The following is a 230686-nucleotide window of genomic DNA, read 5'->3' as shown; positions in this document are numbered from 1 at the left end:
GCGTCTGCAAAGAATACAAATATCATCGGCCCGGTAAAGGACTTTGACAACAGAACCCTTGCAGGAAAAAGACGTGCGCTAGCCCAAACAAAAGCACCAGAGGCAATGATGACTTTACTGAATACAGCCCTCAGTGCAGGGCTGAAAGCGGATTATGTCCTGTTTGATTCCTGGTTTTCCAATCCAGCACAGGTCACAGCCATCCATGCAAAAGGCATGGATGTGATTGCCATGATTAAGAAAAGTAGCCGGATCAAATATTCGTACGGTGGTGAACAGCTGAATATCAAAGAAATCTATTCCCGGAACAAAAAGCGCCGTGGCAGATCAAAGTATCTGCTTTCTGTTGATGTTATGGTAGGAAAGGCGAATCCAATTCCGGCGAAAATCGTATGCGTAAGGAACAAGGCAAACCGCAAGGACTGGCTTGCTTTTATCTGTACAGCTACAACACTTTCCGAGGAAGAGATTATCCGTATTTATGGAAAGCGCTGGCAGATCGAGGTCTTTTTCAAAACCTGCAAATCCATGCTGAATCTGGTTGGAGAATGCCACAGTTTATCTTATGATGCACTGACAGCCCATGTGGCGATCGTGTTTACCCGATATATGTTACTTGCAATGGAGCAGCGCCAAAATGAAGATCAGAGAACGCTTGGTGAACTGTTCTTCTTCCTTGTTGATGAAATGGCAGACATTACTTTCAACAGGTCACTTTGCATCCTGATGGAAGCCTTGATGGCAAGTCTTCAGGGAATCTTTAAACTAAGCGATGAGCAACTGAATGCTTTTACCGCTGATTTTGAAGCAAGATTGCCGGAATATCTGAGAAAAGCACTCCATTTGGAAGCTGCAGCGGCATAAATCGCTATTTTGTTAGCTGAAATATTGAATTTTCAAGGAACGAATCCCATTTTAGGTATGGGAAGTTTTAGTTAATTATTCTTTTATAGTTGGATTATAGGCTTCATTTGCAAGCTTCCGATTAAGATTAGAATGAATACACTGTGAAGCATATATACACGTATTTTCATTTGAACAATATGTTGTATTAAATCCCTCTAATCTATTTTTATAAGTCATTCTAACTGTTCTAACAGTAACATTTTCTGCTGTTAATGAACATCTTCCATTTTTCTCTGATATTTTTCCCATTCTAGCACCCCCTATCAACTGAATTTCAATGATTTTAAAATTTACATTTACAGTTCATACAAACCCTATCTACTTTATTCGTTAAAAATCCTGTAGCTAAAGACCATTTTCTTGGAACCATCTGAATCTGAGTTGATCCACATTTAGGACATTTAACGGTAGTATCATTTATTTTATCACTATTTTTAAATTCAAAATAAGGGTCTGTTTCTGGTCTAAAAGAAATTGTATCATATATAGAATGACATCGAGGACACATTATAGGCAGTCCTCCTGCTTCAAATTTGTAATCTCCATTATCAAGAATATTTCTTTTATACATAGTATTGATATACTTAAATTCTTGCCCACAGGAACACCTTAAATACAAATTTTGTATGCCTTTGTTATAGCAGTATACGATATTAGTATTTTCCTTACTTAACTTTTCTTGAGTTTGATTTAAAGGAAAACCACAATAAATACATTTTTCTGTTCTGTCACTTACTTCTTTTCCGCACTCTGGACATTGAATTAACGCCATAATTTCCCTCCATATTTTTCTATTTCATTTCTACCTGTTCACTCATAACATAGGCTATTGCACCTTTGTTTGCACCCTCAAGTAATTCTACCTTTGTTACAGCTATTCCTACATCCTTAACATAGACTTTTGTTCCATTTCCCTCTAATGCAATCTTTCCCCCCTCTACCATGGAGTTCATCATATTTTCATCGTTATTTTCGATAGCTTTAAGCCATTCATCTAACGCATCTCTCGATATAGCCAAAACAACCGATCCATATCCGTTGTCTTCTAATGTTGCATCATATGTTTTTATTTCATTTTTAGCAGTTTCTCCACTGTAATATTTTTTAACTAAATTCGTATCAGTCATAATCATAAAAATATCGTTTTCTGATACATTAAATTTTTTCTCTGCTTCTGTCCATATCTCATCAGCCTTTTTTTCAAGGTCTGCATCTGATATATCTGTATCGTATAATGGGTCAATTTGACCATTTATAAATGCTAATATTTCCAATTTTTTACTTTCACTTAAATCTTCTTTTTCAATCGCTTTCTTAGTTTCCGGTTCCGTCGTCTCATTTATGGTTGTAGTTTCAACCGCTGTAGTTGCCATTTCTGTCGTCTGACTACTACATCCAATAAGTCCTACACTTGCTAAAAGCCCTATCAATAACATTTTCTTTTTCATCATTTTTTCTCCTATATTATATTCTTTTTAACGAATATGTATCTATACTACAACATTTATATTACACTTTCAACCAGAATCTTCTTTATATCGAAGATATTCGTATAAAAAAATAGGCTCTATGCTAATACTATCAGCTAAGACAGGAGCATAAAACCTATGATTTTATTTGATCCCTTCTGGAAAAAATGTGAAGAGTCTGGTGAAAACTGGTACACCCTTCATAATAAACATGGAATTTCTTTTTCTACTCTTCATAGATTAAAACATAATAAACCTATCTCTACTACCACTATCAACGACTTATGCCGGATTCTAAATTGTGATGTAAAAGATATCGCCACATATGTACCATGTGATGATGACCAAATTTTATAGAGTCCTGTTACACTATAACAACGACACTGGCAGCAGGACTTTATACACAATTCTTTAACAGACAGTATATAAAATTTCTTGTTTTTCTTTCATAATATCTTCTTTATTCTCAATTTTATAACGTACTTTATATCTATCTTCCGCTTCTTCAAAACTTTTCAATCCAAACAGTTTACAATAAACTTCTAGAACATCTGATCTTTCTTTTAAATCAAACGGATGTAAGTACAACTTACTACCTTGTCCAAATCCTCTTACTCTTCTTTTCCGATTTTTTTTGTAACTTTTATCTCTGCTTTCCATTATTTGTTTATATATGTAATATGCAACTTCCTCTTTTAGTATTTTTTGACTTTCTTCATACTCCTCTTTTGACAATAAGTATTTTTTCCCAATTATAACTTTATGTGCCTGAAAAGGTTTAAAACCGTATTTTTTTATCCTATTCTCAAATCTTTTTTTATATTTGGGAAATTTCTTATGGCTTCTCAAAGCATCCTGTAAAGAGCACTCTAATTCTTTACAAATTTCATTTTGAAGGTTTTCTACTATTGCTAATTCATCATCATCTAACTCAATTATATTATTATCTTTACTTTTTACCCAAATCAGATTATGTTCAATAATTCCTTGATTAGTTAACGATTTAAAGGCAGAATCATTAATTGTATTTAATTTATCACGAATCATCTGCTTAAAATACCAAATCACAGGAGTATCTTCTTCATTCCTTTTCCAAAATTCTTTATCTCCAATACCATATAATGCACTGAAAATTTCCCATGAAACTTTTGTAAAACTTCCTGCTTCTAAAATTAACTTTTCTACATATTGGATATATTTAGTATTATTTCTTCCACCACGATTTTCTTTTCTGAATATCGGTTCTGAATATTTTTCTGTTATTTTAATTCTATGTCCGGTTCCTATCTCTTCAAATTTTAAATATCTTTCAATTTCTTGTCGCATATATCTACGGGCAATTTGTCCATCTGGCTTCATTCCAAGTAAAAGCTGATATAAACTTGACTTCGATGGAAATTCTTGGTTCACATTAATTTCTGCTAAATTTTCTAAATTTACTATATATCTACTACTCATATTTATCCTTTCATATCAATTTAGGGTAGTTTTGAATTATATATATTTTTAAATTGTTTATACGCATTTCAAAACTACCCTATTATTACTATGCCGCTTCTATTCAGTCGCGGCTTAAAATTCAAATATTTTTTGATTGTCTGATATGTTTCACAAATTTATTTAAACACATACATTTTGAAGAGTGATTTACGGCTTGTCCGTCAAAGCACTCGGAAAAATGCTTTATGTTTTAAATAAATTTTGAAATATATTAGACAAAGATTTAATTTAAATATATTTATATAAGATTGCGTAGCTTGCAAAAGCGAAGCAAGATTATTAAATTATTTAAATTAAATCTCCCTTAAAGGTAACGTATCTGCTACCATCTATTTCTAATATTTTCCATTCGCATTTTTTGATAATATCCCCCTTATAAAATACACTAAAATCAGTGATTTCCTTTGTTCCTGCATATATACACATATACTTTAGTAATATTATCTTTCCTATAAATATACCGTAATCATAATAAGTGTTTTTATCCTGTCACTATATTTTCCCTCCTCTTCCATTCTATTTTTTCTTTGGTAATCGCCTATCCCCTCCCTTCCTATTCCGTCTCCTCTAAACTTTACTTTTTCACGCCGTATAATCAGCTAGAATCCATTTTTATTTGTTCCATGATATTTTTATCCCCTTCCTTTACAAATTGAAAATATGCCTTTTATTTGTGTAAATTTAATTACTCCATCTCTACGATTTGTTGATTTTGTGTGGCAATCTTTCTTTTTGAGATTCAATAATTTCATTTTGTCTACGAACTGTTTGTAAAGTTGCTTTAAACAATTGTTTTGTCATATCATCAGCAAAGGGAAGATAAGTATTAACAAAAAGTTCGTCATCATTTACATATCCACCTGTCTTACGAATTGAGGGAAGGACTTCTGATGTTACCCAATGTTTAAATCTTTTGGCATTTGGAAGTTTACTGGAAAGAATCAAACTATAAAGACCTGATTCATTTATAATAGTTAAATTTTGAACTCCACCAAGGGTGTCACATTTCGTTACCCCCTTATCTTCTTCATCTATATGATCACTAATAGCTTTTCTTGGATTTGTATAATTAAGAATTTCAGCTACATCCTTCCCAACAAACCAAGGCTCATTGTTAATTATTAATGTTCTTACCTGACCAAACTCCTCATTATTAAAAATTTGTAATTCATTCATAATCATTTCTCCTTTTATCTTTATTTAATATATAAACTTTCATAGACAATAGAATTATTAGATTTTCCTATTATCCTTTTAAAACTGCTATTGACACAGCTTCCAAAGTTCTGAGAAACTATCTCATATGTTTCGTAATACTCTAATATCTATCTTTCTTTTCTCTAAAAAACAAAAAGACGCTAAATCAACAGACAGATTATGCTCCATCTAAATGATTTAACGCCTTTTCCTATTACTTCCTCTTTCGAGGGTTAGCAGTCCCCGGTATATATCAAATCACATGATATAACAAGACATTACGGTTTCATAACGGCTTATTCAATTTTCAGCATGGTTCTGCTATCTTTTCTTCACACCGCCTTTCCGTATTATATCTATCTTTAAAAGTCCACTATATTTCATCATACTGGGTTTTCTCCTTCAGATTTCAATTCTGTATGTGTTTGGTTGTAAAATACATTATATCACAATTTCATCTTTTTTAAAGTCCCCCAAATTTGCTCATGGTATAGCAAAAGTGGCTCTAAAAGCTCATAATAAGCCTTTAAAGCCACTTTACCTGTTTACCTTATATTTTTCCCATTTTAATTCTTGAAATGGATTTTCGTCTTAATAAACATCATTTTTACCAAATAATCCAGAGTAAAAAATTCTGCTCCAATGGAATGGTTTAAAAAATAAATTGTATTTTTTTTAATACAATCTTATTCTATAAACTCCGATAACTGATCATCTAAGTCAGTAAGCAGTAATTTTAATACCCTCATAACTGATTCTCCCTGTATATTCTGGCTCATTGCAAAGGCTTCTTCTAACAAGGTGATAAGGTTTAAAATTGATTCCATTTTAACTAACAGAACGTCTAAATCTACCTGTATAGCATCATTCATACCATTCATAATTATACTCCATTTCATAGTCTTTTTTGATGTTATATAGGTCTTTTCACTGGTTATATTTACTGCCCCATTTCTACCCCATTTAACTATCAAAAATGGGGTATTTTCGCCATTTTCCCGCAAAGTACTTTCATTGACTAAAGTGTCATTTTTCCCTTATTTTACAAGCCTTTTCTCAATCCTCCGACAAAAGATACGGAGTCACCTGATATACATAGAAATTCAGCCAGTTGGTGTAGAGAGTGTTGGCCACGTTGCGCCATTTCAGCGTCGGAACTGAAAACGGATCGTTGTCTTCATAGTAATTGTACGGTATCTCCGGATTCATTCCCTTGCTCAAATCCCTGTGATATTCATTGTTCAGCGTCATCCGATCGTATTCCGGATGTCCCTGCATAAATATCTGCCTTCCGTCCCGGCTCATCACCAGAAAAACGCCTGCCTGCTCAGAGCGGGACAAAAGCATCAGCTCCGGGTGCTTTGCCACATCCGCTTCCCTCACCTCTGTCCATCTGGAGTGGGGGCAGTAGAAGTAATCATCCAGGCTCCTGACAAGGGGAACCTTCCTGTTCAGCACCTGATGCCGGTAGATGCCGGAGAGTTTCCTCTCCCTCTTATATTTAGGGATTCCGTAGTGGTAGTAAAGTCCCGCCTGAGCCCCCCAGCAGATGTGGAGGGTGGAGGTCACATGGGTTTTGCTCCACTCCATAATGTCCGTGAGCTCCTCCCAGTAGTTGACCTCCTCATACTCCATATTTTCCACAGGAGCCCCTGTAATAATCATTCCGTCATATTTTTTCCGTCTCACCTCGTCAAATGTCACATAAAACTTATTGAGATGGCTGGCAGATGTATTTTTCGAGACGTGGGACGAGAGCATCAAAAAAGTACAGTCCACCTGCAGCGGAGTGTTGGAAAGAGCCCTCAAAAGCTGTGTTTCCGTTTCCTCCTTGATCGGCATCAGATTCAGAATCAGGATTTCCAGCGGCCTGATGTCCTGTCTTAAGGCCCTGTCCTCATCCATCATAAAAATGTTTTCCGCTTCCAGAATCGCCTTTGCCGGCAGATCCTTCTGTATTTTAATAGGCATAACATCCCTCCATTTTACTGTCAGTAAGGCAGCTCTTCCTCCTGTCTGCGTTTTGTCTTTCGCTTCGCAAAAAGGCGGACTGCCGTAGGGTATCATATCACATTTTAAACATAATTGCCAGCGTGACTCATAAAATAGAATAAATAAAACCCGAAAGGCGTAACAGCAGAAGCTGTCCTATCTGCTGTTATGGAAAGGAAATTTTCATGCAGGAATCGGATTTTTCCAATGTTCAGGAACAGAATGAGGCTCTTACCGCCCAGTCTGCCTCAGGTTCGTCAGACCATATGAAGCAGGTCTCTGTCAGACAGACGGTTTCGCAGACAGGTCAGCCTCTGAAAGGCCAGGTCATCTATCAGAATCATATCAGAAAGCAGCCCTCCAAGGGCCAGGATAGCTGTCAGCCGAACGGCTCCCCAAGCCAAGGAAGCCTGTCTTCCTTTTCTTCCATGCACATTCAGGACGCCGACCCACGCGCCAGAAACAGAGCGGACAAAAACCGCTTTGACAGCTGCAAAACGGAGGCTGAGATGGAGGAGACAAACCGATCCGAGATAAACCGGGCTGAAAAAAACGGCGAAACGGCTGAGGCTTCAAGATCTCAGCTCAAAAGTCAGGGAATCAGAAAAGACAGTCCGTGTGCGCCCGGAAACTCAGGCCCGGGAGAGGCTTTTCCCGGCGGGCCCCGCTGCGGCGAATTTCATCCCCATGGCCTTCGCCCCGGCGAGCAGGCCTTCCGCGCAGCCACCCCCTACCCTCCCGTCAAGGCCGGATGCCAGAATCCCCGCTATGCCTCTGCAATGCTTGACAATCTGGGCGGCCAGTTCTCAGAGATGACGGCTGTGGGACAGTATTTTTATTCCTCTCTTCTCTCCGCCGAATGCCCGGAAATTTCTGAGACCTTCCACCAGGTCAATATCGTGGAAATGCATCACCTGAAAATCTTCGGTCAGCTCGCCATGCAGCTAGGCGCAGATCCCAGGCTCTGGACCAGAAGCCTGCGCACCGGAAGGTATATGTACTGGGATGCCGGTTATCTGCACTACTCCTCCTCTATCAAGAAACTTCTCTCTGCTGCCATCGCCTCAGAGCGGGAAGCCTGCAGCAAATACCTGAAACAGGCATCCTGGATTCAGGATCCCAATATCTGCGACAATCTGAAACGAATTGCCGCAGACGAGCAGATGCATGCAGAGCTGTTTACACGTCTGTTTCACAAATACTGCTGAGAACCAGAGAGCGCATCAGAAGTTTCCCCGGGCCGGTCAGAGCGCATCCCTCCAGGATGCCCTGACCCCAGCCCTCTGCTGTTCTTCTGGTGCGCTCTGCCAAACAGTCTGTATTTATCTTTCCCGGGAGAGCCTGCTTTTCTCTCTCCCGCCAATCCTGCTTCTTTCTCACTGCTTCGCAGAATCTGTTCCCAGCATTTCTATAAACTGCTCCTCTGTGATAACAGGAATCCCGAGTTCTCTGGCCTTCTTATTCTTAGAAGAATTTGATGCGGCATCATTGTTGATCAGATAGCTGGTTTTTGCTGTGACGCTTCCCGTCACCTTCCCCCCTCTGGACTCAATGATCTCCTGAACCTCCTTGCGGTTCTTAAAGTGCTCCACCGAGCCTGTGATGACAAACACAAGCCCTTCAAAGAGCTCTGTCCTCTCCCCTTCCTCCTTTGGAGCAGCCTCTATGGTCAGCTCCTCCATCAGCCGGTCCACCATCTGGTTATTCTTTTCATCTGCGAAGAACTGGATCCAGGCGTCGGCAAGCACCTCGCCGATTCCGTCCACCGCTGTCAGCTCTTCCTTTCCCGCGCAGCGCATGGCATGAAAATCATACTGGAAATGGCGGCACAGCATCTTGGCGTTGGCAAGCCCGATTCCTGCCACACCCAGGCCGTACACGACCCGGGGAAGGGTTGTGTCTGCGGCCCTCTTCACCGCCTCTGTCAGCTTATCGAAGGATTTCTTCCCAAAGCCCTCCATATTTACAATCTCCTCCTCATGCCTGTCCAGATGAAAAATATCCGCATATTCGTGAATAAAGCCTCTGGCGATGAACTTTTCCAGGGTCGCCTCGGACAGTCCCCCTATATTGAGGGCGTCCCTGCTGGTAAACAGGGTAAAGCTCTTGATCTTTTTGGCCTGACAGTCCGGATTGGTGCAGTACAGCGATTTGACATCGTTTACCTTCCTCACTTCCGTCTTTCCTCCGCAGACAGGACAGGTTTCGGGAATATCTCTCACTCCGCTTCTTGTAAGGTTGTCTGCAATCTGGGGGATAATCATATTGGCCTTGTAAACGGTAATGCGGTCTCCCTCTCCCAGCTCCAGGGCCTCCATGATACTGATATTGTGGACGCTGGCCCTGCTTACTGTGGTACCCTCCAGCTCCACCGGCTCAAATACTGCCACCGGGTTAATAAGCCCTGTCCTGGACGCGCTCCACTCAATATAGGAAAGGGTTGTCTCCTGGATCTCATCCGCCCATTTAAAGGCAATGGAGTCTCTGGGAAATTTGGCAGTCCTTCCCAGGGACTGTCCATAGGCAATATCGTCAAACAGCAGAACCAGCCCGTCTGACGGCACGTCATTCTTCTCCACAGCCTCGGAAAAAGATGCCACAGCCGCCTCAAGGGTATCTGCCGTCACCAGCCGGTATTCCACCGTTTCAAAGCCCTGGGACTTAAGCCACAGAAACTGTTCCTCCCTGGAATTTTTAAAATCCACTCCGTCGGCAGACACCAGGCTGAATGCGAAAAATCTCACCTTTCTCTGAGCCGTAACCTCACTGTTCAGCTGCCTCACAGACCCGCTGCACAGGTTTCTGGGGTTTTTGTATCTGGCATCCACATCCTCAATCTCCTCATTGATTTTCAGAAAATCTGAATACCGGATCACTGCTTCCCCGCGGAGCACAAGCTGCCCCTTGTAGGGAATGGTCATGGGAACGTTGACGAAAGTTTTCGCATTGTTTGTGATCACCTCGCCGATCTCTCCGTTTCCTCTGGTAACCGCCTTCACAAGTTTTCCCTCTTCATAGGTCAGGACAATCGTGAGACCGTCCATTTTCCAGGAAAGGAGCCCGCTCTGCTCTCCCAGCCATTCCTTCAGCTCCTCCACGCTCTTTGTCTTGTTCAGTGAGAGCATGGGACTTTCATGTCTCTCCTTCGGAAGGGAGCTGACCACCTCATAGCCTACATTCTGTGTCGGGCTGTTTCCAAATACAGTCCCCGTCTCCCGCTCCAGCTCAAGAAGTTCATCGTAGAGCCGATCGTACTCAAAGTTACTCATGACTTCCCGGCTTTCCTGGTAATAGGCCCGTCCAGCCTCCCGGAGAATCCCTATCAGCTCCTTCATTCGCTCCAGCTTTCCACTCTGCTTTTCTTCTATCTTCATCTGTCTTTCCCGGCTTCCTTTCTCACTTTTTGCTGACTGCCAGGCCGTCTGCCCCATCCTCTTTCGCAGGCTTGCGGCCTTAGCTTTCTGTCTCTGTTCTCTTTTTCTGATTCCCTTTCTATTCTTCTTTATACGTATGATTCATTTTACTAAAAATTGCCTTCCCTGTCCAGTTTGTCCTCCTTCCGGGCAATCCATTCCGCAAGATCCGTCCCGGCCATCGAAAAGGGCGCTGCCGCCTCATTTTGCCGCAGCGCCCTCCTTTTACATGGAAGACTCCATCTTCTTTTTGTCCTCTGTGCTGTAATCTCTCACTATCATGGTGGCATATCCGTGATCCCTAAGCTCTGCTTCGAGAGCCGCCGCGTAGTCCAGATTCCGGAAGGCGCCGACTCTCACCTTGTAATACCCATCCTCGTAGACGAGATAGGCGGGATAGCCCTGCGACTGAAGCTGAATGAGCTGCTGCTCTGCCAGGGCCCGCATCCGGTAGGCCCCTGTCTGTACCATATAGTAGACAGGCGGCTTCTCTCTCTCGTCTCTGGCGGCAGCCTTCTCAATTCCCGCGGCGATTGCCTCTGCGATCTCCTCAAACTTTTCATCAAACATGCGGTTATCCTCCGGATTGTCTATAAATCCTGCCTCCACAAGGACCGCCGGCATCTGTGTCCTTCTCAGGACTACCAGTCCCGGCCTCTCCACCACTCCCAGATCCTGAAAACCAGTTTTTTTCAGTTCCTCATTGATCTCTCTTGCCAAAATTCCCCGGAATCCCTCATCCGCATAAACAAGTGTCATAATCCCTGATGCATTTTCGGGCACTCCGGCTGCATTTCTGTGGATGGAAACAAAATAATCGGCCTCTGCGTTGTTCCCCATCTGGGCCTTCTCGTAAGGCGTATCATACACGTCGCTGACTCTCGTATAAACTACCTCGAACCCCCGGTCCTCCAGGAGCGAGCCTACCGCCAGGGCAAGCCGCAGCGCATCATCTTTTTCCTGTCTTCCAAAATATACAGCCCCCGGATCTCTGGTTCCCCCGTGTCCCGCATCTATCACAACTCTCTTTTTCATATTAAGAGAAAGGCTCCTTTCTGTTCTGTGCCGGAAGGAGATACCGGAATGTACGCTGCTGCAGTCTTCAGCCTCTTTTCTCTTTCCCATTCCTTCCTCTCTGGCAGCTCTGTTCCTTTTCTGAGCTAAGAAACATAAGATGCCAGCCGGCAGTTCTACTTTATTCTATGAAGAACAATAAAAAAAGTGTAGCCTTTCCCCGGAAAGAAGGATCTGTAGCTTCTAGGGGATCGCAATCTCGCCGTTAAATACCTCCACGGCCGGTCCTGTCATATACACCGTATCCTTTTCTCTGTCCCACTCGATGGTCAGGCAGCCTCCCAGAAGCTCCACCTCCACCAATGTGTCGGTATACCCGGACAGGATGCTGGCCACTGCGCTGGCACAGGCCCCTGTTCCGCAGGCCATGGTCTCCCCTGACCCCCGTTCCCACACTCTCATTCTGATATGTCCTCTGTCTATCACCTGGACGAACTCCGTATTGGTGCGGTCAGGGAATCTCCTGTGGCACTCAAATTTCGGTCCGATGCTCTCAAGAGGGACAGCGGCTGTGTCATCCACAAACAGCACTGCATGGGGATTTCCCATAGAAATCCCGATAAACTGATATTCCTTTCCATCCACCTCAATGGATTCCGGAATTTCTGAGGTCTGTTCCGGCCTTCCCATATCCACAGTCAGCTGGACAGCCTTCCCATTCTCCTCCTTTACCGTAAGGGTTTTGATCCCGGAGGCCGTCTCCACGGTGAGAACCTTCCTGTCTGCCGGCACAATCCCGTGATCGTAAGCGTATTTTCCCACACAGCGAATCCCGTTTCCGCACATGGCTCCCCTGGAACCATCCAGATTGTACATATCCATCTGGCAGTCTGCCACCTTGGACGGTTTGATGAGGATCAGGCCGTCTGAACCGATCCCGAAATGGCGGTTGCTCACAAAAACGGCCGTTTTTTCCGGGTTTTCCACAGTTTCCTTAAAGCAGTCCACATATACATAGTCATTTCCAAGTCCCTGCATCTTTGTAAACTTCATGTTTCTTCCTCCTGTTGCTTCCTTCCTGGTATAATTTCTTTTCTATCATTATCTGTATGCCTGGTTTTTCAATATCCTGATTTGTCAGCTCTGCCGGTACAGGCGGATCACCATGGCCGCAGACTCCGGCAGGCTGGTGCCGCTGTCCATGCTGCATTTCTGCAGGTAGCGGTGGGCCTGGGGCTCCGTCATCCGGTTTCTGTCCATCAGTATCCGTTTGGCCTCAGCCACCAGGCGCTTTTCCTCCTCGCTTCTCTCCCGCTTCAGGCTTCTCAGCCGTCTCTCCTTCTGCACAGCTATCTGCTCCATCATCCTGACCGTACCGACCAGATCCTTCACTGTAAACGGCGCAGGAAGACAGACGATCTCTCCCATCCTCTCACCGCTCCAGAGGCTGGGCGAGGCAGCTAACAGCATCTCGAACCGGTCGGACAGCTGTTCCCTCAGCTGTCTGCAGTTCATATCCCCGAACCGGTAGCCGCAGACGACGATGCCTGAACCCAAAAGTCCTGACTGGCTCAGCACCTGGGCTCCGCAGGTACAGACAGTCACAGCCAAAAATCCGCTTTTTACCAGTATGCTCTTTATTTTCCGCCCATCCTCCTGTCTTGCAAAAGCCACAATTATGTTCGTCACGTCCTCCGCCTTTCTGTCCTAAGCCTGTATCCTGCCTTCCCGGCTGTCCCGTTTTCCAGCGCCCAAAATCTGTCTGTCAATATCTGGAAAGATACTCCCGAAGCTCCCAGTCGCTCACCCAGGATATATGGCGCTTCCACTCTTTAATCTTCATTTCTGCATAAAAGGAGAACAGTCTCTCTCCCAGCAGCTTTCTCATCCCTGCGCTCTCTGAAAACACGGAGACTGCCTCTCCCAGCGTAGAGGGAAGTTCCTGCCTCTTGATGTCCTTTTGTATTTTGGTTCTCTCCTCCTGCTCCCCAAATCCAGCTGCCAGCACAGCCGCAAGGGCCAGGTAGGGATTTACGGAGGAGTCAGCCAGGAAAAACTGAAGCCCCGTCTCCGAACTCCGGACAAAGTCCTCCCTGTCAGCTCCCTCTTCTCTGAGAGCCGCAAGACGCCGGTAGGAATTTACCAGTGGATTTGTTAAAAGAGCCATCTCCCCCAGACTCTGTCTGAGACGTTCTGCTGCCTCCAGGCACAATGCCTTCCTTTCCTTTTCCTCTCCCCGACTCTTCTGTATAAGCTCCGGCAAAACCTCTATCTCAAGCCCTGAGCCCCCGAATCCATTCAGCGGCTTTGGCATAAAGGATGCGTGAAGGCCATGGCTTTTTGCAGTTCTGCGTATGATAGCCCGAAATGCCAGCAGCTCATCTGCGGCCTGCACTCCTCTCCTGGCCTTCAGGCGGAAAACATGCTGTCCGGGCGCGCACCCGTGGGTCACATACTCCACCTGGATTCCCGCTTCCTCAAGTCCTAGGAGCATGTCGCGGCGCACGCTTTCTGCCAGGTCAATGGTTCCTCCGTCGCAGTATCCCGCCGTCTCGTGGGTGACAGTCGTGGCCCTTCCTTCCTCATCGGTGTGAAACAGGAAAAACTCGCAGCCAAAGGCAAACTGAAAGGTGCGCCCTCTTCTCTCCTGGCGGAGAAGTTCCCTTTTCAGCACCTCTCTGGAATCGCTCCACATGGGACTTCCCTCCCGGTCTGTCACCTGGCAGATAACCCGGGCCGCATCTCCCGTTCCCGTCTCCCAGCTCATGGGAAGCCACGTATCCCACTCCGGTTTTAGGAAAACCATCTCTCTGCGTTTGCTTCCCCTTTTCCTGCCCTCTCCTAATTCAGGCCGCTCCTCTGTTTCCCCTGTCACCGCCTCTGCCTCCACGGCCTCCAGCCTCTCCCAACCGGGTTCTGCCCTTCCGGGAATTTCCACAGATTTCAGCCGTCCGCACAGATCAGAAAACTGCAGTTTAATAATATCAGCCGTTTTCTCATCCAGTTCCAGAGCCGTCTCCCTGTCCATTTCGGCCGCTTCTTCCCCCTCCAGCTCTATGAGCTCTTCTGCCTGTCCGCTTTCTCTTTTCTCCCCTCTGCTTCCTTCCTGTTTTTCTAACTCCACCTTTTCTCAGCTCCTTCCCTTCTGATTTTATCATTTTTCTGAATTTAAGAATATCATATCTGAGCGCTTTGGCACCTTTCACAGGAAATCCGCTTCCCTGTGCAAAAAAGTGTGCGCCTTGGCGCACACTCGCGCCGAGCGCGGTTGCCTTCAGGCAATTTTTACCTTGCGCGCGAGTGCGCATCAACGGCATTCTTCCTTTCCAACCCAGTGCGATCCCCGCGGAGCGTTATTATATAATGGGGAACGAAGTTTCCTGTTATATAATAACAAAAGAGAGAGCTCCCTTTGCAGAAAGCTCCCTCGCTCTTTTTTTACTATAACAGCGGCGTCCCTGTTTGTCAATTTCTATTTGTCAATTTTGGTCTTCCGATTTTTTATCTGTCGTTTTTTTGTCTGCCGGTTTCTGTCTGCAGCTTTGCCAGAATCTCCCGATGCAGCTCAGCTCCGATCCGCCTTCCTGAGCTTCTCCACCATCTCGCAGCCCAGAGTCATATTTCCGATATAGCCGACCTCTCCGGTCATGTACACCACTCCGTCCTCCTTTATCTCCACCTCAAGGATTCCTCCGGGCATGTGCACATACATATTTCGGTCTGCAAGACCCAGCCGGTTTGCCGCACAGGCAGCAGCACAGGCGCAGCTTCCTGACGCCAGTGTATATCCTGCGCCTCTCTCATAGATTTCAATCTGAATGTTTGTCCTGTCGAGAACATTTAAAAGCTGGGTGTTCACCTTTTCCGGGAAGCAGGGGGCGTTCTCCGAGTGTTCTCCAATCCGGCAGACCAGTTCTTTAGAGATCTCATTCATCCAGATGACACAGTGAGGATTTCCAATGGACAGGCAGGTAGTTATATAGGGGATTTTCCCGAACACCATGGTCTGATTGACCATCTCTCTGCGCTCTCCCGTCACGGGTATCTCATCACTCCAGAAAGTAGGTTTTCCCATGGAAATTTTAACGCGGGTTCCCTCCTCATTGAGGTAGTACACGGTCACCGGACCGCCCAGCGTCATCCAGGATACCTTTGTCTTCTGCACATATCCCGCATCCCTCAGATATCTGGCAAAAATCCCCATGCCGTTTCCGCTCTTCGGGGCCTCGCTTCCATCCGGGTTATAGATCTTCACATACATCTGCTCTCCGTCCAGTATCGGCCCCTCCAGAATTCCGTCTGAACCGATGCCAAAATTTCTGTCACAGAGCATCTTCACCTGCTCCTCCCCCAGCTTCATCTCATTTTTATTTGGATCAAAAACCAGGTAATCATTTCCCATGCAGTGATATTTTTCAAGTACAGCCTTCAATGATAACTCCTCCCTTCAGCCGGAAATCTGATGCCCGCCTTCCTGCGGCGCGGCATCTTAGCTCTCCATTATTTTTATTTTACACCGCACTATCCACAAATAATATAAGTTTTCTGCTCTTTATCTTGCATTTAGTGCTCTGTTTCCATTATAATTTTGGTAACAGTTCAACCATGCGAAGATTGGGACAGGAAAATGCCAAGGCGGACGCCAGATGCTTCCCCGCCCGCTTTAAGCGGGCAAGAAGATACATGGCTTGGCTGTAACTGATTTTACTATTATGAAAAACAGGGAGGTTTTTGCTTGAGCTCATTTTGCCATCTATCAGAGGAGGAATACGAAAAGCGCGGCTATCTGTCTGAGGAATTCCGCCTGTTCCACCTGACTCAGCCAGTCAGGGCTCCCATTTCCTACCATTATCACGATTTCGACAAGGCAGTCATCTTTCTTGGCGGCGCCTCCGGCTACAGCATCGAGGGAACCTCCTACACCCTGGAGCCCTATGACATTGTGCTGGTCCCCCACTACTCGATCCACAGACCGGAGATAAAGCCAGGAGCCCCCTACAGCCGGCTGATTCTCTACCTTTCCCCTGAATTTTTGGCCTCTGAGGAGGGGGGAGTGGGAAAGCTCTCACGGCTGTTTTCCTCTGCAGGTGAAACCAGCTCCTATGTACTGCGCCTGCCCTCCATGCAGAACAGTCTCCTGTTTGAGTCCCTTTTAAGACTGGAAAAGGCCTGCTCAGAGCAGGGCTTCTGCGATGTTCTCCTGCGCCGCCTGCTGCTTATGGAATTTCTCATCTATCTGAACAGAGCTGCCGTGTCCGGGGAGGCCGTCCCCCTGACAGCTTCCTGTCCCAACGCCGCCGTCCTCTCCCTGATGCGCCTGATCTGCGAAAATCCTTCCGCCGATTTTTCCATCGACGCTCTGGCCACCCGCGTCTTTTTAAGCCGCTCCCACATGATGCGGCTTTTTAAGCGGGAAACCGGCTGCACCCTCATGGAATACATCACTGAGAAGCGTCTCTTAATGGCCAGGGCTCTGTTAGATTCCGGTCTTTCGGTAACGGAAACCTGCTACCGCTGCGGCTTTAAAAACTATTCCGCCTTCCTGAGAGCCTACAAAAAGTCCTTCGGCTCTCCTCCGGGGCGCAGAAAACTGTAAACAGCACAGGCATCCTACTGCTGCCCGTCTCTTCCTCCCCGGCGGAACTCGTTGATATCCCGGATCAGGATTCTAACATTTTCAATCAGGGAGTCAAAAGCCCCGTATTTATAAAAATTGATAAATATAAGCCCAATCGGCACAGCCAGGATCATGCCGGCCAGCCCCTTCACCTTAAATCCAAGATACAGCAGAAGCAGCGTCATAAGCGGCGGCAGTCCCATGGAGTCTCCGACTATCTTCGGCTGAATGAGCTGTCTTGCCACCTGAGTGACCACGTAGAGGATCAAAAGCCCTGCCGCATATCCGTAATCTCCGGTAAAGAGCTTTACCGCCGCCCAGGGAAACAGCGCTGTCCCTGTCCCAAATACAGGCAGGAAATCCAGAATTGCAATCAGGACAGCCAGGACAAGGCCGTAGCTTACATGGAGAAACAGGAAGCCAACAGCCAGAATTGCGGCAACCACAAACATAATCCGAAACTGTGCAAGAAAATAGCCCCCGATCAGCCCCTTTGCGTCCTTCTTCAGATAGGCTATATACCGAAGGATAAACTCTGGCAGGATTCCTCTCATCCATTCCATCATCCGGTCCTGCTCCGCGATAAAAATATAGGCGGACAGAATCGTGATCACGGTATTCACCAGCGCATTCGGGATCCCCTTTGCCACATTTCCTGCGATTTCCACAGTCGGAGCAGCTGCTTTCGATACAATCTGTCCCATATAGCTTCCCAGATTTTCCGTGACCCTTGCCACTGTCTCCTGAAACTCATCCGGCAGAAATTCGAACAGCCTCCCCCCGTTTTCCAGAGCTCCCTGTATCTCCAAAGCCGCGTTCTCGTAGAGAGCCGGCAGAGCTCCGATAAAGTCTCTGAGCTCCGTATACAGCTTTCCGATCACCAGATAGAGAAGAAGGATAATGAGCGCCAGAACTCCCACGATAATCAGAGCAGAGCCGTGCTTTCTCACAATCCTCATCCTTCTCTCGAGAAACCGGACCAGAGGGTTGGCTATCAGCGCAATGACCCAGCCGATGACAAATGGGATAAAAAATCCCAGCAGCTTTGGTCCCCAGAAACACACCAGATAGATTCCTGTCAGAGGAATCAGAATATTAAGAATTGTCCTCAGATATCTTTTTGCCTCTTCCATATGCCAGCCTCCTGACTCTGCCAATCCCCCATGATCTGCCTGTGCTCAGACACTCCCTGTTCTCTTATTATATCCTGTCCTTTTCCGGACTCCCCGCCTATTTCGTCAGCCCGTAATACTCTGCGATCGCCCTGAAAGCCGGAAGGGATCTCTCAATCATCTCATAGGAAACGCAGTAGGCAATCCTCACATAGCCGGGACACGCAAAGGAACTTCCGGGAACCACCAGCACGTGATGCTCCTTGGCCTTCTCGCAGAACTCCTTCTCATCTGCCGGAGTCTTCATAAACAGGTAAAATGCCCCCTCCGGCTTGATGCACTCAAAGCCGCATTCCCTCAGCCCGTTATAGAGGAGGTTTCGGTTTCTGTCGTAGGCATCCACATTCACCTCGGCGTCCACACATCTCATAATCACCCTCTGCATCAGAGAAGGGGCATTGACACAGCCCAGCACACGGTTTGCGATAACTGCCGCTGAGAAAACGGCCTTCGCCTCCTCCATCTCGTCCGGGATGAGCAGATAGCCGATCCGCTCTCCGGGAAGAGAGAGAGATTTGCTGTAGGAGTAGCAGACAGCGGTGTTTCTGTAATACTTCGTAACAAAGGGAACCACCGCCCCGTCGTAGGCCAGCTCCCTGTAAGGCTCGTCGGAAATCAGTACGATGGGATGGCCGAACTCTCTCTCCTTTTCTTCCAGGATGCCTGCCATGGCTCTCAGCGTTTCCTCCGAATAGATCACGCCCGTCGGATTGTTGGGCGTATTGATAATCACAGCCTTTGTCTTTTCTGTGATGCGCTTCTCAAACTCCTCAAGGTTCGGCTGAAAGTCCTTGGTATTCGGCGGGATCACCACCAGCTCCCCGTCATAATTGCGGACATAGGAGCCATACTCCACAAAATACGGGGCAAAGACAATCACCTGCTCACCGGGATTTAAGAGGGTTTTCAGGATCACGTTCAGCCCGCTGGCCGCCCCCACTGTCATCAGGATGTTGTCCTGGTGAAAGGCTGTGCCAAAACGTCTGTTTAAGGACTGGGCAATGGCCTCCCTCACATCCTCATACCCTGCATTGCTCATATAGCCGTGGACAAACAGAGAATCCTCCTCTCTCAGAATATCCAAAATGGCCTGCTCCACCTCCTTCGGCGCCGGGACGCTGGGGTTTCCCAGGCTGAAATCATACACATTCTCTGCCCCGTAGACAGCTGCCATCTTTTTCCCTTCCTCAAACATCATCCTGATCGCTGAGTTGTTTTTGAGCAATGGCTGCATTTTTTCTGAAATCATAACCTTCCTCTCCTCTCATAATTTTTCTGCAAATGTTTTTATCTTCAGGCTCTCCTACCGACGCCACTCCACGTACACTGCCGCGGCTCCTGTCAGGACCAGATAGAACCAGGTGGCCGGGTTGCTGAACCAGGTGGTGAAAAAAGACAGGCCAAAGTACACAGCAATCTGGGCATACAGAAGATACCCGATCGGGTTCCTGATATGCTTCACCATATCTGTCAGATAGAAGGCCAGCGCTCCCAGCGCACAGGCCAGGAGCACGACGCCGATGATCCCGAAGTCGTAGTAGGCGTCATAGAACAGCGTAACGGTTGTCAGTTCCTCCTTTGTGGTGAAAAGCTCAAAGGCTGTCAGCTGCGGGAAGAGAAACTTAAGCCCTGTCAGTGCCCAGAGCGGGAAGAGCATTCTGATTCCGAAGCTGTGGCTGTGCCCTGAAGCCAGGGCCTCCACCAGACAGTCAAAGTTATCATAGTTATTGGCAATATACATATAGGGCTGTGTGATGAAAATCGGCATCCTGCTGTTTTTCATCTCAAAAATTCCGTTCAGATACTCCACATCGTGGCTTCTGGCAATGGTCAGAATCACATAGACGATCACCATGACCACAAACAGTCCCGCTGCCCCTGCCATCATCTGCAAAGGATCAATATGAATATCCATCATCAGATAGGTGATTACCGCCAGCGCCACTGCCAGGATCAGCTGAAACCTGGAAACGCAGAGAATCGGAATCAGCAGGGCTATCACGTCCATACCTATCAGGATCCCTGTCTTTAACCTGTCCCGCCCTCCATTGGAGTGAAAGAATATAACCGTAAGGGCCGGTACCAGCACACAGGATACGGTAAAATAGTGGACTCCCGTAATGTGAAAATAGGAATATGCGTGAGGCACTCCCCTGAGGAAAAACGGCACATATCCGAGAATCACCGCCTCTGCCGCGAAGCAGAGCAGGGAAACGACCGCTATGGCCACGGCACACACAAACACCGGCTCCTCGCAGGAACGGAAATCGTGCCAGCGCTTCTGCCCTTTCCACCTGGCAGCGTAGCTGTTATAGTTATTCCGGCCTCTCCTCTCAAAAAACTCATAGGCAAAATAAAAACCCAGGAAGGCAGCCAGAAAGCAGAGCCATGTCATCAGGCTCCAGTCCCTTGCCAGGCGGCTCAGCTTCAGACAGGAAATTCCCTGCCCGCCCACCCAGGCCAGAGAAAAAATTCCTCTCAGATGGATGCAGTTCCCCGTTCTTCTGAACTCTCTCACGTAGAGGTAAACGGCTGCGCCTATCAGGAAAAATCCTGAAAAATAGTAATGACCCATTATGGCCGTCAGAAAAGAGGCCAGATAGCATATCAGGTAAACAATCATCTTCTTCATCCTCACGTACATGATATTCAGGAAACCTTCGTTTCCTCCGGGCAGTCCGCCCCCTGTCGATGACAGACTCTGCTCCTCCTAAAGCGTCTGCTTCCTGCGAAAGCTCTGTCTGTTTCCAAAGAGTTTTTTGGGAAGATCCTTAAATTTCCCCAAAAGCAAAAGGCTGCATAATTATAGTTGTACCAGTTACAATCATAATTATGCAGCACCTCTTTTCTTTCATCCCTCATCCAGGCAGATTTTTGCAGGCCGCTTTCAGCAGGCCCGAACCTGCCTGTTCTCTTTCGTCAGGCAGCTCCCGTCATGTTCTGCCAGACTTTGTCTGGCAGATTGTCATCCTCTACAGAAAATTCTTCTCTGTGAATTCCCTCATAAAGCTCTCAATCTCAGAAGCAGTCACAAAACTCATAGCCTTGTCCGCCATCTCCTGAAGCTTTCTGCTGTCGCACTCTGTGATCATCTTTCTGGCCTTCAGCACAGCGGAAGCGCTCATGCTGAACTCATTTAATCCGAACGCCACTAACAGCGGGATCATCAGCGGATCGCTGGCTGCCTCCCCGCACATTCCGACCATGATGCCCTCTTTCCTTCCGCACTCGATAATATGGCGGATGCTTCTCAAAACAGCCGGATTGAAGGTGGAGTACAGGTAGGATACCTTATCGTTTCCGCGATCCACAGACATGGTGTACTGGGTCAGATCATTTGTGCCGATACTGAAGAAATCTACCTCCCTGGCAAACACGTCAGCCATCAGAGAAGCTGCAGCCGTCTCTACCATGATTCCTACCTGAATGTCTTTATTGTAAGGGATTCCCTCCTGTTCCAGCTCGTCCATAATCTCGTGAATCAGAGCCTTTGCCTCACGGTACTCCTCCACGCAGGTTACCATCGGAACCATAATCTTGATGGCTCCGAATGCGCTGGCACGCAGCAGGGCGCGAAGCTGCGGACGGTAAATGTCATCTTTCCTGTCAAGGCAGAAACGGATTGCCCGGTAGCCCAGGAATGGATTTTCGTCCTTTTTCAGTCCCATGTAAGGGATCTCCTTATCGCCGCCTATATCCAGCGTTCTGATAATGACCGGCTTTCCGTTCATGGCAACGGCTACCTTCCTGTAAGCCTCAAACTGCTCCTCCTCTGTAGGCATGGAGGTGCGATCCATAAACAGGAATTCTGTGCGGAACAGTCCGATGCCCTCTGCGTCATAGGAAAGCACACGATCCACGTCCTCCGGCCGCCCGATATTGGCTGCCACCTCTATCTTTACGCCGTCCTTTGTGATCGTCTCCCTGCCGATATATTTCTTAAGTTCCTCCTTCTCAGCCAGGTAGGAAGCTCTCTTTGCCTCATACTCTGCCTTTACGGACTCTTCCGGCTTCACGAAGATCTCTCCGCTCTCTCCGTCCAGGATAATCTCATCGCCGTCGGCTACCTGGGACAGAATGCCTGCGGCAGCCACTACAGCCGGGATCTCCAGCGCCCTGGCAAGAATGGCTGAATGGGAGGTGCGTCCTCCCAGCTCTGTCACGATTCCCGTTACATTTTCCGGATTGATTCCGGCTGTGACAGAAGGAGTCAGATCCTCTGCCACCAGTACACTTCCCTTGGGAAGCGCCGATACGTCCACAGACTTGACGCCCAGAAGCACCTTCTGCATTCTGGTCTTGATATCTCTCATATCGGCAGCCCTCTGCTGCATCAGTTCGTCGTCCATAGATGCAAACATATCCGCATACATCGTGCACACGTCCTCAATGGCCGCCTCGCTGCACAGCTTTTCGCTGTCGATCTTTCCCTCTATCTCCATGGTCATCATCGGGTCCTGCAGAAGCATCAGATGACCGTTTAAAATCTCAGCTTCTTTTTCTCCGATTCTCTCTGCCATATCGGCAGCCAGGGCCTGCGTATCCTCGATGCTCTTTTCCACAGCCCTTTTAAAACGCTCCTTCTCTGCCGCAGCATCAGCCACTGTATCGCGCCTGATTACGAGAGTCTCTTCCTTAAGAATTACAACCTTTCCAATGCCGATGCCGGCAGATGCTCCTGTTCCTGATGCCATTTTCTTTTTCCTCCTTCTATCTGAGGCTGCTATTCGCCCAGACCGTCGTTGACTGCCTTTAACATGGCGGACAGCGCCTTTTCCTCGTCTTTTCCCTCACAGATGAATTCAATCTCATCCCCGCATTTAATGCAGGCTCCCAGAACGCTCAGCACGCTTTTTGCATTCGATGAACTGTTTTTATAATTGAACGTTATCTGAGACTGGTATTTCACCGCCTCGTTGCAGAGAATTCCCGCCGGTCTCAGATGGAGACCGCTGGTATTCTTAATTTTTACTTTTGCTTTAACCATAAAACTTCTCCTGTGTTATTTCTTTCCGGCATTTGGAGAAAGTACATGACTTTCTCCGCTGCTTTATTCCTGCCTGTCCTCTGTGTCTCTGTCTGCGCCTGCTGTCCCGGACTGTCCAGATTCCTGAGCTTTCTGTTCCTCTTCATCTTCCGTTCCCGATGCAGTGTCTGCCGAGGAGTGAGCCGTCCTCTCTGTGACTTCCACTGTCACCGAAGGAATTCCTATCATTTCATAGGCCTCGTCCAGCTGATACTTGAGAACCGCCGTATGGGTTCCCGGCGTCATGCCCAGCACATCCAGCGACAGATTCATCTTATCCGGAGACAGGCTGTCCAAATCCTCTTTCAGTCCGCGCACGGTAATCTTGACCTCAGAGCCCTGCAGCTCATAGCTGTAGCTGTCAGAAGCTCCTGTCATCTCAATATCTTCCTGATATACCGTGTAAACTCTGTTCTGCAGAGGCTCTACCTGGAGCGTTACCTTCACAACCGTGTTATCCAGTCCGGCCAGCTCAAGCCCTGCCGGCAGGTAATCTGCCAGATCGATCTCGCATTCTTTGTCGGCTGTGGCTCCTTCCACAGAGAGCTCCGGACTCTGAATTGGAAGGGTGTTCATATTGGCAAGCACAGAGCGCAGGCCTGCCACGGAAACGCTCGTCACATCGCAGTCAATTCCCGTCATCCTGTAGCCGTCAGCCACCTCCCCTGACACCTGGAAGTCAAGGGCAAGGGTCTTTACCCTCAGCATCGTCATCTCATAAGAAATATCTCCGCCCAGGATTGTAACCGTATCGCCTAAGGGCAGCTCATTATCATTGGCATCATAGAATTTCGGGGATGCCGTTCCAGACACGTCACTGTCCTTCCCCTCCACGTCAATCTCAATTCCCACACTGCTGATCTGCCCGATCAGGGATACCGGGCCTCTCACATACACATAGTCGGGATTCATTTCCACCTGGCCAGGGGCATATTCTCCGTCGCCAGCCGGGGTTCCCGTTATGTGGTAGGTCAGAGAAAACCGTTTTGTCTGAAGCTCTTCAGTTTTAATGTGGACAACTCCTGGCGCCTTTACCTCATACTTGGCTCCTGCGAAAGCCGCATTCCCCACCAGGTACTCCTCATCGTTCAGAATCTCTACGGTAACAGGAACAGCTCCCGTCACCGTGTAGAGATCGGCCAGATCCGCATAGGCCCTGAAGTCATCTGCACTGAACCGGTAGATGTCGCGGGCCCTGGCGCTCACCTGAACTGTCACAGTGCTCTTTCCGTCAATCTGGTACGTCAGATTGGAGCTCTCCAGAACTGACTCATTTGTGATCGAGACAGGCACTTCCACACTCTTTGTCTGAACCGGGTTTGCCACATTCACAACGGCGAGCCACACCAGGAAGGCACAGAGCAGTGAGATCAGCTTAAGTCCTGCATTTTTAGTCAGCTTTTCTTTCATTCTTCCGCCTTCCCTTCCAAATCTTAAACCTGGCAGCCGTCGTCTCCTCCCTCTTCACTGCTCTGGACAGAATTTCCTTCAGCTGTTCCGCATCAGAGACACGGATCAGCCTTCCTCCTGAGGCCACGGACACACGGCCTGTTTCTTCTGAAACTACAAGAGTCAGGCTGTCGGTCACTTCGCTGATTCCTACAGCCGCCCTGTGGCGCGTGCCAAGATCTTTGCTGATGTCCATATTGTCGGACAAAGGCAGATAACAGGTAGCAGCTGTCACCCGGTTTCCCCGGATAACCACTGCTCCGTCGTGAAGAGGGGTGTTATGCTCAAAAATATTGATCAGGAGCTGGCTTGTGATGATTCCGTCCACCTCGATTCCGGTGCGCTCCACATCGCTCAGAGAGGTTTCCATCTCAATTACCATGAGAGCCCCTGTCTTAACCTTTCCCATCTCAAAGCAGGCTCTTGTCAGCTCATTGATTGTCTTCTCGCTGAAGGTTTCCTTCACCTTGCCGTCGTCATTGGCAAACAGACCGGTCAGAACATTTTTGCTCCCCAGCTGTTCCAGAGCGCGTCTGAGTTCCGGCTGGAATATAATAAGCAGTGCGGTGATGGCAATATAGGATGCCTTACCCAGCAGCCAAAGGATGGTGTCCAGTTCCAGTACGGCAGCCGCAAGCGCAAACGCACAGATAAAAAGGATCCCCTTTAAAAGTGCCCATGCCCTTGTGTTCTTAATCCAGACCAGAACCTCGTAGACTACAAATGCAATAATTACAATTTCCAGAAGGTTTTTTAATGTCATATTCGGGACAAACGCGATCCACGAATACAGCTCTTTCAGATATTCTGCCATACTCTCACCTCCTTTTTTCTTCCTTCATCAATCCCTGCGCTTTGGGGTTCTTCTTGTGTTGATTCTCTGTACCTTCACATCCGGCTTGGAAACTGCGATTTTCGGCACAGCTTTTACATAGTAGTAGTAATCATCGTCCTCAAACTGTACATACTCCGTCCGCGTGTAATCCACCGCAAAGACAAAGAAGTGATAGACCACTGCGATCAGAGCAGATACAGCCATGCCGACTGTAATCTCCAGTATGGACACTGATACATTGAACCGGAAGTCCCCGATAAAGATTACCAGAAGCTGGGCAATTATACCGGCCGCGATTGCGATCCCCCATGCGTAATTCACTGACATGCTCTTTATAATATGCACGATCAGGATGCAGAGTGCCAGTGCAGCCATCATCACCAGCATGGCCTGATTGGTGACAATACTCTTTACAAGCTGTATCACAAGCTGTGTAAGCTCTGTCTGAGCACTGCCGGCCAGAACGCTGGCATTCTGCTTTACGTAAAGGATCACGTAGTAGATAAATGTTCCGCAGCATACCGGAATAACCGAAAGCATGTTTCCTCCCAGTCCCACCAGAAGGGGAACCGCAAACGGGATCTTCAGGAAAAACATAATCGGCGTCACCAGCAGCAGCACGCTGTCCCCCGGCTGAAAGCCATAGTATAAGAGCACCACGACCATCAGGAAAATCAGCGTGATCACCGCCACCTCAAGGGAGATGGAAAAAAGCTGGGCCATGAGGAAGCCTCCGGCCAGAAATGCCGTCACCCCATATGGTACAGCCGCTCCCACAAGCCCCATTACCACCGCCACAAGGGGAGAACTCAGCTTTTCCACGAATCCGGTGTTCTTTCCTATCAGATAGAAAGCGGTAAACGCAACGATAAATTTCAGGATCGGAATCACAATCTGGCTGTTCTTCGCATAAAATATCCTGAGGCGCTCCTTGAATACAAGCAGTCCCATCATTCCCTCCTGTCCTCCTTTGCCAGAGTTCTCGAGCGGTTCTGATAGTCGTACCGCTTGTCAAGATGTTTCAGTTTTGCCGTGTAAAGCCTGATATTCTTCGACGCGTAGTCGTAGCGCCTCGAATAAACGGCATACACCAGCCCCATATACAGGGCCAGCCCAATGACATAGTAAATCACGAAGCCTCTGATAAGACCAAGCATCCCCTCAAAGGAGAGAGTGCTCAAAAACTCTTCCATGCTGTAGATCAGCCAGATGCAGAGAATTGCCGCGCAGCTTATGGTGTAGCTGAAAAAACCGCGTATCATATTGCGGCTGATATAATCGCTCTTGAAATAGTTTTTGCCGGAGTTCATGGCCTTTCCGTTCTTTTTTTCAAACATGGCCATATTTGTCATAAGTCTGATTTTCTCTTCATTGAGCATATACCCACTCCCTGCTGTAATTAATTATATCGCTTTATTATATCATACAATTTTGTAAATATCGAGTGGCTATAAAAATTTTCATAAATTCGTAAATTTCCTTTCATTCGTCCCACATAAAAAAGTCTGGGGTGGCGGGTCTCATGCAGCCTGCAAAAAGCGGCAGGCCAGAATCTTCTTTCATCTTCTTTCGCCTGCCGCCTCTTCTATAAATTTTAGCCGTTCTCCGGGTCCCTATTCATAGCGGAGTGCGTCGATGGGGTTGGCCAGCGCCGCCTTTCTGGCCGGGTAGAGGCCGAAGAAAATTCCGACCACTGCAGAAAACGAGACGGCCAGAATCACCACCGTCGGTTTTACCACCGCCTGAACTCCCAGAGCTGCTCCGGCAGCCATGACAAGACCGGAGCCAATCAGAATCCCGATCATCCCTCCGCAGGCTGACAGGATCGCAGATTCCGTGAGAAACTGTACCATAATATCCCGGGTTCTGGCTCCCAGAGCCTTCCTGATTCCGATTTCCCTGGTGCGCTCCGTCACTGACACCAGCATGATATTCATAATGCCGATTCCCCCCACTAACAGGGAGATCGCAGCGATTCCTCCCACTGCCGCCGACAGCCCTGACATGAGAGAATCCACCTGACCCATCTCCTCCATGGCAGTCTGCACCAGCCAGTCCTCCGGCTCCCTGTTCTTAAGCTTTGCCACATAGAAGGCCAGATTGTCGTAAAACCGGGTCAGTTCCTGGGATGTCATGGACTCATCCGCATACAGACGGCAGCCGTAAAACCGGTCATTGGGCCAGGTCAGAAGCGTCCACGGGATAAAAGCCGCCCCTCTCTCCTCGCTCACCCCCATCATCAGCTTCTGGAAGGGGCTCATCTCCTTCTCATAGACTCCCACCACCGTAAACTCCTTTACCTCCCCGAACAGTACAGTCCGAAACTGCCTTCCCACCGCATTGTCTGTGTGGAAGAAATTTCTGGCCGTATCAACGTCAATCACTGCGTTTTCCTTTCTCCCCTTAACGTCAGCTTCGTTCAGATATCTTCCATATAAAATATCTACCGGCTGGACATCGATGTAATTGCAGTCAATTCCCTCATAGTCAAACTCCATCTTGTCCGCCCCTGAGACGGCCTCGGCCGAGGTACTCATGGAGCTGTCAATATAGGCAATCTGGTCCCCAAATACATTCTTAATTTTCTCCAGATCATCCATGGTAAAATAGTCGCTCTCCCTCACATCATCCACCCAGTAGCCGATGGACACATAGGCCTGCGTCACTCCCACATCTCTGTACAGGCTGGAAAACAGCTCTCTCATGGTGTCTCCGATGGAAACGATGGAGATAACGGAGCCGATTCCTATAATGATGCCCAGCATCGTAAGAAAAGAGCGCAGCTTGTTGGCCCGCAGGGCAGAGAAAGCCATCTTCATATTTTCAATTAACATTCCTCCACCTCCTTCGGCGTATCCTCCCGGCCGGTCCTTCCTCTCCTCTCGTCGCTTATGATCCGCCCGTCCCGGAAGCGGATAATGCGTTCCGTGAAGGCTGCTATATCCTCCTCATGGGTGACGACAACCACCGTAGCCCCCTCCCTGTGAAGCTCTGAAAAGAGCTCCATAATCTCCAGAGAAGCCGCCGTATCCAGGTTTCCGGTGGGCTCATCCGCCAGAATCAGAGGCGGATCATTGGCAAGGGCTCTGGCAATCGCCACCCGCTGGCGCTGGCCGCCGGACATCTCATTTGGCATGTGCTCCGTCCTTGCCCCCAGCCCCACACGTTCCAGCAGCCGTATAGCCCTCTCCCTTCTCTCATGCTTGGGTACATGGGCGTAGGTCATGGGAAGCTCCACATTCTCTCTGGCCGTGGTTCTGGAAATCAGGTTGAAAGACTGGAATACGAAGCCTATCTTCTGATTTCTGATCCGGGAGAGCATCCTGTCATCCATGGCGTTGATATCAATGCCGTCCAGGTAGTAATGGCCGATCAGAGGCCGGTCCAGACAGCCCAGGATATTCATAAAGGTAGATTTGCCCGAACCTGACTGTCCCATGATAGCGACAAACTCGCCTCTTTTTATGGTCAGGTTTATATTTCTGAGGCCCACAACCTTCATAGCTCCTGTATCGTATATCTTGCACAGATTTACAACTTTGATCAGCTCATCTGTCCCTGTCCCGGCTGTCCGTCCGTTTTTTCTCCCGGCTGCAAACAGCGTCCCGGCTTTCCGGGCCGCTCTCTCTGCTTTCTGGCTGAGCTTAAATCCCCTGCTTCCAGGACAGAGCTGTCCCGCCGTATTTTCTCTTTTTTTCTTTTCCTCACAGCTCTTTTTTGCTCTTATCATACCGGCACCACTTCCATTCCCTCGGAAAGTCCCTCAGGGGACAGAAGCACGGTCATTCCCTCTGTCAGCTCCTCCCCTGCAGCTGCAGCAATCTCCGTTTCCAGATCGCTCTCAACTCCAGTGGTCACAGGGATAAGATGAACCAGGTTCGTCCCCTCCTTCAAAACTGCAATCTGTTTTCCTCCATCCTCCTCCGTAAGAATCGCAGAGGAGGGAATTTTAAATACATCTTCAGCCCTCTCCGTCACCACCGTGGCCCTGGCTGTGATCCCGGCAATCAGTCCGCTCTTCGGATCATCAATGGTCACAGTAGTGGGAACTACACGTTCCGTGGACCCGCTTCCCACCTTCTCCTCTCCTGTGGGGGAGATGGAGGAAACCGTTCCCTTCACCGTCCTTCCGTCCAGAATATCAGCTGTGATTTCTACCGGAAGTCCTACAGAAATATCTCCCACCGAATACTCGCTGACCTGGAGCTCCATCTCAAGCTGATCGAGGTTTTCCACAATGAACATGGGCTTTTCATCCTCCGGCTTGTCTGCAAACTGTCCCACCTTGGAATTAACACGCACCACGGTTCCGGCTATGGGACTTTCCACCTCTGTCTCCTCCAGATCCTTCTTCTTCTGATCCAGCTCAAACTGGGCAGACTGTACCTTCAGCTCATAGGACTTATCCGGCACTGCCTGGCCGTTTTCCACCGTATAGCTCTCCATCTCTCTCCTGGCATCATTCAGCCCATTGCTTACAGCCTCAAACTCAGCCGAGGAGACAGCGCCTGACTCAAACAGCACCTTGTTTCTGTCGTAATTCAGCTTGGCTGTGTTGTAGTCCTGCACCGCCTTCTCATATCCGTTTCTCGTGTCGCGGATATTTTCATTGTACTCGCTGACAGCCAGCTCATAGGAATTCTGGGCAATATCCACTTCCTTCTGGGCATCTGTGCGGTCCAGAACAGCCAGAACCTGGCCTTTCTCCACGCGATCGCCCTCCTTTACCCGGATTTCCAGAACCTCGGCGTGGAGATTGGAAACCACATCTGCGCTGTCTGTACCGGAAATCGGCCCTGTCAGAGACAGGGTAGAAACCACATCTCCCCTCTCAAGCGGCATAGACGCCACCGCCGGCGCGCTGCTTTTTCCTCCTGCCAAAGCCCGGAGCACGAGAACTGCCGCTGCCACGGCCAGAACTGCCGCACCGCACTTTTTCGTTTTCGGAGACCAGTTCCTGATATTTTTTACAGCTGCCAGAGAAGAGCGCCTCTTCTTTTTTTGCTCCTGGGGCTGATTCAGGAGCGTCTCCAGCTCCTGCTCCATCTCCTCCTCACTTTTTTCTTCTGCAAACATGGCTTTCTCTGTGCCGGGTTTCATTTCTGTGCCTCTGTCCTTTTCTGATTTATCCCTGCTGTCCGCACGGCCCTTTTTCTTTATTTTTTCCATCTGACTTTTATACCTCATTTCTGCTTCCTGCCCCTCCAGCTGATTCTGCTCCTTCAAATGATTCTGTTCCTTCTGGTTTTCCTGTTCTTAAGAAAGCTGCCCTCTGCCCTGTCTCTCAGGGCAGTCATAAGCCTTCTATTTTTTGAAACGAGCCATGTGAGCTGATAACTTCAAAAAATTTGCAGTTTGATCTGAAAAGTCTTCGCTGGCAAAGTTTCACAGGAGGGGAGCTGTTCCTGCTTTAAATGAAAGGCACCAGTTCTATCCTCAGCGTGCCGTCCTCTGTCAGCACTGCCCGTTTTCCCTATACGCCGTTCTTGGCACATATATCTGCCAGACAGCACCTGTCGCAGTGGGGCTTCGTTCTCGCTGTGCATATGTCCCTCCCGTGGTAGACAAGGCGGTGGCAGAAATCGCTTCCCTCCTGAGGCGGAACCAGCTTCCAGAGCGCCATCTCCACCTTTTTAGGCTCCTTGATTCCGTCCACAAGTCCCATGCGGTTCACCAGCCGGATACAATGGGTATCGGTGACTATCGCCGGCTTCCCGAACACATCTCCCATAATCAGGTTCGCGCTTTTTCTCCCCACGCCGGGCAGAGACAGCAGGGCGTCAAAGCTGTCGGGAACCCTGCCGTCAAATTGATCCCTGAGCATTTTCATGCAGGCGCTGATATCCTTTGCCTTGCTGTGCCCCAGGCCGCAGGGCCTCACAATCGCCTCAATTTCCTCCACCGGCGCCTCTGCAAGGGCGTTCACATCCGGAAATTTCTCATATAAATCCTTTACCACCACATTCACTCTGGCATCTGTGCACTGGGCTGCCAGACGGACGCTGACCAAGAGCTTCCAGGCGTCATTGTAGTCCAGTGTGCAGTCCGCATCCGGATATTCCTTCTTTAACCGGTCAATGATTTCCAGAGTAAGTTCTTCTTTTGTCATACTATGGCTCCTTTCAGAGTATTTTTAATTTTTTCTATTTTACGACAATCTGTGGAGAAAAGAAAGAATTTTCACATGAATCTTAAAAAACAAGAACCGGTACTGAGAGGCACAGGTGAGAGAACGGGAAGGCAGATGGCTGCACACCCTGAATCCGTGTTGCATTCGTGTTGCAAAAACACCGAAAAATATGTGCGGAATACCGCAATATGGTTACGCTTAAAACAAGCGAAAACCCCTGTAAATAAAGGAAAAATCCAGTATTTACAGGGGCAAATAAAAAGAGCAGATAACGGGAGTCGAACCCGCCTTTCCAGCTTGGGAAGCTAGCGTTCTACCGATGAACCATATCTGCATAGTGCTAGTATACCACTTTTTCGCATTTATTCAAGCAGAATTTTCAAATTTTTTATGCTTTTTACCAAATTTGTTTGCACTGTCTGTCACAGCTGCTCCCTGCAATATGATATGATACTGTTTGCAAAAAAAGAACTCTTTTTTCTCATTTCATCAGCAGCACGATTGAGCATAACGTGGATTTGTCTGCTTTTCCTGCCTGTACCTGCTCTGCCCTGAGGAGAGCCCGGCCGGACAGTCATCCGGACGGGTCCTCAGCCAGAGCCTTCCCTGAAAAGTAAAGCAAAGCTTTTTCTCTGCCTCAGGAGACAGCCGCCGCAGCTCCATTTTAGAGGAAAATATACTTCAGCACAAACAGAAGCGCCAGCACATACATCAGCGGTGTATTCTGCCTGGCTTTTCCTGCCAGAAGATGAATCAGCACATAGGAGATAACGCCCATGGCGATTCCCTCGGAGATGGAGTACATGAACGGCATGGCAAAAATGGCAATAAAGGCCGGGATGGCCTCCACCAGATTCTCCCACTCAATCTTTACCACCTGCTGCATCATCAGGAATCCTACCACTACAAGAGCCGGAGCTGTGGCAAAGGACGGGATCGCCAGAAAGACCGGTGAAAGGAACAGGGCAATCAGAAAGAGTCCACCTGCTACAATCGAGGTCAGTCCCGTTCTTCCTCCCTCCGCAATGCCGGATGAGGATTCCACAAATGTTGTGATGGTGGAGGTTCCCAGAACAGCTCCCACTGTCGTTCCGACGGCATCCGCAAACAGAGCTCCCTTGATTTGCGGCAGTTTTCCATCCTTATCAAGCATGTCTGCCTTGGATGCGCAGCCGATCAGAGTCCCCAGGGTGTCAAACATGTCCACGAACAGGAATGCAAACATAACAACCACAAAGTTCAGCGTTCCCACAACGGAGAAGTCCAGCTTCATGAAAGTGGGGGCCACACTTGCCGGCATGGAGAACACTCCGCTTGGGAAAAGGCTGTAGAATCCGGCCTCCGGATTCGGAACGTAGAGCCCCACAGCCTGGCAGATCATTCCCAGAATCCAGGTGGCGAGGATTCCGATCAGAATGTTTCCCTTCACTCTCTTTATGAGAAGCACCGACGTAATGATAATTCCGACTAAAGCCAGAAGAACGGTGATCCCCTCTGACTGAAAGGTTCCGGCCTCCACAGAGCCGCGGAAAGAAAAGACCGTGACAAGGGTGGAAGAATCCACCACAATGTGGGCATTCTGCAGGCCGATAAACGTGATGAAAAGGCCGATTCCCACTGCCACTGCGATCTTGAGGGTGGCCGGAATCGCATTGAAGAGAGCCTCCCGGACATTGGTGAGGGAGAGGATGATAAAAATAATTCCCTCCGCAAACACAGCCGTCAGGGCAACCTCCCAGCTATACCCCATGCTTCCGCAGACCGTATAGGCAAAATAGGCATTCAGTCCCATACCGGCAGACAGCACAAAGGGCAGATTGGCAAACAGCGCCATCAAAAATGAGGCAAGGGCTGAAGCCAGAGCCGTCGCAGTAAATACTGCCCCTGAATCCATCCCGGCACCTTCCGGGCCCAGCATGGACGGATTCACTGCCAGAATGTAGGCCATTGTCATAAAGGTGGTCACTCCGGCAATCACTTCTGTCTTGACATCCGTTCCATGCTCCTTGAGTTTAAAAAACTGTTCCATACTCCTATCCTCCTGTGAAATTTTCCGTATTCTCCCCTCTATTCAGCAGAAAATACGGCGTATTAAAGGAAACGAACTCTATTGTAACAGATTTCACAGGAAATTGACAGCACATTCTCTAATTAAAGCTCTGCTCCGTCCTCGCGATGATCTCGTCCTGAAGAGCCCTGCTGAGATTCCGGAAATGGTCACTGTAGCCGGCAACCCGGACAATGAGATCCCTGTAGTCTTCCGGATGCTTCTGAGCCTCCAGAAGCGTCTGGCGGTCAATGACATTGAACTGAATGTGGTGGCCGTCCAGGTTGAAATAGGTGCGCACCAGGCTTGCCATGTTGTCGAGCCCCTTCTCCCCGGCCACATTGGACGGGGTGAATTTCTGGTTCAGCAGAGTTCCCCCTGTGCTGATCTGATCCATCTTGGACGCTGAGCGGATCACGGCCGTCGGCCCGTGGACATCTGCTCCCTGGCTCGGTGAAATTCCCTCTGACAGCGGTTTCCCAGCCAGCCTTCCGTTTGGCGCAGCCTCCATCACCTCCCCGAAATAGACATGGCAGGTGGTGGGAAGCATATTGATCCTCCACTGGCCTCCCCTGCTGTTGGGCCTTCCGGTTACGGCTTCCCGGTAGCTTCTGAACACTTCCTTCATAATTTCGTCTGCATAGTCATCGTCATTTCCATACTTGGGCGAGCGGTCTGTGAGCAGGTGGCGGATCACCTCGAAGCCTTCGAAATTGCGGTGGAGCGCCTCCATCAGCTCTCCCATACCGATGTCCTTTTTCTCAAACACATGGTACCGGATCGCTGCCAGAGAATCGGTGATGGTTCCGATCCCCACTCCCTGCAGGTAATTGGTGTTATAGCGGGCTCCTCCGGCGTTGTAGTCCATTCCCTTTTTAATGCAGTCGTTTGTGATGATGGACAGGAAGGGAGCCGGCATGTAGTTGGCATAGATGGCCTCGATCACGTTGGATCCCTTCACCTTTATGTCAATAAAATACTCCATCTGCTTTTTGTATGCCTCAAACAGCTCCTCGTAGGAGCGGAAATCCTCCGCATTTCCCAGCTTCAGGCCCAGCTGTTTTTTCGCAACCGGATCCCAGCCATTGTTCAGGGTAATCTCAAGCACCTTCGGGAGATTGAAATAGCCGGTCAGGATATAGGCCTCATTTCCGAAGGCTCCTGTTTCCACACAGCCGCTGGTGCCTCCCCGCCTGGCGTCATCGATGGATTTTCCCGCATTTAACAGCTCCTGGATAATCTCCTCCGTATTGTAAAAGGCTGGCTGGCCCCATCCCTTCCTGGAAATCTCACAGGCCCTTTTCAGAAATTTCTGAGGGGTCTTCCGGCTGATCTGCACATTGGAGCTGGGCTGAAGCAGACGCATCTCATCCATACAGTCCAGAATCAGATAGCTGACCGGGTTTACCCCATCCTCGCCCTCCGGCGTGATTCCCCCTGTGTTGATGTTGGCAAAGTCGGTGTAGGTTCCGCTCTCCTTCAGAGTCACGCCCACCTTGGGAGGCGCCGGCTGGTTGTTGAATTTTACCCAGAGGCATTCCAGAAGCTCCTTGGCTTTCTCGTCATCCAGGATTCCCTCTTTTACATCCTTTCTGTAGAACGGATACAGATGCTGGTCAAGGCGCCCCGGGCTGTAGGCGTCCCACGGGTTCAGTTCTGTGGTCACTCCCAGGTGGACAAACCAGTACATCTGGATCGCCTGCCAGTAGGTCTCTGGCCTGTGAGCCGGAACTACATCGCAGTTTTCAGCGATCTGAAGAAGCTCCTGCCTCCTTATTTCATTCCTCTCCTGCTTTGCCATCTCTCTGGCAAGAGCCGCATACCTTCTCCCCAGAGTCATAATCGCGTCACAGCAGATACTCATGGCAGTCAACTGCTCCCGCTTTTTCAGTGCCTGCAGATCGCCGGCATAGTCCAGAGCATCCAGGGCATCCTGAATGTCCTTCTTATAATCCAAAAAGCCTTTCTGATAGATTTTTTCCGAGCCAACCGTATGTCCCGGCCCTCTCTGCTCCATAAATTCTGTGAAAATTCCTGCGCTGTAGCATGCCTTCCACTCCTCGGACATAGACGAGAGAATCCTGTGTCGGATGGAACGCTTCTCCCAGAAGGGAATAATCTCCTCCTCCTGGATTTTCAGATCCCTTTCCGTCACCTGAAAGGAAATCAGCTCCCTGTCGTTCATGATCCTCATGTCCTCCACGGTGTGGCAGCACAGCTCCGGGAAGGTGGGCGCAGACTGAGGGCCGTCCCCCTTCTCCCCTACGATCAGCTCCCCGTCGCTGATGCACAGCTTCCGGTTCTCCATAAAATGCAGAAAAGCCAAAGCTCTCATCTCCGGCACAGAGACGGAGCCCTCATACTTTTTATAGGCCTCTGTTTCCAGCACCGCCCGCTCCAGGCAGATTCTCGGCTCCGTGTTCTCGCTCTGTCTTCTGAGCATTCTGATCCGCTCATTCATTCCTCTCTCTTCCATTCTGCTCCTCCTCCACTGTGTATGATCGATTCTTTCTTTATATAAAAAGCCTTTTCAGGATAATTCTGTGTGCAGTGTTTTTCCTTTAATAAAGCATCCTTCCGGACTGTCCCTTACGGCCTATCCGCCGTTCTGTACCTCTCCCTCCCGAAAGCCCGCCTGCAGCCAGAGGGCCTTCAGCTCCTCCATCCGCTCTCCCGTGGGAACGGAAAATTCCATGCTCTCGGCTCCAACCCGCACAGCCTTGTCTTTTCCTGTGTTGTGGTAGGGCAGCAGGCTGATCTTAACGGGCTTTGCATATTCCTTTACGAAACGGATGATTTTTCCCATCTCCTCATCGTCTCCGTTGACTTCGGGAATGACGGGAACTCTTATATGGACTCTGGCTCCGGCAAGGGTCAGGTTCTTGAGATTTTCCAGGATTCTCTCGTTGGAAACGCCTGTGTATTCCCGGTGGAGCTCAGGCGTCACAGCCTTAATATCGTACAGGAAGGTATGGATATAGGGAAGCACCCGCTCAAACCTCTCGAAGGGAGCCTCCCCGCAGGTATCCATATTGACAGGGATTCCCTCGGACTGCAGCCTCACAAGAAGGTTCTCCATATAGTCCATATCCTGAGCCATAGCCTCCCCGCCTGACAGAGTGACTCCGCCGCCGGAATCCTCGTAAAACTGGCGGTCCTGCCTGAGGATTCTCACCAGCTCCTCCGCCTCCATCTCCTCCCCGACGATGCTCCTCGCATTGGAGATACAGAAGTCGGTACAGCTTCCGCAGGCCGTGCAGAGAGCTCTGTCTGTGACAGCGATTTTCTGCATTCCGCCTTCCTGTACTTTTACTGCAATCCCCTTCTCCGGACAGACCGCAGCGCATCTTCCGCAGCCGGAGCACCGCTCGGAAAAGAACATCAGCTCCCGGTTCCAGGATCTGCTCTCCGCATTGTGGCACCACCTGCAGGAAAGGGGACAGCCCTTGAAAAATACAGTTGTCCTGATTCCGTCTCCGTCGTGGACGGAAAACTTCTGAATATTGATAATAAGAGGTTTCTTCATATCTGCCCTTCTTTCACCGTGATACAAAAATAGCGGAAAACCTTTTTTAAAGGTTTTCCGCTTACTTTCAAGGATGAGGCATCGGGGATTCGAACCCCGGACAACTTGATTAAAAGTCAAGTGCTCTACCGACTGAGCTAATACCCCATAGCTGTAAACTGGGCTAGTTGGATTCGAACCAACGTGATGCAGGAGTCAAAGTCCTGTGCCTTACCGCTTGGCGATAGCCCAACAAAACCCTGTTCAGGGAAGGTGGGTATAGGGATTCGAACCCTAGGCCTCCAGAGCCACAATCTGGCGCGCTAACCAACTGCGCTATACCCACCATAAAATGAATCCGAAGGGAGTCAATCCTTTCGGATTCGACGAGCCTGAAGGGATTCGAACCCCCGACCCACGGCTTAGAAGGCCGTTGCTCTATCCAGCTGAGCTACAGACTCATATTTTTAATTGTGTAGACTGCCAAACCAGTTGACATTTTCACTTTTTCCTGCCGCTGACGAACCGCCAACTGCTTTTGTGCATCTGCTTTCGCTTCTGCACAGAGCGGGTGATGGGAATCGAACCCACGTATCCAGCTTGGAAGGCTGGTGTTCTACCATTGAACTACACCCGCATATCCATCGGGGTGACAGGATTCGAACCTGCGACTTCCTGGTCCCAAACCAGGCGCTCTAGCCAAACTGAGCCACACCCCGTCATCCGATATGGATGCTTTTTTATGGAAGCTTTCTTTCAGAAGTTTTTTCTGAACCGCTTCGTTTCAAGCAAGGATTATTATATACTATGGCAACCCTAATGTCAACATTTTTTGCAGGTTTTTGCGTCTAATTTTAACCCATATTTTACCAGTTTTATCTGAAAATTGTAGAGTCAATTTTCAATATAGCTCCTTTTTTCATGTTATACATGACTGTTTTCATAAATTATTCTTTTTCCTGTTCTCATCCTCCCGTGCCCGTCAGGAGACTTTTTTCTTCAATTTTTTCTCCTCTATCAAATTAAAAGAGGAGAGCTGTGCGCTGCGCTCCCCCCTCCTGTTTGCTTCTCTGCCTGGCAGATCTTCTTTTTTCCTTTTTTTACTTTCTTTACGCATGTTCTACAGAAAACAAATCTGGAAAGAAGCCTTTCCCGAGCCGTCCACTTCCATAATCATGTAGCTGGGCCTTCTTCCCTCCTGGCGGGGGAAGGACAAGCTGCCCGGGTTCAGAACCGTGATGCCGTTCCTGTCTTCCAGAAAAGGCTTGTGGGTGTGTCCAAACATGGCGATATCTACGCCTCTGGAGCGCGCTTCTTCCTCCAGACGCTCCGGCCCGACCGACACACTGTAGAAATGGCCGTGTGTGAGAAATGCCCGATACGGCCCTATGGAAATCTCCTTTTCCCTGTCAAGGCAGGAAAAAAAGTCGTTGTTCCCGAGAACCATGTGCACCTCACAGTTCTGGTTCTGCTCCAAGCACCAGGATGTAATCAGTTCTTCACTGCCCTCGCCGTCCCCCAGATGAATCAGCATATCAAACGGAGCTGTCTGTTCTATCACCTCCTGTAGATTTCCGTTGCGGCGGTGTGTATCGCTCACAATTAAAATTTTCATTTCTCCATTCCCCCAAGTGCCTCTTTCAGTTTTTCCTTTATCAGCTCCAGGGCCTTTCCCCTGTGGCTGATCTTGTTTTTTTCTTCTATGTCAAGCTCTGCGGAAGTTTTCTGATATTCCGGCAGATACAGAATCGGGTCATAGCCAAAACCGCCGCTGCCGGCAGGCTCATAGGCGATCCTTCCCTCCATGTACGCCTCTGTGAGAAGCTCCCTGCCGTCCGGCAGCACAGCTGCGATGGCGCAGGCAAAGCGCGCGCTTCTCTCCTCCTCCTTTGCCCCCGCAAGGCGCTCAATCAAAACACGGTTTTTCTCCGAATAGGAGGCATCTGCCATATACCTGGCAGAATAGACGCCCGGCTCCCCGCCCAGATAATCAATGACGAGGCCCGAATCATCCGCCAGAACCAGCCCTCCTGTTTTCTCCCACACTGCTCTGGCCTTGATAGCTGCGTTTTCCGCAAACGTCTTTCCGTTCTCCTCAATATCGCCGTGAAATCCGGCCTCAGCCATGGAAATAACCTCCATTCCCAAATCTCCCAGAATCAGGCGGATTTCTCTCAGCTTTCCCTGGTTGGATGTCGCAAAAATAAGTTTTTCTGCCATGTCTCTCCTCCTGTACTTTACTCCATATTTTCCGCAGATTCCAATTTACTGTCTCTGCTTTACGGCTCTTTTGCCTTTATTTACTGTTTTTCCTTTGTATCGCTCCCGTTCACTGTCCCCTGACAGTCCTGGTGTAGGCTTTCAGGCACACATTGCAGCTCTGCTCGGTTTCCACCCGATCCCAGGCAGTTCCGCGAAGGCTGATATAGCCTTCCCCATCGCTTAAATCCACCTGCGTCGGCAGGTCAGGCCCATTGTACTCGATGGCAACGGGATGGACAGAACCCGGTGTGCGGATACTCACAATCACTGCGTAGCGCTCTCCCTTTTTCAGATCCACAGGGTGTTCAATATCTATGGTATAAAAGCCGGCGTTCTCTATCCTGCCTCTGGCCACGGATTTCCTTCGCCCGAAATCAGCGCTTCCGGAGGCATCATTTACCACATAAACCTCGTACTGGGTATCCTGATCGGTAGCATAAAAGCCGACGGCGCACAGCTCTTCATCCTCCCTGGCCTCATAGATATTTGCAAAGAAGGCCTCCTCTTTCCCGTATCCAAGCTGCCCTACCCAGCCGCACAGATCGGTCTGGTAAATGTGGTCGTAATTGTCCGGGGTGTCCACGCGGCTGTAAAGAATATTGTGGATTCCGATGTTGGAATCATAGTAAGACACGTAAAAGTATCCCTCGTCCCCGAACGCTCCTCCCCAGCTGTTGGCACAGATAAAAGCCCCGTCTCCTTCCGGAGGAACCGGAAAATTTTCTTTCGGATAGCGATCATCCCAGCCGATAATTACAACATCGTGGTTGGGTTTTCTGTTTCCCGCATAGCAGTAGGCTCCTTCTTCCTTATTATAATACTCTGAGTTTTCCTCCCCATCGGCCATGGAAGTGTAGAGAGAACTCTGCACCCCTCCCGTAAAATAGACGGCTCTCTTGATTGCCTCATAATCCTTCTTCGGCAGGACCTGTATCTCCTGAACGTGGCGCACCGGAGTAAGGCCAGGCGGCGACCAGCTGTCCCCGTAGGGATCGTCCTGTTCCAGCACCGGTCCCTGCCAGGCCAGAAGATAGGCCATGGACATGGTGTACTCCCCGCCGTCGTTCTGGTTCATGCGGAAACTGTTCCTGATGGACATGTGATCCTCAGAAAAGTCAAAGGATTTTTCCGGCAGCAGCCGGCTCTCCAGAGCCATCAGTGAGGCAAAAGCCCAGCAGGTTCCAAGGCTTCCCTGGTTTTTCACCGTCGGTGCCCTCCCTCTCAGCCTGTAGTCGTAAACCTCCGGAAGCTCCTCAAGCTCCGGCCTTAAACCGGTGAAGGAGAGAATATTCTCATCTGGCTCCCAGCTCATCTCATAAGAAAATGCTTCCGAGACTGCCTGGGCAGAAACCCACAGTTCTCCCTCCTCTTTCGTGATAGCATCAGACAGAGCCACATCCCGCTTTTCGGACTGTTCCATCCCCTCGAAAACGCCGGTCTGACCTGCATGGCTGTCCTTTTGGGAAGCTTCTGTCACTGTCATCCGCTTTTCTCCCATGATGATTTCTGCCATCACCGTATTTTTCTCCATAACCAGAGAGGTCTGTCCGTAAATGTGTGCAGTGCAGGAAAAAACCTCTGTAAGCTCTGAGACAGGGAGCAGAAAGCTGCCGGTGGCCGTCATGACAGCAGGGTGTGACATCTTTTTCTCTTCACCGTCCACAAAAATTCTGATTCCTTTTCTGTTGGCCTCCTCAGACACCATTTCGTACCATTCCTCCGGATAACTTCCGGCAGTTTCTCCCTTCTTCACATCCTCCACAGAAGAAAGAACGCTGAAATTCAGCGCACAGAAAGCTGTAAAAATCACCGTCAGCAATAGTACAAACTGTTTACTCCTCAATCTTCTCTCCCGCCTTCCGCCTCGGCGGCTTCGGCCCCAGGAACTGATAGAAATACGTTTTCATCATTCCATTGTAAATCTTCCTGTTTTTGTCCGCCTTCCTTCCAATATACTTTTCTGTATTTTCATAGGAAGTAATCAGGTACATGGACCAGGAATCCAGTTCCCTGAACCTTTCTCCAATCTGGCGGTACAGCTCAGGCAGGTTCTTTTTCTCCTCAATTCTCTCGCCGTAGGGCGGGTTGGAGATAATAAAGCCGTATTTTTTCGGATGGCTAAGCTCTGACACCGGACGCTGCTGGAAATGAATCAGGTGATCCACTCCGGCCCGCTTTGCATTCTCCCTGGCAGCCCGCACGATCTCCCCATCCACATCGTAGCCCTGGATGTCCACCTCCACACTGTCATCAAGCAGCTCTGTGGCCTCGTCCACAGCATTGTACCAGTGCTTCCTGGGAACCAGGTTTCTCCAGCTCTCAGCCAGGAAGGAGCGGTTCATTCCCGGAGCCATATTGGCCGCAATCATGGCAGCCTCAATGGGGAAGGTTCCGCTTCCGCAGAACGGATCCACTAAAATTCTGTCCTTTTTCCATGGAGTCAGAAGGATCAGGGCTGCAGCCAGCGTCTCCGTGATAGGAGCCTTGCTGGTCAGCGTCCGGTACCCCCGTTTGTGGAGTGAATCACCGCTGGTGTCAATGCCGATTGTCACCTGATCTTTAAACAGAAATACCCGAAGCGGGTACTGGCTCCCTGTCTCCGGCAGAAGCTGCTGCCCCAGATCATACTCCTCCTGAAGTCTCCTCACAATAGCCTTCTTCATAATCTTCTGAATATCCGAAGGGCTGAACAGCTTGCTTTTAATGGAAGACGCCTTGGCCACCCAGCACTTGCCGTCCCTTGGTATGTACCGCTCCCACGGGAGTGCTCTCGTCTTTTCAAACAGCTCGTCAAAGGTCACTGCCGTAAAGCTGCCCACCTTTAAAAGCACTCTCTCTGCTGTCCTGAGAAATACATTCGCCCTGGCGATGGCCTCCGCATCCCCCTCGAAGGTTACGCGGCCATCTTCCACCAGGGTGATCTCATAGCCTAAATCGGTGATCTCTTTTTTTAAAACTGCCTCCAGGCCGAAGTGGCAGGGGGCAATCAGTTCAAATCGCTCCAAAACTGTTTCCTCTTATCTTTCTTATTTCAATACTTTCTTATGGTTTATCCGCAACTCTTATTCTAATTTAAGCACTTTCTCCTGTCAATGCACTTTTCCGCCGGGATCAAAGGGCTCCTGGGAAAATCCTCCGCAGACCAGATTATGTCCCCGGTAGTAGGAAAGGCCGTTGGCCACGTCAAATACCTGATAGCCCATCCGTGAGAAGCGGATGCTGGCCTTTAAACTCTCGCTTCCTCTGGCGCAGTAAAACAGCACAGGTCGGTCGCATGGAATCTCCTGGGGATTCTCGAGGAGGCTCTCCAGCTCCCGGTTAATCGCTCCTCTGATATGTGAACGGCGGTAATCGGCGGGACTTCTCAGATCGACAATTGTGCCCGGAAAGCCCCGGTCGAGAAACATGTCAAGCCGCCTGACTGGTATCATCTGATACATTGCCGTTTCTCCATGTCCTCTTTACCCTATTATATTCACAGCCTGTACTCTGTGTTCCTCCATCCTTCAGCCCCTTCTGTGCAGGAAAAAGCCGTCCCGCAAAAGCTGCCAAACAGAGGCAGAGTCTTTGCGGGGCGGCCTTCCCCATTTGTCCTTCGTGTCCGATGATGCCGTATTTTTTCAGCAGTATTTTCCTTCAGTCCTAGTATTTTTCTGAATTTCTCAAACCGATGGTACACACTTCCTGCATCTGCCCATACCCTTTCGGGAAATCTGCTTCAGCCCTTCTTCAGACTGCAGACTCCTTACAGCAGAAAACAGGCTTTCAGCTCTTAATAATTATTGCGGCTGCTGTTGTCGCAGTCATTGGAGCTGTTTCTGCTGCTGTTTTTTGAGGAATCTCTGTAAGAATCCCTGTAGCTGTCCCTGTAATTGTCCTTGCTGGTATTCTGGGATCTGTTCTGTGACTTATTCTGGCTGCTGTTCTGAGAATTGTTTCTGCAGTCGTCTGCATTGTAGCTGTTTCTGTTTGCCATGTTCATTACCTCCTAACTTTAATGACTACACAGTCAGTATGGCTTTTGAAATGCTCCTTTATGCAGAAAAAACTTCCATTTTTTTCCGAAAATAAAAAAGTGTGCGCCTTGGCGCACACTCGCGCCGAGCGCGGTTGCCTTCAGGCAACATCTACCTTGCGTGCGAGTGCGCATCAACGTCATTTTCCTCTCCAACCCAGTGCGATCCCCGCGGAGCATTTTTCTATAACAGGGAACGAAGTTTCCTGTTATAGAAAAAAAGGACAGCGGCCCCAGTCCGGTTCGTCTCCGGCGGGCCGCTGCCTTTCTATTTCTTCTGTTTCCAAAATCATTATCCGAGAACATTGACAATTTTCACCGGATTTCTGTAAGTCCACGGTGAAATCTTGATGCCTGTCTTTTCTGTAGATGCATGGACGATCTGGCCGTCTCCTATGTAAAGGCCCACATGATTGATCCGGCTTCCGTTTGCGTAGAACACCAGATCTCCCGGCTGCATCTGCTCTGCGCTCACCGGAGTCCCCTGGGTAGCCTGGGAGCGGGAGGAACGGTTCATGTCAACGCCTCCTGCATGTTCCAGCACATAGCTGGTAAAACCGGAACAGTCTGTTCCTGTGTTCGGATCAGAGCCGCCGTACACATACGGATTTCCGAGGAAAGTAAGGGCATAGTCCACCACGTCCTGCCTGATGTCTGACTCTTCCTCCGCAACCTGTCCGTCTTCGCTGATCACTGCAGATTTGCCATCTGCCAGAAGATATCCTTCCGTTCCGTCCTCGGAGCAAATCTTTACCCAGCCGTCACTGCTCTCCTCAACTACTTCGTATGTATCACCCTGAACTGCCTGTCCGACTACTTCGGATTCCTGGCTCTTCCCTGAATAGAGGGAGAGCTCCTGGGCTTCCACCGTCACCACCGCAGAGCCTTCATCTGTACCCGTCTGTGCCTCATCAGCTCTGGCTGCAGCCGGATTCATCAGACACACAGCAGAACAAACGCAAAACATTCCCAACAGCTTTAATCCTTTACTTTTAATCATCCCGAAACTCCTGACATCTTTATTCGGCCCGCAGCCGTGACTTTTCTCTCACACCGTCTTATCTTCTAATGCTTTCGTTTCCGTCCACTTGTATTTTTCAAAAGTTATTAACTTTTTCTTTCTAATTGTTACATAATTGTTAAATATGTTACGGTGTTATTATATTTACTTTTTTTACTGCTGTCAAGAAAATTGGGACGGTTTATATTTATTTAATAATTTCACTCATTATCCCTTTGCAGCTCCTCCCATCATTCCGCTTACCAGAAATCGTCTGAACAGAAGTGCCAGGACAGCCGGCGGGATGATGGCGATCAGACCTCCGGCAGCTGTCAGACCATACTGAATGGAATCCTTTGTCATAAATTCGCTGGTAACGATGGCAGCCGGCTTTGTCTCCAGGGAGGATGCCAGAATCAGCGGAATCTGGAACTGGTTCCACGCGCTCAGAAACATAATGAGCGAGCAGGCCAGAATCACAGGCCCGGAAACGGGAAGTACAATCCGAAAAAATGTTCCCAGATTTCCGCAGCCATCCACTCTGGCCGCCTCCAGAATTTCTCTTGGTATGGTGGAAAAATAATTGCACATCAGCCAGGTGCTCATGGGCAGAAAGGAACTCACATAGACCAGAGCCAGCCAGAACTGGCGGTCTAACAGATCATGCTCCACAAAAATCCGGAACAGAGGAATGATGGTCGCAAATACAGGGATCACCATCGTGATCAGAAGTGCATTCTTGAACCATTTTCTCCCCGGGAATTCCATCTTGGTGAGGGTATATGCCGTGATCAGCGCCAGGGGAACTCCGATGACAAGGGTCACCGCTGCCGCCGTCAGGGAATTTTTGAGACCTCTGAACAGGCGGATACTGTGGCTTGTAGTCATGCTGAACAGGTTTTCGTAATTGCTCCAGACGAAGGTTTCAGGCAGCATATTTTTTGTATTGGTAAACATCTCATACTCCGGTGTAACGGATACGATAAACGCCCAGACAAAGGGCCCCAGCGTCAAAATAAGAAGAACGGCCGCTGACGCCCAGTAATACCAGGGCTGCCGCTTGAGGGAGCGGCTCTTTTGGGACTGTCTTTTCACGTTACCCCTCCTCTCCCCATGGGCTGTCCGAACCGGCATGGGCTGTTTTCTTTCTCTTCTTTTCTTCCCCTCTGTCTCTGCCCTGTTCCTCCTGGTTCATACTTCTGAGATAGAAAAAGCCCAGCACTGCAGCGAGAAGCATAATCAGATAGGTATAGGCACTTCCTCTTCCATAGTTCATAAAGGAGAAGGTGGTAAGATAGTTTTGAATCAAGAGGTTCTTTCCCAGATCACTGTAGCCGGACAGGGCCACAATCTCGTCAAACAGGTTGACGGCGGTGATGGAGGCAGAGGTAAGACCGATAAGCACAAAGGGTCTGGAAAGCGGAAGCGTTATGTGAAAAAAGGATTCGATCCGTCCGCAGCCATCCAGTTTTGCCGCCTCGTAAAGTTCTTCCGGGATGGTTCTTAGTCCTGAAAGACAGACAATAGCGCAGAAGGGAATGCTCCGCCACGCAGCTACAATTCCTGCTACCGTAAGAAGCAGCCAGCGGTCAGCCAGCCACTCGATGGGAGCATCTATGAGGCCCAGCATCAGCAGGAGCTTATTCATGAACCCGTAGCCGGAATGAAACACAAACCTCCAGATTATGCCGTTTACAATGGGCGGCATGGCCCAGGGAAGAATGGCAGCGGCTGTGAGAAGTCCGGAAATCTTTGTGTCCGCATTTAAGATCAGGGACACCAGAAGTCCAAATACAGTCGTAAGGCCGGCTACCAAAACGAGCAGATAGGCTGTGTTCTGAAACACATACCAGAATTCCCTGGATTTTAATATCTCAATGTAATTTTCCGCACCTATAAAGTGGGTGTTCTGGGGAGCTGTCAGCTTCATCTCCTTTAGGCTGTACGTAAAGGTCACAGCCACCGGATAGAATACCAGCATGATCATCAAAAGCGCAGCAGGAAGCAGCAGCGCGTAGGGGAGAAGGGCATCTGACTTCTTTTTCCTCATTCTGTATTCTCCTTCAATCAAAAGGGATGCCGTAAAAGCCCTCCTGAAAGGCTCTCACAGCATCCCCTTTTTTCGTGTCAGTATCTTAAAACCAGTTTCTTATGTGTCTGGCATCGCCGTTTTGCCGTGCCTTTCCATTATACTCCCGATTCTTTTATTTTGCCAGTTCATTTACCTTTTCATTCATGGCTGCAAATGCCTCCTCAGGCGTCTGCTCTCCCAGCACCATACGGTTGATGTTGTTGAAGATTGTATTGCTCATCTCTGCATAGTAGTCCGGCACACCGTTGGGGAACGGGGACTTGATGAGCTTGGCCATATCGAGCATCGCTCCAGGATTTGTGATAGTTCCGTCCTCGATCAGAGCCTCCAGCACGCTGTTTCTGGTGGGGATGGAGCCGTTGGCTGTATAGAGAGCCTTCTGTGTTTCCGGTGAGCTGTACCATTTTACAAACTCCATGGCTGCTTCCTTGTTCTCAGAGAAGCTGGAAACACCGACAGCCTCCGGAAGAGGCATTGTCTGAGCTGCCGTTTTGTCCTTTCCGGGAAGCATGATCGGAACCACATCTCCTACCACACTGCACTCGTTGGGATCAGAGGAGAAGCGCACAAATTTTGTGGGGCCCACCATGAAGCTTGCTTCCCCGGATGTGATCTTTCTGTAAACATCCATTCCTGTGGCTGTCTTGATGGCTGGATCCGTGTAGCCCTCCTGAACCATCTGGTTTTCAAAGGTAAGAGCGTCTAATACAGACTCCTCATTCAGTGTATTGTCGTCGTTGAACACAACTCCGTTTCTCGCAAATGCCATCCACATCATAGAGGTAGTCGCAGACTCGTCGGCATTCATCGGCATTGCATAGGGATATTCTGTGATTCCCTGCTCCTTGATAGCCTTCATGGCCTCGTAAACCTCATCCCATGTCTCTGGAGCCTTGTCAATCCCGGCCTGTGCGAAATGCTCTTTATTATAGTAGGCAATCCGGTAATCATTGGCATAGGGAACGGCCAGAATCTGTCCGTCAATCATAAAGGTTTCCATGGACGGCATGTCGGCCATGTCCTCCTCGCTCATCTCAATCGGCTCTAACCAGCCTGCACTGTTCATCTCGCCGACCCAGGACCAGTCTACCTCGATTACGTCAGCTGCCGCCTTGCCGCCAACTGCTGCAATGGATACCTTATCCCGGATGTCATCCCAGCTCACTTCGTTCATCACTACGCTGATTCCCGTTTCCTCTGTAAACTGGGCAAGCAGCTCTTCTCCTGGATTTCCCCAGTCCGGAACCATAACGGTAATTTCCGTTCCTGCCAGATCGCTTTTTTCCTCTGCTGCATCTGCGCTCTCAGAGGCCTGTGCGTCTGTCTCTGCCTGTGTCTGAGCTGCTGTCTCTTTCGTTTCCTTTGCAGTATCAGCGCTTCCTGAACAGCCGGTCACTGCTGCCGCCAGAACTGCCGCCGCCACTGCACCTGCAAATTTCTTTTTCATAGTACTTCTCCTTTTGTCTGTCTCCTTTGTTTCCTGACGGCACAGAAAACAGTCCTTCTGATTCCTGTGCTTCTCACATGACTGCATCTGCAGTCCATTCTCTCCCAGTATAAGCAGGATGCCCTGCAAATTCAAGATTCCTGCAACGATTCGCCATTCAAAATTTGCATCTGCAGAGATTATCTATCGTTTTTTTCTATAAGCCTCAGCATCCCGGCCTTCTTTATCCCTGTTCCCATGAGCTTTGCATTTCTGTTTCTGCCCTCTGCTTCTTTATCCGTGCAGCGTTTCCAGAAGTGCCTCAAGTCTTGTGGCAATCTGGCCCTGATCAGAGCGTGAATAATCTGTCTCAAGCATCAGATAAGGAATATTTTCTTCCTCCACTGCCCTTTTGACAAAATGCGCCTCGATATTATAGGTATGGCAGGACTGAAGAATGATCTCAATTACCGCATCAGCCTGATAGTCCCGGATCATATCTTTTATATAACCCATACGGCTGGTATTGGGGCTCATGACAGAGCAGTTAATATTCAGATACTTCTTTGCCAGGGCATCAAATACAGGAAGATTTTCATCTACCAGCTCCACTTTTTCTCTCGTGCCGCTGCAGGAATCAAAAGCCACCACATCAGCGCCCATCTCTTCCACTGTCTTTATAATCTTGTCTCTGACTCCTGCATTGGGGCAGCCTGTCACAAGAATCCTCGGGCGATCCGACGGCTTTCCTTTGTAGTTCTCTTCCCAGTCCCTGAGAACCTCCTCTGTTCTCTCATCTACCAGGCGGATTCTCTCCTCCATATCAAAGTTAAAGGCCAGGGAATCGGCCCGGGTTCCAATCTCATAGCCGGAAATGGGAGCCGGATTCAGCTTGCCAAGCTCCATAAACCGCAGCATGGAGCGGCGCTCCCTGTTTTTTATACGGATTGCCTGGCGAATGTCCTCCTCTGTGATTTCAATTCCGTAAAAATCCTCCAGCTTCTCCTTCAGTGCGATGATTTCTTCCTTCCATGCCTTGAGCGCTCTCTCATTTCTCCCCGACGGAAGCTGCATCACATAGGTTTCCTTCAGCTCGTTCATCAGCTCAAACATCTTCGTCTTTCCGTCGCAGGTCGTTTCACCTACAATCAGATCAGCGAAATAGAAATACGGACAGGTATCTGTCAGAGCAAAGCCATAGCTGGCCTTAATCAGAGGACAGAGGTTGCGGGGCAGCTTCGTCTCAGCCGCAGTGATCGGCTGTTCACTGGAGGCGCAAAGAGATGCGCTCACGGCCCCCGCTGCCATCAGGATTTCTACCGGCACGAAGGAACAGAAGATCCCTACCACTCTCGCCCCCTGTTCCTTTAACTCCTTCATCTTTATAAATCCTGCTTTTCTCGCCTCATCGTATGTAACAAAATTTTCCGGCAGTTTCATCATGCTGTTTTCCCCTCCCTGGTATCTTTTATGAAACAGCTGTTTTCACAGCTATCTTATTTCCCCTCTGTCTTTAAAATTCCATCTGATGCCGGAAGCTGAAAGCTGCAGCCTCCGGCAAAACTTAGGCGCCCGGCTTTCAGCAGTGAATGCTGAAACCGGTTTGCGCAGGTATAATGCCCGCTCTGCGGCCATTATGTCATATCCTTCGGATATGCTATTCTCTCCGAGGGTTGCGCACTCGCCGCAGTGGTGTTTTGGCTCCCTTCGGGCGCCAGCGGCTCGGCGCAGGTATAATGCCCGCTCTGCGGCCATTATGTCATATCCTTCGGATATGCTATTCTCTCCGAGGGTTGCGCACTCGCCGCAGTGGTGTTTTGGTTCCCTTCGGGCGCCAGCGGCTCGGCGCAGGTATAATGCCCGCTCTGCGGCCATTATACCATAAGTCCTTCGGCTGTACAGGGGGGAGTTTCTGGGGGGAGGGAAAGGGATTTTTTCTGAATTGGAAAGTTTTTTCGTGGGAGAGCTTCCCTGATTTTTTCTTCCAGAAGCCCAGTCGGGCGGGAGCAATCCCTTATATTTCCTGCATTTTCTGCATTTTTCAGGAATGCTCCCGCCCGACTGGACTTTGATTATTTTTGTTCTGAGGTACTGTTTTACTTATTGATTTTTTCTATTTGCAGCTTCTTTTTACCTGAATTTTCTATGCCTGATCCGGCCCTTTCTCCGGCGGCGCCTGTATATTTTTCTGCCTGGCTCTCTGCCTTGACTCTCCTATGCCTGCCGGCTGATTTCCTTCTGCCTCCTTAGGCTGTTACGCCTTCTTCTCTTCCAGGAGCGCTCTCACCTCAAACGGCCGGAGCGGCGTCTTAGCAGGCTCTGCGCTGTCCGTCCCGGCAGCCGGTGCTGTTTCTGCCTCCCAGTTTCCGACAAGCAGGCGGGCCTTTTTGCTGTACTCCTGCTTCGCACCCTCGAATTCCTGGCACATACCTGAAAAATTGCAGAGCACTGTCAGCTTTTCCTGAGAATTCTCCCTGACATAGCCAATTACCTTTTCATTTCCCGTCTCCAGGAACCGTACGGAGCCTTCCGAGATGACGCTGTGCTCTTTTCGCAGACGGATCAGCCTGCGGTAAAAGTTCAGGACAGAAGTCTTATCTTCTCTCTGGGCCTCCACATTGATCGTCTCATAATTGTCCGGCAGGCTAATCCACGGCTCTGCCTCGGAAAATCCTGCGTTTTTCCCGCTGCTCCACTGCATGGGCGTACGGCTGTTGTCCCGGGAGCGGGCCTCGAGAATCTTCAGGGCCTCTTCCTCTGTCTTCCCCTCGGAAAGCATAATCCTGTAGTAATTCAGGCTCTCCACATCACGATAGCGGCTGATGTCATGGTAGTGAGGATCTGTCATGCCAATCTCCTCGCCCTGGTAGATATACGGAGTTCCCCGCAGCAGGTGGATAAAAGCCCCGAGCATTTTGGCCGACTCTTTCCAATATTTCCTGTCATCTCCAAACCGGGTCACAATTCTGGGCTGATCGTGGTTGCACCAGAAAACGGCATTCCAGCCGCCATGCTCCTCCATCCCCTCCTGCCAGGTCTTAAACAGCTGCTTAAGCGCCTGCAGGTCTGGCTCTTTCAGTTCCCATTTATTTCCATTCCTGTAATCCACCTTCAGGTGGTGGAAGTTAAAGCACATGGAAAGCTCATGCTCCGCTGGGTTAGAGTAGCGGATGCAGTTTTCCAGAGTGGTGGAAGACATCTCTCCCACTGTCACCATGCCGTCAATGCCGGAATCCCGCACCAGCTCCTTCAAATACTCGTGAACTCTCGGCCCATCTGTGTAAAAGCGGCGGCCGTCTCCCTCCTCGTCGTTCTGAAAGCAGTCCGGTTTTGAGATCAGGTTTACCACGTCAAACCGAAATCCCTCCACCCCCTTATCTTTCCAGAAACGGAGCACCTTTTTAAGCTCCTCCCTGACCTTCGAGTTTTCCCAGTTCAGGTCGGCCTGCGTCACATCAAACAGGTGGAGGTACCACTTTTTCAGTTCCGGCACGTACTGCCACGCATTTCCTCCGAATTTGGATACCCAGTTGGTGGGCGGTTCCTGCCCCTTCCCATCCCTGAAAATATAGTAGTCCATATATTCCGGATCTCCTGCCAGAGCCTTTTTAAACCATTCATGCTCGGTGGAGGTGTGGTTAAACACCATGTCCAGCATCAGACCGATTCCCCTCTTTTTTGCCTCCCGCGAGAGTTCCTCAAAGTCCTCCATGGTGCCGTATCTGGGGTCCACAGACAGATAATCCGCCACATCGTATCCGTTGTCATTCTGCGGAGAAATGAAAAACGGTGTCAGCCAAATGTAATCGGCTCCGAGAAATTGAATGTAGTCGAGTTTTTCCGTCACTCCCCTTAAATCACCCAGTCCGTCCCCATCTGTATCCCGGAAGGATTTAGGGTAAATCTGATATATCACCTTATCCTTAAAGCTGTTCATCTGTCCTCTCCTCTGATTTTCTATTCCTCAATCTCTGCCACAACGGTTTCTCCGGCCTGTGCATCCATTCCGGTTCTGTAGCTTAAAGCTCCCCGGCCGGTGCCGTCTGTCACAGCCATAATAGTAACAGCCCGCTTTCCGGCTTTCTGAATCTTGTCCCGGTCAAATCGGATGAGGGGCGTTCCTGCCTCCACCACATCCCCCTGGTTTACCAGATACTCAAAACCGTCACCGTTCATCTGCACCGTGTCAAGCCCCACATGGATCAGAAGCTCTCTTCCATCCTCCATCACAAGTCCCACTGCGTGCCTGGACTCCTGCATCAGCACGGCAACCGTGACCCTGGCAGGAGCCACCACTGTATCGCTCTCCGGCTCGATGGCGATTCCGTCTCCCAGGATTTTAGCTGAGAACACACCGTCTCCGACTTCCTCAATCGGGATCACCTTACCGGAAAGGTATGCCACAAGATGCTCCTTTTCTTTGCCGTTTCCATTCCCACTGTCCGCGTTTTTACAAACCTCTGCACCTTTTTTAGGCTCCTTCTCGCCGCTCTGGAGCTCTGCTCTGTCTTTTTTGTCCTCCTCTGCTGCCAGCCCTTCCTCCGTTCCTCTGTCAGCCGCTGACAGTTTCTTCTGTCCTGCCAGCATGGTCAGGATAAACGGAATGACGATGGCAGCCGCCATGGCAATGGCAAAGGTCGGCATGGAGGCCACCTGAATAGACAGGATGCCTGGAAGTCCTCCCACTCCCACTGCATTGGCCGTGGTGCCTGTTGCCACTGAAATCACGGCTGCCGCAGCGGAGCCAATCATGCCGCAGATAAATGGGAAGGTATATTTCAGGTTGACGCCGAAAATTGCAGGCTCTGTCACACCCAGATAGCAGGAAATGCAGGCCGGAACATTGACCTCCTGTGCCCTGGTGTTCTTTTTCTGAAGACGGATCATGGCGAGAACGGCCGAGCCCTGCGCAATATTGGAGAGAGCAATCATGGGCCAGAGCATAGTTCCGCCATAGTCAGCGCAGAGCTGAAGGTCAATGGCATTGGACATATGGTGAAGTCCCGTAATGACAAGAGGTGCATAGGCAAAACCGAAAATTGCCGCGAACACCACCTTAAAGCTGCCTGTAATCCCCGCATAAACCACGGAAGAGATGGCAGAGCCGATCTTCCAGCCAATGGGTCCCAGCACCCAGTGAGCCGCCATCACTGCCAGCAGAAGGCTTAAGAAGGGCACGACTATCATGGAAATGGCCTGGGGCACAATCTTCTTAAAAAAGCGCTCCAGATAGGCCAGGGTAAAGGCCGCCAGCATAGCCGGAATTACCTGCGCCTGATAACCGATCATATTGATCTGGAAAAAGCCAAAATCCCACTTGGGAATCTCTGCCGCAGCCGTGCCTGCCACACTGTAGGCATTTAACAGCTGACTGGAAACAAGGGTAAGTCCCATGACGATGCCCAGCATCTCCGTCGTTCCCATCTTCTTGGCCACCGACCAGCAGATTCCAACCGGAATTCCCACATGGAACACAGCCTCTCCAATGAGCCATAAAAATGAGTCGACGCCCGCCCAGAACTGGCTTAAATCGCAGAGTGTCTTTGTCCCGTTTTCAAACAGGTAAAGGCTGTCAATACAGTTTCTAAAGCCCAGGATCAGACCTCCTGTAATGATAGCAGGAATCAGAGGAGCGAAAATCTCTGCCAGAACTGCAATAGCCCTCTGAAGCGGATTCTGATTTTTCTTAGCCGCCTGTTTTACCGCATCCTTGGACACTCCCTCAATACCCGCCGCTGCGGTAAAGTCATTATAAAAGAGAGATACGTCATTTCCGATAATTACCTGAAACTGACCTGCCTGGGTGAAGCTGCCCTTCACTGCCTTTAATGCCTCAATTTTCTCCACATCTGCCTTCTTCGGATCATTTAGCACGAACCGCATTCTGGTCATGCAGTGTGAAACCGCGGCAATATTTTCCCTGCCGCCCACAAGCTCAAGGAGCTGTCTGGAATCCTCTGTGTACTTGCCCATCGTTACCCTCCGTTTTTATTTCTGGCTTTTCCTCTCTCGGGATGATACCGCTTTTCCCTGGAAAAGTCTCTGCTGAGCCCCGGCATGGTCTGTTTTTCTTCGAACCGGGTTTAACTTGTTTAAACATCTTTTTATAATCCCGTTATAACACACTTGTTTAAACATGTCAATCAATTTTTCCTAAAATCCATTGACTTTTTCTTCTATATTTAATATCCTTGATTTAGTTTCGGCCAGACACTGAAATTTATACAAGAAAACGGGAAGTGAGTACCTATGCCAAAGGCAAAATTTGAACAGATTTACAGGGATCTGAAACGGAAAATAGAAAATGCCACCTACGGCTTTCAGACGCTTCTGCCGTCGGAAAATATCCTGACAGAGGTCTATTCCTGTTCGCGCAATACGGTCCGCCGGGCCATCTCTGCCCTGGCGGCAGAGGGCTATGTCCAGTCCCTTCATGGTATTGGGGTGCGCGTTATCTTTCAGCCTGTAGAACAGGCAGCCTTCACTATCGGCGGCATCGAATCCTTCCGGGAATCTGCTGCCAGAAACCACCTGAATGCCTGCACCAGAGTTATCTGCTTCATGGAACTGACCGCCGATGAGCGGATCAGCAGGCGTTCAGGCTTCCCCGTAGGAAGTGAACTCTACTATATCCAGAGAGTCCGCTACCTGGACAAAAAAGCCCTGATTCTCGACATCAACATGTTTCTGAAGGAGAAATGCCTGGGACTGACTAAAGAAATTGCAGAGGATTCCATCTACAGCTACCTGGAACAGGAATGCAGACTGAACATCGTCACCAGCAAACGGAAAATGACGGTTGAGCTTGTCACAGAGATCGATGAGAAATACCTGGAGCTTGGCGACTATAACTGCCTGGCCGTCATATCAAGCCAGACCTTTGATGCAGACGGAGTCATGTTTGAGTACACCCAGTCCAGGCACAGACCAGACTACTTCTGCTTCCAGGATACGGCAGTGAGGAGAAAATGAAAAGGGGAGTGGGGAAGGGAGAGGCGTTCAGGTTCCAGCGAAGTCACCTGAACGCCTCTCCCTTCCCCTGCGCAGTGCGGCGGATGGGTGTTCCCACAAGGAAAAAAGAGGAAGATTTTCAGTAACTTCTCCGGAACCCAAAATCCTCCTCCCCCACACACAAAAGAAAAAAGAGGAAGATTTTCAGTGACTTCGCTGGAACTGAAAATCTTCCTCTTTTTTCACCCCCCCCACTAATCCAACTCCAGTTTTCCTGTATAGAGCTGGTAGTAGATTCCTTTTTCTTTGATTAAGTCCTCATGGCTTCCTCTCTCCACGATCCGGCCGTGTTCCAGAACCATGATGGCGTCGCTGTTTCTGATGGTGGAGAGCCTGTGAGCGATAACGAACACAGTTCTGCCCTTCATCAGGTTATCCATACCCTGCTGAACAATCTGCTCGGTTCTTGTGTCGATGCTTGAGGTAGCCTCATCGAGGATCAGAACCGGCGGGTCGGCCACTGCGGCTCTGGCGATGGCCAAAAGCTGCCTCTGCCCCTGTGACAGCTCCTCGCCGTCGTTTGTCAGCATGGTGTCATAGCCCTTTGGAAGCATCTTGATAAACTGATCTGCATGGGCCAGCTTAGCCGCCGCAAATACTTCCTCATCTGTCGCATCCAGCTTTCCGTAGCGGATATTGTCCATAATGGTTCCTGTAAACAGGTGGGTATCCTGAAGCACGATTCCCAGGGAGCGGCGCAGATCTGCCTTCTTGATCTTGTTGATATTGATTCCGTCGTAGCGGATTTTTCCGTCCTGCACGTCGTAGAACCGGTTGATCAGGTTGGTGATGGTGGTCTTTCCGGCTCCGGTAGAGCCTACAAAGGCCAGCTTCTGCCCAGGCTTCGCATAGAGGGTCAGGTCATGGAGAACCATCTTCTCATCTGTATAGCCGAAGGTCATGTCAAAGAAGCGTACATCGCCCTTCAGCTCCGTGTAGGTAACGGTGCCGTCTGCCTGATGCGGATGCTTCCAGGCCCACATTCCCGTGCGCTCCGTACACTCTGTGATCGTTCCGTCTGCGTCTTTTCTGGCGTTTACTAAGGTTACGTATCCTTCGTCCACCTCCTGCTCCTCGTCCATCATGCGAAAGATCCGCTCAGCTCCGGCGAGAGCCATGACAATAGAGTTGAACTGCTGGGCAATGGACATGAAAGGCTGCGTAAAGCTCTTTGTAAACTGCAGGTAGGACGCCATAACACCCAGAGTAATTCCTCCGATTCCCATTACATAGAGGAAGCCTCCCAGAACGGCTGTCAGAACGAACTGCAGGTTTCCGATGTTTCCAATCACCGGTCCCATCATATTGGCGAAGGTATTTGCATTGGCAGCACTGTGGAACAGCTTCTCATTCAGCTCATCGAACTCTTCCTCTGCGATGCGCTCATGGTTGAATACCTTGATCACCCTCTGACCGTTCATGTGTTCCTCCACAAAGCCGGTCACATCAGCGATGGCAAGCTGCTGCCTGAGGAAATACTTTCCGCTGTTTCCGCCGATAGTCCTTGTCACAAGCAGCATGACGATAATCATGACAACCGCAAGGACTGTTAAAAGCGGGCTTAACACCAGCATGGAAATAAAGGTCACAATCACCGTCAGCAGAGACTGAAGCACCTGTGGGATCGACTGGTTGATCATCTGCCTTAAGGTATCTGTATCATTGGTATAAAGACTCATGATGGAGCCGTTTGTATTCTGGTCAAAATAGCGGATAGGGAGCTTCTGCATATGCTCGAACATCTCATCCCTGACCTTCTTTAAAACGCCCTGACCGATATATACCATCAGCCTCGTGTAGATAAAGGTTGCCGCCACGCCGCAGAGGAAAATGGTTCCCAGTACGGCCAACGCTCCGTAAAGCTCTGAATAGTCTGGGTTCTGCTGTCCTATCAGCGGAATAATGAAATCGTCCAGCAGGAATTTCAGCGATAGGGATACGGAAATAGACGCGATAGAGCTTATGAGAATACAGCAGAACACGCCGATAAATCGCAGCTTGTAATCCCTCAGCACGTATCCGAGAAGCCTCTTTCCTGTCAGTAATGTGTCCTTTGTCACTCTCGGTTTCTGCATCTTACTCATTATCCTCACCTCCCTTGACCTGTGACTCATATACCTCCCGGTAAATAGCGTTTGTCTTAAGCAGCTCCTCCGAGGTTCCGATTCCGTTTACCATACCGTCTTCCATGACGATGATCATGTCTGCGTCCTCTACGGAGGAAACCCTCTGGGCAATGATAATCTTCGTGGTATCCGGAATCTCCTCCCTGAAGGCTTTTCTGATCAGGGCATCCGTCTTCGTGTCAACCGCGCTGGTGGAGTCGTCGAGAATCAGGATTTTCGGCTTCTTCAACAGAGCTCTCGCAATGCAGAGTCTCTGTTTCTGACCGCCTGACACATTGTTTCCTCCCTCCACAATCATCGTGTTGTAGCCGGCCGGAAACTCTTTCACAAAGCCGTCAGCCTGAGCCAGCCTGCAGACTCTCTGAACCTCCTCGTCACTGGCATTCTCATCTCCCCAGCGGATATTGTCATAGATGCTTCCGGTAAAGAGCACATTTTTCTGAAGAACCATGGAGACCTGATCTCTCAGCTCTTTCAGTCCGTACTCCCTCACGTCGATGCCTCCGACCTTCACACAGCCCTCTGTCACGTCGTAAAGCCTTGGGATCAGGTTTACGAGGGAGGTTTTCGCGCTTCCCGTTCCGCCGATGATTCCCACCGTCTGGCCAGACTTGATGTGAAGGTTGATATTCTTCAGGGAAAGATTTCCTCCCTTTCCGCCATAGCTGAAGGATACGTTCTCAAAATCGATATCACCGTTCGGCACTTCCTTCACTGCATTAGCCGGATCCTGCATCTCAGGCACCTCTTCAAGCACCTCCGCGATTCGGTCTGTGGATGCTTCTGCAATCATGATCATAACGAACACGAAGGTTACCATCATCAGCGACATGAGAATCTGAAGTGCATACACAATCACGCTTGTAAGCTCTCCTGTCTCCATAGTCTGATTGATGATACTCCGCCCTCCGACCGAAACCATCAAAAGAATGACGCCGTACATGAAAAACTGCATCGTAGGCGCATTCCAGGCTACAATCTTCTCAGCCTTTGTGAACAGCGTGTACACCAGTCTGGAAACCCCGTGGAATTTCTCAATCTCATAGTCCTCCCGCACATAGGCCTTTACCACGCGGGCGGCGTTTACGTTTTCCTGAACGGAATTGTTCAGCACATCGTACTCATCAAATACCTTAATGAAGTGGGGATGAGCCTTTTTCGCAATAAACATGAGGATTCCGCCCAGAATGGGGATCAGAATCAGCAGTGCAACGGAAATTTCCACGTTGATTGTAAGGATCATCACCAGGGAGAGAATAATCATAATCGGCGCCCTGGCCAGCAGTCTCACGCTCATCATATATGCCAGCTGCACATTCGTAATATCTGTCGTAAGCCTGGTTACAAGGCTCGAAGTGGAAAAATGGTCAATGTTTTTAAATGAAAAATCCTGTATTTTGTAGAAAATATCATGGCGCAGGTTTTTGGCATATCCTGCCGCTGCGACTGCCGCAAATTTTCCGGCCATGGCGCCGAAAAACAGCGCAAGCATTGCCATGACAACCAGAATGGCGCCCATCTTCATAATGTAGGTCAGGTCTCCATTCTGGATGCCCACGTCAATGATCTTTGCCATCTGCAGCGGAATCAAAACTTCCATTAAAACTTCCAGGATCACGAACACAGGGGCCAGAATGGACTCCCGCTTATATTCCCGGATAGATTTAAACAGTTTTCTGTTCATGGTTTCCTCCTTGTGCAATTACTTGTTGTCATTTTCTGGGAAGGAACGGACTTCCTTAGGGAACTCTCTGCCGTGAAATCCCTGTGCTCTGCAGTCCTGTTCCCCGCATGAAAGATTGCGGGACATCCGGTTCAGCACGCGGATACAAATTTCAAGCTCTCCCGGCTCAATGCCCTCCAGCATCTTCTTCTCCACATTTCTGATGTCCTCAAGCACCCCGTCCCTGAGGGCCAGGGCTTTCTCAGTAGGGACCACCCTTTTAAGCCGGGCATCCCGCTTTACGCTCTCCCGGCGTATAAAGCCGTTTTTCTCCAGAAGCTGCATCATCCCTGTAGCCGTGGACTTCCTGATGTGAAACTCTGCCTCCACGTCCTTCTGATATATCTCCCTGTGCATGGAGGCCAGGATAATAAAATGGAGCATATGACGCTGAAGCATCGTCAGCCCACTGTCATCCACCGGGACGATAAAATGGCGTTTCAGCTGATTCGACAGGATGTTCACCATCCGTCCCGCATTCTTACAGCAGAGTTGTTCGCCGCAGTCTTCTGCTGTTGTACACATAGTCTCACCTCCGTCTAAAAGCAGGCCCGCAGCTGATTTTCTCTGCGGAAATTAATTGTTCGCTACCTAACTTTTGAAAGTATAGTAGGATTTTTTTTTATTGTCAAGTAGGAAAATAAAAGTTTCTTCAAAAAGTTGTATTGTCAACTATTGGACTGTCCCAATCTGTTTTCTGAACGCAGACAGGGAAGACTTCCCTTTCAGGAAATCTTCCCTGCCCCCTGGCTTTGCCGTTCTGGCCCATCAGCTTTTGGCCTCGCCTGTCATGATAATACTTCCCTCCGGAAATGCACGCCTGAAGAGAAAGCGTACCATGGGTCCTGCGATCAGAAGCTGGAATGGCAGGGCCATAATGAAATTTCGGGGAATATTGAAAGCCCAGATAAAAAGCAGAGTCCCCCATTCTCCTGTTCTCACGCAGGCCTCCGCTGCCCCGAACAGAGACATGATAAATACCATGGGGACTACCATGCAGCTTGAGACCGCGATTACCATGCAAAACGGGCTGGATACTCCCGGCTTTACAAGAAAGCGGAAGGCAAAGCCCTTGGCAAGCCCCGAAACCAGAAACCAGTCACAGCACATGGCAAACACATAGGCAACCGGAAATCCCAGCCAGGCGTCAGCGAGGACGGAAAATGACAGTCCTCCCTTGTGAAGAGCTACATTGTAAATACTCATCCAGAGTACCATCACAAAACACATCATCACTGTATAAATAAAACTCTCTCTTCTGTTTTTCGGCATACTTTTTCTCTCCTTTTTCTTTCCGGCTTTTTTCTGCTTTCGTCTTTATTTTGCAGGCAGACGCAAAAAGCCTGCCGCCCGTTATAATAGTTTATCATCGGGCCATGCAGGCAAATAAGCGTTTTTTTCATTTTCGTGAATCTGTCAAATTACCCTCTCCGGTTTTTGAATGATTTAGGAAAATTATCCAGGAATTCGACTTTCATCTGCGTGTTTTCCCTTATCTTTTCTGTTGAGATTTGACAAATCTGCATTTACTGTCTGTTTTCCGTTCTCACCTCATCCCTGTCCCCCTGACAGAATCCCCCACAAAAGATTTGCCCCTCCGCACAGGCACATCACAAGGATGGGATTCCATTTCAGCCGGCGCAGGAACAGAAAGGCCGCCAGAAAGATGACTCCGCCTGCAAGGTGCAGAGCTTCCGCGCTCACCGCCCCTTCCCCGAACAGAGCCGTTTTCAGCATGGAAAGACCTGCCGCCGCAATCAGGGCCACCACAGCCGGGCGCAGGGAGGACAGCACCGCCCCCACGGCAGAAGCGCCCTTGTACCTGTAATAAAGGAAAGCCAGAAAGGTAACGATAAACAGCGCCGGAGCAATACATCCGGCTGTGGCGGCGAAAGCCCCTGGGATTCCCGCTATGCGTATCCCCACAAAGGTAGCGGAATTGACGGAAATCGGCCCCGGCGTCATCTCTGCGATTGTCACAAGATTGGTGAACTCGCTCATGGTAATCCAGTTTTTTCCCTCCACTACCTGGCTCTGAATGAGAGGAATTGCAGCATAACCTCCGCCTACGCTGAACAGCCCTACCTTTAGAAAGCTCAGAAAAAGTTCCACATAGATCATCTCTCTGCCCTCCTTCTTCTGAAAATCACCATTCTCAGCGCTCCCGCTGCTGCCGCTGTAAGGATAATACAGATCACATTTATCCCCAGAAAAAAATCAGCCGCAAACGCTCCTGCCAAAATCAGGACAGAGTAGATGCTCCGCTCTCTCGCCACACCTGTCCCCAGTTCACAGGCCACATCCAGAATCACTGCAGCCACTCCCGCCTGCATTCCCTGCATAGTCAGAGCTACATATGGGTTAGCAGAAAATGTCTCGTAAAAGAATGAAATAACCGACAATATGGCCATGGGCGGGAGAACCGTTCCAAGCACCGCCACAGCCACTCCAGGCGGACCGCACACCTTAAGCCCCACAAGAATTGCCGCATTCACGGCAATCGCCCCCGGAGAGGACTGAGCCAGAGCCGTAAAATCCAGCATTTCCTTCTCATCAATCCAGTGCAGCCCGTCCACAAATTTCCGCTTCATAAAGGTAACGATGACAAAGCCTCCCCCGAAGGTGAAGGCGCTGATATAGAGCGTTTCCAGAAATAAAACCCAGAGCCTCTGTCTCTTCCGTCTGCGCTCAGTGTTTTTCTCTTCTCTCCCTCTGTTTTTGTTTTCCTGCCCATCAGTTTCTCTCTGGCCTTTCGCATCATTCCAGCCTGGCTTCTCTTGTCCTGCTTTTTTTCGTACCATCTTTTCTACCCAACAGCCTGCAGTTTTTATATTCCTGCATAGCAGCCTCTCTGTATTTTGCCCATACGGCATATTTTGTTCCTCAGTGTCTGTTTTCCGGATCCGCCCTGACTCCCTGTACGTCTGCCTCTCGGACCGTTTACTGCAGACATGCCTGAAATGCAGATGGAGCCGTCTGAAACTCCTCCTCTTTTCTCGTTTTATTATAGGAAAACGGCCGGCAAATTACAATTCCGTTTTTACTTCTTGAGGCTCCCCTGAACCGGCTTCTCCAGACACCGGAGAGGAAACTGTTTCATAGACCTCCCTATGTTTCCCTGCAGACTCGATTCTTCCCCATTCCATTGCCAGTTTGCACAAATTTATTTCTCATAATTTGTAAGGTTTACACAATTCATTTGACATTTCTTCGAAATTATCCCTAATTTTTTCTACAGTCTCACGAAAATCCATTTACTTTTTCATACTATTTTGATATTATATTCAATATTTAATTTTAATTTTCTGGCCGATATTTCGTCTGAAAACGCAGGTTTTTCTTTGTTTTTTGACGGACCATGCAGGCTTCCCTTTCTCACAGAAGGAGGCTTCGGGACTTACCTTTCAGGAAGACACGGATCTGCAGATACAGCTGCATTCCTCCGCGTCCGGCATGGATAATCACTGTTTCGCCAGAGAGAAAGGAGCTTCATCTTGAGCAGACTCAGTATTGTTACCACCAGCAGGGCCCAGACGGTCGTGGAAGGTCTGTATAAGGATCTGGAACGCCGGATTGTTGCCAGCCCGCCGGGGCTCTGTCCGGTGGATTTGACCGCCTCTTTTCTGAAAATGTGCCTGGCCCAGAGCTGCGGCAAATGCGTTCCCTGCCGCGTCGGACTCTCCCAGCTTGAATCGCTGTTTGCAGACATTCTCGAAGGGCGCGGGACCCATAAAACTCTGGAACTGATCGAACGGACGGCCCGCGTGATTTCATCCACCGCTGACTGTGCCATCGGCTACGAGGCCGCCAATATGGTTCTTAAAGGACTGTCCGGCTTCCGTGAGGACTTTATAAGCCACATTGAAACATCCCGCTGCAACTACCATCTGGATCAGCCGGTTCCCTGTGTGGCGCTCTGTCCGGCAGGCGTGGACATTCCAGGCTACGTGGCTTTGGTGGCCGCCGGCCGCTACGCAGACGCAGTCCGCCTGATCCGCAAGGACAACCCCTTCCCGACGGCCTGCGCCCTTGTGTGTGAACACCCATGCGAATCCCGCTGCCGCCGCAATATGATCGACGACGCCGTCAACATCCGCGGCATAAAAAGAGCAGCTGTGGACAACGCCGGAATTGTCCCGCCGCCGCCCTGCGCTCCTTCAACGGGAAAACGGATTGCCATTATCGGAGGCGGTCCCAGCGGCCTGTCTGCCGCATACTATCTTCAGCTTATGGGCCACCAGACAACGGTCTTTGAAAAGCGCTCCAAGCTGGGAGGAATGCTTCTCTATGGAATCCCCAGCTACCGGCTTCCCAGAGAACGGCTTCAGGAAGACGTTGACGCCATCTTAAAGACGGGCGTTGAGGTAAAGACTGACACAGCAGTCGGAAGCGAACCTGGCCAGGTTTCCATGGATCTTCTCCGCCGTGAGTATGATGCCGTTTACATATCCATCGGAGCTCACACAGATAAGAAGGTGGGAATTGAGGGGGAGGATGCCGAGGGCGTCATCTCGGCTGTGGAAATGCTCAGAGAGGTCGGACGCGGACGGATGCCTGATTTCACAGGAAAGAGAGTCTGTGTCATCGGCGGCGGCAACGTGGCCATGGACGTAACACGCTCTGCCATTCGCCTGGGAGCATCCCACACTACTATTGTCTACAGACGCAGAAAGGATGACATGACAGCTCTTCCTGCAGAGGTGGAGGGCGCTGTCGCTGAGGGTGCTGAAATTCTGGAGCTGCACGCACCGGAGCGGATCGAGACGGATGAAAACGGACGGGTGACTGCTCTCTGGGCTTCACCGAAGATGATAGGCCTTATCAAAGACGGTAGGCCTTCCCCGGCCTCTTCCGGTGAGCCGTCTCTGCGCATTCCCTGCGATGTTGTGATTGTCGCCATCGGACAGGGCATTGAGACAAGGCATTTCGAAGATGCCGGCATCCCCATCCGCCGCGGTGTCATCCAGGCGGCAAACTGGAGCGCAGTGGAACACGCTCCCGGCGTCTTTGCAGGAGGCGACTGTGTGACAGGTCCCGCTACCGTTATCCGGGCGATTGCTGCCGGTAAGGTAGCCGCCGCAAATATTGACCAGTATCTCGGCTACAACCATATCATCAGCGTCGATGTGGATATCCCTGATGCCGATTTCTCCGATCGCCCGCCATGCGGCCGCGTAAACATGAAGGAGAGAGATGCCAACGAGAGAAAACACGACTTCCAGCTGGCAGAATGCCCGATGAGCCTGAAAGAGGCCAACCAGGAGGCACACAGATGCCTGCGCTGCGACCGCTTTGGCTATGGAAGCTTTAAAGGAGGCAGGACAACGGAATGGTAAATATAATCATCAACAGACAGAAAGTTTGCGTCCCGGAAGGAACAACCATCCTGGAGGCTGCAAAAAAAATCGGAATCAATATCCCGACCCTCTGCTACTTAAAGGGAATCAATGAGATCGGAGCATGCCGCGTCTGTATTGTGGAAGTGGCCGGGACAAGCCGCCTTGTCACCTCCTGCAACACCCCTGTCACAGAGGGTATGGAAGTATTCACCAACAGCGCCCGCGTCCGGGAGGCCAGAAAGACCAATGTGGAACTGATCCTCTCCCAGCACCACACAAACTGCCCCACCTGCGTCAGAAGCGGAAACTGCAAGCTTCAGAAGGTAGCAAATGACCTGAATCTGGTAACAGACGAATACCCGATCCACTACGCCAAAACCCGCTGGACTACTACCTTTCCTCTTGTCAGAGACGCAGGAAAATGCATCAAGTGCATGCGCTGCGTCCAGATTTGCGACAAGATTCAGAGTCTGAATGTGTGGGATGTTCAGAATACCGGTTCCCATACGACTGTGGATGTATCCAGGGGAAGGGAAATCAAGGCTTCCGACTGTTCCCTCTGCGGCCAGTGCATCACCCACTGTCCCACCGGTGCCCTTCAGGAGAGAGATGACGTTTCCAGAATCTTCAGCATGAACGGAGATCTGAATAATCCCGACAAAATCACGGTTGTCCAGATTGCACCTGCCGTGCGGGCTGCTTGGGGAGAGGAATTCGGCCTCTCCAGGGAATTTGCCACTGACAAGCGGCTGGTGGCAGCTCTGCGCCGGATGGGCTTTGACTATATCTTCGACACTACTTTCAGCGCCGATCTGACCATCATGGAGGAGGGAACGGAGCTTATCGAGCGGCTGAAACACAGAGAGGAGTTTCAGTGGCCCATGTTTACCTCCTGCTGTCCCGGCTGGGTTCGTTTCCTGAAATCACAGTATCCAGATATGGAAGGACAGTTATCCACAGCCAAATCACCGCAGCAGATGTTCGGCGCAGTCACGAAGAGCTTTTTCGCCGCTAAGCTTGGCGTGGATCCGGACAATGTCACCTGCATTTCCATTATGCCCTGCGTGGCCAAAAAGCAGGAGGCAGATCTCCCAACCATGTATGACGGCAGCGTGAAGGATGTGGACTATGTGCTGACCACCCGGGAAATCTGCCGGCTGATCAAGGCTGAGCAGATTGATGTCTTCTCCCTTCCGGAAGAAGAATTTGACTCTCCTCTGGGCGAGTCCACCGGAGCCGGGATCATTTTCGGAGCCACAGGAGGCGTTATGGAGGCAGCTCTTCGGACAGGCTACCACCTGGTAATGGGCAAAAATCCTGATCCGGATGCCTTCTCGGCTGTCCGCGGAATGGACGGCTGGAAGGAGGCTGAATTCCGCCTGGGAGGCACAGTTCTTCGCACAGCGGTTGCAAGCGGCCTTGGAAACACCAGAAGGCTCATAAATGCCATAAGAAGAGGTGAGGCAAGCTACGATTTCGTCGAAATCATGGCCTGCCCCGGCGGCTGTGCAGGAGGAGGAGGCCAGCCGATCCACGACGGCAGGGAAGAGGCTGCAAACCGGAGCGAAACTCTGTATCAGATGGATCAGAAAAATCCTGTCCGCTTCTCCCATGAAAACCACGAGGTTCAGGAACTTTACAGAGCCTACTTCGGAAAGCCCGGTTCCCATCTGGCGCACCGGCTCCTCCACACAGATCACAGCGGCTGGAAGATGCCGGGTGAAAAGCAGGCTTTTGCAGCAGATGAGCAGGCATAGGCAAACATCATTTTGCCGGGCTGCAGTTTCGGCTGCAGTTTCAGAGAAAGGGGGAATCTGCTGTGGACAGAGACGTGCGCACCCAGGTGATCGGCCGCATTCAGTCCCTGTATGGAGTTTCTCCCGAATATCTCTGGAGCAGCTCCCCGGACAGCGCAGTATTCCGACACACTGAAAACGGAAAATGGTTCGGGGTTCTCATGCGAGTTTCCGCAGAAAAGCTGCCCCGGCTCAGGGAAACGGGGACCGGCGGCACAGAATTCGTAAATATTCTGAATCTGAAATGTGAGCCGGAGCTTGCAGCGGCTCTGGCAGCCGGAAAGCGTGGAATCTTTCCCGCCTACCACATGAATAAAACTCACTGGATCTCCGTCTGCCTGAACGGCAGTGTATCAGAAGAGGAGCTGGACTCCCTGATTGAGCTGAGCTTTGAGCTGACTGGAGTGTAGCAGAGAAGGCCTCCATCAGGATTCTTGTCTCTTCTGAAGGGCAATTCTGAAGGGCAATCGCCCACTGCCCGTTTCAGCCATAGGGAATACCTGTTTCTTGCAGGGGAAAAGGGAGGGGAGCTTCCTGGCGTTTTAGGCCAGGAAGCTCCCCTCCCTTTTCTCTGTCTGTACCGCTCTATCGTTCGTCGCGATCCAGCTGTTCCAGCACCTCTCTTGGAAGAGCGCGCTCAGCAAATGGATAGACCACTTCATTCTCCTTCTGGATATGCCTTTTTAAAAGCTGACAGTATCCCATAGCCGCAGACAGAATTTCCAGCTTGTGTTCCGCTGACGGCTCTCTCTCGTATACGTCCAGGGCTTCCTCCAGCTCCGCCGTCAGATGCCTTGCCATCTCATGTTCCACCAGCATACCGCCCCGTATAAGCTTCCTGGCAGGCTCGCCAAGGTGCTCCAGCATGGCGGCAAACAGGCCGTCCTCCTCTTTTCTGTGATGCTGTTCATCCGCATAGGAGCGGATAAAGGCCACAGCCTCCCGGAAAGCCTTCCTGTTGAGCTCGCCCGTTTCCATGAAGTGAATACAGGAGGCCTTCAATTCTGCCGTAAAATGTTCTATATTTTCATGCTGCCGCCTAAGTGTGTCAATCAGTACTCCCACGTTTGTCCCTCTCTCCTGCTCTTCCAAATGCTCCCTGAACTACTCTCTCACCAGCACTGCCTCGATGGAACCGATATACATGGTGTGATAATCCCTGTCTGCATACCATTTTTCGTCATTTTCCTTCACATCGAAGTTCTCCGGGGTCATCTTCTGGTGAAACTGCTTTCTGCACACCAGAATCAGCTTTGCCTCCTCAAATGCGGCTGTCCCGTCTGCGTCCACAGGTGTAAGCCCCGCCTCCTTGATCTTATCACAGTCCCTCCCTGACACCTTTCCGCAGAGGTTTAAGGCCGGCCGGTAGGCCTCGTCAAATACAGAGATTGTAAACCGTTCTTCCCTGTCCACAAACTCCTTCGTGTAGCGGGACTGGCGGATATAGACAGTGGCTGACGGTTTTCCCCAGATTACTCCAAGGCCTCCCCAGCTTGCAGTCATTGTATTGCAGTCTGACACCGTCCCTGCTGTGATCAGCATCCACTCTTTGCCGATCATGGAAAATGGGTTGACTCTTAATTCCTCCGGGGCAATTCTTTTAAATGACATGGCTCTATCCTCCTTAAACATCTTACTGCCGTGATGCCCGCCCGAAGCGCCTTTTCTGGTTCACTTCCCCTTCAGTCTGTCTCCGAACGCAAACATCCCTCTCCGGCATTTTCTGCAGTCTATTATAAATTTTAATTTTCCTCAGGTCAAGTAAAGCTGAACTCCCAATTTCGCCGGAAACTCTGAACCTGGTTTGCCCAGGACTTTCGTCCGTTTCTCCTGAAAACACCCGCAGAAGGCTTAGCCGCCGCATTCTTATTATCACTCCAGAGCAAACAGTGCTTTTTTGTGAGATCTATGATATAATGAGCGCAAGCGAGCCTGTGGGAGCTTGCTCACACGAGACGAGCGGCGACTGACGATCACAGGCTGTGCCTGTGATATAATGACTGCAAAGCAGTCATTATATCTGCGCATGCCGGTTTCAGCATTTACTGCTGAAAGCCGGATGAATTCCCACACACTCAAATCTGCATCGGAACTGTATCTCTTCCTGTATGCGTCAGAAAGAGTCTCTCTGAGTTCCGGCAGGTGAAAATATATAAGAAGGAGAAAAGGAAATGAATATTACGGCAGTAAAGGCAGTGTACTACAGTGCGACAGGAAACACGGAGGCTGTAGTCACAAGAATCGCAAAAAGGATTGCAGAAAGACTTGGAGTTTCTGTGGAATCCTATGATTTTACATTACCGGAGAACAGAACACAGTTGCAGAATTTCGGCCCATCGGAATTAGTTGTATTTGGCACTCCTGTATATGCAGGACGTGTTCCGAACAAGATGCTTCCAGCAGTTCAGACCCTCTTTAAAGGAGACGGAACACTGGCAGTTCCGGTTGTCACCTTTGGAAACAGAAATTTCGACAACGGCTTAATTGAGCTCAGAAATGAGCTGGAACACAACGGTTTCCACACAATCGCCGGAGCCGGTGTGGCCTGCAGCCATGTTTTTTCCGATCAGATTGCTCCAGGAAGACCCGACGAAGAGGACTGGAAAATTCTCGACGACTTTGCCGACCGGGCAGCTGAAAAAGCCGGAAGCCTGACAGAGATTCCGGCTCCCGTCCAGGTGAGAGGCGATGATCCGGTAGGCCCATACTATACGCCTCTGGGTACAGACGGAAAACCGGCTGTCTTTTTAAAGGCAAAGCCCCTTACCAGGATGGATGCCTGCGATCAGTGCGGAATCTGTGCCAAGGTCTGTCCCATGGGCTCCATAAGTGCCGAGGATCCATCACAGGTCACCGGTATCTGCATTAAATGCCAGGCCTGTGTAAAAAAATGTCCGCAGCACGCAAAGTATTTCGACGATGCTGCCTTCCTGTCCCATGTGTCCATGCTGGAACAGAACTATACAAGACGTGCAGAGACCGAAGTGTTTATCTAAAAGCATCTCCAGAAAAACAGCTCTGCCTTAGAATAAAAACCGGGCGCCGCAGAAGTATCTTCTGCAGCGCCCGGTTTTTCTCTCATATCAGCCTGCACACTAATTTCCTGTGCCAGGACCGATAATCACTCCTGTGTCTGTGTTCTGTCCAGGAACTGTACCGCCCGGCGAAGTCTGGCTTCCCCCCGGCTGCACAGGGCTTTGCTCAGAACTTCCGCTTCCCGGGTATGCAGAACTGCCGTTCTGGCCCTGACCGCTTCCTGCGCTGCCAGCCTGGCTTCCACTGCCTCCGGTTATGCCGGTTCCCTGGCCTGGAGCAGTACCTGTGCCTGTGTCCTGGCCGGTTCCGGGTCTTGGTATGGAGCCCTGTGATTCCTCTGCCCCGCTTCCGGGATAGATAATAATTCCAGAATCACTGCTGCCCTGCCCGCTCTCGCTCTGGGACGGATTGGTTTCAGCTCCCGGTCTTCCTCCCTGACTTTCTCCCGGATAGGACCCATTATGGGAATTTGACTCGCCATATGGCCATGACTCCTGTCCCGACTGGTGGGGCCTCGTTTCCCGTCCTGGCCCGGTAGCTCCGTCATTTCCCTCTGTTTCCCAAGGATACCAGTATTCATGGCTGGAGCCGGTTCCGCTGTAGGCGTCCGACTCGCCAGAAGTCTCCGTGCTGGGTGCCTCTGTAGTTTCCGGCGCCTCCGTGGTCTTTTCTGTGTCGTTTTTCTTTCCTGAGCTTCCGCCTCCGCTGAAGTCTGACAGGATCTTATTGCTGATCGTCTTTACCTGAGAGGAGGGCTCATAGTTCTCATCACCGAACAGGAACTGGTGAAGCTCTGTCACATTGCTCTCCAGCGTATTGGGAATTACACAGTCGCCTTTGCTTCCCACTCTTCCTTCCTTGCGCTCTGACGGGAAGCCCATGGACTCTCCCAGATGGAGCTTTGCAATTCCGCGGCCCATCTTGACAATGTCGCCCAGCTCAATACTGGTATCCACATCCTGCTCTGTCACGAGAAGCGTCTGTATAACATTGTTAAGTGTAGCCCAGTCTGCCTGTTTTGCCTTTTCGAAGGCCAGGGAAATTACCTTTCTCTGCCTCTCTGTTCTCTGATAATCTGTATCCATAAGCCTCAGACGTCCGTAAGCTACTGCCTGCACACCGTCCAGGTGGTTCATTCCCGCGCTCTTAAGCTGCTTTGACGGAATCCCTGTGGCCTTCACCGTCTCTGTGATGAAGGCATTGATATAGTAGAATTCTTTTTTTGAAATCTCAATATCCACACCGCCCAGAATGTTAATCGCCTCGGCCACAGCTTTCCAGTTAAATACTGCGTAGTCGTCAATCTCCAAATCCAGATTTTTATTCAGAGCCTTAACGGCCTGGGTCGGCCCGCCCTGAAGAAAAGCAGAATTAATCTTATTGTAGCTGTTCTTATCGCTGATATTCAGATATGTGTCACGGTAAACGGATACTATCTTGATTTCGCCTGTAGCCAGATCCACGTTGCAGACCATATTTACATCTGCGTTGTTTCCCTTCCCGACGGAACCGTTTCTGCTGTCGAGCCCAAAGACTGCGATAGTCCAGTACCCCTCCATCTGCTCCTGTTTTTCTTCAGAAATATCCAGGTTGATTAATTCATCCGGGTTCCAGTCTTCTGCTCTCTGGGTCAGTCCCTTCCACTTAATATCCAGATACGTATAGCCGGCAAAGGCCGCTATCCCTAAAAAGAGGAAAATTCCCAAAATGACAGTGGCAATTTTTCTTCTCTTCTTTTGAGCCTTCTTCTTAGCCGCCGCACGGTAGAAGGAAGGCTGCCCGGACTGGGCGGCTGCCTTCTTTTTCTCCTTCCCCTCCTTTTTGGAGGATTTTGCCCGCGATGAGGCCTTCTTCGGCCTTTCATAGCTGCTCTCATTCATTTTTGACCTGCGCCGCGCATCCTCCTTGAAGGAATCCGTAATCAGCGTCAGCTCTTTCTGGCGGTTTGACGCCGGTTTTTTATTGCCCGAACGCTTAACCGTATCCCTTCCCCGGCTCTGCCGGCGTCTGGAACGGTCGATTTCATCCTCATACCTCATGTAGCTTCCTCATTCTTTACAGCATTTCTGCGCGGCCGCCTGCAGCAGCGCCTGCGCCTCTCCTATCGGGAGCTTTGTCCCGGAATGCGGCTGGCTTTTCCTTTGGCCAAATAACGCCCAAAATCACGCCTTAATATGCATTCTTATTAATAAATCCCTTAAATACAGTAAGGAACAGAATTTTAAAATCAAATCCCAGAGTCCAGTTTTCAATATAGTACAGGTCGTGCTCGATTCTCTTGACAATGGAGGTATCCCCCCGGTATCCGTTGACCTGGGCCCAGCCCGTCAGACCCGGACGCACCTGGTGCTTGACCATATATCGCGGAATTTCTTCCTTAAACTTCTCTACGAAGAAGGGGCGTTCCGGTCTTGGCCCAACCAGGCTCATATCGCCTTTCAGCACATTGAAAAACTGCGGCATCTCGTCAATGCTCGTCTTCCTGATAAACTTTCCTACTGTAGTGACACGGGGATCTCCCGGAGTCGTCCACCTGCTCTTCTCCTGGGATGGGGGCTGTACCTGCATGGAGCGGAATTTATACATTTTGAAAGGCTTATTGTGGAGCCCCACCCGTTCCTGGCTGAAAATCACCGGCCCCTTCGAAGTGAGCTTAATGGCTATCGCCGCAGCAAGCATCACAGGTGAGAACAGCACAATGGCCACCAGCGCCCCGAAGATGTCTATGAGCCGTTTCATCGTAGCGTTTGTAAGGCTTGTCAGCGGCACATGCCTGATGTGGATGACCGGAAGTCCCTGCAGATCTTCCATATAGGGAAGCGTGGGGATCATATTGTTGTAATCAGGAATGAATTTTGTATGCACTCCTGACTTCTCACAGGAAGCCACTATCTGTTCCAGATTCCCGTATTCGTTAAGCCCCAGAGTAATTGCAATTTCATCCAGGGAATTGAGTTCCAGAATCGCATCCAGCTCATCGATGGTGCCTATTACGCGGACCCCTTTATACTCTGTTCCCCATTCCCTGTGATTATCAAGGATACCCCTGACATTATATCCCCACTCTGGATTTGCACACACCCGGTCGATAAATCCTTCCGCTGCGCGGCTGTATCCCACAAGAAGGATGTGCTTCTGATTATATCCCCTGGAGCGCATACTCCGCAGTGCGCGGCGTATAAAATTGCGTTCCAGAAATTCCAGGACAATATTAAACAGATAGAAGCAGGCCACCATCTGACGGGAAAAGTTCATGAAATATTCATTCTTTCCGTTCAGATACAGCACCAGCGCAATAGCCAGCACGCCTATGGTGTTGGCCTTTACAATGTTGGCAAACTCCTGCCTTCTTCCCTGTACCCTTTTCGGCGTATACAGATGAAAGAAAGCGTAGAGGATCAGATACGCGGGAACGATCAGCACCAGCGCCAGTATATACACCCATGCCATCACTTCCCTGTTGTGAGCCGTTACGTCAGGACTCAGCACAAGGCTCACGAACCATGCCAGCCAGTAGGATGCCATGATTACCAATGCATCTAAAACTACATGAAAACGGTTCAGCCGCTTCTGATTATCTTTTATCATAGTATCTCACCTGATTCTGCCGCTCTGGCCCCTTCTGCAAAGGCATCAGGCAGCCGGGCCGGCAGGCCCTGCGCTTCCCCCAGGTCCTGCGGCCTCCTGCTCTTGTTCCGGCGGATCAGAGATTGCCTGCCCGCCGGAAGTGTTTGTATCAGAACTGCCCTGATTTCCTGTTCCTGCTCCTCCTGCCGGTGAGTCAGGAGTCAGGCCGGATGTGCCTGAACCGGAACTTCCCGGGCTGGTGGGTTTGCTTCCAGAAGAGCCGTTTTCTGAGCCAGAGCTGCCCTGAGCGGCGCCAGAGGATTCATCCTGGGAAGATTTATCAGATGTACTTCCTCCAGGACTCGTCTGAGAGCTGCCGGAAGAGCTGTTCGAACTGTTTCCGGGAGCTGAGGTTCCTGGTTTTGAGGTTCCTGGTTTTGAGGTTCCTGGTTTTGAGGTTCCCGGTTTTGTCGTTCCTGACTCAGCCCCTGGGCCGCTCACCTCAGCGCCTGGGCCTGTGGCACCGTCATCGCTGCCGATTCCCTCATCTCCCCAGTCGTCATACCAGTTTCCTCCGCCCCAGAATTCGTCCCAATCCTCTTCATTCCAGTCACCGAAGTAGTCTGCTGTCTCTGCCTGCGTCTCTGTCTGGAGAGATTCTGTAGTCTCATCTTCCTTCTTCTGGGCAGCCTCAGCCTCTTCCCTGGCCTTCTGCTCCGCGGCCGCCTTCTCAGCCGCCCGCTTCTGCCTTGCCTTGATATAGGAGCTTGCATTTAATCCCTGGTCAACCGGAACGTGGTCAATGGATTTTCCCTCATTGTACATTCCGGACACCTCCGAAATATGGCTGCTGTAAGACTGAACCTTGGACGAAGGCTGGTAATTTTCTGTTCCAAAGAGGAACTGATGAAGTTCCACAACATTGGATTCCAGTGTCTGCGGAATGACGCAGTCACCGTTCTTTCCGATGTTTGCCTCTCCTCTGGCCATCGGGAATCCCTTTGTATCTCCTATATGGAATTTGCTCAGATTTCTGGCAAGAGGGATCAAATCTGTCATCTCTATATTTGTAGCCAGCTGAGGCATTACCGTCTGGATTACGTTGTTGATTGTCGCCCAATCTGCTGTCTTTGCTTTGTCAAAAGCTGCCTGAAGGACAATTCTCTGCCGCTCTGTACGGGCATAGTCTGTATCGCCGTAGCGGATTCTTCCGTAAGCCACAGCCTGAACGCCGTCCATATGGACGAGACCGGCCTTTTCGATCTGGTGGGAACCGATTCCTGTTTCATTAACTGTTTCTGTGATGTACGCATTGATCCAGGAGCGCTCGTTCTCGCTTAACTCAATATCAACGCCTCCCAGAATATTGATTCCGTCGGCCACAGCCTTCCAGTTGAAGGTTGCATACTGGGTAATATTGAGATCCAGGTTTTTGTTGAGCGCCGCCACAGCCTGCTCAGGACCTCCGATTGCGTATGCGGCGTTAATCTTATTATAGGTGTTTTTGTCGCTGATATTCAGGTATGTATCACGGAATACGGAAACCAGCTTGATCTCTCCTGTTTCCATATCGATACTGCAGATCATGTTGACGTCGGCATTGCTTCCCTTGCCCACATTCATCTTTCCGTTTTCCGCTCGCGAGTCCACGCCAAAACAGGCAACCATCCAGTGCCCCTTCATCTGTGCAAGCTGATCATCGCTCAGGTTTACATTTTGAACCTTCTTTTCATCAAAGTCCAGCTGCTGCATATTTCCGAAAATCGCGTGGTTGACATAGGCGAGGGCTGCTGCTGCCAGAAGAATCAGGGCCAGAATCACTCCTCCTGCAATGACAAGGATCTTTTTTCTCCGATCCAAACCGGCAAAGCCTCTGCGCCCTCCGCGGCCTCCTCTTCCTTTGCGGCCCCCTGCGCTGCTTTTAGGGCCGTTATATCCAGAGCGAAAGGATGCGGACCCGGAAGTTCTCTGCTCCTGCCCGCCTGTCCGGGAACCGGCCTCCCCCCGGGAGCGCCTTCCCTCTGTTCCAGGCCTGCTCTCCTCCCGATGGGTACGGCTTCCTGCGCGATGGCCGCGCTCTGCATAATCCTGCTCTCTGCGGCTTCGCTCTCTGGCTCCATGGCCGCTGCGTTCATGAGTGCCGTACTGCGCTCCAAATTCATCAGAGGTATATCTCGCCGCCTGCGGGCTCCTGCCATGCTCTCTTCCTGAGGCGCTCCTGCGGCTGTCCTCCGTATAAAAATCCTCCCGGTAGGAACCTGCTCTCCCGGTCTCCTCCCGGTTCTGACGGGCCTCGCGTCTTTGCTGCCTTCTTAAGCGCATACGCTCTAACTCGTCATCTCCATCATAATTCATTGGTTCATCATCCCCTTGCATTCTAACTGACTGTACTTACGCGTCGTCTCTGCAGCCTGCTGCCGGCGCTGCATTGTCCTGCCCCATTGGGGCTGCTGTCTGCCCGGCCTTCGCAGAAAGCTTTCTTGACGCGAATTCCCATGTATAGATAAAAAGGCCTGCGATCAGCTCCATCTCAATTAAAAGATAGTTTTTCAGATGTTCTCTGCAAAATTTTACCTTCCTGCACTTCCCGGCAGTGGCAAATCCTTCTCTCAGACCTTCCATATAGTCCCTTTCAAACCCGATTTTCTTAAAAAATCCTCTCTTTATGAGAATTCCAAGACCAATCGGAACTGCGTTGATGAGAAGCTGCAGGGCAGGCATATTTTTATAATTTAAGTATACGTTGTTCCTGGCCGCCAGCTTCACTTTGAAAGAATTATATTTGGAACCGCTGGTTCCGCTTCCCACATGGCGCACAATGGCCGCCGGGCAGTATACATTGTCGTATCCGAAGATTCTGGCCCGGTAGCCCACATCCAGATCCTCCAGGTAGGCGAAATGCATCTCATCAAAGTAGCCGATTTTCTCGAACACCTCCCGCCTGTAGATAGCCGCCCCGGCGCATGCCGAAAAGACACGGCGGGAATGGCTGTATTTCCTGACGCTCTGTCCCACTCCCCTCTGATAAGCCCAGCCCAGGATGCAGTACATATCCCCCGCATCGTCCATCAGCTCTGGATGGTACATCTGTATCATGCGGCTGCTGACGGAAAAGATCTTTGGTGAGCGCTCAATGGCCCGCACCATCTCCGCCACATAGTATTCATCTGCCTCTGTGTCATTGTTCAAAAGGATCACATAGGGCGTATCTGCCGCCCGGATTCCGGTGTTCACAGCCCCGGAAAAGCCGGTGTTCTCCTTTAGAAAGATTGTATCGATGCCGCGCTCCTCAAGCCACTGGGCGCTCCCGTCGGTGGAGCCATTGTCCACCACGAGGATCTTAAAGTTTTGATAGGTCTGCGCCTGAAGGGCCTTTAAGCAGGGCTCCAAAAATTTCATTCCGTTGTAGTTTGGAATAATTACCGTCGTCGTAGCTGTCATGTTTTTCCCTCTTTTGCTCTCAAAACCGCCTCTAAACCTCTAATTTATATGGCTCTCCGATGCCCTCTTTCTTTAAATCCCTGAGGGCAAAATTGGATTTTCTGAGAGTCAGGTTCGGATTGTAGTAGGGATCTCCCTTCTCAAGAATCTCCGGCCAGCGGTCGGCAAAAATCCGGATCTCCCGGTTGAATCTGGCAATCTTCTCCGGCGTGTCCTCAAGTCCTCTGGACTTGGACTCATAGTGATAGAGAAGAGCGTAAGGGTTGTAGACCACCAGCTTTCCTGCTGCCCTTACCTTCATGCAGTAGTCAATGTCATTAAACGCCACGGCAAGCTCCTCCGTAAATCCCCCTACCTGCTGGAAAATACTCTTTTTGCTCATCATGCAGGCTGCCGTCACGGCGCTGTAGTCCTGCGTGCTCATAGCCCGGTGGAAATAGCTGTTCTCAGCCTTGTGAAGGCCGATAAAGGTATGTCCGGCAATGCCGCCGAACCCCACCACCACGCCTGCGTGCTGGATGGTGTCATCCTGATACAGAAGTCTCGCTCCCACGATTCCCACATCGTCCCTCTGGCACAGACCCAGCATCTCCTCGATAAATCTCGGTTCAATAGGCTCCGTGTCGTTGTTTAAGAAGAGCAGATACTCGCCCTTTGCAAAGGTCACACCGAAATTATTAATAGCGGAATAGTTGAACTCCCGCTCCCATCTTACCACGCGGACATTGGGGAATTCCTTCTGGATTTTTTCATAGTAGGCAAAGGTTTCCGGCTCGGTGCTGTTATTCTCCACCACGATGAACTCCAGATTTTTGTAGGTGGCCCTCTCGCTTATGGAACGGATGCACAGATCCAGATCCTGCCTGTGATCCTTGTTTGGAATGATCACTGACACCAGAGGCTCTCCCTTGATTTTGTAGATGGAGTGGTAGATTCCGTAGTCCACTCCCTTTTCCACACGCTCAGCCTCAATGCCCACCCGCTTATAGTGGGCCATAATGGCCCGCGAGCCTGCCTCAAAGGCATAGAGCTTGCTCTCCGGGTTGCTGGCGGTGGAATTCTGGTGGCAGCGCCAGTGATACAGCACCTTGGGGATATGACAGACCTCTGAGGCTCCCTCCGTGCATCGGAAAATAAAATCATAGTCCTGGGCGCCGTCAAATTCCTGCCTGAATCCTCCCACCCGGGCCGCCAGATCATGGCTTACCACAAACAGATGGCAGATGTAGTTGACGCTCCTTAACAGATCGATATTGAAGTCAGGCTTGAAATGGGGATCGAAGAGGGCGCCGCCGTCCATATCCATCTTGTCCTCGTCAGAATAGATCACATCTGCCCCCGGATGCTCGTTGATGGCCTTCGCCACCTCGAAAAGCGCATGCGGCGGGAGCGTGTCGTCGTGATCCGCCAGCACGATGAAATCCCCCACTGCCATGTCCATGGCAGCGTTGGTGTTCCCGGAGATTCCCTTATTCTCCCCCAGAATCACATATTTAAAACGCTGATCCTTCTCCGCGTACCGCCTGAGCACCCTCTCGATTCCTTCTCCCGCCGGGCTTCCGTCTGCCACGCATACCTCCCAGTTTTCATAGGTCTGGGCAAGAATGGAATTCAGCATCTCCTTCAGATACCGCTCCGGCGTCTTGTAGGCCGGAATCACGATGGAGAGCTTGGGCATATACTCAAATACGGTCGCTCTCTGCTCAGAAAGCTCCTCCTCTGTGGGCTTGGTCAGCTCATACCACTCTCCATAGTCGTAGTCATTGTCAATCCCCTGGATCTTGTGCTTAGATTTTTTGATCAGCGCCCGAAGTCCGTTCTCCTTCCAGAAATCAAAGGCTACCCGGACGGTTTCCATATTCATCAGATCCTTTATCTTCTGCATCTTCTTGTGGGCGACGCTGCTGCGCTTTGCGATCAGCTCCTCGTTGTACTTTACGCGGATTCTGCGCCCCTCCCCGCGGATCACCAGGTAGTACTCCTTCCCCCGCTCGTAGGGAAACTGGATGTCAAATCCAAACTCCCTATCCAGGACGCTTCCAAAATAGATCTGGCTTACATCGTCCCGCCTGGTGGCCACATATTTATGGTCCAGATGGCGGTGGTTTCCATCCTCCACGTCGTAGGCGATCTTCGCGTCCGGCGTCTTTCCGATGGCCCATCCGTTCAGCTGTATGGAATTTTCGCGTATTCTCACTACATCTACATTAAATTTCATGCATTATCTCCTGTCCTGTCAGAATCTGCGCCCGAACGCTCTGCTGTTTGAGGACCGCTGTTTGAGGACCGCTGTCTGTGGGCTCTGCGGCTGCAGGAACCTGCCCGTCCTCTTTTGAAAGCTCTTCCTGCTGCGCCGGATTCGTCCCGGTGTCTGTGCCAAAGTTAATTCTCTCCTCCTCCACCACAAGAGGACGCTTCATCACCCTGGCGTTGATGGAAAGAATGTACTCTCCCACAAGCCCGATAAAGAAAATCTGGACAGAGCCCAGAAAGCACATGCCGATCAACATAGGAGCCATGCCTGCCGGGAAATCGTTCCAGTGAAGGAGCTTCAGCACCAGATAGACAAAGGCCACGATTATGCTGATTCCGGCGCAGATGCTTCCGAAAATCGTCGCAAGCCTGAGCCCCACCTTTGTGTAGGAGGTTATACTGAGCATGGCCGCGTCGTATAGCTTATAAAAGTTATTGTGGGTCTTGCCCGCTCTTCTCTGAGGCTGGATATAGGGGATTTCCTTTCTCTTATAGCCCAGCTCCGCCACAATTCCCCGCAGAAACGGAGTGGGATCGTCAAGATTTCTGAGCACCTCGATAAAATCCCTGTCATAGAGCCCGGAACCAGTAAAGTGCTCAATCTGCTCCACATCGGAGAGCTTCTTAATCAGCCTGTAATAGAAGCTCCTGAGACTGTACATGATAGGATTTTCCTTGCTGCCCGTCTTGATGCCGATTACAATCTTATAGCCCTTTTCCCACTCCCGCACATACTTTGGAATCAGCTCCACCGGATCCTGGAAATCAGCTACCATGCTGATCACGCAGTCGCCTGTCACCTGCAAAAGCCCGTAGTAGGGAGAATTGAACTGTCCAAAATTTTTTGCATTGAAAATCGCCTTGATCTTTGGGTTTTTCCTGCACAATTCCCGGAGAATCGGTCTGGTCTGATCCGTAGAATCATTGTCAATAAATACCAGCTCGTAGTCATACTCCGGCAGATCCCTGGTGACGGTTTCCACCACGGCCTCGCTGATCGGCCCCACATTTTCCTCTTCATTATAGCATGGAATTAAAATGCTGATCTTCTTCATCGCAAACTATTCTCTCTTCCTGTCCTGTTTTTCAGATCTCCGGTATATCCAATCAGATTATTTATCTATTCTAATCTTCCCCCCGTTATTTTACAAGGGACATTTTTCTTAAGATAAGCGGACTGCTTTCTGAAGCACAGCCTCCATTCCCTCCCGGAAACGGACTGCCGGCTTCCACCCAGTGACGCGCTCCATCTTTGAAATGTCTGGAATCAGGTTCACCACGCCCTCAGCGTTGGGCTTTCTCACACCGTAGACACAGGTTCCCCTCCCCTGGCACATCTCGTGGACTGTCTCCACAAATTCCCTGAGAGGCCTGGTTTCCTCCATGGGACCGCCCAGATTGAACACGCTCCCCTGCTCCATCAGGCTTCCTCTGTACTCGCAGAGCGCGGCAATAGCCCGGGCCGCATCGTCGATATACAGGAAATTCCACATCTGTGTGCAGTCTCCCATCTCCATCACTCCGTCTGCGAGAAAGGTCTTCACACAGGTAGAGAGAAGGGACCAGGGGTGATCTCCCGGCCCATAGGTGCTGAAGATTCTTGCATGTCCGTAATCCATGGAAAGCTCCCGGCAGAGGGCAGGCGCCTCCCTGCACACCCTCAGCTTCGCGGCTCCGTACGGGGAGGTAGGTCTGCACTCGGCATCCTCCCCCATCAGGGAATCATGGATTCCATACTCTGCCTGAGAGCCGGTAAACAGAAACCGTCTGCAGCCCAGAGCCCTTGCAGCCTTCACAGCCTTAAGGGCGTCCCGGGCATTTTCCTCCTGAATGGCCAAAGCGGCACGGGAATCACTCCCCGCGCCCTTCCAGCCCATATGGAGAAACACGTCGCAGGGCTCCGGAATTCTTCCGGCAAGCTGATCCAGATGTCCCAGATCCTCCTCGAGAATCACCAGACCGTCCGGCAGCTTTCCATCCGTAAGCAGCCTGTCTGCCTTCACAGAGCCCTTTCTGAGTACCGCGTAAACCTCGTGCCCCCGGTCAAGCAGGGCCTTCACTGCCCCGCTTCCCACAAAGCTCGTGGCCCCTGTAGCAACTATCCTCATAAACTGTCCTCCAAACTGATACGTCCTCTTATTTTTTGATCCGCTCAATAATCATATTCTCATCCATCTCCTCGTCGGAAAGGAAGGGTGCCAGATCCTCAAGAGGCGGGGACACCAGCGTCCCGTCCGGCAGCTTCTTGGCAGCCGACTTGGGCTCAAAGTTCTGGTCCATGGTCACGAACACCTCGCAGATCACCGGCCCGTCAATAGCCAGCGCCTCCTCCAGCTTTTCGTCCAGCTCCCTGTTTCCGCGGATGGAAACGTAGGGGAAGCCGTAAGCCCAGGCCAGCTTTTCCATGCTGGGGAAGGTCAGATCTCCGCTGTCCACGCCCACTCCCACCAGGGGCTCACCGAAGAAATTCTTCTGCGTCTGTCTGATGGAGTGGTAGCCGCCGTTGTTGATCACAAAGATTTTAATGGGAAGCCATCTTCCGATTACCGTCTGAAGCTCCTGAAGGTTCATCTGTATGCTTCCGTCTCCCGTCACAAGGATAATATCATGGGTATGGTCTGCAATGCAGGCGCCGATAGAGGCCGGAAGGCCATAGCCCATGGATGCGATCCCGGAATTGGAGATAAACCGCTGCCCCTTCTTCATAATATTGGCATGGCCGCAGACCACGTTGGCAGAGCCGTTTCCCACAACCACAATCTGATCCTCCAGAAGTCTTGCGCTCAGCTCATGGGCAAAGGCATATACGTTTGCCTCATGCTCCGTGCCGCCCTCCATGTGGCGCTTTAATACGACCGGATACTTTTTCTTCCAGTTTTGGCATCTTTCCACCCAGGCATCCTGTGCCTTCCTTATCTCTCCGTCCATGGCGTCCCTTGCGAGGCTCTCATCCTCCTTAAGAACCTCCTCTATGGTTTCCAGCAGATCTTTTACGTCTGCATGGACCGGCATGTCCACATGGAGGGTAGGCTTTTTGAGCTCCTCCGCATCGATGTCGTTGATAATCGTGTAGGCCTCCCTTGCCCAGGTGTCAAACCTGTATCCGACCTGGCGGAAGCTCAGGCGGCTTCCCAGGGAGAGGAGCAGATCGCTGTTCTGAATGGCAAAGTTGCCTGCCCGATCTCCCACATTTCCTCCCTTTCCCGTGTAGAGAGGATGTTCGTCCCAGATACAGTCAATGCTGTCGGCTCCCGTCACAACCGGGATTCCCAGGGCGTCCACGACGCGCATAAATACTTCATGAGCGCCGGCGATCCGGATTCCGTTTCCGGCATTGATCACAGGCCTCCTGGCGCTTCTGACCTTTCTCACAATTTCCCTGGCTGTTTCCTTCGTCACCTTTTTCGGAAGCAGAGCGCGGTACTCTCCCTTCCCGGCTGTATCCTCCGGGATCTCGGCGCCGCTTTCGCAGGCCCAGCCGGTTCCTCCTGCCTCATAATCCTCTCTGTCAAAGCCTACCAGGTCATCTGTCTCCACCTCGGCTGCCTGGACATTTAACGGCACATCCAGCCATACAGGGCCCGGACGTCCTGCGTATGCCAGATACAGCGCCTTCTCCATGCAGAACCTGATTCTCATGGGATCAATGATCATTTCCGTGTATTTCGTCATATTGGCCACAGAGCGGGTGATGTCAAACTCCTGATCCCCCATAGCTCTCAAATGCAGTCCCGTGCTTCTGGACATGGTGTCGTAGCGCACCTGCCCTGACACGATAAACATGGGAATAGAGTCCAGATAGCCTCCCGCCACTCCTGTCATGGCGTTGATTCCTCCCGGCCCCGTGGTCACACAGACGGCGGCAATCTTGCCGTGCACTCTCGCATAGGCCTCTGCCGCCATGGCACAAGCCTGCTCGTGGTGATTGAAAATACAGTTCAGCCCTTCCTGGTGTCCCAGGGCATCATCCAGATGCATGGCGCCGCCTCCGGTTATCATAAACACATCGGTAATGCCTGCCTCCAGCAGCTTTTTTGCAATATAATTGGATACCTTTATCCGCATTCGCGCTTCTCCTCACTCTCTTCTTATTTCCCTGCAGCTTGTAAATTTTTTCCGTTTCTTTTCCTGAAATTTACACAGGCTATATATTTTACAGTTATGTTAACAAAGTATTAAGTTTCTGAAAACCCACGCTCAGTATATCACACTTTCCCGTAAATGCCTATTAAACTTTTTCTTACATTTCTCCGATATTTCCGGTATTTTGCCACTTTGTCTTGTGTTTTACCATGATTCTTTTTATAATAATGAAATAAGATTTTGAGAAAGGCTGGTAAATTTTATGAAAATTACAGGCATTATCCCGGCACGGTACGGCTCATCCCGTTTTCCCGGAAAGCCTCTGGCTATGCTGGAGGGGCGTCCCATGCTGTTTCGGGTGTTTGAGCAGGCCTCCCGCTCCCGGCTGCTGACGGAGCTTTTTGTGGCCACTGAAAGTCCGCTGATCGAGGAAGCCTGCCGCCAGGAGGGAATCCCCGTCCTGATGACCAGCCCGGATCATGAAAATCCCACCTCCCGTCTCTGTGAGGCAGCAAAGAAAACGGATGCCAGCCTCCACGTGATGATCGGAGGGGATGAACCTCTTCTGACCGGCAGTGACATTGACTCCACCGTCCGCCGGGCCCTGAAGCTAATCCAGTCCCCAGAGCCGCTTTTCCCCGGAAGGGAGGAGCTTGCCGCAGGCGTCCGCTCCGGCCTGTTTGTGGTAAACGCCATGGCGCCTGTCTCTTCGCCGGCAGAGGCTATGGACACCACCAACATCAAGGTGGTATGCGGAGATTTCGGCGTGGGACTCTACACCTCGAGATTTCCCATCCCCTACCCCAAGGGGAGTTTAAATTTCACCTACAGGAAATTTGCAAGTATCGGCGTCTACACCCGGGAAGCCCTTCGCTTTTTTGAGGAAACGCCGAGGGGAATCCTTGAAACCATCGAGGAATGTGATCTGCTGCGCTTTATGGAAAAAGGCGTTCCCGTCTTTTTCGTCGATACAGGCCATCCTTCTCTGTCCGTGGACACGAGAAAGGATCTGGCCGAGGTCAGCCGGATGCTCACATCCGGCTGAGTGGGAGCTGCCGAAACGGCGGCTTCCCCTCACACAGATTTTATTTTACGGAGGACTAAACCACATGTACAGAGGAATTATTTTCGACCTGGACGGTACCCTTCTCGACACTTCCGAGGGGGTTTTATCCAGCGTCCGTCACACCATAAAAACCATGGGCTACAGGGAGCTTCCCGAGGAAACACTTCTGACCTTTATCGGCCCTCCGGTCAAGCGTTCCCTGATGGAACACTACGGACTGGATGACGCCGAGGCTGACCGGGCCACGGCAGTGTTCCGCGACCAGTATAAGAATGTGGATCTCCTCAAGGCGCGCCCCTACGACGGAATTCTCCCTCTTCTCGAGCGCCTGAAGAGCCAGGGATTTTTAATCGGGGTGGCCACTCTGAAGCGGGAGGACTATGCCCTCACGATCCTCGAACATTTCGGCATCGCAGAGCGCTGTGATCTCATCTGCGGCAGCGATTTTGCCAGCAAGATGCAGAAGGTTGATGTACTGCACAAATGTCTCGACGGACTGAATCTTTCCCCGAAGGAAGCGCTTCTCATCGGGGATACCGCCTCCGACGCAGGCGGAGCGAAGGCAGCCGGCACTGATTTCATGGCTGTCACCTTCGGCTTTGGCCCCAAGACAAAAAAAGAGTGGGAGGAACGCTACTCCCCCGTGTTTACGGCAGACCGGGTGTCCGAGATCGCAGAGTTTCTCGGAGCGGCACATCTATAATAGTATCTGAAGAAAGGACAGACATACATGAAACAGGTAAAACTTCTTGACTGCACCCTCCGCGACGGAGGCTATGTCAATGACTGGAACTTTGGACACGACAGCATGGTAAGCATCTTCGAGCGCCTGATCAGCTCAGGCGTCGACATTCTCGAGATCGGCTTTCTGGACGAACGGCGTCCCTTTGACAGAAACCGCACAATCATGCCCGACACTGCCAGCGCAGACCGCCTGTTCGGTCATCTGGACAAGGGCAGCACCATGCTGGTGGGCATGATCGATTACGGAACCTGCTCCATCGAGCACCTCTCTCCCTGCAGCGAGAGCTGTCTCGACGGCATCCGTGTAATTTTCAAAAAGCAGGTGATGAGAGAAGCCCTGGCCTTCTGCACCCAGGTGAAGGCTCTTGGCTACCAGGTATTCGTGCAGGCCGTCTCCATCACCAGCTATTCTGACAGAGAACTTCTCGATCTCATCGATCTGGTCAACGAGCTGAATCCCTACGCCCTCTCCATGGTGGATACCTACGGACTTCTGCACCAGAGCAGCCTTCTGCACTACTTTGAGATCCTCGACCACAACTTAAATCCCGAGATCTCCATCGGCTACCACTCCCACAACAATTTCCAGATGGCATATGCCAACAGCATGGAAATGCTGAGCAAGCCGGTAGACCGCACGGTTCTCGTGGACGCCTCTCTCTACGGCATGGGAAAGAGCGCCGGAAATCTTCCCATTGAGCTGATTTCCATGCACATGAACGCCCTCTACGGAAAATCCTATGACACCAGCCAGATGTTAGAGGCCATCGACATCAATATTATGCCGTTTTTCGAGAAAAGTCCCTGGGGCTACAGTCTTTTCTTCTATATTGCGGCTTCCAACAACTGTCATCCAAACTACGTCAAATTCCTGATGGACAAGCACACGCTGTCCCTGAAATCCTTAAATGTAATTCTCGACCGGATTGAACCTGAGAAAAAGCTCATGTACGACAAAGATTATATTGAAAGCCTGTATCTGAGCTATCAGAATATGGAGTGCAGCGACGGGGAGGACTTAAAAAAGCTGTCCGACCAGTGGGCAGGAAAAACTCTCCTTCTCCTGGGTCCTGGGCGGAATATGGAGCTTCAGAGGAGCCGCATTGACCAGTTCATCCGCGAAAACCATCCCATTGTCATCTCGGTTAACTATATCCCGGATGATATCCCCGTGGATTTCGCCTTCCTGAGCAATTCCAGGCGGTACGTGCAGCTGGGAACACGGCTCTTAGAGCTAAAGCAGCAGGGCGGCTCTATCGTAAAGGTAATCGCCACCTCCAATGTGACCAATGTAAAGGGCAGCTTTGATTACACCCTGAACTACAGCTCTCTCATCGACAGGAATGCGGAAATCATAGACAACTCCTTTGTCATGCTCCTGAACGTCCTCGTGAAGACAGGGGTTTCCCGCGTATCCTGCGCCGGTTTTGACGGCTACAGCGTGGGCGGTGAAAATTATTTTAACGCCGATATGGACTACCGGATCGGAAAAGAAAAATCCATGAATCTGAACACCTATGTAAAGGAAGTTCTGAAAAAACTCCAGGACAGCTTGACTGTGGACTTTGTTACAGATTCCTGGTATGCCGAATAACAAAGCCGGTATCCTCCAGAGGGTGCTCGCCGCGCAGAGCGCTTTATCTGGCATAAGGCGAAATTTCTTCTGAACAGTGAACGGCTGCGTTCTGCAGCCCGGACCGTCATGGCTCTGCCGCAGAGCTGTGACGGCTTTTTTTCATTTTTCCTCACCAGACCGGCCCTTCTTTCACCTCTCTCCCGGAATCCTTCTCATTTTTCTTCCTGCCACATTCTCCCTCCGTTTCCTGTGCCCCTGACCCCTATGTTTCCGGCCTTCTCCCCGGAAAACCCAGTTTTTAAGGCTTTTTTCCGCGGCAGACTTCTTATCTCCGGGCGAACTCTTTCCAGTTCTGCTGCCCGCTCTCTTCCACTGTCCGCCTATCGCTTCCCTCACCTTCCATTCCTTCCAGCAACCTGCACTTTCAAAGCCCGAAACGGCACGCTATAATAAGCACCGTAATGCAACGATGGATTTTCAAAAAACACCATTCATGAAAAAGGAGAGATTGTTAAATGAGAAAAACAACCAAACTGATCGCTGTGTTATCTGCTGCTGCCATGATGGCTGTGTCTGCACCCAATGTGATGAGAAGCAGTTTTTTAATGGAAGCCTACGCTGCTGAAAACGGATGGGTTGAAGAAGATGGGGGCTGGCACTTCTACGATGAGGACGGATACATGGAGTCCAACACCTGGAAGAAGCGCGGAAATGACTGGTATTACCTCAATGACGACGGTGATGTGACTGTCAATGAGAGGGTGGATGAATACTATGTTGACGGCGACGGAAAGATGGTTAAAAATAAATGGGTATCCCCTGAGGGAGAGGAAACCTATGATTCCCCTGACTCTGCCGCTGATACAGAGTGGAACTACTTTGACAAAAACGGAAAGATTGTAACTTCCAAATGGATGTCTGTGAATAATAACTGGTACTATTTTGACGGCGACGGCATCATGCAGACAGGCCTTCTTGAACTGGACGGCGAAACCTACTATCTGGGCGCCGAGAATGACGGAGCCAGAAGAACAGGCTGGGTGCTTCTCGAGGAGATCACTGAGGATACCGACGACGAGGGGATCTGGTGCTACTTTGATCAGGACGGAAAACTCGTAAAAGATCAGATTGACAGAAAAATCGACGGCTTCTACTATACCTTTAAAGACGGACAGATGCAGACCGGCTGGGTAAAGGTGTCGGATACTGCAGGCGGCTCTTCTGACGGTGAGGAAGGCGGCAGTTCTGCTTCGAATCCTCTGGCTGACTATCGATACTACGATAAGGAGCTGGGCGGAAAGCGTGCCTCCGGATGGTATGTTATCGAGGGTGTGGAAGGAATCAGCGAGGAGGGCGAGGAATACTACTTCTACTTTAAGGACGGAAAACCCTACTACTCTGAGACCGAAGGTCTGGAACTCTTCAATATCAATTCCGAGCGCTATGCCTTTAATGAAAAAGGAGAGATGCAGACGGGACTTCAGAAACTCACAACTAAGGACGGCACAGAGGCCAATTACTACTTCGGCGACGACGGTATCATGAAGACAGGCAAGCAGACGATCTACGATGAAGATTTGGAGGAAAACCAGATCTGGTACTTCTATCCGAGCGGTTCCAAGAAGGGACAGGGTTACACCGGTGAGAAGGACAACCGTGTCTATGCAGGAGGCCTTATGAAAAAGGCAGATCCGGAGCTCCGCTATGAGCCGGTTCAGGCCGGAGACAAGACTTATCTGGTAAACACCAGCGGTACGATCCAGAAATCCTCCGCCTCTTCCACCTCTGATGCCAAGCCAGAGCTTGGAAAGGGCTTCAGAGACTACAAAGATTCCAACGATACGGTATGGACAGTTGACACAGAGGGAATCATCCAGTAAAATATATAAGTCATCCGTTCAACAGGAGAGGGCTGCCGCTGCAGCGCCTCTCCTGCTTTGCGGCCATTTCCCGGCAGAGAGCGCCGCGGGAAAGCAGCGGGCTGTAAAGGTCTGCTGCTCTTTCCTACTCTTTGCCGGGGCCGCTTTTTTCAGATTGCTGCCGAACGGATATTTGATTTCGCATCCCGGGAAACCTCCTGAAAAAATCAGATACAGCTCCTGCCGCAGAAAGCATGGGTCAAAATTTATATTTTTTTCATTTTTCAGTCATATTTCGGTTATTTCTGTCGTTTTTTTAATAGGACGGCTAAAGTATATCTGAAGGCTGACTCATCCCTGTTATCTGCCATATCTCTTCGCAGCGGGTGGCAGGACAGAGTTTTCAAAGGTGCTCTAAGGAATATCAGGAGGGATATATGAGAGAATTAACGGTTTTCTACTGTTCGCAATGCGGCTACTATGCCTACTACCAGCTTCCCAAAAACGCAGTCTGCCCTAAGTGCAGCGCTTCCATGACCAAACTCCCCATGACTTATCAAAATTTCATGAATCTGGACTATGAGATGCGTGATGAATTAATCGGAAGCCAGATCCTGGGCGATGCAGTGCCCAACTGCTCCGTTGTCCAGAGAATCACAGAACCTGAGAGGCAGTATAACAGCCGCGCAGTCATTGCAAAACAGGCAGTACAGATTCGGGAACTCACCCAGGAGGTTGAACGCCTGCGTGATGACAACAAAAAGCTGAATGATACTGTCACCTGGATGCACGCTACTATCTGGGATTTGACAATGAAAAACAAAAAGCTGACCTGACGAATACCGGCAGCCTATGCCGTCGCTTCTCAGGCAAAAAATATCCGGCAGACGCCTGTCTGAGTCTTCTTCTCATCTTCTAACAGCCGATGCCGGGATTTTTCTTCTTCGTATCGTAATTTCCAAGTTTGCCTGCAGAATTTCTGTTCTGCACCATTCGCCTCTTTTTTCTCACGCTTCCTGCTTTCCGTTCTCTATATATTTAATAATCAGTCTGTCCAGTGTCTGTTTCATCTGCAGCACTGTTTTGAAAAGAGTTTCATTCTCACTTTTCAGCCTCTCCACCTCTTTTATCAGATTTTCCGTCTGTGTTACCGCATCCATCCCTAATCCTCCTGTTTTTGCGATTGCTAATCCAGTTATAGCCTATTTTCCCTTAAAATGGAAGTGAATTCGGACGCAATTTTCGACATATCGCTTGATTAATCTGATTTTCCCAAAATATATTGTCATTATTGGGATAATAACATCCCTTCCACCTGATGAAGCTGATCAAAAAAGTATCCGCCGTTCAAAATTTCCTGTATCTGTCCTAATCTCAGACTTTTGCTCTGTGCCATACAGAAAACTTCTTTCGACGGATACTTGCCGAGCAGCCTGCTGAAGATGCCTGAGGATGCGCCTGCTCTTTTGGCAGTCTGCTGAAAATTTTGCCCGTCTATTAGAGGACAACGCAGCCTAAAATCTTTTTGTCAAGGCTCTTCACAATCTCAAGCTCCCTCTCGATTCCCGTGAAGGAGGACTCCTTTCTCTTCTCTACCAGGATTACGGCATCACAGGACGCGGCCTTCCTTATCGCCTCTGCCTCCCTGTCCAGATTTCCTCCGGAAGTCAGCGTGAGGGAGGGAAGGACAGCTGACAGCTCTTCATTCACTGTATCAAGCACTCCCGCATCTGTGGATGTGACAAGCAGGATCTGCTTTGCCTCTCCTGCATAGTTCATCACATTGGCAGCTACCACGCTGCAGGCCTGCGCGCTGCTCATTTTTCTGGCTGCCGTTCCCTCCATGCGGTCTATAAATCGGTCTACAAAAGCAAACAGGCCCTTTTTCTCCCCGCTGTCAAATACACCGAGCACCATAAGGCCATAGCGGCGGCGAAGCTCTCTGTCATTTGCCAGCTTGTCGCTCATCAGAAATGAGACGCAGATAAAAAATACAGCTAAGAATGCGCCCAGGACTCCGCCAAGCACTCCATATTTCACAGCCGATTTCAGCGCGCTCCCTGTGCTGGGCAGTGTATTGGCCGGTTCCTTCAGCTCATTCAGTTCCTTTGTTTTATCTGTGAGACTCTGGTTCAGAGTTTGTGTTCTGGCAGACTGATCCTGCTGCTTTTTCTCAAGCTCCAGATCTACGGTAGTGTACACCTCCGGTGTCTGACTCATCTCACCGCCGGGAGCTGCCGATGGACCTGCAGCGCCTGTATCCTGAATCATGTTAAGTGTATGAGGGCCTATTTTCTGGGTTATCACGGCCTGATATTCGTTCAGAGATTCCATGATCAGGGACATAATCTGCTCTGCCCCCTCCTCTGTACTGCTGATTACACGGACATTGAACATATTGTTGTCATAATCAGGCTCTACTGTCACCAGCTCCTGCAGGTAACGAAGCTCCAGGGACGGCTCCATTTTCTTTAACACATAATTGTACATCTCTCCGCTCTGGATCATGGACATATAGGCTGCCATAATGCTGGAAGCTGTGTTGGGGTTCTGGTAGGCCATGCCAGGCATAATCTGGTAATCGGTAGCCACGTAAAATGATACGGCTGTCGTATACTCATCATATGGGTTAATATTCATCAGAACAGAATTTTCCATATAATCATTCTGGCTTTCCAGACTCGCCTTGATATTTTCAATCTCCTTTTCCAGGCGTTCCTTTGACATTTCATACTGATCCATGCTGTTGTCATATTCCTGCTGTTTCGATGCAACATACTCTGCATCCTTCATCTGTCCCAAACCTCTGACTGCCTTAAAGCCTCCCAGAAGAAGGGCGAAAATGATCGCAATCAGGATGATAGGACGCCATCTGCGAAGCACGGCGAACATCAAATCCTTCAGATCAATTTCCTGTTCATAATTCTGATAGGAATCCATGGTAAACCTCCTCATTGTACATGCTATGTTATCCATCTTATCACAGAGAAAATATTTTATCAATTATAAATCCTTTAATATATTTTTAAAGAATTTTTCTCTGTAACAGTTCACCATGCGAAGATTTAAAGTCCGTCCAATACGCGATCCATATAGCTTTTCTTCTGTCTCATGCTGCTGTGAACATAGATATCCATAGTTATTTTGACAGAGGAATGTCCGAGAATTTCAGATAAAGCCTTGCTGTCAAACCCGTTTTCAATCCATTTGGATGCAAAGGAATGTCTGAGAGAGTGAATATTGACAGGTTCAATCCCGCATTTTTTCAGGAGATTTTTAAACCGCCTCTGTACCCCTCTCGGCTCCATAAACTGCGCTCTTCCTGTGAGCACATAGGCCTGGGAGGAAAATCTGCGCTCCTCCTGCCTCTCCCTCAGTCTCTCCACGAGAAACTGAGGAAGCGGAATATCGCGCACGGAGGTTTCTGTTTTCGGAGGCCCAATCTGTATAATCGTTCTGCTCTGTTTTGCCGGAAACGGCTTTTGCTGTTCCTCTATATCCACATTGCGTATCCTGGAAACGGTTCTTCTGACTCTCAGTATCCCTGCCTTCAGGTCAATATCTCCCCATTTTATACCGCACAGCTCCCCCACCCGTATTCCGGTGCTCAGGGAAATCAGAAGTCCCAGATCAAAGCTCCTTCTGGAGTGCAGAAGGTAGCTGAGGATCTTGTGGAAATCCTCCCATTCCATAATGTTCTTCCCTCCTGAAAGCTGCCTTGGCTGTCGGAAGCTGAGTTCCTCTGCCGGCCATATCCCCCTCTCCTTTCCCGCCTGAACGATGCGTTTCAGCAAAAAAAGAAGCAGCCGGACGGTTCCTGCGGAAAGTCCCTGCCTTTGTTTCTTTCTCACAAATTCCAGAATCACCCGGTTGGTCAGCTTCCCCGCTGACATGTTTCCGAGCTCCGCCTGAATATGCTTTTCAATCAGCGTCACATAGCAGGCATAGGTGCTGGGCTTTACACTGCTTCTGACAGAAGCCTCCCATATTTCGCAGAGAGATTTTACTGTCATCTCCCGCCTGCCTCCTCCATATTCCTCTCCTGTCTGCATTTCTGTCTGTCGGTTCATCTTCCTTCTCCTTTACCATTATTATCCATTTATAAACAATAACTATCTTAGCAAAGGAGTTCTTTTACAGATACCTGTAATATTTATCTTCCAGAAGCCTCCTGCCTCCTGAAATTTCTTTTCTCTGCATCTGCATTTTACTTTCCTTTTTTCCGATTCTGTATTAAACTTTTAGATAGTACAGTCCCATAGCGACTGCCCGTACCGCAGAATATCCCTTTATGCAGCCGGTAAACGCAGGCATATGGGCACTGCATAACCGCATTCGGCATTACAAAAAACAGAGAGGAGTCCTGCCAGGAGGGATTCCGGAAAGAGAGGCCTTCATGACTTTTTCAATCATACCTGCTGTCCTGTCAGACAGCCCCAATATCTATCGACTCATGAATGAGGGGGCAGAGACTGTTGCCCAAAAAGAGTGGTTCTGCCCGGATAACCAGGAATTTATTGAAAACCATATGGATCGGCAGGGATTTATCCTGAAAGCCGTCTGTGAGGAAGAGGAGAACCAGCTTCCGGCAGGAAGCGCCCCCGACAGAGATATCACTGGCTCAATCCCCGCTCAGGGCAGTATTGCAGCCTTCCTCCTCGTCCGCTTTCCCGGCCTGGACAGTGATAACCTGGGCTCTTCCCTTCACCTGTCTGCCCGGGAACTCCCCCTTGTGGCCCACATGGAGACAGTTGTGGTCAGCAGAGCCTATACCGGAAACGGGCTGATGCGCCGTCTTCTCAGGGCCGGTGAGGAAAAAGCCGCCTCCATGGGCTATCGCTTCCTGATGGCAACCGTTCACCCTGAAAATCTGTACAGTCTCCGGAATTTCCAGTGTCTCGGCTACGAAAAAATAGAGGAGGCTCTGAAATACGGAGGGCTCCGGCGCTGGATTCTGGGAAAACGTCTGTAGCGTCCTCTCTGTCCAACCCAGTGCGATCCCCGCGGAACGTTTTTATATAACAGAGAACGAAATTTCCTGTTATATAACACAAAAGCCTGACAGGCAGGCTCACCGAAAGGTAAGCGTCTGCCCGTCAGGCTTTCTTCATACTGCATTCTGAATCTGCTGTATGTCAGCTGTTAGAAGTCAACCTCTGTTCCGTAGTAAATACAGGTAAACAGTTTTTCCATGGTCTTCGGATCAATCGTTCTTGGATTGGATCCTGTGCATGCATCGCCCACCGCATTCTCAGAGATAGCGGCCAGCTTCTCTTTAAACTCCTTCTCCTCAATTCCAAACTCCTTCAGTGTATTGGGAATACCCATATAATCATTCATGGAACGGATTTTCTTTCTCAGTCCCTCAATACACTCCTCCACAGTGCCTGTAATGCCGATGGCATTGGCGATCTCCGCATAGCGCGCTGCCGCCTCCGGCTCCTTGGCATTGTAGGAGATTACATATGGAAGATACATGGCATTGGCCAGGCCGTGTGTGATATGGCCGGTGGAAAATGCAGCTCCTGTCTTGTGAGCCATGGAGTGCACAATTCCGAGAAGCGCATTGGAAAAAGCCATTCCTGCCAGACACTGGCCATAGTGCATCTCCTCACGGCTTCTCATGTCGCCGTCATAAGATTTCTGCAGATCACTGTTTACGATCTGGATGGCCTTGATTGCCAGCGGATCCGTAAAGGTGCAGTGGAGTGTGGAAACATAGGCTTCGATCGCATGAGTCAGGGCATCCATTCCCGTATAGGCCACCTGTTTTGCAGGAAGCCCTTCCACCAGCTCCGGATCGACAATGGCAACATCCGGCGTGATATTAAAGTCTGCAAGAGGATACTTGATTCCCTTTTCGTAATCTGTGATAACGGAGAAGGCGGTAACCTCTGTGGCTGTGCCGGAAGTGGAGGGAATCGCTGCAAATTTCGCCTTTGTCCTCAGCTCCGGAAAATTAAAGGGTGTGCACAGCTCCTCAAACGTCACCTCCGGATACTCATAGAAAGCCCACATAGCTTTCGCTGCATCAATGGGTGAACCGCCGCCCATGGAGACAATCCAGTCCGGCTCAAACTCTCTCATGACCTGCGCACCCTTCATAACCGTCTCTACCGACGGATCCGGCTCCACGCCTTCAAAGACGCGCACCTCCATCCCGGCTTCCTTTAAGTACTCAACCGCCTTGTCTAAAAATCCCTGACGCTTCATGGAACCTCCGCCCACAACGAGGATTGCGCGTTTTCCTTTCAGGTTTTTCAGCTCCTCAAGGCATCCTTTTCCATGGTAAATATCTCTCGGTAACGTAAATCTTGCCATTTCTGATTCCTCCTTCATAAATGGATGCACCCTTCCGGCCGGACCGTCTCCAGACATCCTCATTCCCCACTGCAGACACGCTTCTGTCTGCGCAGAAGCCTTCACAGAAAATGAACGGTTTCATATTAACTGCCGTTCCCCTTCTGCAGACGGCCTGTCCGCTTTCTGGCACATGATTTGTTATTTTTTTAACCATAATATATTATATACCAAAACTGCCGGATACTCAAGTAAATTCTCGTTAAATTAATTACTGTTTTTTACAATAATATACAAAATCGGACGTATCTGTTCTCATTTTTATTATTTGAATTCATTTCCAAGAATATACAGAATTTCAAGATAATTCATCCTCCCTTTTGCGCGGAACCGGCTCCCGGCTGATGTTCTTACAGCTCACATAGACTCCCTCCCTCACAAACCTGAACGCAGAAAAAACGGGCCGGCTCAGAATTCCTGCGATTATCCTCTGAACTGCCCGTTTTTATAGTTGCTGAATATTTATCTTTCTTATTCCGATGCTTCAGGTACTCCTTAAGCGCTCAATTCCCGCTTTCTGCCTGTCCTTTCCCTTAACTACTCATCCTACTTCTCATCCCTTTTGATCACATACGTGGGAACGATCCGCTGGACGGCCTCCTTGATATTCTCCGAATCCCTGTTTGCAATCTCATACAGCTCATCCAGCTGCTTCTGGAACTCGTCCTCATCAAACTCAATGGGCTTTCCAATGTGGATCAGCTTATTGGGGGTATCCTGCATGCCCTCCTCATCCATAAGCATCTCCTCATAGAGTTTCTCTCCCGGCCTGAGCCCGGTAAATTCAATGGCAATATCCTCTCCCGGCACATATCCCGACAGCCGGATTAAATTCTTGGCCAAATCCAGGATTTTTACAGGCTCTCCCATGTTCAGGACAAAAATCTCTCCGCCCTTTGCATAGGCTCCTGCCTGAAGCACCAGCGACACAGCCTCCGGTATCGTCATAAAATAGCGGATAATATCGGGATGTGTGACGGTGACAGGGCCTCCCTCTGCAATCTGCTTTTTAAACAGGGGAATGACGGAGCCGTTGCTGCCCAGCACATTTCCAAAGCGCACTGCCACAAACTCGGTCCTGTACCTGTGATCCATCATCTGAATAACCATCTCGCACATCCGCTTGGAGGCCCCCATGATGTTGGTCGGGTTGACCGCCTTGTCTGTGGAAATCAGGACAAAGCGCTTTGCTCCGTACTTTCCGGCAGCCCTGGCTGTCTTGTATGTACCGAAGACATTATTCTTGATCGCCTCGTTGGGGCTGTTTTCCATGAGGGGGACATGCTTATGGGCGGCCGCATGGTAGACGATATCCGGCCTGTACTGTTCAAACACGCTCTCAATCCGGTGTGTGTTTCTCACGGAGCCGATCAGCACAGTCAGATTGAGTTCCGGGAAACTTCTCTCCAGCTCCTGCTGCAGATCGTATGCATTATTCTCATAGACGTCAAAGACAATGAGCTGCTTTGGCCTGTGGCTGGCAATCTGACGGCACAGCTCGCTTCCGATGGAACCGCCCCCGCCTGTGACAAGGATTACCTTATCCTGCACATATCCCATAATCTCATCCAGATTCACGCGGATCGGATCCCTTCCCAGCAGATCCTCGATCTGAACCTCCCTGAGCTTGGCCACACTGACCTCGCCGTTGAGAAGCTGATAGATTCCGGGAAGCATCTTGATTTTGCAGTCCGTTTCTCGGCAGATCTCTAAAATCTTTTTTCGTTCCTTGGCCGGGGCTGACGGAATTGCCACATAGATCTCATCCACCCGGTACTGCTTTGCCAGCTCCGGTATCTCCTCCCGGCCTCCCGCAATGGGAACTCCATTCAGATACTTGCCTTTTTTATTGATGTCGTCGTCCGCAAAGCAGACAACTGTTCCGTTTGTGTGCCTGCTTGTCATCATCTCCTTGAGAATCACAGAGCCGGAGGTTCCCGCTCCCACAATCATAATCCTGCTTCCGCCTCTGTTGCCCGACGGAAACAGGGAGTGCTTAATCCGGTAGGATAACCGAATGCCTGTAACGGCGATGCAGAGAGCAACAAAGCTGATAATATAGTAGCTTCTCGGCATAAAAAACTGCAGAAGCGTCATACCTGCTATCTGCAGAACTGTCGAGAGACCGCAGGAAAGGACAATTCTTATTACCTCCCTGATTCCAGCCACACTCCACATGGTCGAATACAGATGCGCCAGGAAAAAGAGCGCAACAGTCAGGAGTGTGTGGATAGGCCAGTAGCGCAGCACATTGGCACTGTACTCAGGCGGAATCTTTGCGATATTCAGATCAAACCGTATCAGAAGCGCCAGAAAGGAGCAAATCTGGATTGATACAATATCAGCCAGCATTAAAATAATCATTCTGACTCTTTTGTTTTTTGGCATATACTTATCAAACATGGCAACTACAACTTCCTTTTTTCAGATTGTGAGGGCGGCTCTCTTCTAAATATGCCCCTCCTCTATTTTTCATCCCTTTTCTCAGTTTCATCAACGGCCCAGTCCGCCTGAACTTCTGCTTCCTTCCCCGCGCTTCCCGACTGATAGCAGACAGCCAGTCCCATAGCCAAAAACTGCCACATAAAGGGCGCAGTGATGGGTACGTTCAGGTTTACCACGGCCTGCACACTGTAGCAAACAAATGCAAACATCGGTGCAAGTACCAGAGGATTCCCTTTCGCCTGGCGGGTCATTTTCACAAAGGCTGAAATCAAAAATGCAAGGTACGCGGCAAGTCCTGCAATTCCGATCGTCAAAAGGAACTGAAGGTACTCATTGTGGGCATTGTCAAACACTACACGATAATTTTCGCTCATTTCCTGAAAGTTATTAAATGTAGTGATAATCCCAAATGTGTCCGGTCCAAACCCAAAAATCTTGTGATGCAGGGGGAAACTCAGGAAATTCTCCCACGAAATCCTCCAGGCAAATCCACGGTTAGTCCCCCAGTTATCATTAAATACCAGGTACTTTGCAATAGACTGATATTTTTCCTGATGTCCTGCTATGTTTGCGTCATAGAACATATAGCAGATAAGAAGCACCGCTCCTGCCAGCACAGCTCCCCAGACAATTCTGAGGGCCAGAAGCAGTCCCGGGGGGTTCTTCTTTATCACCAGCTTTAAGAGGTACAGCACCGCAGCTACAGTCCAGGCTGCGGCAATCACAGCCATAATCTTATCATAACCTGAAATAAAAGAAAATAGGCTGTTAATCCCAATCACCGTATCTGCGTATTTCACGTTGATCCATTCGATACATCTGGCAACGGTCAGAATTGTGGCAATCAGCACTGCATATCTTCTGACTGCCTGAGATTTTCTGAATGCATAGAGAGGCGCCAGGGCGAACAGAGCACCCAGAGAGAGATAGGCATTGTCGCTCTCTCCCATGATAATGGCAAACATCCCTATTATAAAGCAGATATAATAAAAAATGGAGCGCAGGACTGATTCACTCATTAAAAACAGAATCACCGCCACCGCAATCACCATGGCCACATAGATGGTGTACGTATTGATATTTCCAAAAGAGGAGGTGAAGGAGTCTGCATTAGATGCAATCCTTTCCTTAAAATGGAAAATATCCATTCTGAAATAATCTGTAATTCCCCACAGACAGGCAAGAATCCCCCCTGCCAGGAACAGATCCAGGTACCACTGCTTCCATCTCAGGAAACGGCTGATAAAAAAATACGAAAACACGTACAGCGAAAGGGTGAACAGGCCTGTATAGCGCCCCTCGTTTCCCCAGAAGGACTCAAACCGAAAGTCTGACTGGATGGTGGAAATTGTAATCAAAACTGCAAAGGCGATTGCCGCCCAGTCCACAAAATTCAGATGCCTGCGCCAGCTTCCGTCACCAAATGAGCGCACAGCCCGAACCACCGCGCCGCTGGCAATCAGATAAATGACTGTAAACACCAGGACTGCCGACGTTGCAGTCGAATAAAAGCGGTACTTCGTAGGAAGAATATCAAAATACCTGTCATGTACTACAAAGGGGAAAATACACAGTATCACCAGTGTATAAATTCCTGCCAGAACTTCAATGCCTCTGTAGGGCCGCTTCTCTGCCGAAACATTTTTAATTACATTGCTGCTCATAAGCTCTCCATATTCTTTCTGTAAATTTATTTTTTGTCTCCATCTGCAGCCAAAATGCTGCCCCGACGGCACACTTCACTTCTGCTGTGTCAGCTCTTATCTGTACTGCCCCATTTCAGCCCTGTATCTGAAGCTTCACTTTAAAGGCTGTAAACATATGATCCGCATTTTTATCAGCAGTTCATGTTTTAGGCATACACTGTTTTAGTATATCACTTATATCTTTCCGGCGCAAGAAAAGCACAGCCGGAACACAGCAGAATTATTTAATATTTTATTAATATAAACGAAAGTGCTCGGAATATGCCGGTAATGGTGAACCTACAGAAACTGCCACATAGTATACAGCTAAAGATGCTCCAAGCTGGATCGACTAATATCACAGCGGCTGCTTCCAGCAGACTGTTAGTTAATAAAAAAAGCGTTGGCAGAGAAATTTAATTATTTCTTCTGCCAGCGCTTTTGGTTTTTGAAAAATCTGCTTTGCTATTATAATGCATTTTCATTGTTACTATCCTGAGTATTTTTGTATACTATTACGTTCAAATGAAAGTTTCCTGAATACCTTTCATATCGTACCCATGAAAGTTATTACAATAATTTCAGCTAAACATTAACCCAAATATTGTATCAGAATATTGATATCCCTAATCCTATACATCAATAACTGCTTTTAATTGTAAATTTTCTTCAATTCTCTCTGAACAATTTAAGATTATGTTGAATATCCCTATATAGATATATTATCCAAATATTGGTTATATACAACATGTTCGATTCGTTATTTAATGGATAGGGAAAGGGTGAGAAAAATGATAACATATGATAAGTTGTGGGAAACTATGAAGGAAAAGCAGATGAGCCAGTACCGTTTAATCAGATACTACGGCTTCAGCGCCAGCCAAATTGGACGTCTGAAAAAGAACATGTATGTGTCTACCCATACGCTGGAAGTCCTCTGCCAAATCTTGAACTGCAGAATCGAGGATATTGTAGAGTATATTCCTGACGAGGAGCAGCAGCCGATAATTTGCAGGCCAGAGTAAAAAAGCACTAGCCGGTCAAAATAACTCAAATACTATCGTCTTACGAAGGTCATACGGCTCTTCTGCCGCAAAAAAGGATATAAGACAGTAATACCGCTTTCAGCCTGTCTGGAGGCGGTATTTTTTCATATTCACAGAAGAAACTTCCTCCTGCTTTGTTCGAATTCTTCCTCCTGCAATATATGCCACTTTCTTTTTTGATAAATCCCGGGACTGGCAAAACGTATGGAAAAACTCGTTAGCTGCCACAATCTCTTTCCTTTTTCCGGAAGCCTGATACACGTTCAGACACTGTGTCTCATTTGAATCCCGTTTTTTTAATTCAATTCAAAAAACTATATGCCTTTTAAACGATTTAAAGGGGTATTAGAACGGCCTTTCCGCGTCTTTGAGGAAAAGCTCAGGTTATCCATATTAAATTCGCTAAAATGGCAAATAGAACTCTCTCCAGGTATCTGCCCTTTAAGGCCTCAGAGAGTTATAATCGCTTCAGTCAGCCCTTTTAGACTGGCCTGGCTGCACAGCCCTTTATCACTGCCCACAGAGAGTGGTTTCACATGAATTGCAGTACGTTCCGTCATACGCAAAGATGCCGTCCCCAGTCACTCTGAAGACGGCATTGCTGCTTCCATATTCAGTTTTGTGAGACAGAAAGAGCCAAATAGCCTCCGAAGGGCGATAGATGTTTTAGTTATTTCGGCCAGCTAGCGGTTTTTCTGTCCAGGTCTGCGGGTTATCTCCTACTACTCTTCATCCGGAATATACTCTACGATATCCTCGATTCTGCAGTTCAGGATTTGGCAGAGAACTTCCAGCGTATGGGTCGACACATACATGTTCTTTTTCAGACGTCCAATCTGGCCGGCACTGAAGCCATAGTATCGAATTAAACGATACTGAGTCATCTGCTTTTCCTTCATAGTCTTCCACAGCTTATCATATGTTATCATCTTTTTCACCCTTTCCCTATCAATTAAATAACGAATGAAACAGGCCTTATATAACCGAAATTTGGATATTATTTTTAATTATAATAATTTTGTAAAAAATACACAATGTGAAAGAAGATGATTTGTTAATAAATTGTACAAATTGACAAGCAAAAAGCTGTTAAAAGCAGAACAAATTTTGGTGAGAGATGATTTCGAAGATCTATTTTCAATGGCATACATGGGCAGAGAAGTATAGGACAGCTGGATGATAAGTTCTTCTGATAAAGGGCCAAAAAAGGAGGTTCCCCTCCCGCGGTGTAATCCGCTGGAAGAGAAACCTCCCCAAAGTCAAATAATCTGAACGGAGATTATTGATTATTAGTTAAGACCACGCCATCCTACGATAACCTTTCCGTCAGCTGCTACAGTGTATGTATACTGATCGTCATCATATAACTGGATGAACGGAATGGATACAAGAGAATCCTCGCTTGGATCGTATCCCTGAGCCTGCATAATCACCTTAGCCTGAGCAATTAACTCATCAGCTGTGTAGGACTGTCCGCCTGGTACAGAGATGGATTTAACCTTCTTGCCTGTGAATGTTACATTAACATCCTCTGTCTCAATACCCTCGTTCTCGATGTCGTACTTCTTGCTGTCGCTCTTTGTAGACTGAACTTTGCCCTTGTCATTTACCAGGTAAATGTCGCCGTTTAAGTAGTACAGTCTGTAGTCGTCGTCAGCCTCAAGTCTCTTTCCGTTGAAGTACAGGTAGTTGTCCTTCTCTCCTGTGTAGCCCTGGCCGTTCTTGCCGTTCTTTGTGTTGAAGTAGAAGTCATATGTATCATCGTCGCACTCTACGTCAGAAACCTTGCCGTCCTGCATATAGCCGTTCTCGTCGAAGTAGTAGAAGCCGCCGTCGTCAGCGATATACTGAAGGCCTGTCTGCATCTGGCCGTTCTCGTTGAATGCGAAGTACTTCTTGCCCTTGGCGCTGTCTACTTTGATCTTGGCTACGTATACCGGGCCGTCCTCGTCGTCTGTAGCATAATCTTTAGCATTTGCATCAGCATGCTTAGCCTCGCCGTCGTCGAAGAAGTACCAGTCTGTATCGCTGTCTGTTCCAACGTCCTCGGAACCGTCGATCTCATACCAGCCGTCGCCTCTCCAGCCTTCCTCTACGATGTTGTAGTAGTACATATCGCTGATGCTTGCACTTCCTGGTGTAGCATTTCCATCAAGCTCTGCGTTGGAAGGTGTTCCGGTTACCTTTGTTGGTGTGTTGTTGATCCACTCGTAAAGCATCTGGCCATGCTCGTTGAACATGTAGTAACGGCCGTTTACTTTCTTCTTTCCTGTATCCTTGTACATCTTGCCGTTGGATCCGAACCAGTACCAGCCCTCGTCATCGCAGTCGTCCTCGTCTGCGCAGTTAAGGATCTGCTCATCGTCGTTATCCTCGTCAGCATCGCCTGGCTTCTCCAGCCATAACCACTGGTTCTCTGCTCTCCAGCCTTCGTCCTCGCCGCCTAAGTAGTAAACGTCACCGTTCTCCTCATGCCAGCCGTCAAGCATCTCACCATCTTCGTTGAAGTAGTAAGTCTTACCGTTGATCTTCTTATCATCGTCAGTAACTTTCTTACCCTTACTGTCGAAGTAGTACCAGTGATCTCCGTCCTCGTCTGGATCTGTTACATCTTCATCAGCTGTTGTCTTGATCCAGGCATTCTTTAACATAGCGCCGTCAGAACCTACGTAGTACTCATCGTCTACCCAGGAGTCTGTCAGCATGTTTCCATCTTCGTCAAGGTAGAACCACTTGGAGCCATCCTTTCTCCACTCGTCCTCTACCATATTATCATCGCTGTCATAGTAGTGCCAGATACCATCCTCATCCTTCTCCCAACCTGCGAAAGATGTCATGGAAGCGCCTACAGCGAGTAAAGCTGCTGCAGAAAGAACTGCAACTAATTTAGTCTGCTTTCTCATAATGAATGCACTCTCCTTTTTTCTTCTTGAAATCATTTTTTTCGAAATTCCTAACTGCATTACGTGGCTATTATACTTCGGATAAGGGAAATTATCAATAGTTTTTTAACAAAAAAATAAATTTATTTCCATTCACTTTTTTGTAAATATGTACGATTTCCCTTTCAGAAGTGCCTCACCTCCGATACACTCATATCATAATACACCTTTACCCAAAATACAATAACATTTCTCTGTGCATTTTCTTACAGAATCATTACAGAACAAAAAAATTAATCAAAAATTGTACTAATATCAATACAATCTTAAGATTTGAGCTGTACTTTTGCTGATTTCATGCTATAATGTTCATATTTAATTCTATAAGGCTGTTTTTTGAACAGCAGCCAGAAAGCAGGTATTATGGATCGATATGGATTGATATGCAGAAATATTCTGGAGCATCCCGATATTACACAGAGGGAGCTGGCAAAGAGGCTGGATATTTCTCTCGGAACAGCTAACAGGCTGATAAACGACTGCCTGGAGCAGGGGCTGGCTGTGATAGATTCTGAGGCGAATAAATATACATTAACTGAAAAAGGAATGGCACTGCTGCTTCCTTATAAGGTAGACGGAGCGTTAATTATGGCTGCAGGCTTCGGCTCCCGCTTCGTGCCTCTCACCTTCGAAATGCCCAAGGGACTTCTTGAGGTTTTCGGAGAGCGGATGATCGAACGCCAGATCAAGCAGCTTCACTCTGTCGGAATCACCGATATCACTATTGTGGTGGGATATCTGAAAGAAAAATTCGAATATCTGATTGACAAATATCAGGTAAAGCTCCTCTATAATCCCGAGTATTCTTCTAAGAATAATCTCGCCACCATCTATCACGCCAGAGAAGTTCTTCGCGGGAGAAACATGTATATTCTCTCCTCAGACAACTGGCTCAGGGACAATATGTTCCACGCCTATGAGTGCGGGGCCTGGTATTCCACTTCCTATATGGAGGGAAACACTTCTGAATGGTGCGTAAAAACCAATAAGAAGGGGCGAATTTCTTCTATTTCTGTAGGAGGACATGATTCCTATGCTCTGTACGGACCGGCTTTCTTCTCCCGGGAGTTTTCGATGGAGTTTCTTCCTATTATAGAGGACTATTATCACCGGCCTGGCACCGAACAGTTTTACTGGGAAAATGCCCTGATGGAACATCTCCAGGAGCTTGCGCTTTTTTCCAACCCGCAGCCGGAGAATCAGGTTTACGAATTTGAGAATCTGGAGGAGCTCCGGCAGTTTGATCCCAAGTACCAGAATCACTCTGATAATGAAGCCCTGGCTCTCGTTTCCAGAGTTTTCGAGATACAGGAGGAGGAAATCACCAATATCCGCTGTCTGAAGGCAGGAATGACAAATAAATCTTTCCTGTTTGAACTTCGGGGAAAGCATTACATCTGCCGTATTCCGGGGCCGGGGACGGAACAGCTCATCAACCGAAGGCAGGAAGAGGCTGTCTACCGTGCTGTCAATCCTCTTCATATGACAGAGGACATTGTCTATTTTGATGGGAAAACCGGATACAAAATCGCCCATTACTATGAGGGGGCGCGCAATGCAGATCCCCACAGTGAGGAGGACATGAGGCTCTTTATGAAGGAGCTTCACAGACTTCATGAATCCGGTCTTTCGGTTCCCCACTCCTTTTCTCTGCGGGAACGGATCGATTTTTATGAGGGCCTGTGCCGCGGACGGGAAAAAATGCTGTTTGAGGATTATCCGGAAGTGCGCGGTCACATGAACCGGCTTCTGGAGCTCCTGGAACTGATGGACAGACCTCAGTGTCTCTCTCATATTGACTGCGTCCCTGACAATTTTCTGATTCTCCCGGACGGCTCCGGTAAAATCATTGACTGGGAATATGCAGGCATGCATGACCCTCTCATCGATATTGCCATGTGCGGTATTTACTCCTATTACAATGAGGAAGAAATGGATCATCTGATTGAGCTCTATCTGAAGCGTTCCCCAGATGAAGAGGAACGCTTTGTCATCTATGCCTGTGCAGCTCTGGGAGGTTTTCTCTGGTGCCTGTGGGCAGTTTTCAAAAGCAGCCTGGGTGAGGAATTCGGCGAGTATACCTTAATCATGTACCGCTATGCAAAGCTCTATTATAAAAAGCTGCAGCAGCTCGGCGCCCTTACTGATTAAACAGTTTCGGCACATCTATGCACACGGTATGTTTTTATGATACAATGGGATAAAATGGATTTTTGATCGACACGATTACACAGGAGGAGTTTTTATGATACAAAGGAAACGTCTGCAAATAGTCGGTCTTGCCTGCCTGCTGGGGGCGCTCTCACTGCACCCGGCCATGAGCGCATTTGCGGCCTGGACAAAGGTAAACGGTATCTATACAGACAGCTCGGGAACTGCGATTGCCGGAGTGGCAGCCAGAGGGATTGATGTGTCTCACTGGCAGCAGAGCATCAACTGGGATGCGGTAGCTGCCGACGACATCCAGTTTGTCATGCTTGGAACCAGATACAATAATGCCGTTGATCCTTTTTTTCAGTCCAACGCATCCAAGGCCGCTGAAGCAGGGCTGAAGGTCGGCGCCTATATTTACTCCTATGCCACAACCACGCAGATGGCTGAACAGGAGGCTGATTTCGTGCTGAATCTGATTAAGGACTATCCTATCTCCTATCCCGTTGTCTTTGATGTGGAGTCCTCGGAGATGAGCGCCCTCTCTCCTTCTGAGCTAAGCGCCGTGATCAATGCTTTCTGCAAAAAGATCAGAGCTGCAGGCTATTATCCCATGGTCTATGCCAATGACTACTGGCTTACCAACAAAATTGATATGAGTTCCGTGAACTACGATGTCTGGGTTGCCTGGTACGATGTGCGCCACTCCTATTCCAACGCTGCCATGTGGCAGGCTACCAACAGCGGAAGCGTTTCCGGAATCTCCGGCAATGTGGACATCAACTTTGCCTACAAAGATTTTTCTTCCCTGATTCCTGCTAACCAGTGGAGAAATATCGGAGGAAACTGGTATTACTATAAAGACTACGAAATGCAGAAGGGCTGGATCAATGACGGAAACGGCTGGTACTACATGGGGGAGGATGGAACTCCCCGAAGAGGCTGGATGCAGCTGGGAGGAAAATATTTCCATCTCGACGAATCCTCAGGCAAAATGACAGTGGGATGGTTTCGCGATTCCTCCAGCTCTAAATGGTATTACCTGAAGGATGACGGAGCTCTGGCCTATGGCTGGCAGCAGGTTGACGGGAAATGGTTCTATCTCGGAACAGACGGAGCCATGATGACCGGATGGCTGAAATCCGGCGATACCTATTATTACATGAAAAGCGACGGTTCCATGGCCACAGGATGGCTGACTATAGACGGCGCCTGGTATTATTTCAATCCGAACGGGGAACTGCTCCGGGGATGGGCCGACATCGGAGGCTCCCGCTATTTTATTGGAACAGATGGAAAGATGACTACCGGATGGAAAGAAATAGACAGGTACTGGTACTACTTCGGCACAGACGGAAAGATGGCTGTAGGGTGGAGACTGGTTGACGGGCGCTACTACTACCTTGACAATGAGGGAAAGATGAAAACCGGATGGCAGCAGATTGACGGAGGCTGGTATTTCTTAAGTCCTGAGGGAAAGCTGCGCGTGGGCTGGCAGCAGATTGACGGAAGCTGGTACTACCTGGGCGAAGACGGAAAAATGCGCACCGGATGGCAGCAGGTGAAAGGACTCTGGTATTATCTGGGCCAGGACGGGAAAATGCTGACCGGATGGCAGAAAATCGACAATGAGTACTACTATCTGTATACTGACGGCCGTATGCTCACCGGATGGCTCAATGACAATACTGGAAACCGTTATTATATGAGCACGAGTTCCGGCCGCATGATCCGGGGTTGGCGCCAGATTGATAACAGCTGGTACTATTTCAACAGCAGCGGCCATATGGTAAAGGGATGGCTGAGGGAAAACGGAAAGTATTATTATCTGGATCCCTCCACGGGCGTGATGGCTTCTGACTGCTCCCGGGTGATTGACAACGTCACCTACACCTTTGATCAAAACGGCGTCTGCCAGAATGAGACCAACTCTATGAGCGGCGTGACAACCGCAGAACCAGGAACAGCATCGTCCGGTTCAGGGATGGGAACTCCCGGCAGCGGAAATTCAGAAGCTGGAAGCGGACCTTCCGGAATCAGCGGACAGACTTCCCCTGGGAATTCGGAAAGTTCAGGCAGCGCCGGGAATTCCGGCGCTCCGGGCAGTTCCACAGGAGGCAGCGCTCCTGGCAGCTCCGGAACTTCCAATGCTCCGGGCAGTTCCTCCGGTACCGGTACTGCACGTCCAGGTTCAGGAAGCTCTGATTCTGAAGATCACTATACGATCGAACCTGGCCTCACAGGCGGACCAGGAAGGTAATATCTTTGATACTCAAAACCGGACAGGAGGGATTTTAATTGCAGAGAGGGCCGAAGGGCATCAGAAAATGATTCATGATGCCCTTCGGCCCTCTCTGTGCAGTTTCCTCTCTGATTTATGGCCTGAACTTATACCTCAAAGATCAGGTCTCCATAGCTTGGCAGCGGCCAAAGCTCCTTATCTACGATCATTTCCAGCTTGTCGGCAGGGCGGCGCAGCTCCTCCATCGCCGCAGTTACAATGTCGTGATATGCGTAAGCCCTCTCCTTGTTGCCTTCTACCTTTGCAGCCTTTTCTGTTTCCTCTGTCAGCCTGGCAAGGGCAGTTTTCATATCAGACAGCAGATCGGATGCTTCCAGGAGAAGCTCCTTCTGCACACTTGTGTCCGCTTCAGGACAGGCTGTCTGTACAGCAGTCAGGGATTCTGCCAGATTTGCCGTATAGCGGATCACCGCCGGAATAATCTGCTTTCCTGCCATGTCGATCATGGTTTTGGCCTCAATATTCACAGTCTTTGCGTAGGATTCGTATTCAATCTCAGCTCTGGACTCCAGCTCTGCTCTTGTATATACGCCAAAGCTCTCAAACAGGCGGATAGCCTTATCTGTGATCAGCGAATCCACGGAGTCGATTCCGCACTTGAGGTTAGGAAGACCCCGGCGCTCTGCCTCTTCTACCCACTCTTCTGAATAGCCGTTTCCGCTGAAAATGATTCTCTTGTGCTCTGACATGGTGCGTTTGATAAAATCGTGGAGAGCCATGTCAAAATCATCAGCCTTCTCCAGCTCGTCGGCAGCCTCCTTAAAAGCCTCTGCCACAATCGTGTTGAGAACCACATTCGGTGAGGAAACAGAGTCAGAGGATCCCACCATTCGGAACTCAAACTTGTTTCCCGTAAATGCAAACGGGGAGGTTCTGTTTCTGTCTGTCGCATCCTTCACGAAATTAGGCAGCGTGGCAACTCCGGTGCTCAGGCGGTCGCCCTGTTTTGTATGGGTGGCCTCTCCGGTGCTGCAGAGCTGTTCTACCACATCCTCTAACTGCTCTCCGAGGAAAATGGAGATAATCGCTGGCGGAGCTTCTGCCGCCCCCAGACGGTGATCATTTCCAGGCACTGCCGTAGACTCTCTGAGCAGATCTGCATGCACATCCACAGCCTTCATAATACATGCCAGCACAAGCAGAAACTGCATGTTGTCATGAGGCGTATCTCCAGGATTTAACAGATTAATTCCGTCGTCTGTGGACAGTGACCAGTTATTGTGCTTTCCTGAACCATTCACCCCTGCAAACGGCTTCTCATGAAGCAGGCAGGTCAGCCCGTGATGGCCGGCAATCCTCTTCAGTGCCTCCATCATCATCTGGTTATGGTCAACGGCCACGTTCACCTGTGTGTAGATTGGGGCCAGCTCGTGCTGCGCCGGAGCAGCCTCATTGTGCTGGGTCTTGGCTGTCACGCCGAGCCTCCACATTTCCTCATTGACTTCTTTCATAAAGGCTCCGACTCTGGGGCGGATACTTCCAAAGTAATGATCATCCATCTCCTGTCCCTTTGGCGGCATAGCTCCAAACAGGGTGCGCCCCGCGTAAATCAGATCCTTCCTCTGGAGGTATTTCTCCTTATCCACAAGAAAATACTCCTGCTCCGGACCTACATAGGGGATGACTCGTTTGGAGGTCGTATTTCCAAACAGGCGCAGGACTCTCAGAGACTGCTCGTTGATCGCCTGCATGGAGCGCAGCAGAGGTGTTTTCTTGTCAAGAGCCTCTCCCCGGTAGGAACAGAAGGCTGTGGGTATGTAGAGTGTCACTCCCCATGTGTCCTCCCTCAGGAATGCGGGAGACGTACAGTCCCAGGTAGTGTAGCCTCTTGCCTCAAAGGTAGAGCGCAGACCGCCGGACGGGAAAGAGGATGCGTCCGGCTCTCCCTTGATCAGCTCTTTTCCTGAAAACTCCATAATAACCCGCCCATCGCTTCCGGGAACAGAGATAAAGGAATCATGTTTCTCAGCTGTAACGCCTGTCAGCGGCTGGAACCAGTGTGAAAAATGGGTAGCTCCCCGCTCAATAGCCCACTCCTTCATGGCATGGGCAACCACATCCGCAATGGATGGATCCAGTTCCGTTCCGTCTTCAATAGTCTTTTTCAGCTTTAAATAGACATTCTTCGGAAGGCGCTCTCTCATCACGGAATCATTGAATACATTCTTTCCGAAAATCTCGGATACATTTGTGATGCTGCTCATCTGAATATTCCTCCAATTTAATATTTGTCAAATCCTCAGGACTGTCCCTTGACAGCCGTCCCGGGGATCACCTTTCTTTTCCCTATGTCAGTTCCCTGTACAAACATTCCCAAAACGGACGCGCCGGCACTTGGAAAGAAAATAAGCCCGCCTGCCCGGAAATTCTGCTCCTTGCGCGCAGAAATCCGGGCAGGCTGGCTTATCTCATCTGAGGGACAGCTTAAGCCTTTCCAACGGAACCAAATAATTCCATCTTCTCTTTTACTGTCGCCTTGATTGCCTCTGTACCAGGAGCGAGGAGCTTGCGCGGATCGAATCCCTTGCCCTCAAGGTCTTTGCCTGCTTCAATATATTTGCGTGTTGCATCAGCGAATGCTAACTGGCACTCTGTATTTACGTTGATCTTTGCAACGCCTAAAGAAATGGCTTTCTTGATCATGTCTGCCGGAATTCCCGTACCGCCGTGAAGAACGAGAGGCATATCGCCTACCTTCTCCTTGATGGACTCGAGAACGTCAAATCTTAATCCCGGCCAGTTTTCCGGATACTTTCCGTGAATGTTTCCGATTCCTGCTGCCAGCATATCAATGCCGAGGTCTGCCACAGCCTTGCACTCGTTCGGATCTGCGCACTCGCCCATACCTACAACGCCGTCTTCCTCGCCGCCGATGGAGCCGACCTCTGCCTCAAGAGAAATGCCTTTTTCATGACATATTTTCACTAATTCCGTTGTCTTCTCCACATTCTCGGCAATCGGATAGTGGGAGCCGTCGAACATGATGGATGAAAATCCTGCCTCGATACACTTCTTAGCGCCCTCGTAGGAGCCGTGATCCAGATGCAGGGCAACCGGAACAGTGATGTTTAACTCCTCTACCATAGCTGCAACCATAGCCGCAACTGTCTTGAAGCCTGTCATGTATTTTCCTGCACCCTCAGATACACCGAGGATAACCGGGGATTTTAACTCTTCTGCTGTCAGAAGAATTGCCTTTGTCCACTCAAGATTGTTAATGTTGAACTGGCCAACTGCGTACTTGCCCTCTCTTGCTTTATTGAGCATTTCTTTCGCTGATACTAACATATCGCTGAACCTCCTTCGCATTTCTCTACTTACCTGCGCTTATTATATACCATTTTTTGTTTTTTGAAAAGCTGTTCCTCATTTTAATATGCGGATTCCCCGGCTCTGTTTTTCCAGATCCGGTCTGGACAGAACAGGTGAAAATTATAGTTTTTGTACACTATTCAGGCTGTATTTCAAAAATTTCTGTATATTCTGTCCAGACAGGTTTCCCTGCCTCTCTGCTGCTTCCCTGTGTGCCCGCTGTAATGTGCAGGACTTCTGCCGAAATACCGTTTAATTCCAGCATTGTGAACAAAATAACAATCCCTATCTCTCCTGCCAGAGAATCTGTCTCACCATATCCTCCATTTCCTCCGGCCTGCACGTGCGATTGTGACGGATCTCGGCATTTCTTATCTCTTTTACAGCCATGGGAACAGGAATTCCTGATTTTTCCGCCATTTTGTCACACAGCTCAAATTCATCCTCAGGAAGTGCTTCCCTCTCCTCTGTGCAGTCACAGATGGCCTCCATCACGCTTCTGGAAAATTTGTAAGGACTTGCCGTGGAGGCAATGACTGTCTTTGTCTGATCGCCGGTTTCCTCCCTGTATCTTCTGTATACAGAGGAGGCGACACCTGTATGGGTGTCCATCAGATAGCCGGTATCCCTGAATACCTTGCGGATCTCCCCGGCATTTTCTTCCTGGTCTGCAAAGCCGCCTGTAAAGTCGGCTATTTTTTCTTTCATGGCAGTATTAATCTCATAAAAACCGTTTTCGGCAAGCTGCCTCATCAGCTCTCCCGTTGCCTTTGCATCGCAGTCGGAGGCCAGGTAGAGGAGACGTTCCAGGTTGCTTGAGATGAGAATGTCCATGGACGGAGAGGTTGTGAGAATAAACTCTCTGCGCCTGTCATAAACACCTGTTTGGAAGAAATCATAGAGCACTTTATTGTCATTGGAGGCGCAGATCAGGCGGCTGACCGGAAGTCCCATTCTCTTGGCAAAATAGGCTGCCAGGATATTTCCGAAGTTTCCGGTGGGAACTGTGATGTTGATTTTCTCTCCCTCCTCAATCTCACCGTTTTCCAGGAGTTTTCCGTACGCATACACATAATACACGATCTGAGGCACAAGACGTCCGATATTGATGGAGTTGGCGGAGGAGAGGACAAAGCCCCTGTCTGCCAGTTCAGCGGCAAACTCCCTGTCTCCAAAAATCTTTTTCACTCCGCTCTGGGCATCGTCAAAGTTTCCGGCGATAGATGCCACTGCCGTATTCTCTCCCCTCTGCGTCACCATCTGAAGCTCCTGCACCCGGCTCACTCCGCCCTTGGGATAGAATACGATAATCTTCGTCCCCGGCACATCCGCAAAGCCGGCCATAGCTGCCTTTCCCGTATCCCCGGAAGTAGCCGTCAGGATTACAATGGTCTTATCTGCCCTGTTTTTTCTGGCTGCCGTCGTCATCAGATGGGGCAGAATCGACAGCGCCATATCCTTAAATGCAATCGTACTTCCGTGAAACAGTTCCAGATAATAGGCGCCGTCTGCCTTTGCAAGCGGAGCAATCTCCTCTGTGTCAAATTTGGAGTCGTAGGCACGGCTGATGCAGTCTCTCAGCTCCTGCTCGGTAAAATCCGTAAAAAAGAGCTTCATCACCTCATATGCCGTTTCCTGATAGCTCATGCCTGACAGTTCCCTGAGAGAACAGTCAAGAGCAGGGATTTTCTCCGGCATAAAAAGTCCTCCGTCATCTGCCAGCCCCTTTAATATCGCCCGGGAAGCTGTCACATGGTTCTCGCCGCCTCTGGTACTGTTGTAGTAAATTTCCATTCTTCTCATCCTCTTTTCTGCCTAATCCGGCCCCTTTCTTATCTTGGGCCTCTCTGGCTTCTGACTGGTCTTTCGCCATGATCCGGCTTCATTTTTTCTGTGGTTTCCGGAAATATCAAACACATTTCTATACTATGCCTGAATCTTCTCTTTCCCTGAATCAGAATATTTGTATGGTTCAAAATTTTATCATATTTTATCTGGAAGCGCAACTTGAAAAGGGCAGAGCAGCACCCCCCCAAAAAAGCTATCAGCGGCGCGGGCAGACAGCAGACGGGCAGCTTTCACAGTCTGCGGTTGACCTTTTTGCCTTTCTCGTGCAAAATAAATAGCATACTGGAAATAGAATAATTTCGCACAGGCGCTTGAACGGGTATTGTTCTCTGAAACAGACAGGAGACAGCCGCCCGGCGCGCCCTTATAAAGGAGATTTTATGAATTACGACCATATCTTAAGCGCTGTTTTTCTGGAACGTCCAAACCGCTTTACCGCCCTGGTTTCCCTCCCCTCCTCATCCTCCGGCAAAACGGCTGTCTGCCATGTTAAAAACACAGGGCGCTGCCGGGAGCTTCTGATCCCAGGCACCTCTGTCCTGATCGAGCACCACCCTGATGCGCTTCAGAAGGGCAGGAAAACAGAGTACTCCCTCATCGGCGTCTATAAAGAGCGCGCCGGCAGGTACGGGGAGACGCTTCTCATCAACATGGACTCACAGGCTCCTAATCAGGCAGCCTTTGAATGGCTGTGCCAGGGCGGCCTGGGCCCCGTTTCCGATGTCAAACGGGAGGTTCGGTTCGGCGGCTCACGGTTTGATCTCTCTTTTCGTAAGGACGGTTCCTTCTGTTTTATGGAAGTCAAGGGAGTGACTCTTGAAACGAACGGAACTGCCAGCTTTCCAGATGCCCCCACAGAGCGCGGGCTGAAGCACCTTCTGGAACTTGAGAAGGCTGTGAAAAGCGGATTTCAGGCCTATGTACTCTTTGTCATCCAGATGAAAGGAATCTGTGCTTTTACGCCCAACCGAGGGACCCATCCCGCTTTTGCCGATGCGCTGAAACGTATCAGCCAGAATGGTGTACAGATTCTGGCAAAGGACTGTCTTGTGACAGAGCACTCCATGAAGATTGATGGGGATGTTCCTGTATTTCTGTAGCAGATTTTCTGCACATAAGTCTGTTCTGTCACTCTTTTTCCAGCTCTGGCATATTCAATAGTAACGTCCTTTTTATGATGTGAGAGTATGCTTAGACCTCTTAGTTTGCTGAAACCAGGCCAGTCGGCTGTCATCCGCTGGCTGTCAGATGATAGATCGATTACCGCTCGTCTTTTAGATCTGGGCTTTACCCCCGGCACTGCTGTTACCTGCACTCTCAGCCGCAGTCATGGGGCTATCTCTGCTTTTCTTGTCCGCAATGCCGTCATTGCGCTGCGGCGGGAGGACTCCCGGCTCATTCTGGCTGAGGAGCCTGACATGCAGGAAGACCTGAAGGAGGTGGACTCACTTGAAAACTGTTAAAGCCGCCCTTGTGGGAAATCCGAATGTGGGAAAGAGCACTGTTTTTAACGGCCTTACAGGGCTCAGGCAGCATACGGGAAACTGGATCGGAAAAACAGTAGCCTGCGCCACCGGCGTTTTTTCCCTGGGAGAATCCGTCTGTGAGCTGACGGATCTGCCGGGAATCTACTCCCTTCGCACCCATTCAGAGGAGGAGGAAATTGCCAGAGATTTTATCTGTTCCGGTCAGGCAGACGTGCTGATCGTGATCGGAGACGCCACCTGTCTGGAAAGAAGTCTCCATCTCTTAAAGCAGCTTTCTGAACTTCCCCTGTCTGCCGGCACCGCCTTCCTCTTCTGCATCAACCTCTGCGATGAAGCGGAAAAAAAGGGTATTGTCATTGATTTCTCTCTGCTGGAACGGGAGCTGGGCATTCCGGTTACTCCCTGTACAGCCAGAGACAGAAGACAAATCAATATTCTGAAAGAAAAAATTTTTGAGGTTTCCTCCGAAACAGAACCCGGGAATGTCAATTCGGACAGCCTGCCTTCCCATTGTCCATTTCGTGAAGACACAGAAAAGCCTTGCGCTGAGTGCTGCGGCTGTCACGGCTGTATGTTAAGGGGAGTTTCCATGGAATCCGTATCCCCAAATCAGCGCACTGGACAGAATCTCTGTAAAATTAATGACTTCTCTCCTGAAGCTCTGGCTGCGCAGGCTGTACGGTACACAAAACCTGATTACAGAAAGCGCCAGGAAGCCATCGACCGTTTTCTAACGGGCCGTCTGACCGGAGGCCTTGTGATGATTTTGCTTCTGCTCCTCATCTTCTGGATTACCATTACCGGGGCAAACTACCCGTCGTCATTCCTCTGGGAGCAGTTTTACAGGCTCGAGACATGGATGGCCTCTGCCCTGAGCGCTGCCGGAGCTCCAAAGCCGTTTACAGATGCCCTGGTATTCGGAGTGTTCCGGTCGGCGGCATGGATTGTCTCCGTCATGCTTCCTCCCATGGCCATTTTTTTCCCTCTGTTTACCCTTCTTGAGGATTTAGGCTACCTGCCCAGAGCTGCGTTCAATATGGACTGTGCATTTAAAAAATGCCGCGCCTGCGGAAAGCAGTGCCTAACCATGTGTGTAGTCACTGCCCCGGTTCCCCAGTCCTTTGCCGCCCCTTCTCCCGGCCTCCTTCTTATTTTTTCAGACAGTGCATGTATCTTTCCGCCAGATCCCAGGCAACGAGAAATCCGGCCCCATGGGCGCAGAATACTGAAGCTGATGTGTTTTCCTTGTCTGCCCCCTTATCATAAGCAATTTCTTCTATCACTTTCGAGGCGTCATGGCAGGCATCGTACCCGTCGCTTATAAGTGAAATGCTCCCCCCTCCGCGGCTGAAGGCAGCCAGCTCAGCCGGATAATCCGCAAACTCTGACACCGGCCCTCTTCCGGCTATGACTGTCATACTTCCCTGGCTCACCGGCGGTTCAAATGTTCCTGAGCGCTTTTGAATATCCGCCATCACCCGGCCTGTCAGGCTGTTTTCCACTGCAATTTCAAAACGATAAAAGGGCTCCAGCAGGATATTTTCCGCCTTTTCAAGCCCCTGCCTGACAGCCCGGTATACTGCCTCGCGAAAATCGCCTCCCTCGGTATGTTTCTGATGAGCTCTGCCTGCTGTCAGAACAACCGTCACATCCGTCAGAGGAGCGCCTGTGAGGATTCCCCTGTGTACCCGCTCAAACACGTGGGTTCGTATCAGATTCTGATAGTTCTGTGCCAGCTCGTCCAAAGGGCACTCGCTCCGAAACTGAATTCCGCTCCCTCTTTCCCCCGGCTCGAGCCTGAACGCCACCTCCGCATAATGCCTGAGCGGCTCGTAGTGACCGTAGCCCATAACCGGCTTCCCGATCGTTTCCTTATAAATTACCTTGGGCGGAAGAAAGGCGATGTCAATTCCCCACCGCTCTCTGAACATCTGTTTTATAATCTCAAGCTGTATTTCACCCATAACCGACACAGTGAGGGGAGAAAGCGACAGGCTGAGCTGAGGCTCCTCCTCTTCCAGCAGCCGCATATACCTGATGATTTTCTGCATCAGCTCTGTACGTTCGTCTGTAAGACGCTGAAACTCCTCAGCGGAGGCGGCTGCCTGTGCTTCCTCTGGTATCACCCTGGCTGCCAGAGACGGAACCAGAAAAAAGTCAGCTTTCTCCATTTCTCTGCCGCCCGTTCCGATCAGTGAACCGCAGCGGGGGATGGACAAGCCTGTAACTGCACAGAGTTCCCCTGCAGACGCTTCTTTCATGGAGCTGAATTTTTTTCCACAATAGCTCCGTATTTCATGGATTTTTTCCGCCGCTGCCTCTTCCAGGCCTTTTTCAGCTCCGTTTGTCTCCTCCCCGTTTCTTCCAGAGCTGCCGGTATACTCCGCTTGTTGGCAAAAGCGTATCTCATCCCTGACTCTCAGTTTTCCCTGCAGAATTTTTATAAAGGTGAGACGGTTCTGTCTGTCATCATGGCGAATCTTATAGACAAGTCCCCGAAAGGGCAGCTCCTCTCTTTCCTTTTCGTCCCCCTCCTCCAGCATGCAGTTAAACAGGCGGAAGAATTCGACTATTCCCTGATCTCTGAGCGCAGACCCGAACATGCAAAGAAACAGCTTTCTTTCCCGGATCAGCGCCTGCGCCCCGCTTTTCAGCTCATCCCCTGTCAGGCTGTCCGAAAGGTACCGCTCCAATAGCCTGTCTTCTCTCTCGCAGATAAATTCTGTCAGCCTGCGGGACGTTTCTGTCTCTCCTTCCTGGAGCGTTCCTGATTCCAGACTCTGGGTCTCCGGCTCTGCCACCAAAACAGCATCTGTGCTCAGCCGCTCCCTCACCTGAAAAAGCAGCTTTTCCCTGTCAGCTCCCTCCAGATCCATCTTGTTGAAAAACAGAAAGGCAGGTACCTTATATTTTTCCAGGATACGCCAGAGTGTCACAGTATGAGCCGTCACTCCGGAACCGGCCGCCACCAGAAGGATGGCTGCATCCAGGGCCATCACAGCCCGCTCCATCTCCGCTGAAAAATCCACATGCCCCGGTGTGTCCATCAGATAATAAGTATTACCTTCAAAGACAAAGGGACTCTGATCCGTAAATATGGTAATACCTCTGGAACGCTCCACCGGATCACTGTCCAAAAGCGTATTTCCCTGATCTACCCTTCCGGGCGTCTTTAAAATTCCCGCATGATACAGAAGCTGTTCTGAAAAAGTTGTTTTTCCTCCGTCCACATGGGCCAGAATACCTATTGTCTTTTTCATCTCCGTCAATTTCCCGCTTTCATCCAGTCTTCTTTTCCGTTTATCTGTCTGCTGGCCGGTGTTCCAGACTTGCCGCACCGTTTAGAGACTCCCATTCCTTCTGTCAGTTGACATACTTCCACTTTCCAAAAATGTTGCGCTTAAAGTGTGTAAGCCTCCTTCTGGCGCTGTCATTTCCCAAAAGAGCTGCCTGTCTGTAGTAATCGACCGCCTGCTCCAGATCCCGCTGAATCTGTGTTCCTTTTTCATATAAGCTGCCCAACTCATAGTAGGCATCCGCGTTTTTCTCAGTCTCTGCAGTCTTCCTGTACAGCTCTGCAGCCCGCTTCTCATCTTTTTCACATCCATAGCCATTCCGGCACAGATAGGCAAGCTGACACAGCTCCCTAAGCGTCCCCTTTTCCCAGGAGCTGTTTAGCAGTTCATAGGCCCTGGCATAGTTCTGGGGAAGCTCCTCTCCCTCAAAGTAGAGATGCCCGAGAATCTGAATACATTCATCGTTTCCCATGGCTGCGCCCTGCTCGAAATACGCCGCCGCTTCTTCTGCACCGGAGCCTGGAATCAGGCCCTCATGGTAAAGATGAGCCAGCAGACAGCAGGCCTGTCCATCCTCTTCCCCCTGGGCATACTCAGCTAAAAGCCTTTCGGCCTTCTGGAAATCCTGGTACTCTCCCGGCATACAGTACAGTCTTCCCAGAGCAAGGCCAACCTGATGATCTCCGGCGGCATAGGCCCGGCTGTACCAGTAGCAGGCTCTCTCATAATTTTCATACTCTCCTTCTGAGTAGATCTGCCCCAGCCTGACAAAGCTTTCCCTGTTATCGTGCCTGGCAGCTTCCTCAAAGAAGGCAATCGCCTGCTCGGTATCCTGTTCGGTTCCCGCCCCGTTCAGACACATCTCCCCCAGATAGAAGAGGGCCTCCTCATCTCCCTGGCGGGCAGCTGCATACAAATAGGCAAACGCGGCCTCATAATCCTGCTGTTCCAGGGTAAACAGCCCCATCTTCAGCAGCCCCCAGGCGCTCCCGGCTGCTGCGGCTTTCTCTGCCCAATAGAGTCCCGCCGACACATCCTTGCGGGTATAGGTCCCGGAAAAGCAGCATTTTCCTGCTCTCTCCATGGCATTTACAATTCCGCCTTCTCCCGCCTTTTCATACCATTTGAAACAGTTTCCGGCAGCCCGCTCGCTCTTGGGAAGAATGTCATAAAAATCGTCATAGTAAAATCCATCTGCCAGCTGATAAGCGGCATAGGGCTCCCCTCCTGCAGCCGCTTCCATCACAATCTGAAGGCTTTCTGCCAGAGAATACCGGGCCTGCGCCTGCAGCCGCTCATCGTACTGCCCCGCCCGCAGCGCTCCCAGCACACAGCGGGCGCTTCCGGCTTCCGCACCGGCCAGATAACACTCATATGCTTTTTTATCATTAAAGCCTACCGCCGCATCTCCCCAGCTGTAGCAGTGTCCCAGAAAGAAGAGAGCATCCGCATCCCCGTCCTCTGCTGCTCTCTCTAAATATTCAAGTCCCTGCGCAAACAGCTCCTCGTTGCACTGCTTCCAGATTAAATCTGCTCCCTGGCTGCACAGCTCTGACATTAATACCGCCATATTTCACTTTCCTCATTTTCTCAAATCATTTCTATGGCTATCATACTATTTTTAAAGATCCAGCACAACCGTTTTATGGAAATTTATGATTTGGCAGTTTCTTCCCCAGCTTTTCATACAGGGCTCCAGCTGCCGGCAGATTCATAACTTCTCCTGTTCTCACAGACATCCGGGAAAGGAGACTGGCTGTTTTTCATATATTTTATAGAACGCATAGCGGCTGCCTCTTAAACAGCCGCCGCCAAACGAGGTGAGCACAGTTGCAGTATGAGCACGACACGTACGACAGGCATTTGAAAAGAGGAAACGCCGCAGGCCAACAGCCTCAGAACCGTGAAGGCAGTCATTTGCGGGGAGCTATCTATCTGCGGCTCTCAAAAGACGATGACGGACGAAAGGAAAGTTCCAGTATCGGAAGCCAGCGCAGGCTTCTGCTGCGGTATGCACAGGAGAAGGGCTTTCCCATCGTCCGCGAGTATTCGGACGACGGATGGTCTGGAACCACCTTTGACCGGCCTGCATTTCAGGAAATGATCCGGGATATTAAGCGGGGAGAGATTAATCTTGTGATGACCAAGGATCTGTCCCGGCTCGGCAGAGATTATATTTTGTCCGGGCAGTACACAGAACTTTTTTTCCCCTCGATGAATGTCCGCTTTATTGCAGTCAACGACGGCTATGATTCAGCTGTTTCCGACATGGATCTCATTCCCTTCAGAAATATCATCAACGAAATGTATGCCAGAGATATTTCCAGAAAGATCCGCTCTTCCCTGCGGACGAGGATGGAGGACGGAAGCTATATAGGAAATTTTGCGCCTTACGGCTATATCAAGCAGCCCGGCCCTCCTGTGCAGCTGATTCCCGATCCGGAGACCGCCTCCATCGTTAAAGAAATATTCTCCATGGGAGCTGAGGGCAGAACACCTGCTGAGATCGCAGACAGTTTAAATCAGAGAAAAATCCCCTCCCCCGCTGTCTACCGCTGCCTGAAGCATCCATGGCTCTGTGAAAACAATTACACAGTTAAACGTATCTGGACAGCGAACTCCGTCTTAAAAATGCTCCACAATCCCGTTTACCTAGGCCGTATGATTCAGGGAAAAAGCCGCAAACTCTCCTTCAAAAGCAGGCTGACGGTGGCAAACCCTGCGGAGCTGTGGGTGGATGCCGGAAGAACCCACGAGCCTCTTGTGAGCGAAGCTGTGTTTGAAGCATGTAAAGAGGAAATTCAAAAGCGGCGCTGCCGGCGATGACTACGCATGGCTATGGGCTTTGGCTGCAATGCAGCCGGAGTTGTGGGATGCCGGATTATCGACTCTCCCAGAGAGCGCCTGATCGCCATTCTCACAAACTCCCTGGTTCCCTGCAACGGGAGATTTCCTACGCTCATTATGCTGATCTCCCTGTTTTTTATGGGAGGATTCGGACTGTTTAAAGAAGCGGGAAGCGGCTCGCCCTTCCTCTGCTCTCTCATAACGGCCGCCTTCCTGACCGGATTGATTCTGCTGGGAATTGCCGCAACTTTACTGTCCTCCTTTCTTCTGTCCAAGACGCTGCTTCGCGGGATTCCTTCTGCTTTCACCCTGGAGCTTCCGCCCTACAGAAAGCCGCAGATCGGCAAGGTACTGATCCGCTCTGTCTTTGACCGGACTCTCTTCGTTCTGGGGCGCGCTCTCATGGTGGCCGCACCTGCAGGGCTTGTTATCTGGCTGTTAGCCAATATTAACGTCGGAAATCTGAGCCTGCTCTCCCGGCTCTCCGGCCTTCTTGAACCACTTGGACAGTTTCTGGGTATGGACGGCGTGATCCTGACCGGATTTATACTGGGCTTTCCCGCCAACGAGATTGTAATTCCCATTATCCTGATGGCCTATCTGCAGACCGGCCAGCTGGTTGAAATGTCCGATCAGGCTCAGCTTTTTTCTCTTCTGTCTGCCCACGGGTGGACTGTGAAAACTGCCCTCTGTATGGCAGTTTTCTCCCTCTTTCACTGGCCCTGCTCAACTACCTGCCTGACCATCAGGAAGGAAACAGGAAGCTGGCTGTGGACGGCCGTTGCCTTTCTGCTCCCAACCCTTATCGGGTCCCTTCTGTGCGTCCTGCTTAATATCATGCTCCCTGGCTGACCACAGTGGCAGACACTGAAACTGAGTCAGAGAGACGCCGGCCATGCTGCTCCCTGGCTGGCGTCCTGAGAGCAGCGGGAAGCCAGCTCCCACGCTCAATTAACTCTCATTTCACAATAGTCAGTACAGCTAACTAATGGGAGTCAAAAAACTGTTCCAGAATCCTCCTCCCTGTCCGCCAGACAAAACGCAGAATCACCAGAAAAATAAGGATGGTGCCGATACCCACTGTAACTGCTACTGTGACTGTGACCACCTTCACAAGCTTTTCTTTCAATGAATCCTCCAAAGAATCCCTATCCGGCTCCCTCTGCCCTTCCATACTCTCTGCTTTCTCCTCTCCGTCAGCCGTCCCGGGGCCCATTTTCCGCTCCAGAACATAAACCGCTTTTGTTCTGTAGGAAGGCGGCGGCTCCACGTCAGTCATTCCCCCGTACACAGCACGGCAGTCCCGCACCAGCCGTTCTCCGGATGCCCTGGCCTTTCTGCACAGAATCCCGGTCTCATCCTCATACGGCTCCCCGGCCCACTGATACTCCAGGATCCGGTATCTCTCTCCTGACAGACCCAAAAGGCCAAGAATTTCTTCCTCAAATTGCCCGAGAGCCGGCTTTTCTGCTCTGTGATCTGCGTAAATTTCAGTCTCTCCAAGCTCATACACATCTGACTCACAGCTGTGGAAGGTAAGGATACATTCAAAATCCGGCTCCCACCTCTCATTATAAAATTCAGTGCGCAGGAGGGACATTTTTACTTTTTCCGTGAGCCCCTCCACCGTTATCTCAGCCTCGTCCGGGATTTCTGCCTCCGCGCCAACCAACTCATATACAACGGAGGCTTCCCTATACTGCCTGTCCTTGTCTTTTTCCTCCTTCACCGTCTCCCACGAAGAGAGTCTGTATGTCTTTCCTCCCCTCTCTATCAGCTGCTGAGGTTCCTGAAGTTTTTCCCTGGAATTTTCCGGCGCAGAATACTCTAAAATCTCTTCCGGAAACGGCCCCTCCTGCGGTGTTACGCCCTCTTCTTTTTCCTTCTCAGCCTCCTTTCTGTACGTTTCCTCTTTTCTGCGCATTTCCTCCTTTCTGTACGTTCCCTCTCCCGGCATATCTTGTCCCGGTAAATCTCTTCCAGATATTTCCTCCTGATGCATCCTTCTGTCCGGCATTTCCGCATCGGATATTTCTTTCCCAAACAGCTCTCTCCCGGGTATCTCTCCCCGGCGGTCTTCCTGATAAATTTCTGCATCCAGTGTCTCAGCGCGGACGCAGACAGGACAGAACGATGCTAAAAGTATACCAGAAGCGAGGAATGACAAAGGGAGTCTGCTCCGAACACCCCGTCGGCTCCCTTTCCTCTGTACTCCTCTGCCCTGACTGTCTCTTATTTCTCTCTCTGTTTTTCTCTGCCTGCCTCTGTCCACAGCTATTCCTCCTGAAAATATGCTGGTTTTATCTCTGCCTGTAAGGAGAAAAGATTTACGGTCTCATTCCGCATGGCTCCTCTTCTTTTCCGCTTACTCTATTTTTCCATACCTGGAAATACAGGCTGCCCTCTGCCTTCTGTCTGATTTTGGCTGTCTGGTTTTCTCTGTCTGATTTTCGCTGTTTGCTTTTCGCTGTCTGGTTTTCTCTGTTTGCTTTTCGCTGCCTGCTTTTCACAATTTGCTTTTCTCTGTCCCGTTTATGGGTACCCTATTCTTTTTGTATCTTACTTCTCTCTATATTTTTCTCCTTATACCTTATCCTCTTTACATCTCATTCTTTTCGTAATTTTTACTCTCTGGGACACGGCAGGATGGCTGCCACAGCTGTTTTTGGATGCGTCTGCCAGAATTGGACTGCTCCCTGCCCTGAGAGCAGGGGGATTTGGAAGATAGCCTCAGTGTAACAATTCTTTCTGTAAAGTCAAGTACCATTTTCTTGATTTTCATTGTGATCTTTCACAAATTTCTATATCATTTTTTGTCTGATTTTCAGACATCTAAAAATTTATGTTATGCTGCTGCAGGAAAGCGACGGCTCTTTGCAGCAGCCATGTCCTTCGCTTATCTTCTCATACATAATAAAACTACTGGAAAACCACCGGTTCCTCCATAAACGGAGTTTTTATCACAATATAGGGGAAAGAGGGTGAATTTCCTGCCTGTTCCGTGCTCTCAGGCCCCTGCAGCTCCGTTTTGATGACAATAGAGTTTTCAGTCAGGTAGAATTCCGGAACCGTGATGCTGTATCCGCCGGTAGGCTGCTCTCCATACCCCACTGCTATGTAAAGATCCGCACCGTCTGTATAGGTCAATTTGAATTCCTCATTCTTTTTCTGTCCAATCATATCGGCCAGCTCCTGCGGAATTTCATTCTGTCCTATCACGGTAAACTCCAAATCTCTTACCTTGGCCGCCTCCTCTTTTCCGGTACAGCCGCCCAGCAGGCATGCTGCGAGAATCAGGACGCCGGCCGCGAGAATGGCGGCACCTCTGGTTCTAAGAATATGTTTCATGAAAAAAGCTCCCTGTCGATTGATTATTACCATTCTATTAGGGAGCTTTTCTCTTTATTCAATGAATTTATTCAACTGTTGCCAGACGCCTGAGCTACATAAGTTTCTCATCTGTGCTGCAGGCCTGAAGCTGATGCTGGTACTTCTCCTTCGTGGCAAGTCCGCCGCGGATATGGCGTTCTGCCTTATTAATGTCCAAAACCACTCTGGCCTGGGCGGCCAAGGACGGATTGATGCCTTCCAGGCGGTCTGTTACGTCCTTATGTACCGTCGACTTACTGATCCCAAACTTCTTCGCCGTCTGTCGCACTGTCGCATTATGGTCTATGATGTAATTGGCAATGGTTACGGCCCGTTCCTCAATATATTCCTTCATAGGGCTACCCCTGAGAACGTTTTTTACATCATATTAAAGTTTTCAGGCTTTTATACCTCATTTTGCGTCCGCGGTTTTATTCCTGCGAAAGATCACCATTCTTGCTCAGATAGCGCCAGAGGGTTGTCCGACTGATGCCCAGCTGGCGGGCAGCGGCTGCGCGGTTTCCGTTGTTGGCCGTCACGGCCTGCTCCACCACCTCCCTGATGATTTCCTCAAGGGTTCTCCCGGTGCTCACAAGGGAAGACGCCTGAACCAGCCCCCGCCGTACAGAGCGCTCCTTGGCCAGAAGCTCTGCCACCATACTGCTGCGGATATAGGTGGAGGTTGTCATCATCGCAAGTGATTCCAAAATGTGCTTAAACTGTGTGTAATTGTTTGGCCAGTCATACTGGCGCAGCATCTCTATGGCCTTTGGCTCAAAGCCAGAGATCTGTTTTCCCAGCTCCATCTTCATACTCGCCAGATACAGACTTGCCAGGGAGGGAATCTCATCGGAACGGCTTCTGAGGGAGGGCAGGTTCAGTGTCTGGCAGCCCAGCCTGGCCATGAAGCGTCGGGCCATCTCAGGAACCGGCTCGCTGTCCCGGCAGTCAAAGGAAAAGAGAAGCCTCACGCGCCTGGCAAGCCCTGTTTCCTGTATGGCTGCCAAGAGCTCTGATGCCCTCTGTTCTGGAATTGCCTCAAAATTTTGAAAATAGATCGTATTGCCGGTAGCATTTAACGGCGAATTATAATGGCCCAGGAGAAAGTCCCAGCTCTTGTCGTTCATCTGCTCACAGTTTACCGCCACAAAGGGTTTATTCACCTGCGGGCTGTGTAGATAGAGAAACCATGCAATCTGCTCCTTTCCGGTGCCGGACTCTCCGCGGATCATGACAGGGTGATGTACAGCGGCAAGTGCCCGGATCTCCGCGTCCTGAGTGCCCATAGCTCCGCTGACGCTGTAAAAGCTGTTTGTAAACAGATATTCACACTCCCCCTTATTCATGGTACGGATTCCCGTCCAATGGGAGTGAAGCGGAATGCGTGAGGGCACGCAGTAAAACAGGCAGTATCTCTCCGTATTCATCAAGAGGGTCTGAGCTGTGATGCTGTAGAGCTGGCTGCGATCCGTATAATAAAATTTCATAGAACCGTTCCCGGGCACCTCCCCGAGATGGGAGCGCAGAGCCTCTGCCAGCCCGTCTGGCGGCTCTGTAGGGCTGCTGTAAAAGACGGCGCCGTCGGCATCGAGGACAACTGCCCGCCCGTTCTGTCCCTGGGTAATGCTTCGCAGAAACGTATTCTCCTGGCGGATCCTTCCAAACCAGAGGCTGATATTGATGGCCTGGTCAATGGCCGCATGCAGGCTCTCCACGCCTGAGGTGATCAGAAATGCGTCCAGCTCCATTTTTCTTGCGATAGTATGGGTCACCATGTCGCAGACTACCATGCGGTAGCCGTCTTTTTTCAGCCGCTCCAGCGTTTCCGTAGCCTCATCTGCCCCGTGTACGGTCAGTATATCAAGCTGGTAACCCAGCAGATCGCACAATGTATGGGCCGGCTCCGTAATGCTGGGAAAACCGACGATGGCATAGCGGTTAGAATAATTCTCAGCCAGCTTCATGGTGCTCAGCACATCATATACGGAAAGCTGAATCTCCACTACCGGCAGATCTGTCACCTGGCGGATCAGCTCTGCCGTGCCGCCGCGGGAAATAATACAGTCATAGGAATTCGGGGACATACTCTGTACAATGGCAACTCCCACGTCCAGATCCCCGGTAAAAACGTCAAGCTGTACATTCGGATACGCGGCAGCCGCCCGATCCATGGCAGTATGCATCCCCTCGTAGGGGGCAATCCCTAAAATTCGGGTACGTGTTTCAACCATTGCAAATCCCTCCGTTTATTTTTGATACTATTATAGCAGAAACCCACAAAAAAATCACGCAATATAAGTTTCATTACGAAACATTTTACAAATGTAATTCTAAAAAAAATTTAATATGTTTAAAAATGTAACGCTTTTGTTACTTTTTTTCGATGCGAAGTTTCCTCAAATACGGCATAATAGTAGCATAATCTAAAAAGAGAGGGCAAACACATGATCCTTCTTTTCATTATTGCAGACGACTTCACCGGCGCTCTCGATACCGGCGTCCAGTTCGCCGCCCGAGGCATTCCCACGCAGGTAACGGTTGACCCTGAGGTGGATTTCGCTGCCCACGATACCGCTGTGCTGGTAGTCGACACAGAGACCCGCCATCTTCCGGCGTCTGAGGCCTATGAAAAAGTCTTTCACCTGAGCAGGAGGGCTCTGGCTTACGGTATCAGAAACATTTACAAAAAGACAGACTCGGCGCTGCGCGGGAATATCGGTGCGGAGCTTACGGCTCTCCTTCAGGCATCCGGGAGGAAGAATCTTCCATTTCTGCCTGCCTTCCCGCAGGCGGGGCGGATAACCAGACAGGGCTTTCACTACATAGACGGCATCCCGGTAACGGAAAGTCCCTTTGGGCTCGATCCCTTTGAGCCTGTGAGACATGCCTCTGTGACGGAGCTGATTGCAGAGCAGTGCGGTACTCCGGCAAAGAGCTGTCCGGCTCCCACGCCGGACAGCTCCCTTCCCGATGAGCCGGGCATCCTTGTCTTTGACGCTGAGAGCACAGATGACCTGCTGTCAACCGGCCGGAGGCTTTCAGAAGCCGGCATGCTTTCCATATCTGCCGGCTGCGCAGGCTTCGGCGCCATTCTTCCGGACCTTCTGGATATTTTTGAAGGAAAGCCCCGGCCCCTTCCAAGCCTGGATCCCAGATTTCTGGTGGTGTGCGGCAGCGTCAATCCCATCACCCTCGCTCAGCTTGATCGGGCGGAGCGCGCAGGCTTTGCACGGATACGCCTGACTCCCAGGCAGAAGCTGGAGCCGGGCTACTGGTCCGGCAGCCATGGACAGAAAGAGCTCTTGCAGATAGAAGAAATTCTGGCTCAAAACCCACGCTGCATCATTGAAACCAATGATCCGGGAGGCAATCAGCCCACTGCCGATTATGCGGCAAAACTTTGCATTGACCGGGAAACCCTTCGCGTGCGTATTGCCGGAAGCCTCGGATATCTGGTAGGAGAGCTGTTCACCAGTCCTTTTCTGGGCACTCTTCTGCTGACCGGCGGAGACACACTTTTACAGTGCATGAACTGTGTAGGCGTCACGGAGCTGGAGCCCCTCTGCGAGCTGGAGCAGGGCGTGGTGCTGGCCCGCTTTTCCTGCAATGGATGCACGCGCCATGTCATCACAAAATCCGGCGGCTTCGGCAAAGAAGACCTGCTGACCGAACTGGCCTCGCGCATTGCCTCCGGTTCCGGCGGGCAGAATGAAACATCGAAACCATAAAAATTGCAAATACAATGGAGGTACACGATATGACATATCCAAAGCTCCCGGGACTTACCTGGGATGGAACCGTTTATGAAAATGAAGAGATGGGCACCATCGAGGCCCTGATTCCAAACGGCGGCTACCCGACTGCTCACGCGCCGGCCATGGTGGAACTGCCAAACGGCGACCTGCTGTGCTGCTGGTTTGCCGGAACCTACGAGGGAAGCGCTGACGTTCACATTGTATGTTCCCGCCTTCCCAAGGACGGACAGGCATGGCTTCCGCCTGTGGATATCTCCAGCGACCCGACCCGCAGCGAACAGAATCCCTCCCTGTTCTACGGCCCTGACAGCGCAGTGTGGGCCATGTACACAGCCCAGCTGGACCGCCAGGAGGGCAAGGATAATATGCAGTTTACCTCTGTTGTGCGCTGTCAGAAGAGCACAGACGGAGGCCTCACCTGGGGACCGTATGAAACCATATTCCCGGAGGAGGGAACCTTCTGCCGCCAGCCCATTCAGATCCTCTCCAACGGACGCTGGATTTTCTCCAACTGGATCTGCACCGATTCTGCAGACGGTCTGTCCGGCGATCCGACAGCCTTCCGCATCTCCGATGATCAGGGAAAAACGTGGAAAAAGGTTATGATGCCGGAGAGCAACGGCCACGTACATGCCAATGTGGTGGAGCTGGAGCCAGGTCACCTGGCTGCCTTCATGAGAAACCGCGAGGCCTACCGCATTCACCGCAGCGAGTCCTTCGACTGGGGCGAAACCTGGAGTAAGCCTGAGCCGACTCCCCTTCCGAACAATAACTCCAGCATCAGCGCAGTCAAGCTGCAGAGCGGCCGCATCGCCATCGCCTACAATCCTACCTGCACGCCGGATCCACAGCCTGGAAAGGCAGCATGGCCGGGACTTCGCTGCCCGGTGGCAGTGGCCCTGTCTGAGGACGGCGGTCTGACCTTCCCCATCATCCGCTGGATGGAGCGCGGCGAGGGATTCATCGGCGATGAAAACAAGACCAACAACAAACAGTACGAATACCCCTATATCATGCAGGGAAAAGACGGAATGATTCATCTGGCCTATGCCGCCCGCACCCGCCAGGGAGTCAAGTACGTGCGCTTCACCGAGCAGGATATTCTCGGCGAAAAGCGGGAGCGCGTGGGACTCTACAATCCGACTGCTGCTCAGAGCCGCTAAGCCGGTTCTTCAAGGGCAGAACAGATAAAGATAAAACAGAAGCAAACAGAACAAGGAGGTTATCAACCATGCTTACCACCTACAATCTTAAAATGCCCCATGCCGTATACGGCGGGGAAAACGCTATGGACAACATTACCGCCATCCTCAAATTAAACGGGGTAAAGCGCGTGGCAATGTTCACTGACAAGGGAATCGAGGCAGCCGGTCTGTTCTCTCTGCCGGAGGAGGCAGTGAAGGCAGCAGGAGCTGACTACTATGTATTAGATGAGCTGCCGGCAGAGCCCAGCTACATGGCTGTTCAGAAGCTGGTAGACGAGTTCAAGGCAAGCGGCGCTGACATGATCGTTGCCTGCGGCGGCGGAAGCGTTATGGACGCTGCAAAGCTGGCCAGCATTCTGGTTACCGATGAGTACGGTGTTAAGGAGCTCTTGGACGATCCCGGCCGCGCGAAAAAATGCGTTCCGATCATCCTGATCCCAACCACTGCCGGCACAGGCGCAGAGGTTACCCCGAACGCCATTGTGGCAGTTCCCGAGAAGGAGTTAAAGGTGGGAATCGTCAATGAGAACATGATCGCCGACTATGTGATCCTCGATGCGCGCATGATCAAGAATCTGCCGCGCAAGATCGCCGCTGCCACAGGAGTGGACGCTCTGGCCCACTGCATTGAGTGCTTCACCAGCAACAAGGCCAACCCCTTCAGCGATCTCTATGCCCTGGAGGGACTGGACCTGATCCTCAACAACATCGAGAAGGCCTGCGACGATCCGGAGGCCATGACAGAGAAAAACCGCATGCAGATTGCAGCCTACTACGGCGGTCTGGCTATCACAGCCAGCGGCACCACAGCCGTACACGCTTTAAGCTACCCGCTGGGCGGCAAATACCATATTGCCCACGGCGTTTCAAACGCCATTCTGCTGGCACCGGTTATGCGCTTTAATGAGCCGGCCTGCCGTGAGCGCTTCGCCATCGCCTACGACCGCTGCTGCCACGACGAGGTAAAGACCTGCAAAACCGCCGCTGAGAAGTCTGCATGGATCATCAGCCGGCTGGAGGAGATTGTAAAACATCTCGACATCCCCACAAGCCTCAAGGAATTCGGCGTGCCGGAGAGTGATCTGGACAGCCTTGTAGAGGCAGGCATGCAGGTACAGCGCCTGTTAGTCAATAATCCGCGCACCGTAACGCCTGAGGACGCCCGGGCCCTTTATATGGAAATTTTATAGAGGAACCATGTTTCCCGGCAGCAGGGGCCAAAGAGCTTTTCCCTGCCGCCGTCCGGAACTGTTTTGCCTCTGCAGAATCAGTCATACAGACTATAAGAATAAATGAACAGGAGGATTTTTTTATGAAAGCAGTTGAAATCAAAGGTATCATCCCGCCAATTCTCACACCTATGAACGACGATGAGAGCATCAACGTAGCTGAACTTCGCAACCAGGTAGACCGCATGATCGAGGGCGGCGTTCACGCTCTCTTCCCATTCGGAACAAACGGCGAGGGCTACATCCTGAACGCCAAGGAAAAGCAGCTGGTACTGGAAACCGTAATCGAGCAGTGCAACGGCCGTGTCCCGGTATACGCAGGCACAGGCTGCATCTCCACAAAGGAGACCATCGAGCAGAGCAAGATGGCACAGGCTGCCGGCGCAGACGTGCTCTCCATCATCACTCCCAGCTTTGCAGCTGCCAGCCAGGACGAGCTCTACGAGCACTACAGGGCTGTGGCTGAGGCCGTTGACATGCCGATCGTTCTCTACAACATCCCGGCCCGCACAGGAAACGCCCTGGCTCCCGCCACAGTAGGTCGGCTGGCACAGATCGAGAATATCGTGGGAGCAAAGGATTCCAGCGGAAACTTCACAAACATCCTGGGCTACATTGACGCAGGAAAGAAGAAAACAAACGGCAAGTTCTGTACCCTGTCCGGCAACGACCAGTTAATTATCTGGACCCTGCTTGCAGGCGGCACAGGCGGAATCGCAGGCTGCGCAAATGTTTACCCGCACACCATGGCATCCATCTACAACCTCTTCATGGAGGGCAAAATTGAGGAGGCCAAGGCTGCCAACGAGAGCATCCAGAGCTTCCGCGCCTGCTTCAAATACGGCAACCCGAACACCATTGTCAAGACTGCCACACGCCTGTTAGGCTACAACGTAGGACCGTGCCGCGCGCCGTTCAACCAGGTTCCTGAGGAGGGCATCAAGGCACTGAAGAAGGTTCTGGCAGAAAACGAAGCCAAGGGCATGCACTAACCTGGGAGGAGGTACGACCATGAACGAAAAGCCGATTGTCGGTATTACCATGGGTGATCCTGCAGGCAATGGCCCGGAGATCACCGTCAAAGCGCTGGCTCACGCCGATGTCTATGACCGCTGCCGCCCCATCGTGGTCGGCGATGCCAAGATGATCGAACAGGCGGCCCGTTTCGTTGGCCGTCCCGACATCAATATTCACCGCTGTGAAAAGGTAAGCGACGCCTTATTTGAGTCCGGCACCATTGACGTGCTGCACCTGGAATTAATCCAGGATGTGAGCGCATTCCCCATCGGTCAGGTGAGCATCGAGGGAGGAAACGCTGCCTTCCAGTGCGTCAGAAAGGTCATCGAGCTGGCTCTGGCAGGAGAGGTGGACGCAACCTGCACGAACGCTCTGAACAAGGAAGCCATGAATAAGGCTCTGGAGTTCTATCACGGCGAGAAATCTGACGGATACACACATTTTGACGGCCACACAGAGATCTATGCAGCCTACACCAATACAAAGAAATACACGATGATGCTGGCCCACCACGACCTGCGGGTGGTGCACGTTTCCACCCACGTCTCCCTGCGGGAAGCCTGCGACCGGGTAAAGAAGGACCGCGTTCTGGAGGTAATCGAGATTGCAGATAAGGCCTGCAGGGATATGGGAATCGAAAACCCGAAGGTTGCCGTTGCCGGCCTGAATCCCCACTGCGGTGAGAACGGCCTGTTCGGCACGGAAGAGAGGGAAGAGATAAGCCCCGCCATCGAGGCGGCTAAGGCTGAGGGAATCAACGCCATGGGCCCCATCCCTCCGGACAGTGTATTTTCAGAGGCTCTCGGCGGCTGGTACGACATCGTCGTATGCATGTACCACGATCAGGGACATATCCCTCTGAAAACCGTAGGCTTTGTCTATGACCGTGAGCTGAAATCCTGGAAAGCCGTGGAAGGCGTCAATATTACCCTGGGTCTTCCGATCATCCGCACCAGTGTGGATCACGGCACAGGCTTCGCCCTGGCAGGAAAGGGAACCAGCAACGAGCTCAGCCTTGTGAACGCCATCGACTATGCCATCCGCATGGCAAAGGGACGCCGGGCGTAGACCGGGGCATATCTTTAGGAGCCGGCTTTTATTTGGCAGTCATTGTCCAAATAGGAGCCGGCTCCTTTCAAATGGCGAAACCGGAAACCAGTACAGCTCTCCCATTTCACACCCACTGATAAAAACAGCAATTTTTTTGCTTCCTTTTTTACTTTTTCGTGCAATCTGTCTTTTTCCAGTCCGTTCGAATGTTCTAATATGAAACTTTTCATTGACTTTTAATTTATATCGTTTCATTTTTTAACGTTTTTTACGTTGAGTTTATATATTTTTTATATTTGTTTCTAAATGCAACACATTAATCTGTTTATTTTCTTGTCATAAATTCGGTCATCTTATATAATTATCATCAGATAAAGCCATACAGAATTGTGCAAATTGCAGCTACATACCTGTATGAATACAGCAAAAACACAAGGAGGGAACTTCACATGACCACCCAGATGATTATTGCTTTAGCAATCACAGCGTTCATGGTCGTCCTGATCATGATGGACAAGCTGCCTTTCGGCGCGCCGCCGCTGCTCGCCTGTCTTTTGCTTGTCATCTTCGGCATCGCCGACATTAAGGCTGCTTTCGGCGGATTTTCCAACGCTACTATCGTAATGCTTGCCGAGTTCATGGCAATCATTGCAGCGCTTCAGAAAACCAGCTTCATCGCTGCCTTTAAGAGAACCATGTTCAACATAGCCAACAAGGGAGGACTCAAAGCCTACCTGCTCATGATTCTCATTGTTATGCTGGGCTGCAGCCTGTTCGGTACAGGTTCTACAGCATACTATGTTATGGTTATCGGACTTCTGTCCACGCTTCCTTACAGCAAAAAGCTGCCCCCGTCCAAGGTCGTTATGACTGCCGGATTCGCAGCCAACCACCCGTTAATCCCATTCAATACTGCATTGCAGTACGGTATTGTTATCGCTGTTTTAAACAGTGCAGGCGTAATGGCACAGGTTTCTGTTGCAAAGTTTGCAGTCGTAAACTTTTTCCTGTCCGTTGGTTTCCTGTTAAACTGCGTCATCCAGTACAAGTTTCTGCCGGATCATCCCATCTCCGCAGCTTCTGAGGACGCAGCCAAGGTTCAGGAGGCCGCAGCCGTCTCTCTTCCGAAGTGGAAAGAGAATGTTACCTATATCGTATTCGTAGTAGCCGTAATCGGCATGCTCCTCCAGAGCACGATCGGTGACGCCGGCTATGCCATTGCCGGTCTTTCTGTCGCCGTCATCCTGGTTACAGGCGTAATGGATTTCAAAGAGATCCGCGATGCGATCAGCGCTCCGATTATCCTTATGTCAGCCGGTGTTATCGGTGTTGCCGACGCTCTCGGAAGCACAGGACTGACCGATCTGGTTGGTTCCACTGTTGCAAATATGCTCGGAACAAACGTAAATCCATTTGTCATGATTTTTGTATTCTGTATCCTGACCAGCGTTCTGGCAACTCTGACAGGCTCTACAATCGGTACCGTTTACGTATTTGCTCCTCTGGCCATTGCCACCTGTACAAGCCTGGGACTGGATCCGACGGCCGCTGCATGTGCCATCGTTATCTCCGGTTGGTGCGGACACTTCCTCCCCATCGACGGTATGCCGGCCATGGTTATGGGCGTCGGAAATTACAGCAGCAAGGAGTTCTGTAAGTTTACAATTCCCCAGTACTTTATCCGACTGCTGTTCCTGACAGCCGGTGCCCTGATTGTATTCCCAATGTAACTGCAGGAATGCTGAAAACAGAGTGTTCAAGAAAAGAGGTACGTGATTATGAAAAATAAATTTGAACTGGAGCATATCGGCATCAACACCGCGAATCCTGAGGAGGCTGAAAAGCTGGCGCAGCTTCTGAGCCTGATGTTTAACTTAGAGCCCCGCCACGGACAGAAATCAGAATTCGGCGGCCCATACTTCGAGTGCATGAAATCTCCCTTCCTCGGCACAAATGGCCACATCGCCATGCGCACACCGGATCTGACAGCTGCCGTGGAGGAGTTAAAAGAGAAGGGCTTTTCCTTCCGGATGGATACCGCTGCCTACAATGAAGACGGAACGATCAAGAATGTCTATCTGGACGGAGAGTTCGGCGGATTTGCTATCCACATTATGCAGAAATAAGCTGCCTTTGATGTCTGAAAACTGACAGGAGCGGCCAAATGGGATCTGACTCATTTGGCCGCTCTTTTTCTGTTTCAGTCTTTTTTTCTTTCCGCAATCATGGTATACTTAGTTAAGAAAATCCCTTTCAGGGTTTTCACCTGCGGCAGAGAATACCGGGCAGCAGTTCATGACCGTTCAGATATACCGCCGCAAGAAAAAATAAGGAGGAACTTATATGTACGCAGAATTCACAGACGACCTGATTACAAAAAACGAAATGATCGATTCCCAGCACAGGGAGCTGATTTCCAAAATCAACGACCTGCTTATCAGCTGTGAAAATAAAAGCGACAAGGAAGGCGCAGTGAAAATGCTCGGCTATCTGTCCGACTACACAGACTTCCACTTCGGCGCTGAGGAAAAGCTGCAGCTTTCCATCGGCTACCCCGGGTATGAGGAGCACAAGGCCAAGCACGCAGAGCTGAAAAAGTCTGTCCAGGAATTAAAGGACATGCTGGCAGCTTCCAACGGCCCTACAGCCGAGTTTGAGGAGAAGGTAAAGACCGAGGTTCTCGAATGGCTGCTCTACCACATCAAGGGCTTTGACCGCTCTGTGGCAGAGTACAAATTTATGCGCGATAACCCTGATATGCTGTAGCCCCTGAAACGGCTTGACCTCTTCCACCAGATACAGGTTTTCTGCAATATCATAAAAGGCTGCTGACTGAAGCTTAAATATGCTTCCTGCAGCAGCCTTTGTATTTTTCTGTCTTTTGAATTTTTCTGTTCTTTGTTTTACTCTCCCTTCTTTGTTTTACTCTCCCCTGTCTGCCCCGTCCGACTGCCTGCCGCCGTCCGGAAGCTCCACCGTAAATGCACTTCCGACTCCGTACACGCTCTCCGCTCTGACGCTGCCTCCGTGGATACCCGCGATCCATTTAACCATGGAGAGCCCAAGCCCTGTCCCCTCTGTGCTTCTTGAAGCATCTGCTCTGTAAAAACGGTTGAAAATCTTTTCCAAATCCTCTTTCTTAATTCCGATGCCTGTATCCTGTACCGTCAGAAAAACGCTTCCATTCTTCCGCTCAGTGACCACGCGGACACGTCCTCCCTCTCTGTTGTACCGGATGGCATTTGTCACAAGATTTGTAACCATTCGGATCAGAAGCGTCTCATCTCCCACCACCTGAGCCTCCCCTGTCTCCCAGGTAAGTGAAACATGATTTTCTCCAGCCGATGCCTCCAGATCCTCACAGATAAAGCTGCAGAGTGTGCCAAAGTCCACCGGCTCCCTTTTGGGAATAAACTTTCCGTTCTCCGCCCGGCTTAAGAGCAGAAGCTGAGAGACGATAGCATTCATCCGCTCAGACTGGGTGAGAATTGCGTGGAAGGCCTCTTCTTTGTCTCCTTCCTCTGCCTGCCCTGACAGGGCGAACTCGCACTGAGAGCGAATCACCGCGATCGGCGTCCTGAGCTCATGGGACACGTCAGATGAGAACTGGCGCTCCGCCTCGAAGGATGCCTGCAGTCTGGCCAGCATTCCGTTCATAGTGCCTCCCAGGCGATCCAGCTCATCTCCGGAACCGTCTGTCTCAATTCTCTGGCTCAGATCGCTCCCAGAGCCGATGGCCTCCGCCGTCTCTGCAATCTGACGGACGGGGAGGAAGGCTCCCTTCGTAATTCTGTAGCCTCCAAGGGCTGCCACGGCCACAAAGCCAGGCAGCATTCCGAAAAACAGGAGAGGCAGATTTCCCAAAGCCTGTCCAAACTCTGTCATGGAGATCATTCCCCGTACCCAGAATCCATTTCCTTCCTTCTCCGAATATACATCGTAGAGCATCCAACGCTCTCCTCTTTTGCTGGCTGTCTTAATGGTCTGATCTTCCAGAAGAGAGTCCACCTGAAGCCCCAGGTTCACATTAGGCGCCAGAAGCCTGCCCTCTGTATCATAGATAAAAACAGAGACTCCGTTCTTATAAAAGTCCATCTCTTCTGTCTGCAGCTTTCCATACCGGAAGCTGGCCTGCTGCACGCTGTCTGTCACTGTGTCCATCAGCTGCTGCTTCATCTGGCTTCCGGACATCCTGCGTGAGGAAGAAAACATAAAAACAGCCGCCATGGCCAAGAGCAGAACCATGAAGAAGGTATACCACAGCGTCACTCTGGCCTTGATAGACAGATGCCTGCCTGCCGCAGCCAGTTTTGTCCTGGTCTTTCTGGTCCTTTTTCCCACTGCCATGTCACTCCTCCCTCAGTGTATAGCCGGCTCCCCGCACTGTGTGGATCAGCTTCTTCTCAAAGGGATCGTCAATCTTTTTTCTGAGATAACGGATATAGACATCCACAATGTTGCTTCCCCCCTCAAAGCCAAAATCCCAGACCTGGTTTTCCAGCTGTGTGCGTGAGAGTATGGCTCCCTTATGGCGGATCAGGGATTCCAGCAGGGCAAATTCCCGGGAAGAAAGGCTGATCTCCACCCCTCCCCTCGTCACTTTCCTGGTGGAAAACTCCACTGTCAGATCTGCCACAGAGGCCGTATCCGTCTTATTGTCAGAATTTCTTCTAAGCAGAGCGCGGATGCGGGCAGTCAGCTCCGCAAATTCGAAGGGCTTCGTCAGGTAGTCATCTGCCCCGGCGTCCAGCCCTCCCACCCGGTCAGCGACGGCATCCCTGGCTGTCAGAAGCATGACAGGCGCCGTATTTCCCCGGCTTCTGAGTGTTCGAAGCACGGTCAGCCCGTCGATTCCAGGCATCATAATATCCAGAATCACCACGTCGTAGTCTGTGCTGTCCAGATAATCGAGGGCCTCCCTGCCGTCCCTGCATCCGTCTACGCCAAACCCTTCCGCCTTAAGCCGCTTTACCGTCACTTCCCTGAGGGCCGGCTCATCCTCTGCAAATAAAATTCTCATGCTGAAACCTCCTTGCTGTTCTCTTTTTTATCCAGAAATTTCTTTTATTTTTTGTATTTTAATTTACTTTTAATCTTACACTAGTACCATAGACTTATCAACCAGAACAGCCGTACCGGCGTGCTGGGGCAGCTTCCTTCCTCCCTGACGGGAGAACGGGAAACGCACGGAACATTTTGTAAGATACTTTTTATCTGGAAAGGAATGGAAATTATGAGAAAATCGTTTATGAGAAACTTAGGTTTGACAGGTCTTACTGCCGCCCTTCTTCTGACCGGGTGTGCAGGCACCTCCTCCGGAAATAAAACCCAGGAAATTACCGACACCACCATCACCGCTTCTGAAGCTCAGTCTCAGGAGGGTTCCCAGAGCGCTCTGAATACCTCGGATGACGCCTCAGGCACAGACGGGGCACTCTCCTCTGACACTTCCTCAGAGGGACAGAAGGCAGCCGCTTCACAGGCAGCCAGCCAGACTTCCCTCTCCGATATCGTGACAGGAGATCAGGCAAAGGACGAAGAGACCTACTATCAGGTCAAGGCTGAAAAAGATGCTGTAGAAATCGACATTGAAAATCTGGAGGCCTCCTTCCGCATCGGAACTATCTCTCAGGAGGATTTTACCAGCCAGAAAGCTGATCTGAAAACCCAGGAGGACTATCTGGATGCCCAGGAGGAGATCCTTGAGGACAGCCTGGATCTCGCCTACCGCAAGAGCAACCCTGCTCTCCCGGAGGGAACCGCCGAGGAGCTCTTCTCCCAGAAACAGAATCTGGAGGCCAAAGGCGATGAGCTGGATCGTTCTGAGGATGAGCTGGAATTAAGCTACCGTTCCGGCGACATCACCCGCGAGGACTTTATCTCTAAGCAGACTGAGCTGATCCGCCAGAAGGAAGAACTGGATCGGGAGGAAGAGCTGGTGGAAAGAGCCCTGGAGAAAATGGGCTATGACGACTAAAATGCCGTCATTTCCCGGCTTTTTCGGAAGCTCTCCTCCCCTTCTTCTCACCTGCAAGCGCCCGCATCTCGCGGGCGTTTTGTCTTACCGCCTCTGTAATCTCAGCTCCCCCTAAAAGCCTTGCCAGCTCGTCGATGCTCTGCTCCTCTGAAAGGCGCTGTATCTGCGTGGCTGTACGGCCGTCCCTTGCCGTCTTTCTTATCTCATAGTGGCTGTCCGCCATGGCTGCAATCTGGGGCAGATGGGTAATGCAGATCACCTGATGACTCTCTGCAATCAGGCTCAGCTTCTCCGACACCATCTGAGCCGTACGGCCGCTGATTCCGGTGTCTATCTCATCAAAGATCAGCGTCGGGATATCGTCCGTCTCCGCCAGAACCGCCTTGAGAGCCAGCATAATTCTGGACAGCTCACCTCCGGAGGCCACCATTCCAAGGGGTCTGGCCGGCTCGCCCGGATTGGTCGAGATGAGAAACTCCGCCTCATCAAATCCGCCGGCAGTGTAGTGAGAAAGCCGCCGGAATTCCATGGTAAAGTCCACATTCATAAAGTTCAGATCGGAAAGCCCCTCCCGCATGCGCTCTGTAAGCTTCACAGCCGTCTGGCGGCGGATTTCTGAAAGCTCCCCGCACAGTTCTTCCAGCCGTTCTGTAAGCTCTGACAGGCGCTTTTCCGTCTCCATCCTGAGCAGATCAAAGTTTTCCAGCTCTTCCAGCTTTTCCTGTTTTTTCTCAAGGCTTTCAAGTACTTTCTCAATGGTATTTCCGTACTTGTTTTCCAGGCTTCTGATCAGGTCCAGTCTTTCCTCGGTCTGTCTGAAAGCTTCCTCGTCAAAGGTCATGCTGTCCATGTAGGAGGAAATCTCACGGTTCAGATCACTCATAAGAGAGTCCACATCGTAGAGCTGATCCCTGATTCCAGACAGCCCTTCATCGAACTGAGAGGCCGTTTCCACCGCTTTCAGGGCTCTCGCTATCTGCTCCCCGCTTACTGCCCGGTAAGCCTCAGAGAGGCTCTCTGCAATCCTCCTGCTGTTGGAAAAGCGGCGGTACCGGCTTTCCAGCTCCTCCTCCTCCCCGGCCCTCAGCCCGGCATTCTCAATCTCCTCGATCTCAAAGCGCAGAAAATCTGCTTCCCTGAGAAGCTGTTCCTTCCCGCTCTGGTAATATTCCATCTTCTTTTTCACAGCCACATATTCCTGATAGGCCTCTGCCGTCTTTTTCTTTAAGGGCTCAATCCGGGATTTTCCGTATTCATCGAGAATTTCGAGATGTTTAGAATGGTATAAAAGCGACTGGTGCTCATGCTGCCCGTGGATGTCTATGAGAATCCCTGTAATCTCACGGAGCCTTGCCGCTGTCACCGTCTCGTCGTTGATCCGGCTGATGCTTCTGGCCGGCATGATCTTTTTAGATATGATTAAATTTCCGTCTGTATCCGGGAAGACCTCTTTCTTTCTCAGCTCCTCCCTCTTTTTTTCATCCGTTACAGAGAAAACCAGCTCCACGTAGGCGTAGTCGCAGCCCTGGCGGATCAGCTCCTTTGACGCCTTTCCGCCCAGGGCCACATTGACAGAGCCGATGATGACCGATTTTCCCGCTCCTGTCTCTCCTGTCAGGATGTTGAGCCCCTCCTCGAACTCTACCTCCGCAGAGTCAATCAAAGCCAGGTTTCTGACGCTCAGATGAAACAGCATGGTACCACCTCTTTCCTGCATCCTGCTCACTGCCCGGGATGCCTATCCGTTAATCATTTTTTTCAGCTTGTCCATCAGAAGGATGGTGTCATCTGCGCTTCTGACTGCGCACATAATCGTATCGTCCCCTGCAATGCACCCTACAATCTCACTGAAATGGATGGCATCCAGAGCCGCCGCCACTGCCATGGCCATCCCCGACACGGTCTTAATCACCAGAATGTTCTGGGCCATATCCATGGAGAGGAAGCCGTCATGAAGGATTCTGATGTACTTGTCGTTAAAGGTGCTCTGCTGGGGATGAAAGACAGCGTACTTCTGGCGCCCGTTCTCCCCCTGGATCTTTGAGAGCTTCAGTTCCCTGATATCTCTCGATACAGTAGCCTGAGTGACATTGTACCCCTCCTTATTCAGGTACTCAGCCAGCTCCTCCTGTGTCTCAATGTCATATTTTCCAATCAGCTCTACAATTTTGCTGTGACGTTCCAGTTTCATGAGTCTTCCCCTCTCTCCTGTGTCTGTTTTTCTGCCTGTTTTTCTGTCTGTTTGTCTTTATATCTGCCTCATCCTGTCTCTGAGATTTTCCAGGAAGGACACCTTTTTAAGCCTGATGAGCATTGTGACTGTCTCCGATTTCTCAATTCTTACCCGGTCCCCCGTCTTTAAGCGCACCTGGGTGTCCCCGTCAAAGCTCAGGAATTTTCCCGGCTCCTCCCTTCCGGTAATCTCCAGCTCGATGACCCGGTCCGGAGCCAGAACCACACTTCTGGAATTCAGCGTGTGGGGACAGATGGGGGTCAGCAGGATCATCTCCGAATCAGGGACGGCTATGGGGCCTCCTGCCGAAAGGTTGTAGGCCGTGGAGCCCGTAGGCGTGGCTGCTATGAGCCCGTCCGCCGAGTAATCCGTCAGAAATTCCCCGTCGATATAGAGGTTGAACCGAAGCATGCCGAGTCCGAACCTGGACAGGACAATGTCATTGAGGGCAATGTCCTTTGCCGCCGTACTTCCACCGGAGCTTACCGTCCCCTTCAGCATGATTCTCTTCTCCAGACCGTAGTGATCCGCGATCAGCTCGTCTAAAGCCGGAAAAATGTCCTTCTCACGCCCAATCTGGGCCAGATAGCCCAGCGTCCCCATATTGACGCCGAGAAGGGGAATATTGCTGCCTGCCAGATCCCTGGCCGCCTGGATCAGCGTCCCGTCTCCCCCCAGGCAGATGACGCACTCTGTCCTTGCAGGCACAGTGCTGCTGTCTGTATAGCGGAACGCATGGCGGCAGGAGGTTCTTTTTTCCGTGTCGCTGGCATCCCACACCACGCACTCGCAGTCCCTGTCCCTCAGGTATCTGCTGATCAGCTCTGCCCCATACTCCGCCTTTTTCTTAGAATGGTTTACAATCATATAGAAATACTTCATCTCATCAGCTCCGATTTGCCGCTTCCTGCTCTGCTGTTTTTGTCTGTCTGCCGCCTACTTGTCCAGCTCCCCGTGAGCCGCCTCCACAACAGCGGACGGATTTACCGACACATTCTCAAAATGCTCTCCGGCCCTGTGATTCTGAAGGTGAAGGAGATACTCGATATTGCCCTCCGGCCCCTTGATGGGCGAGTATTCGAGATTCATCACCTCAAAGCCGATGCTCACAGCAAAGGAAATCACCATCTCAATCACTTCCAGATGGGTGCTCTTTTCTCTGACCACGCCCTTCTTTCCCACCTTCTCACGGCCTGCCTCAAACTGAGGCTTAATCAGGCATACGATCTGCCCGTTTTCCGTCAGAAGCTCCTTGACCGGCCCAAGAACCTTCGTCAGAGAAATAAAGGAGACATCGATGGAGGCAAACTCCACCGGCTCCTCAATATCCTCCGGCGTCACGTAGCGGATATTCGTCTTTTCCATGCACACGACTCTCGGGTCGTTTCTCAGCTTCCAGGCCAGCTGCCCATGTCCCACGTCCACTGCGTAAACTTTCACGGCTCCGTTCTGAAGCATGCAGTCCGTAAAGCCTCCCGTGGAAGCGCCCACATCCATACAGACTTTGCCGGACAGCTCCACACCGAAATGCGTCATGGCCTTCTCTAACTTCAGCCCCCCGCGGCTGACATACCTGAGAGTCGCTCCCCTCACCTCCAGCTTCGCCGTTTCCTCAAAGGTGGTTCCGGCCTTGTCCTCCTTCTGCCCGTCCACATAGACGATGCCGGACATAATAATGGCCTTCGCCTTCTCCCTCGACTCTGCCAGCCCGTTTTTCACCAGCAGGACGTCCAGACGTTCCTTCATCTCTTACCTCCATCTAATCGCTTTTGCGCAGGCCAGGACTTTTCACGCCCTGCACCGCGCAGGTTTCTGCCTCAAACGCCATCTTCCCGGACCTGGCAGCTTCGTCTCAGTCAGAGCAGCTCCCGGCCTGCGGCTCCCTGTCTTTAAGAAAGCGCTCCGTTATTTTTTTCAGGACGGAATCACTGTCAATTCCCAGATCGCTTCGCAGAAGAGAAACATTTCCATGCTCCACATAGGCGTCCGGCAGAGCAATGTTTAATACCTCTATCTCTTTATAGCGCTTCTGCACGTAATCGGTAATCTGCTCGCCGTAGCCGCCTCTCAGCACATTCTCCTCCAGGGTGACAATGACTCTGTGGTTTTCTGCCAGATAGTCCACAATATCTGTGTCCACAGGCTTCACAAACCGGCCGTTTATCAGGGAGCAGGAAACACCCATTTTTTTCAGCTTGAGCCTCACATGCTCTGCCGTGCTCACCATGCTCCCCACTGCCAGAAGGGCAAACTCTGATTCCTCATAGATCAGTTCGCTCTTTCCGTACTCCACAGGAGCCAAAAATTCCTTGAGCCCCCGGTAGGCCTGTCCTCTCGGATACCGGATTGCCAGAGGTCCCTCATACTCCACGCCGAACCGGAGCATCTCCCTGAGTTCCCACAGATTCTTCGGGGCCATCACGCTCATATTCGGTATGGAGGAGAGGAAGGACAGGTCAAAAATTCCCTGATGGGTTTCCCCGTCGCTTCCCACCAGGCCCGCCCGATCCACGCAGAACAGCACCGGCAGGTTCTGGATACAGACATCGTGGAGAATCTGATCATAGGCTCTCTGCAGAAAGGACGAATAGACTGCCACAACCGGCTTGAGCCCCGCCGCAGCCATTCCCGCGGCTGAGGTGACGGCGTGCTCCTCCGCAATGCCTACGTCAAAGAAGCGATCCAGATAGAGCTTTTCAAACCTGGAAAGCCCCGTGCCTCCAGGCATGGCCGCCGTGACGGCAGCCACCCGGCTGTCCTCTGCCGCTATCTGGCAGATGGTCTTTGAAAATACGTCCGTGTAGGTGGGATAGATCTTGGTGGCCAGCGGCTTTCCTGTATCCGGGTTAAAGGGCTCCACACCGTGAAAGGCAGAAGGATTTTTCTCTGCCGGCTGGTAACCCTTCCCCTTTTTCGTCAGCACATGGATCAGGACGGCGCGGTCCATTTTTTTGGCCTCCCGGAAGATCTTGACAAGCTGCCTCACATCATGGCCGTCCACCGGGCCGATATAGGTAACTCCCATATTTTCGAACCACATGCCGGGAATGAAGAGCTGCTTGATTCCATTTTTTGTCCTGGTGAGCGTCTGAACCATCCCGTTTCCCACCATCGGAATGCTTCTCAGGGCTGCCACCACTGATTTTTTCAGCTCATTATAGCCCTCATCGGCTCTGAGATTGCTCAGATACCGGGAGATTCCTCCTACATTTTTCGAGATGGACATGTTATTGTCGTTCAGCACAATAATAAAGTTCTTTTTGATCTGAGCCGCATTATTCAGAGCCTCGTAGGCCATGCCGCCGGTCAGGGCTCCGTCCCCGATCACGGAGATGACGGAATAGTTCTCCCCCCTCACATCTCTTCCCAGAGCCATCCCAAGGCCCGCCGAGATGGAAGTGGAACTGTGGCCTGTATCGAAGGCGTCAAAAGGACTCTCCTTGCGCTTCGGAAAGCCGCTCAGGCCGCCGTACTGACGCAGGCCGTCAAAGTTGTCCTTTCTGCCGCTCAGAATCTTGTGGGTGTAAGACTGATGCCCTACATCCCAGATCACCTTGTCCCTGGGCAGATCAAAGGCCAGAAAAAGGGCCATAGTCAGCTCCACCACGCCGAGATTTGAGGCCAGGTGACCGCCTGTATGGCTGATTTTTTCGATCAGGAACCGGCGTATCTCCTCTGCCAGCGCCTTAAGCTCTGTTTCATTAAGTGTTTTAATGTCATCAGGCCCGTTAATTCTCTCCAAAATCACAGCTGCACCCTCTTTCCTGTTATTTTTCTCTGTAAATCAGAAGGCGGATCAGGCCTTCCAGGAATTCGTTTTTCCCCGGAAGGGAGTGAAGCAGGCGGACAGCCTCATCGGACAGCCTCTCTGACTTGGCCCTGGCATTTTCAAGGCCCTCGAGGGTCACATAGGTTGTCTTATGATTCTTCTCGTCGCTTCCCACCGGCTTTCCGATCACTTCCTCATTTCCCGTCACGTCCAGAATATCGTCCTGGATCTGGAAGGCCATGCCCACATTGGCAGCAATCTTTTCCACCGTGTCAAGCTCCTCTTTTGACGCACCGGCAAGCACTGCGCCGATCATCATGGACGCCTCCAGGAGCGCTCCTGTTTTCAGCCTGTAGATAAAGTCCAGCTTCTCCCTGGGAACCGGTTTGTTGGTCAGCTCCACATCCACCGTCTGGCCGCCGATCATTCCGTAAATTCCTGTCTTTTCAGACAAAATGTGAATGCAGCGCCCGATTCTCCCTGCCATGACAGGGTCCGCTCCTGAAAGAAAGGCTCTGCTGGCAGTTTCCACCGCATAGATCAGAAGGGCGTCGCCGGCAAGAACTGCCATGTCGTATCCGTATGCCACCCAGGTGGTTTTCTTGCCCCTGCGGTACTCGTCATTGTCCATACAGGGCAGATCATCGTGGATCAGGGACGAGGTGTGAATCATCTCGATGGCTGCCATAAAGGGCTCCACCTCTTTTCCCTGCCCTCCGAAAAGCCGGTAGACCTCCCTCATCAGCAGAGGGCGCAGCCGCTTCCCGCCTGCCCTCACGCTGTAATTCATGGCCTCGAAAATCGTTTTCTGATGTCCCGTTTCCTGGGGAAGGTAGGAGAAAACAATCTCCTCTGTCTCCCTTGTATACTGTAAAAGCTGTTCCTTAAGCTCCATATTCTCCTCCCGTATCATTGACCGCCACAATCTGTTTTTCCACCCGGTCAATTTTTCCTGCGCAGGCCTTCACAAGCTTCATTCCCTCCTCGTAGTACCGGAAGGAATCCTCCAGAGAGCTGCTGCCGTCCTCCAGCTTCCTGATCATGAGATCCAGCTCCTCAAACAGCTCCTCAATGGAGCGGGGATCCTCGGACGAGCCGCCGGCGCCTGCCTCTTTCTCCTGTCCCCGGGAATTTTCCTGCCCGTCGCTTCCGGTCTTCCTGGTTCTCTTCCTGGCCGCCGTCTTTTTCTTCTCCGGTACAGACTGAGTCTCTGCCTCCATGCCGGCCTGCATGCCGGCCTTCTCCTGGGGCTTATCAAAAATCCAGCCGTACTCGCTGTCCTGCGCTCTTTCTTCTCTGTCTTCCATTAACTCTCCTCCTGGACTTCCAGTTTCTCATAAAGCTCTGTCTGCTCCGCTCTGGCCTCAATCTGCCCGTCCGCCAGACGGATGCTCAGGCGGTCGCCGGGCCTTACAGAGGCGGCATGGTCCACCCTGCGCCCCTCCTCATCGGTGATAAAGCCAAAGCCACGGCTCAGTTTCTCCAGGGGAGACTGTCCGTGGAGTCTTCCGCTCATGAGAGCCAGCCTGTGCCTGCAGTCTGACAGCCGCCTTTCCATCAGACGCTTCAGTTCATCCTCCGCCGACACAAGGCGCTGCCGTTTTTCATTGATCTGGCGCTGAGGATCGTGGAGACGAAGCTTCAGGCGGTACTGCTCCGTCTGATAGCGCACGCCGTCTATCTTCCTCTTAAGCCCTCTTGCAAGAAGCTCCTTTGCTCCCCGAAGCTGCGCCTCAAACTGGCCAAAGTCAAACACTGCCAGCTCAGCCGCTGCCGAGGGAGTGGGCGCCCTCAAATCGGCCACGTAATCAGCTATGGTCACATCCGTCTCGTGTCCCACAGCAGAAATCACAGGGGTACTGCAGCGGAAGATAGCCCGCGCCACAATCTCCTCATTAAAGGCCCACAGATCCTCGATGGAACCGCCTCCGCGGCCTGCAATGATCACGTCAAGCCCCATCCTGTCAAGGACCTCAATCCCCCTTGCAATGCTCTCTGCCGCTCCCTCTCCCTGCACCCTGGCCGGGTACAGCACAAGCTGCACATAGGGGTTTCTCCTTGAGGAGATGTTGATAATATCCCGGATGGCCGCCCCGGTGCTGGCTGTCACCACCCCAACCGTCCTGGCAAATTTCGGGATCGGCCTCTTGTACTCGGGGGCGAACATCCCCATCTCCTCCAGCTCATTTCTGAGCTTTTCAAACCGCCGGAACAGATCCCCTGCCCCGTCCAGGGCAATCTGGGATGCATAGAGCTGATATCGGCCGTCTCTCTCATAGACTTCCACGCTTCCCTTCACCACCACCTGCTGCCCGTCCCTCAGCTCAAAGTCCAGTCCGCCTCTGCGGCTCGCAAACATGACGGCCTGGATTGCCGCCAGCCCGTCTTTCAGCGTAAAATAGATATGGCCCGAGGTGTGGTACTTGCAGTTAGACACCTCTCCCTTAATGGAAATGCGGCTCAGGGCAAAGTCCTGAGCAAACATGTTTTTAATGTAGGCGTTTACCTGGGAAACTGAATAGACACCTGCCACCTGCGCTCCCTCCGTCGTTTCAAAAGCTCTCTGCCCAGCTGCCGCCTATACCAGCTTTGCCAGAATTCCGTTTACAAAGGCCGGAGACTCGTCGCCGCCGAACTTCTTTGCCAGCTCTACGGCCTCGTTGATGGCCACCTTGTCCGGCACCTCCTCGTCATAACGGATCTCAAACAGGGCCAGACGCAGAATCGTAAGCTCTACCTTTCCCATGCGCCTGGTAGTCCAGCCCTCGGCCGTCTCATTGATCGCGGTATCCAGCTCTGTAAGCTTTTCCAGAACCTTTTCTACCTTGTTTTTCACATAGCCGCTGTCGTAAACGTCCAGCTCCGGGCAGTGAATCAGTTCATAGACGCCGTCAGAGGTGTAATCGTCCTCCCTTGGTTCTGTAAAATACTGCTCTATCTGCTCCTTTGTCTCCCCCTCCGGGTAAAAATCAGCGCAGAACAGCAGCTTAAAGCAGTGCTCACGCAGTTCTCTTCTGGTCATAAAATGTATCCTCCTGATTTCTTCTGTCTTGGTCAGCCATTCACAGTCGACTATTACTCTAATTTATCATTATAACTGAATGAGAGAAATTCTACAATACTTACATGAAACATTAAACAAAACAATGCATAAAACATTTCTGTTCCATCCCCTGAATTGCTGTTCCTAAAACTTTTCTTCTTTCGGTTTACAGGTGAAAAGTTTCACGTTATACTTAATAAGATAGAAATAGGATAGAAATTTTGCCTGTAAGCACATGTCTGACTCGGCGGCAGCGCCGTACTCAGCCGGCAGGCAAAATATTTGCATTACTTTTTGTATTACATGATGATCATATTTGAAATTATATTTCATACAACGGAGGAATTTGAAAATGAATTTAAGACGGATCCTCAGGCCGGGCCTGGCCCTGCTGCTCTCTCTGCAGCTTATGCTGTCATCTTCCCTCACAGCTCTGGCCGCTCCTGAATGGCCAAGCGATACAGGAATTATGGCTGACATCGGAATTGTGATTGACGCTGATTCCGGGGCAGTGCTGTTTGGTCAGGGCATCCATAACCAGTCGCCGCCGGCCAGTATCGCAAAGCTTCTGACAGCACTGGTAGTGGTAGAAAACAGCAGTCTTGACGATATGGTCACCTTCTCCCATGACGCCGTGTACAATGTGGAGTCGGGAAGCGGAAACAAGAAAAATATCGAGGAGGGCGATGTCCTGTCCGTGCGCGACTGTCTCTATCTGCTGCTTCTGCAGTCCAGCAACCAGGCAGCCAACGCTCTGGCCGAACATGTGGCTGGAAGCCGAGATGCCTTTGTGGAGATGATGAATGAAAAGGTCAGTGAACTGGGCTGCGTGGACGACACCCACTTTGCAAATCCTTCCGGCCTTAACGATGACACCCAGCACGTTTCTGCCTATGACATGGCACTGATCGCAAAGGCAGCCTTTGACAACCAGCAGGTTTATGAAATTGCCAGCACAAAGTCCTACAAGCTGCCTGCTACCATCAACAACCCAAACGGCGTCACCTGCACCAATGAGCACCGGCTGATCATCACGGAGGACGAGACAAGCGAGCTTTACTATCCGGCCGCCAAGGCGGGAAAGACGGGCTACACCTCCCTGGCCGGGAACACCCTTGTCACCTGTGCAGAAGAGGACGGCAGATGTCTGATCTCTGTCATCCTGAAGGGCCAGCCGTCCCCCAACTATTTCCTGGACGGAAAGAACCTGCTTCAGTTCGGATTTGAACGGTTTCAGAACCTTTCCGTGCCGGACAATGAAACCCGGTACGTCACAGGGGAGGAGTCCGTGGCTGTAAACGGAACCGAATACAGCCCGTCTGATCTGGAAATCGAGGCAGGAACTGTCATCACTATCCCAAAGGACGCTTCCTTCCAGGATGCCGCCCTGGAGCTTGTGACTGTTCTTCCTGACAGCCATCCCGACCGCGCTGTCGCCCTTCTCCAGTACACCTACAACGACCGAAAAATCGGACAGGCCTACCTGCTTTTAAAAGAAAGTGCAGTGCCTGCTTCCAGTGAGAGCACAGGAACCGGCGAAGCAGAATCCTCTTCCCCTGATTCCGGCAGCTCTGAGGCTCCCGGCGAATCCGGCGCGGGCTTCTCTCTCCCCGCCCCAACCCTTCCGGCTGTCGCAGTTTCTCTTCTCGTTCTGGCAGCGGCTCTGATCGGAGCCTACACTGTATACTCGAGAAAGAAAGAGGCCGAGGACTTGAGACGCCGCCGTGAACGCCGTATGCAGAGGCTCCGGGAGGAAAACTACACGGAGGAAGAGTTCTTCCAGCTGCTCAATGAGAGAAAGCGCCTGGCCTCCGAACACGGGCAGAGCCTTTCATCTGCCGGCCGTTCCGGCCGCAGGAAGAAAAAAGCTTCCTCTGAGAAACACATCGAAGATGTCAGCAAAGACTTTGACTCTGAGGAAGAGCAGGGACCTTTATAAGAGGTGTGCCTTCCTCTGCCTCAGAGATTCCCTGTCAGTGAGGATGCCTTCTTCTGCAGAAGGCATCCTCTTTTGTCTCTCCGTTCCCACGTTCCGAAAGCTCTGCAGCTCCGACTCTTCCCTTCCTGTTTCCTGCATCCGCCTCCCCCAGCCGCTGAGCAGCCGTTTCAATGAATTTCTGTACAGGGAAATAGTTATAAAATTAGTAACAGTTCAGCCATATATCTTCTTGCCCGCTTAAAGCGGACAAGAAGCGTCTGGCGTCGGAATCTTCGCATGGCTGAACTGTAACTAAAATATTTGAAATTTTGAAATTTTCTCTTTACATTTTCCCTTTCAGGGTATATACTTCAAACTATAGATGACGTCGAAAGACACATTGATACAATTCCATATCTGAAGTCTTTGTGGCAGGGTGGAAGTCCCTACCGATGGTTACAGTCCATGACCTGACGGCGTAAAGCGCGTAAAACGCGTATAAGGCCTGATGCTGATCTGGTGAAATTCCAGAACCGACGGTTACAGTCCGGATGAGAAAAGACGTTTTCTGTAACTCTACCTGAAGACCGTTGTGTTTTCAGGCTTTTTTGCTGTATGGCGGCTTTTTCAGGCTGCACGGCAAAAGCCTGCGGGCAGAAGCACAGAAGGATGCCCGGTAAGGCGAAACAGACCGTGATAAACCCCTGCAGAACACAGGACTGTCACGGCAGCGCACAGGGCGGACTTTTCCCTCTGTGTTATCATCAAATTTCAGGAGGACAGAAAAATGAACCAGAAACTGAACACAAAACAGCTGACACTCTGCGGACTTATGGGGGGACTCTCGGCAGCCCTGATGTTTTTTCGATTTCCCCTGCCGTTTATGCCGCCGTTCATGGACTTTGACTTTTCCGGCCTGGTGGAGATCATCGGCGGATTTACCATGGGGCCCTTCGCCGCTCTGGCAATTATTACCCTGAAAATTATCCTGAAAATACTCTGGCAGGGCAGCTCCTCTGCCTGGACCGGAGAACTTCAAAACTTTATGTTAAGCTGCGCTTACGTGCTTCCGGCTGTCTTCATCTACAGCACCCGCAAGACAAAGCTGAGGGCAGTCATCGGCATGTCTGCCGGGACCGTCATCTGTGCGGTGACTGCCGTATTTACAAATCTCTATATCATTATCCCCTTTTATACCTCCTTTATGGGGATTGGGATGGATGATATTCTGTCCATGTGCCGGGCAGTCAACCCTCTTCTCTCCACAGAATTATCTCTGGCTCTCCTGGGGATCATCCCCTTCAACCTCATAAAAAACGGAGTGCTGTCCGTTCTGGCCTTTGCCGTCTACAAGAAGATAAGCCGCCATATCAAACAGTTTGTCTCCTGCCAGGGCGGGCAGAGCCAGCCCTCCCGACAGCCGGCAGCTGTCAGGATCAAAAATTCGGATGAAGGCAGCCAGAAGGGCAGCACGGAACATCCGAACAGCTAGGACTCAGACAGCCTGAGTCAGGTCTCTTTAAAACAGCGCAGATGACAGACTTAACAGGAAAGGAAACCGAATTATGAAATTCAGCAGAGAAAAAAATCTCACCTTTGAGCAGGCCACGGCCCTGATGTTTGAACAGCTGGGTCAGTGGAAAATCATGGCTCTGGCCTCCAGCGTAAACGACTATGTGATGGTGCGCAATGTGAGCTGCCTTTTTTACGACAAAAAAATCTACTTTAAGACGGACAAAAATTTCCGGAAGACGAAACAGCTTTTTGAAAATCCCCGGGTGGCCATGTGCTGGAGCGGCGTCCAGGTGGAGGGGACTGCCAGAAACCTGGGACTTGTGACACAGGAGCCAGGAAGGCGTTTTGAGAAAGGCTACAGGAAATATCTCTGGAAAAGCTATAACGCCTACAGCCATGAGGATACTGAAATTCTGATTGAGGTGACGCCGAAATTCGTGGAAATCTGGGATACCAGCGGCGAGGATGAGTACGCCTATCAGATTTTTATTGATTTTGAGAAGCAGAGTGTGTCAGTAAAGCCCTATGATGTAGAAAGGCAGGAGCCTGGAAAGACAGGAGCTCCGAAGGGCAGGAACTCCGAAGGATAGAAACTACGAAGAACAGGAACTCCAAAGCACAGAAGCAGAAGGAAGAACGGCAGAAAATGAAGAAAGGGGAGCTTTAGTCCGCCTGAGCAGAACTAGAGCTCCCCTTTTTAGCCTTAAGGCATAACGCCCTGGGCCTTTTTCACTGTTGTCAGTGTTTTCAGTTATTTTTTATTCATCTTTCCCATCAGCATTACAACCAGGGTAATCAGGATAACGACTACGAAAATACCGCTCATTCCCTGCGCCATAATTTCCAGGGCGATTATAAGATTGTCCATCATAATTTTTTCCTCCTACAGGAACTGTGTCACCAGCTTGATAACAAGGCCGCCTGCGATTACGGATGCGATCTGGCCGGATACGTTAGCACCTACAGCATGCATCAGGATGATGTTGCCCTTCTCTTCCTCCTGAGCCATCTTCTGAACAACTCGAGAAGACATTGGGAACGCGGAAATTCCGGCACCGCCGATCATCGGGTTAATCTTCTCCTTGCGGAACAGGTTGATAATCTTCGCAAAGACAACACCGCCGATTGTATCGAATATGAATGCCACAAGACCGATGCACATGATCAGAACTGTGTCAATACGGACGAAAGCATCAGCTCTCATGCTGAAAGAGATTGTGATACCTAACAGCAGTGTAATCAGGTTTGCAAGCTCATTCTGTGCTGTGTCGGACATGGACTGCAGCACACCGCACTCGCGGATCAGGTTTCCGAACATCAGGAAGCCTACCAGGGCAACAGATGCCGGAGAAATCAGACCTACAATAATTGTAACGATAATCGGGAAGGCAATCTTTGTAGTTTTAGAAACTGCCTTCGGGCTGTATGTCATATGGATGCGGCGCTCCTTCTTGGTCGTCACAAGGCGGATAGCAAATGGCTGGATAATCGGAACCAGAGCCATATAGGAATAAGCCGCTACCGCAATCGCTCCCACATAGTCAGAATGAAGCACCTGAGATACGAGAATGGATGTAGGACCGTCGGCTGCACCGATGATACCGATGGATGCCGCATCCTTCAGGTCGAATCCCAGCAGAGTTGCTACAATAATAGCAAAGAAAATACCGAACTGTGCCGCTGCACCGAACAGGAACATGATCGGCTGTGAAAGCAGAGGCCCAAAGTCAATCATGGCGCCAATACCGATGAATAAGAGGATTGGAAGCGCCTCAGAAGCCTCAATTGTAGTTTCAAAGAGCCACTGAATAATACCTGGCGTTTCACCTACGCCTTCCATAACCTGGTTGATTACGCCTGATAATGGCAGGTTTACCAAGATTGCTCCAAACCCCATAGGCAGAAGCAGAGCCGGCTCATACCCCTTCTTGATTGCGAGCCAGATAAGGAGAACTCCTACAACATACATGACCAGCTGCTGTGGTGTGATAGCCATGATGCCTTCCAGTAAAAAGTCCATTTCTTTCCCTCCTAATTTCTTTTCTCTTCCCTTGTTTTTCGTTTTGGGAGTTTATGCCTCTTTTAAGTTTCGCCTGCTCTCAGCATTTTATGCTTTCCGGAACAGAAAAGCCCGGCTTTTCCGCTGGCCTTTCACTTTATGCCTGTCCTGGAGCGGTCCGGCATTCCCTCACCGCAGAATTCCCTCCTATGACGTCCCGTCTCTGTCTTGCAGCGGTATCGGACAGCCGTCAGAAATTCAGGCAGCCTGCAGCATATAGGGCAGCGAAGGCAGTGGTTATCATGGCACAAAAAAAGACTTTCAGCATATAAGCATATGCTAAAAGTCTTGTTCTTCTGTATCGTATCTTCCATACAAAAGACATGCAACCACGGGTTCCTCGCCCGGCGTATGTTGACTGCATGTTGGCAACTACTCCCTTTTAACGTGAAAAATCTTAACACAGATTTCCGCTTGAGTCAAGAAAGAAAGTGTTTGTTGTCGAATTCTTAACATTTTCTTACCATATTTGTCCTGCCGTCTCTATTTCAGTCCGCTCATACTGACGCCGGCAATTTTGATATTTACCTCCAGAACAGTCAGCCCCGTCATGGTTTCAATGGCCGTCCTGACCCTCTCCTGAACCTTCTCACTTACATCAGGAATGCTGTAGCCATATTTCATGTTCAGTGAAAGCTCCACCGAGACATGGTCGTCGTCTACACTTATCTTCACGCCTCTGTTCAGATTTTTCATGCCGAGCTTGCCCACCAGTTCATTGGTAATATTTCCGGCCATGGAATCTACGCCTTCCACCTCCGTGGCAGCCAGACCTGCAATCATGGCGACTACCTCATCCGCAATCTTTACTTCTCCCAGCTTTTCCTTCCGGCTCAGCTCCTGTGTGTCCTTCTTCTCAGTTTCCATCTGCATTCCCGCTACCTCCTGTCCTGTTTTTACGGCGCTGCCGCCTCTCTCCTGGGAGAGCACTTCAAAGTTTCCATATCATAGGCTCAGCCAGAAATCAGGGGCTTTCCCTTTTTGAAATATATTCCGGCGTTTCTGTATTTCCGGCAGCAGCAGCCATAGCTTCATTATAGCAGATAGGCAGAGGTTTGCAAGAATAAACCTCTGGGCAGGAGCCCTAAAAAGCTGTGTGGACCGGTCTCTTCAGCCGGCCTCTGGGGTCAGTTGAAACACTCTCTATTCCTGAAGCTGCATGAGGGTGATTACGATATTGTCAGCCGTCACCTCTGTCTTCCTCTTTACAATATCCTCAATCTGCGCCCGCTCTGGATCCGTCAGGGTTGTGGCATTGATGACCACATCTACTTTTCCGTCTGTGATGCTTACCACCGGATCGGCAAATCCCTTTGCCATGAGGAGGGTTTCCGCCGCATTTTCCTTTTCCGCGATGGCAGTCATGTCGATCATATCCTGTACCGCCGTTTCCTTGGACACGCTGTCAATATTCTCGTTGTTGATAATCTCCATCAGAGTTTCCTTGTTCTTTGCCCGGATCTGCTCTCTGTTTAACTGTTCATTCGCTATGTAGTCGGTAACACTTGTTCCTCCTGTGAGGACAGCTTCCCCGGGATTATCGATGCCGGAGTCGGAATCTGCTTCTGATGAGCCGGCTTCCATCCCCGTCTCTCCTGCATCTGCCGCTCCTGACCCAGCAGCTTCTGCGTCCTGGCTCTCTGCCTGGGCGCCGGCTGCTTCTGCATTTTCAGCATCGGCTGCCTCTGCATCCGGTTCATTGTCAAGGCTTGCAATTTCCTGATACTCCTTCGCCTCACCGCTGTCCACATTCACGCTGTCCTGCTGTCCGCTCTGAGCCGCCTTGTTTTCCGCCAAAATGTCCTCATCTGAGATTTCCATAACCCCCGCCTCATAGACAGGTCCCCCCACCTCCTCCTGCCCTGAATAATTCAGGTATCCGGCAGCAGCTATCATGATGGCCAGCGTGGTGATAATAATCTGGTTGCGTCTAAAAATTCGTTTCATTTTCATAATCTTCGCTCCTTTAATCCACCCTCTTTAATACTTTTATTTTATGTGCCGGTATATTAAATAATGCTTCCATGGCTTCTGAAATTTCGGCCCTGACTGCGGCATTTCCTCCCCCCTGGGCGCTCACCACAATCCCTTCTATCTCCGGCCGGAGCTCTTTCTCGATCACAGGGACTTTTTCTGAGCCGTTTTCTGAAAAAACGGACGTCCCCGATACCTCCTCGCTCATGGCTTTTCTCTTTCCCCCTGCGCTGTCCTCCTCCTCTGTAGATGTGCGGCTTTTCGTCTGGTCTACATGAAGAACCTTTTCCTCCGAGGATTTCAATACAATCATCACGTCCACTTCCCCCACTCCCTCTGTATTTTTAAGGATCTCTTTCACCCGTTCCTCCATCTGCTTTTCATAGGCAAGCTGGCTGTCAATGAAATCATCCCCGGTCTGGGCAGTCAGAGAGCCGGAACCTTTTTTTCCGGAATTTTCTCTTCCCGTAAACAGCCCCTCGACGGCATCCTCCCCTTCTCCTGACGCAGCCCCTGTTCCCGCTTCTTCTGTTCCCGCTGCCGCCGCTTCGGCAGTCTGGGCCGCGCTCTGCTTTCTCCCCGCAGGAATGGCGAGCAGCAGCAGGAGAATTCCGCATACCAGAAGTACTGCCCACTTCTCAGGGCCCAGCTTGTCACGGTTCGTCCCGCCCTTTCCCCATCTGAACTTTGATATGGCTTTCTTCCAGTCCATAGAACTCTGCAATCTCCTTTCTTATTTTTATGGCCTCCCTGCTGCCTGCAATGCCCGGAGCCGATACCTGGCTGGCAGATTCCCCTGGCTTTCCCTCTCTCTGGGCACTGTCCAGGTTCTCCTGACCGCCCCTGCCGGAATCCTCCCAGTTCCAGGCGCTCTCATCCTCTCCCAGAGTAACCCGGAAGGGCGCCGCCTCCATCCCGGAAGCAGAGGCATCGCTGTTCCAGACGTTTTTCTGTCCGCTGTTCTCCTCCTGCCCGGCCGCTTCCTGTCCAAAACCTTCAGACTCACTTCCCGGCGCTGCCTTCATCTCTTCTATCCAGACCTCCACTGTCTCCACCGTTCCGAAATCGCTGCTCTCCCTGTCCCGGCTGATCCTCACCTGAGCCCTCACCCCCCGGCATCCGGCATCAGAAAGACGCCGCTCCAGTTCCTCTGACGCCGCCGCCTCATACTGTCCAATCAGCTGTTCCAGACGTTTTCTGTCCATCTCCTCAATCTGCCCCCTGTATTCCCCGGCTTCGCTCTGAAAGGAGATAGACTCAAAATAGTAGGCCAGCCGCTCATCCAGGTTCAGACTCCCGGTCAGGGGGCTGAGCACTAAAAGGATTAAAACCATTCCTGTGAACAGCCTGAAATATCTGTCATAGGCCTTTCCCGGCAGCAGATTTGTCACAAAGGTCATGAAAATCAAATAAAAGACAATATTTCTCACCCATGTGTCGAGCGCTTCCATCCACACTCCTCCCTTCCTGGCCCTCCGGCCCTTCGCTCTTTGCTGCCCTTCACAGCTTATCCGGCATAGTAGGCCGTATTGGATGTCATGCAGATGACTCCAATGGAGATAATAAAGAGAAAGGCAGATGTAAGCACCAGCCTTATCAGAATCTGATGAGCCTTTCCCATATCGGAAATGCACGCTGCAATCCTTTTATCGCAGACTGGCTCTGTCACTGCGGCCAGTCCGTGGTAAAGGGCCATAAGAATCAGCAGTTTTAAAAGAGGAACAGCCGTAAGCAGGATGAGGACCACCGCTGCCGCTGCACCCACCGTATTTTTTATGAGAATCCCCGACCCCAGCACCATCTGCGATATGGCAGAGGCCCCCTGCCCAATGCCCGGAATCACGGAAATCAGCCTCTGGATAGAAACATTCTTGATGGCATCTGCATAGGGCAGCACCATCCCCTGCAGCAGCTGAAATCCCAGGACAATTCCGGTGACCGTCTTAAGGCTCCACTCAATAATATTTTTTATAAGAACTGTCATTCTGGAAAACAGTTCCTCCTTCGTCAGATGGCCCGCTAAAACGAGGAGAATGTAAACCTTAGTCAGAGGCAGAAGGAAGGTGGAGAGAAGCCATTCCACCGCTGCGATGGAAAGGAGCATCCATTCACAGCCGGCAGCGGCGCTCAGCCCTCCTCCGGTAAAGGATACTGCCATAAAGTAGGCGGGCGCCAGGGTCTTCATAAAGCCCAGAACTGTGGAGATGGCCTCCCCTGCTATGGAAAGGCTCCCGTAAAAACTGGCTGCCAGCAGGGAAAACAGCAGAAGGAAGGTGACATAAAAGGCGGTCTCCGAAATCTGCCCTCCGGAAAAAATATCCGAAAAGCAGGAGAATACCGCCCCCGCCATGCTGATTAAAAGCACCTGGGTCATCAGCCTTGTCCCGGAAGACAGCTCCGAAAAGAGAGCCGCCTTAAGCCCTGAAAGTGCCTGGGAAAATGCCCCGGCAAAATCCCCCTTCAGAAGCGTTAACAGAAGCTCCTCAAAGGAAAATCCGGACTCCCCCCACTGACTCTGTTCCAGAAACCTCTCCACCTGCGAAAAATCCAGCTCCGACAGCCCGTCCAATACTTCCTCCTGAACGGACGGCCCTCCCTCTCCCTGGCTGCTCCCTGAGTCGGCCTCTGTCTCCTCTGCCGCCGCGGACCCCTGTGCCCCATAGGCGGGAGAGACTCCATGGACAAAGAGCAGCATAACGGAACCTGCGGCAGCGGCGAGAAAAAACGCTGTTCTCTTCAGAAAAGGCCTGACCTTCACCGCTTTCACCTCCCTCCTCATTCCAGAAAATGCTCCAGTGTCTCAAACAGAGCCAGAATCACCGGGGTGCTTACCGCCAGAATCGACAGCTTTCCGAACATCTCTATCTGTGTCCCTATGGAGGAATAGCCTGCATCCCGGCAGATCCCCGATGCCAGCTCAGCAATATAGGTGATCCCGATCATTTTGAGGAGGGCTGTCATATAGACGCTGTCTATCTGGATATAGTCCTGAAGTTTTCTGACTGCCTCAAGGATTGCCCTGAGTTTTCCCGTGCTGTAAAAGAAGATCACCAGGCCCCCTGCCATGATAATGTAGATGCCGAATTCTGCGCCTTTGCTTTTAAACTGAACTGCTGTCAGAACCGCGATGATTCCCACTGCCGCAGCTGTCTCTATTCCCACTCCATCCCCTCCCTTCCCGATGCTTGTACAGTATATTCCGGGGAGCGGCAGGTGAGAACCTGTGAAAAGAATCTGAGCGTTCTGTCATGCTCTCCAAACGGATTTTTCTGCAGACAAAAATATCACAGGCAGTTCCTCCGATTCTTTCCATCGGACCAAACTGCCTGTGATACCTTTCTTATTTGTATTCTTATTTCTATTCTTATTTTATTCTGCCACACCCTGCTGCTCTCTGCAGGGCCGGCAGATAAACCACCTTTTTTTATACCTCAATCTCTTTCCCGATCGCCGCCTCAACTACCCTGATCAGGCTTCCGTTCCTGATAATCTCCTCACAGTAGTTAATATCGCCGTAAAGCTCCCGGTCTTCCTCCAGTCTGGCCACCTCTTTGCGCACCAGGTCATAGGCTGCCTGGGTTCCCTTTCCAAGCCCCTTATTGCCCCTCATATCGATTCCCTGGCAGGCTACCATCAGCTCCATAGCGAGAACTCTGCGCACATTGGCACCGATCTCCCCTGCCTTTCTGGCAGCGATGGTTCCCATGCTCACGTGATCCTCCTGCCCTGCTGAGGACGGGATGCTGTCCACGCTGGCCGGATGGGCCAAAACCTTGTTCTCTGACACCAGCGCCGCCGCCGAGTACTGCACAATCATAAATCCGGAGCAGACGCCTCCGTTTGGCGTCAGGAAGGCCGGAAGGCCGCTGTAGGCCGGATTCACCAGACGCTCGATTCTCCGCTCAGACACATCGGCCAGCTCTGACTCGGCGATTCCCAGAAAGTCGAAGCTCAAAGCCATGGGCTGTCCGTGGAAGTTGCCGCCGGAAATCCCCGCATGGTCGTCCTGAAAGATGAGCGGGTTGTCTGTCACCGAGTTAATCTCAATATCCACCTTGTCTCTCACATAGTTTACCGCATCCTTGCTGGCGCCGTGAATCTGCGGACAGCAGCGCAGGGAATAGGCATCCTGCACGCGGATCTGCCCCTGTCTTGTGGTATTTTTGCTTCCCTCCAAAAGAGTGAGAAGATTTCTCGCCGTAGCCATCTGACCCTTGTGAGGGCGGACCTTGTGAACTCTCGGATCCAGCGCGTCCACCACCCCATTCTGAGCCTCAAAGCTGAGAGCTGCCGCGATGTCCGCCACCTTCAACAGGCAAATGGCATCGTAGAGAGCCAGGGAACCTGCGCTCGTCATGGCCTGCGTCCCGTTGTTGAGGGCAAGCCCCTCCTTGGCGGAAAGCTCAATCACCGGGATGCCTGCCCGATCCATGGCCTCCTTTCCGGGAAGCACCTCTCCCTGGTACTCTGCCAGCCCCAGACCGATCATTGGCAGCACCATGTGAGAGAGGGGTGCCAGATCGCCGGAAGCGCCCAGAGAGCCCTTCTCAGGGATCACCGGAGTCACACCCTTATTCAGCATGTCCACCATAGTCTGAAGCGTTTCCAGGCGGATGCCGGAAAATCCCTTGGAAAGATTGTTGATGCGAAGCAGCATGATCCCTCTCGCAATATCCCTGGAAAACGGCTCTCCTGCGCCGACTGCGTGGGTGATAATCAGATTTTTCTGCAGCTCCTTGCACTGATCCTGTGAAATTACCACGTCGCTGAATTTTCCAAATCCTGTGGTGATCCCGTAGACCACCTTCTCCTCGGCAATCAAATCGTCCACAATCTTTCTGGACGCTCTCACATTCTCCTTGGCCTCATCGGAAAGCTCTACCAGAGCCTCCTGACGGCAGACTGCCACTATCTCCTCAACTGTCAAATCCTCTCCTGTAATCAGAACTTTACTCATAATACAAGCCCACTCCTTTTATGAATTTCCCTATTTCTGTTATGATTATAATAAACGAAACGTCCAAAAACCGTCTATGTAAGGGGCCCCCTTACAGTGCAGTCTTTTTTCCTTCCTTTCCCTCGGTCTTTTTCTCTTCCTCCTTCAGGCGCAGTCCGACGGTTTCCAGAATTTTCCGGGTCTGAGGGTTTCTGATTTTGTCGGAGAGCTCCCGCCCTGTCCGGTAATGTTCCTTTGCCCTCTCAGGATCTCCCTGTTCCAGAAACAGGAGCGCCAGGCAGGCCTCTACCCGTTCAAGCCCCCAGATGCAGCCATTCTTTCTCAGATAGCTGACGGCCATTTTCAGGTATTGTTCCGCCCCTTCCTTATCTCCTGACTGGTAAAGGGCCTGGCCCGTATTTGCGTAGAACTGTCCCAGCCCGATGATCACAGGCTCCTTTTCTACCAGGCCTATGGCTTCTTTGTAGAAGGAGACCGCCCTATCCGGCTGCCCTCTCAGGCGGTACACGTCTCCAATGTAATTCAGGCAGGCGGCCTGACCGGCTCCGTACTCATTCCCGAGTCCCTCAAACACTGCGCCGGCCAGGCGAAGCGCCCGCTCCGCTCTCCCGTACTGACCTGTGTGAAGATTATACCAGCCCCTCAGACGGAGAAAGGTTCCGAATTCCTCCAGGCATTCTCTCCTCCTCTTCTCCTCTGTCCCTGTGCCTTTGGCCCATCCCGGCATCCCGCCCTTTCCAGGAGAAACATCCTCCGGACTCTGTCCGGTGTCTGAAGGGCCCTGCTCAATCCACTGCTCTGCCGAAAGCCTCTCCTCACGGTCCAGTCCCTCTGCTGCCAGAGAAAGGCCAATCTCTGTATAGGTTTCCACCCGCTCCAGATCCTCCACCTGGATTCCGTAAAATATCTGCTGCTTGTAGCAGGACAGAAGCATCCTCTGATCCGAAAGCTCCCTGGACAGGCGGATCCCCTCCTCAATATGGGATAACCCCTGGCTGTAGTTTCCATGGGCAATGTCATACCGCCCCCTGATATAGTTCATTTCCAGCTTCATCCGCCGGATCTCCTCCGTATTTCCCTCAAGCCCCACAAGCTCCCCGGCCAGACGGATCATCTCGTCAGCCGGCGGCGTCACCCGGAGGCTTTCATCCAGATCAGAGAGTGACCAGTGAAGCACCGGAAAATTTTCGTTGATCAGAGTGTAATATTCCTTCAGCCACTCGATCCTGTACTGGCAGGCCTTGATCTGGTTGTGGCAGTGCTCATAGTGGTAGATAACAAGGGGAAGGAGGGCTGCCCGCCTGTTCTGAGCCGCAGCCTCCTCATAGCAGGCTGCCAGCATCTGGTGGTACAGCATGCGCTTTCCATTGCTCTGGCGCTCACAGACGTACTCCTGAAACACCCGGTGCACAAACTGATAGTGGACATTCCATCCCACCAGTACCTCCCGGATCAGGAACCTCTCCTGAAGGCTTTCCAGAACCCGAAGGAGGGACAGCCTGTCTGTATCCGGCAAAAGCAGCTCCAGCTCCTCCACTCCCGCCTTCTCCGGAAACACAGACATGGCTCCCAGCACGTCCCTCTCCCGGGCCGAAAGTCCGGAAAGCCGGGCCTGAATCACATAATTGGTTCTTCTGGATTTTTCCAGGGTATAGCCCTTTTCCCGAATCAGGTTCAGAAGCTCCTTCAGGAAAAAGGCGTTTCCGTCTGTGGCCCGGTAGATTTCCGCCTTTTTTTCCTCCTCGCCGGAAAGTTCGGGAAGGTATTTTCGGATCAGCTCGTCGGTCTCCTCCCTGGTGAACGGGCTGAGCCTTAGGATCTCCACGCCGTCCCGCAGAAGAACCGGCTCCAGAGCCCCCATTGCCCTGGCCTCCTCCTCCCTGCTCATGCTGCACAGAAGAAGCAGCTTCTCTCTTCCCAGAAGGTGCAGCAGACGGTTGAGAAGCTGGCAGCTCATAGAATCCATCCACTGAATATCATCGAAAACCAGAAGGATTCTGCTCTTTTCTGTCAGAAATTCCAGAAGGTCAAGGGCCAGCTTCTCGACCATAGGGTACGTCATCCTCGACACTTCCTCACCGCCGGAGCCGTTCAGGAAGCAGGAGAGGTTCCTTTTAAGCTCCTCCCGCCGGCTCTCCCCTCCGGCTTCTCCCTCTTCCTTTGCCTCCCCGTCCTTTGCCACCAGCTGGTACAGCTCCTGGAATATATCGTTCCATGGGCTCAGATAAAATTCTTCCCCCTGCTTATAGCAGGAGGATTTCAGAACAATCATTCCGTTTCCTGCCGCCAGGCGGGCTCCCTGCTCCAGAAAGGCTGTTTTCCCTGAGCCGTTTTCGCCGCTTACCGCCAGGCAGCCCACAGGCCCTGCCGCATCCGTTTCCCCGCCTTCCTCAGCCAGAAAACTGTTCACCCTGTACAGCTCCCGCTTCCTTCCTACAAAGGGAAGCTCTGCCATGGCCCCCTCACAGCTCACAGCCTCCTTCATGGTGTAAATGCGGTGAAACAGCTCTGTCAGCCGTCTCGACGGCTTCTCGTCCAGCTCCTCCAAAAGCAGTTTCTGAAGATCACTGTAGAGGCGGATTGCCATGGTATAGCTTCCACTCTGAGCGTACAGATTCATCAGTTCAAAGTAGAGCTCCTCATTATAGGGATCCCCTGACAAGAGAATATTTCCGTATTTCTGAAGCATGGCAGCATCATTCCTGCCGGCTGCCTCCTTAAGTCTCTCCCTTGCAAGCTGAGCCTGCTTCTCCGAGAGCCGCCGCCGCACCTCCTGGGTCCACTCCTCAAACTCATAACAGTTTTTAATATAGAAATGTTCCAGAAACCCGGCGCCCCACAGGCCCTCTCCGTTTTCGGAAGCTTCATCCCAGTCCGTTTTCAGGGGGAACTCCGGGTTCAGGGCAATTTCCGTATGGCCCCAGGTGAAAAGTACCTCCTTTCCCAGGAGCCGCTTCACCTGATAGACTGCATCCCTCAGTTTTTTCTTTCCCGTTGTCTCGTCCTCATCCCCCCACAGAAGGCAGATCACTTCCTCCCTGCTCACCTTCTTCTTCACACACAGATAATAGAAAAAAGCCTCCGCCTTTTTATAGGGAAAGCTGATCTTTTCTCCTCCGGCCCAAATCTCCGGATTCCCCAACAGATGTACTGAAATTTCCTTCATTTTCCTCTCCCGGCTGCCCTCTGCAGGAGCCCCTGACCTTCTCTCCAGGCTCCTTCTCCCCTGTCCATACTATTTACTAAGTATAACCCACCTGCTTCTGCTATGTCAACGAGACTGAGCCCTGGCGTCATTCCCGTTTTCTTTCTCATTCACCTTGTGGTTCAGCAGAAAAAATTTCTGATCGGATTTTCCACTTCGACGTTTTTTTGACCATCTGAGGCTATAATAAAATCAGAATATTATTTTCAAGGAAGGGATGAGGATATGAACAACAAAGAGATCGGTGCAGCCATGACAGTCAAACTGGATCCAGTCCTCCCGGAATATCCGGTTTTCAAGGAGGGAATCCGCCGCGCCCCCATGCGGGAGCTTACTTTAAATGAACGTGAAATCAAACTGGCCGTGAAAAATGCCCTGCGCTATGTGCCGGAGGAGCTCCACGAGGCCCTCGCTCCGGAATTTATGGAAGAGCTTCTGACCAGAGGCCGCATCTACGGCTACCGCTTTATGCCCAAGGAGAGAATCTACGGAAAGCCCATTGACGAGTACAGGGGAAACTGCGTACAGGGCAAAGCCTTTCAGGTAATGATTGACAACAACCTGGATCACGAGGTTGCTCTCTATCCTTATGAGCTGGTCACATACGGTGAAACGGGACAGGTATGCCAGAACTGGATGCAGTACCAGCTGATCAAAAAATATCTGGAGCTGCTCACCGACGAGCAGACTCTGGTGGTCATGTCCGGCCATCCCCTGGGCCTTTTTAAATCCCACAAATCCAGCCCCAGAGTCATTATCACCAACGGCCTCATGGTCGGTGAGGGCGACAACCCGGAGGCCTGGGCCAAGGCCACAGCCATGGGCTGCTCCTCCTACGGCCAGATGACAGCCGGAGGCTGGATGTACATCGGCCCCCAGGGCATCGTACACGGAACCTTTAATACGATTTTAAATGCAGGGCGCAAATTCCTGGGCGTCCCCCACGACGGAGATCTGGCGGGCCATCTGTTTGTCACAAGCGGCCTGGGCGGCATGAGCGGCGCTCAGCCAAAGGCCATTGAGATCGCCAGAGGCGTAGGAATCATCGCCGAGGTAGACTACTCACGGATCGAGACAAGGTACAGCCAGGGCTGGGTGAGCCTGATTACGGACAGCGCCGAGGAGGCCTACCGGCTGGCCGCCGACTATATGGCAAGGAAGGAGACCATCTCCATCGCCTACCACGGAAATATTGTGGATCTTCTCCAGTATGCCGTGGATCACAATATTAAAATCGAGCTGCTCTCCGACCAGACCAGCTGCCATGTGCCCTACGACGGCGGCTACTGCCCCCAGGGACTGAGCTTCGAGGAGAGAACCGAGATGCTGGCCCACGACAAGGAGCATTTCGCTGAGCTTGTCAATGCCTCCCTGGTTAAGCATTTCCATCTGATCAAAATTCTGGTAGAGCGGGGCGCCTACTTCTTCGACTACGGCAATTCCTTCATGAAAGCCGTATTCGACGCCGGCGCAAAGGATATAGCCAAAAACGGCACAGACACCAGCGAGGGCTTTATCTTCCCGTCCTATGTGGAGGACATTATGGGACCGGAGCTGTTTGACTACGGGTACGGCCCGTTCCGCTGGTGCTGTCTGTCCGGCAGGCATGAGGATCTGGTAAAGACAGACCACGCAGCTATGGAAATCATCAACCCCAACAGAAGGCCTCAGGACAAGGATAACTGGATCTGGATACGGGATGCCGAGAAAAACAGGCTGGTTGTGGGAACCCAGTGCCGCATCCTCTACCAGGATGCCTTCGGCAGAAGAGATATTGCCCTCAAATTCAACGAGATGGTCAGAAACGGGGAAATCGGCCCTGTCATGCTGGGCCGTGACCACCACGACACCGGAGGAACAGACTCCCCCTACCGTGAGACTTCAAACATTTATGACGGCTCCAACTTAACGGCCGACATGGCAGTTCAGTGCTATGCGGGAAACGCAGCCAGAGGCATGAGCCTGGTGGCTCTCCACAACGGAGGCGGAACGGGAATCGGAAAGGCTATAAACGGCGGCTTCGGCCTGGTTCTCGACGGAACACCGGAAACGGATGCCATCATCCGGGAGGCGATCCCGTGGGATACCATGGTGGGCGTTTCCAGGAGAAGCTGGGCGAGAAATGAGCACTCCATCGAGACCGTTGCAGAATACAACACCCTGAGAAAGGGAAGCGACGTGATCACCATGCCCCACATCGCCGACGACGGGCTGATCGAGAGGGCTTATGAGAATGCGGTAAAGAAATAGCGGTATGGTTTTTAAGCGGTGCAGAGTCCATGCGCCGCTTGAAAGCTGTTTCAGACAGTACAGACAGGATGGGATAGAAAGATATGAACAGACTTTACATTCGCCGCGCCTCAGAGCTGGCCTCCTGCAGCGGCAGGACTCAAAAGCGCGGAAAGGAAATGGCCGACATCGGCCTGATTCACGACGGGGCAGTTCTCGTGGAGGACGGCCGGATCACCGCTGTGGGAGAGACAGGGCAGTTAGACCGGATGCTGGGACTTTCCGAGGAGGAGAGCCATGCCCTTGACCGGAAGGAGACAGAAGAGACAGCCTGGGGGGGCCGCCCTCTTTCCGTTATCAATGCCTTCCGGAAAACTCTCCTCCCCGGCTTTGTGGACTCCCACACCCACTTTATTTTCGGCGGATACCGTGCCGATGAATTTTCCTGGCGCTTAAAGGGCGACAGCTACATGTCGATCATGGAGCGGGGAGGCGGCATCAACGCCACCATCGAGCCTACCAGGACTGCCTCCGAGGAGGAGCTCATCACTGCCGGCATGGATCGGCTGAACCGGATGGCAGAATTCGGTGTCACCACCGTTGAGGGCAAGAGCGGCTATGGAATGGATTTCGACACAGAGCTCAAGCAGCTTCGTGTCATGGGGGAACTGGACAGGCGCCATCCGGTGGACATTGTATCCACCTTTTTGGGTCCTCACAGTGTGCTTCCCGAATATAAGGGAAAGGAGAGGGCATTTCTCGACCGGATGCTTCAGGATGTCATGCCTGCTGTGCGCAGGGAAAATCTGGCAGAATTTGCAGATATTTTCTGCGAGAAGGGCGTGTTCTCCCTGGAGGATTCCGAGTATTATCTGACCCGGGCAAAAGACATGGGCTTTAAACTTAAGATCCACGCCGATGAGATGTACCCCCTGGGCGGGGCGGAGCTGGCCGCGCGGGTGGGAGCCGTTTCTGCGGATCATCTCCTCAAGGCATCCGATGCGGGCATCCGCCAGATGGCAGAGCGCGGCGTCATCAGCACCCTTCTGCCTGCCACTGCATTCTGCCTGAAGGAGGAGTACGCCCCGGCACGAAAAATGATCGACAGCGGCTGCGCAGTGGCTCTGGCCTCTGACCTGAACCCTGGAAGCTGCTTTACCAACTCCATTCCCCTTCTGATCGCCCTCGGCTGCATCTATATGGATATGTCCATCGAGGAAGTGATCACCGCCCTCACCATCAACGGCGCGGCGGCTCTGGGACGGGCGGAAACCATCGGTAGTATTGAGGCGGGAAAGCAGGCCGACCTGCTGATTATGAAATACCCCTCCATCACCTATCTGCCTTACCACACCGCCATCAATCAGGTGGAAACCGTGATAAAAAAGGGCAGAATCATTCTCTCGAAAAACTGGCTGAAGAACTTGTAAACGAACTGGCTGAAAAACGATAACGAACCGGAAGAAAAACAGCAAAGAACCAGAATCGAAAGAAAACAGGAAGAGAGCAGGGGGCAGACTGCACACAAAGCAGGCTGCCCCCTTTGCAGTTCCTTCCTGCCACAGATACGCTTTCAGAAGTCTGCGGCCTTCTAATCACACTTAGGGAAGGCTCCCAGACACACCTCAGCAAATTCGTTCAGGAACTGCTCCTCATCCACATCTACGCACACGCGGGCTGTTTTTACCCTGTCCCGCAGACGTTTCAGGTCGCCGATTGTCCGCCCCCTCGACGGCCCTTCTGTCTCCACAGTCAGATTCATCTCCAGAATATGGAAGAGCTGGCTTCTGAACACAGCGGCAACTGCCATGGGGTCGTGAATGGCCCCCTCCTTTTTTCCATTCGAAGGCGCCTCATTGGTGCAGTAGTAGCTCAGCATATCGGCAAAGACCTTTCCGCAGGCACCTCCCTCCTCTCTCCACCTGCCTGTCTTCTCCTCCATCTGGTCTGCCCTTCTGTTTGTCTTAAGAGTCACGTCAAGCCCTGTCATCGTAAAGGAAAGCCCGCTCTCAAACAGGAATTTTGCCGCCTCCGGGTCTGCCAGGATATTGGCCTCGGCAAAGGGATTCACATTTCCCGGAACCGTCAGGGCTCCCCCCATGACGGCGATGGTCCCCGTCCTGAGAGCTGCCTCTCTGTGGGCCTGTATCCACTCGGCTATGTTGGTCATGGATGCTGTGGCGATCACCGTCAGCCTCTCCCCGTAAAGCTCCGCCATCTCCGTGAGAAAGCGGACCGCTTCGGATTCCCCGCAGCCTGCTTCATAGTCTAACGCTCTTTTATAATCTGAAGCTCCTTTATCCCCTTTCTCTTTCACATTTTCATCTTTATCCACCGTTTTCTCCTGGGGCATGGGGATATCCACATTTCCAAGGCCGTTTTCCCCGTGGACAATCCTGCAGATAGGCCGCTGTACGAACTCCTCGCCGCTTCCGAACAGCCGGTTATTCCCCCCGAATACGGGAATATCCCTGCGCCCCAGAAAATCAAGGACAGCGCGGCTGTTTTTCACCGCTGTCTCCACCTCCACATTTCCAAAGGTGCAGGTCACTCCAACCAGCCTGCACACTCCCCTGGCCTCAAGTCCCAGAGCGTAGAGGATGGCAAGGGCGTCATCCACTCCTGTGTCTGTATCAAGAATCAGGTATCTCATGTATGTTCCTCCCAGTCTGTATCTTTCTTCCCTATGTCTGAAAGAAGAAAAAATGCAATCGAAAAAGCCCGGCAGAATCTGTGAAAAGCCCCCTGTCTTTCTGACAGGAGGCCAATCCAGCTGCTCAGGCTCTTCTTTCTCACTTATCTGTTTTATCTGTTTTCTAGGCACATATTTCCATTTCCGTCATTTCCTGTTCTGTCATACTTCTGCCTGAACTGCTAAATCAGTCCCAGAGTTTCCATGGCGTAGGCAATTCCGTCCTCCTCCACGGTCTTTGTGACAAAGGCCGCATAGGGCTCCAGCCCTCTGTCATGCTTTCCCATCAGAACCTTGTTGAGGGCATACTGGAACATGGGCAGGTCATTCATGCTGTCGCCGAATACCCAGGCATCCTCCCTCTCAAGGCCGAAGCGCTTTAAGATCATCTCGATGGCCGTGGCCTTGGAATGGCCCTTTGGAACAATCTCAAAAAAGTCATCTCCCCGGTCAATGATCTCCATATCCCGGCCGATCTCCTTTTTCAGCTCGTCCATCCGGCTGTTCTCGTCTGTCATGAGACAGAATTTCGAAAAGTCATAGCAGGTATCCTCCCAGGTATAGTCGGAAATAATCCCCATAGCCATGAACCCTTTCCTGCAGTCCTCCACTTTCTTCATGGGGGAAGGCGCCTTCTGCATGTAGCAGGCCTCCACCCCCTCGAGAACTCCGTCAAGGCCGCACCGGATCACGGCGGCCTTGATCTCCTCGCCTCTCTCCTTCGGGATCCTTCTGTCATAGAGCACGGAACCCTCGGCCACAATGTAGGTTCCGCAGCCGCAGAGCCAGCCGTCCACATCCACAAGCGTTCTTATCTGCTCCGTCTCACACCAGGTTCTCCCGGTGTTCACAAAGACCAGATGGCCCCTGCTTCTGGCTTTCTCCAGCGCTCTGGACGCGCTCTCAGGCACATTCCTGTCCGTCTCGCTGAACAGGGTTCCGTCAATGTCAAAAAAGAGTGCTTTTCTGTTTCCCATTCTCTGTGTTTCCTCTATTCTGCGTTTTTCTTCTCGCCCCGGAACACAATTTCACCCGTCTTTTCATCCATGCTGTCCACAATGGCCAGCGATTCCAGACGAATCCCCTTCTTCCTGATAATATCTCCTCCGCACTGGAAGCCCTTTTCGATCACGATTCCGGCTCCCACCAGCTCTGCCCCTGAGTTCTGGATAAGGGTGGTCAGCCCGTCAAGGGCCTTGCCCTTTGCCAGAAAGTCGTCGATGACAAGCACCTTATCTCCCTTTCCCAAAAACTCCTTGGACACGATAATGTCGTACACGGTTCCGTGGGTAAAGGACTCCACCTTCGTCGTATAGACGTCCCCGGCAATATTTTTCGTCTTTGTCTTCTTGGCAAAAACCACCGGCACATTGAAATACTGTGCCACAATGCAGGCAATTCCTATACCGGAGGCCTCAATGGTCAGGATTTTGTTCACCTCCACATCGGCAAAGCGGCGCTTGAACTCCTTTCCGATCTCCTTAAACAGCTCAATATCCATCTGATGATTCAGGAAGCGGTCCACCTTCAGAACATTTCCTGCTCTCACCACTCCATCCCTGCGGATTCTATCGTATAAAATCTGCATTTCCTAAATCCTCCCGTCGTCTTTGGTAATTTCTCTCCTACTCTGCTACGTCGATTCCGTCCACTGTTGTGATGTCCGCATTGTCCACAATCACCTGCAGCGCCTTCTCAGAGAGAATGGCCCTGTCCACATTTTCTGCTCCGGCCTGCTCGATCATATCGTCAACGCTCTCGTATACGTCCTTGTACTCCTCAGCGAGGGCCTGGCGGTCTGCATCCTCGACCTTCAATCCCTCCTTCTTTGCCACCTCGTCGAGAACCATATTCTGCTTTACTGTAAGCTCTGCAATATTTCTCACCTCTGTGCGGAAGGTATCCTCGTCCATTCCCATCACAGATGCATAATCTGCAAGCTCCAGTCCGTAGAGGGAAGCCATGGTAGTATAGTAGTTGATCTGCTGATCATAGATCTCGTCTACATCCTCTGTGGCGCATGTGATCTCGGAGTCCTCCACAATCGCAGAGAGCAGCTCTGCATTTCTCTGCTGGTCGCTCTGCTGCTGCTTGCTGTCCAGCATCTGCTGTCTCAAATCCTCTTTATACGCATCCACAGTGCCGAGATCCGGGAAATTTTCCGCCACAAACGCTTCCGTCAGCTCCGGCGTATGCTTCTCAGCCACCTCATTTACCGTAACCTCAAACACAACATCCTGGCCTGCCAGCTCCTCTGACTGGTAGTTCTCCGGGAAGGTCAGGTTCAGATTCCTCTGCTCCCCTGCCGCTGCCCCAATGAGCCCGTCCTCAAAGCCGTCGATAAAGCTGCCGGAGCCCAGCACCAGGTTATATCCTTCTGCCGTGCCGCCCTCAAAGGCCACGCCGTCCTTCAGCCCCTTATAGTCAATATTTACCCTGTCCCCTTCTTCTGCTGCCCGATCTACGGCATCCCAGGTGGCATATCCGCCCAGAACCGTCTCAATTCTCGCATCCAGCTCCTCGTCGGAAACAGACGGTTTCACAACTGTCACCGGCACATTCTTGTACTCTCCCAGCACGATGCCGGCTTTCGCATCTGACGCTGTAGCGGTTTTTGCTTCATCCTTTGCCCCGCAGCCGGTCATAATCATCACTGCTGCCATTCCTGCGAGTCCTGCTGTTAATAATTTTCTCATTTACTGTCCCTCTTACTCTTTTATTCTGCCTTCACCGGAAGGTATAAAAAATATAATATCACAAAAGCCTCTGAATAAAAAGAGTTTTCAGGAAAAAAGATACGGTCCCGCCGCCCGTTAAAGCATACGTCAGAAAGGGCCGGTGCGCTGCACACGGCTCTTTCTGACGTATGGCTTTCGCACCGGCCCTTTCTGCCGCGCTCTCTTTATTTGTAGAAGGCCTTGAATGCCTTATACGTGTTGTAAATATCCAGCTTTGAAGCCAGCTCAAACGGAGAATGCATAGCCAGGATCGGCACGCCCAGATCCACGACGTCCACATTCATCTTAGCCACATAGCAGGCAACGGTTCCGCCGCCTCCCACGTCCACAGCTCCCAGCTCTCCTGTCTGCCAGTAAACGCCCTCTGCATCCATGATCTCCACGATTTTAGCCATGGTCTCGGCGCTGGCATCATTGCTTCCAGATTTTCCTCTGGCCCCCGTGTACTTGGTCAGCACACAGCCCTTGTTGATGTAGCAGGAATTTCTCTCCTCATACACACTCGCAAAGGTCGGATCATAGGCAGCGTTCACATCGGAGGACAGGCAGATGGAATTTCTGAGGACAGTCTTTGCATTCACTCCCTCAGCCTCTGCCAGATACTCGATATAGTGAAGGCTGAAGTCAGAGTCAAGACCTGTATTTCCCACAGAACCGATCTCTTCCTTGTCTGCCAGCACCGTCACCGTCGTGTAGGTCGGAAGCTTTGTGGCGATCTCCGCTGTCAGGGCCGTGTAGCCGCATACCTTGTCATCCTGTCCGTAGGCGCCCACCAGGCTTCTGTCAAGTCCCACATCCACTGCCTTGACTGCCGGAACAAGCTCGATTTCCGCGCGGATAAAATCCTTCTCTGTCATACCGTACCGGTCATTCAGAAGCTTTAAGACAAGCAGCTTCACCGGCTCTTTGATCTCCTCATCCGCATAGGGCACAGAGCCGATAATCACATTCAGCTCCTCTCCCTTGATTCCGTCCTTTAACTTTCTCTCATTCTGCTCGGCAGCCAGATGAGGCAGAAGATCCGTCACACAGAATACGGGATCTCCCTCCTCCTCGCCGATGCAGATATTGACTGCCTCTCCGTCCTTTCTGATCACCACGCCGTGCATGGAAAGGGGAATGGTAGCCCACTGATACTTGCGGATTCCGCCGTAATAGTGTGTCTTTAAATAGGCAATATCTGTCTTCTCAAACAGCGGATTCGGCTTTAAGTCAAGCCTTGGGGAGTCGATATGGGCAATATTCAGCCTGATTCCCTCCTCCAGGGATTTCTCGCCGAAGGTCGTCATGATCAGAGCCTTCTTTCTGTTTACCAGGTAAACCTTATCCCCTGCCTGATATTTTTTTCCGATTTCATAGGGTGTGTAGCCGTTCTCAGTGAGGATTTTCACAGCCTCTGTCACAAACTCCCTCTCTGTCTTCGCCTTATTTAAAAATGCCTTGTAGCCCTCGCAGTATTCTGCTGCCTCCTCTGTCTGAGCCGGCGCCTCCTTTGCAATATGCGGAAACTCCCAGGTCAGGCTCTTCTGTAATTCTTTTGCTGTGTCTGCCATCTGTCTTTTCTCCTTTTTCTTTTTCTTCATGCATGGTTTTTTATCTGCAAATCTCCTCGCTGTCCAGAACCAGGGTAAAGGGTCCGTCATTTAAAAGCTCCACCTTCATGTCGGCTCCAAATTCACCGTGCTCTACCTTGTCCACATAGGTCCTGCAGCGCTCTACCACATACTCATACAGGCGGTTTGCAAGCTCCGGCGCACCGGCCTTGATGAAGCTTGGCCGGTTGCCCTTTCTGCAGTCTGCGTAGAGAGTAAACTGGCTCACCACCAGAAGCTCTCCCCCCACATCTGCCAGAGAAAGGTTCGTCTTTCCCTGATCATCCTGAAAGATCCGGAGCTTGCAAAGCTTATCCACCATTTTGTCGGCAATCTCTTCCGTGTCTGTGTCTGAAACGCCAAGGAGCACCAGAAATCCCTGCCCAATGGCTCCGATCACCTTTTCGTCTACTGTCACGCTGGCATGTGACACTCTCTGAAGTACAATTTTCATGTCTGTCCTCTCTGTCCGTCTGTTAAATTCTGCTGTCCGAAGCCCAGTTTTCTCTGTCCCCGGCCTTTCTCTCCTCTTCTTCTCTCTCCCAGGCCTCTTTTCCCGCTTCTCTCTCCCGGCCTCCCGGGCTGCCATCTCCTCCCGGATCCTGCGCTCCTCGGCCTCCGCCTCTTTTCGCCTTTCCTCGGCGCTGTGCTGCATGATCGCCTCGTTGAGAGAAAACATCTTTGCATCCAGCATATCTACCATATCTGCGCAGTCTTTCAGCTCCTTTTCCAAAAAGTCCGGAGCATTTCCCTCAAACTTATAGTAAATCTTATGTTCCAGGCTGGCCCAGAAGTCCATGGCCACCGTGCGGATCTGGATCTCCACCTTCGTGTCCACCGGCCCCTCGCTCAGGTAAATGGGAATTGTGACCACCATGTGATAGCTCTTATAACCGTTTGGTTTCGGGTTTTTAATATAGTCCTTCACATACAGGACCGTCACATCGGACTGCCTCGCGATCATGTCCGCAATCAGATATATATCCGAGGTGAAGGAACAGATAATCCGGATCCCGGCAATGTCGCTGAGATAGTCGATCATGTTGGCGATCGTCACCTCCCGCCCGTCATGCTTCAGCTTCTTGACTATGCTCTCCGGTGTCTTCAGCCTCGATTTAATATGCTCGATAGGAGTGTAGGAATATATATGGATGAACTCATTGTTCAGAATTTCTATCTTTGTATTGATCTCCTTCAGCGCGGAGTTATACAAAAACATAACGGCCTTCCACTGATCCATCTGGTCAAATGTCTTGGGAATATTGGTCATGAACGGCCCCCCTTTCACTGAAGTTTCACATTCTTCTCTCCATTTCCCGGTTTCATTCCGCCTTCCGCCCGCAGCCGGGGTTCCACAGAATTTCCCCTGTGTCTCAGCCTCCTCCCCCGGTGAGGGCATGGAGGCAAGGTGATGCCCCCTATAATTTCAGTCCCTTTAACAGAGCGCCGAGGCCGGTAGTCGCCTGGCCGTTCTCATGGTAGTCAAATACCTCCTCTGTTTCCTCAGGCTCTGCATCCTTCATGCTCAGGCTGATTTTTCCATCCTTGATGCCGATGATCTTCACCTTCACGGTCTGTCCCTCTTTTAAGACCACGCCGGGGTGCTTGATCCTCTGACTGCTGATGCGGGAAATGTGTACGAGACCGGAAAGTCCGTTTTCAAGAGTCACGAAGGCACCGTAATCCTTCAGCGTATCCACGGTTCCCTCCATGACGGCTCCAACCTCGCATTTTTCAATTTTCTTTCTCTTCTCTGCCCTCTCTTTCTCCCTGGCAACCTCACGGCCGGAGAGAACCAGCTTCTTTCTGTCCTTCTCCACGGTGATGACAGTGACCTCCACTGTCTTTCCTACCCACTCATCCAGGTTCTCCACATAGGAAGCGGCCAGCTTGGATGCCGGTATAAAGCCTCTTACACCCTCCAGGTAAGCGGTAACTCCTCCGTTTACCACCTCTGCCACCTTGACAGGGACAACGGTGCGCTCTTCCAGCATCCGCTCAAACTTCTCCCAGACCAGGGTGTCATTTGCGCTCTTTCTGGAGAGCAGAATATTTCCCTCTCCGTCATCTGCCTTAATCACTGTACCGGAAATTTCATCCCCCACATGGATTTCTTCCTGCATATTGTAGTCAGGATCGTCCGTAATATCCTCCCGGCGGATAATCCCCTCCGCATAATACTTGAGATCTACGATCACCTGGCTGTCCGTCACACCGATCACGGTTCCCGTTAGAATATCGCCCTCCTTTACTTTCTTGAAGGACGCCTCCAGTTCTTTCTCATAATCAGCCATTGTCTCTGCATTCTCCATATTTTCATTTAATTTTTCTTCTGTCAATCTTTCTTCTGACATAAACTTCTCCTCCTGAACAAAAATTCTATACTATATTTAACCATATCCTATCTGATATTTCTATAGTTTTCTTCTGAAAAATATGTTATTCTTTTTTCATCGGACGGTACTTTGATCCCTTCAATGAAAATTTCAGGAGGCAAATCCATGAAAATGAAAAACCTTTGCGATCTCCACACACATACGACTGCCAGCGGCCACGCCTACAACACCCTCTACGAAATGGCCCGGGCCGGAGCAGAGGCAGGCCTGTCCATTTTCGGCTCCTCTGACCACGCGCCGGCCATGCCCGGCACCTGCAGCGAAATGTACTTCTGCAACTTTTCCGTTATCCCCAGAGAGCTGTTCGGCGTCCGCCTGCTCATGGGCTGTGAGCTGAACATCATCGACTTCCAGGGCACGGTGGATCTGGCTCCCTGGCTTTTAGAGCGCCTGGACTACGGCATTGCCAGCATCCACGATCTCTGCTTTCCCATCGGAACCAGAGAGGAGAACACCGCCGCTGCCATCGGGGCCATGAAAAATCCTTTCGTGCAGATCATCGGCCACCCTGACAGCGCCTCCATCCCCCTTGACTACGAGGCTGTCGTCCGCGCAGCCAAAGAAAACCACGTTCTCCTTGAAGTCAACAACAGCTCCTTAAAGCCAGGCTCGCCGCGTCCGGGGGCCCGGGAAAACTACCTCACCATGCTGGAGCTCTGCCGCCGCTACAGCACACCCGTTATCGTAAACAGCGATGCCCACTGCGCCGCTGACGCCGGCAATCAGCGCTTTGCCTTTGAGCTGCTTCAGGAAACAGACTTTCCTCCGGAGCTTGTAGCAAATTATTCGAGAAAGCTGCTTCAGGATTACCTGGAGAGAGCTGAACTGTAGCGGGACTCTCCCGCCAGGCAGGATCCTCACTTTGAGGCAGAGTCTGCTGGCAGAGTCTCTTGCTTCAGGGCAGATTCCATTAAATTCCATCTGATTTCTTCTGAAAAAGAGCAGTTCCCCGGAATATTCCGGAGTACTGCTCTTTCCTGTTTTATCTGATAGAATTTTATCGGCTGTCTTTTATGCGACAGCTTCTCTTATCCGCCGATTCTGCTTCCTGCTCCAGGCAGGCAGCCGCGGACTTGCGGGAGGAGAGTTTCCTCTCCCTGCCCCGGTACCTTCTACAGTCCCAGTGCCTCTTTTACCTTAGCAATGATGTGGATTCCGATGTCCTTGGAAGCGTCCACAGACTGTGCTCCGATGTGTGGGGAAACGATGAAATTGTCGCACTCAAACAGCGGGCTTGCGAATGTATCATTTCCTGTCAGTCCGCTTCCTGCCAGCTCGTTCTCCATAACGTCTGTAGCATAGCCGCCGATCTTGCCGGCCTTTAATGCCTCATACATATCCTTCTCGTTTACGATTCCGCCGCGGCTCATGTTCAGAACTACTGCGTCATCCTTCATCTCAGCGATGGATTTTGCATTGAACAGATCCTTTGTCTCTGGTGTCAGCGGAACATGGATGGAAACGAAGTCGGAAACCTTTAACAGCTCGTCGATTCCCATTCCTGTTGCGTGCTCCTTCTCAAAGTCCTCTGGCTTTAAGAATGGATCGTAAGCAACTACAGTCATGCCGAAGGCACGTCCCAGCTCGCCGACACGGCGTCCGATACGGCCGAAGCCCATAACGCCCAGAGTCTTTCCGCGAAGCTCGCGGCCTACGAATTTGTACTTATCCCACTCGTGCTTTACCTTAACATCGTAATTTGCTGTCATGGTTCCGCGGGAGATGTCCAGCATCTTGGAGATGGTAAGCTCTGCAACTGCATTGGCATTTAAGCCAGGTGCGTTGAAGATCTGGATTCCCTTCTCCTTTGCGTACTCCATATCGATGTGGTTTAATCCAACGGAGCAAACGCCGATGATCTTTAAGTTCTTGGCAGCGCCCAGGATATCCTTGTCGATCTTCGGATCCACGCGCATGATCAGCACGTCCACATCACCGATCTCAGCCAGAACCTGCTCCTTGGAGGATGGCAGATGCTCTGCTGTCTTAACTTCCATGAATTTTCCAAGCTCTTCTGCAATGCCTGCGTATACCTTGTCAATAATAAGACACTTCATTGTAAATCTAGCTCCTTTCAAATTCTCCTATCAGCAAGGGGCCGCTGCCTTAAGCCGCATGCCTGATGTCAGGCATCACCCACTTAATGCAGCAGCCCCCTTACCTAGATAACCGCTTTATGTAATTATCTCTGTATCTCACAGCCTGTCCGGCTGTCACGCCTTCATACCCAAGCTGATAAGGCTTCGGCAGTCCGGCCTTCACTCACTACTGATTACCAGCAGATACCCTGTGCCATCATAGCGTCAGCTACCTTCTGGAAACCAACGATGTTAGCACCTGCTACCAGGTTGTAGCCTAAGCCGTACTTCTCAGCTGCTGCTGCGGAGCCGTCATGGATACCTGTCATGATCTGATGTAACTTTGTATCAACTTCCTCTGCTGTCCAGGAGTATCTCTCGCTGTTCTGGCTCATCTCAAGACCGGATACAAGAACACCACCTGCGTTTACAGCCTTGGAAGGAGCTACTACCATGTTCGGCTGCTCCATTAAGAACTTAAGAGCCTCGTTTGTAGTTGGCATGTTAGCAACCTCAATGTAGTACTTGATGTTGTTAGCAACGATTCTCTTAGCCTGCTCAAGGTCAACGTCGTTCTGTGTAGCACATGGCATAACGATATCAACCTTCTGGCCCCATGGCTTCTCGCCTGGGAAGAACTGTACGCCGAACTTGTCTGCGTAATCCTGAACTTTGTTGCGTCCGGATGCTCTCATCTCAAGCATGTAGTTGATCTTCTCCTCTGTTACAACACCGTCTGGATCGTAGATGTATCCGTCTGGTCCGGAAAGTGTAACAGCCTTAGCGCCTAACTCAGCTAACTTCTTAGCAGCGCCCCAAGCTACGTTACCGAAGCCTGCCAGAGCAACTGTCTTGCCTTCCAGAGTATCATTCTCATGCTTCATAACTGCCTCTACATAGTAAACAGCGCCGTAGCCTGTAGCCTCTGGACGAATTAAGGAACCACCGAAGGACATTCCCTTACCTGTGATTGTGCCGTTCTCGAAAGCTCCTCTGATCTTTCTGTACTGTCCGTACATATAGCCGATCTCGCGAGCACCTACACCAAGGTCACCAGCTGGGATATCTACGTCTGGTCCGATGTGACGGTATAACTCTGTCATGAAGGACTGGCAGAATCTCATAACCTCTGCGTCGCTCTTGCCGTTCGGATCGAAGTCGGAACCACCCTTAGCACCGCCCATAGGAAGTGTTGTTAAGCTGTTCTTGAATGTCTGCTCGAATCCTAAGAACTTCATGATGGAAAGGTTTACAGAAGGAGCGAAACGTAAGCCGCCCTTGTACGGTCCAATAGCTCCGTTGAACTGTACACGGTATCCACGGTTTACATGTACCTGGCCGTTGTCATCTACCCACGGAACACGGAACTCGATTGTTCTCTCCGGCTCAACCATTCTCTCAAGAAGAGCAACCTTCTCATACTCTGGATGAGCATCTACAACTGGTCCTAAGGAAGATAATACTTCCTCAGCTGTCTGAAGGAACTCTGGCTCGTTTGCATTCTTCTCTTTGAGTTCAGCAAGAACTCTGTCAACATACTGGCTCATTTCTTGATACCTCCTGCTTTCGCATAAATATTGTGAGTGATTTCACTCAACTGCAGCTGCATTTGCATGCCTATATTTTACCAAAAAGTAATAAAAAAATCTACAGTTTTTTGTGAAATTCTTACGTTCTGGTTAAATTATACCCTATCTTGTCCTTATAATCAAATTAATATCACATTATAGCTGTTATTATGGTTTGTTTATATTGTCCAACTGTCTGCTGTCATGCATTTTTGCCGCTTCCGGACGGCTTCCCCATCCCGGCTTCCGTCCCCGGCTGTATCCGGCTTTCAGAGCCAGTCTGAGCGGTCTGAGAATGAATATATATGAAAAAGATATAATTGAATGAGATATAATATTAAAGATTAGAATCAGAATAAAAATCGCCGCAGCCCTCAGCCTTCCTCACCAAAGGTATCCCCTGCTCCTCTGCAGGAAAACACCCTTATGGGGAAGGCCGGTCTGCGGCGTTTCAATTCTGTTTCCAGACTGTCAGACTGCGCCCGAGTGCGCTCAGCCTGATTAACCTAAGAAGTTGATAAAGCCTGTCAGGATCGAAGCATTGAAGAAGTCAATAAACAGAGATCCTACTAACGGCACTACCATGAATGCTGTAGGAGCCGGTCCGTACTGTCCAACTACTGCCTGCATGTTTGCCATAGCATTCGGTGTTGCGCCCATACCGAAACCGCAGAAACCTGTTGTCATAACGGCTGCATCGTATGTACGTCCTAATACATTGAATACCACAAAGTATGCGTATACGAACATGAGAACCGTCTGTGCTGCCAGCATAACTACTAACGGAAGAGCCAGCTCTGCAAGCTGCCATAACTTCATGTCGATCATAGCGAGTCCGAGGAATACGGATAAGCAGAAACCGCCTACTACGCCGATCTCCTCCATCGGAAGCTCCTTGCTCATACCATCAGCCACATTACGGATAACGGCACCTACTAACATGGCCCCGATATAGAATGGGAAGGTCATAAGCTTTCCAAGGAACATGGAAACAATTGTACCAAAACCGATTGCGATAATCAGACAGAGAACTGCATCAAGGAATCTCTTGGAATCGATCTTTCCAGCCTCTTCAGAATCATCTGAACCTGCTGCCGCTGCATCAGAATCTACTGAATGCAGTTTGAACTTCTTGATCTTTGCAGTTGCGATAGGTCCGCCGATAGCGCATCCTGCTACCAGACCGAAGGTTGCGGAAGCGATAGCAACTACGTTTGCGTTTGCAACGCCCAGACCCTCGAGAAGAGGTCCGAAGGAACCTGCTGTTCCGTGTCCGCCGACCATAGGAATGGAACCTGTTGCAAGTCCCAGTCTCGGGTCAAGTCCGAAGGCTACTGCAAGTCCTGCTCCCAGACAGTTCTGAAGAACTACCATTACAATGGCAAGAACCAGGAAGATAATTGTCTGGATTCCACCCTTTTTCAGCATTCTGAAAGATGCGGTAAATCCAACGCTACAGAAGAAGCCTACCATGAAAACATCCTTTAATGTCATGTCTGCGGCAATCTCCACAATTCCTGCACTTCTCACGATTAAATGAAGAATTGCGTAAACAAAGCCTCCTACTACAGGCGCCGGAATACAATACCGATCCAGAATCGGAATCTTCTTTACCAGGAAACGTCCTAATAACAGCACAAGAGCTGCTACAGCGGTTGCCTGGTACATGTCAAGACTTAATACTGGTGCTGTCATACATATACCTCCAATTTTTTATGATGAAGGAATTATAAGATCTCCCTTACAAAAAACTACAAAATAATTCAAGAAAATGTTAAAAACCCGATAAGATTTTTTTAGAAACTTTATAATATCTTTATTTTTATGCCAAAAAATCGGCTAAAATCCGTCAATATTGCCATATATCCTGGATTTACTGTGGCAACTCCGTTTAAAAACGTCTGTTAAACGGGCTGACGCATCGAATTTCAAATACTACAAAAAAATACAGGCATTTTTCATCCATTTTTTGGCATGTTTTCTGCTGTAAAGTTCTAATAGATCCAGAACCCACTTATCCGATGTTTTTCCGGGTTTCCCACTTTCTGCCTGGCATCTGCCAAAAACAGAAGAGAGCATTCCAAACGGACAAAAAGCGAAGGGAGAGCTCATTCTGTCAGCTCTCCCTGTCAGCAGTCAGCATCAGACTGTCAATAAATTTTTTAATACTGACCTTTCCGCCATATTTTCGTTTTCCGCGGATGCAGTCCATCTCAGCCCGTATTTCCTCAAAGGGAAACAGGGTTCCTGAGTATGCGGTGAAGGTGTCATTCATGAAATCCTCAATCCCCATATGTGCCAGGTTTGCCATCCCCACTGCAATTGCCCGCCTTACCCTCTGTTCCATGTTTTTAGGCGCATTGCTCAGCAGTTCGCAGAGCTGTCCGATGCTCACCTGAGAGATGGGCTTTTTGTTGGCGTGAAGATACTGGCAGATTTTGATTATATCATCACATCCTTTTTCCCCCGACATGCCGATGCGGTTTAAGATCAGCTGCAGCTTCTTCACATAGGCGTCATTCTTCTGCTTCTCCTTGGGCATCTCATTCATCTCGGCCATAAACATCTTCCTGATATTGGAAAGAGTTCTCTCATTCTGAATCTGGCGCTCTACATTCTCAATCACTGACTTTACTTCTATAATATTAATTGGCTTGCTGATAAAAAAATCGATTCCCGCGCTGTAGGCCTTTCCAATCAGATCCTTTGCAGACACCTGGGAGATCATAATACATCTCGCTGTGCTTCCGGCTGCCTTAAGCTCTCTGACAAACTGGATTCCGTCTTTCTCAGGCATGAGAAAATCCACTAAAACCACATCCGGATTCAGCCTGGCTACCTCTGCCGGATCTGCAGGACGTCCCCCGGAATTTCCGCATACCGTCCCCAGCCCATTGCTCTCTATAATATCTTCCAGGACGTTGATCACTGAAATGTCATCTTCTACTATGTAAATTTCCATATTTATGACTCCTCCAATATCTCTGCAGGGATTTCTACCAGAAACCTCGTTCCCTGGCCCGGGTTGGAAACCACCTCTATCGTTCCCTTAAATTGTTCTTCCACCGTATTTTTGACACCCCAGAGTCCCACGCCCCGGTAGATATTGCCTGTCTTGTAATCGAACTTTGTTGAATATCCCATCTGAAAAATATTCGGCAGGTGGCGGGCTGAGATGCCCGGCCCGTCGTCCGCTACCTCGAACAGATACCTGTCGCCTGACTTTCTTTCCAGAATTTTCACTTCTCCCGACCTGCTTCCGCTCTCGATGGCCTCAATCGCATTGTTGACCAGATTTTTAAGAACTGCCATGAGAGCATAATGTTCCCGCGTGATAAAGTTATCGCGGCAGTCGAAAATCAGGCGGATATTCAGCCTCTTATCCCTGATGGCGTGATAGGTAGAGGCCTCCAGAATCTGGAGCAAATCGTGAAAACTCATCTTTTCTTCGTCGTACTCGTCCCCAATCTCCTGCTCGATTCCCTGTATAATGCGGAAGTAATCCTTTTTGATCTCATGTACATCTCTGGCAATCGCCAGCGACATCTGTTTCATCTCCTCGGGAAGTCCCTGTTCTGACAGCTTTTCATACAGGCGGTACGCATTGGCCATCACAGACTCTATCTCCTCTGAATTTTTTCTCATGAAATAGATCTCATTTTTCAGTCCTGTTGTCATGAGAAACAGTCTCTGATAGCGCTGCTCGTGCTCTGTCCGCTTAAGCAGAGCCCGGTACTGCTGTTCTCCCAGAAGTATCAGCCCAGCGATTACCGTCCTGATAAACGCGATTGCAGCCAGGTATTTGATAATATCTGCATTCAGCCTTCCAAACTGCAGAAACTCCTGTACTTCAGCCTCTATTATATTGGCGCCCAAGTCAGCCAGAAAGATTGCGGTAACCACCTTTTTCAATGTGGCAATCCGCCGGTTTCCGAGGGCCAGCTTAAAGATAATCCCGTAGCTTATATAGAACAGGGCATTGGGAAGGAGCAGGAGCACGGTCTCTCCTGCCAGGTTGCCATACCACATCTGAATCAGAAAGCGGACAGCAAAGATGATGGCTGAGGTGACAAAACAGGTTGTCAGCGTGTGAAGCTCCATGCCCACTGTCATCAGAAGAACAGGAAGCAGAATGACAGAAGTGGAGATACGGAAATAGTCGAGAAACACATCCCAGTACAGCTGGGACGTAAGTGCGATCACTGCGCCGATAATCAGCGTTTTCTTCCATTGTCTTGCGGTCATATACCAGGCTCCCTGAATTTGATAAATAAATGTCATTCCTTAGTATACTTCTTTTTTGCACATCTGTAAAGTTATTAACTTTGCCATCTGCTCTTTTCAGACAGCAGGCTGTCCCGTATCACCTGTGCAAATTTCTTCATCCGCTCCTCTATGCCCGGCAGAGCCATAGCTTCCCCCGCCTGGTTCGCCGTTTCCATCATGGCAAAATGACCGGGAAGATAAAAGGTTTTGTTCATGTTGAGGGCAGCTATCATCTGTTCTGCAATGAGATCACTTCCCGAATATCCCGAGACCACGATTCCAAACAGCTGTTTGTCATAAAATCTGGTTGTGCGAAACAGAGCAGTCAGGCGGTTAATAAAGGCGGTCAGATTAGCGGAAAGGGCATCATTGTAATTGGGGGCAAGAAGCAAAACAGCGTCAGCCTCCCTGACGGCCGGATAGACATCCTCCACCATGACTCCTCCATAGAAGCAGCTTCCCTGCTCCCCAAAGTGCAGGCACATTTTGTAGGGGCAGCCGGAACAGTCTGAGAGCGTTCCGTTCCTGAGCCCAAGCTCCCTGACGGAAATGCCTGGAAGCTGGCTCTTCACGCCGTTCCACACCGCATAGGTGTTGGAGTTTTTGTGGCTGGATGCATGGAGTACAAGAAGCCTGGGCCGGCCGGGCTCTCCCTCCTCCTTCCGGCTGCGCCCACGTTTGTTCTCTGCGCTGTCCATAAGCTGCTCTGCGAGGATTCTCACACTTTTTACATAGGCGTCGTCCAGATTGGTTCCCATGTTGGAGGCGACAATGGAAAAGTTCGACAGGGTCCTCGTACCCTCCACCAGAGGACGCCCCACGAAGGCGCAGCCGGAACAGTTGGCCGTAAACACCAGCTCCCTGGCCGCCGATTTCGTGTACAGATCGCTGTCTGCATCTGCCACCACGCCCCCAACCCAGCCGTCAAGACCGGCTGGATGGAGGCGCAGCCAGCCCAGCAGCCGGATGTATTCCAGATTAATCCCATCCCGGCCCAGATCCAGGGCAAAGAGCACAAGCCCAGGGCCTGAGCGCAGAATCTGCGTCTCTTCCAGTTCAGAAACCTGTGTGACTTCCCTGTATGCAATTCCCTCAAGGGCCGTTTCAAGCACCCCTGTCAATCTTCTGTTTTCCTCTCTCCCCGGCTCACAGGGCCGGATGACAAGAATCTGCCGGACACCCTCTGCGCCCTCCCGGCTCTTTCGTTCCCCTATTTTCTTTTCTTCTGCCGTTATCTTTTCCTCTGCCGTTTTTTCGTCTTCTTCTGCTCTGCCCAAAACCTGCTTCACAGCCTGCGCCTTCCTTTCTGCTCTCTACAGCGTGAATCTGCAGCCATATTCGTCTGGCTCACAGCCCGCGTAAATCAAGACACCGGGAGCATGCCCGGTGTCCGTCAATTGCCTTATTTTTCTGTCTCACCCTTCTGTATTGCGTTTTTCCTATTTTCCTAGATGACTGCTTTCAGGTTATTCTGCGCAGTTACAATTCTTTCATACAGGGCATCCGGCAGAGGCAGGATTTCCGTCTCCAGTCCGTGGGCTGTATATCGATTCTTAACCCCCATAAAGATTCCTCCCAGGAACACCGAGCCGCAGTGCCACTCTCCCCGCAGGGTCAGAATCAGAGAGATGGCGCCGGAAGAATAGGCCGGAGCCACAAACGGCTTGTACCCGATGGCGCGCATATGGAGATTCGCCGTCACTGTCAGGTTTGTCAGCTCCTTTGACAGCTCGTCATTATAGTTTTCGATAGAATCGGCTACCACCAGATCCTGTCCGTGGGGACCGAAGCTGCGGCCTTCTGTGAGAAACTGTTTGAACCGCTCATCTCTCTTTGCATAGTAGGCGGCTCTCGCGTTCATGACGCCGAGCCCAAAGCCCTGAATCTGTTCCGGACGCAGTCCCTTCTGGTCAAAATTCCCGTTTTCATCGGTGTTGCTTGCCAGATAAGCCGCCTTCGCCAGCGGATCCACCGGGTCGGACACAACGGCAAACAGCCCCTTAAACTGCTCCTTCCTGGCCTGGCGGGCATACTGGGAGACAATCTTTGAGTTGTTCTCAAACTGGTACATTCTCACGTCTTTGACACCGGAGCCTACCGGCGGTATTCCCTTGGAGGCCACAAATACGAACACATCGCACTTAAACAGATCCTCCGGCTGTACGATATCCACCTCCGGCAGCGCATCATAGTCCCACGGATAGGCTATCTGGTTTTCCTCAAACTCCCAGCGGGCTGTCACCTGATCGGAAATGTCGCAGATGCCGATGGAGCTTATCACGTCCCCTCCCAGCAGGTGGAGTCCCGTAAGCAGCGTACTCCCCACGTCTCCGATAGCCAGCACATGCACTCTCTTCTTGCCCGCTTTCGGCTTTTCTGCCAGGATCTCCTCAAATGCAGGGTGCTGCAGATTGACAGCTCTCATCTTTCCGGCCTGGATGAAGGAGTCCATGATCTCGTCGCACATCCCGTCTCCCAGAGCATTTTTATTGAGCCAGGACACATCCTCCCTCTCCTGATAGATAAGAGCCGGATCTGTCACCTTGAAAGAAGCCCTGCAGTTTTTCGGAGAGCGTTCAAACAGGAATACAAGCTCTTCCTCCTGTACAGCCTTCTCCCTGGCTGCCTTCCCGTCTGTTCCCCTTCCATAAAGCTCCTCCCTGGGAAAGTCAAGCTCCCCGTTCAGACTGCAGCAGAGTGTTCCATTGACGCGATAGTAATACATACCTTTTCCTCCTCTTTTTCTTCCTGACGATTTTTCCTGTCTGATGACTCTCTTCTATTCTGATAATCTCTCTTGTCTCCTGTTGCTTCCAGCCGACGCCACTTATGCCGTTTTCGCTGCTGCCTGTCCGGCTGTATGATCTGCGGTCTCTTCTATCTGTATATTTCTGTATATTGCTGCATATTTGTGTACACTCCTGTCTCTTTCGCCCAAGGTCTGACATGCCCTAAAGCTTTTTCAGCTTGCTGATCCGGTAAAGCATTTCCAGGTCATTGTCCAGGTAAACAGACGCTGCCAGGTTTGGATCATAATTTACGCATTCGCCCTTGTCAGGACACAGCGGCAGGATTACCGCCTCGGAAAGCCTGGAAAGCGTCAGATTTCTTCCAAATAAAGCCCTGTACTCGGATTCCAGAGCCAAAAGGATGTCCCTGGAGTTTCTGATGCAGCAGGCAGAGAATTCAAAAAGTGACTCCTCGCTGCATCCCTTTAACGGAGGCACCATGTAGGGCAGCACAATGTTCACCGACGGCATCAGGCCTGCCACCTTCATTGTATCGCGCCGCACCGTATCGCCTCCGATGAACGGATAGAGAGTGGACTCCACAAACCAGAATTTCAAATTCGGTATAAAATAAATGCTGTCCGCCTCAAAGCCCTTTGTAGCAATGGCGTCCCGTCCGTAGCCGGAGATCATGCCGAGAAGCACCTTCTTTACCTCTACCCCTTCTTCTTTGAGAAGAGGCTCCAGGGCCTCAAATCTGCCGCCCTTGTGAAGCAGGTCGTCTACGAGAATGACCGGCCGGTTAAAGGATTTAATGGCCCTCACCTGGCTTCTGAGCGGTGAATAGTAGGGGAAGGCCTCGATGGAGTAGCTGTCCAGATCCGGCTCGTAAACCTTGTCGGTGTGGATCGTCTTTGTCACCGTATTGGGCACTACCTTTCCCCTCAGAATCTTTCCAAAGGGCGCGCACATACACTTTCCCAGCACCCGCGGCTCTGTGGGCTCTCCCGGCACCTCATTAATCTGAGTAATTTTATCCACCAGACGGTGGTAAATCACACTGGCAGACAGGGAGAGAACCAGCTCGCCGGGATAAAACTTTGTCATGGCCTCCTGAAGCTCTCTGTGGGCCTTATAGATGGCATTTAAGATCCGGGGATTGCTGGAAAACGGTTCCTTCACAGTAGTTTCCAGGTTCTGAACCAGTACAAGGGGGGCATGCATATCTACGATCCAGAGCCTCCTGTCCCCCTCGAAGCCATCGGCCTTTACAAAGCCCTGGCGGGTCACAGCGCCGAGAGCTGCCTGACTCGGCTCTGATGCCGGTAGGAACATAGCATAGCTGCACCTCTTTTCCAGAGAGTGGGCCAGGGCTTCCGTCAGAAGAAGCTGCTCCGGATCATGGATGGAGCTGTCAGGCTCCGCATAAATCCCGGTGATCAGGAGTATGCTTCCCAGGGTATGGTTTCTGACCATATCGGCCATTTTCACGCTTCCCAGCACGCGGAGCAGTTCCTCCGGCACTACATAGCGCATTTTCAGAAGGCCCACCAGGCGGTTGTCCTCCACCGTATTTCTGAGGAGGAGAAAGCTGCCGTCCCCTTCCTTCAGCCTGTCGAAAACCGTTCTCCTGTCCTGCTCTTCTGTCAGAATACGCTCCCATACCGCATCCTCGTCCTCCGGCTGAAGCTCCTTCGTCTCCTCAAACCCGATGGCTCTGGCCCTCAGGATCGGCTTATACTCCGGTTCTCTCAGATAAAGGCTGTTGAAATAAATATACTCCTGCACAACCGGATCGATAAGGTTTGAAATATCCCGGTTCAGATCGATGTTCTCCCTGATTCTGGTGGAACTGATGTCTTCCAGATATTCCGGAAGCTCCAGCTCGATCAGTTCCCCTGTGATCAGGTCCATCATCTCTCTGTTGAATTTGTTGTCGATTCTCCTGTCGCCCACCCGGCGGAAGGCAATATGGTTCATGGAGTGGATGGAATCCTTCTCCGGCGGCTTCCGGTAAGAGGAGGCGTTGGCGATCACATCGCTTCCCACCACCACATAGACCTTGCGCCCTGCAAATACCTCCTTCAGCCTTCTCAGGTCAGAGGGGTTTGCAATATTCACCGGAATGTCATCGGGGAACAGGTTGACATGGAACTCGTCAGCCACAGACATATTGACAATCTGACGGCGGATCAGGTGGGGCTGCGTCTTTTTGGACCAGGAGAACTCGTCTACAGCCAGATAGACCTCATAACCCAGATCCCGGATCTCCCTCACAATTCCCTTGTGGGAGAGGTTGAACGGGTCAAAGGTTCCCGGGAAAAAGGCTACCTTTTCTCTCTCCTCAATCTGCATCTCGCCGATTGTCAAGCGGTAGGCCGTGATGAACCGGCAGATGTTGGAGAGCGCTGATGCCCTGTAGAAGGCGGTCAGCTCCCCGCCCCGGTTTTCATTGATGAGGAAGAGCAGTTTTTTGTGGCTGAGGGCAAAAATCTTCATTTTTTCATGGTCGCTCAGCCTTTTGGAGCCAAAAATATACTGTCCCGTCACAAGGAGAGCCTCCTGGCGCACCGTCTCCCTGTGGTTGGCAAGTCCGCCAAGCACCATTCCCAGCAGCCGTCCCAGACGGCTTTCCCTCTCTTTTTCATCCTCCTCAAACCGCTCCTGATAGCAGGGATAATACTCTGTCAGCACGCCCACCGTGTCGAGAGCCACGGAAACCACACGGTCATTGGCGTTTGCCATCAGGCCGCGGAGGTAGCTTAACACCTCCTCCAGCTGCTCAGGCGGAAGCCAGAGAGAGAGCTGGCCCAGATATTCGGGGATATATTTGGAAAACTCATACTCTCCCACCTCCAGGCCCTTCAGGAGCTCTACGGCAATCTCGTTTCTCTGATCCGGTGTCAGAAGAGGTGCAAGCCGCAGCAGGGCTCTTCCCGCATCGTGGCGAACCACCACGAACTCGCTGACCTTAATCAGGTTGGACAGATGAGCTGCAATGTGCAGAATGTGCTCGGATTTCCCGTGGTCCACCTGATCTGCCAGCAGCTTGATATTCACAGCCTTTAACACCCACGGCGTAGCCATCTTCAGGTTGTCCAGGAAAATATCGGAGACTACATCCCTCCCGTAGATCACCGCCTCCTGGCGTGACGTATCCCGTCCCAGATTGGAGAGCACCCGGTACTGCAGGAAAATCCGGCTGATGTTGTCTCCGGAGGAAAGGTCGCACTCCCCGGAAAATACACGCTCAGCTTCCTCCTCCACAATCCGTCCGATCTCCTGACAGCAGGGGGCATCGGGGATCTCTGCAGTAATCAGCTTAAAGGCTCTCCAGGCCGCAATGACAAGTCCCTCAAAGCTGTTCTCCCTGAGAACCGCATAGTAACATGCAAAGCCTGCCAGCCGTTCCATATCCTCCGGGCTTAACAGGTGAAAGGGCATGTTGTGAAGGGCGTCAAGAAGCACAAAGGCCTCCCCGCTCTCCCTCTCCTCAGGGTTTTTATACCACCTGAGAAATGCGCTCAAAAATCCTCCTATATCAGAGGCCGTGGCATGCTCTGTCATAGAGGACAGAACCTCCTTCAGATTATAGCCAATCCTGCGCTTGTGCTGAACGGTCAGCTTGTGATCCGGACAGATAATCATGGACAGATAGGTGTTCCACAGCTCCATTGCCTTCTGATCCGCTATGTCCGGCATATTTGCCGGGCGTTCCTTGCGGTATCCTGCATTGAACTGGGCAATCACATTTCCCATAAGCCGGGCTGCCTGAGTGCGGATATCTCCCTCCTTGTGCATGAGAAGCTCATAGAGGAAGCTTAAGGTCTGCTCCTTCTGAATGTCATTTGTGTAGGGGAAATATTCCTCGAAGATATTCAGGTAGGCCCGCACATTCTTCCAGCTCTTCTCGCTTCTGGCTGCCTCCAGAAGGTTTCCGAACTGCCGCTCTGCCCCCATCCGGTGCATGACGTCAATGTTGTGCTCTACGCCCATGAATACCAGGGAATCGACGATCTGCTCTGTATTCCTCAGGGAAATATCCGGCATGGGAGGGGTCTTCTCCGGCTTTCCGTCCAGGTTCACATCCACTCCCAGCGATCTCATGTAATCCTCAAAGTCGTGAAGTCTCGCATAGACGAAACGGTAGCGGTTTAATTTATTCTCATCCACATTGTCCAGCTTTGAGAGGATAATCTCGAAGGCCTCATCAAGGCTTGAAATATAGGTAATCTCCCGCCCGTCCTCGCCCCGGCTCTGCTTTACGCGGAAATCAGAATAGATCAGCACCAGGGATTCCACAGAAAGATTTTCCGGCTCCAGATCCCAGGTAGAGTGGTTGGCGGCAATGTGGCCGATGTACTCCATATGGTGATTGTTGAACCACTGGTTCGTATAATAATAGTGAAGATACGGCACCCGCTCATTGGGCTTGCAGCCAAATTTTCCCAGATCATGGCCTGCCGCCGCGCCGCTTGTGAGGGTCAGGTCGATGGGAACGCCTGCAGCGTAAAGCCCTCTGGCCATGGTCATGGCCACATGGTGGACACCTGCGATGTGCTCAAGGGTGCGAAACGGGGTAACCTCTGCATTGAGCCTCATCATCTCATACACGTATTCCCTGCTAAACGCTTCCCTGAATTTCTTATATTCTCTGCTGGACTCGTATTTTTCCGCCTCCTCCGGGGGGAGAAAATCAAAGTCCACCATCGGCTCAAAGGGGAGAGCCTCCCGCTCCTTATCAAAAATAAACTGAAGCACAGCCAGATAGAACAGGGCCCCCGCAGAGTAATTTTCCGCTTTCTCTGTAAACTCCTCATCGGGATACAGGATATGGCACACATACTGATAGGTAAACTTCATCCACCCTTCTCTCGGCTCCCGGCCAATCAGGCTCATGGGTTCCCGGCAGATCTCGTAGATCTCCTGACACTGAATTCTTCTTTTAATAGGAAAAATGCGGCCAAACTGCCCTTCCCAGTATTCCCTGTTCATCAGCATCTGAACGCTCTCCCTGCTGAGGTTTGACGCTGCCAGAAATTCCCGCGCACACAGCTTCAAAGTCAGCTCTTCAATCATCTGACGCACCTGTTTTTTACTCATCCCGTACCTCCCGTAAATATCATATGGTCTATTATACCACTAACGTGTTTTATGTCCAACTAATCACAAGAAAAAACAACCTGAAAAACACGTAAAAAAATAATTGACAAATGCTTTTTTATGGTGCAAAATGAAATAGTAACTATTATCACTATCTTTTGTAACTGGAGCTGCGCCAGATCAGCGATGAGCTTGAAGGAAGGAGCTGCTTATGAAAACTCTTAAGTATAGCCGCCAGCGGGAATCCATCAAGGCCTGTCTTATGGGCCGCAGGGATCATCCTACAGCCGATGCCCTGTACACCAGCATCCGTGAACAGTTTCCAAATATCAGTCTCGGAACTGTCTACCGCAATCTGAACCTTCTAGTGGAGCTGGGCGAGATCCGCAAGTTCTCCTGTGGAGACGGAACAGACCACTTTGATTATGATACCTCGCCCCACTATCACTATGTCTGCAGGAAATGCGGACGGATACTGGATCTTCCCATGGCCGCAGAGCCTGCCCTGGAAGACAAGGCCAGAGCCTGCCTTGACGGTACAGTAGAAGAGCACACGGTCTTCTTTTACGGGACCTGCGGAGAGTGTCTGAGAAACGACACCCATTGACACAGGATTCCGCCCTTTGTAAACTGCGCCCCGGCCGCCGGGAAAGGAAAGATTACTGACAGAATTTTGCCTGGGCGTCTGTTTTGCAGGGAGTGGGGTCCTGTTTTTTATTCCTCAGATTTTTATTTTTCAGCGCCTGCTGTGTTCTTTCTCTGACGCCCTGGCAGCGGGACAAATATCTGAGCAATACCTAAAATTTATATAAACTTTAAAACAAGTGTTGACAAAATCTCTTTCTTGTGATAACTTAATATCAGTAATCATTACTGTTTTATTTGGCGGACGCACAGTCCGGCATGCAGAAACAGCTTGATGAGAGAACCCAATAAACATTTTTATATATGAAAAGGAGAGTATAATCTATGAAAAAATTTGTCTGTACAGTATGCGGCTATGTTCACGAGGGAGATGCAGCTCCGGAGAAGTGTCCGGTTTGCGGCGCTCCGGCTTCCAAATTCCAGGAGCAGGCTGCTGACATGGCATGGGCTGCTGAGCATGTAGTAGGCGTTGCCCAGGGCGCAAGTGAGGACATCATGGAGGACTTAAGAGCTAACTACGAGGGCGAGTGCAAGGAAGTCGGCATGTACCTGGCTATGGCAAGAGTTGCTCACAGAGAGGGCTATCCGGAGATCGGCTTATACTGGGAGAAGGCTGCCTACGAGGAGGCAGAGCACGCTGCAAAGTTTGCTGAGCTTCTTGGTGAGGTATTAACAGACAGCACAAAGAAGAACCTTGAGATGAGAGTTGAGGCTGAGAACGGCGCTACAGCAGGAAAGTTTGACCTGGCAAAGCGTGCAAAGGCTGCAAATCTTGACGCAATCCATGACACAGTTCATGAGATGGCACGCGACGAGGCAAGACACGGCAAGGCATTCAAGGGACTGCTTGAGAGATACTTTGGCTAATAAAAACTGCCTCATACCGTCAGGAAAGACGGCAGACAGATATCATGGTTTATGACAGTGCGCTGCCTGCGCGCTGATAAAAATAAAGCCGGACAGGGAATCATTCTTTCTCCTGTTCGGCTTTATTTTTATCTCTCTTTCCTTCCTGTGCCTGTAAAACAGAAAGAACCTGCCTGAGCCGCTGACTACTGCCCCGCGCCCATCAGAGCCGGATCGATCTCCGTATATCCTTCCGTGTCAGGTATGGTCACCTCTACCGCCTGTCCCGGATTGTTGTATGAGCCTGTCATTCCGATCGTCATGTTCATGGTACTGCCTGCAGCCTCCATGGTGATGGCCATGTCCATCTTCATATCTGTGTAATATCCGTCCTTATTGATCGTATACTCACCGGACGCAGAGTCTATGGTCATATTTACATCACCCAGCGCGCCCATGTCTCCCAGAGAGCCCATCACTTCGTCCAGGTAACCGCTCATCTTTTCCGGATCTGCGGTAAATGTGAGAATCCTGTTATCGCCATCCTCTTTCAGCTCAATGGATTCCATGCTGTCAGAGGTCATCTCTGCAGTTCCCACACTGTCCTCAATGGTCTTTATCATCTCTTCCACATCCATAGGATATTTGAGCTTCTGCCCGGCTGCATCCATATAGTAATAGCCGTCTGTATAGAAGGCTGTGGTTTCAATGCTCTGACCCTGAAGCGTCGTGGAAGCGGTAGTCAGGTACTTTAAGTGCTCCTTATCCGACTGATCTGCCTTAATATTGGTAGCTACTTCCACCTCCATGTTTTCCTCTCCCATAGTAAGGCCAATTTTCATATCTGCATCCACATCCACACTCTCAAGAGCTGCATTTTTGGCAACTGCCGCATCATAAACTTCTTTTGGGTCCTGCTTTCCCGCACAGCCTGTAACGGCCGCCGCAAGCATGGCCCCAGCCATAACTGCCGCTGCCATCTGTCTTATCTTTTTCATCATTCCCCTCCTCATACCAGCAGACTTCTGCCTTCCTAAGCCAGTGTACACTCTGGGCGCCATCAAAATTTCGGGGTGGAACCCACAGCTTTCAGCGCCTCCGTGATCTCCTCCAGCTTCATGCCGCTGACAGCGTCGATGGTTGCAACCACCGCACCTTCCACCAGGGGACAGTCTGCCATCTTAACCTTCTCCGGATCAAACATTTCGATGACCATCTCTGTCGTCATGACGGCGCTTCCCATATCCATAAGGATGATTACCCCATCCTCCGAGTAAACGCTCTCAACAGCCTTCTGGATCTTCTCAAAACTGGTTCCGAAACTGCCGTCCTCCATGCCTCCTGCTGCCGCAATTTTGGCGTCCGCCGCCATCAGCCCGGTAAACTCCACCACGCTGTCGGCCAGGTTCCTGCTGTGTGAAACAATGACAATTCCTACCATTACAAAGCCTCCTCCACAGTTTCCATCATAAAGGTAAAGGACGTAGCACCCGGATCCTGGTGGCCGATGCTTCTCTCGCCTACATAGCTGGCTCTTCCCTTGGTGGCGATGATCGTCTTTGTGTATTCTACTCCGTCTTCTGCCGCCCTTGTCCCTGCCTTCCATGCGCTCTGCGCATCCTTCGTTTCCCCGTAGGTCTGCCGGATAGCCTCAAGAGCCGGAATCATGGCATCCAGCATGGTCTTTTCACCCTTATCTGATTTTCCCCTCTGCTTAACGCCCTCCACAGCCGCCTCAAAGGCTGCGATAAACTCGTCAAAGCTCATCTCCTTTTTTCCGTTTAAAACCATGCCCATTTTCATGAAGGCTGTTCCATAGAGGGGGCCTGCAGAGCCTCCCACCGTAGATACGAGAGTCATCCCTGCTGTCTTGAAAATGGTTCCCAGATCGCTGTCTGCCATGGTTTCCAGCTTTTTCTTCACCTCTGTGAATCCTCTGGCCATGTTGATCCCGTGATCGCAGTCTCCGATAGGCTTGTCGAGCTCTGTCAGAAACTCTTTTTCCTCTATAATTTTATCCCCGATTTTTTCGAGCAGTTCTATTACCTTTTTGCTGTCTGTCATTTTGTTTTCAACTCCTGTCTTTCTGTTTTCAGGGATGCCGGAATGTGCGCTCCTGTCCCTGTTTTTTGCACTGACCCTGGTGGGTTTTGGGGCGTGATAGTTTCTTCTCTGCCTTATTTATTGCTGAAAAGCAGGAGAAGCCTTCTGCCGCTTCTCCTGCCCTGCCATCCTCGCTCTATCTGCCTTAGTCCCGGCAGACTGCCCTTATGCCTTGAAAGCCGGCGTGTCTGCCTTGGCGTCCAGCAGTTCCTTTAACTCGTCATCCAGCCTTAACAGGGAAATGGAAAAGCCCTCCATCTCGATGGATGTCATATACTCGCCTACCAGTGTCTTATACACCTTAATACCTTTTTCTGCCAGAACGTCTGAGAGATGGTTATTTACAATGAACAGCTCCATCAGCGGGGTTGCTCCTGCGCCGTTAATCATCACAGCTACCTCTTTCCCGCTGTAGTCCAGATCTGCCAGAATCTTGTCGAGAAGCAGATCCACGATCTCATCTGCCTTCTTCAATGGCTCTCTGTGGGTTCCCGGCTCACCGTGGATGCCGATTCCCACCTCCATCTCGTCATCTCTCAGTTCGAAGCCCGGCTGGCCTGCTGCCGGAACCGTGCAGGGACGGATTGCCATACCCATGGTTCTCACATTGTCGATCACCTTCTGAGCCACTGCCTGCACTTCCTCAAGGGAAGCCCCAGTCTCAGCCTTGGCACCTGCGATCTTATGCACGAACACAGTGCCGGCCACGCCTCTTCGTCCCACTGTATAGAGGCTGTCCTTTACTGCCACGTCATCATTTACAACAACCTGGGCTACCTTGATTCCCTCCATCTGAGCCATCTCTCCGGCCATCTCGAAATTCATCACATCTCCGGTGTAATTCTTGATTACCATAAGCACGCCCTTGTCCGTAGCGACAGCCTTGATTCCCTCAAAAATCTGGTCTGGCGTCGGTGAAGTGAAAACAGCGCCGGAGACAGCCGCATCCAGCATTCCCTCTCCCACATATCCGCCGTGAGCCGGCTCATGGCCGCTGCCGCCGCCGCTGATCAGGGCTACCTTGCCCTCCTTCTTGTGAGCGCGCACCACCACATTGCCGCAGTCCAGCTTTCTCACGTACTGCGGGTAAGCCTTAGCCATGCCAAGGACCATCTCATTCTCCACCTGCTCCACACTGTTGATAATTTTCTTCATAGCCATTTCCTCCAATCTTCTGAAGAATTTTTATAAGGCAGCCTTTATGCCCGGAGTCCCCCGCTCTCTCGCTTTCGCTCGGGACTATCCCTTTCCCCGGACTATGCTACTGTCTATTATAGAAAAGCACCGAGATCTGTTCAATAGTCAATTTGCCTGATATGTAAAATTTTCTCAGTTATTTCACAAAATATATTGTTTCATTCTGGATTTTTTACAAGTTTAACGAAAGAATCGCGCTCCGGTAAGACGATTTTAATTCTATTTAAAGTACAAGGCCTATGATATAATTATTTTACTAAAACTTCCCACACCATATTGGTGCGTTGATCCTTGATAATTCAATATTTCAGCCAATAAAAAAAGCATAAATCTGTTCCGTTTGGTATAATGGAATTGACTAGAAACCATCTTTACAAAGGAGATTTATGCCATGTCCAGTATACCACAAAACTATTTCGTTGAGAACGACTTAATTGACTGTGTTCAGAGATTTTTTTCCAAACATCATGTTGGCAGGCTCCTTGCCAGATGTAATGGAATGAAGGAAAAAGGTGTTTCATCTGTTTCCCTGCTTCGTTATAAACTCAGCAACATTTTTGTCGGAAGAAGTATGTATATGCAGCAGCGGACTGGCTCTTTTAAGGAGGCGTTTTCCAAGAACACTTTCTACCGTTTCCTTAATTCTTCAAAAACAAACTGGCTTCGTTTTACTTCTCTTCTTGCAGCTGATATTGTCAATCATGACATTCGTGATCTGACAGATCCGGAAAGAAAAAATGTCTTTATCATTGATGACAGCCTTTTCAACCGTACCAGCTGTAAGAAAACGGAACTGGGATCAAAAGTTTTTGACCACACGGATATGCATTTCAAAAAGGGCTTCAGGATGCTTACTTTAAGCTGGAGTGATGGAAACACACTGATCCCTGTAAACAGCTGCCTGTTAGCGTCTGCAAAGAATACAAATATCATCGGCCCGGTAAAGGACTTTGACAACAGAACCCTTGCAGGAAAAAGACGTGCGCTAGCCCAAACAAAAGCACCAGAGGCAATGATGACTTTACTGAATACAGCCCTCAGTGCAGGGCTGAAAGCGGATTATGTCCTGTTTGATTCCTGGTTTTCCAATCCAGCACAGGTCACAGCCATCCATGCAAAAGGCATGGATGTGATTGCCATGATTAAGAAAAGTAGCCGGATCAAATATTCGTACGGTGGTGAACAGCTGAATATCAAAGAAATCTATTCCCGGAACAAAAAGCGCCGTGGCAGATCAAAGTATCTGCTTTCTGTTGATGTTATGGTAGGAAAGGCGAATCCAATTCCGGCGAAAATCGTATGCGTAAGGAACAAGGCAAACCGCAAGGACTGGCTTGCTTTTATCTGTACAGCTACAACACTTTCCGAGGAAGAGATTATCCGTATTTATGGAAAGCGCTGGCAGATCGAGGTCTTTTTCAAAACCTGCAAATCCATGCTGAATCTGGTTGGAGAATGCCACAGTTTATCTTATGATGCACTGACAGCCCATGTGGCGATCGTGTTTACCCGATATATGTTACTTGCAATGGAGCAGCGCCAAAATGAAGATCAGAGAACGCTTGGTGAACTGTTCTTCTTCCTTGTTGATGAAATGGCAGACATTACTTTCAACAGGTCACTTTGCATCCTGATGGAAGCCTTGATGGCAAGTCTTCAGGGAATCTTTAAACTAAGCGATGAGCAACTGAATGCTTTTACCGCTGATTTTGAAGCAAGATTGCCGGAATATCTGAGAAAAGCACTCCATTTGGAAGCTGCAGCGGCATAAATCGCTATTTTGTTAGCTGAAATATTGAATTTTCAAGGAACGAATCCCATTTTAGGTATGGGAAGTTTTAGTTATTTTACAATAAATGTTTAACTTCAGAACTGCTTTTTCAAAGGAGGGACATCATGAGACTGCTTCTGGCGGAAGATGAGGCTGCGCTTTCAAAAGCGCTCACAGCCATATTGGAACGGAATAATTATTCGGTGGACTCTGTCTGTGACGGCCAGGCTGCGCTGGAATATCTGGAATCAGATAATTACGACGGGGTCATCCTCGATATTATGATGCCTAAAATAGACGGAATCACCGTGCTCAGGAAGCTGCGCCAAAAGGGAAGCCTGGTCCCGGTGCTGCTGCTGACTGCCAAATCAGAGGTCGATGACAAGGTGCTGGGACTGGATGCCGGAGCCAATGACTACCTGACAAAGCCGTTCCACTCAAGGGAACTGCTGGCCCGGATCCGTGCCATGACGCGGACGCAGACAGCACATCCCGATTCACAGCTTCAAATGGGAAATGTAGTGTTAAACAGGGCAAGCTTCGAACTTTCCACACCGAGCGGCAGCTATCGGCTGGCCAATAAAGAATTTCAGATGATGGAAATGCTGATGAGCAATCCCAAATGTCTGATCTCTTCTGAGCGGTTTATGGAGAAAATCTGGGGCTATGACAGCGAGGCTGAAATCAATGTGGTATGGGTATATATCTCCTACCTGCGCAAAAAACTGGCTGCTCTCCACGCCACTATCCACATTAAGGCTTCCAGAAATGCCGGGTATTCACTGGAGGAAACCGTATGATAGGGAAACTGCGCATAAAACTGATTATCGCCTCCATGTGTTCCCTGCTGATTGTCCTGGCCGTGATCCTGAGCGTTTCAGGCATCCTGAGTTACAGGAAGCTGACCTCTGATGCCGACAGTCTGCTGGCAATCCTGGCTGAAAACGGCGGCAATTTTCCGAAGCGGGAACATCCCGCAGAAGAGCCCCCTCCCCCGTCCGACAGGTACAGAGGAGATCGCCGTTTTTCTCCTGAGCTGCCCTATGAGCTGAGGTTTTTCTCAGTCTCCCTGGCGCAGGACGGCACCGTCCTCTCTGTAAACACGGGAAAAATAGCGGCCGTGGACTCCACAGACGCCGTGAATTTCGCGCAGTCTGTCATGGATTCCGGCAGATCCCGGGGCTTTGTAAACGACTACCGGTATACCGTCAGCAGCTCCGAATCAGGGACACATATCATCTTTTTGGACAGGGGACGTGAGCTGGATTCCTTCCGCACCTTTATCTTAACCAGCGCAGGCGTGTCCCTGGCCGGATTGCTGGCAGTTCTGCTTCTGCTGTTCGTTCTGTCCGGCAGAATCGTCAAGCCCTTTTCTGAAACTTACGAAAAGCAGAAGCGCTTCATCACAGATGCCGGCCATGAGCTGAAAACCCCGCTGACCATTATCAATGCAGATACGGAAATCCTGGAGATGGATTACGGAGCCAATGAGTGGCTGAGCGATATTCAGAACCAGACCAGAAGGCTGACAGAGCTGACGAACAGTCTGATTATGCTGGCCCGCATGGAGGAGCAGCCGGCGGCGGAAAAAATCGACTTTCCCCTGTCGGACATTGCCCAGGAAGCTGCCGAGAGCTTTCTGGCCCTGGAGAAAACGCAGAACAAAACTCTTGAATGCAGGATTCAGCCCATGATATCCATGTGTGGAGACGAGAAGGCGCTTCGCCAGCTTATCACCATTCTCCTGGACAATGCGGTAAAGTACTCCCAGGAGGGAGGAAGCATTTCTCTGACACTGGAGAAACAGAAAAACAGCATCCGGCTGAGTGTATTCAATACAACACCGTTTCTCTCAAGAAAAAGCCTGGAACATCTGTTTGATCGCTTTTACCGCGCGGATCAGTCCAGAAATTCCCAGACCGGCGGCTATGGCCTCGGCCTTTCCATCGCACTGGCTATTGTAAACGCCCACCGGGGGAAAATATCGGCAGCTACCCAGGATGAAAAATCTCTGCTGATCACGGTCACGTTTCCAGCCTGACAGGAAGGGGAGACCGGCTCTTTTGAAGCATCCGCTTCCCGAAACAAACGCGGAAATCTTTGATGGGACCACGAAAAGGCGGTACGCCCTGCAGAAGGGTATACCGCCTTTTATCTGTCCTGGCAAGCGAATGCCTTTTCTTTCCTATTATCTGATTCTCTCAGGGAAGCCGACCTTTTTCTGAACCTTTCTCAGTGTCTTGCTGGAAAAATACTGAGCCTTTTCGGCATTGGTCTTAATCACGCTGTCGATGTAGGCCTTATCCTTGGAGAGCTCTGCATATTTCTCCTGAAGAGGACGAAGAACTCCCACAACTGCCTCGCCCACAGCCATCTTAAAGTCTCCGTATCCCTTTCCGTCAAACTCGCGCTCAACCTCCTCCGGAGTCTTTCCTGTGCAGGCCCTGTAAATATCGATCAGGTTCTTGATGCCAGGCTGCTCGTCACAGTAGCGCACGCAGGCCTCAGAGTCTGTCACCGCCCGCTTGAATTTGCGGATGATCGTATCCGGATCGTCCATCAGATAGATGCTTCCGTTTGGATTTTCGTCTGATTTACTCATCTTCTTAGCCGGATCCTGAAGGCTCATGATCTTTGCTCCGGCCTTGCCGATATAGGCCTCCGGCACGGTAAATACATCGCCGTAAATATTGTTGAACCGGATGGCGATGTCCCTTGTAAGCTCCAGGTGCTGCATCTGGTCAATACCCACCGGAACCACATCTGCCTGATAGAGCAGAATGTCTGCCGCCATCAGAACCGGGTAGGTGAAAAGTCCCGCGTTAATATTGTCCGCGTGCTTGGCTGCCTTGTCCTTAAACTGCGTCATACGGTTTAACTCGCCCATGTAGGTGAAGCAGTTTAAAATCCACGCCAGTTCCGCATGTCCGCTCACATGGGACTGGTAATAAATGCAGTTCTTCTCCGGATCCAGTCCTGCCGCAATATACAGCGTCAGAAGATTTCTGGCTCTCTTTCTGAGCTCCGCCGGATCCTGGCGGACGGTAATGGAGTGCATATCAACCACACTGAAAAAAGTCTGGTACTCATCGCTTATGGTAACCCAGTTCTTCAGCGCTCCCAGGTAATTTCCAAGAGTCAGGTTTCCGGTAGCCTGCATACCGCTGAAGAGTGTTTTCTTTCCGTCTAACATATGTTTTCTCCTTGCTTTTTGTCTGGTTTGGCCGGACTTCCGGCTTTGTTCTTCATTATAGTACAGACCGGGGATGGTTTCAAGACGGAAAGCGCGGATGGGAAATCTTTGTTTCTCTTCCTTTTCCGGCATAAATGCCCTTCTGATTCCTCTATTCTGCAGGGATAAGCTGCAGGTTCACTACCGCCTCTATTACTGTCTCCGGCTCTGTCCTCACACTTAGTTCTACCTGCTCCTCCATTCCTGACAGGTCCATAGGAGCCTCTATTTTCCTGTACTGCTTTCCCTCCATTGGAATTCTCACAGTCTGCTCATTTCCTGCGCTGTCCCTGGCCTCAATAATCAGAGTAAATTCCTGCCCCTCTCCTGTATAGACCGGATTGCCTGCCAGAGCTTTCACCGTGCATCGGTCTGCCGGCCGCCGTACGGTCGCGGAATTTTCCTCCCGCCCTGCTGTGATGATCTGATTCTCCCTTCCATCGGCCATGGTCAGTCTGGCTATGGCCATTGTTCTGTAGCCCACCAGGGAATTATCCAGATACTCCATATCTTCCACGTAATATCCAAGTCCGTTCAGCCCATCCAGATAAGTGTGCAGGTTTTCCTCCCCTTCCAGAAGCATGTCCCAGACCTGTTTTCCCTCTCTCATCCAGGAATGAACTTTCTCATAAAATTCTTCTTTATCCTGAAGCTCAAACTGAATTGCCTGAAGATTTACTATGGGTTTTCCCTCTGCCAGCATTTCTGCCCATCCGCCCCAGTTATTCTGTGTCAGATATACAGCATCGATTTTCTGCCTGGTCTCCTGATCGGCCAGCTCTCTGTCCCGGAAAAACCAGGAAATGTTAGCCTTTTTTTCCGGCTGCGATATACTCCTGAAGCTCCACTCTGAGCCATGTAAGGTTCCCCAGCCGCTGCTGCAGACCTGTCCTGCGAAAAACAGAAGCAGAAAAACACCGGCAGCGCAGCGGACAGGCTTCATGGATGAAACCGTTCTGATATACCAGAAGCCAAAAATTAAGGCGTTCAGTATGCTTCCTATCATCAGATATCTGCTGTGTCCTGTAGTCGCAGCCCACCCGTAGAGAGAGAATACATAGACAATCAGCAAAATCCCCTCTCTCCAGTATTTTTTCCAGCCCCTAAGGAATCCGCTGATTACAAGAATTCCTATGGCTATATACCCGGCCCACATATCCAGTACATATCTGGTCGGCAGCTCTGACGTCCTGTAATCCGGATAGAGAAGCATATAAAAAGGCCACAGCAGAAGTTCTTTCATCCCTCTTGGTCCCCAGCGTCCATCCTTAAAATCGGCATCCGGAAACCATGGAGAGTGAAAAATTGTATTATAGTAAGGATAGACAATGTTCCCGGTGGTAAGACCGTTATAAATCAGATAGACAGACACAGGAATGGCCCCTGAAATCAGGCAGCCTAAAAACAGTCTGACTGTAACGATTTTTCTGATTTTGATAATATATAAGACCAGTACTGGTATCAGGTACACAATATTAGTCATTTTCGTGCAGAAAAAAAAGCCTCCCAGGATGCAAAAGAGGACAGCCTTCTCTTCGCTCTCCTCTTCCTGAAGAAGAAAAGACAGAAGCTCAATAAAAAACGGAAGACACAGAATTTCCACCATGTAAGTTCCCAGCTGCATGAGAACCTCATTTTTCAGAAGAAACAGCAGCGAAAGGAAGGGCACACAGGCCAGAAGTCCCACTGCCGCCCTGCCTGTCTTCGTCTGGGGCCTGTCCATCTGCTCCAGAAAACTGTTCAAAAGGGAGCAGATCTGGGCATACGATACTGTCAAGGCAAGTCCGGTAAAGAGCATTCCCAGCCTCAGACCCAGCACTGCTCTGAACAGATAAAACATACGGTCCGGCAGACGGAAGCCAAAAAGCTGGAATCTCCCCGGCAGCACACTCTCGTGAATATTATCCGTAAATCCCGGAACCTGCACATAAAGATGGTAATTTCCTGTATCGTAGCTGAAATCCGGAAAAATACATTTCACCAGACAAAAGCCCATAATGAACAGGCATCCTGCCGCAAACAGTATTTTTTGATTTTTCGAGGCACTGCTGAAGGAAACCCTTTTTCCCCAGTAAAGGTGGAAAGCTGCGGCGGCTGCAAGCGCAAACACTCTCGACAGAATACTTGTCTGAGGCAGACCTGTCAGATAACAGAATAAGTCTGCAGCCTCACAGAACCATATAAATACTGTGTACAGTAAAAAAACATAAAATAATTTTGAGGTAAGACGGATGCTTCTTGATGAAATTTTTGCGCCCGCGCCATCTCCCTTTGCCCCGCGCCTGCTATTTTTGACATCACTAAGGCCATTCCGGCCTGATAAATAACTTTCTCCCATTCTCTTTCTCCTGCAAAAGATCTTGTCACAATACACAAATTAAGCCCCGTCTGTGTCTATCGCAAAGCGGGGCGTCAGAAAAGCTTTATTGATCGGATTCTCGTTTTCTGTCTGGCCTGAGGTTCAGATACAGCTCAAAGAGCTGTCTGTGCTTCTTGGCAATCATGTCCAGGAGCAGACCGCACATCCACAGCAGGAAGGAAATCACATAGAGCCCTGAAATCACAATCAGAGTAGGGAACCTGAGCACCTGTCCTGTGTGCAGGAATCCAAAAAAGATCGGAATAAAGCAGGCTGTGGCAATCAGAAAAAGGAACAGTCCCAGCCATCCAAAAAATTCAAAGGGGCGGTATTCCCGAAAAAGTCTCGCAATCGTCCTCAGGACCTTTACGCCGTCCCTGTAAGTATTCAGCTTCGACACGCTTCCGGCTGGCCTGTCCCTGTAGGAGACAGGAATCTCCACCAGATTAAAATTTTTGTCCAAAGCATGAATACTCATCTCTGTCTCTATCTCAAAACCCTGGGAGAGAACGGGAAAGCTTTTTACGAACAGCGGACTGAATGCCCGATAGCCCGTCATGATATCATGGATATTGCTCTTAAATAACTTGTTAATCAATCCCCTCACGATCCGGTTTCCAAAATTGTGAAATGGTCTCTTATTTTCTGTAAAATAGGTGGAGGACAGGCGATCTCCTATCACCATATCAGCCCGTCCGCTCATGATCAAGTCCGCCATCTCCCTGGCATTCTCTGCCGGATAGGTATCATCCCCATCCGTCATCAGATAACAGTCCGCGTCAATATCCCGGAACATACTGCGGATCACGTTTCCCTTCCCCTGCCTGTACTCCCGGCGCACAATGGCTCCAGCCCGCTTCGCTATCTCCCCTGTACCGTCTGTGGAGTTATTGTCATAAACATAGATATCGGCCTCCGGCAGCGCGTTTTTATAATCTCTCACAACCTTTTCGATGGTCTGGCTTTCATTATAACACGGAATCAGAACTGCAATGCGTCCCTGTTCTCTGTTTCCGGTCTCTCTCATCTTAAATATCTCCCCTTTATCCTTTCATCCGTTTTTCTCCACAACTTATCTCAGTCTCCGCCAGCAGTTCCGAACTGGCAGCCGTCTCTGCCACCTTCTAAGACTCAGTCACGCAGTAAAAAGTCTGTTTTTCACCTGTCTCTCCATTCCCAGACAGATGAATTTTGGCCTTGATGTCCCAATATTCCAGTAATTGATACTTTAAATCACTGCTGCTGCCGTCTGCAAATCACGGCAAAAAAGTGTTTTCTGAGCACACGGATTTATGATAGCTCAGAACTCATTCCGTTATATATCAGTTTATGGTTCTATGTCAATACTTTAAAAAGAAAAGTTTACAGGCCATGCTTAGGCCGCAGCTGACCGTACTCTGAGCTGCATCATATTCACATTCAGTTTTCATACACGCTTCTTCTGGAATTATAGATGATTCTGCTTTTCGTGTCCACACTTATCCCCTGAAACTGCATTTTTTTACATAATAGAAACAGAATTTTTACAGCTTATAACCGAAATCTGAGGAGGTGAATCTCACCGTACTTCTTCACGGCTTTTCCCGCAGGAGGCATCTGGATTCTGCTGTTCACTATCTCCCTTTCTGATTTGCAGAACTGCCGAAATAACAATTAATACGGCAAAACCGGATCCGTAAATGACAGGCAGAAGGTATCTGGTATTTGCGTTAAACGGCGAGACTATACATACCAGAATATTCAGGAGAAAGGGCATCAGCGCTGCCAGATAACGGTATTTTTTTACGGCTAACAGCGCCGCCGCGCACCAAAGCATCACCCATACGTAGGTGCCGTGCCGGAAAAACATGCCGATGACAGGAAGAAATTTGGCGTTGTATTCTATGGCTTTCAGCAAATCTTTGAATTCCGACAGCGCCTGGGGATGTCCCGCCGTGAAAAAGCCGTCTCCCACCTCCCGGATGGCAGAGTCAAATCCTCTGTAATCGTACCATTCCATCAGCCCCGGATAGAAGAATCCATAACAGCCGTTTACAGCGGCCTCCAGGTACACTCCCGGATGTTTTATAAACTGTTTTGCCCATACTTTAAAGTACGCAGTCTGATCGGCCCGGGTCTGCTCCTTTCTGTAGGCTTCAAACTTCACCGGATCCGAGGTGATCGGGTTGTACAGTCCGGCAAGCCGGTCATAATCCAGCACTCCGTCAATCGCGGCCTTCTCTTCCGGAGTCACTTCATCAGGATAATCTCTGGCATAGCGGGCCGTCTGCTGGTAGAAAAATCCCAGTGCCTCCCTCCTGCTCCCCGGCGATATCTGAAGAAACGGCATCAGAATTCCGTTAAATCCAATCTGAACTGCCAAAACAGGAATCAGAAACACCGGCAGCAGTCTTCTGAGGGATGCCCTGTACGCCCACAGCACAAATACAGCTGTCAAAACAACCACATGAACTCCATGCTTGACATTCAGCATCTGCATCAGTATGGAAAGAGAAAATAAGAGCAGATAGGCCTTTTTCCTGAGCAGCCCCTCTCCCTCCACGGCCAGGCGCACCAGCAGGATCACCCACAGATACAGCCAGGCAGAGTAGGTAGAATTTTTTACAAGATTGATCCCGTAAAGCGGAAAGCAGGGAACAAACGCAAATATGCAAAAAACTGTCATGCACATCCATCTGGGCACAGAGTTTCGCATCATATACCAGAGTGAATATGCAAATACACCCGTCGTAAGAAGGGCTATCCATAGAGCGTGCAGAAAAATCCCCACATTCTGACTTCCCAGCAATATCCCAATCCTCAGAAATAATCCCTGGATCCAGGTATTAAAAACAGGGTGGTGCCCGTTAATGAGAACCTCATCCGATAAGGGATTATCAATTAACAGATACGTTTCATTTTCAAAATTAAATGCCTGAGCGAGCTGATCCGAGACATCGCTGTTGCTGATCCCGGGATAAAATCCGATCAGCCAGGGGAGCCAGCACAGCAATAGCCCTGCCCACAGGATGAAAAATTTTGCGTACGTCCCGCTCTTCGTCTCTTTCCTGTCTTTCTCCAGGCGCAGGATCTTTTTAAACAGAAGCAGAGAAATAATAAAGTAAGCAGCCCAGTAGCAGAAAAACGATACCAGGCTAAATATCGGGTAGCGTCTCACCTCTTCCCAGCTGTTAAGCTTCATAAAACTTGCGCCCACTACCATCACAGCTGCAAAAAACGCAGTAAGAAAAAAATTGATAATGCAGAAGTTTTTTTCAAAGTATTTTGCCATCATTCTTCCTCTTCCAGTTCCCACGTAGTCTCACTGATAATAAACCTGGGTCTGTGCTTCGTCTCCATATAGATTTTTCCGATATATTCACCGATAATCCCCAGGGACAGCAGCTGAATTCCGCTGAGGAAGCAGACGATGCTGACGATCGAGCCCCAGCCCTGGACTGTTTTTCCTGCAAACACCTGCAGCACAGACCACAGAACTCCGATAAAGCTCAGGAAGGCGATCATCAGCCCCAGGCCTGTGATCAGGCGGATCGGCTTGGTGGACAGGCTCGTGATCCCGTCCACCGCCAGGGCAACCATCTTTTTCAGCGTGTAATGGCTCTCTCCCTTCAGACGTTCCTGGCGTTCGTAGTAGACACAGCTGCTCTGAAACCCGATCAGGGGGATCATGCCTCTGAGAAAAAGATTCACCTCCTGGTAACCGGACAGTTCGTCCAATACCCGGCGGCTCAGAAGCCGGTAGTCGGCATGGTTAAACACTGTCTCCACTCCCATCCAGCCCATGATCCGGTAAAAGCTCTCCGCAGTGAACCGCTTGAGAAAGGTGTCTGTTTTCCTGTTGCTTCTCACCCCGTACACAATCTCGGCTCCCCTGTTCCACTCATCCACCATCTTCTCCATGGCGTCCGGCTCGTCCTGACCGTCACAGTCAATCGTTATGGTTATGTCGCAGACAGATTTTGCAGTCATCAGCCCTGCCAGAACCGCATTCTGATGGCCGCGGTTCCGGCTCAGGGAGATCCCCCCATAGTGGCGATCCTCCCTGGCCAGGCTGCGTATCAGCTCCCAGGTACTGTCTCTGGAACCGTCATTTACGAACAGGATACGGCTCTCGTCCTTTATTTTTTTTCTTCCGATCATGCCCTGAAGCTTCTCCAGAAAAATCTTTGAAGTGACAGGCAGTACGCTCTCCTCATTGTAGCAGGGGACAACGACATACAGGATCGGCGCTGTCTTTCTCTTTCCCACCGTTTTTTGCTCCTTCTCCATTATTCTGTGCCTCCTTTCCTGTCAGCGGACCCTGAAATAGAGATTGTAGTCCTGCTCCGCACCATTAAGAATGGCCGGATGCTCCGGATCGTAAAGGCCATCCGTTATACTCGGATAAATCTCCATGCCTTCATTTCGTTCGATTCCCTCTATTCCCGTCAGCTTCACCAGGTAGGTCTTCCCTGCCTCCAGAGTCAGTCCGTCTAAGCCTATTCGAACCTTTTCTCCGCTCTCTATCATCGAGCATCCGATTCGTTCAGAAAACAGGGCCCGGCCATCCTGGGTATCAATCACCTCTACCTCTATGGAACAGAAATTATTGCGCTTATAGTCAGGATTCATGAAAAACAGCTCTATCTCCTCCGGATTTGCCGTTTCGTCCGGCTCTATCTCCTGTCCGATCCACGAGCTGTCTTTCAGCAGGTCTGTCTGGCATGTGAGCTGCTCTGCCTCCAGGGAGGAATACAGAACAGGGGGCGCTGTCTTTAAGTATGCGTACAGAATAAAAATGGTCAGAGCTGCCATACAGACGACTCTCACAGCCAAAACCGACTGCTCCGGCATCTCAAAGCGCTTTTCCTTCTTAAACAGAAACGGGCAGGCCAAAATAAGGAGCATGAAAAGAGCTCCTACCATACAGGAGGAAAAAAAGGGCGCCCACATATCCCAGCCCATCACTTCTGCCATGTAATTAACAGAACCATACTTTGTGGCATCATAGGCCGGAATGGAGTAAAAGCTGCCAAGAAACAGCCGGTTCAGCAGATCTACGTCTGCCAGAGGATTGCAGTAAAGCACCAGCACTCCGAAATAGCCTACGGAAAACGCCAGCTCCAGGAAACAGCAGAGCTTTAAAAAACGCCCGTTTCCCACGATCCCGATAATCAAAAACGGGAGCAGATAGAGGACCCAGTAGGAATTGAAGTTGATAAAGCAGACAAAACAGGTCCATACGGCCATGGCACAGTAGACAGGAATCTCATAGCGGTTCCTGTTTTCTCTGTATTCTCTGCACAGATAGCAGAACGCGCAGATTCCTATATAGGCAACTACGAACAGAATGACGTCCCAGCCCCAGAAAAACTTGCTTCCCGCAATCTGCAGTATGGCATCCCGGCTCTGAGACCCCACAGCAAAGTGGTAGGCCGGATCACCGTTAAACAGAAGTCTTGACAGAAACCAAAACACAAACAGCAGCGCTGTTTTTACTCCCAGAAAAATAATCCGCTTTTCTATCAGAAGTAGCAGCGGAAGGAAGAGAAATATGGCAAACATCTTGCACGGCATTGCAACAGCGTAGCAGAGCAGGAACCATTTTTCCTTTCCGTTCAGATAAAAATAAAAGCCCAAAAGCAGAAAAAACAGGGCGAAGCCGTCCACCTGCGCAATCACGAAGACAATCAGGTACAGGGATAAGCTGCTCAGAAACAAAAAGCTGCCCAGTCTTGCAAAAGCCTTCGGCGTTCCGATACAGCGCAGAATTTTGCTGATCATCCAGGCGCTTCCAAGGCAGAAGAGAATTCCCAGAGTTTTGCACCACAAAAGCCCGGGAGCCCATGTAAAATAGTCGATCCCGAGAAGCTTCGTGATCAGGAGCACAGGAAGATTCCATATGCCGTAAACCAGATAGATCATAGCGTCATAGTTTGCCGCCCAAAAGGATCTTGAATTTTCTACTGTATAAGAATAAAACTGCCCTAGGCGGCCGTGGTAAATGGATTTTAAAAAAAGAATTGAATTTTCATACGTATCTGTCAGATCTGCATACAGAAAAACCACATATGCAAAAAAAAGAATGGATCCCAGACATAACCAGTCAGTTAAAAGAAGGGTATCAGCGTTTCTTTTCTGCAAATACCCCCCCCCTGGTATTAAAGATCCTTTTTCCGTTCCACTGCATCTTCATGCTCCTCCCATCTTCTGTATTTCTGCTTCAAAATACTGTCTGCAGCCTTATACAGCTGACTTTTTTCTTCTATAATTATACCGTTTTACTTTTTGTTACAGTATATCAAAAAAAAATATATTTGCAAACCTTTTTCCCCTTTTCCCCGGCTTTCTGCTTTTGCACCGGCATCTCCTCATTCCTGCCCTTACCCACTTGTCTTCCTCTCCCTCCTCTGGTACACTTATACCTGCAGACAGGCCTGCCTCCGGCAAGCCTCCTCTGCAAATCTGACAGACAGGAGTGATCGCTATGGATAAAATCACAAGCTTTACCATCAACCACTTAAAACTGCTTCCGGGTGTCTATGTATCCAGAAAGGACAAGGCCGGAGATACGACAGTCACCACCTTCGACATCCGCATGACCAGGCCAAACTTTGAACCTGTCATGAATACTGCGGAAGTTCACACCATTGAGCATCTGGGCGCCACCTTCCTCAGAAACCACACCGAGTACAAAGACCGTGTGCTCTACTTCGGCCCCATGGGCTGCCGCACCGGTTTCTACCTGCTTCTTTGCGGCGACTATGAGTCAAGGGATATTGTGCCTCTGATGAAGGAAATGTTCGCCTTTATCCGCGACTACAGGGGAGATGTGCCGGGCGCATCTGCAAGGGACTGCGGAAACTATCTGGATATGAATCTTCCCATGGCCAACTGGCTGGCTGACCGTTTTCTGAGAGAGGTGCTGGATTCTGTGGACGACAGCAGGCTCCTCTATCCGGAAGACTGATTCCGGGGAGCGGTATGTAATTGGGGAGAGCCGGATATGGCAGAAGCTTAGCCTGAACCGTTCTGACTTTGAACCACCTCAGCGCTCCGCCAGGATTCGATGAAAGAACATGCTTAAAAGAGAAAGCTGTACAGGATGAGCCCACAAACTCCCTGCACAGCTTTCTGTATTTTCGCCGTTTTTCCACTATTGTTCGCTGTCCCGCTTCAGACTTTCACCGTTGGAGGCGATGACATCCTTATACCACCAGAAGGACTTTTTCCTTATCCTCTCATTGGTCCCCTTTCCTTCGTTGTCCCTGTCGACATAGATAAGCCCGTACCGCTTGGACATCTCCCCGGTGGTGGCGCTGATCAGGTCAATACAGCCCCAGGCAGTATATCCGATCACGTCCACTCCGTCCTCATCGACGGCGTCCATCATGGCTCTGATATGGGAGCTCAGGTAACCAATCCGGTAATCGTCCTCAACGGTCCTGTCCTCTGTCAGGGTATCGAGGGCTCCCAGACCGTTCTCCACAACGAACAGAGGCTTCCTGTAGCGGTCATAGAGGGCGTTAAGCGTAATGCGAAAGCCCAGGGGATCGATGGGCCAGCCCCACTGGCTCACCTTCAGATAGGGATTCTTCGCCGATGCAAACACATTGCCTCCAGAGGCCTCCCCCTGTCCATCTGCCCTGACAGTACGGCTGTTGTAGTAGGACAGAGCGATAAAGTCCGCTGTATTTTCCCGGAGAAGCTCCTCGTCCCCCGGCTCCATGGCTATCTGAATCCCCTCACGCTCAAACAGCTTTCTGGCATAGGAAGGGTACTCCCCCCTTGCCTGCACGTCGATGAGAAAGTAGGTCTCCCTGTCCTTCTTCATGCTCTCCCAAACATCCTCCGGCCGGCAGCTGTAGGGATAGACGCTCCCTGCTGCCAGCATACAGCCTGCCTGAGACTCCGGATCGATCTGGTGGGCCAGCTTCACCGCAAGAGCAGAGGCCACCAGCTCATGGTGAGCAGCCTGATACTTTACCTGAAGCTCATTCTCCCCCTCCTCAAAACGGATTCCGGCTCCCATGAAGGGCAGGTGCATCAGCATGTTAATCTCATTAAAGGTAATCCAGCGGCGAACCCTTCCCTGAAACCGCCGGAACAGTACCTGGCAGTATCTCAGATAGCAGTCAATCACCCGGCGGCTTCTCCAGGATCCATATTTTTCCACCAGAGCCAGCGGTATGTCAAAATGGCAGAGCGTCACCACCGGCTCGATGCCGTATTTTAAAAGCTCGTCAATAAGGCTGTCGTAAAACCGAAGTCCCTCTTCACTGGGTCTCTCCCCTTCCCCGTCCGGGAAAATTCGCGACCAGGAAATAGAAAAGCGGTAGCACTTAAAGCCCATCTCGGCAAACAGGGCAATATCCTCCCTGCAGCGGCCGTAGTGGTCAATGGCCTGGCGTCCCGGGTAGAAGGTGTCTGCCGAAAGGCTGCGGTAATCGCAGGTGCCGTTCATCACCGCAAGCCTCCGCTCTCCATGGGGCAGCACATCCACAATCGCCGGCCCCCTGCCGCCTTCCTGCCAGCCGCCTTCACACTGATTGGCAGCCGTAGCGCCGCCCCACAAGAAATCATTTCTCATCGTATTCCTCCAAACTCGTCATCATCCCTTGGTCTCTTCCTTAGGCCATACAGAGAGCAGCGCCTCTCCTCTGTCTGCCGCTCCCGTTTTGAGCGTCCTGATCTCGCCGTACTGCATGTAATTGGTAACCAGGACAGGCGTCACCAGCGAATAGCCAGTCTCCTGAATCAGCTTCATGTCAAATTCCAGGAGCGGCTGCCCCTTTCTGACCTGATCGCCTGCCTTGATCAGAGGTTTAAAGCCCTCTCCATTCAGCTTTACCGTATCCATTCCCACATGCATCAGCACCTCGGCTCCGCTTTCCGTCACCATTCCGATGGCGTGGCCGGTGGGGAACATAGCAGAGATGGTTCCGTCAGCCGGCGCCCACAGCACTCCCTCTTCCGGGATCACCGCCGCCCCTTTTCCGAGAACTCCGCTGGAAAAGGCCTCGTCCTCCACCTGGTCAAGAGGGATCACTGTCCCCTTCAGCGGGCTGTACACAGTGATTTCTTCTTCCACCTTTTCAGACAGACTCTCTGTATCCTCTGCCAGCTTCTGTACCTTCTCTTTCTCATCCCTGTAGAACATCATGGTCAGCACAAAGCCCACTGCCATGGAAATGGCAATTCCTGCAAAAGCTACAATGATATTTCCCATCGTGCCATCTGGATTCATCATGTTTGGAAGCTCAAAGATTCCCATTCCGCCCAGAATAAACTTTCGGAAGTTAAAGTGTCCGTAAAAGGCTCCCCCGATACCGCCGGCAATGCAGCTGATCACAAAGGGCTTTTTCAGCGGAAGCAGGATTCCGTAGATGGCCGGCTCTGTCACTCCGAAAATGCCGGAGATAAAGTTCGGGATCGCCATCTCCTTTAATTTCTTGTCCCTTGTCTTGAAAAAGATTGCCAGCACAACCGCTGAGGTTGCAAAGGTGCAGGCGAAAAACGGCATCATGACATTGTCGTAGCCCAGGGTCATGACATTGTTGATGTAGACTGGAATAAAGCCCCAGTGCAGTCCGAAGATGACAAGGAGCTGCCAGGTGAAACCTACTACCGCACCTGCCACCAACGGGCTGAAATCCCTGATTGCCAGGGTAAATTCAGATATCAGAATGGAGCCGAAGGTTGCCGCAGGGCCTAAGAGAAGCAGCGTCACCGGTAGCGTCACCAGAAGGGTCAGCATCGGGACAAAGAAAAACTTCACCAGATCCGGTACAATCCTGTTAAACAGCTTTTCGCATTTCGACGCAAACCACACAGCCAGGATCACAGGGATTACCGTTCCCGTATAGTTGGCCGCAATGACCGGAATCCCTAGAAAGGTCAGATACACCGGAGAGGCGAACATCGTTCCCTCAAACAGCGTATAGAGAGCCGTTCCCCCGGCTTCCAGGCTTCCAAGCTGAATGGAGGGATAGCACATGGCCGCACCGACGGCAAGTCCCAGCATGGGCTTTAAATGAAATTTCTTTGCAGCCGTGTATCCCAGAAACAGCGGCAGGAAGTTAAACAGGGCATCCCCGGCCGCATTGATCACCATGTAAATTCCGCTGGTCTCGGTATAGAATCCAAGCGCTTCAAACAGGGTATTAAAGCCCTTCAGCATACCGCAGGCAGCCATGATTCCAAGAATGGGCTGAAAAATTCCTGACACCACATCAATGGCACGGTCCAACAGCCTCTTCTTCCCTGCCCCGCTGCCGTCTGCCTGATTCACATCCCCGTCTTCCCTCAGATCGAGGAGAGGCAGCACGTCCTCATATACCTCCGCCACATGATTTCCGATTACCACCTGGTACTGGCCGCCGCTCTTCATCACCGTCACAACGCCGCTCATCCCTTTTAAGACGTCGTCGTTTGCCAGACTCTCATCCTTCAGCGTAAAGCGAAGTCTTGTGATGCAGTGGACAAGCCCTGCCACATTTTCTCTGCCCCCCACATTCCTTACAATGTCAGCGGCAAGCTCCTGATACTTCCCCATAGCTTCCTCCTATTTTTCCTTTTGTTTTCTATGGATTTAATGTAACGAATCCGGCCCTGAAACACAAGGCCGGGCGGCCCCGTAGTTCCATCGGTTCAAAATATGCAAAAAAAGAACCGCCGTATCTGAAACAGCGGTTCAAAATCTCAGAACTTAAGGCTCCTCTCCGGCACTGTTCAGCAAAAGCGATTCGTGCTTCTGCATTTCCAGCGAGGATTTCACATGCTCCTCCTGGCACCCTGCCAGAAGCATGGAAAAGAAGATGTCGAACACATAGTTGCCGGCCATAAAGGAGGTAATCACATCCAGGCTCAATACAGAATCCCTGTTTGGGATCTCCACCACCTCGTGGCACCATTTTCCTGTAACCTGGCTGTGAGGCCCCAGAATTCCTACGATGTGATTGTTGGTGGCCGTCATCAGGTACTCTCCCATCCGCTCCACCGTCCTGTTTGCCCCGGTAAAGCTGATGAGGAAGGCCACTGTCCTTTTATGCTTTCTGGCTGCCAGGTAGTGGCCGTTTATGCTCTCATAGGCGGAGCATTCCAGTCCCAGCGTGGCAAACTTAAAGGCGGCCGCCTGTGCCAGCACATAGCTGATCCCGGTGCCGTAGATGTCAATGCACTCTGCCCCCTGCAGAAAACGCCCGATCCGCATCATAGTATTTTTATCAAGGGTCAGACGCGTATTGGTGATCGCCTTGTCGTAAAGTCCCGGAAGGGTGAGGATAATGTCGGAGTAGGAGCTGTTTCCTGTAATGGGCTCCTTTGAGATTAGCTGGCTGATCCGCTCGCTCTGGTTCATCTCCGCCACCAGCCTGAGCTTCAGCTCCTGGTAGCCTGACAGTCCCAGCTTTTTGCTGAGCCTGACAACCGTAGCCTTGCTGGTGAGGGAGGCTCTGGCCAGCTCGCCGGCAGAGATATCCGGAATCTGGTCCATATGTCCTAAAATATACTCTGCCACATCCCTCTCGTGGTTTGTGAAATTTTTCATCTCTCTGAGCTGTACCAGAAGCATAATCTCTCCCTCTATTAATCAATGTCGATTTCCATCCCGCGGCGGAAATACTTTCTGTCCTCCTGGGTGATGGCTCGGAGTACGCGGCAGGGGTTCCCTACTGCCACCACATTGTCCGGTATGTCCTTCGTAACTACGCTCCCGGCCCCGATCACGGAATTTTCTCCCACCGTCACGCCTGGAAGAATCACGGCGCCTGCTCCGACCCAGACGTTATTTCCAATCTTTACAGAAAGATTATACTGGGCCTGCTTTTTGCGAAGCTCCGGGCAGACTGGGTGTGTTCCCGTACAGACCACTGCATTGGGTCCAAACATGACATGGTCCCCGATAAAGATCTCCGCATCGTCCACCAGAGTCAGATTGAAATTGGCATAGACACCTTTTCCCATATGTACAAATTTTCCTGCCCAGTTGGCGTGAAGGGGAGGCTCTATATAACAGTTTTCCCCTACCTCTGCAAACATTTCCCTCATCAGGCTGTCTCTTTTTTCTCCCTCAGACGGCCTTGTATGGTTGTACTCATAGAGCAGCTCCATCTGTTTTTCCTGCTCCTTCGCCAGCTCGCTGTCATTGGCATAGTAGAGGCGTCCTGTATTCATCCTCTCCTGAATTTCCCTTAAATCCATCCTTCCGTTCCCCTCCTGAATTTTCGATGTCGATTCGTGTGCGGCACCTGCCAGATAAGGCCGGTGCCGCAAGAAAAATATACCTGATCTGCGCTCTCTTAGCAAGGCTTTTATGCTGCCTCTTCCTCCGTCTGTTTCTCTATTCTGCCCTCAGCAAACGTCCGAATCCGACATTATTATGGATATATTTTAAGATCGCATTCGCATTTGTCGAAAATTTACCTTATTTTTCCGATATTTTTGCCATTATTTCCCTTGACAGTTTTAAAAAATTAGAGTAAATAAAAAGAAATAGTATTAGTTTTTATATATATTCATATGAACATTAGTAGAAATGTATATGGACGGCTATACTCCCCTCTCGGGAGTTTTTCTTGGAAGGAGGAATTGACGATGTTTGAAGCAGTAGAAGAAAAAGCCATGGTAGAATTTCTCGGACGTTTTACAGATTATCCCTTTATAATAAAGTTTGGTGACCGTTCTTACCCCATCGGAAGCGGAGAGCCGGCTTTTACCGTTTCTTTCAAAAAAGCGATCCCCATGTCAAAGCTCCTGACCAGTACTTCTCTGGCTCTGGGCGAGGCCTACATGGACGGCGATCTGGAGGTGGAGGGAAATCTCTACAATGCTCTGGATCACTTTCTGGGACAGATGGGAAAATTTTCAACGGATGAACATGCCCTGAAAAAGCTGATTCACTCCTCCACCTCAAAGAAAAATCAGGCAAAGGAGGTAACCAGCCATTACGATCTGGGAAATGATTTTTATAAGCTATGGCTGGACAAGACCATGAGCTATTCCTGCGCCTATTTTAAGACGCCGGAGGACAGCCTGGAGACAGCCCAGAAAAATAAGGTTGACTACATTCTCGAAAAGCTGTGGCTGAAGGAGGGAATGTCTCTTCTGGATATCGGCTGCGGATGGGGCTTTCTTCTGATTGAGGCTGCAAAGAAGTATAAGATTAAGGGCACAGGCATTACTCTGAGCCATGAACAGTACAGAGAATTTGAAAAACGCATTCAGGATGAAGGCCTTCAGGATTCCCTCACGGTCAAGCTGATGGATTACAGAGATTTGAAGGGAAGCGGCCTGTCCTTTGACCGTGTGGTGAGCGTAGGGATGCTGGAGCATGTGGGACGTGACAACTATCAGCTCTTTATAGACTGTGTGGACAGTGTATTAAAAGACGGAGGCATGTTCCTGCTCCACTTTATCAGCGCTTTAAAGGAGCATCCGGGAGATCCCTGGATCAAAAAATATATCTTCCCGGGAGGGATGATCCCAAGCCTGCGGGAAATGATCTCCGCCCTGGCAGAAGACAGCTTCCACACCCTTGACGTGGAAAATCTCCGCCTCCACTACAACAAAACCCTGCTCTGCTGGGAGAAGAACTACAGAGAGCATATGGAGGAGGCCCGCGCCATGTTTGACGAGCGCTTCCTGCGAATGTGGGAACTGTATCTGTCCTCCTGCGCAGCCACCTTCCACAACGGCATCATTGACATCCATCAGATCCTCTGCACAAAGGGCATCAACAATGAGATTCCCATGGTAAGATGGTATTAAGGAGCCGAGGGCGTTGTCTCTCATTTGCTGAGCGCGGCGGAAAGCTTTGCTGCGCTCCGATTTGAGGCAGATTTGAGGCGGACTGGGGGCAGGCTGGACTCCTCCCCCTTCTTCCCCGGGGTTCATCAGTCCGTAAGGTGTTTGATCCATCTGAGCCAGCCTGCTACCGATGAGGCCCTGCGGCCTGCCAGGCTCTCTGTGCAGAGGCCCATGGCCATCATTCTTTTTTCGATGTATTTCTTATCAGGTATCGTTCCGGTACTCAGGAAAATCCCAAAAAGCTCATGGAAAATCTCATGCTCCAGAATCCGTTTTACATAGCCAAGCTGCCTCTCCCGGTAGGAAAGGGACAGCAGGCGCCTTCCAGCCGGAGTAATCCCGATGCGCACAGGTCCTTTCTGTGCCCCGGCCGGCTTTTTTCTGCACGCCAGTCCCAGATAGGCGCAGGCATTGTAGTAATAGCCGGACTGTCTCTCCCGGAATCCGAACACCTCTGCAATCTCCTGTGAGGTCAGGGGATGACGGTTCAGATGCTCAGTCAGGGAAATGACCTTGTCAAAGCTGTCTGCCTGTATAAAGGGAATCCCCTCAGGCTCAGGGAGAACCTTTGTCTCGCGCCACACCTCAGCCAGCTCCTCCAGCCGGATCGCCGTGTCCTCAAAGCTATAATATTTTTCCTGTATCAGCCGCGGCGAGTCGTAGAGCTGCCAGTCGGTGAATTCATACTCCAGAAGCCGGAAGATATTGTTGGAGTAGACCAGGAACACCGGACGGATCGGTTTTCTGATCTTTTCCCTCCACAGGCGAAAGGGGTAATAGAGCTGGCGCACCAGAAAGTTGCTGTGCACTACATTTTTTCCTTCTATGATGGAAAAACAGCTGCGGCCCTCGAATCCGCCGTCAATTTCCACCTGGGAATTGTTCACCTCAATGGCTGACAGCCGTTTCCTGTCCTCTGAGTGAATCTGAAAGGAAAACACGCCGGATGCCATCCTGCCGGACACTGTTTCAATCATTCTTTTCTCTCCGAGAAAATCCTCCAGGATCCCTGCGAACCCCATCAGACGGATGGCCGCTGCCTCTGAGCGCACGTCCTTTATATCGATGGTTTCCAGATAATCCGGTATCAGGGAACTGTCTGCCCGCTTTATCCCTCCGGCAGACTCCGGGGAGAACTCCGGAAAGTCCTCATAGAGTCTGAAGTCTCCGATCACGTATTTTCCCCTGGTCACCGGGAGAATTCCCAGTCTTCCAAAAACCTTCGGTAGGGATTCCCGGGTGTCAAATTTTGTCATGAGACGCGGTTCCTTAAACTCCCGGATCTGATCGGCTGTAATCGAGAAGCAGCCGTGCGCGTCCACTTCCTCCCTGATTCTGTATTTTTCAAACAGAGCCTCCCATTTTTCCTCAATGATTCCCACAGTTCCTCCCTCGTTCTGAAGATGCGTCCGGCAATCTTACGGATCAGTAATTTCTCACCAGAACCTCGTCGATGGCTCCCCGCTTATCTGCCTTTGCATTGATAGCCCGCTTGGCTGAAACACGCTCTATGGTATAGCCGCTGTAAAGGTTTTCTATAAATTCACAGCAGGAATTGGAGAGCAGAAATTTGATTCCTCTTTTATCCAGGAGGTCGCACTGGCGCTTCAGCTCAATCTGCTCTGCCTCGCCGAACCCGCTCGCCGTGTAGCCGGTAAAGGAGGAGGATAAGCTGAGGGGCATATAAGGCGGGTCGAAGTAGACAAAGGCTCCCTTTCGGATCCCCTTCAGGGCTTCCCTGTAGTCTCCGCATTTGATTGTCACCCTGGCCCGGTTCAGGTAGGCGCTCATAGCCCGGATGTTGTCCGCCCCTGAGATATTCGGGTTTTTGTAACGCCCCCAGGGCGCGTTGAACTGGCCGGAGCTGTTGACACGAAAGAGACCGTTATAGCAGGTTTTATTCAGATAGATGATCCTGGCAGCTCTCTCCACAGGCGTCAGCTGTCCGTAGGCTTCCGGCTCCCGGTCAAGAGCACGGATTTGGTAAAAGTACTCCTGACAGTTTGCCTCTCTGTGCTGTTCCAGAAGGCTGATCAGCTCTTCCGGCTGGTTTTTCACAGTCTCATAGACATTGATCAGCTCGGCATTGGAGTCATTGATCACTGCCTTTTTGGGCTGAGTGGCAAACAGGACTGCACCTCCTCCCACAAAGGGCTCATAATAAGTGGTATACTCCGGAATCAGCGGCACAATGGATTCCAGAAGCTGCCGCTTTCCTCCTACCCATTTGAGGATAGGCGCAACCTCCTGCTGCCGGGCAGTCCCCCGTTTCTGTACATGGGAGTTTCCGCACACAGATGGGTGGTGCGGCTGTGTTGATGATGCTGTTAAGGATGTATGTGATGATGTCATGTATCTCTCCTGTGAGTAGTCTGTATTGCAGCGGACGAGTGAGGCCAGAGGCCTGCTTGCGCGTCCTGCAGGCTTTATACGGGTAAACTGCGCTTTGCTTTCCCGCAGTTATTATACCATATCCTTCGGATACGGCAGCCTCCGGCGGAATTTAGCGCCCGGATTTCAGCAGTACATGCTGAAACCGGTATGCGCAGGTATAATAACCGCTCCGCGGTTATTATACCATACCCCCATGGTTCTGTTAAGGTGGAGCTTTAAATGGGGGGCGGTTTTTGATTTGCTGTGTTTTTGGTGCGGTTATGAACTTCCTGAAATCTCTTTTTCAAAGATGGTGAGGTCCTGCCCTTTCAGGGCTCGCTCCAGGAGGGCCGGGAGCTTTTCCGGGGCGCAGGCAAAGCAGGGGATTCCCAGGGAGGCGATGCGGCCTGCCATCTGGGCATCGTAGTAGGGCTTTCCCTTGTCGGCAATGGCCAGCAGACAGATTACCGATACACCCGACTCCCGAAGGGAGGCGAGACGTCTCAGAAGGGAGGCCCGGTTTCCCCCTTCCTCTAAATCTGAAATCAGAAAAAACAGGGTCTTAGACGGATTCTCGATGAATTTCTCGCAGTACGCTACTGAGCGGTCAATATCTGTTCCTCCTCCCAGCTGGAATCCGAACAGCAGATCCACCGGGTCACTGCATTTTTCCGTTAAATCTACCACATTTGTGTCAAAGGCCACGATTCTTGTCTCTAAAGCCGCCATGCTGGCCAGAATGCAGCTCATAACCGAAGAATAGATAACCGACTCTCCCATGGAACCGCTCTGATCCACATCCAGAATAACCGTATGCCTGTTGGCCGCTGTCCTGCTGGTGCGGTCAAAGAAATAAAAATGCTCGGGGATGATCTTTTTCACCTCCGGCCTGTAGTTTCTAAGCCCTCTCTGGATCGTCCTCTGAAAATCCATGGCAGAGGCCGACGGGATAGGAGAATGGCGGCGTCGGTTGACCGCAGATGCTACCGCCCTCCTGACATCCTGCTCCAGCAGCCGGTTGATCTCCTCCACAATTTTCTCTATAAATGCTCTTACACTGTCCTTCGAGCGTTTTGGGATCTGATCCTTTAAGAGCAGAAGGGTGCTGGCCAGGCTCATGTCCGGCTCCAGATTTTCCAGTATCTCCGGCTCAAACAGAAGCTGTTTCAGACCGCACCGCTCCATGGCATCACCCTGCACAATCTTCACAAGCTCCCGGTCAAACAGCGTTCTCACATCTCCCAGCCACCTGGTAATCTGAGGGTTGGAGGGTCCCTTTCCGCCTCCCTGTCCGGCTCCTCCCTGAGCCTGAAATCCGCCGTAGGCTGCGCTGTTATATATGGCGGCAAGGGCCTGATCCATCATCAGCTGCTCCTCTGACAGCCTGGCTCCTCCATACCCCTCCATTGTCTGAAACTGCCCCTCGCTCTCTGCGCCAAGAATCAGGCGCCATCGTTTCATGCGTTCTGCCGTATCCATTTCTGCCTCCCCTCTGCACTCTCTCCTGTCCAGACTCACGTCCTATATATCGTCAAAGTCAAAATCTGACAGCCCCTCTAAAAGCTCCTGCTGCTCCTCACCTGAGAGAGTTTCATTTAAAAGCTCGCTCACCTGTCCCGGGTTTACCTGCCAGATTTCTCCCAGATTTTCCGCAATCCTGTTTTTTTCCTCAGAGGTGAAGTCTGCGAAGGCTCTCCTCAGAAACACAAGGGCCCTCTTAAATTCCCTGTCATCCAGTTCATCCAGATACCCGCTCAGGCTTTCCCACAAGGAGAGTCTTGCAATCAGGGCGTAATGGTTCTTCATGGACAGCCCTTCAAACCACCCGGCCCCCAGCTCAGCCGGAATTCCCGGCGAGAGCCTTCTGGACACCTCTCTTAAAAGCTCCTCCTCCATCATTTTTCCCTTTTCAAGAAGGATGGCTGCCGCAAAGCCTGACAGTTTTGTGTTCAGATCATCCCTTCCGGCAATTTCCTGCAGGACACGATCCAGACGCTCCCCATCCAAAAAATCATGGGAAACAGCTACCGTGTTGGCTGTGTTTATGGCCTCGGCCACCCGTTTAGCCGCATCGTCATCGCACCGGCACTCTTCCACCAGAATCAGACAGAGCCTTAAGAAGATCTGGGCAAGCACTGGGATCAGCGGCTTCCTGTTAAGTTTCCTGATATCCCCATACTGGAGCACCACAGACAGGCTGCCGGCCGCAGAGGCCAGCTCCTCTGCAGAAGCCGTATCCACTGCCATGGCCTGCAGAGCTGACACAGTGTAGGCCACTGCCTCCGGCATACCGCACAGAAATGCCTCCTCTGTAACCCTGGAAAGAGCTCCGATGCTTCCCGCCCTGTCCGCCCTCTGTTTCAGCTCAAGAGAAGCGGCCTGCTCGATGGTATCCCCCTTGAGCACTGCCTCCACCAGCTGGATTTCTGATTCCGGCGTCCATCTCAGAACCCATCCCTCCGCCCAGGTCGCCCCTTCCTGGCGTTTTTTCTGCAGAGATACAAAGCTGTTTCCCAGGACGCGAAGCCTGTGCAGGAAAAAAGAGCGGTTTAAGTCCAGAAATGCAGCCCGCTCCGATTTCACAGTCAGCTTTTCCCTCAGATCCAGGGAGAGCTCCTGTGCCGTCACAGAGCGGTAGCGCTCCAGCTTCAGCTCCGCCATATTTCTGTTAAAATCCGTCTGAATGGAGGTCTGGCTCACTCCCTCCGGCAGGCTTCCCACTGCAGTTCCGATCTCCGTGTCCGCCATGGCCACTGCCAGCTCTCCATAGCTCCCATGGCCCATGCAGGCTATGGCCGCATCTTTCAGATCACTCAGCGACGGATTCTCGTAACCTGACAGCTGTGCCAGCGCCCCGGCCAGGCGGAGGGCCTCGATCACCTCAGCGGAAGAGACAGGATTTCCCTCTCTCCGGCAGAATGCCGCCAGATTGGAAAGATAGCGTATGGCTCCGTAGCTTCCCTCTCTCCTCTTTCTGGCCTCCCACAGCAGCTCATAGTAGGCCGGTGCCCGGTTTCCCGCCCCATATCCGCCTCGCTCAGAAAGCCGGAAGTAGGAATACGGCATCAGTGTCCTGCAGGACTCCATACAGGCAAGAGTCTGTACCTCCTCCTCTGTCATGGCAGCCGTCCTCTGAAGCCCTGTAAGGTGGAAGGCTCCGGTGACGGCGACAATCCGATCAGGAGGGATCCCCTCCCTCACAGCCCGCTCTATCTCACGGCGCATATACGCTTCCCTCAGATTCGTTTCTGCCCGCTCAGCCGGATCCTCCTCTGACAGCTCCCGAAGACTGGAGCCAAATTCAGCCGCCCCCTTCCTGTAGCCATCAGCCGTCCCTGCGTTTTCCATCACATGCTCCCAGAAGGCCTCCTGCCCTCCTGCGCCTGCCGTCCGGTCGACCTTTTCGTAGAGCTCGGATATACGGAGTCCCTGCTCCCGTTTTTCCTTATCCGCATGTTCTTTTTCTATGGAGGCTTCACTCCTTAGTTCCTCTCTCGCCTTCTGAAGAGCCAGAAAGGTGCCGGAGGTCAGATCCATAAATCTGGCCTGCTTTCCATTTTCCCTGGCCCACAGAAGCGCCTGATATTCCGGCGAATAGACGGCAAACGGATAGAGAAGCGTCCGGACGGGGAGCTCTGTTGTGTAGGCCATCACAGCTACGGGCGGCTTCACCTGGGTGTCTGTCAGCTCCCCAATCAGATCGGTAAAATCAGACGGCCCTTCGATTAGCACAAGCTCCGGATCCGTCTGATCCAGAAATGTCCGAAGATGCCAGGCTCCCCCAGGCGACAGATGACGGATTCCGAACAGATGGGGGCCGCCCGGACAGAGCCGCAGCTTTCTTTCCTCAAACCCTTCTCTCATGTCTTTCTCTCCCTGCCTTTCTGCCTCTGATCAGCTAGCTGTTCAGCTCCCTGCACTCCCTGTAAAGTCCGAGCCATCGGGAACCGCGTTTCTTCATGACATTTTCCAGATATTCTACCCATGCCTTGGAATCCCTGTCCTCGTCCTTGACTATGGCTCCCTGCAGTCCTGCAGCCAAATCGCAGTCTGTGACTGTTCCGTCTCCAAAACTTCCGGCCAGAGCCATACTTCCCCCCAGCAGGGAAATTGCCTCAGCCGTAGACAGCACGCCGGATGTGCTCTTTAACTTCTGCCTGCCGTCCAGCGTCATCCCCATCCTAAGCTCCCTGAAAATGGTGCAGACCTTTTCCACCACCTCACTGTCAGGCACTGCCGCATTGAGATCCAGATTTTCCGAAAGCTGGGTAACTCTGGTGCGCACGATGTCCATCTCTGCACCCAGGCTTTCAGGCGCCGGCAGGACCACGGTATTAAAACGGCGCTTTAAGGCTGAGGACATATCGTTGACTCCCTTGTCCCTCGTGTTGGCTGTAGCGATAATGGAAAACCCCTTTTTCGCCGGTATCTCGATTCCCAGCTCCGGTACGGATATCCTCTTCTCCGACAGAATCGAGATCAGCGCATCCTGTACCTCACAGGCGCACCTTGAAATCTCCTCCATTCTGGCGATGGTTCCCGTTTCCATGGCGCGGTACACCGGACTTGGGATCAGAGCCTCCCTGGAGGGACCTCCTGCAATCAGCATGGCGTAGTTCCAGGAATATCGGATCTGTTCCTCTGTGGTCCCTGCCGTCCCCTGGATAACCTTGGTGGAATCCCCGTTTATAGCCGCAGTCAGATGCTCTGACAGCCAGGATTTCGCAGTTCCCGGATCTCCTATCAGCAGAAGAGCCCTGTCCGTCACCAGGGTAGCGATGGCTATTTCCACCAGCCTTCTGTGGCCGATATACTTGGGAGTAATCTCCACTCCTTTTGCCTTCCCGCCGCATATGTAGGTGAGAACCGAGCGCGGCGACATCCTCCATCCCGAGGGAACAGACTCCCTCTCTGCAGCAATCAGCGCATCGATCTCCTTTTGAAACAGCTCTTCTGCAGGCAGCCTCTGTATATTTTCCTTCCCCATAAATGTCCTGTCCTTTCTCTCAAATCATCGTGTTCTGTATTCTGTCTTCCGGCTCTCTTTCCGGCTCTATGCCAGCTCTCCCACGCATGCCCCGTCAGCAAGCTGCTCCCGCCAAATCTGAATTCTTTCTCTTCCGGCTATGGTGCCTTTCCTGTCCCTCTCAAGGGCACGGCCAAGGCTCTCCGAAAGCTCGCTGGCAGGCAGAGGAATCTCTTCCAGCAGGCATTTCACCCGCCATAAATACTGGCTCTGATTTTCCCTCAGGACTCTCTCAACGACGAAATCATAATCTCTGAATCCGCATCGCCTGAGAATCCTCAGCAGCCGGCTGTCAATCTCCAACCCCATGTGAATCAGGCTTTCAAAGTGCGCTCTGTATGCCTCGGAAAGTCCCTCTGCCTCCGGACAGTACAGCTGCACCAGCGCCTGTTCCAGGCAGCTCCATTCAGACGCCTTCGAATCCCTCTCCAGAGCATATCCCTGCCCCGGCATCTGCCCTGTGTACACCTTCACGTTTTTTCTGACAAAAGTTCTGTTCCCCGGCAGAAGAAGCCAGCCATACCATCTCCTGTCCAGATTTTCAAAGCAAACGGGCTCCTCTGTTCTGCCGCCGCTGTCCTTTCCGCGGCTTTGCTTAATAAAAACATACTGCTTTTTCTCTTCTGAATACTGGATTTGACACAATACCTGCAGGATGGCAGAAGCTCTCCCCCCTGCCAGCCAGGGACTGAATTTCTCGTATACGGCCTCTGCCGTCTCTGTAAGGAGAGCTCTGGCAAACACAGCCTCCTCGATCCCGCTGCGCCTCTCATTCTGTCTGTCTGAATCTCCAAACTCCCGGAACATCCTTTCAATAAAGGAAGCCATTTCCTCCGTGGGGGAATCGCAGAAGGAATCATAGAAAAAGAAAGGAGGAAAAAATCCCGGCGTTTCAGCATAAGCGCGCCTTAGCCATTCAAACAGCTTATCTGAGCACTTCCCCTCTGCTGCCCTCCAGATCTTCTCTTCATCCGTTCCCCAGGCCGGCCAGTTCAGGTCTTTTCCGCTCTGCCGCCTGTCCCACTGCATCTGTTTACAGAGCTGATCTCTCTTCTTTCTGAGCTGGGATGCTGTAGTCCCGTCCTCAAGTGTGCCGTTTTTCCCGAGAGAGGCTAACAGTGATTCTGTCCTGCGATACTCCTCCCCGGCCTTCTCCATCTCTGTTATCACACTCTTGCGGAACTGCTCCAGGACATCTGCCATCAAATCTGCCGAGCGGACATTGCGGGCGCCGCAGAGGATCCCGGCAGCCTCGGAGGGCTTTTTCTTCTTCATGGCGGCCAGATATTCTTCTGGTTCCTCAAGCTCCATGAAGGACAGAGTCCAGAGAACCCGGTTTCTCATTCCCCCTTTTTCTGTTTTCAGCATATCGTACAGAAGAGAAACATTTTCACTGTCAAAGCGAAGAAGCCCAATCGCCTCCTCCCTGATGCTCTTCTCTCCATCCATGGCCGCCTTCCGGTAAAGCTGATTTTCTGAGGCCCCGGCCAGCTCTCCTATGAGGCGAAGCCTCAGAAGCATGCCCCGCTTTCCATTTGAATCAAAGCCCTGGCGAAGCATGGGAACAATACTGCTTCCCATCTCAAGGAGCCTTCTGTATACAAGATTTCCGATCTCTCCATAGCTGTCCCCCAGCGCCTCTATCATAAGACGGAGAAGGCGCCAGTCAGAAAGCAGCTCCGGCTCTTCCCGCACAGCGCTCTCGAGCACTGCGTATCTTCCTCCTCCCGTTCCCGTGAGGGCTGCCACAAGAGGAGCCATCCTGCTGTACGGAATATTCTGAAGGAAGCTTAGGGACTTTTCCTCTCTGCCTGTCTCATCTGAAAGGCTGCCCCCTTCCCCCGCACAGACTCTGTTTTGCTCACAGCCGTCTCCCTCAAGGGGAAGAAGCTCACCGGCCGCCCCCACGGTCCCCTGCGTGTATACAACTGCATTCACCAGTGCCAGAGCATCCATCAGCGCTCCCGGCCTGTCCTGACACTCAGGCGCTATGGCCGCCTGGGCTGCCTGTTCAATTTTTTTGAAAACAGGAGCGGCCTGCGCCAGAGGCCCCATCTGAGCTGCCGCCTTTTTCAGGCGAAAATCCTCGGTCATAAGACCTGTCCCATAAACTGCCGCTGCCTCAAGCTGTTCCTTCAATTCATACAGTGCGCTCAAGTTCATATCTTATCCTTTCTGCCTGAACGGTTCAGACTGGTCCGCAGCACACGAAAACTTCCCTGAATTTTCAGCTGCGCTTCCCCTCTTTAATACATGAGCCTTACAATCTCCTTTTCCGTGACTATACTTCTGGGATGCAGGCAAATCTTCCTGTCTGTCTCGTCATAGTACAGCAGGCCAAACATCACCTGATTTTTTAAAAGTGTCCTGTCGGGAAGCAGGCCAAGCTGCTGCACACAGGGTTCCCAGCCCCTGCAGGTGCGGTCTCTCAGCTCGATCCTTCCGCCTGCTGCATCCTCCATCACCACACATTCGCCGTCCTCCCCGGCGCGGCCAATCTGAGAAAAGGCAATGAGCATCCCGCAAAAGTCATCTGACAATGTATTTTTTATCTGATTCTTCACCTGCTTTACCGCTGACGGAATATCCTTCCAGGCAAGCTCCATGAGTCCTCTCCTGTCACTGTCCTCCACCTCCTGAAAGATGGCCTGCTCCCACCGAATCCGCCGGTTCATATCGCCGGGATAGTATATCAGGGAAGGAACCTTCAGTTTTGCAAAGCAGGAGTCCTCCTGCTTTATGTGACTGAGAGCTCTCACAGGGCGATAATTTCTGGAAACCGACACCTCGCCTGTGTCGATATCTGCCCAGAAAGCCTCATCTATGTACTCCCTGGCCGCCTCGTCATACAGAACGGAAAAGGAGAGCTGCAGAAGCTGCGCATTCTCCTTTTTAAGTCCCAGCTCCTCCAGCTGATCCAGACGCCAGATTCCGCCCAGCTCCTCAAACAGGATACTCCCGTCCTCCTCTGCCGCACCGGCTTCCAGCCTTTCCCTCAGATAAACGTCCGCCTTCTTTCCCAGGGCGTGCAGCCGGATCAGAAGCTTCACTGCCGCCCTGCAGTGGGATGGGTCTGAATCCTTCTGATACTTTTCCATGCACAGAATCAGTTCATTCAGATATTTCTGCGGCCCGGGGAGATAATAGTCTCCAAGCTGCTTTGACAGCTCCCTGTAATTCTTCAGAGAGATGCTTCCCATAGACGAAAGGCCGGAGAAAAGAAGCTGATCCGTCATCTTCTTCAGCAGTGCAAGTCCCTCCAGCTGCTTTTTCATCTTCCTTGTCTTCGCAGCCCCGGAAGACTTCGCGGCTGTTTTTTTCTTTTTCTCCCCACCGCTCTCTGTGCCGCCCTGTGCCTGTGAAAGGGTTTTTGCCTTTTTTTCCTCTCTGGCTTCCTGCCTTGCCCTCTTATCAAGAATATCCCCTGGAATCTCTCCCACAGGAAAATCCTTTCCCGAGGCTATCTCAAACAAAAGGGCAATACTGTGCTTGCAGGGGAACTGACGGCTGGGACAGCTGCATCGAAATACAGGCGCTCCCTCCTTCACAAAATCTGCCGAAACCGTATAATTTGACTTTCCGCTTCCCCTGCACTCTCCCATATAGAAGGTGTCGTCCGCAGAGCGCATGCGGGATACAAAGCCTCCGCCCGACGAAATTTTCCTTCCGTTCATCACAGCTCCTCCGTTGGGAGCCAGGCTGATAATCTCCTGCTCACTGATCGTTCTCATATAACCTCCTGTCCCCTGCAAAAACGAACATTTGTTCTATTTTTATTATAACCGAGCCTGCGGAAATTTCAATAGCCGCAGAACACATTTTTTATGTTTCTGTCCGCCTCAGCCCATCACGTCTCACCTGCTGCTGCGCAGGTGAATCAAACTCTCTCCCATTAAATTTCAGTTCTTTTCGCTTTTTATATAATAGATTCTGCCTTTTAGATAGAATACCATATTTTAATCAAAATCAACTCCTGTTTTTTCTTAAATTTTCCTAAACATGCAGATACTTTCCTGATTTCCCGCCTGATTTCCGCAAATACGCCTCTGTCCCCTCCCTGACGGTCCGGCGTGACTCTGCTCTCAGCCATGTTCACTCCTGCGTCTCCGTACTGCAAAATAGTTGACAATTCAACTTTCATTTTCTATAATAATTTTGTCACTTTTTATTATTACAAAATTTTAACACCGAATCTTCGGTAAAAGGCCTGATATCTGCTGTCAGAACTCTCTCACAGTAAAATCCGGCCTGGAAAGGCAGGTTATGGGCATTCAGAGAAATACTACATACCTAAAGCATATTTCCACGATTCAGCGCTGCACCCAGAGATACTTTGAGGCAGCTCTGACCGACTTCAGCATCGGATACGGACAGCAGTTTTTTCTGCTCCGCATCAGTGAGCAGGAGGGCATCAGCCTTCAGGAGCTGGCAAAACGCGGAAACTATGATAAAACGACTGTGACAAAGGCAGTCCAGAAACTCACAGAAGAGCACCTTGTCTGCTCTGTCCCGGATCCCAGAGACAGGCGAATCCACCATCTGTATCTGACAGACACAGCCAAGGCCCTGATTGAGCGTCTTTACGAAGTCAGAGATCGCTGGAAAAATCAGCTCACAGAAGGATTTTCTGAGCAGGAAAAAGCACAGATGGAGGACTTTCTGAGCAGAATGGCCTCACGGGCCTGGGAAATGACTGAAAAAGGAGAATACCGATTATGAAACATGAAACCAAAGCTTTGCAGTCAGGAAATCCGCTGGAATATAAACCGATCCCCCAGCTGCTTCTGGCCTTTTCGGTTCCGGCCATTATTTCCTGCCTGATCAACTCGATTTACAATATCGTAGACCAGATTTTCATTGGGCAGGGCGTCGGGTACCTGGGAAACGCAGCCACGACCATCGCTTTCCCTGTCATGACCATTATACTGGCTTTCGGAACCCTCATCGGTGCAGGAAGCAGCGCTAATGCGGCGATCAGCCTGGGAGAGCGGAGAAACAGGCGGGCGGAAATCATACTGAACAATGCCTTCGCTCTCGCCCTTGTGTCAGGGATTATCCTGATGGCTGTGGGCCTTCTCTTCCTCAGACCGATTCTCTCTCTGTTCGGAGCTACCGAGGCATCCATGCCCTATGCTGTCGATTACACTTCCATCATCCTGCTTGGAACCCCCTTCAACCTGATTGGAATTGTATTGTCTAACCTGGCCAGGACAGACGGTCATCCGAGACTTTCCATGTATGGCATGATGATTGGAGCCGGGCTCAACACCATCCTGGATCCGATTTATATTTTTATTTTCCACTGGGGTGTCAAGGGAGCAGCTATCGCTACCATCACCTCGCAGATTATCTCAGCCATCATTCTGACCGCCTATTTCCTGCGGGCAAACAAAAATCCTCAGCACATGAGGCTTCGCCTGCGCTCGATGAAATTTGCCGGCCCCATCGTAAGCCGGTCTCTGACGCTTGGCGTTTCCTCCGGAATTACCCAGTCTGTGGCGTGCATCATGCAGGTTGTTTTAAACAACTCTCTTGTCCACTACGGAAATCTGGAGGCTGCCGGCGGCGGCGACATTGCTCTCAGCGCCATGGGAATCGTCTCGAAAATTTCCATGATTCTGGCTTCCCTGGCCATCGGCTTCGGTATCGGTGCCCAGCCAATCCTTGGCTTTAACCGCGGCGCCGGGAAGTATGACCGGATTAAAACAACCTATAAAATATGCAGTATTATGGCTTCCGTCTGTCTGATCACCGGCTGGGCTCTCTGTCAGCTCTTCCCCGAGCAGATCATCAGCCTTTTTGGACATGAAAGTGCAGCGTTCACGGATTTTGCAGTAAAGTGTATGCGGATCTATCTGTTTGGCATCTTCTGTGCCGGGTTTCAGATTGTTTCTACCAACTATTTTCAGGCTACGGGACAGCCTCTCAAAGCGGCTATCCTATCCTCCCTGCGCCAGCTTGTGCTTCTCATCCCGCTGATTCTGATCCTTCCTCTGTTTTGGGGCCTCGACGGAATTCTGTTTGCCGGTCCTGTGGCGGACATCAGCTCCACGATCATTGTTTCCCTGTTTGTCATTCCGGAGATGAAAAAACTCAACCAGAAAATCAGTGAGATGAGAACGGCGGCGCAGTAAAACGGAATCATTCAGACAGCTCACTTCTCACTTTTCGAATGAAGGCCGGCTGCTCCTGGTGTATGCCAGAGCGGCCGGCCTGCTTCTTTCTTATTTTCTTACGGCAAAAAGAAAGCGGTGCCGCAAAGCCTCATCGACTTTGCAGCACCGCTTTTATCCCACTTGAGCAAGATACCGCCCCGGCCTGGGTCTCTCCCAGAGAGAGACTCAGAGCAGACCGGTATCGTATTACAAGCGCTTGCCGCGCATTTATTTTATGAATCCGTATTGGTGATTACTCAAGGATAGAAACTACTCTACCGGAACCAACTGTACGGCCGCCCTCACGGATAGCGAAACGAAGTCCCTGCTCCATAGCTACTGGATGGATCAGCTCAACTGTCATCTCTACGTTATCGCCAGGCATGCACATCTCTGTACCAGCCGGTAACTCGCAAACACCTGTAACGTCTGTTGTTCTGAAGTAGAACTGCGGACGGTAGTTGTTGAAGAATGGTGTATGACGGCCACCCTCGTCCTTTGTCAGAACGTAAACCTGTGCTGTGAACTTATTGTGGCACTTTACAGAACCTGGTTTGCACAGACACTGACCTCTCTGGATCTCTGTTCTCTGAACACCACGAAGCAGAGCACCGATGTTGTCACCAGCCTGAGCCTCGTCAAGGAGCTTACGGAACATCTCGATACCAGTTACAACTACCTTACGTGTCTCCTCGTGGATACCAACGATCTCAACCTCATCAGATACATGAAGTGTACCACGCTCTACACGGCCTGTAGCAACTGTACCACGACCTGTGATGGAGAATACGTCCTCAACTGGCATAAGGAATGGCTTATCTGTGTCACGAACTGGATCCGGAACATAGCTGTCTACAGCATCCATAAGCTCAAGGATCTTGTCTCCCCACTCGCTGGACGGATCCTCAAGAGCCTTTAATGCGGAACCCTGGATGATCGGTGTGTCATCGCCCGGGAACTCGTACTCGTTCAGAAGCTCACGGATCTCCATCTCTACTAACTCAAGAAGCTCTGGATCGTCAACCATATCACACTTGTTCATGAATACAACGATGTAAGGAACGCCTACCTGACGGGACAGAAGGATGTGCTCTCTTGTCTGAGCCATAACACCGTCTGTAGCAGCTACTACAAGGATAGCGCCGTCCATCTGAGCAGCACCAGTGATCATGTTCTTAACGTAGTCAGCATGTCCTGGGCAGTCAACGTGTGCATAGTGTCTCTTGTTTGTCTCATACTCAACGTGAGCTGTAGAGATAGTGATTCCACGCTCTCTCTCCTCTGGAGCCTTATCGATGTTCTCGAAAGCAACAGCCTCACCTGTACCTAATCTCTCATGAAGTACCTTTGTGATAGCTGCTGTTAAAGTTGTCTTACCATGGTCAACGTGTCCGATGGTACCAATGTTGCAATGTGGTTTAGTTCTTTCAAACTTTGCTTTTGCCATTTTATAACGTCCTCCTTAAATTTGCCCGCAAAAGGGCTAGATGATATATGTTAGGCTGTTTCTAATTATATTCTATCAGAATATCTTTTTCAAGCCTATTTTACAATCCCCCGGCAGATTTTTGTCTATCCGGGGCCCCTCTCGGAACCCCCGGCAGATGGCGCGTCGCAAGTCCGCTGCCGGCTGCCGGAGGACAATTTAACCTTTACGGTCTCTGATTACTTTCCGGCTTTCTCGGAAAGAATCTTCTCCTGTACGCTCTTCGGAACCTGCTCGTACTTCTCGAAGAACATGGAGTAGTTTCCGCGTCCCTGTGTCTTGGAACGCAGGTCTGTGGAGTATCCGAACATCTCGGAAAGCGGAACGAATGCCTTAACCATCTTTCCGCCGCCGACATCTTCCATACCCTCGATACGGCCGCGGCGGGAGTTGATGTCACCGATAACATCACCCATATACTCTTCCGGCATAGTAACTTCCACCTTCATGATCGGCTCCATAAGAACCGGGCCTGCCTTCTTCATGGCCTCTTTGAAGCACATGGAACCGGCGATGTGGAAAGCCATCTCGGAAGAATCGACCTCATGGTAGGAACCATCGTAAACAGTTGCGTGAACGCCCAGTACCGGGAATCCTCCAAGGATACCAGCCTTAGCTGCCTCCTCGATACCCT

At 50.7% G+C, this 230686-nt stretch carries 179 protein-coding genes, 7 tRNA genes, 3 pseudogenes and 1 riboswitch (2 of these 190 running past the window's edge); of the genes and pseudogenes, 47 read left to right on the top strand and 142 right to left on the bottom strand.

What is annotated here, in order from left to right; genetic code table 11:
- Window positions 1-864 carry the 3' portion of a transposase gene (locus LK436_RS07050; protein WP_008394736.1) on the top strand. It extends 516 nt beyond the left edge of the window, so only the last 864 of its 1380 coding nucleotides appear in the window; the start codon falls outside the window, past its left edge; its stop codon occupies window positions 862-864.
- Between the two features lie 75 nt (window positions 865-939).
- On the opposite strand, the gene LK436_RS07045 is transcribed toward LK436_RS07050, so the two are convergent.
- From LK436_RS07045 to LK436_RS07035, 3 genes are read right to left on the bottom strand one after another with little or no spacing between them, the layout of a single operon-like run.
- Entirely contained in the window at window positions 940-1155 is a 216-nt protein-coding gene (locus LK436_RS07045; protein WP_147355633.1) for a hypothetical protein, read from the bottom strand.
- 34 nt (window positions 1156-1189) lie between these two features.
- Window positions 1190-1678: a zinc-ribbon domain-containing protein gene (locus LK436_RS07040; RefSeq protein WP_147594824.1), complete on the bottom strand. Its 489-nt coding sequence runs from the start codon at window positions 1676-1678 to the stop codon at window positions 1190-1192.
- A gap of 19 nt (window positions 1679-1697) precedes the next feature.
- Window positions 1698-2357: a hypothetical protein gene (locus LK436_RS07035; RefSeq protein WP_008397421.1), complete on the bottom strand. Its 660-nt coding sequence runs from the start codon at window positions 2355-2357 to the stop codon at window positions 1698-1700.
- 156 nt (window positions 2358-2513) lie between these two features.
- On the opposite strand from LK436_RS07035, the gene LK436_RS07030 reads away from it, so the two are divergent.
- On the top strand, window positions 2514-2732 hold the full coding sequence (locus LK436_RS07030) for a helix-turn-helix domain-containing protein (protein WP_083794756.1): 219 nt from the start codon (window positions 2514-2516) through the stop codon (window positions 2730-2732).
- A gap of 54 nt (window positions 2733-2786) precedes the next feature.
- Here the strand turns inward: LK436_RS07030 and LK436_RS07025 are convergent, their stop codons facing one another.
- From LK436_RS07025 to metA, 4 genes are all read right to left on the bottom strand, one after another.
- A complete protein-coding gene (locus LK436_RS07025; RefSeq protein ID WP_008397422.1) occupies window positions 2787-3833 on the bottom strand; it encodes a hypothetical protein in 1047 nt (348 codons plus the stop codon).
- Between the two features lie 738 nt (window positions 3834-4571).
- The gene (locus tag LK436_RS07020; RefSeq protein WP_147594825.1) at window positions 4572-5051 is read right to left on the bottom strand and encodes a Bro-N domain-containing protein; all 480 of its coding nucleotides are present in this window, start codon (window positions 5049-5051) and stop codon (window positions 4572-4574) included.
- A 707-nt stretch (window positions 5052-5758) separates the two neighbouring features.
- On the bottom strand, window positions 5759-5953 hold the full coding sequence (locus LK436_RS07015) for a hypothetical protein (protein WP_044931148.1): 195 nt from the start codon (window positions 5951-5953) through the stop codon (window positions 5759-5761).
- Window positions 5954-6128: 175 nt separating this feature from the next.
- Entirely contained in the window at window positions 6129-7043 is a 915-nt protein-coding gene (metA, locus tag LK436_RS07010; RefSeq protein ID WP_044931150.1) for a homoserine O-acetyltransferase MetA, read from the bottom strand.
- 206 nt (window positions 7044-7249) lie between these two features.
- Between metA and LK436_RS07005 the strand changes: the two genes are divergently transcribed.
- The gene (locus LK436_RS07005) at window positions 7250-8272 is read left to right on the top strand and encodes a ferritin-like domain-containing protein (RefSeq protein WP_008397429.1); all 1023 of its coding nucleotides are present in this window, start codon (window positions 7250-7252) and stop codon (window positions 8270-8272) included.
- 168 nt (window positions 8273-8440) lie between these two features.
- Here LK436_RS07005 and ligA read toward each other — a convergent pair whose 3' ends face one another.
- From ligA to dapF (LK436_RS06975), 6 genes are all read right to left on the bottom strand, one after another.
- Window positions 8441-10438: an NAD-dependent DNA ligase LigA gene (ligA, locus tag LK436_RS07000; RefSeq protein ID WP_021966212.1), complete on the bottom strand. Its 1998-nt coding sequence runs from the start codon at window positions 10436-10438 to the stop codon at window positions 8441-8443.
- A gap of 264 nt (window positions 10439-10702) precedes the next feature.
- Window positions 10703-11512 (bottom strand): N-acetylmuramoyl-L-alanine amidase, encoded by an 810-nt coding sequence (locus LK436_RS06995; RefSeq protein ID WP_182433283.1) that lies wholly within the window; start codon window positions 11510-11512, stop codon window positions 10703-10705.
- Window positions 11513-11734: 222 nt separating this feature from the next.
- Complete coding sequence (dapF, locus tag LK436_RS06990) at window positions 11735-12544, bottom strand: diaminopimelate epimerase (RefSeq protein WP_008397434.1); 810 nt, start codon at window positions 12542-12544, stop codon at window positions 11735-11737.
- An 84-nt stretch (window positions 12545-12628) separates the two neighbouring features.
- On the bottom strand, window positions 12629-13180 hold the full coding sequence (locus tag LK436_RS06985) for an ANTAR domain-containing response regulator (RefSeq protein ID WP_008397435.1): 552 nt from the start codon (window positions 13178-13180) through the stop codon (window positions 12629-12631).
- Between the two features lie 76 nt (window positions 13181-13256).
- Window positions 13257-14615, bottom strand: coding sequence for a glutamine synthetase family protein (locus LK436_RS06980; RefSeq protein WP_008397436.1), 1359 nt, complete (start codon window positions 14613-14615; stop codon window positions 13257-13259).
- Window positions 14616-15056: 441 nt separating this feature from the next.
- Window positions 15057-15923, bottom strand: coding sequence for a diaminopimelate epimerase (dapF, locus tag LK436_RS06975; protein ID WP_021966209.1), 867 nt, complete (start codon window positions 15921-15923; stop codon window positions 15057-15059).
- 303 nt (window positions 15924-16226) lie between these two features.
- Between dapF (LK436_RS06975) and LK436_RS06970 the strand changes: the two genes are divergently transcribed.
- Entirely contained in the window at window positions 16227-17087 is an 861-nt protein-coding gene (locus LK436_RS06970) for an AraC family transcriptional regulator (protein WP_044931155.1), read from the top strand.
- A gap of 14 nt (window positions 17088-17101) precedes the next feature.
- On the opposite strand, the gene ytvI is transcribed toward LK436_RS06970, so the two are convergent.
- The 36 genes from ytvI to treP all read right to left on the bottom strand — a co-directional run bounded on the left by ytvI (window position 17102) and on the right by treP (window position 54040).
- Complete coding sequence (ytvI, locus tag LK436_RS06965; RefSeq protein WP_008397440.1) at window positions 17102-18241, bottom strand: sporulation integral membrane protein YtvI; 1140 nt, start codon at window positions 18239-18241, stop codon at window positions 17102-17104.
- 97 nt (window positions 18242-18338) lie between these two features.
- Window positions 18339-19529 (bottom strand): pyridoxal phosphate-dependent aminotransferase, encoded by a 1191-nt coding sequence (locus LK436_RS06960; protein WP_008397441.1) that lies wholly within the window; start codon window positions 19527-19529, stop codon window positions 18339-18341.
- A 54-nt stretch (window positions 19530-19583) separates the two neighbouring features.
- Window positions 19584-20903, bottom strand: a complete 1320-nt coding sequence (locus tag LK436_RS06955) for an O-antigen polymerase (protein ID WP_044931232.1) — start codon at window positions 20901-20903, stop codon at window positions 19584-19586.
- Window positions 20904-21252: 349 nt separating this feature from the next.
- Window positions 21253-22974 carry a phosphoenolpyruvate--protein phosphotransferase gene (ptsP, locus tag LK436_RS06950; RefSeq protein WP_008397446.1) on the bottom strand — a complete coding sequence of 574 codons (1722 nt, stop codon included), beginning with the start codon at window positions 22972-22974 and terminating at the stop codon, window positions 21253-21255.
- A gap of 29 nt (window positions 22975-23003) precedes the next feature.
- Window positions 23004-23267 carry an HPr family phosphocarrier protein gene (locus LK436_RS06945; RefSeq protein WP_008397447.1) on the bottom strand — a complete coding sequence of 88 codons (264 nt, stop codon included), beginning with the start codon at window positions 23265-23267 and terminating at the stop codon, window positions 23004-23006.
- A 63-nt stretch (window positions 23268-23330) separates the two neighbouring features.
- A complete protein-coding gene (locus LK436_RS06940; RefSeq protein ID WP_008397448.1) occupies window positions 23331-24716 on the bottom strand; it encodes a YbbR-like domain-containing protein in 1386 nt (461 codons plus the stop codon).
- On the bottom strand, window positions 24697-25569 hold the full coding sequence (gene cdaA / locus LK436_RS06935; protein ID WP_008397450.1) for a diadenylate cyclase CdaA: 873 nt from the start codon (window positions 25567-25569) through the stop codon (window positions 24697-24699). Before cdaA ends, LK436_RS06940 begins: the two co-directional genes overlap by 20 nt.
- 27 nt (window positions 25570-25596) lie before the next feature.
- Complete coding sequence (locus tag LK436_RS06930; RefSeq protein WP_008397452.1) at window positions 25597-26544, bottom strand: hypothetical protein; 948 nt, start codon at window positions 26542-26544, stop codon at window positions 25597-25599.
- Complete coding sequence (locus LK436_RS06925; RefSeq protein WP_008397453.1) at window positions 26541-26969, bottom strand: hypothetical protein; 429 nt, start codon at window positions 26967-26969, stop codon at window positions 26541-26543. Before LK436_RS06925 ends, LK436_RS06930 begins: the two co-directional genes overlap by 4 nt.
- Before the next feature lie 234 nt (window positions 26970-27203).
- A complete protein-coding gene (locus LK436_RS06920; protein WP_008397454.1) occupies window positions 27204-28424 on the bottom strand; it encodes an ABC transporter permease in 1221 nt (406 codons plus the stop codon).
- The gene (locus LK436_RS06915; protein WP_008397455.1) at window positions 28418-29320 is read right to left on the bottom strand and encodes an ABC transporter ATP-binding protein; all 903 of its coding nucleotides are present in this window, start codon (window positions 29318-29320) and stop codon (window positions 28418-28420) included. Before LK436_RS06915 ends, LK436_RS06920 begins: the two co-directional genes overlap by 7 nt.
- The gene (locus tag LK436_RS06910) at window positions 29317-30777 is read right to left on the bottom strand and encodes an efflux RND transporter periplasmic adaptor subunit (protein ID WP_227910183.1); all 1461 of its coding nucleotides are present in this window, start codon (window positions 30775-30777) and stop codon (window positions 29317-29319) included. The genes LK436_RS06915 and LK436_RS06910 overlap by 4 nt, the downstream gene beginning before the upstream one ends.
- Window positions 30778-31063: 286 nt before the next feature.
- Entirely contained in the window at window positions 31064-31699 is a 636-nt protein-coding gene (locus LK436_RS06905; RefSeq protein WP_008397458.1) for an endonuclease III domain-containing protein, read from the bottom strand.
- A gap of 284 nt (window positions 31700-31983) precedes the next feature.
- Window positions 31984-32054, bottom strand: a tRNA-Gly gene (locus tag LK436_RS06900).
- A 330-nt stretch (window positions 32055-32384) separates the two neighbouring features.
- The gene (locus tag LK436_RS06895; protein ID WP_008397462.1) at window positions 32385-33749 is read right to left on the bottom strand and encodes an NCS2 family permease; all 1365 of its coding nucleotides are present in this window, start codon (window positions 33747-33749) and stop codon (window positions 32385-32387) included.
- A gap of 118 nt (window positions 33750-33867) precedes the next feature.
- On the bottom strand, window positions 33868-36243 hold the full coding sequence (hypD, locus tag LK436_RS06890) for a trans-4-hydroxy-L-proline dehydratase (protein ID WP_008397464.1): 2376 nt from the start codon (window positions 36241-36243) through the stop codon (window positions 33868-33870).
- Window positions 36244-36363: 120 nt separating this feature from the next.
- Window positions 36364-37293, bottom strand: coding sequence for a glycyl-radical enzyme activating protein (locus LK436_RS06885; RefSeq protein WP_008397466.1), 930 nt, complete (start codon window positions 37291-37293; stop codon window positions 36364-36366).
- A 74-nt stretch (window positions 37294-37367) separates the two neighbouring features.
- Window positions 37368-37440, bottom strand: a tRNA-Lys gene (locus tag LK436_RS06880).
- Between the two features lie 11 nt (window positions 37441-37451).
- A tRNA-Gln gene (locus LK436_RS06875) sits at window positions 37452-37524 on the bottom strand.
- Window positions 37525-37544: 20 nt separating this feature from the next.
- A tRNA-His gene (locus LK436_RS06870) sits at window positions 37545-37618 on the bottom strand.
- Window positions 37619-37659: 41 nt separating this feature from the next.
- A tRNA-Arg gene (locus LK436_RS06865) sits at window positions 37660-37733 on the bottom strand.
- A 105-nt stretch (window positions 37734-37838) separates the two neighbouring features.
- Window positions 37839-37909: transfer RNA gene (locus LK436_RS06860), tRNA-Gly, on the bottom strand.
- 7 nt (window positions 37910-37916) lie between these two features.
- Window positions 37917-37991: transfer RNA gene (locus LK436_RS06855), tRNA-Pro, on the bottom strand.
- Between the two features lie 401 nt (window positions 37992-38392).
- The gene (locus tag LK436_RS06850; RefSeq protein WP_008397469.1) at window positions 38393-38887 is read right to left on the bottom strand and encodes a metallophosphoesterase family protein; all 495 of its coding nucleotides are present in this window, start codon (window positions 38885-38887) and stop codon (window positions 38393-38395) included.
- Window positions 38884-39492: an RdgB/HAM1 family non-canonical purine NTP pyrophosphatase gene (gene rdgB, locus LK436_RS06845; protein ID WP_008397470.1), complete on the bottom strand. Its 609-nt coding sequence runs from the start codon at window positions 39490-39492 to the stop codon at window positions 38884-38886. The genes LK436_RS06850 and rdgB overlap by 4 nt, the downstream gene beginning before the upstream one ends.
- A gap of 109 nt (window positions 39493-39601) precedes the next feature.
- Window positions 39602-41377, bottom strand: a complete 1776-nt coding sequence (locus tag LK436_RS06840) for a lectin like domain-containing protein (RefSeq protein ID WP_008397472.1) — start codon at window positions 41375-41377, stop codon at window positions 39602-39604.
- Window positions 41367-42539 (bottom strand): THUMP domain-containing class I SAM-dependent RNA methyltransferase, encoded by a 1173-nt coding sequence (locus LK436_RS06835; protein ID WP_008397473.1) that lies wholly within the window; start codon window positions 42537-42539, stop codon window positions 41367-41369. Before LK436_RS06835 ends, LK436_RS06840 begins: the two co-directional genes overlap by 11 nt.
- 84 nt (window positions 42540-42623) lie before the next feature.
- The gene (locus LK436_RS06830) at window positions 42624-42974 is read right to left on the bottom strand and encodes a rhodanese-like domain-containing protein (RefSeq protein ID WP_008397474.1); all 351 of its coding nucleotides are present in this window, start codon (window positions 42972-42974) and stop codon (window positions 42624-42626) included.
- Between the two features lie 332 nt (window positions 42975-43306).
- The gene (locus LK436_RS06825) at window positions 43307-43510 is read right to left on the bottom strand and encodes a hypothetical protein (RefSeq protein ID WP_008397476.1); all 204 of its coding nucleotides are present in this window, start codon (window positions 43508-43510) and stop codon (window positions 43307-43309) included.
- Between the two features lie 331 nt (window positions 43511-43841).
- A complete protein-coding gene (locus LK436_RS06820) occupies window positions 43842-44549 on the bottom strand; it encodes a C40 family peptidase (protein WP_008397481.1) in 708 nt (235 codons plus the stop codon).
- Between the two features lie 228 nt (window positions 44550-44777).
- Window positions 44778-45644, bottom strand: a complete 867-nt coding sequence (locus tag LK436_RS06815) for a carbohydrate ABC transporter permease (RefSeq protein WP_021965437.1) — start codon at window positions 45642-45644, stop codon at window positions 44778-44780.
- Between the two features lies 1 nt (window position 45645).
- Complete coding sequence (locus tag LK436_RS06810; RefSeq protein ID WP_008397484.1) at window positions 45646-46599, bottom strand: carbohydrate ABC transporter permease; 954 nt, start codon at window positions 46597-46599, stop codon at window positions 45646-45648.
- A 154-nt stretch (window positions 46600-46753) separates the two neighbouring features.
- Entirely contained in the window at window positions 46754-48088 is a 1335-nt protein-coding gene (locus LK436_RS06805) for an ABC transporter substrate-binding protein (RefSeq protein WP_021965439.1), read from the bottom strand.
- Between the two features lie 273 nt (window positions 48089-48361).
- The gene (locus tag LK436_RS06800; RefSeq protein ID WP_008397487.1) at window positions 48362-49510 is read right to left on the bottom strand and encodes a double-cubane-cluster-containing anaerobic reductase; all 1149 of its coding nucleotides are present in this window, start codon (window positions 49508-49510) and stop codon (window positions 48362-48364) included.
- Between the two features lie 811 nt (window positions 49511-50321).
- Complete coding sequence (treC, locus tag LK436_RS06795) at window positions 50322-52004, bottom strand: alpha,alpha-phosphotrehalase (protein WP_008397493.1); 1683 nt, start codon at window positions 52002-52004, stop codon at window positions 50322-50324.
- Between the two features lie 20 nt (window positions 52005-52024).
- Window positions 52025-54040, bottom strand: coding sequence for a PTS system trehalose-specific EIIBC component (gene treP, locus LK436_RS06790; RefSeq protein WP_008397495.1), 2016 nt, complete (start codon window positions 54038-54040; stop codon window positions 52025-52027).
- Window positions 54041-54316: 276 nt separating this feature from the next.
- Between treP and treR the strand changes: the two genes are divergently transcribed.
- A complete protein-coding gene (gene treR / locus LK436_RS06785; protein WP_008397498.1) occupies window positions 54317-55039 on the top strand; it encodes a trehalose operon repressor in 723 nt (240 codons plus the stop codon).
- 233 nt (window positions 55040-55272) lie between these two features.
- On the opposite strand, the gene LK436_RS06780 is transcribed toward treR, so the two are convergent.
- The 6 genes from LK436_RS06780 to LK436_RS06755 form a co-directional block, all read right to left on the bottom strand.
- Window positions 55273-57162, bottom strand: a complete 1890-nt coding sequence (locus LK436_RS06780) for an ABC transporter ATP-binding protein (protein WP_008397501.1) — start codon at window positions 57160-57162, stop codon at window positions 55273-55275.
- Entirely contained in the window at window positions 57155-58888 is a 1734-nt protein-coding gene (locus LK436_RS06775; RefSeq protein WP_021965859.1) for an ABC transporter ATP-binding protein, read from the bottom strand. Before LK436_RS06775 ends, LK436_RS06780 begins: the two co-directional genes overlap by 8 nt.
- Before the next feature lie 18 nt (window positions 58889-58906).
- The gene (locus tag LK436_RS06770) at window positions 58907-59452 is read right to left on the bottom strand and encodes a MarR family winged helix-turn-helix transcriptional regulator (RefSeq protein ID WP_021965860.1); all 546 of its coding nucleotides are present in this window, start codon (window positions 59450-59452) and stop codon (window positions 58907-58909) included.
- Between the two features lie 243 nt (window positions 59453-59695).
- Window positions 59696-60199 (bottom strand): hypothetical protein, encoded by a 504-nt coding sequence (locus LK436_RS06765; protein ID WP_008397504.1) that lies wholly within the window; start codon window positions 60197-60199, stop codon window positions 59696-59698.
- Between the two features lie 279 nt (window positions 60200-60478).
- A complete protein-coding gene (locus LK436_RS06760; protein WP_008397508.1) occupies window positions 60479-61048 on the bottom strand; it encodes a chromate transporter in 570 nt (189 codons plus the stop codon).
- Window positions 61045-61728, bottom strand: a complete 684-nt coding sequence (locus LK436_RS06755) for a chromate transporter (RefSeq protein WP_227910182.1) — start codon at window positions 61726-61728, stop codon at window positions 61045-61047. The genes LK436_RS06760 and LK436_RS06755 overlap by 4 nt, the downstream gene beginning before the upstream one ends.
- Before the next feature lie 693 nt (window positions 61729-62421).
- Between LK436_RS06755 and LK436_RS06750 the strand changes: the two genes are divergently transcribed.
- The 3 genes from LK436_RS06750 to LK436_RS06740 all read left to right on the top strand — a co-directional run bounded on the left by LK436_RS06750 (window position 62422) and on the right by LK436_RS06740 (window position 66472).
- Window positions 62422-64263 (top strand): NAD(P)-binding protein, encoded by a 1842-nt coding sequence (locus tag LK436_RS06750; protein WP_147594827.1) that lies wholly within the window; start codon window positions 62422-62424, stop codon window positions 64261-64263.
- Window positions 64257-66023: an NADH-dependent [FeFe] hydrogenase, group A6 gene (locus LK436_RS06745; protein WP_008397520.1), complete on the top strand. Its 1767-nt coding sequence runs from the start codon at window positions 64257-64259 to the stop codon at window positions 66021-66023. Before LK436_RS06750 ends, LK436_RS06745 begins: the two co-directional genes overlap by 7 nt.
- A gap of 62 nt (window positions 66024-66085) precedes the next feature.
- Window positions 66086-66472: an MmcQ/YjbR family DNA-binding protein gene (locus tag LK436_RS06740; protein WP_008397522.1), complete on the top strand. Its 387-nt coding sequence runs from the start codon at window positions 66086-66088 to the stop codon at window positions 66470-66472.
- A 175-nt stretch (window positions 66473-66647) separates the two neighbouring features.
- Here the strand turns inward: LK436_RS06740 and LK436_RS06735 are convergent, their stop codons facing one another.
- Together LK436_RS06735 and LK436_RS06730 are read right to left on the bottom strand one after the other, a co-directional pair.
- The gene (locus LK436_RS06735; protein ID WP_021966850.1) at window positions 66648-67127 is read right to left on the bottom strand and encodes a hemerythrin domain-containing protein; all 480 of its coding nucleotides are present in this window, start codon (window positions 67125-67127) and stop codon (window positions 66648-66650) included.
- 39 nt (window positions 67128-67166) lie between these two features.
- Window positions 67167-67673 carry a flavin reductase gene (locus LK436_RS06730; RefSeq protein ID WP_015572915.1) on the bottom strand — a complete coding sequence of 169 codons (507 nt, stop codon included), beginning with the start codon at window positions 67671-67673 and terminating at the stop codon, window positions 67167-67169.
- A gap of 560 nt (window positions 67674-68233) precedes the next feature.
- Between LK436_RS06730 and LK436_RS06725 the strand changes: the two genes are divergently transcribed.
- Entirely contained in the window at window positions 68234-69058 is an 825-nt protein-coding gene (locus LK436_RS06725) for an EFR1 family ferrodoxin (protein WP_008397528.1), read from the top strand.
- Between the two features lie 99 nt (window positions 69059-69157).
- Here the strand turns inward: LK436_RS06725 and LK436_RS06720 are convergent, their stop codons facing one another.
- From LK436_RS06720 to LK436_RS06685, 8 genes are all read right to left on the bottom strand, one after another.
- On the bottom strand, window positions 69158-71137 hold the full coding sequence (locus LK436_RS06720) for an LCP family protein (protein WP_008397529.1): 1980 nt from the start codon (window positions 71135-71137) through the stop codon (window positions 69158-69160).
- Between the two features lie 130 nt (window positions 71138-71267).
- The gene (locus LK436_RS06715; protein WP_008397531.1) at window positions 71268-72686 is read right to left on the bottom strand and encodes an undecaprenyl-phosphate glucose phosphotransferase; all 1419 of its coding nucleotides are present in this window, start codon (window positions 72684-72686) and stop codon (window positions 71268-71270) included.
- Window positions 72687-72731: 45 nt separating this feature from the next.
- Window positions 72732-75020, bottom strand: coding sequence for an LCP family protein (locus LK436_RS06710; protein WP_044931165.1), 2289 nt, complete (start codon window positions 75018-75020; stop codon window positions 72732-72734).
- 36 nt (window positions 75021-75056) lie between these two features.
- Window positions 75057-76106 (bottom strand): glycosyltransferase family 2 protein, encoded by a 1050-nt coding sequence (locus LK436_RS06705; RefSeq protein ID WP_008397535.1) that lies wholly within the window; start codon window positions 76104-76106, stop codon window positions 75057-75059.
- 31 nt (window positions 76107-76137) lie between these two features.
- Entirely contained in the window at window positions 76138-78324 is a 2187-nt protein-coding gene (locus LK436_RS06700; protein WP_008397537.1) for a glycosyltransferase family 2 protein, read from the bottom strand.
- Window positions 78314-79414, bottom strand: coding sequence for a glycosyltransferase family 2 protein (locus LK436_RS06695; protein ID WP_008397538.1), 1101 nt, complete (start codon window positions 79412-79414; stop codon window positions 78314-78316). The genes LK436_RS06700 and LK436_RS06695 overlap by 11 nt, the downstream gene beginning before the upstream one ends.
- A gap of 108 nt (window positions 79415-79522) precedes the next feature.
- Window positions 79523-80467 carry an NAD-dependent epimerase/dehydratase family protein gene (locus tag LK436_RS06690; protein ID WP_008397540.1) on the bottom strand — a complete coding sequence of 315 codons (945 nt, stop codon included), beginning with the start codon at window positions 80465-80467 and terminating at the stop codon, window positions 79523-79525.
- Window positions 80468-80495: 28 nt separating this feature from the next.
- Window positions 80496-82424, bottom strand: coding sequence for a thiamine pyrophosphate-binding protein (locus LK436_RS06685; RefSeq protein WP_008397541.1), 1929 nt, complete (start codon window positions 82422-82424; stop codon window positions 80496-80498).
- Between the two features lie 280 nt (window positions 82425-82704).
- On the opposite strand from LK436_RS06685, the gene LK436_RS06680 reads away from it, so the two are divergent.
- The 5 genes from LK436_RS06680 to LK436_RS06660 all read left to right on the top strand — a co-directional run bounded on the left by LK436_RS06680 (window position 82705) and on the right by LK436_RS06660 (window position 88523).
- Entirely contained in the window at window positions 82705-83487 is a 783-nt protein-coding gene (locus LK436_RS06680) for a cytidylyltransferase domain-containing protein (RefSeq protein WP_008397543.1), read from the top strand.
- Window positions 83488-83551: 64 nt separating this feature from the next.
- Window positions 83552-84211 (top strand): HAD hydrolase-like protein, encoded by a 660-nt coding sequence (locus LK436_RS06675; protein ID WP_008397545.1) that lies wholly within the window; start codon window positions 83552-83554, stop codon window positions 84209-84211.
- Window positions 84212-84238: 27 nt separating this feature from the next.
- Window positions 84239-85846 (top strand): aldolase catalytic domain-containing protein, encoded by a 1608-nt coding sequence (locus LK436_RS06670; protein WP_008397546.1) that lies wholly within the window; start codon window positions 84239-84241, stop codon window positions 85844-85846.
- Window positions 85847-86343: 497 nt separating this feature from the next.
- On the top strand, window positions 86344-87708 hold the full coding sequence (locus LK436_RS06665) for a cell wall-binding protein (RefSeq protein WP_008397551.1): 1365 nt from the start codon (window positions 86344-86346) through the stop codon (window positions 87706-87708).
- Between the two features lie 416 nt (window positions 87709-88124).
- Window positions 88125-88523 carry a hypothetical protein gene (locus LK436_RS06660; protein WP_015572906.1) on the top strand — a complete coding sequence of 133 codons (399 nt, stop codon included), beginning with the start codon at window positions 88125-88127 and terminating at the stop codon, window positions 88521-88523.
- A gap of 171 nt (window positions 88524-88694) precedes the next feature.
- Here LK436_RS06660 and LK436_RS06655 read toward each other — a convergent pair whose 3' ends face one another.
- The 3 genes from LK436_RS06655 to LK436_RS06645 all read right to left on the bottom strand — a co-directional run bounded on the left by LK436_RS06655 (window position 88695) and on the right by LK436_RS06645 (window position 91757).
- Entirely contained in the window at window positions 88695-88847 is a 153-nt protein-coding gene (locus LK436_RS06655) for a hypothetical protein (protein ID WP_008397554.1), read from the bottom strand.
- Between the two features lie 337 nt (window positions 88848-89184).
- Entirely contained in the window at window positions 89185-90627 is a 1443-nt protein-coding gene (locus LK436_RS06650) for a hypothetical protein (RefSeq protein ID WP_044931167.1), read from the bottom strand.
- Between the two features lie 125 nt (window positions 90628-90752).
- Complete coding sequence (locus LK436_RS06645; protein WP_008397557.1) at window positions 90753-91757, bottom strand: site-specific integrase; 1005 nt, start codon at window positions 91755-91757, stop codon at window positions 90753-90755.
- Window positions 91758-92083: 326 nt separating this feature from the next.
- Here LK436_RS06645 and LK436_RS06640 point away from each other — a divergent pair, with 326 nt between their 5' ends.
- Entirely contained in the window at window positions 92084-92659 is a 576-nt protein-coding gene (locus LK436_RS06640) for a GNAT family N-acetyltransferase (RefSeq protein WP_227910181.1), read from the top strand.
- A gap of 170 nt (window positions 92660-92829) precedes the next feature.
- Here LK436_RS06640 and LK436_RS06635 read toward each other — a convergent pair whose 3' ends face one another.
- The 3 genes from LK436_RS06635 to LK436_RS06625 all read right to left on the bottom strand — a co-directional run bounded on the left by LK436_RS06635 (window position 92830) and on the right by LK436_RS06625 (window position 98156).
- A complete protein-coding gene (locus LK436_RS06635) occupies window positions 92830-94008 on the bottom strand; it encodes an iron-containing alcohol dehydrogenase (RefSeq protein ID WP_021966841.1) in 1179 nt (392 codons plus the stop codon).
- A gap of 585 nt (window positions 94009-94593) precedes the next feature.
- Entirely contained in the window at window positions 94594-96450 is a 1857-nt protein-coding gene (locus tag LK436_RS06630) for a polysaccharide biosynthesis protein (protein ID WP_008397561.1), read from the bottom strand.
- Between the two features lie 62 nt (window positions 96451-96512).
- The gene (locus LK436_RS06625; protein ID WP_008397563.1) at window positions 96513-98156 is read right to left on the bottom strand and encodes an O-antigen ligase family protein; all 1644 of its coding nucleotides are present in this window, start codon (window positions 98154-98156) and stop codon (window positions 96513-96515) included.
- Between the two features lie 812 nt (window positions 98157-98968).
- Between LK436_RS06625 and LK436_RS06620 the strand changes: the two genes are divergently transcribed.
- Window positions 98969-99202 carry a helix-turn-helix domain-containing protein gene (locus LK436_RS06620; RefSeq protein WP_044931169.1) on the top strand — a complete coding sequence of 78 codons (234 nt, stop codon included), beginning with the start codon at window positions 98969-98971 and terminating at the stop codon, window positions 99200-99202.
- Window positions 99203-99945: 743 nt separating this feature from the next.
- Here LK436_RS06620 and LK436_RS06615 read toward each other — a convergent pair.
- Together LK436_RS06615 and LK436_RS06610 are read right to left on the bottom strand one after the other, a co-directional pair.
- The gene (locus tag LK436_RS06615; RefSeq protein WP_008397568.1) at window positions 99946-100152 is read right to left on the bottom strand and encodes a helix-turn-helix domain-containing protein; all 207 of its coding nucleotides are present in this window, start codon (window positions 100150-100152) and stop codon (window positions 99946-99948) included.
- A 360-nt stretch (window positions 100153-100512) separates the two neighbouring features.
- Window positions 100513-102126: a glucan-binding protein gene (locus LK436_RS06610; RefSeq protein ID WP_044931245.1), complete on the bottom strand. Its 1614-nt coding sequence runs from the start codon at window positions 102124-102126 to the stop codon at window positions 100513-100515.
- 402 nt (window positions 102127-102528) lie between these two features.
- Here LK436_RS06610 and LK436_RS06605 point away from each other — a divergent pair, with 402 nt between their 5' ends.
- Together LK436_RS06605 and LK436_RS06600 are read left to right on the top strand one after the other, a co-directional pair.
- Window positions 102529-104316 carry a phosphotransferase gene (locus LK436_RS06605; protein WP_008397571.1) on the top strand — a complete coding sequence of 596 codons (1788 nt, stop codon included), beginning with the start codon at window positions 102529-102531 and terminating at the stop codon, window positions 104314-104316.
- 94 nt (window positions 104317-104410) lie between these two features.
- Complete coding sequence (locus LK436_RS06600; protein ID WP_008397573.1) at window positions 104411-106576, top strand: GH25 family lysozyme; 2166 nt, start codon at window positions 104411-104413, stop codon at window positions 106574-106576.
- 128 nt (window positions 106577-106704) lie between these two features.
- Here LK436_RS06600 and LK436_RS06595 read toward each other — a convergent pair whose 3' ends face one another.
- The 3 genes from LK436_RS06595 to thrC form a co-directional block, all read right to left on the bottom strand.
- Window positions 106705-108822, bottom strand: a complete 2118-nt coding sequence (locus LK436_RS06595; RefSeq protein WP_008397574.1) for a glutamine synthetase III — start codon at window positions 108820-108822, stop codon at window positions 106705-106707.
- Window positions 108823-109042: 220 nt separating this feature from the next.
- Entirely contained in the window at window positions 109043-109906 is an 864-nt protein-coding gene (fba, locus tag LK436_RS06590; RefSeq protein WP_015544925.1) for a class II fructose-1,6-bisphosphate aldolase, read from the bottom strand.
- A 309-nt stretch (window positions 109907-110215) separates the two neighbouring features.
- Complete coding sequence (gene thrC / locus LK436_RS06585) at window positions 110216-111724, bottom strand: threonine synthase (protein ID WP_021966834.1); 1509 nt, start codon at window positions 111722-111724, stop codon at window positions 110216-110218.
- Window positions 111725-112158: 434 nt separating this feature from the next.
- Here thrC and sfsA point away from each other — a divergent pair, with 434 nt between their 5' ends.
- The 3 genes from sfsA to LK436_RS06570 all read left to right on the top strand — a co-directional run bounded on the left by sfsA (window position 112159) and on the right by LK436_RS06570 (window position 114589).
- Window positions 112159-112878 (top strand): DNA/RNA nuclease SfsA, encoded by a 720-nt coding sequence (gene sfsA, locus LK436_RS06580; RefSeq protein WP_008397583.1) that lies wholly within the window; start codon window positions 112159-112161, stop codon window positions 112876-112878.
- Window positions 112879-112965: 87 nt separating this feature from the next.
- Entirely contained in the window at window positions 112966-113241 is a 276-nt protein-coding gene (locus LK436_RS06575) for a FeoA family protein (RefSeq protein WP_008397584.1), read from the top strand.
- Complete coding sequence (locus LK436_RS06570; protein ID WP_008397585.1) at window positions 113228-114589, top strand: FeoB small GTPase domain-containing protein; 1362 nt, start codon at window positions 113228-113230, stop codon at window positions 114587-114589. The genes LK436_RS06575 and LK436_RS06570 overlap by 14 nt, the downstream gene beginning before the upstream one ends.
- A 28-nt stretch (window positions 114590-114617) precedes the next feature.
- On the opposite strand, the pseudogene LK436_RS06565 reads toward LK436_RS06570, so the two are convergent.
- A pseudogene (locus LK436_RS06565) lies at window positions 114618-116525 on the bottom strand (GTP-binding protein); the annotation flags it as partial.
- A gap of 103 nt (window positions 116526-116628) precedes the next feature.
- A complete protein-coding gene (locus LK436_RS06560) occupies window positions 116629-118131 on the bottom strand; it encodes a tetratricopeptide repeat protein (RefSeq protein WP_008397589.1) in 1503 nt (500 codons plus the stop codon).
- 260 nt (window positions 118132-118391) lie between these two features.
- On the opposite strand from LK436_RS06560, the gene LK436_RS06555 reads away from it, so the two are divergent.
- Window positions 118392-119387, top strand: a complete 996-nt coding sequence (locus LK436_RS06555) for a recombinase family protein (protein WP_008397590.1) — start codon at window positions 118392-118394, stop codon at window positions 119385-119387.
- A pseudogene (locus LK436_RS06550) lies at window positions 119388-120260 on the top strand (nucleoside recognition domain-containing protein); the annotation flags it as partial.
- A gap of 133 nt (window positions 120261-120393) precedes the next feature.
- Here the strand turns inward: LK436_RS06550 and LK436_RS06545 are convergent.
- From LK436_RS06545 to LK436_RS06530, 4 genes are all read right to left on the bottom strand, one after another.
- The gene (locus LK436_RS06545) at window positions 120394-121332 is read right to left on the bottom strand and encodes a hypothetical protein (RefSeq protein ID WP_147594829.1); all 939 of its coding nucleotides are present in this window, start codon (window positions 121330-121332) and stop codon (window positions 120394-120396) included.
- A 995-nt stretch (window positions 121333-122327) separates the two neighbouring features.
- Window positions 122328-122756: a protease complex subunit PrcB family protein gene (locus LK436_RS06540; protein WP_015544922.1), complete on the bottom strand. Its 429-nt coding sequence runs from the start codon at window positions 122754-122756 to the stop codon at window positions 122328-122330.
- 94 nt (window positions 122757-122850) lie between these two features.
- Complete coding sequence (gene spoIIID, locus LK436_RS06535; RefSeq protein ID WP_008397599.1) at window positions 122851-123132, bottom strand: sporulation transcriptional regulator SpoIIID; 282 nt, start codon at window positions 123130-123132, stop codon at window positions 122851-122853.
- Between the two features lie 76 nt (window positions 123133-123208).
- On the bottom strand, window positions 123209-125008 hold the full coding sequence (locus LK436_RS06530; protein WP_008397600.1) for a sigma-54-dependent transcriptional regulator: 1800 nt from the start codon (window positions 125006-125008) through the stop codon (window positions 123209-123211).
- Between the two features lie 213 nt (window positions 125009-125221).
- Between LK436_RS06530 and LK436_RS06525 the strand changes: the two genes are divergently transcribed.
- The 8 genes from LK436_RS06525 to LK436_RS06490 all read left to right on the top strand — a co-directional run bounded on the left by LK436_RS06525 (window position 125222) and on the right by LK436_RS06490 (window position 133799).
- Complete coding sequence (locus LK436_RS06525; protein WP_008397603.1) at window positions 125222-126505, top strand: four-carbon acid sugar kinase family protein; 1284 nt, start codon at window positions 125222-125224, stop codon at window positions 126503-126505.
- A 29-nt stretch (window positions 126506-126534) separates the two neighbouring features.
- The gene (locus LK436_RS06520; RefSeq protein WP_015573516.1) at window positions 126535-127695 is read left to right on the top strand and encodes a sialidase family protein; all 1161 of its coding nucleotides are present in this window, start codon (window positions 126535-126537) and stop codon (window positions 127693-127695) included.
- A gap of 68 nt (window positions 127696-127763) precedes the next feature.
- On the top strand, window positions 127764-128927 hold the full coding sequence (locus LK436_RS06515; protein WP_008397606.1) for an iron-containing alcohol dehydrogenase: 1164 nt from the start codon (window positions 127764-127766) through the stop codon (window positions 128925-128927).
- Window positions 128928-129049: 122 nt separating this feature from the next.
- A complete protein-coding gene (gene dapA / locus LK436_RS06510; protein ID WP_008397607.1) occupies window positions 129050-129958 on the top strand; it encodes a 4-hydroxy-tetrahydrodipicolinate synthase in 909 nt (302 codons plus the stop codon).
- A 19-nt stretch (window positions 129959-129977) separates the two neighbouring features.
- The gene (gene pdxA, locus LK436_RS06505; RefSeq protein ID WP_008397608.1) at window positions 129978-131051 is read left to right on the top strand and encodes a 4-hydroxythreonine-4-phosphate dehydrogenase PdxA; all 1074 of its coding nucleotides are present in this window, start codon (window positions 129978-129980) and stop codon (window positions 131049-131051) included.
- A 431-nt stretch (window positions 131052-131482) separates the two neighbouring features.
- Complete coding sequence (locus LK436_RS06500) at window positions 131483-132763, top strand: SLC13 family permease (protein WP_008397611.1); 1281 nt, start codon at window positions 131483-131485, stop codon at window positions 132761-132763.
- A 48-nt stretch (window positions 132764-132811) separates the two neighbouring features.
- Window positions 132812-133159, top strand: coding sequence for a VOC family protein (locus LK436_RS06495; RefSeq protein ID WP_008397613.1), 348 nt, complete (start codon window positions 132812-132814; stop codon window positions 133157-133159).
- 217 nt (window positions 133160-133376) lie between these two features.
- Window positions 133377-133799 (top strand): bacteriohemerythrin, encoded by a 423-nt coding sequence (locus tag LK436_RS06490; protein ID WP_008397614.1) that lies wholly within the window; start codon window positions 133377-133379, stop codon window positions 133797-133799.
- A gap of 156 nt (window positions 133800-133955) precedes the next feature.
- On the opposite strand, the gene LK436_RS06485 is transcribed toward LK436_RS06490, so the two are convergent.
- Both LK436_RS06485 and LK436_RS06480 read right to left on the bottom strand, forming a co-directional pair.
- Window positions 133956-135380, bottom strand: coding sequence for a sensor histidine kinase (locus LK436_RS06485; protein WP_008397615.1), 1425 nt, complete (start codon window positions 135378-135380; stop codon window positions 133956-133958).
- Between the two features lies 1 nt (window position 135381).
- A complete protein-coding gene (locus tag LK436_RS06480) occupies window positions 135382-136053 on the bottom strand; it encodes a response regulator transcription factor (protein WP_008397617.1) in 672 nt (223 codons plus the stop codon).
- A gap of 228 nt (window positions 136054-136281) precedes the next feature.
- Between LK436_RS06480 and LK436_RS06475 the strand changes: the two genes are divergently transcribed.
- Window positions 136282-137010, top strand: a complete 729-nt coding sequence (locus tag LK436_RS06475; protein WP_147594830.1) for a hypothetical protein — start codon at window positions 136282-136284, stop codon at window positions 137008-137010.
- A 7-nt stretch (window positions 137011-137017) separates the two neighbouring features.
- Here LK436_RS06475 and recN read toward each other — a convergent pair whose 3' ends face one another.
- The 9 genes from recN to nusB all read right to left on the bottom strand — a co-directional run bounded on the left by recN (window position 137018) and on the right by nusB (window position 146034).
- Window positions 137018-138706, bottom strand: a complete 1689-nt coding sequence (gene recN, locus LK436_RS06470; RefSeq protein ID WP_044931174.1) for a DNA repair protein RecN — start codon at window positions 138704-138706, stop codon at window positions 137018-137020.
- A gap of 42 nt (window positions 138707-138748) precedes the next feature.
- Window positions 138749-139201, bottom strand: coding sequence for an arginine repressor (locus LK436_RS06465; protein WP_008397621.1), 453 nt, complete (start codon window positions 139199-139201; stop codon window positions 138749-138751).
- A 57-nt stretch (window positions 139202-139258) separates the two neighbouring features.
- A complete protein-coding gene (locus LK436_RS06460) occupies window positions 139259-140125 on the bottom strand; it encodes an NAD(+)/NADH kinase (RefSeq protein WP_008397623.1) in 867 nt (288 codons plus the stop codon).
- Window positions 140126-140179: 54 nt separating this feature from the next.
- Window positions 140180-140989: a TlyA family RNA methyltransferase gene (locus tag LK436_RS06455; RefSeq protein WP_008397625.1), complete on the bottom strand. Its 810-nt coding sequence runs from the start codon at window positions 140987-140989 to the stop codon at window positions 140180-140182.
- A 106-nt stretch (window positions 140990-141095) separates the two neighbouring features.
- Window positions 141096-142991: a 1-deoxy-D-xylulose-5-phosphate synthase gene (gene dxs, locus LK436_RS06450; RefSeq protein ID WP_008397626.1), complete on the bottom strand. Its 1896-nt coding sequence runs from the start codon at window positions 142989-142991 to the stop codon at window positions 141096-141098.
- Between the two features lie 19 nt (window positions 142992-143010).
- Entirely contained in the window at window positions 143011-143907 is an 897-nt protein-coding gene (locus tag LK436_RS06445) for a polyprenyl synthetase family protein (RefSeq protein ID WP_008397627.1), read from the bottom strand.
- The gene (gene xseB, locus LK436_RS06440; protein WP_008397628.1) at window positions 143897-144319 is read right to left on the bottom strand and encodes an exodeoxyribonuclease VII small subunit; all 423 of its coding nucleotides are present in this window, start codon (window positions 144317-144319) and stop codon (window positions 143897-143899) included. Before xseB ends, LK436_RS06445 begins: the two co-directional genes overlap by 11 nt.
- Window positions 144319-145545 (bottom strand): exodeoxyribonuclease VII large subunit, encoded by a 1227-nt coding sequence (xseA, locus tag LK436_RS06435; protein ID WP_044931175.1) that lies wholly within the window; start codon window positions 145543-145545, stop codon window positions 144319-144321. The genes xseB and xseA overlap by 1 nt, the downstream gene beginning before the upstream one ends.
- A 45-nt stretch (window positions 145546-145590) precedes the next feature.
- Complete coding sequence (gene nusB, locus LK436_RS06430) at window positions 145591-146034, bottom strand: transcription antitermination factor NusB (RefSeq protein ID WP_008397630.1); 444 nt, start codon at window positions 146032-146034, stop codon at window positions 145591-145593.
- A gap of 373 nt (window positions 146035-146407) precedes the next feature.
- Here nusB and LK436_RS06425 point away from each other — a divergent pair, with 373 nt between their 5' ends.
- The 3 genes from LK436_RS06425 (at window position 146408) to LK436_RS06415 (ending at window position 150078) form a co-directional block, all read left to right on the top strand.
- Complete coding sequence (locus LK436_RS06425; protein WP_044931176.1) at window positions 146408-147994, top strand: D-alanyl-D-alanine carboxypeptidase family protein; 1587 nt, start codon at window positions 146408-146410, stop codon at window positions 147992-147994.
- Between the two features lie 397 nt (window positions 147995-148391).
- Window positions 148392-148540, top strand: a riboswitch (FMN riboswitch).
- Window positions 148541-148760: 220 nt separating this feature from the next.
- Window positions 148761-149465 carry an ECF transporter S component gene (locus LK436_RS06420; protein ID WP_008397635.1) on the top strand — a complete coding sequence of 235 codons (705 nt, stop codon included), beginning with the start codon at window positions 148761-148763 and terminating at the stop codon, window positions 149463-149465.
- A 73-nt stretch (window positions 149466-149538) separates the two neighbouring features.
- Entirely contained in the window at window positions 149539-150078 is a 540-nt protein-coding gene (locus tag LK436_RS06415; protein WP_008397636.1) for a pyridoxamine 5'-phosphate oxidase family protein, read from the top strand.
- A gap of 161 nt (window positions 150079-150239) precedes the next feature.
- Here the strand turns inward: LK436_RS06415 and LK436_RS18360 are convergent, their stop codons facing one another.
- From LK436_RS18360 to LK436_RS06370, 10 genes are all read right to left on the bottom strand, one after another.
- Entirely contained in the window at window positions 150240-150359 is a 120-nt protein-coding gene (locus LK436_RS18360) for an OadG-related small transporter subunit (protein WP_008397637.1), read from the bottom strand.
- 12 nt (window positions 150360-150371) lie between these two features.
- The gene (locus tag LK436_RS06410; protein WP_008397638.1) at window positions 150372-151508 is read right to left on the bottom strand and encodes a sodium ion-translocating decarboxylase subunit beta; all 1137 of its coding nucleotides are present in this window, start codon (window positions 151506-151508) and stop codon (window positions 150372-150374) included.
- 522 nt (window positions 151509-152030) lie between these two features.
- Complete coding sequence (locus LK436_RS06405) at window positions 152031-152420, bottom strand: Asp23/Gls24 family envelope stress response protein (protein ID WP_015573505.1); 390 nt, start codon at window positions 152418-152420, stop codon at window positions 152031-152033.
- Window positions 152421-152690: 270 nt separating this feature from the next.
- A complete protein-coding gene (locus LK436_RS06400) occupies window positions 152691-153500 on the bottom strand; it encodes a SpoIIIAH-like family protein (protein WP_008397641.1) in 810 nt (269 codons plus the stop codon).
- Between the two features lie 13 nt (window positions 153501-153513).
- Window positions 153514-154233: a stage III sporulation protein AG gene (locus LK436_RS06395; RefSeq protein ID WP_008397642.1), complete on the bottom strand. Its 720-nt coding sequence runs from the start codon at window positions 154231-154233 to the stop codon at window positions 153514-153516.
- The gene (locus LK436_RS06390; RefSeq protein WP_008397643.1) at window positions 154175-154972 is read right to left on the bottom strand and encodes a stage III sporulation protein AF; all 798 of its coding nucleotides are present in this window, start codon (window positions 154970-154972) and stop codon (window positions 154175-154177) included. Before LK436_RS06390 ends, LK436_RS06395 begins: the two co-directional genes overlap by 59 nt.
- Before the next feature lie 56 nt (window positions 154973-155028).
- Window positions 155029-156300 carry a stage III sporulation protein AE gene (locus LK436_RS06385; RefSeq protein ID WP_008397644.1) on the bottom strand — a complete coding sequence of 424 codons (1272 nt, stop codon included), beginning with the start codon at window positions 156298-156300 and terminating at the stop codon, window positions 155029-155031.
- Window positions 156297-156683: a SpoIIIAC/SpoIIIAD family protein gene (locus tag LK436_RS06380; protein ID WP_008397645.1), complete on the bottom strand. Its 387-nt coding sequence runs from the start codon at window positions 156681-156683 to the stop codon at window positions 156297-156299. Before LK436_RS06380 ends, LK436_RS06385 begins: the two co-directional genes overlap by 4 nt.
- Window positions 156684-156945: 262 nt before the next feature.
- On the bottom strand, window positions 156946-158478 hold the full coding sequence (hutH, locus tag LK436_RS06375) for a histidine ammonia-lyase (RefSeq protein ID WP_008397646.1): 1533 nt from the start codon (window positions 158476-158478) through the stop codon (window positions 156946-156948).
- 91 nt (window positions 158479-158569) lie between these two features.
- Window positions 158570-161644, bottom strand: coding sequence for an AAA family ATPase (locus LK436_RS06370; protein ID WP_008397647.1), 3075 nt, complete (start codon window positions 161642-161644; stop codon window positions 158570-158572).
- A 264-nt stretch (window positions 161645-161908) separates the two neighbouring features.
- Between LK436_RS06370 and LK436_RS06365 the strand changes: the two genes are divergently transcribed.
- Together LK436_RS06365 and hutI are read left to right on the top strand one after the other, a co-directional pair.
- On the top strand, window positions 161909-163933 hold the full coding sequence (locus LK436_RS06365; protein ID WP_008397649.1) for a urocanate hydratase: 2025 nt from the start codon (window positions 161909-161911) through the stop codon (window positions 163931-163933).
- 83 nt (window positions 163934-164016) lie between these two features.
- Window positions 164017-165342 (top strand): imidazolonepropionase, encoded by a 1326-nt coding sequence (hutI, locus tag LK436_RS06360; protein WP_008397650.1) that lies wholly within the window; start codon window positions 164017-164019, stop codon window positions 165340-165342.
- A 161-nt stretch (window positions 165343-165503) separates the two neighbouring features.
- On the opposite strand, the gene LK436_RS06355 is transcribed toward hutI, so the two are convergent.
- The 8 genes and pseudogenes from LK436_RS06355 to LK436_RS06320 form a co-directional block, all read right to left on the bottom strand.
- Window positions 165504-166565 (bottom strand): nucleoside hydrolase, encoded by a 1062-nt coding sequence (locus tag LK436_RS06355; protein WP_044931178.1) that lies wholly within the window; start codon window positions 166563-166565, stop codon window positions 165504-165506.
- A 221-nt stretch (window positions 166566-166786) separates the two neighbouring features.
- Window positions 166787-167581: an HAD family hydrolase gene (locus tag LK436_RS06350; protein WP_008397652.1), complete on the bottom strand. Its 795-nt coding sequence runs from the start codon at window positions 167579-167581 to the stop codon at window positions 166787-166789.
- A gap of 14 nt (window positions 167582-167595) precedes the next feature.
- Window positions 167596-168192: a xanthine phosphoribosyltransferase gene (locus tag LK436_RS06345; RefSeq protein WP_008397653.1), complete on the bottom strand. Its 597-nt coding sequence runs from the start codon at window positions 168190-168192 to the stop codon at window positions 167596-167598.
- A 37-nt stretch (window positions 168193-168229) separates the two neighbouring features.
- Entirely contained in the window at window positions 168230-169300 is a 1071-nt protein-coding gene (gene tig / locus LK436_RS06340) for a trigger factor (protein ID WP_008397654.1), read from the bottom strand.
- 206 nt (window positions 169301-169506) lie between these two features.
- Window positions 169507-170925: an aminopeptidase gene (locus tag LK436_RS06335; protein ID WP_008397656.1), complete on the bottom strand. Its 1419-nt coding sequence runs from the start codon at window positions 170923-170925 to the stop codon at window positions 169507-169509.
- Between the two features lie 10 nt (window positions 170926-170935).
- A complete protein-coding gene (gene dtd, locus LK436_RS06330; RefSeq protein ID WP_015573493.1) occupies window positions 170936-171388 on the bottom strand; it encodes a D-aminoacyl-tRNA deacylase in 453 nt (150 codons plus the stop codon).
- A 357-nt stretch (window positions 171389-171745) separates the two neighbouring features.
- A pseudogene (locus LK436_RS06325) lies at window positions 171746-172153 on the bottom strand (GTP pyrophosphokinase); the annotation flags it as partial.
- 199 nt (window positions 172154-172352) lie between these two features.
- Entirely contained in the window at window positions 172353-173288 is a 936-nt protein-coding gene (locus LK436_RS06320; RefSeq protein WP_008397658.1) for a S1 RNA-binding domain-containing protein, read from the bottom strand.
- Window positions 173289-173435: 147 nt separating this feature from the next.
- Between LK436_RS06320 and LK436_RS06315 the strand changes: the two genes are divergently transcribed.
- Window positions 173436-174161: a PHP domain-containing protein gene (locus LK436_RS06315; RefSeq protein ID WP_147594832.1), complete on the top strand. Its 726-nt coding sequence runs from the start codon at window positions 173436-173438 to the stop codon at window positions 174159-174161.
- Between the two features lie 281 nt (window positions 174162-174442).
- Here LK436_RS06315 and LK436_RS06310 read toward each other — a convergent pair whose 3' ends face one another.
- The 8 genes from LK436_RS06310 to LK436_RS06275 form a co-directional block, all read right to left on the bottom strand.
- On the bottom strand, window positions 174443-175387 hold the full coding sequence (locus LK436_RS06310) for a D-2-hydroxyacid dehydrogenase (protein ID WP_008397660.1): 945 nt from the start codon (window positions 175385-175387) through the stop codon (window positions 174443-174445).
- Between the two features lie 215 nt (window positions 175388-175602).
- Window positions 175603-176955 carry an NADP-specific glutamate dehydrogenase gene (gene gdhA, locus LK436_RS06305; protein WP_008397661.1) on the bottom strand — a complete coding sequence of 451 codons (1353 nt, stop codon included), beginning with the start codon at window positions 176953-176955 and terminating at the stop codon, window positions 175603-175605.
- 522 nt (window positions 176956-177477) lie between these two features.
- The gene (gene gltS, locus LK436_RS06300; protein WP_008397665.1) at window positions 177478-178671 is read right to left on the bottom strand and encodes a sodium/glutamate symporter; all 1194 of its coding nucleotides are present in this window, start codon (window positions 178669-178671) and stop codon (window positions 177478-177480) included.
- 421 nt (window positions 178672-179092) lie between these two features.
- A complete protein-coding gene (locus LK436_RS06295; protein ID WP_008397668.1) occupies window positions 179093-179938 on the bottom strand; it encodes a DNA-binding domain-containing protein in 846 nt (281 codons plus the stop codon).
- Window positions 179939-179940: 2 nt separating this feature from the next.
- Entirely contained in the window at window positions 179941-181221 is a 1281-nt protein-coding gene (locus tag LK436_RS06290) for a sensor histidine kinase (protein ID WP_227910180.1), read from the bottom strand.
- Window positions 181222-181295: 74 nt separating this feature from the next.
- Window positions 181296-182531 carry a flavodoxin family protein gene (locus tag LK436_RS06285; RefSeq protein ID WP_008397671.1) on the bottom strand — a complete coding sequence of 412 codons (1236 nt, stop codon included), beginning with the start codon at window positions 182529-182531 and terminating at the stop codon, window positions 181296-181298.
- A 158-nt stretch (window positions 182532-182689) separates the two neighbouring features.
- A complete protein-coding gene (locus LK436_RS06280; protein ID WP_008397672.1) occupies window positions 182690-183967 on the bottom strand; it encodes a hypothetical protein in 1278 nt (425 codons plus the stop codon).
- Window positions 183968-184193: 226 nt separating this feature from the next.
- The gene (locus LK436_RS06275; RefSeq protein WP_008397674.1) at window positions 184194-189074 is read right to left on the bottom strand and encodes a nicotinate-nicotinamide nucleotide adenylyltransferase; all 4881 of its coding nucleotides are present in this window, start codon (window positions 189072-189074) and stop codon (window positions 184194-184196) included.
- Window positions 189075-189285: 211 nt separating this feature from the next.
- Here LK436_RS06275 and LK436_RS06270 point away from each other — a divergent pair, with 211 nt between their 5' ends.
- The gene (locus LK436_RS06270) at window positions 189286-189681 is read left to right on the top strand and encodes a Fur family transcriptional regulator (protein WP_008397675.1); all 396 of its coding nucleotides are present in this window, start codon (window positions 189286-189288) and stop codon (window positions 189679-189681) included.
- A 362-nt stretch (window positions 189682-190043) separates the two neighbouring features.
- Entirely contained in the window at window positions 190044-190586 is a 543-nt protein-coding gene (locus tag LK436_RS06265; protein ID WP_008397676.1) for an NADH peroxidase, read from the top strand.
- A gap of 185 nt (window positions 190587-190771) precedes the next feature.
- On the opposite strand, the gene LK436_RS06260 is transcribed toward LK436_RS06265, so the two are convergent.
- The 4 genes from LK436_RS06260 to dhaK all read right to left on the bottom strand — a co-directional run bounded on the left by LK436_RS06260 (window position 190772) and on the right by dhaK (window position 193823).
- Window positions 190772-191563: a DUF6612 family protein gene (locus LK436_RS06260; protein ID WP_015573485.1), complete on the bottom strand. Its 792-nt coding sequence runs from the start codon at window positions 191561-191563 to the stop codon at window positions 190772-190774.
- Between the two features lie 62 nt (window positions 191564-191625).
- On the bottom strand, window positions 191626-192006 hold the full coding sequence (gene dhaM, locus LK436_RS06255) for a dihydroxyacetone kinase phosphoryl donor subunit DhaM (RefSeq protein ID WP_008397679.1): 381 nt from the start codon (window positions 192004-192006) through the stop codon (window positions 191626-191628).
- Window positions 192006-192629: a dihydroxyacetone kinase subunit DhaL gene (gene dhaL, locus LK436_RS06250; RefSeq protein WP_008397681.1), complete on the bottom strand. Its 624-nt coding sequence runs from the start codon at window positions 192627-192629 to the stop codon at window positions 192006-192008. Before dhaL ends, dhaM begins: the two co-directional genes overlap by 1 nt.
- Before the next feature lie 204 nt (window positions 192630-192833).
- Window positions 192834-193823: a dihydroxyacetone kinase subunit DhaK gene (dhaK, locus tag LK436_RS06245; protein ID WP_015573484.1), complete on the bottom strand. Its 990-nt coding sequence runs from the start codon at window positions 193821-193823 to the stop codon at window positions 192834-192836.
- A 433-nt stretch (window positions 193824-194256) separates the two neighbouring features.
- Between dhaK and LK436_RS06240 the strand changes: the two genes are divergently transcribed.
- The 3 genes from LK436_RS06240 to LK436_RS06230 all read left to right on the top strand — a co-directional run bounded on the left by LK436_RS06240 (window position 194257) and on the right by LK436_RS06230 (window position 197677).
- Entirely contained in the window at window positions 194257-195636 is a 1380-nt protein-coding gene (locus tag LK436_RS06240) for a transposase (RefSeq protein ID WP_008394736.1), read from the top strand.
- Between the two features lie 125 nt (window positions 195637-195761).
- Window positions 195762-196436, top strand: a complete 675-nt coding sequence (locus tag LK436_RS06235; RefSeq protein WP_008399298.1) for a response regulator transcription factor — start codon at window positions 195762-195764, stop codon at window positions 196434-196436.
- Entirely contained in the window at window positions 196433-197677 is a 1245-nt protein-coding gene (locus tag LK436_RS06230) for a sensor histidine kinase (protein ID WP_008399299.1), read from the top strand. The genes LK436_RS06235 and LK436_RS06230 overlap by 4 nt, the downstream gene beginning before the upstream one ends.
- Before the next feature lie 147 nt (window positions 197678-197824).
- Here the strand turns inward: LK436_RS06230 and trpS are convergent, their stop codons facing one another.
- The 6 genes from trpS to LK436_RS06200 form a co-directional block, all read right to left on the bottom strand.
- The gene (trpS, locus tag LK436_RS06225; protein WP_044931878.1) at window positions 197825-198829 is read right to left on the bottom strand and encodes a tryptophan--tRNA ligase; all 1005 of its coding nucleotides are present in this window, start codon (window positions 198827-198829) and stop codon (window positions 197825-197827) included.
- A 151-nt stretch (window positions 198830-198980) separates the two neighbouring features.
- Entirely contained in the window at window positions 198981-200864 is a 1884-nt protein-coding gene (locus tag LK436_RS06220; RefSeq protein ID WP_227910179.1) for a hypothetical protein, read from the bottom strand.
- Between the two features lie 427 nt (window positions 200865-201291).
- The gene (locus LK436_RS06215; RefSeq protein WP_008399304.1) at window positions 201292-202254 is read right to left on the bottom strand and encodes a glycosyltransferase family 2 protein; all 963 of its coding nucleotides are present in this window, start codon (window positions 202252-202254) and stop codon (window positions 201292-201294) included.
- A gap of 531 nt (window positions 202255-202785) precedes the next feature.
- Window positions 202786-204501, bottom strand: a complete 1716-nt coding sequence (locus tag LK436_RS06210) for a DUF6020 family protein (protein ID WP_008399305.1) — start codon at window positions 204499-204501, stop codon at window positions 202786-202788.
- Window positions 204498-205496, bottom strand: a complete 999-nt coding sequence (locus tag LK436_RS06205; RefSeq protein WP_008399306.1) for a glycosyltransferase family 2 protein — start codon at window positions 205494-205496, stop codon at window positions 204498-204500. Before LK436_RS06205 ends, LK436_RS06210 begins: the two co-directional genes overlap by 4 nt.
- Window positions 205497-205517: 21 nt before the next feature.
- Window positions 205518-207131, bottom strand: a complete 1614-nt coding sequence (locus LK436_RS06200; RefSeq protein WP_147594815.1) for a hypothetical protein — start codon at window positions 207129-207131, stop codon at window positions 205518-205520.
- Window positions 207132-207693: 562 nt separating this feature from the next.
- On the opposite strand from LK436_RS06200, the gene LK436_RS06195 reads away from it, so the two are divergent.
- Window positions 207694-208176, top strand: coding sequence for an S-ribosylhomocysteine lyase (locus tag LK436_RS06195; RefSeq protein WP_008399309.1), 483 nt, complete (start codon window positions 207694-207696; stop codon window positions 208174-208176).
- A gap of 186 nt (window positions 208177-208362) precedes the next feature.
- Here the strand turns inward: LK436_RS06195 and LK436_RS06190 are convergent, their stop codons facing one another.
- From LK436_RS06190 to LK436_RS06175, 4 genes are all read right to left on the bottom strand, one after another.
- The gene (locus LK436_RS06190; RefSeq protein ID WP_008399310.1) at window positions 208363-209796 is read right to left on the bottom strand and encodes a 6-phospho-beta-glucosidase; all 1434 of its coding nucleotides are present in this window, start codon (window positions 209794-209796) and stop codon (window positions 208363-208365) included.
- Window positions 209797-209817: 21 nt separating this feature from the next.
- On the bottom strand, window positions 209818-211761 hold the full coding sequence (locus LK436_RS06185) for a beta-glucoside-specific PTS transporter subunit IIABC (protein WP_008399311.1): 1944 nt from the start codon (window positions 211759-211761) through the stop codon (window positions 209818-209820).
- A 153-nt stretch (window positions 211762-211914) separates the two neighbouring features.
- Window positions 211915-212778, bottom strand: a complete 864-nt coding sequence (locus tag LK436_RS06180; RefSeq protein ID WP_008399312.1) for a MurR/RpiR family transcriptional regulator — start codon at window positions 212776-212778, stop codon at window positions 211915-211917.
- Between the two features lie 14 nt (window positions 212779-212792).
- Window positions 212793-213407: a sugar O-acetyltransferase gene (locus LK436_RS06175; RefSeq protein WP_008399314.1), complete on the bottom strand. Its 615-nt coding sequence runs from the start codon at window positions 213405-213407 to the stop codon at window positions 212793-212795.
- A 393-nt stretch (window positions 213408-213800) separates the two neighbouring features.
- On the opposite strand from LK436_RS06175, the gene LK436_RS06170 reads away from it, so the two are divergent.
- Window positions 213801-214973 carry an SAM-dependent methyltransferase gene (locus LK436_RS06170; protein ID WP_044931856.1) on the top strand — a complete coding sequence of 391 codons (1173 nt, stop codon included), beginning with the start codon at window positions 213801-213803 and terminating at the stop codon, window positions 214971-214973.
- Between the two features lie 125 nt (window positions 214974-215098).
- Here the strand turns inward: LK436_RS06170 and LK436_RS06165 are convergent, their stop codons facing one another.
- The 7 genes from LK436_RS06165 to LK436_RS06135 all read right to left on the bottom strand — a co-directional run bounded on the left by LK436_RS06165 (window position 215099) and on the right by LK436_RS06135 (window position 226142).
- A complete protein-coding gene (locus tag LK436_RS06165; RefSeq protein WP_008399319.1) occupies window positions 215099-216394 on the bottom strand; it encodes a type II restriction enzyme in 1296 nt (431 codons plus the stop codon).
- Between the two features lie 43 nt (window positions 216395-216437).
- A complete protein-coding gene (locus LK436_RS06160) occupies window positions 216438-217364 on the bottom strand; it encodes a DNA adenine methylase (protein WP_083794790.1) in 927 nt (308 codons plus the stop codon).
- Window positions 217365-217664: 300 nt separating this feature from the next.
- On the bottom strand, window positions 217665-218864 hold the full coding sequence (locus tag LK436_RS06155; RefSeq protein WP_008399322.1) for a VWA domain-containing protein: 1200 nt from the start codon (window positions 218862-218864) through the stop codon (window positions 217665-217667).
- A gap of 42 nt (window positions 218865-218906) precedes the next feature.
- Window positions 218907-221249, bottom strand: a complete 2343-nt coding sequence (locus tag LK436_RS06150; protein ID WP_008399323.1) for a DUF5682 family protein — start codon at window positions 221247-221249, stop codon at window positions 218907-218909.
- Between the two features lie 34 nt (window positions 221250-221283).
- Window positions 221284-222372 carry an ATP-binding protein gene (locus tag LK436_RS06145; RefSeq protein WP_008399324.1) on the bottom strand — a complete coding sequence of 363 codons (1089 nt, stop codon included), beginning with the start codon at window positions 222370-222372 and terminating at the stop codon, window positions 221284-221286.
- Window positions 222373-222438: 66 nt separating this feature from the next.
- Window positions 222439-224574 carry a hypothetical protein gene (locus tag LK436_RS06140; RefSeq protein ID WP_008399326.1) on the bottom strand — a complete coding sequence of 712 codons (2136 nt, stop codon included), beginning with the start codon at window positions 224572-224574 and terminating at the stop codon, window positions 222439-222441.
- A gap of 83 nt (window positions 224575-224657) precedes the next feature.
- On the bottom strand, window positions 224658-226142 hold the full coding sequence (locus LK436_RS06135) for an SWIM zinc finger family protein (RefSeq protein WP_008399329.1): 1485 nt from the start codon (window positions 226140-226142) through the stop codon (window positions 224658-224660).
- A gap of 532 nt (window positions 226143-226674) precedes the next feature.
- Here LK436_RS06135 and LK436_RS06130 point away from each other — a divergent pair.
- The gene (locus LK436_RS06130; protein ID WP_008399332.1) at window positions 226675-227130 is read left to right on the top strand and encodes a MarR family winged helix-turn-helix transcriptional regulator; all 456 of its coding nucleotides are present in this window, start codon (window positions 226675-226677) and stop codon (window positions 227128-227130) included.
- On the top strand, window positions 227127-228545 hold the full coding sequence (locus LK436_RS06125; protein WP_008399333.1) for an MATE family efflux transporter: 1419 nt from the start codon (window positions 227127-227129) through the stop codon (window positions 228543-228545). Before LK436_RS06130 ends, LK436_RS06125 begins: the two co-directional genes overlap by 4 nt.
- A gap of 274 nt (window positions 228546-228819) precedes the next feature.
- On the opposite strand, the gene tuf is transcribed toward LK436_RS06125, so the two are convergent.
- Together tuf and fusA are read right to left on the bottom strand one after the other, a co-directional pair.
- On the bottom strand, window positions 228820-230013 hold the full coding sequence (gene tuf, locus LK436_RS06120) for an elongation factor Tu (RefSeq protein ID WP_008399334.1): 1194 nt from the start codon (window positions 230011-230013) through the stop codon (window positions 228820-228822).
- Between the two features lie 218 nt (window positions 230014-230231).
- On the bottom strand, window positions 230232-230686 hold the end of the coding sequence (gene fusA / locus LK436_RS06115; RefSeq protein WP_021965692.1) for an elongation factor G. The gene runs 1666 nt beyond the window's last position; the window shows 455 of its 2121 coding nt (coding positions 1667-2121); its start codon lies off the right edge, out of view; the stop codon is at window positions 230232-230234.

It is taken from the genome of Clostridium sp. M62/1, from assembly GCF_020736365.1.
In the GTDB taxonomy this organism is placed as follows: Bacteria; Bacillota; Clostridia; order Lachnospirales; family Lachnospiraceae; genus Otoolea; species Otoolea saccharolyticum_A.
Note: the sequence above shows the minus strand (reverse complement) of the source record. Positions and strands in the feature narration are given on the sequence as shown.

Bases quoted from the DNA above. Each gene is read 5' to 3' on its own strand.
- LK436_RS07045 (WP_147355633.1), bottom strand. From the start codon at position 1,155: ATGGGAAAAATATCAGAGAAAAATGGAAGATGTTCATTAACAGCAGAA.
- LK436_RS07040 (WP_147594824.1), bottom strand. From the start codon at position 1,678: ATGGCGTTAATTCAATGTCCAGAGTGCGGAAAAGAAGTAAGTGACAGA.
- LK436_RS07035 (WP_008397421.1), bottom strand. From the start codon at position 2,357: ATGATGAAAAAGAAAATGTTATTGATAGGGCTTTTAGCAAGTGTAGGA.
- LK436_RS07030 (WP_083794756.1), top strand. From the start codon at position 2,514: ATGATTTTATTTGATCCCTTCTGGAAAAAATGTGAAGAGTCTGGTGAA.
- LK436_RS07025 (WP_008397422.1), bottom strand. From the start codon at position 3,833: ATGAGTAGTAGATATATAGTAAATTTAGAAAATTTAGCAGAAATTAAT.
- LK436_RS07020 (WP_147594825.1), bottom strand. From the start codon at position 5,051: ATGAATGAATTACAAATTTTTAATAATGAGGAGTTTGGTCAGGTAAGA.
- LK436_RS07015 (WP_044931148.1), bottom strand. From the start codon at position 5,953: ATGAATGGTATGAATGATGCTATACAGGTAGATTTAGACGTTCTGTTA.
- metA (WP_044931150.1), bottom strand. From the start codon at position 7,043: ATGCCTATTAAAATACAGAAGGATCTGCCGGCAAAGGCGATTCTGGAA.
- LK436_RS07005 (WP_008397429.1), top strand. From the start codon at position 7,250: ATGCAGGAATCGGATTTTTCCAATGTTCAGGAACAGAATGAGGCTCTT.
- ligA (WP_021966212.1), bottom strand. From the start codon at position 10,438: ATGAAGATAGAAGAAAAGCAGAGTGGAAAGCTGGAGCGAATGAAGGAG.
- LK436_RS06995 (WP_182433283.1), bottom strand. From the start codon at position 11,512: ATGAAAAAGAGAGTTGTGATAGATGCGGGACACGGGGGAACCAGAGAT.
- dapF (WP_008397434.1), bottom strand. From the start codon at position 12,544: ATGAAGTTTACAAAGATGCAGGGACTTGGAAATGACTATGTATATGTG.
- ytvI (WP_008397440.1), bottom strand. From the start codon at position 18,241: ATGGAAGAGGCAAAAAGATATCTGAGGACAATTCTTAATATTCTGATT.
- LK436_RS06960 (WP_008397441.1), bottom strand. From the start codon at position 19,529: ATGATTTCAGAAAAAATGCAGCCATTGCTCAAAAACAACTCAGCGATC.
- LK436_RS06955 (WP_044931232.1), bottom strand. From the start codon at position 20,903: ATGATTGTTTACCTGATATGCTATCTGGCCTCTTTTCTGACGGCCATA.
- ptsP (WP_008397446.1), bottom strand. From the start codon at position 22,974: ATGGCATCAGGAACAGGAGCATCTGCCGGCATCGGCATTGGAAAGGTT.
- LK436_RS06945 (WP_008397447.1), bottom strand. From the start codon at position 23,267: ATGGTTAAAGCAAAAGTAAAAATTAAGAATACCAGCGGTCTCCATCTG.
- LK436_RS06940 (WP_008397448.1), bottom strand. From the start codon at position 24,716: ATGAAAGAAAAGCTGACTAAAAATGCAGGACTTAAGCTGATCTCACTG.
- cdaA (WP_008397450.1), bottom strand. From the start codon at position 25,569: ATGGCAGAATATCTGAAAGAGCTGTATTCGTGGATCGCGTTTGTCCCG.
- LK436_RS06930 (WP_008397452.1), bottom strand. From the start codon at position 26,544: ATGATGGGACTGCTTGTATTCAAGGAGCGCCTCAGGATATTTTATGCG.
- LK436_RS06925 (WP_008397453.1), bottom strand. From the start codon at position 26,969: ATGCTCAATGAAGAGAAAATCAGACTTATGACAAATATGGCCATGTTT.
- LK436_RS06920 (WP_008397454.1), bottom strand. From the start codon at position 28,424: ATGTTAATTGAAAATATGAAGATGGCTTTCTCTGCCCTGCGGGCCAAC.
- LK436_RS06915 (WP_008397455.1), bottom strand. From the start codon at position 29,320: ATGATAAGAGCAAAAAAGAGCTGTGAGGAAAAGAAAAAAAGAGAAAAT.
- LK436_RS06910 (WP_227910183.1), bottom strand. From the start codon at position 30,777: ATGAGGTATAAAAGTCAGATGGAAAAAATAAAGAAAAAGGGCCGTGCG.
- LK436_RS06905 (WP_008397458.1), bottom strand. From the start codon at position 31,699: ATGACAAAAGAAGAACTTACTCTGGAAATCATTGACCGGTTAAAGAAG.
- LK436_RS06895 (WP_008397462.1), bottom strand. From the start codon at position 33,749: ATGGAACAGTTTTTTAAACTCAAGGAGCATGGAACGGATGTCAAGACA.
- hypD (WP_008397464.1), bottom strand. From the start codon at position 36,243: ATGGAAGAGAGAGGAATGAATGAGCGGATCAGAATGCTCAGAAGACAG.
- LK436_RS06885 (WP_008397466.1), bottom strand. From the start codon at position 37,293: ATGAAGAAACCTCTTATTATCAATATTCAGAAGTTTTCCGTCCACGAC.
- LK436_RS06850 (WP_008397469.1), bottom strand. From the start codon at position 38,887: ATGAAAATTTTAATTGTGAGCGATACACACCGCCGCAACGGAAATCTA.
- rdgB (WP_008397470.1), bottom strand. From the start codon at position 39,492: ATGGCAGAAAAACTTATTTTTGCGACATCCAACCAGGGAAAGCTGAGA.
- LK436_RS06830 (WP_008397474.1), bottom strand. From the start codon at position 42,974: ATGTATCAGATGATACCAGTCAGGCGGCTTGACATGTTTCTCGACCGG.
- LK436_RS06825 (WP_008397476.1), bottom strand. From the start codon at position 43,510: ATGGCAAACAGAAACAGCTACAATGCAGACGACTGCAGAAACAATTCT.
- LK436_RS06820 (WP_008397481.1), bottom strand. From the start codon at position 44,549: ATGATTAAAAGTAAAGGATTAAAGCTGTTGGGAATGTTTTGCGTTTGT.
- LK436_RS06810 (WP_008397484.1), bottom strand. From the start codon at position 46,599: ATGAGGAAAAAGAAGTCAGATGCCCTTCTCCCCTACGCGCTGCTGCTT.
- LK436_RS06805 (WP_021965439.1), bottom strand. From the start codon at position 48,088: ATGAAAAAGAAATTTGCAGGTGCAGTGGCGGCGGCAGTTCTGGCGGCA.
- LK436_RS06800 (WP_008397487.1), bottom strand. From the start codon at position 49,510: ATGATGAAACTGCCGGAAAATTTTGTTACATACGATGAGGCGAGAAAA.
- treC (WP_008397493.1), bottom strand. From the start codon at position 52,004: ATGAACAGCTTTAAGGATAAGGTGATATATCAGATTTACCCTAAATCC.
- treP (WP_008397495.1), bottom strand. From the start codon at position 54,040: ATGGGCAAGTACACAGAGGATTCCAGACAGCTCCTTGAGCTTGTGGGC.
- treR (WP_008397498.1), top strand. From the start codon at position 54,317: ATGCCAAAGGCAAAATTTGAACAGATTTACAGGGATCTGAAACGGAAA.
- LK436_RS06780 (WP_008397501.1), bottom strand. From the start codon at position 57,162: ATGAGTAAGATGCAGAAACCGAGAGTGACAAAGGACACATTACTGACA.
- LK436_RS06775 (WP_021965859.1), bottom strand. From the start codon at position 58,888: ATGAACAGAAAACTGTTTAAATCTATCCGGGAATATAAGCGGGAGTCC.
- LK436_RS06770 (WP_021965860.1), bottom strand. From the start codon at position 59,452: ATGTGTACAACAGCAGAAGACTGCGGCGAACAACTCTGCTGTAAGAAT.
- LK436_RS06765 (WP_008397504.1), bottom strand. From the start codon at position 60,199: ATGCCGAAAAACAGAAGAGAGAGTTTTATTTATACAGTGATGATGTGT.
- LK436_RS06760 (WP_008397508.1), bottom strand. From the start codon at position 61,048: ATGATCTATGTGGAACTTTTTCTGAGCTTTCTAAAGGTAGGGCTGTTC.
- LK436_RS06755 (WP_227910182.1), bottom strand. From the start codon at position 61,728: ATGGTACGAAAAAAAGCAGGACAAGAGAAGCCAGGCTGGAATGATGCG.
- LK436_RS06745 (WP_008397520.1), top strand. From the start codon at position 64,257: ATGGTAAATATAATCATCAACAGACAGAAAGTTTGCGTCCCGGAAGGA.
- LK436_RS06730 (WP_015572915.1), bottom strand. From the start codon at position 67,673: ATGTCATTTAAAAGAATTGCCCCGGAGGAATTAAGAGTCAACCCATTT.
- LK436_RS06725 (WP_008397528.1), top strand. From the start codon at position 68,234: ATGAATATTACGGCAGTAAAGGCAGTGTACTACAGTGCGACAGGAAAC.
- LK436_RS06720 (WP_008397529.1), bottom strand. From the start codon at position 71,137: ATGAGGTATGAGGATGAAATCGACCGTTCCAGACGCCGGCAGAGCCGG.
- LK436_RS06715 (WP_008397531.1), bottom strand. From the start codon at position 72,686: ATGATAAAAGATAATCAGAAGCGGCTGAACCGTTTTCATGTAGTTTTA.
- LK436_RS06710 (WP_044931165.1), bottom strand. From the start codon at position 75,020: ATGAATTATGATGGAGATGACGAGTTAGAGCGTATGCGCTTAAGAAGG.
- LK436_RS06705 (WP_008397535.1), bottom strand. From the start codon at position 76,106: ATGACAGCTACGACGACGGTAATTATTCCAAACTACAACGGAATGAAA.
- LK436_RS06700 (WP_008397537.1), bottom strand. From the start codon at position 78,324: ATGAAATTTAATGTAGATGTAGTGAGAATACGCGAAAATTCCATACAG.
- LK436_RS06695 (WP_008397538.1), bottom strand. From the start codon at position 79,414: ATGAAGAAGATCAGCATTTTAATTCCATGCTATAATGAAGAGGAAAAT.
- LK436_RS06690 (WP_008397540.1), bottom strand. From the start codon at position 80,467: ATGAGGATAGTTGCTACAGGGGCCACGAGCTTTGTGGGAAGCGGGGCA.
- LK436_RS06685 (WP_008397541.1), bottom strand. From the start codon at position 82,424: ATGCGGATAAAGGTATCCAATTATATTGCAAAAAAGCTGCTGGAGGCA.
- LK436_RS06680 (WP_008397543.1), top strand. From the start codon at position 82,705: ATGAAAATTACAGGCATTATCCCGGCACGGTACGGCTCATCCCGTTTT.
- LK436_RS06675 (WP_008397545.1), top strand. From the start codon at position 83,552: ATGTACAGAGGAATTATTTTCGACCTGGACGGTACCCTTCTCGACACT.
- LK436_RS06670 (WP_008397546.1), top strand. From the start codon at position 84,239: ATGAAACAGGTAAAACTTCTTGACTGCACCCTCCGCGACGGAGGCTAT.
- LK436_RS06665 (WP_008397551.1), top strand. From the start codon at position 86,344: ATGAGAAAAACAACCAAACTGATCGCTGTGTTATCTGCTGCTGCCATG.
- LK436_RS06660 (WP_015572906.1), top strand. From the start codon at position 88,125: ATGAGAGAATTAACGGTTTTCTACTGTTCGCAATGCGGCTACTATGCC.
- LK436_RS06655 (WP_008397554.1), bottom strand. From the start codon at position 88,847: ATGGATGCGGTAACACAGACGGAAAATCTGATAAAAGAGGTGGAGAGG.
- LK436_RS06650 (WP_044931167.1), bottom strand. From the start codon at position 90,627: ATGGATTCCTATCAGAATTATGAACAGGAAATTGATCTGAAGGATTTG.
- LK436_RS06645 (WP_008397557.1), bottom strand. From the start codon at position 91,757: ATGAACCGACAGACAGAAATGCAGACAGGAGAGGAATATGGAGGAGGC.
- LK436_RS06640 (WP_227910181.1), top strand. From the start codon at position 92,084: ATGACTTTTTCAATCATACCTGCTGTCCTGTCAGACAGCCCCAATATC.
- LK436_RS06635 (WP_021966841.1), bottom strand. From the start codon at position 94,008: ATGGCAAGATTTACGTTACCGAGAGATATTTACCATGGAAAAGGATGC.
- LK436_RS06630 (WP_008397561.1), bottom strand. From the start codon at position 96,450: ATGTTTGATAAGTATATGCCAAAAAACAAAAGAGTCAGAATGATTATT.
- LK436_RS06625 (WP_008397563.1), bottom strand. From the start codon at position 98,156: ATGAGCAGCAATGTAATTAAAAATGTTTCGGCAGAGAAGCGGCCCTAC.
- LK436_RS06620 (WP_044931169.1), top strand. From the start codon at position 98,969: ATGATAACATATGATAAGTTGTGGGAAACTATGAAGGAAAAGCAGATG.
- LK436_RS06615 (WP_008397568.1), bottom strand. From the start codon at position 100,152: ATGATAACATATGATAAGCTGTGGAAGACTATGAAGGAAAAGCAGATG.
- LK436_RS06610 (WP_044931245.1), bottom strand. From the start codon at position 102,126: ATGAGAAAGCAGACTAAATTAGTTGCAGTTCTTTCTGCAGCAGCTTTA.
- LK436_RS06605 (WP_008397571.1), top strand. From the start codon at position 102,529: ATGGATCGATATGGATTGATATGCAGAAATATTCTGGAGCATCCCGAT.
- LK436_RS06600 (WP_008397573.1), top strand. From the start codon at position 104,411: ATGATACAAAGGAAACGTCTGCAAATAGTCGGTCTTGCCTGCCTGCTG.
- LK436_RS06595 (WP_008397574.1), bottom strand. From the start codon at position 108,822: ATGAGCAGCATCACAAATGTATCCGAGATTTTCGGAAAGAATGTATTC.
- fba (WP_015544925.1), bottom strand. From the start codon at position 109,906: ATGTTAGTATCAGCGAAAGAAATGCTCAATAAAGCAAGAGAGGGCAAG.
- thrC (WP_021966834.1), bottom strand. From the start codon at position 111,724: ATGGAAATTTACTACAACAGTACCAGAGGCGGCGAGAACCATGTGACA.
- sfsA (WP_008397583.1), top strand. From the start codon at position 112,159: ATGAATTACGACCATATCTTAAGCGCTGTTTTTCTGGAACGTCCAAAC.
- LK436_RS06575 (WP_008397584.1), top strand. From the start codon at position 112,966: ATGCTTAGACCTCTTAGTTTGCTGAAACCAGGCCAGTCGGCTGTCATC.
- LK436_RS06560 (WP_008397589.1), bottom strand. From the start codon at position 118,131: ATGGCGGTATTAATGTCAGAGCTGTGCAGCCAGGGAGCAGATTTAATC.
- LK436_RS06545 (WP_147594829.1), bottom strand. From the start codon at position 121,332: ATGCGCAGAAAAGAGGAAACGTACAGAAAGGAGGCTGAGAAGGAAAAA.
- LK436_RS06540 (WP_015544922.1), bottom strand. From the start codon at position 122,756: ATGAAACATATTCTTAGAACCAGAGGTGCCGCCATTCTCGCGGCCGGC.
- spoIIID (WP_008397599.1), bottom strand. From the start codon at position 123,132: ATGAAGGAATATATTGAGGAACGGGCCGTAACCATTGCCAATTACATC.
- LK436_RS06530 (WP_008397600.1), bottom strand. From the start codon at position 125,008: ATGGTTGAAACACGTACCCGAATTTTAGGGATTGCCCCCTACGAGGGG.
- LK436_RS06525 (WP_008397603.1), top strand. From the start codon at position 125,222: ATGATCCTTCTTTTCATTATTGCAGACGACTTCACCGGCGCTCTCGAT.
- LK436_RS06520 (WP_015573516.1), top strand. From the start codon at position 126,535: ATGACATATCCAAAGCTCCCGGGACTTACCTGGGATGGAACCGTTTAT.
- LK436_RS06515 (WP_008397606.1), top strand. From the start codon at position 127,764: ATGCTTACCACCTACAATCTTAAAATGCCCCATGCCGTATACGGCGGG.
- dapA (WP_008397607.1), top strand. From the start codon at position 129,050: ATGAAAGCAGTTGAAATCAAAGGTATCATCCCGCCAATTCTCACACCT.
- pdxA (WP_008397608.1), top strand. From the start codon at position 129,978: ATGAACGAAAAGCCGATTGTCGGTATTACCATGGGTGATCCTGCAGGC.
- LK436_RS06500 (WP_008397611.1), top strand. From the start codon at position 131,483: ATGACCACCCAGATGATTATTGCTTTAGCAATCACAGCGTTCATGGTC.
- LK436_RS06495 (WP_008397613.1), top strand. From the start codon at position 132,812: ATGAAAAATAAATTTGAACTGGAGCATATCGGCATCAACACCGCGAAT.
- LK436_RS06490 (WP_008397614.1), top strand. From the start codon at position 133,377: ATGTACGCAGAATTCACAGACGACCTGATTACAAAAAACGAAATGATC.
- LK436_RS06485 (WP_008397615.1), bottom strand. From the start codon at position 135,380: ATGGCAGTGGGAAAAAGGACCAGAAAGACCAGGACAAAACTGGCTGCG.
- LK436_RS06480 (WP_008397617.1), bottom strand. From the start codon at position 136,053: ATGAGAATTTTATTTGCAGAGGATGAGCCGGCCCTCAGGGAAGTGACG.
- LK436_RS06475 (WP_147594830.1), top strand. From the start codon at position 136,282: ATGAGAAACTTAGGTTTGACAGGTCTTACTGCCGCCCTTCTTCTGACC.
- recN (WP_044931174.1), bottom strand. From the start codon at position 138,706: ATGCTGTTTCATCTGAGCGTCAGAAACCTGGCTTTGATTGACTCTGCG.
- LK436_RS06465 (WP_008397621.1), bottom strand. From the start codon at position 139,201: ATGAAACTGGAACGTCACAGCAAAATTGTAGAGCTGATTGGAAAATAT.
- LK436_RS06460 (WP_008397623.1), bottom strand. From the start codon at position 140,125: ATGAAGTATTTCTATATGATTGTAAACCATTCTAAGAAAAAGGCGGAG.
- LK436_RS06455 (WP_008397625.1), bottom strand. From the start codon at position 140,989: ATGAAGGAACGTCTGGACGTCCTGCTGGTGAAAAACGGGCTGGCAGAG.
- LK436_RS06445 (WP_008397627.1), bottom strand. From the start codon at position 143,907: ATGGAGCTTAAGGAACAGCTTTTACAGTATACAAGGGAGACAGAGGAG.
- xseB (WP_008397628.1), bottom strand. From the start codon at position 144,319: ATGGAAGACAGAGAAGAAAGAGCGCAGGACAGCGAGTACGGCTGGATT.
- nusB (WP_008397630.1), bottom strand. From the start codon at position 146,034: ATGACCAGAAGAGAACTGCGTGAGCACTGCTTTAAGCTGCTGTTCTGC.
- LK436_RS06425 (WP_044931176.1), top strand. From the start codon at position 146,408: ATGAATTTAAGACGGATCCTCAGGCCGGGCCTGGCCCTGCTGCTCTCT.
- LK436_RS06420 (WP_008397635.1), top strand. From the start codon at position 148,761: ATGAACCAGAAACTGAACACAAAACAGCTGACACTCTGCGGACTTATG.
- LK436_RS06415 (WP_008397636.1), top strand. From the start codon at position 149,539: ATGAAATTCAGCAGAGAAAAAAATCTCACCTTTGAGCAGGCCACGGCC.
- LK436_RS18360 (WP_008397637.1), bottom strand. From the start codon at position 150,359: ATGATGGACAATCTTATAATCGCCCTGGAAATTATGGCGCAGGGAATG.
- LK436_RS06410 (WP_008397638.1), bottom strand. From the start codon at position 151,508: ATGGACTTTTTACTGGAAGGCATCATGGCTATCACACCACAGCAGCTG.
- LK436_RS06405 (WP_015573505.1), bottom strand. From the start codon at position 152,420: ATGCAGATGGAAACTGAGAAGAAGGACACACAGGAGCTGAGCCGGAAG.
- LK436_RS06400 (WP_008397641.1), bottom strand. From the start codon at position 153,500: ATGAAAATGAAACGAATTTTTAGACGCAACCAGATTATTATCACCACG.
- LK436_RS06395 (WP_008397642.1), bottom strand. From the start codon at position 154,233: ATGGACTGGAAGAAAGCCATATCAAAGTTCAGATGGGGAAAGGGCGGG.
- LK436_RS06390 (WP_008397643.1), bottom strand. From the start codon at position 154,972: ATGGAAGCGCTCGACACATGGGTGAGAAATATTGTCTTTTATTTGATT.
- LK436_RS06385 (WP_008397644.1), bottom strand. From the start codon at position 156,300: ATGAGGAGGGAGGTGAAAGCGGTGAAGGTCAGGCCTTTTCTGAAGAGA.
- hutH (WP_008397646.1), bottom strand. From the start codon at position 158,478: ATGAGTAAAGTTCTGATTACAGGAGAGGATTTGACAGTTGAGGAGATA.
- LK436_RS06370 (WP_008397647.1), bottom strand. From the start codon at position 161,644: ATGAAGGAAATTTCAGTACATCTGTTGGGGAATCCGGAGATTTGGGCC.
- LK436_RS06365 (WP_008397649.1), top strand. From the start codon at position 161,909: ATGAACAACAAAGAGATCGGTGCAGCCATGACAGTCAAACTGGATCCA.
- hutI (WP_008397650.1), top strand. From the start codon at position 164,017: ATGAACAGACTTTACATTCGCCGCGCCTCAGAGCTGGCCTCCTGCAGC.
- LK436_RS06355 (WP_044931178.1), bottom strand. From the start codon at position 166,565: ATGAGATACCTGATTCTTGATACAGACACAGGAGTGGATGACGCCCTT.
- LK436_RS06350 (WP_008397652.1), bottom strand. From the start codon at position 167,581: ATGGGAAACAGAAAAGCACTCTTTTTTGACATTGACGGAACCCTGTTC.
- LK436_RS06345 (WP_008397653.1), bottom strand. From the start codon at position 168,192: ATGCAGATTTTATACGATAGAATCCGCAGGGATGGAGTGGTGAGAGCA.
- tig (WP_008397654.1), bottom strand. From the start codon at position 169,300: ATGAGAAAATTATTAACAGCAGGACTCGCAGGAATGGCAGCAGTGATG.
- LK436_RS06335 (WP_008397656.1), bottom strand. From the start codon at position 170,925: ATGAAGAAAAAGAAAAAGGAGAAAAGACAGATGGCAGACACAGCAAAA.
- dtd (WP_015573493.1), bottom strand. From the start codon at position 171,388: ATGAAAATTGTACTTCAGAGAGTGTCACATGCCAGCGTGACAGTAGAC.
- LK436_RS06320 (WP_008397658.1), bottom strand. From the start codon at position 173,288: ATGTCAGAAGAAAGATTGACAGAAGAAAAATTAAATGAAAATATGGAG.
- LK436_RS06315 (WP_147594832.1), top strand. From the start codon at position 173,436: ATGAAAATGAAAAACCTTTGCGATCTCCACACACATACGACTGCCAGC.
- LK436_RS06310 (WP_008397660.1), bottom strand. From the start codon at position 175,387: ATGAAGTGTCTTATTATTGACAAGGTATACGCAGGCATTGCAGAAGAG.
- gdhA (WP_008397661.1), bottom strand. From the start codon at position 176,955: ATGAGCCAGTATGTTGACAGAGTTCTTGCTGAACTCAAAGAGAAGAAT.
- gltS (WP_008397665.1), bottom strand. From the start codon at position 178,671: ATGACAGCACCAGTATTAAGTCTTGACATGTACCAGGCAACCGCTGTA.
- LK436_RS06295 (WP_008397668.1), bottom strand. From the start codon at position 179,938: ATGGAAATTTACATAGTAGAAGATGACATTTCAGTGATCAACGTCCTG.
- LK436_RS06290 (WP_227910180.1), bottom strand. From the start codon at position 181,221: ATGACCGCAAGACAATGGAAGAAAACGCTGATTATCGGCGCAGTGATC.
- LK436_RS06280 (WP_008397672.1), bottom strand. From the start codon at position 183,967: ATGTATTACTATCGCGTCAATGGAACACTCTGCTGCAGTCTGAACGGG.
- LK436_RS06275 (WP_008397674.1), bottom strand. From the start codon at position 189,074: ATGAGTAAAAAACAGGTGCGTCAGATGATTGAAGAGCTGACTTTGAAG.
- LK436_RS06270 (WP_008397675.1), top strand. From the start codon at position 189,286: ATGAAAACTCTTAAGTATAGCCGCCAGCGGGAATCCATCAAGGCCTGT.
- LK436_RS06265 (WP_008397676.1), top strand. From the start codon at position 190,044: ATGAAAAAATTTGTCTGTACAGTATGCGGCTATGTTCACGAGGGAGAT.
- LK436_RS06260 (WP_015573485.1), bottom strand. From the start codon at position 191,563: ATGAAAAAGATAAGACAGATGGCAGCGGCAGTTATGGCTGGGGCCATG.
- dhaM (WP_008397679.1), bottom strand. From the start codon at position 192,006: ATGGTAGGAATTGTCATTGTTTCACACAGCAGGAACCTGGCCGACAGC.
- dhaL (WP_008397681.1), bottom strand. From the start codon at position 192,629: ATGACAGACAGCAAAAAGGTAATAGAACTGCTCGAAAAAATCGGGGAT.
- dhaK (WP_015573484.1), bottom strand. From the start codon at position 193,823: ATGAAGAAAATTATCAACAGTGTGGAGCAGGTGGAGAATGAGATGGTC.
- LK436_RS06240 (WP_008394736.1), top strand. From the start codon at position 194,257: ATGTCCAGTATACCACAAAACTATTTCGTTGAGAACGACTTAATTGAC.
- LK436_RS06235 (WP_008399298.1), top strand. From the start codon at position 195,762: ATGAGACTGCTTCTGGCGGAAGATGAGGCTGCGCTTTCAAAAGCGCTC.
- LK436_RS06230 (WP_008399299.1), top strand. From the start codon at position 196,433: ATGATAGGGAAACTGCGCATAAAACTGATTATCGCCTCCATGTGTTCC.
- trpS (WP_044931878.1), bottom strand. From the start codon at position 198,829: ATGTTAGACGGAAAGAAAACACTCTTCAGCGGTATGCAGGCTACCGGA.
- LK436_RS06220 (WP_227910179.1), bottom strand. From the start codon at position 200,864: ATGGGCTTTTGTCTGGTGAAATGTATTTTTCCGGATTTCAGCTACGAT.
- LK436_RS06215 (WP_008399304.1), bottom strand. From the start codon at position 202,254: ATGAGAGAGACCGGAAACAGAGAACAGGGACGCATTGCAGTTCTGATT.
- LK436_RS06210 (WP_008399305.1), bottom strand. From the start codon at position 204,501: ATGATGGCAAAATACTTTGAAAAAAACTTCTGCATTATCAATTTTTTT.
- LK436_RS06205 (WP_008399306.1), bottom strand. From the start codon at position 205,496: ATGGAGAAGGAGCAAAAAACGGTGGGAAAGAGAAAGACAGCGCCGATC.
- LK436_RS06200 (WP_147594815.1), bottom strand. From the start codon at position 207,131: ATGATCTATCTGGTTTACGGCATATGGAATCTTCCTGTGCTCCTGATC.
- LK436_RS06195 (WP_008399309.1), top strand. From the start codon at position 207,694: ATGGATAAAATCACAAGCTTTACCATCAACCACTTAAAACTGCTTCCG.
- LK436_RS06190 (WP_008399310.1), bottom strand. From the start codon at position 209,796: ATGAGAAATGATTTCTTGTGGGGCGGCGCTACGGCTGCCAATCAGTGT.
- LK436_RS06185 (WP_008399311.1), bottom strand. From the start codon at position 211,761: ATGGGGAAGTATCAGGAGCTTGCCGCTGACATTGTAAGGAATGTGGGG.
- LK436_RS06180 (WP_008399312.1), bottom strand. From the start codon at position 212,778: ATGCTTCTGGTACAGCTCAGAGAGATGAAAAATTTCACAAACCACGAG.
- LK436_RS06175 (WP_008399314.1), bottom strand. From the start codon at position 213,407: ATGGATTTAAGGGAAATTCAGGAGAGGATGAATACAGGACGCCTCTAC.
- LK436_RS06170 (WP_044931856.1), top strand. From the start codon at position 213,801: ATGTTTGAAGCAGTAGAAGAAAAAGCCATGGTAGAATTTCTCGGACGT.
- LK436_RS06160 (WP_083794790.1), bottom strand. From the start codon at position 217,364: ATGACATCATCACATACATCCTTAACAGCATCATCAACACAGCCGCAC.
- LK436_RS06155 (WP_008399322.1), bottom strand. From the start codon at position 218,864: ATGGATACGGCAGAACGCATGAAACGATGGCGCCTGATTCTTGGCGCA.
- LK436_RS06150 (WP_008399323.1), bottom strand. From the start codon at position 221,249: ATGAGAGAAGGGTTTGAGGAAAGAAAGCTGCGGCTCTGTCCGGGCGGC.
- LK436_RS06145 (WP_008399324.1), bottom strand. From the start codon at position 222,372: ATGGGGAAGGAAAATATACAGAGGCTGCCTGCAGAAGAGCTGTTTCAA.
- LK436_RS06140 (WP_008399326.1), bottom strand. From the start codon at position 224,574: ATGAACTTGAGCGCACTGTATGAATTGAAGGAACAGCTTGAGGCAGCG.
- LK436_RS06135 (WP_008399329.1), bottom strand. From the start codon at position 226,142: ATGAGAACGATCAGTGAGCAGGAGATTATCAGCCTGGCTCCCAACGGA.
- LK436_RS06130 (WP_008399332.1), top strand. From the start codon at position 226,675: ATGGGCATTCAGAGAAATACTACATACCTAAAGCATATTTCCACGATT.
- LK436_RS06125 (WP_008399333.1), top strand. From the start codon at position 227,127: ATGAAACATGAAACCAAAGCTTTGCAGTCAGGAAATCCGCTGGAATAT.
- tuf (WP_008399334.1), bottom strand. From the start codon at position 230,013: ATGGCAAAAGCAAAGTTTGAAAGAACTAAACCACATTGCAACATTGGT.